The organism is Methylosinus trichosporium OB3b, from assembly GCF_002752655.1.
GTDB classification, from domain to species: domain Bacteria; phylum Pseudomonadota; class Alphaproteobacteria; order Rhizobiales; family Beijerinckiaceae; genus Methylosinus; species Methylosinus trichosporium.
The window spans coordinates 4,160,180-4,385,248 of sequence record NZ_CP023737.1 but is presented as its reverse complement, the minus strand read 5'-3'; the positions used below and the strand labels follow the sequence as shown (position 1 = coordinate 4,385,248).

The following is a 225,069-nucleotide window of genomic DNA, read 5'->3' as shown; positions in this document are numbered from 1 at the left end:
CATGCGGCTGATCCTGCTCCTTGAGCGCCGCCGCCGCCCGCCCCGCCGAATGTTCCTGCACGGCGCCGATCACGCCGTTGATGAGAAGGACGATGGCGATGAACAGCGCGTCCTTGGCGTCGCCGATGACTAGGGCGACGGCCGCCGCCGCGGCCAGAATATAGATGAGCGGGCTGAGGAACTGCCGCAGAAACACCGCGATGAACGACGGCGGCCGCGGCTCGGGCAGCGTGTTCGGGCCGAATCTCTGCAGCCGCGCGCGCGCCTCGGCGCTGGTCAAGCCCTGCATGTCATTGCCTCGAGATCGGGAGCTCCGGCATGAGCGACGCCCGCGCCGCATGGAACTCACCTCAAGATAGCGCGCAGCCGGCGGCGAAGCGACCGCGCCGCTGCGCAGCGCCCCGAGCCTGTCGGCGACGCCCTTGCCGCTCCCCACTTCCGGCGGATAGAGATGCAGCGGCCGCCTCCGCCTCGGCAGGCGCCCAGCCCAAGGAGCCCGAAGCCAATGGCCCGCCCCTCTCTCGTCTTCGTCGCCGCCGCGTCCCTCGCCGTCATCGGCGGCGCGACCTTGTATTTCGTCCTGCGCCGCACGCCGGCCTGCGCCTCCGGCGGCGCGTTGATGGCGACCGCGCAGCAGTGCCGCGCGCTCGGCTTCGACGCCTCGATCTGCGCCTCCGCCGTCGACAAATCGCGCGCGCTGGCGCTGCGCGCCGCGCCCAAGCAGGACACGTCCTTCGCTTGCGAGGTGCTCTATTCGGACTGTTTCGCCGGACCGGACGGCCGCTTCACGCCCTCGCCCTCCTTCTGCCTCGCGCCCGGCGCGACCGAGCCGACCGAGATCCGCTATCTCGAATACGGATCGGATCGGCTGAAGCGCAAGAAGCTGCAGGAAGTGCGGCTGGACTGAGCGTCCGCCCGCCTCACCCGGTCACGGCGCGAACCGCGCGAAATCCGCACGCCCGGCCAATGCGCCGGGCTTTCTTCACGTCGCATTGACGCCTCGCTCCTAGCCTGCCTTTCGATTTCATCGGATCGTTCGAGGCAAGTCATGAAGCACGAGCTGCACTGTCGTGGTTTCGCCGCGGCTCTTCTCCTCGCCGCCCTCCCCTTCTCGACCGCCCGGGCCGAGAGCGTCCCCCTGAGGCTCGTCATTCTCGGCGATAGCCTGAGCTCGGGCTTCGGCGTTCCGGAAGGCTATGGCTTCGCGCCAGCGCTCGCGACGCGGCTGCGCGCCGACGGCTATCGCAATGTGGAGATATTCAACGGCTCCATGCCCGGCGACACGACCAGCGACGCGGCGACGCGCCTCGCCGCCGACCCGCGAGGCTATTCCGCCGATGTCGCCATTGTCGAGCTCGGCGGCAACGACATGCTGACGGCGACCGAGCCTGCCGTCGTCGAACGCAATCTGAACTGGATCATCGACGGATATCGGCGCGAGGGAACGCTCGTCGTCATCGGCGGCATGTTGTCGAAGCCAGAGCTCGGCTTCGTCTATAATGTCACCTTCGATCGGCTCTATCCCAAGCTCGCGACGCGCTGGGGCGCCTCGCTCTATCCGTTTTTCCTGCAAGGCGTGTTCGGCCATCCGGCGCTGATGCAAGAGGACGGCATTCATCCCAACGCCGCCGGCGTGCAGCGCATCGTCGCCGGCGTCGCGCCGATGATCGAGCGCAATCTCGACGCGGCGGCGGCGCGCCGCAAGCGCGTCGACGCCCGACAAGCGACGGCGGACGATGCGCCATCCGCCGCGCCCGCCCGCTTTCCCTTCTAGGAAGCAGCCGGAGTCGCGCGCAATCTGCGCTCGTTGAAGAGGCCGTGCAGGCTCTCCCAATCGAGCGCCAGCTCTCCGCCCGAAGCCTCGAGCTGCTGCTCCCAATTCACCAGCAGATCGAGGCAGGCGTGATCGATGAAGCTCAATCGGCTCAGATCGACATGGACGCGCGCGTCGGACGGCAGCGCCTCCAGCGCGCCGGCGAGGGTCGGCAGAGCGATGAAGGTCGCTGCGCCGACGAGCGCGACGTCGAAACGCCCCTCGCGCTCGTCCACCTGCATCTCGAAGCGCGAGAAGCTATAGAGCAGCCGCGCGACCGAGAGGCCGACGCCCACGGCGAGACCGGTCAGCACATCCGTGGCGACGACAGTGACGAAGGTCGCCGCATAGACGCCGGCCTCGACCCGGTCCTGGCCCCATAGAATCTTCACGAAGCCGATCCGGATCAGCTTGACGCCGGCATAGACGAGCACGGCCGCGAGGCTCGCCACGGGGATGAGCTTGAGCACGCCCGGAAGCAGCAGGATGAACACCAAAATCCATACGCCATGCAAAATCGTGGAGAGGCGCGTGCGGCCGCCGGCCTGCACATTGGCCGAGCTGCGCACGATGACGCCCGAGACCGGCAGCACGCCGAGAACGCCGCACAACATATTGCCGACGCCCTGCGCGACGAGTTCCCGATTGTAGCGCGTGCGCGCCGCATGGCGCTGCATCGCGTCGATCGCAGTGGCGGTGATGAGCGATTCGGCCCCGGCGACGAAGGCGAGCGAGAGACCCGCCATCCATAAGCCGCCCTCGCCCAGCCGCAGCAGAGCCGCGCTGGTCGGCAGCGTGATCGCCGTGAAAAGATCGTCCGGCGCCGGCACATATTTGAGGCCGAGGCCGAAATACCAGGCGAAGCCCGCGCTCACCGCCACGCCGATCAGCGGCGCCGGCAGCGCGCGCAAGCGCTTCGGCGCGAATTCGCTCCATGCGAAGATCAGGATGATGGTGAGCAGGCCGACCAGCGCCGCCGGCCGATGCTCCTCCATCGTCAGGCCTTTCCACATCGCCTCGGGAAGCGAATAGAGATTGATGATTCCTCCGAACTCGCGCCCCGTGCCCGGCGGAATATCGTCCACCATCACGTGGAATTGCGAGGCGAAGATCAAGAGGCCGATGCCGGCGAGCATCCCTTGAATCAGCGCCGGTGAGACGGCGCGAAAGATCGGACCGAAGCGCAGCGCGCCGGCGACGACCTGGACGAGGCCGCTGACGAGGACGATGACGCCGATCGCCTCGAGGCCGAAGTCCTTGACGAACACCGCCACCATCACCGCCGCGCCATTGGCCGCGCCGCTCACCTGCAGCGGCGAGCCCGACAGCAGGCCGACGACGATGCCGCCGATCGCGCCGCTGACGAGGCCGACCGCGGCGGCGTTCTCGAACGGATAGCCGGCGACGAGCGCGAGGCCCATCGACAGCGGAAGAGCGACGAGAAAGACGACGATCGACGCGAGGACGTCGTCACGCAAGCGGACAAAAACGGATTCTCTTCGAACATCTGCCGATGACATGTCGCATCTCCAGAAAGCGGCGGCCTTGGATCAGATCTCGACGCGCCGAAGCGTCTGCGCCGCCGCGGGCCGCTGCGTGAGCAGGATGAATTGGCGCGCGTCCGGGTCGTAGCCGAACACCTCGCCGGTCTCGATCTTGTAGACCCAGCCGTGCAGCCGCAGTCGGCCCTGCGACAGCGCCGAAGCGACCGCCGGATGCGTGCGCAAATTCTCGAGCTGAGCCAGGACATTCTCCTGAATGGCGATGTTGAGCTTCTGCGTCGCGTCATGCTCGCAATATTTGTCGCGCATGATGCGTTTCGTCGCCTCCGCATGCGACAGCCATTCGGTGAGCGCCGGAAACTCGTCGGCCGGCGGCGGCGCGAGCAGTCCCTTCATCGCGCCGCAATGCGAATGGCCGCAGACGACCACGTCCTTCACCCCGAGCCCGGCGACGGCGAATTCGATCGACGCCGCCTCGCCGCCGCGCACAGCGCCATAGGGCGGCACGAGATTGCCGGCGTTGCGCAGGATGAACAGCTCGCCCGGCTGTGAATTGGTCAGCAGGCAAGGATCGATGCGTGAATCGGCGCAAGTGATGAACAAGGTCTCCGGCGATTGCCCCTGCGCCAGGCGCTCGAACAATTCGCGCTGATTGCCGAAAACCGTGGATTGGAAATGATGAAGCCCTTCGATCAGCTTTTGCATGGCTCGCCTCCTACGACCAAAGCCTATGGCGCGCTTCACATATCGTAAAATAGATTATATATATTTTTTCCATCGGTTTTTTGGATGACTCTCATGGACCGGCTCAACTACCAGCACCTGTTCTATTTCTGGAACGTCGTGCGCGAGGGCGGGGTTTCGCGCGCGAGCGAAAAGCTGCGCCTCGCCCAGCCGACGATCAGCGGCCAGCTCGCGGTGTTCGAGAAGACAATCGGCGCCAAGCTGTTCCTCAAGCAGGGCCGCAATCTGGTCATGACGGAGACCGGCCGCACGGTCTTCAATTACGCCGACGAGATTTTCTCGCTCGGACGCGAGCTCGCCGAAGCGCTCGACAATCGCCCGGGCGCGCGCGGCCAGCGCTTGAGCGTCGGCGTGTCCAACGCGCTCCACAAGCTGCTCGTCTATCGCCTGCTGGAGCCGGCGCTCAACTCCGCGCCGCCCGCGCATCTCATCTGCTTCGAGGACAAGCTGGAGCGCCTGCTGACGGAATTGCCGGTGCATGGCGTCGATCTCGTGATCTCCGACGCGCCAGCGACCAGCGCCGCCGATGCGCGCATCTACAATCACCTCCTCGGCGAGAGCGCCGTCGCGGCCTTCGCCACGCCGGCGCTGCACGCGCGCTGCGCGGAAGGGTTTCCGCATTCGCTCGACGGCGCGCCGCTGCTGCTGCCGACGACGAACACGGCGCTGCGCCGCTCGCTCGATCAATGGCTCGACGCCCATGGCCTCTTCCCCGACATCGTCGCCGAGATCGAGGACAGCGCGTTGCTGAAGACGTTCGCCTCCGCCGGCGCCGGCCTCTTCATGGGCCCGGTGGCCATGCGAGAGGCGATCGAACGCCAATATGGCGTCGAGCTCATCGGCACGCTCGCGGGCGTCAGCGAGCGCTTTTATGCCATCACCGCGCAGCGCAAGGTGAAGCATCCTTGCGTCGCCGCGATCTTGGAGCGCGCACGCGACTTTTTGACGAGTCCCGCGTGACGGCGCGCCGTCAGGCTCGCTCGCCGATCAATTCGCGCAGCTTCGAACGGAAAGCGACGATCATCGCGCTCCCGGCGAGGGCGACCGCCGCCACCAGCAGGAAGAAGCCGCCGGGAGAAAAGCGCGACCAGAATCCACCGAGCCAGCCCGCCGCGAGCGCGCCGAGAAAATTGCTGGCGAGCCAAAGGCCCATCACCGACGAGCGATCCGGCGCGAGGCGCGACACCAGCGACAGCGCGATCGGCCAGAAATGCAGCTCGCCGAGCGTGAGAAGCGCGAAATAGGCGACGAGCCACATCGCCGAGGTCTTGCCGTCCGCATCGACCCACGCCGCCGCCGCGAGAAGCGCGTAAGAGAGCGCGAGCAGGAGACAGCCGAGCGCGAGCTTCATCGTCGTCGAGGGCTCTCGCCGCGAGATCGCGAGCCGCGCCCAGAAGGCGACGAGCGCCGGCGTGAACAGAAAGATCATCAGCGGATTGACCGCCTGAAACCAGGTCACCGGAATCTCGCCGCGCCAGAATAGAAGGTCGACGTTGCGATCGGTCGCGTCCGCGGCGAATAGCGCGATCGTATTGCCCTGCTGCTCATAGGCGACCCAGAACAGCGCCGCAGGCAGGAACAGCAGCAGCAGCCCCGTCATGATCCCTGCGAGATCACGCGAAGGCGCTGCGTCCCGCCGCCTCTCGCGCGGCGGGTCCGGCGGCAGCAAGGGCAGGCCGAGGAGATAAATGAGGAGGCCGATGCTCATGCCGACGCCGGCGCTGGCGAAGCCGTAATGCCAGCCGACCCGCTCGCCCAGCGTTCCGGCGACGAGCGGCGAAAAGAAGGCGCCGATGTTCACTCCGACATAGAAGATCGAATAGGCGCGGTCGCGCCGCGCATCGTCCGGCGCATAGAGTCCGCCGACCTGAGTGACGATATTGGGCTTGAAGGCGCCGTTGCCGAGCATCAGCAGCGCCAGAGCGACGAGAAAAAGCGCTTCGAACGCCATCAGGAAATGGCCGGCGGCCATCAGCGCGCCGCCGAGCGCGACGGTGCGGCGACGGCCGAGCCATTGGTCGGCGAGCACGCCGCCGAGGATCGGCGTCAGATAGACGAAGCCGGTGTAGAGCCCGTAGATCTGCGAGGCGAAGGGCTGAATCGCGAGCGGGCCGGAGAGGCTCTCCAGCGCGCGCCTCAGCGCGGCGAGGCCGAGCACATCGCCCGCCCACGCCGGATCGAGAAGATGCTCGACCATATAGAGAACGAGCAGGGCGCGCATCCCATAATAGGAGAAGCGCTCCCACATCTCGGCCGAGAACAGGATGGTCAGCCCGCGCGGATGGCCGAACCAGTCGGAGCCGCCGCGATCAGCGACGGTCATGCACCGTCCGGCGCGAGATAATCGAACACGACCTCTCCGAGCGCCAGAGTGAGATCGGCGGAAAAATGCACGGCCGAGATCACCTCGCGCACCGGCAGCCGCGCGACGTCGCAGGCGACATGCGAATAGAGATCGATCGCCGCGGGCGAAGCCCAGGCGCCTTTCATCACGATGTCGGTCATATAATAGCGCACCAGCTCCAGCACGCGCGGCGAACCGTCGACATGCGGAATGATCTTGAGCAGGAAATTCGGCTGCGTCAGCGATTGCGCGATCGGCGCCGCTTCGAGAATGCGATGCTTGTAGCCGACCGAGGCGGAAACGCAGAGCGCCTTTCCATAACGCAATGTGCAGACGATGACGTCGCCGTCATGCTCGATCTTCGGCGAGGCGAGTTTCTTGGGAAAGCCCCACAACTCACGCCCGCCGGCGATGGGCGCGTCGTCGTCGAGATACATGGCGTGGACATAAGCGCCCTTCTCGCCCTTGTAGGTGACCGGGATCACCTGCCCCGTCTCGGTATAATCGCCGAAGCCGGTCGAATCCGGCATACGGATGAACTCATATTTGACGATCGGCTCGTCGATCTCGAGCGGCTCCGGCACCACGGCCTCGAGCGCCGCGCGATCGGTGCGGTAGGTGATGACGATGAACTCGCGGTTGTAGAAGCGATAGGGTCCGCGCGGATAAGCGGGATTGGTGAGCGGCATGGCGAAGGCGGTGCTGCGCACATCGGCGATCTTCATGTCGAAGGCTCCGTGAACGGATGATGCGAAGACGCCTAGATAGCGCAATTTCACGACGATCGCGCGGAGGGATCAACGGCGCCGCTGTCCGAACCATTCGTGCGTTCCAACAGCGCCGGGCGCCTCCTCTCCCCGCTCGCGGGGCTACGGGATTCACGGAAACGCTTTGGCTGTTGCGATGGCGTATCCGGCGAGCATGGAGGCGAGGCGGTTCCATCCGTCTCGCATCGTCTTGGGGCCGGGCGGCTTGTAGTAGCAGTTCCAGCCTCCCAAACGGGCTGTGATCCAAGCGAGCCATGCGAGCGAGCCCTTCTCATGCGGGTTCTTCTGCCGTTCCGTCTTGCCCTCCAAGGTCTTGCCGATCGCCTCGAGCGGCTCGACCAGGGCCTCGTCGACGACGTCGCCACAGGAGCGCGGGCCGCCGTCGCGCGCGTCGACCAGTTGAATGATGCGAGCCGCCGCTCCGAGGGCCACCGCCGAGAGCCGCATCAACCGCTCGGCGTCGACGATCTGGCTGTCCTCGAGCGCGAGCCCGTCGCTTTTGAGGGTGCGGAACAATTGCTCGATCCGCCAGCGCAAGCGATAGCAACGCACGATCTCGCGCGCCTGTTCGGCGGTTTCGGCCGCATGGGTGGTCAGGAGCCGCCACAGCAGCGAAGCGACGCCTTCCGGCGGCTCGATCTCGCGCGCCTCCACCAGCGTCAGCTCGACAGCCGGCGCGCCCGTCTTTTCCTTCGCGGAGAGGGAGGCCGGGGCGAGGAGGCGGACGCGGACCGCGCGCAGCTCGACCCTGGCGAGGCGCCCTTTGTCGCCCGGCCCGCGCGGCGCGACCTTGGTCATTGTCGTCGTCAGCGGCGCGGCCGCGGCGGCCGCCTCGAAGAGAGAGCCGCCTTCGATACGGCGATCCTGGGCGGCGCGCACGACGAGATGGACGCCCTCGGGACGCCGCGCGAAAAGCTGGAAGATGTCGCTCTCGCGGTCGCCGACGACGGTGACTTCGGCGGCCGCGCCGAGCTGCTCTGCGGCGCTCGCGCAGCCTTCGAGCCAGCGCGCCGATTCCTTGTCCTCGAAAGCGCGGCCGCGCCGCGCCGGCGCCTTCGTCTGCGGACGCGTCCAGATCCGCGCGTCGACGAGGCCGACTACGGCCTCGTCATCGGCGTCTATGGCCAGCACCGGATGGATGAAGAAGCCAGGATCGCATCCATTGCCGGCGGGCCCCAGGCCGCGACGCTTGGCCGAGCGGCCGGCGAAATTGATCTCGCTCGTATCCTGTGCGGCCACCACCCGGCGACCGGCGCAGCGCTCCGCGGTGCGCGCGCCCAGCGTCTCCATGATCGCCTCGACCGAGGCGAAGCCGGACGACAGGAAGCGATGGGCGCGCATCTCGCCGCTGCGCGAGGCCCCGACCTTACGCAAGGTCAGCGACCCCGTCGCCGCGATCTGCTCCATCAGCCAGTCGCCGCTGCGCTCGACACGAATGTCGCCGACCCCAAACCCCATGACCCGCCTCCGATCCGATTCGCTCGGACCTGTGAAGCGCAAATGCAACGCTTTGGGAATCGCTTCCGTGAACTCCGTAGGCTCGCGGGGAGAGGTGAGGTGAGGTGAGGGGCCGGCGCCTCTCTCCAAATTATTCGTGATTCCAGCGACCCCAGCCTATCGCCTCACTGCTCGGACGCCTGCCGGCGTCCGCCGAGGCGGAATTCCGCCGGCTCGACCACCAGCATTCCCGCCGAAGTGCGCAGCGCCAATCGGTAGGGCACCACCATATGGGCGTTGGGCATCGGCGCCAGCCAGACCGTGATGTCGTTGTTCTCGGCCATGAAGCGAGTCGAGACGCTGTCGGGCCGGTGCCCGGAGATCGGCGTGTAGCGCGCCGCGCACACCGACACCGGGCCCTCATAGCCGCGCGTCTGCACCATGCGGGTCTCGACATATTGCAGCGTCACGTCGAAACGCGTCACGCCGTCGAAAACCGGTATGGTGCGATTGCAGGCGGAAGGGCCGGTGAGCGGCTCGTTCTCCGGCACGGTCATCAGCAGGGCGCTCACCGGATCGGTGATATGGGTCTTGTTGCCCTCCGTCACCGGAATGCGCACCGGCATGTCCCAGGGAGTCGGCTCCACCTCGACGGCGCGCACAGCGTTGCCGGCGAGCGCCATGCGCACGGTGCGCGTCTCATAGGAGTTGGAAGTCGTGTTGGCGTAGCGCGACGGCTGCGGGCCGCCGCGCGCCAGCGCGCCGGCGGCGGTGGCGGCCCCGCGCGTGTCATTGACCAGCGAGGCGAGCCCCGAGGTGCGCATGGAAATATCGATGCGGTAGGTGCGCCCGTCGAACACGCCCTGGGCCGAGGCGTGGCCGATAGAGAAGCCGATGAGGCTCAACGAATAATTCGCCTTCAGCGTCTCGGCCGCGAAGGCCGGGCCCGCCGCGGCCAGTGTGAGAAGCGACGCGGCCAAGCCACGAACGGCGCCGCGAGCCCTTACGAGAACGAATGACACTCGAGCCATGCCGGAATCCGCGATCGATCCAATCATCCGCCACCAACACCACCGCGAGCGTCTCGTCGGCGCTCTGCCCATCCGGCGGACGGGCCGCTCAGACCCATTCCCGCCAGCTGCCGTCGGCGAAGACGCGCCAGGCGCGCAAACCCGCTTTGGCGACGACGATGCGGCCGGCTTTCGCCTCGCTCACGAGGTGCTTGAATACGAGCTGATTACGCCAGGAAAACGGCTTTTCCGGGTCACAGACCGCATGATATTCGTCGCTGTCGGGATCGTCCATCAGCAGTGTCCCCACCCGGTCCGGCCTCAAGGGCGGCCCGAGCTCGCGCTCTTCCTTCCAGCGGCACTGATAATCGCGACACACTTGCGGGCGCGTCGCATAGACGCCGCAGCCGCTTGTGCGCGTGCAATGACCACACCAGACGCCGGCGCGCTTGTCGAATTCGTCGATCTCGAGAACCTTGCAGCAGAAGGCGCAGGGACCGCAGGCCTTGCCGGGAATGTCGAGCATGAGAGGTTTCGCGTGCGCGCCGATTGGGTGGATCGAATCGTTCTGCTACACTGGTTACAACGATCGCGCCGCCCGCGCCATCGCCTTCGCCGCCGAGCCGGGACGAATGGTCCAAGGAGCACGAGCATGACGAGACCCGATCCGCAGAACCTGTTCGTCACCACGCAATGGCTCGCCGAGCACCTGCACGCCCCGGACCTCCTCGTCCTCGACGCCTCCTGGCACATGCCGGCGGCAGGGCGCGACGCCCACGCGGAATATCTGGCGGGCCACATTCCCGGGGCGGTCTTCTTCGACATCGACGCGATCGCCGATCATTCGACCGACCTGCCGCACATGCTGCCGGACGCCGTGGCCTTCTCCTCGGCGGTGCGCAAGCTCGGCTTCGGCGACGGCATGCGCGCCGTCGTCTACGACAGCGTCGGCCTGTTCTCGGCGCCGCGCCTGTGGTGGACCTTGCAGGTGTTCGGCGCGAACGAGGTGTCGATCCTCGACGGCGGCCTGCCGGCCTGGATCGCCGAGGGACGCCCGCTCGAAGAGGGGCCGGCGACACGCCAGCCCCGGCATTTCACGCCCCGCGTCGACCATGGCCTCGTCGCCGACGCCGAGGATGTGAAGAAGGCGCTCGCCGTCGGCTCGGCGCAGGTCGTCGACGTGCGCGCGTCGGAGCGATTCCGCGGGCTCGCGCCCGAGCCGCGACCGGGGCTGCGCTCCGGCCATATGCCCGGCGCGCTCAACCTGCCCTTCGGCGCGCTGGTCGAGCAAGGCCGGCTGAAGGACCGCGCGGCGCTCGAGGGCGCCTTCGCTGGGGCCGGCGTCGACCCCGACCGCCCGATCATCGCGAGCTGCGGATCGGGCCTCACCGCCTCGATCCTGAGCCTCGCGCTCGCCGCCACGGGGCGCCGGCCGGCGACGGTCTATGACGGCTCCTGGTCGGAATGGGGCGCGCGCGGCGATTGCCCCGTCGTCATCGAGGTTTGATCGCAGGCCGGGCGCCGCCGTCCGAGGCGGAGCCTGCCGAAAATCCGGGCGAAGGACCACCGCTGTCGGCGCCGCCCGGGCGGCGGGCGCGGCGCGTCCAATCCGTCGAAAAGCAACGACGGCTCGATCCCCTGAAACAAAAACAAACGATTATGTGACAGGCTGCGCGAAGACGGCCGCGCACCCCCGCGGCCCGCGAGCCCCCTCACCCGAAAATCGGCGTATGGCACGGGCTGTGCTGTAGCAAAAAGCGCGTTCGACGGCCGCCGCCGTCATCGAAGATCAACAGCCGCAAAGCGCAGCGTCGAGCCTCGACAGAGGGAAGGAGGCGTAACAAATGCCCAAATACAAGCTCGAGTATCTCTGGCTCGACGGCTATAAGCCGGTGCCGAATCTACGCGGCAAAACGCAGATCAAACATTTCGACCGCTTCCCGACGCTCGAGGAGCTGCCGCTCTGGGGCTTCGACGGCAGCTCGACGCAGCAGGCCGAGGGCCGCAGTTCCGACTGCGTGCTGAAGCCCGTCTCCGTCTTCCCGGACAGCACGCGCACCAATGGCGCGCTGGTGATGTGCGAGGTGATGATGCCGGACGGCGTGACGCCGCATCCGTCCAACGCGCGCGCCACCATTCTCGACGACGAGGGCGCCTGGTTCGGCTTCGAGCAGGAATATTTCTTCTACAAGAACGGCCGTCCGCTCGGCTTTCCCGAGTCCGGCTTCCCGGCGCCGCAGGGGCCCTATTACACTGGCGTCGGCTATAAGAACGTCGGCGAGATCGCGCGCCAGATCGTCGAGGAGCATCTCGACATCTGCCTCGAGGCCGGCATCAATCACGAAGGCATCAACGCCGAGGTGGCCAAGGGCCAGTGGGAGTTCCAGGTGTTCGGCAAGGGCTCGCGCAAAGCCGCCGACGAGATGTGGGTGGCGCGCTACATCCTGCTGCGCCTCGCCGAGAAATACGGCATCGACATCGAGTTCCACTGCAAGCCGCTCGGCAACACCGATTGGAACGGCTCCGGCATGCACGCCAATTTCTCGACCGCTTATCTGCGCGAGGTCGGCGGCAAAGCCTATTTCGAGCAGCTGATGAGCGCGTTCGAGAAGGCTAAGGACGCGCATATCGCGGTCTATGGACCGGATAATCATCTGCGCTTGACCGGCCTGCACGAAACCGCGTCGATCAACACATTCAGCTGGGGCGTCGCCGATCGTGGAGCCTCGATCCGCGTGCCGCACAGCTTCGTCAAGAACGATTACAGAGGCTATCTGGAAGATCGCCGTCCGAACTCGCAAGGAGACCCCTACCAGATCGCCTCGCAGATTCTGAAGACGATCTCGACCGTGCCGACACGTTGAGATCGCTTCGGCGACCGAGGCGCGTCGCTCCGACGCCGGACGATCGAGCGGCGACGCGTCGTTTCGCGCCGCTGCTGGCTTTCTGAAAGAGGCGAGCGAAACCCTGAGACTTTTCTGATCTCCGCACATTCGCTCGCGCGAATTCGACGTCGACGACCGCAGCCGACGCCTCATTTTTGGGCGTCGGCTGCGATCGTCCGCGCTATTTTAGCCGTGGAACATTTTTGCAGCAGATGCTATTAGCCCTCGGTTCCCGGGCCGGGAGGGCGGAAGCCGTCGCAGCCTCGGAACACGAGCGATGCGGGGAAGGGTGAATGAAGAAAATCGAGGCGATCATCAAACCCTTCAAGCTCGATGAAGTAAAAGAGGCGCTGCAAGTCGCCGGCCTGCAAGGCATTACTGTCACCGAGGCGAAGGGTTTCGGTCGCCAGAAAGGGCACACCGAGCTCTATCGCGGCGCGGAATATGTGGTCGACTTCCTGCCCAAGGTGAAGATCGAGATCGTGCTCGCGGACGACACCGTCGATCGCGCGATCGAGGCGATCCGCAAAGCCGCGCAGACGGGCCGCATCGGCGACGGAAAGATTTTCGTCTCCAATGTCGAAGGCGCGATCCGAATCCGCACCGGCGAGACCGGGGCGGACGCGATCTGAACCGGCTCATCCCGTCGATCTCGGCGCGCCCTGCGGCTTCATCATCCCGCTCGCGCAATACGCTTCGACGCTCCACATCGAACTGAAGGCTCCACGACATGACGACGGCCAAGGACGTTCTCAAGCAGATCGCCGACAACGACGTGAAATATGTGGATTTCCGCTTTACGGATCCGCGCGGCAAGTGGCAGCATGTCACTTTCGACGTGTCGATCGTCGACGAGGATGCGCTGAACGAAGGCATCATGTTCGACGGCTCCTCCATCGCCGGCTGGAAGGCGATCAACGAGTCCGACATGACGCTGCTGCCCGACCTCTCCACGGTCACGACCGATCCGTTCTTCGCCGCCTCCACCCTGTCGATCGTCTGCGACGTCGTCGAGCCGACCACCGGCCAGCCCTACAACCGCGACCCGCGCGGCATCGCCAAGAAGGCGCAGGCCTATCTGCAGTCGACCGGCGTCGGCGACACCTCCTTCTTCGGTCCGGAAGCCGAATTCTTCGTCTTCGACGACGTGCGCTTCTCCACCGATCCCTACAACACCGGCTTCACCGTCGATTCGGTCGAGCTGCCGACCAATTCCGACACGGCCTATGAAGGTGGCAATCTCGGCCATCGCGTGCGCACCAAGGGCGGCTATTTCCCGGTTCCGCCGATCGACTCCGCCCAGGACATGCGCGGCGAGATGCTGGCGGCCATGGCGTCGATGGGCGTAAAAGTCGAGAAGCACCATCACGAGGTCGCCTCCGCCCAGCACGAGCTCGGCCTGAAGTTCGCGACGCTCGTCGAGGTCGCCGACCATCTGCAGATCTACAAATATGCGATCCATCAGGTCGCGCATTCCTACGGCAAGACGGCGACCTTCATGCCGAAGCCGGTCTATGGCGACAATGGCTCGGGCATGCATGTCCACCAGTCGATCTGGAAGGAAGGCAAGCCGGTGTTCGCGGGCGACAAATACGCCGGCCTCTCCCAGGAGTGCCTGTGGTATATCGGCGGCATCATCAAGCACGCCAAGGCGCTGAACGCCTTCACCAATCCGTCGACGAACTCCTATAAGCGCCTGGTTCCGGGCTTCGAGGCGCCGGTGCTGCTCGCCTATTCGTCGCGCAACCGCTCGGCCTCCTGCCGCATTCCCTTCGCGACCAGCCCGAAGGCGAAGCGCGTCGAGGTTCGCTTCCCCGATCCGACAGCGAACCCCTATCTCGCCTTCTCGGCCATGCTGATGGCCGGCCTCGACGGCATCGCCAACAAGATCGATCCGGGCCAGCCCTCCGACAAGGACCTGTACGACCTGCCGCCGGAGGAGCTGAAGGCGATCCCGACGGTGTGCGGCTCGCTGCGCGAGGCGCTCGACAGCCTGAAGGCCGACTACGGCTTCCTGACCGCTGGCGGCGTCTTCAACGAGGACTTCATCCTCTCCTACATCGACCTGAAGTATCAGGACGTCTATCGCTTCGAGATGGCGCCCCACCCGGTCGAATACGACATGTATTACAGCTACTGAGACCCGAGGGCCCGATCGAAAGATCGGGCCTTTTTCGTCCGGGCCCCTCCCCCGGCCCTTACATCTGACTGAAATCCTCCGGCGCGATGCAGACATGCATCCCATCGAGGCTCGAGTCGAATTTCATCTGACAGGCGAGACGCGAATTGAGCCGGCGGTTGGGCGCCTTGGCCAGCATGATGGCTTCGGCGGTCTCGATCGGGGGCATGGCGACGCCCTCGGGCAGATCGACATAGATTTGGCAGGTGGCGCAGGTGCAGCTGCCGCCGCATTCCGCGAGCAGCTCCTGCACGCCCGATTTGCGGATCAGCTTCATCATCGTCGCGCGATCCTTGCCGGCGATCTCCGATCGCGTTCCGTCGCGCGTCTCGAGCGTGAATTTCGTCATTCGTCACTGTCCGATGTTCAGAGAGGCGAGATCGGGGCTGACGGCATGGCCGCTGTCGACCGGCCCGTCGCGCGCGATGCGGATGGTCGCGAGCCCGGCGGTCCTGGCGGCGTCCAGCTCCTCCTCGCTTTCCGACAGCAGCAGGATCGACGCCGCAGGCAGGCCCAGCCGCTCGCAGATGTCGCGATAGGAGCCGGGCTCGATCTTCTGGCCGAGCGAGGTGTCGAAGAAATCCTCGAACCGTCCGGTCACTTCCGCGGAGCCGCAGCGGGTCAGCAGCAGCTTCTGCGCGGGAGCCGAATTGGAGGAATAGACGAAGAGGCGCAGGCCGGCGGCGGCCCAGGCGGCGAGAGCGGCGCTCACATCGGGATAGAGCTCGCCCTGCAGACTGCCCGCCTCATAGGCCTCCTCCCAGACGAGACCCTGGAGGATTTTCAGCGGCGTCGCCTTGCGCCCCTGCTTCATCCAGCGCAGCAGCAGCGATTCCGCCTGCGCGGGCTCGAGCTCATAGCCGCCCATGAGCCGCCCGGTCTCCTCGAGCGCCTCCTCCACCACCTCGTCCTCGGCATGCTCGACAATATAGCTCCCGAGCCGCTGCGCGGCGAGCGGGATAAGCGTCTCGGTCATGAAGGCCATGGGCGCCATGACGCCTTCGATGTCGATCAGAACGGCGCGCAGAGGCTCGCTCATCGCGCGGCCTCGCGAGCGCTCCGCCGCTCGCCTCCCAAATGTTCGAATCTCGCCATTGCTCTCGCTCGCCTTTCCCGGTCGCGTCGTCTGGCAGCATGATTTGTGCCGTGTCGGCGCAGGGCCGCGCTCGGACCGCGAGCCTTCAGGCTCGCATCCCGGAAGCAGATCAGTTTGCTTTCAGAGATTCCCGCGCCTATCTTGATCGCAAGAGTTCTTCGGCCTTCATTTTCGACCGCCTCGCCTATGTCGACCGCCTGCGCGCCGCCGGCGTCGACGAGAGCCAAGCGCGCGCCCATGCCGAAGCGCCGGATGTGGCGTTGCGTGACGGCATCGCGTCGAAGGCCGACATCGATCGACTCGCGACGAAGTTGTCGGGTGATATCGGCCGGCTCGAAGCCAAGATCGAGACCGCGACGGCGCATCTGAAAGTGGAAATTCTGCGCTGGATGGTGGTGACGCAGCTCGCGGTGGGCGGACTGCTGTTCGCGGTGCTGCGGTTCGCGAAGTGAAACTGCCGGAACGAAGATTTTTTTGGTTTAAATCGTGCGATCCAAGGCGACGCCATTGCGGGGAGCGACGCGACGAAGCAGCCCGGGAGTTGCCCAGACAGCTACCAATGCGCCCGTCCATTGCGATGAAGATCAGCCACCATCGGCGCGCCGCTGTGCTTCCCTCCGCTTGCCCGGCCGATATTTCAGCGCGATCCCCAAATGCCGGAATAAAACCTTATCCGTGCGCTCACGACACGCACGTCACCGCCGATTACCCTCTAAGGTAAACGAGAGGTTATCAAGCAAGAGTAACTTCAAAGCTCCATGATGAAGAAATTCTTGTATTCGGGACGAGGCCGTCGCGCGGCGACAGCAAAGTAACGCCGACCTTCAGCGGTGAATCCTTTTAGATTGAAAAACAAAATTAGCCTTTTAGGACCAGTCATTTTGGCTCGGCAATCTTCGATAAAAAACTCATATTCTGGCACTTTCCATTCAGAATGAAAGGCGGGGCTAAAAACAACCACCTGCTCGGTCCCAGGAGGAATTGGCAATCCCTGGAAAGGACGCACCCAGTGTTCAAACACGACGTCAGTGAGCCCATACGCCTGTCGCAACGCCTTATAAGGGCCTCGCTGTTCGAGTTCCACGTCGATACCGCAAACCTTCTGCCCATAGATTTCACGAAGGAGCACGAGCAAAGTGCCTGGGCCAACGCCGATGTCGAATGTCGTCGATGGTCCCTCGAAATACGGCAGAAGGTCGATAAAGCGATCGACTAATCGAGGAGAATCGAAAAAATATTTTGCTGGCGCGACAGGATTAAGCCCCCCATCTGGCCCAAGGGTTCTGCCACCGCCAGCGAATCCGAGCGAAGGCGAAAGGTGCTCCGGATCTCCGGCGGCTTTCAACGCCTCGAAACGAGCTTTGAATTCTACGCCGAGCCGTTCGGCGGTTTCAATGATGAATTTACGCGTAGCAGCGACTTTAGCGTCAGTCATAAGGCCGTCCAAAGCTTACCTCTTGCGGTTGAGGCCGGAACCATGAGGCTCGATATCAGACATCTGGACAAATGTAAATGAACAGATTACGATCCTCGTCGGATCACCTGCTGTAGAGTTCTTTCAAATCCAATCGGAATGAAAACTGCTCGAGTTTACTCAGGACAGTATGACATCGAGTGGTTTCAGCCAGCTAACGAGACAAACCGCTCCGATAGCCCGGGTAAGTCCTGCGGAACGCGCCCGAATCACGTGCGATGGCGATGCGGGCGTCTGATCGCGCGCTCGTCAAAACAGGCCTCGCCGGGCCTGCGTCGCGTCGCTCATTGTTGAAGGCCAGACGCCGGCGATCGAGACCGCGCTTCCGAAACGCGATCGCAGGCTTTCATAGACGTCGTCACGACGCCGTCATGAATAAGACAGGATCGCTATCGTCTTCACAGAATAGACAATTTCGTCGAACATGTTCGGCCATCGGTTTGGAGCGAACGCGTCGACGGCCTGCGGGGACTAGTCATGGTGCAATTCAGCAATGCGAGGACCGCGTTTTTTGGCAGCCTAGTGGCTTATCCGCTGCTCATTTCAACCGGGCAGTCGACGGAGACAGACAGCCTCCCGGCCGAGAGCGACCTTGCCCTGATGGATGCGGTCACTTGGGGCGCCACCTCGTCGACAGTGTCCAGTTTTCAGACTTTGGGCCGAGAAAAATGGCTGCAGGGGCAACTCCACCCAGATCCTGCCCATCAACTTCCACAAGCAGCGCAAGAACAGATCGACGCGCTCGATATTAGCAATAAATCCGTCTCTGAGGTCGTCAGGACGCTCGACGTCCAGCGTCGAGCAATCCGTCTAGCGAAAAACCAAAACGAAAAGGCAGAGGCAAAAAAAATTTTCCGGGCTGCGATGGATAATATCGCACGACAAGCCGCAACAGCAAGCATCATCAATTCACTATATTCACAAGATCAGCTACTTCAGAGAATGACGTGGTTCTGGTTCAACCATTTTAATGTGTTTCAAAATAAAGCAGACATAAGATTACTTATAGGTGACTATGAAAGCGTGGCAGTCCGTCCGCGGGCGATGGGTCGGTTCCGTGATTTGTTGATGGCTACAGTGCGACATCCGGCGATGATTCGATATCTTGACAACGCCGAAAATGCGGTTGGTCATCTCAACGAGAATTATGCGCGTGAGATCATCGAGTTGCATACGATGGGAATTGGATCTGGCTATAGCCAGAAAGACGTCGAAGAACTTGCCCGCATCCTGACAGGCATCGGCATACAGCGTAACGGGGTTAGCCAGGAGCAAACCCCGGAGCCCCAACGGCAGATTATAACAGATGGGCTTTTCGAGTTCGATTCGAAGCGGCATGACTTCGGCAATAAGATTTTTTTAGGTCAGCGCATACATGGACGCGGCCTCGCAGAAGTTGAGCAAGCGATAGACATTCTCTGCAAGCAACCGGCAACGGCCAGTCATATCGCCCGTCGAATTGCAATTTATTTTGTTTCGGATGACCCACCCCAAACATTGGTTGATAGGCTGTCGCGAACCTTCCAGAAAACAGATGGCGACATAGCGGCAGTGCTAGACACCTTGTTCCATTCGCATGAATTCGATCATGCGCGCGGAAATCGTTTCAAGGACCCGGTGAAATACGTCCTTTCAGCTGTCCGACTAGCCTACGACGGCATGATTGTCTCCAACACGGCTCCGATCCAAAAATGGTTGGATCGTCTAGGCGAAGGTCTTTACAAGCGCCAGACACCCGACGGCTACCCGATGGTCTCCTCTAGTTGGAACGGGCCAGGTCAAATGATGACTCGATTTGAGATCGCTCATAACATCAGCTCGAACTCCGTGCGGCTCTTCGAACCGAAGAGCCGAGACGTAAGCCGATCCGCGCTTCCATCGATCAAAAGCGGGGCCTACTTCGACACCCTGAAGCTGAAGCTGAAGCCGTCGACTCTCGCAACGCTGAACGGGGCGGCTTCGCCACAAGATTGGAATATGTTGTTCCTCTCGTCTCCTGAATTCATGTACTGAATCGTCCAGTGAGGGCAGCATGAGTCTCAATCGCCGTCAACTGATCCAAGGATTTGCGGCGTCGATCGCGCCCATGACTAGCGCCGGGCGAGTCTGGGCGGCGCCGCAAACTAACGCTCGGCTGCTCATCGTGTTCCTGCGAGGCGGTTATGACGCCGCGAATGTTGTTATCCCCGTCAGCAGCGACTTCTACTATGAAGCGCGCCCGCGATTGGCAATCGCACGTCCGGATCCGCTCGTCGCGACGTCCGCTTTGCCTCTAGATCAGAATTGGGGGCTCCATCCCGCCTTACGAGAAACGATATTTCCTTTGTTTCAGCAAGGTCAAGTGGCATTCGTGCCTTTCGCTGGCATCCATGATTTGACGCGTAGTCACTTCGAGACCCAGGACGCGATCGAGCTTGGCCTGCAGACCAGCCAGACCCGTGATTACCTCTCCGGTTTCATGGCGCGGCTCGCCAGTGTCCTGACACGAGCTCGACCCATCTCATTCACCGATCAAGTGCCCCTCGCATTTCATGGCGGCGACGCGATTCCCAATTTTGCGATCAACAACCTCAGCAAGCCCGGCATCGATTCGCGCCAAGAGAAACTTATCGCCACGATGTACTCGGATAGCCGACTCTCGCAGCAAGTGCAGGAAGGTTTTCGCGTCCGCAATGAAATCTATCAAACGGTTGTCGAGCAGGAGACACAGCCAGGCCGAACCGTTGCCGTACCGAAACACTTCGAGCTTTCTGCGGACCGTATCGGTCGTTTGATGCGTGATCGGTTTAATTTGGGCTTTGTCGACGTAGGCGGCTGGGACACGCATGCAAACCAAGGAGCGGCCGACGGCTATCTCGCAGACAGAATCCGCGAACTTGGGCGAGGTCTCAAGCGTTTTGCGGAGCAAATCGGCCCGCAATGGGATAATACTGTCATCGTTGTCCTGTCGGAGTTCGGGCGCACTTTTCGAGAGAATGGGAGTCGTGGAACCGACCACGGTCACGGCAGTGTCTATTGGGTGCTCGGCGGTGGCGTCAGAGGCGGTCGCATCATGGGCGAACAGATAGACGTCGATCAGCGGCATCTGTTCGAGAATCGCGACTACCCCGTTCTGACCGACTATCGTTCGCTGCTCGGCGGCCTGTTTCAACGGATGTTCGGACTTAATAAGAAAGATGTGGAGCACGTTTTCGCGGCCGCGCAACCGATAGATGTTGGACTAATCTAAAATCCTGCGATCTGAAACAGAAAAACCTACCGTGGTCCGAAACGTTGCGGCTCCGACCAACCTTTCCTCTCAACGCCGCCGCGGCGTTCCGAACCTCCCATGCCTCGCCCTAGAAACGGCGGCGGGACGCGCGCGTGTGTCGAGGCTGTGGATTACTGCGTCGCAGCATGGCAAGAGGAGACGGAGGGCGTAAGATCGTGGCAACCTAAGACAATGGGCGCATTTCACCCCACCCCACGCCTTCGGGGCGCCCCTCCCCCTCGAGGGGAGGGTGAGACCGCCCGCTGCTTCATCCAGGTCATGCCCATGCGAAGCTCGAAGAAATCCGCTGCAGAGACCACGCTCGACGATCTGTTCGACGGCAAGGTCATCGCCATTCGCGGCGCGCGCGAGCATAATCTCAAGAATGTCGACCTCGTCATTCCGCGCGACAAATTCGTGGTTTTCACCGGCCTCTCGGGCTCGGGCAAATCCTCGCTCGCTTTCGACACCATCTATGCGGAAGGCCAGCGTCGCTATGTGGAGTCGCTCTCCGCCTATGCGCGGCAATTCCTCGAGATGATGCAGAAGCCCGATGTCGACCAGATCGACGGGCTCTCCCCGGCCATCTCCATCGAGCAGAAGACGACGTCGAAAAATCCGCGCTCCACCGTCGGCACGGTGACCGAGATTCACGATTACATGCGTCTGCTCTGGGCGCGCGTCGGCATCCCCTATTCGCCGGCGACGGGCCTGCCGATCGAGAGTCAGACCGTCTCGCAAATGGTCGATCGCGTGCTGGCGCTGCCGCAGGGGACGCGGCTCTATCTGCTCGCGCCGGTGGTGCGCGGCCGCAAGGGCGAATATCGAAAAGAGATCGCCGAATATACGAAGCGCGGCTTTCAGCGCTTGAAGATCGACGGCGCCTATCACGAGATCGCCGACACGCCGCCACTCGACAAGAAGCTGAAGCACGACATCGACATCGTCGTCGACCGCATCGTCGTGCGCAGCGACATCGGCGCGCGCCTCTCCGATAGTTTCGAGACGGCGCTGGAATTGGCCAATGGTTTGGCTGTGGTCGAATTCGCGGATCGGCAATCGGCAGTGAGCGAGGCGCCGAATGCGCCGGCCGCCTACGCCTCGACGCATTACGCACCCGACCACATCGTCTTCTCGTCGAAATTCGCCTGCCCCGTCTCCGGCTTCACCATTCCGGAGATCGAGCCGCGGCTGTTCTCCTTCAACAATCCCTTCGGCGCCTGCCCCGTCTGCAGCGGCCTCGGACAAGAGCAGGTGATCGACGCCGATCTCGTCGTTCCCGATCAGAAGCTCAGCCTGCGCAAAGGCGCCATCGCGCCTTGGGCGAAATCCTCCTCGCCCTATTACATGCAGGCTCTGGAGTCGCTCGGCCGCCATTACAAATTTCGCATGGACACGCCTTTCGAGAAGCTCGACAAGGCGGTGCGCGACGTGCTGCTGCACGGCTCCGGCAAGGAGGAGATTCGCTTCTCTTATGACGATGGCGCACGCGCCTATGATGTGACGAAGCCGTTCGAGGGCGTCGTCAGCAATCTGCAGAGGCGCTTCCTCGAAACCGACAGCGAATGGGCGCGCGAGGAGATCGGCCGTTATATGTCGGCCGAGCCGTGCAAGGCGTGTCTCGGCTATCGCTTGAAGCCCGAGGCGCTGGCGGTGAAGATCGATGCGCGCCACATCGGCGAGGTGTCCGATCTCTCCGTGCGCGCGGCGCTCGACTGGTTTCGCGCATTGCCGGAAAAGCTCGACGCCAAGCGCAATGAGATCGCCCATCGCATATTGAAGGAGATTCGCGACCGACTCACCTTCCTCGTCGACGTCGGGCTCGACTATCTGACGTTGTCGCGCGCCTCCGGCACATTGTCCGGCGGAGAGAGCCAGCGCATTCGTCTCGCCTCGCAGATCGGCTCCGGCCTCACCGGCGTGCTCTATGTGCTCGACGAGCCGTCGATCGGCCTGCATCAACGCGACAATGATCGTCTGCTCGACACGCTGCGGCGGCTGCGCGATCTCGGCAACAGCGTCATCGTCGTCGAGCATGACGAGGATGCGATTCTCGCCGCCGATTATGTCGTCGATGTCGGCCCAGGCGCCGGCGTGCATGGCGGCCGAATCGTCTCCAAAGGCGCGCCGCAGGAGATCATGGACGACGAGAATTCACTCACCGGCCAATATTTGACCGGCGCGCGGCAGGTGACGCTACGCCATGCGCTGCGCAAGCCGGATCCCGCTCGCTGGCTGAAGATTTCCGGAGCGCGCGGCAATAATCTGAAAAATGTCGAGGCGAAGATTCCGCTCGGCCTGTTCACCGCCGTCACCGGCGTCTCCGGCGGCGGAAAATCCACTCTCGTCATCGAGACGCTGTACAAAGCGGTGGCGCGGCGCCTCAACAATGCGCATGAGCATCCGGCGCCTTTCGACAAGATCGACGGGCTCGAGCATATCGACAAGATCATCGATATCGATCAATCGCCGATCGGCCGCACGCCGCGCTCCAATCCGGCGACCTATACGGGCGCCTTCACGCCGATCCGCGAATGGTTCGCCGGCCTTCCCGAAGCCAAGGCGCGCGGCTATGCGCCGGGGCGTTTCTCTTTCAACGTAAAAGGCGGCCGCTGCGAAGCCTGTCAGGGCGACGGCGTCATCAAGATCGAGATGCACTTTCTGCCGGACGTCTATGTCACTTGCGACGTGTGCAAGGGCAAGCGCTACGACCGCGAGACGCTGGAGGTGAAATATCGCGACAAGTCGATCGCCGACGTCCTCGACATGACGGTCGAGGAGGCGAGCGATCTGTTCAAGGCGGTGCCGGCGATCCGCGACAAGATGGAGACCTTGAAGCGCGTCGGCCTCGATTATGTGCGCGTCGGCCAGCAGGCGACGACTCTGTCGGGCGGCGAGGCGCAGCGCATCAAGCTCGCCAAGGAACTGGCGCGGCGTTCGACCGGACGCACGCTCTATATTCTCGACGAGCCGACGACGGGCCTGCATTTCCACGATGTCGCAAAGCTGCTCGAAGTGCTGCACGAGCTCGTCGACCAAGGCAATAGCGTCGTCGTGATCGAGCATAATCTCGAGGTGATCAAGACGGCTGATTGGATCCTCGATCTCGGTCCCGAGGGCGGCGACGGCGGCGGCGAGATCGTCGCGGAAGGCCCGCCATCGGCGATCGTCGCGGCGCCGAGCAGCCATACGGGCCGCTATCTCGACGAGGTGCTGAAGCGCCGTCCGCCGCGCGCGGAAAAGGCGAAGCCGGCGTCGGCGCCGCGCCGCAAGCGCGCCGCGCAGGAGCAGTGATCAGCGCTTCTTGCAAGCGGCCATGAAACGCTTCACCTTGTCGGCGGCGCCCTTGAGCGGCGCCGACTGCTTTGCCGAACCAATCGTCGCCTCGAGCGTCTTTGCGCTCGTCATGGCCAGGAAAATCGGATCCTCGGCCGCGATGCGCCCCTCGAAGCTCGGCACGCCGGCGTCCTCGTTCGGCAGGAGCTTGCCGGCGATCGTCGCGCGGACCTCGCCGGCTGCGAGCGTCGCCGAGGCGGGCCTGCCGGCGACGAGCTTGCCGCTGGTCTCGGCGATGAAGAGGATGACCTCGCCGCTCTGGGATTTGCAGCGAAACGAGCCGAACGCATCATCGGTCTCGGGGACGCCATAAGCGAGCGACGCCCAATGTGGCGGCTGGTCCTCGATGATCACCATCCAGACCCGGCCCGCCTCGGCTCGCGCTTCGACACAGGCGAGCTGAATCGCGGCAAAGATGCAAACGAGCGAGCGCGTTGCTGCGTCTGTTCGGCGAATCATGAATCACTCCGACGTTTCACGAAGCTCTGATACAGCGCGCGCGTGCGTCGCGCCGTCTCGGCGAAATCGAAGCGCCGCGAATGCGCGCGGCAATGTTCCGACATGCGCGTGCGCGCCTCGGAGTCGAGCCTTGCCAGCTTCAGCACGCCGGCGGCGATGTCCGCCGCGTCGAAACCCGTCACGACGCCGGTCGCGCCCTCGCTCGCGGCTTCGCGCGCGACGCCGACCGGCGGGGTGACGATCGGAACGCCGGCGGCGAGCGCCTCCGGAAAGATCAAGCCGTAGGATTCATAGTCGCTGGTGCAAACCAGACAATCGAAGCCCGGCGTCAGCGCGCGCGCGTCGCATCCGCCGACGAGCCGCGTGCGATCGGCGACGCCGCGCTGCGCAATATGGTCCTGCAGCGCATCGCGCAACGGCCCGTCGCCGACGATGACGAAGCGCGCGCGCGGCTCGGCCGCGGCGACGAGCGCGAAGACGTCGGCGAGACGCTCGGGATTCTTCTGCGGCACGAGCCGGCCGATGAAGCCGACGATGAATTCGCCCTCCCCCGCCGTGAGCGCGAGCCGCGCCGCATCGCGATCGACCGGGACGGAGAGATCGACGCCCATGGGCACGAGGCGCAGACGCGCGGCGGAGATGCGCAGCGCCTCGCGCGCATGATTCCATTCCTGCTGCGAGCCGACGACGATCGCGTCGCAGAACCAGCTCGCCAGCCATTCGATGACGCCATAAATCGCCGACGCATCGGGCGCCATGGTGATGAAAGCGTGCGGGGTGTAGATTTGCGCGGCGCCCGGCAGAGCCACGCCGGCCATGCGCGCCAGCGCGCCGGCCTTGGAGCTGTGCGACGCGATGACGTCGAAGGGGCCGAGCGCGCGCAGGAGGCGCATCAACCGCCAAGCGACGACGACGTCACGCCAACCGACGCGCCGCTGCATCGGCAATGCATGAATGCCGACATCGCCGCGCAGCGCCTCGAGCGATCGAAGAAAGCGCGGCTCGGCGCGCATGGGCGAATAGATCAGCGTCTGATCGTCGCCCGCCGCGCATCCGGCGCGCAGCAGATCGAGGACGACCTGGGCGCTCCCACCGCTCGAAGATTCGATAATGTGACAGATTCGCATCGCCAGAGGTCGGACCGGTTCGGCGCGAGCGACGCGACGCTCCGCGACCCTCGCGCAAAAAGCGACTGTCCCACTCTAGATTCGGGATGGTTAACAGAAGGTATGAAAAAAGGCGGCCCCGCGAAGGGCCGCCTCTCGATGTCTGCGATGATGACGCGCTCAGTTCTTGAGCGGCGTCTCGGGGACGCTGCGCGGGCGCGCGCTTTCGCTCTTGTCCAGATCGGCGTCCTTGGCCTTGCGCGCGCGCCGCGGCTCGCCGTCGGCGCTCGCGCGCTTCTTGCCCGCCTCGATGATGTCGCGCTCGGGACGCGGCAGCACCGGCCCTTCGGGGAAGACGAAGCCGAGCGTCTTGGCGCCGCTCTCATCCGTCACCACCACCACGCGCACCGCGCCGCCATTCTTCAGCCGGCCGAACAGAACCTCGTCGGCGAGCGGCGTCTTGATGCTCTGATGAATCACGCGCGCCATCGGCCGCGCGCCCATCGCCTGATCATAACCGTGCTCGACCAGCCAGGCGCGCGCTTCGTCGGTGAGCTCGATCGTCACATTGCGGTCGGCGAGCTGCGCCTCGAGCTGCATCACGAACTTGTCGACGACGCGGGCGATCACTTCTTCCGGCAGATGGCCGAAGGTCACGATCGCGTCGAGACGATTGCGGAACTCCGGCGCGAACAGGCGATTGATCGCCTCATTGTCGTCGGACGAATGAACCTTCGCGCGGGTGAAGCCGATCGGCGTGCGCGCGAGATCGGCGGCGCCCGCATTGGTGGTCATGATCAGAATGACATTGCGGAAGTCGATCTGCTTGCCATTATGATCGGTGAGCTTCCCGTGGTCCATCACCTGCAGCAGGATGTTGTAGAGATCGGAATGCGCCTTCTCGATCTCGTCGAGCAGCAGCACGCAATGCGGATGCTGGTCGATGCTGTCGGTGAGCAAGCCGCCCTGGTCGAAGCCGACATAGCCGGGAGGGGCGCCGATCAGACGGCTGACGGTGTGACGCTCCATATATTCGGACATGTCGAAGCGCACGAGCTCGATTCCGAGCGAGGTCGCGAGCTGACGCGCCGCTTCGGTCTTGCCGACGCCGGTCGGGCCGGAGAAGAGATAGCAGCCGATCGGCTTCTCGGGATCGCGCAAGCCGGCGCGGGCGAGCTTGATCGCCGAGGTCAGAGCGGTGACCGCCTTGTCCTGTCCATAGACGACGCGCTTCAAGGTCTCGTCGAGATGGGCGAGCACCTCGGCGTCGTCCTTGGAGACGGTCTTGGCCGGGATGCGGGCCATGGTCGAGATCGTCGTCTCGATCTCCTTCAAGCCGATCGTCTTCTTGCGCTTCGATTCGGGCAGCAGCATCTGCGCGGCGCCGGTCTCGTCGATGACGTCGATCGCCTTGTCCGGCAGCTTGCGATCATGAATGTAGCGCGCCGACAATTCCACCGCCGCCTTCACCGCCTCGGTGGTGTAGCGGATCTTGTGGAACTCCTCGAAATAGGGCTTCAGCCCCTTCATGATCTCGATCGCATCCGGGATCGACGGCTCATTGACGTCGATCTTCTGGAAGCGACGCACCAGCGCGCGGTCCTTCTCGAAATATTGGCGATATTCGCGATAGGTGGTCGAGCCGATGCAGCGCAGCGTGCCTTGCGCCAGCGCCGGCTTCAGCAGATTGGAGGCGTCCATCGCGCCGCCGGAGGTGGCGCCGGCGCCGATCACCGTATGGATCTCGTCGATGAAGAGGATCGCGTTCTTGTGGTTCTCGATCTCCTTGATGACCTGCTTCAGCCGCTCCTCGAAATCGCCGCGATAGCGCGTGCCGGCGAGCAGCGTGCCCATGTCCAGAGCGAAGACGGTCGCGCTCGACAGCACGTCCGGAACCTCGTTCTGGATGATCTTGCGGGCGAGGCCTTCGGCGATCGCGGTCTTGCCGACGCCGGGATCGCCGACGAGCAGCGGATTGTTCTTCTGCCGGCGGCACAGCACCTGGATCGTGCGCAGCACCTCGGACTCGCGTCCGATCAGAGGATCGATGCGCCCGTCGCGCGCCTTGCGGTTGAGATTGACGCAATAGGCCTCGAGCGCGCCTTCCTTCTTGCGCGGCTCGCCTTCGCGCTGCTCGCGCGTGTCGCCGCGGTCGGCCTCGTCCTCGACGCCGCGCGGCGCGCGCGAGCCGTCGGAGAGGCCCGGTCGCTTGGCGATGCCGTGGCTGATGTAATTGACCGCGTCATAGCGCGTCATGTCCTGCTCCTGCAGGAAGTAGACGGCGTGGCTCTCGCGCTCGGCGAACAGAGCGACGAGCACATTGGCGCCGTTCACATCCTCGCGGCCGGAGGACTGCACGCTGATGATGGCGCGCTGCACGACACGCTGGAAACCGGCGGTCGGCTTGCAATCGCCTGCCGATTCATTGACCAGATTGTCCAATTCGCGGTCGATGTAGTCGCGCAGATTCTTGCCCAGAAGATCGAGATCGACCGAGCAGGCGCGCAGCACGGCGGCCGCGTCGGTGTCATCGATGAGGCTGAGCAGGAGATGCTCGAGCGTCGCATATTCATGATGGCGTTCCCTCGCCGAAGCGAGAGCGCGATCGAGAGACTGCTTGAGGTTGCGCGAGAATGTCGGCATCGTTTTCGTCCGCCCTCACTTCTTTTCCATGATGCACTGAAGCGGGTGCTGATGCTTGCGCGCATAATCCATCACTTGCGTCACTTTGGTCTCGGCGACCTCGTAGGTGTAGACCCCACATTCGCCGACGCCGTGATTATGCACATGCAGCATGATGCGTGTCGCCTCTTCTAGAGACTTGTTGAAGTATTTGCGCAGCACGATCACCACGAACTCCTGAGTCGTGTAATCGTCGTTGAGCAAGAGAACGCGGTACATGTTGGGACGCCGCGTCTGTGTTCGAGTACGGGTGATCAGCGCTGTTCCGGCGCCGCCATCGCCGCCGCCGCTCTTGCGTGGCTCCTTGCTCGCACGTGTCCGCCCGGCGGCGCGAGGAGGCGCGCCGCGCCGCGTCACGCGGGGTTCAGAACTGTCGAGCGAAAATTCATCGTTCACGGTCACCTCGGCCTTCCTTTTTCCCCTTTCCGATGAAGGGCCCTCGACAGGCCTGCCGAACGGGTTCGTAGCATTCTCCGTACCGCCCGGGCTCTGCCGGCGATCGCGCGGAGGGCGAAGCGGGGACCCGGTGAGTTTTCTTTCTCGCAGGGGCATTGGCAAGACCCAAAAGCGGAACGACGGAAAAAATCGGGGCGGGCCTTCCGCAGCGGAAGGGCGAAACGACAAATCACGAAGGGAGATAATGTGCATTCGCCGCGGAACAAGTGAGGAGCCGCCTCGCCCTCCGCGAGGCTTTCCAATCCGTTTCCAAGTCGGTTTCCAAGTCGGTTCCATGCCCGTTTCCGTGCCGGGCCGCGGCTTCGGCGGGCGCGTCAACGCGTCCTTAACCGCAAAGCGTCAATCTCTACCGCGACTGGAGCAACGGGGCGCTCATGTCGACGACCGGGACATTTTTCGTGACGGGAGAGGCTCGATGATCGAGAGAGTCGCGCTCTATTGCACCCTGCTGGCGCTCGCCAGCGTGCTCGGCGCGGACCTGCTGTCGTCAATGTTACAAAAAGGCGAGCTTCCCGCCATCGCCTTCGTGCACCCCGACAGGCGTCCGCCGGCCGGCCCGCAGGATTTCCGCGGCGTCGGCGTCGACATGACGGCGACGGGCTCGCTGCCATCGGCCGCGGCGGCGCGCGCCGCCGCCCCGGTTTCGCCCTGCGACAACGGGCGAAATTGAGCCGCCGCGCGGCTGCGGCCCCGCCGGAGCGGCGGGAGGACGCGGCCGGCCGCGTCAAATTCATTGACTTTGAGCCCGTTCGGCTCCAAGCATGGCGCACGTCTTGCTCTCGGATCGCCCGAGCACAGCGTCAGCGGAACATTCGGTCGTCGCGTCACGACGAAACCGCCTGAGCGACACGCACGCGCCCGTCGCGGCCTGCGCGCGCGTTACGATAGAATTCACCGACATCGCCGCGACCAGGACCATTGATGACATTCGACGAACTCGGCCTTTCGCAGAAGGTCCTCGCCGCCGTGGAAACGTCCGGCTACACGCAGCCGACGCCCATCCAGGAGCAGGCGATCCCCCCTGCTTTGCAAGGCCGCGACATTCTGGGCATCGCCCAGACCGGAACCGGCAAGACGGCGGCCTTCGTGCTGCCGATGCTCTGCCGCCTCGAGCAGGGCCGCGCCCGGGCGCGCATGCCGCGAACTCTCATTCTCGAGCCGACCCGCGAGCTCGCGGCGCAGGTCGAGGCGAGCTTCGCCAAATATGGCGCCAACCACAAGCTCAATGTCGCGCTTCTGATCGGCGGCATGGCCTTCGGCGACCAGGAAGCCAAGATCATGCGCGGCGCCGATGTGCTGATCGCGACGCCCGGCCGCCTGCTGGACTTCTTCGACCGCGGCAAGCTGCTGCTCACCAATATCGAGATCCTCGTCATCGACGAGGCCGACCGCATGCTCGACATGGGCTTCATTCCCGACATCGAGCGCATCTGCAAGCTCGTGCCGTTCACGCGGCAGACCTTGTTCTTCTCGGCCACCATGCCGCCGGAGATCACGCGCCTCACCGAGGCGTTTCTGCATAATCCGGTGCGGATCGAGGTGGCGCGCGCGTCGAGCACGGCCGCGACGATCCGCCAGGCGCTGGTCGCGACCCACGGCCACGCCGAGAAGCGCGAGACGCTGCGCCGTCTGCTGCGCGGCGCCGAGAACTTCAAGAATGCGATCATCTTCTGCAATCGCAAACGCGATGTGGCGATATTGCACCGCTCGCTCGACAAGCACGGCTTCTCGGCCGGCGCGCTGCACGGGGACATGGACCAGCCCGCCCGCATGGCGTCGCTCGACGCGTTCAAGAACGGCGACGTGGCGCTGCTCGTCTGCTCGGATGTCGCGGCGCGCGGGCTCGACATTCCCGACGTCAGCCATGTGTTCAATTTCGATGTGCCGACGCACAGCGAGGACTATGTCCACCGCATCGGCCGCACCGGCCGCGCCGGGCGCTCCGGCACCGCGGTCACGCTGGTGACGGGCGAGGACCGCAAATATCTCGACCAGATCGAGACGCTGATCGGCAACAAGATCGATTGGGAAGGGCCTCGCCTCGACGAGCTGCCGCCGGCGGAGGACGCGCCGCGCCCGTCACGCGGCCGCGAGCGGACCCGCTCCGAGAGATCGCGACGTCCCGCGGCCGCAGTCGAGCGCGCGGAACGCGCGGCGCCCGCTCGTGCAGCGCCAGCCCGCGCCGAGCCGGTTCGCGCCGAGCCGGCTCGCGCCGCCCGCCCGCGTCGGCCCTCCGACGCCGATTCGCGACCGCCGACCTATGGCGATCGCCGCGACCGCCGGCCGGCGCGCCCGCGCGAGGACGACGGCCCGCCCGTGATCGGTCTCGGCGACCATATTCCCTCCTTCCTGCTCCGCCCCGTGGTGCTGAAGCCCGCCAAGGTCGGAGAGGAATAGAGCGGACAGAATAGAGCGCGTCCCCTGCCAGCCTTTGGGCTCGTGTCGAGGGATAAAATCGGCGGCTCACGCCGCCAGCGCCTCGGCGACGAGCGCTAAAAGCTCCTCGATTCGCGGATTGGAGAAGACGTCGCCCGAGGGCTCGACGCGCGCTATCGGCTCGCGAGTGCAGTGACGCAGACAATCTCGCGTCGAGACGACGATCCGCCCGGCCGCCCATTCCTCGGCATAGGCTACGGTCAGCGCCTCCCGCAGCGCCGCGAGCAGAGCCTCGCCGCCGCCTCGCTCGTCACAGCGGGGTCCGAGACAGACGAGCAGCCTGACGGCCGGCGACGCGACGCTCGCATCCAATCTCTCCACTCCTCCGCCCGCTCCGCTCGACGGTTCTACTGCGTCGTCCCGAAATCGCCAATCCCGCGCAACGTCGGAACATGGGCGGCGGCGCGTCCGATTTTCTGGACTCAGGATCGATTATTCGCGCTTTGGCGCGGAGCGAGAGCAATTTATGGTGTGGCCGCGGCAATCATGGCGACGAGCGGTCGCGGCGGAATATCCGCGGCGTCCGCGTCCTGATAAGGAGAGGCTACAGGAATCGCCGGACCGCTGCGCTCCCGTCATGGGGCGGCGCGGCGTGACCCGATCAGAAGGGAGCTTTCGGGTGGAATTGTCGGCAACAGCGCTGGCTTTCGCAGGGGTTGGCGCGCTCATCGGCGCCTATGTGGGAAGCGCATTGGGCTTCGGCGTGGCGATCGCAGGGACGATAGTCGGCGCGATCGGCGGCTGGAGCGTCGGATCGGCGATCATCCGATCGCGGCGCGCCCAGGAGAAGGAATGAGCGCGGCCTCGTGCGGCGGACGGGAGCGACATGCGTCCTCCGCGCCGCCCGGCCGTGGCGCTTGCGCAGCTGCGGTCGATCGTATAGCAGCTTCGGGAGAGACGATGAGCGCGGAGTCCCCCGTCGCATGAGCAGCAAGAAGCCCCTGAACCTTGTGCATCTGTCGACGCTGGTCGCCGTGGCGATTCTCGTCGGCACGGAGCTGGTCGGCGCCTCCTGGGCGGCCGGCTGGGCGCTGGGCGGCCTGTTCCAGCTCGATCCGGCGATCAGCCGCGGCATCGAGATCGTATTTGCGCTCGCCGGCTTGGTCGGCCTGTATTTCTTTATGCGCACCGCGGTCCGCCACGAGCCGATCCGCTGATCGCCCGCATCCCCCAACGACCATCGGCCGGACGGCGGCTCCCACCACGCTCGCCCGAACGCTTCGGCCCGCGTGAGGATCGACCACAATGACCGAGAAGCTGGATCGCCGCTCCTTCCTCGAGGCCGCGGCGGCGACGACCGCCTTTCCCGCGCTCGGCGTGAGCGAGGCCGAGGCCGCGCCGCCGCCCGGCAGACTGCAATTCGGCCCGGCCGAGCCATTCACCTTCGAAAGGCTGAAGGAGACCGCGCGGCGCCGCATCGCCGAGCCCTATCACCCGCCATTGCAGCCCGACCCAGAGATCACCGGCAAGATCGACTACGAGGCCTGGGGCAAGATTCACTACGACACGGATTATGCGCTGAGGATCGGCGCGGGCCGCTATCCGGTCGAATTCTTCCATCTCGGCATGTTCTTCCGCAAATCGGTGCGCATGCATGCGGTCGAGAACGGCGAGGCGCGCGAGATCCTCTACAGCCAGACCTATTTCGAGATGCCCGCCGATTCGATCGCCCATCAGCTCCCCAAGGGCGCAGGCTTCGCGGGCTTTCGCATACAGGAGCCGGTCGACGGGCCGCTCGACTGGCATAAGAACGACTGGGCCGCCTTCCTCGGCGCGTCTTATTTCCGCGCCATCGGCGCGCTGCGCCAATATGGGCTCTCGGCCCGCGGCGTCGCGCTCGACACATGGGAGTCGGGGCGCTCGGAAGAATTTCCCGACTTCACCAATGTCTATATCGGGCCGGAGACGGCGGACGGACTCCATCTCCATCTGCTGCTCGAAGGTCCCTCGATCGTCGGCGCCTTCCGCATCATCGCCAAGCGCGACGGCGGCGTGACCATGGATGTCGATTGCGCGCTGCATCTGCGCGGCGATTTCAAGCGCTTCGGCATCGCCCCGCTCACCTCCATGTATTGGTTCTCGGAGACGGTGAAGCCGACCGGCGTCGACTGGCGGCCGGAGGTGCATGATTCCGACGGCCTCTCCATGTGGACCGGCGCCGGCGAGCGGCTGTGGCGTCCGCTCAACAATCCCGGCCGGGTGATGGCCTCCGCCTTCGGCGACGAGAATCCCAAAGGCTTCGGCCTGATGCAGCGCGACCGCAATTTCGATCATTATCTCGACGGCGTGTTCTATGATCGCCGGCCGAGCGTGTGGGTCGAGCCCAAGGGCGATTGGGGCAAGGGCGCGGTGCAGCTCGTCGAGATTCCGACCGACGACGAGATTCACGACAATATCGTCGCCATGTGGGTGCCGCAGCAGCCAGCGGTCGCCGGCTCCGCCTTCGAATTCTCCTATCGTTTGCACTGGCTCGCCGACGAGCCCAACCCCACTCCCCTCGCCCGCTGCGTGGCGACGCGGCTCGGCAATGGCGGCCAGCCGGGCAAGCCGCGGCCCAAGGGCGTGCGCAAATTCATGGTGGAGTTTCTGGGCGGGCCGCTGGAGAAGCTGCCGTTCGGCGTGAAGCCGGAGCCCGTGCTCTGGGCTTCGCGCGGGACCTTCTCTTATGTCTTCACCGAGGCGGTGTTCGACGGCGTGCCGGGCCATTGGCGCGCGCAATTCGATCTGACCGTCGCCGGCTCCGAACCGGTGGAGATGCGTCTCTTCCTACGCAACGGCGACGAGATTCTGTCCGAGAACTGGCTCTACCAATATCACCCGTTCTGATCGAAAGCTTGCTCACCGCGCCAGCCGGCCGAGCGCGGCGGCGACATGCTCCAGCGGCTGCTCGAAGGCGACGCCTTCGCCGATGAGCGCATGCAGTCCGAGCGCGGCCGCGAAGCAGACGACGACCGGCCCCCGGCCGAGGATCGGGCGCGGCGCCTTCATCTTGCGGAACAGCGTAAAAGCGCAAAAGCCGATGGCGACGCCGATCACGGCTTCGCCAGGGCTGTGAACGCCGAGAGCCACGCGACTCGCGGCGACGAGAAGAGCGAAGACGGCGCAGAGAACGGCCGCCGCCCGCGGCTTTTGCGCCGCGGCGATGGCGCCGAGACAGAGGAAGAAGGTCGTCGCCGAGGCCGCATGTCCGCTCGGGCTGTGCACGGCGGCGACGCTCGAGGCCATGAAGCCGATCTTGGCGGCGGCGGTGACGCCGGCGCTGGTCGCCACAGCGGCGGCGAGAGCGACGGCGGTGCGGCGATCGCCGACCGCGAGCAGCGCCGCGATCAGCCCGCCGGAGGCGGCGACGACAAAGCCGGGGTCGCCGAGCGACGTCACCGCGCCGAGCAACGGAACGAGCGTCTCCACAACAACCCCCTTCAGCCGCGAATCACTCGCGCAGGATAGGCTCGAGCCGAACCGGAATGGAATTCGCTTCGAGCGAGTGGCGCGAGGGCGGCGCTTGCCGCCGCGAAGAGCTTCATTCTATATGCGCCTCGCTCTTGCGCCGATGGAGACCCAATACAATCTGAAGGGACGGTGAACGGCCGACGGCCGGCGGGCCGCTCGATCGAGCCGCCGCACGTCCGGCCGCTCTTGCCGGGCCGCTTCGGGACCCGGCGAAATTTGGAATGAAAGGAACGGCGATATGGCTAAAATCATCGGCATCGATCTCGGCACGACCAATTCCTGCGTGGCCGTCATGGAAGGGTCGAGCCCCAAGGTCATCGAGAACGCCGAGGGCGCCCGCACGACGCCGTCGATCGTCGCTTTCACCGAGGACGGAGAGCGTCTCGTCGGCCAGCCGGCCAAGCGTCAGGCGGTCACCAATCCGGAACGCACCTTCTTCGCCATCAAGCGCCTCATCGGCCGCTCCTTCGAAGATCCGATGACCAAGAAGGACATCGGTCTCGTTCCTTATAAGATCGTCAAGGCGCCCAACGGCGACGCCTGGGTGCAGTCCGACGGCAAGCAGTTTTCGCCCTCGCAGATTTCCGCCTTCATCCTGCAGAAGATGAAGGAGACGGCCGAGGCCTATCTCGGCCAGAATGTCACGCAGGCGGTCATCACCGTCCCCGCTTACTTCAACGATGCGCAACGTCAAGCCACCAAGGACGCCGGCAAGATCGCCGGCCTCGAGGTGCTGCGCATCATCAACGAGCCGACCGCGGCCGCGCTCGCCTATGGCCTCGACAAGAAGGGCGCCGGCACCATCGCGGTCTATGACCTCGGCGGCGGCACCTTCGACGTGTCGATCCTCGAGATCGGCGACGGCGTGTTCGAGGTGAAGTCGACGAACGGCGACACTTTCCTCGGCGGCGAGGATTTCGACAGCCGCCTCGTCGAATATCTCGCCGGCGAGTTCAAGAAGGAGCAGGGCATCGACCTGACGAAGGACAAGCTCGCCCTTCAGCGCCTGAAGGAAGCCTCCGAAAAGGCGAAGATCGAGCTCTCGTCCGCGACGCAGACCGAGATCAATTTGCCCTATATCACCGCCGACGCCTCGGGCCCGAAGCATCTGACCCTGAAGCTGACGCGCGCGAAATTCGAGGCGCTGGTCGACGATCTCATCCAGCGCACCATCGAGCCCTGCCGCAAGGCGCTGAAGGACGCCGGCCTCTCGGCGGCCGAGATCGGCGAAGTGGTGCTCGTCGGCGGCATGACCCGCATGCCGAAAGTGCAGGAGGTGGTGAAGCAGTTCTTCGGCAAGGAGCCGCACAAGGGCGTCAATCCGGACGAGGTGGTCGCCATCGGCGCCGCGGTGCAGGCCGGCGTTCTGCAGGGCGATGTGAAGGACGTGCTGCTGCTCGACGTGACGCCGCTGTCGCTCGGCATCGAGACGCTGGGCGGCGTGTTCACGCGCCTCATCGACCGCAACACGACCATCCCGACCAAGAAGAGCCAGGTGTTCTCCACCGCCGAGGACAATCAGACCGCGGTCACCATTCGCGTGTTCCAGGGCGAGCGCGAGATGGCGCAGGACAATAAGCTGCTCGGCCAGTTCGACCTCGTCGGCATTCCGCCGGCGCCGCGCGGCATGCCGCAGATCGAGGTGACCTTCGACATCGACGCCAATGGCATCGTCAATGTGACGGCGAAGGACAAGGCCACCAACAAGGAGCAGCAGATCCGCATCCAGGCGTCCGGCGGCCTCTCCGAGGCGGACATCGACAAGATGGTCAAGGACGCCGAGGCCCACGCGACCGAGGACAAGGCGCGTCGCGAATTGGTCGATGTGAAGAACCATGGCGAGGCGGCCGTGCATTCGGCCGAGAAGTCGGTGGCCGAGTTCGGCGACAAGGTGTCCTCGGCCGACAAGAGCGCGATCGAGACGGCGATCGCCGCGTTGAAGACCGCTCTCGAGGGCGAGGACGCGGAGACGATCCGCGCCAAGACCAATGAGCTGACGCAGGCCTCGATGAAGCTCGGCGAGGCGATGTACAAGGCGCAGGCCTCCGAAGGCGCCGCCCCCGGCGCCGGCGAGACCCATGCGCAGGACGATGTGATCGACGCGGACTTCAAGGAAGTCGGCGGCGACGAGAAGAAGAAGTAAGGTCGCAGAAAAGGGCGCTCCCTTCTCCCGCAGAGCGGGAGAAGGTGGCCCTCGCGTCAGCGAGGGTCGGATGAGGGCCCCTGTCGCAGTCCGCTGACATTCGACGACGCGCTAAACTCGGGCGCCCTCATCCGACCCCGCTTCGCGGGGCCACGTTCTCCCACGAGTGGGAGAAGGAGTCGCGCGTCGAGAGTCGGGTTATCGTTTTTTCTGGATCGGCGTCTCATGCTCGTCGTGTTCAGCGGCCTTCCTGGATCGGGCAAGACGACCATCTCGAGATTGCTGGCGCGACGCCTCGAGCTACCTTCGCATCGACACGATGGAGCCGGCCGGACCCCTGGCCGCGCGACCCTATCGTCATCGACACGGCCGGCCGCAGTCCAGAAGATTGTGTCGTGGAATTATTGGGCCGTCTGCCCCGCCTCGAGGCGAGGCCGTCGGAAAAATGAACCCGGAGCGATCGCGCGCTCGCCCGATCTCCTCGAAACGCGAACCTCGCGCCGCGGTTCTCCGTCGCGGAGACGGCTTTGGCGTCGCCCGGGAACCGTGGTAACAGATTTGCCCGAGTTCCTATATCAGCCGTCTGCGCTCCTCAGGCGCCTCGCGTCCGCAGGACGGCTCTCCAACTGCCATCGATCGACCCCATGTCCAAACGCGACTTCTATGAAATCCTCGGCGTCGCCAAGACTTCGACCGACGTCGAGCTCAAGATCGCCTTTCGCAAGGCCGCGATGCAATATCATCCGGACCGCAATCCCGGCGACGCCGAAGCCGAGGCGCGCTTCAAGGAGATCAACGAGGCTTATCAATGCCTCTCCGACGCCCAGAAACGCGCCGCCTATGACCGTTTCGGCCACGCCGCCTTCGAGCAGGGCGGCGGCTTCGGCGCCGGCGACGGCTTCGCCGCCTCGATGGCCGACATTTTCGACGATCTCTTCGGCGAGGTCATGGGGCGGCGCAGCGGCGGCCGCGGCTCCGGGCGCGAGCGCGGCTCGGACCTGCGCTACAATATGGAGATCACGCTCGAGGAGGCCTTTCACGGCAAGGCGGCGACGCTGAAGCTGCCGACCTCGATCTCCTGCACCGCCTGCGAAGGCACCGGCGCCAAGAAGGGCTCCAAGCCCAAGACCTGCCCGACCTGCGCCGGCCACGGCCGCGTGCGCGCGCAGCAGGGCTTTTTCGCCATAGAACGGACCTGCCCGACCTGCCAGGGCCGCGGCGAGATCATCGACAATCCTTGCTCGGTCTGCTCGGGCACGGGGCGCACCACCATCGAGCGCACGCTGTCGGTCAATGTGCCGGCCGGCGTCGAGGACGGCACCCGCATCCGCCTCGCCGGCGAAGGGGAGGCTGGCATGCGCGGCGGCCCGCCCGGCGATCTCTATATTTTCCTCTCGGTTAAGCCGCACAGCTTCTTCCAGCGCGACGGCGCCGATCTCTATTGCCGCGTGCCGATCTCGATGGTGCGCGCCGCGCTCGGCGGCAAGATCACCGTCCACACGATCGACGGCGGCGAGACCGACATCAAAATCCCCGAGGGCGCGCAAACCGGCAAGCAGATCAAGGTGAAAGCTAAGGGCATGCCGGTGCTGCGCGGGCGCGAGAGCGGCGATCTCTATGTGCAGATCAGCGTCGAGACGCCGCAGAGCCTCAATAAGCGCCAGCGCGAATTGCTCACCGAATTCGAGGAGGAATCCTCGCATCACACGCATCCGGAGGCGACCGGCTTCTTCGCGAAGATGAAGGAGCTGTTCGGCAAATGAACGGGGGAATCTGGTAAAGGACTCGATTCTCAACCCTCGTTCTGAGGAGCCGCCGCAGGCGGCGTCTCGAAGAACGGCCGGGGGGAAATCTTCAGGTTTCTCCCTGTTGCCGTCCTTCGAGACGCCCGCTTCGCGGGCTCCTCAGGACGAGGGTCGGAGGTTTTGCCTTCACCCGATTCTCCTGCGCAAATGAGCGCTCGCCATTGACCGAGCGGGCGACCTCGTACATGGTCGCGCGCGATTTTAATCGATCGAGGGGCTGTCTCAGCGTGTCACTGAATATCGAGCCACTGAAATCCGCTCTCGCCGACAATGCGCGCTTTCTGCGGTCATGGGTGGAAAATCCCCGCGGCGTCGGCGCCGTCTCGCCGTCCGGGCCGATGCTCGCCCGCGCCATGGCGAGCTATGTCGACCTCTCCCGGCCCGGCCCCGTCGTCGAGCTCGGCCCCGGCACCGGGCCGGTCACCCAGGCTCTGCTCGAGCATGGTGTGCCGGCCTCGCGCCTGCTGCTCGTCGAATATGAGGCCCGGTTCTGCGATCTGCTGCGGCAGCGCTTTCCGGGCGTCCAGGTGGTCCAGGGCGACGCCTATTCGCTGAAGCAGACGCTGGACGGCAAGGTCGAAGGGCCGATCTCGACGGTCGTCTCCAGCCTGCCGCTGCTCAACCAGCCCGAATCGGACCGGCTGCGCCTGCTCGACCAGGCCTTCGACATGATGGCGCCGGGCGGCATATTGATCCAGTTCACCTATGGGCTGTTCTCGCCCATGCCGCTGAAGCGCCACCCGAACAGCTCTTCCTTCTCGGCCGTCGGCTCGCAGGTGTGGGCGAATATCCCGCCGGCGCGCGTGTGGCGCTACAGCCGCCGGGCCGGCTGACATGGGCGGCGGCGCGACGATCCCGGCGCGCGACCGTCTCATCGTCGCGCTGGATGTCGAGGATGTCGCGGCGGCGCGTGCGCTGGTCGCGACGCTCGGCGACGCCGTCTCCTTCTACAAGATCGGCATGGAGCTGGCCTATGGCGGGGGCCTCGCTCTCGTCGACGAGCTGAAGGGCGGGGGCAAAAAAGTCTTCGTCGATCTGAAGCTCCATGACATCGGCCAGACCGTCGAGCGCGCGACCCGGCAGATTGCGCGGCTCGGCGCGGATTTTCTCACTGTCCATGCGTTTCCGCAGACGATGCGCGCCGCGCGCCAGGGCGCCGGCGGCCTGCGGCTGCTCGCCGTCACCGTGATGACCTCCTATGACGATTCCGACCTCGCCGAGGCCGGCTATGCGACGAGTGTCGCCGATCTCGTCGCCCGCCGCGCCGCGCAGGCGCGCGACATCGGCATCGACGGGCTGATCCTGTCGCCCCAGGAGGTCGCGCCGATTCGCGCCCTCGTCGGGCCGAAGATGACGCTGGTGACGCCGGGCGTGAGGCCCGCCGGCGCCGCGCTCGGCGACCAGAAACGGGTGATGACGCCGGCCGAGGCGATCGCCGCTGGCGCCGATCATCTCGTCGTCGGCCGCCCGGTGACGCAGGCGCAGGACAAGCGCGCGGCGGCGGAGGGGATCGTCGCGGAGATCGCCGGAGCGCGGCGGGCCTGACGCGCGCGGTCAGAGCAGGCGCAGCTCGACGAGCACCCGCTCGATCTGCGCCGGACTCTCGAACTGCAAGGCGCTCAGGCCGACCCGCCGCGCGCCATCGACATTCGCGGCCGAGTCGTCGATGAACAGGCACTGCTCTGCGCGAAGCTCGCAGCTCTCGAGCAGCAGCCGATAAATGGCGGGATCGGGCTTCACCATCTTCACGCGGCCGGAGACGAGGACGCCGGCGAAGCGCCGGAAGAAGGCGTGGCGCTCATAGAGCGATTCATATTTTTCGTCCGAGAGATTGGTGAGCGCATAGAGCGGAACGCCGCGCTCGGCGAGCCGCTCCAGCAGCGCCACCGTCCCCTCGATCTCGCCGGCGATCATCTCGCTCCAGCGCGCGTCATAGGCGCGGATCGCATCGGCGAAATCGGGAAAGCGCGCGACGAGATCGGCGACCGCCTCGGCGAAAGGACGGCCGCGGTCCAATTCACAATTCCACGCCGGGGTGCAAACCTCGGCGAGGAACATCTCCATCGCCGCGGGATCGTCGAACAGCTTGCGATAGAGATGACGGGGATTCCAATCGAGCAGCACATTGCCGACGTCGAAGACGACGGTGGTCGGAAAGGTCATGGATCGCTCCGGGATATCAGGCGGCGAAGGGCGGGCGCATAGCCAATTCTCGTGTCAGGAATTCGATGAAGGCCCTGACTTTCGAGGGGACGTGCCGGCGACTGGGATGCACGATGAAAATGCCGAGCGGCTCGATCATGCGATCGGCGAGAACCTGCTCGAGCGCTCCCGCTCGCAGCGGCTCGGCGACATAGAAATCCGGCGCGCAGACGAGGCCGAGGCCGGCCACGGCCATGGCGCACAGAGCTTCGGCGCTGTTGCTGGCGAAACGGCTCGACAGGCGCACCAGCTCCGGCCCGTCGGGACCGTCGAAAGGCCAAGCGGCGCCGACGGTCGCATGGCTGTAGCGCAGACATTCGTGGCCGGAAAGATCGGCCGGCCCGCGTGGGCGGCCGCGCCGGTCGAGATAGGACGGCGCGCCGCAGATCATGAGCCGCGTCGAGGCGATGCGGCTCGCAACCAGCGAGCTGTCCTCGAGCCGGCCGATGCGAATGGCGAGATCGAAACCCTCTTCGACGAGATCGACGAATTTGTCGTCGAGCGCCAGCTCGACGCCGACGCGCAGGTGGCGCTCGGCGAAGGCGGCGACGAGCGGCGCGACGAAGCGCGCGCCGAAGAAGGAAGGAGCGCTCACCCGCAGCCGCCCGACCGGCTCGGCGGCGCGGCTCGTCGCTTCCTGCTCGGCCGTCGCGATGGCGTCGAGGATCTCGCGGCAGCGCGTCGCATAGGCCGCGCCGGCCTCGGTGACGCCGACCGATCGCGTCGTGCGGTCGAGCAGCCTCACGCCGAGGCGCGCCTCGAGGTCCATCACATGCTTGCTTGCCATGGCGCGGGACAGGTCGAGCCGCTCGGCGGCGGCGGTGAAGCTGCCGGCGTCCGCGACGGCGACGAAGACTCGCATGGCCTCGAGCAGATCCATTGTTCAAAATCATAGGACAATAAATTCAAAGCTCACATAATTATTCCGCGCCTCGCTTCGGCTAGCCTCTCTCTATTCGAAGGAGGCCGCCATGGCTCAGATCGCGATCGTCTATCACAGCGGTTATGGACATACGGAGAAGCAGGCGGAAGCCGTGGCGCGCGGCGCCGGCTCGGTCTCGGGAGCGAGCGCGCAATTGGTTCGCGTCGCGGACGCCGAGGCGCATTGGGACGATCTCGCGCGCGCCGACGCGATCATCTTCGGCTCGCCGACCTATATGGGCGGCGTCTCGGCGCCGTTCAAAGCCTTCATGGACGCGAGCTCGAAAGTGTGGGCGACACAGGGTTGGAAGGACAAGCTCGCCGCCGGCTTCACCAATTCGGCGAGCCAGAGCGGCGACAAGCTCGCCACTTTGCAGCATCTCGCCGTTTATGCCGCGCAGCAGGGCATGATCTGGGTCGGGCTCGGCCTCATGCCGGGCAATAATTCGAGCCAGGGCAGCGTCGAGGACATCAACCGGCTCGGCGGCTTTCTCGGCGCGATGGCGCAGTCGAACAATGATCAGGGCCCGGAATTCGGCCCGCCGCCCGCCGATCTGAAGACGGCGGAGCTGCTCGGCGAGCGCGTGGCCAAAGCGGCGATCCGCTGGCGCGGCTGAGCGTTTCATTCCCGCCCGCCACGCGCTAGAGCGAATTCTGATCGATCGAACAATTCCGTTCGATCGGAAAGCGCTCTATGACGAAGGCCGGTCGCCGATCGGAGATCAGGCCCTTGCGCATCGCCACATGGAACGTCAATTCCGTCCGCCAGCGGCTGGAGCAACTCACCGCCTATTTGCGCGAGGTCGCGCCGGACGTGCTCTGCCTTCAGGAGATCAAATGCGAGGACGCGGCCTTCCCGCGTCTCGAGATCGAGGAGCTCGGCTATAATGTCGAGACCCATGGGCAGAAGACGTTCAACGGCGTCGCCATCCTGTCGAAGACGCCGATCGAGGTGGTGCGCGGCCTGCCGAAATTCGAGCATGATCCGCAGGCCCGCTACATAGAGGCCGTTGTCTCCACCGATCGCGGCGCGCTGCGCGTCGCCAGCATCTATCTGCCCAACGGCAATCCGCCCGAGACGGAAAAATACGCCTATAAGCTCGCCTTCATGGATTGCCTCATCGCCCATGCGGCCAGCCTGCTCGCGCTCGAGGAGCCGGTCGTGCTCGCCGGCGATTACAATGTCATCCCTGCGGCGCGCGACGTGCATGATCCGGCCGCCTGGGCCGGCGACGCGCTGTTCCTGCCGCAGACGCGGGCCAAATTCCAGGAGCTCACGAACCTCGGCTACACCGAGGCGCTGCGCGCGACCACCGACGCCGCCGGGCTCTACACATTTTGGGATTATCAGGCGGGCGCCTGGCAGAGAAACAAAGGCATCCGCATCGATCATCTGCTTTTGTCGCCGCAAGCGGCCGACCGGCTGCAGAGCGTCACGATCGACAAGAACCTGCGCGCCGGCGCAAAACCCTCGGACCATGTGCCGATCCGATGCGAGCTGGAGTGAGGCCCGTCATCGCGAGCGCGTTGCGAAGAGCGAGCCTGAAGGCTCGCGGTCCGATGCGCGCCCCCTGGACCGCGAGCCTTCAGGCTCGCTCTGTGGGCGACGCGCCCTCTGGAGCATCCTTCGAGACGCGCCCTGCAGGCGCTCCTCCGGATGAGGGAATTGTTCTTTGCCGGAAAACACCAGCCCCTCGCCCTGAGGAGCCCGCGAAGCGGGCGTCTCGAAGGGCGGGCCGCGCGCCCGCCGGCCACTCATGGACGAGGCCCCGATGACCGAGGTCTGGTTCTATCATCTGCAGCGCCGCCCGCTGGAGAGCGCTTTGCCCAAGCTGCTGGAGCTGTCGCTGGCGCGCGGCTGGCGCGCCGTGGTGCAGGCGGCGAGCCCCCGGCGGCTCGCGACGATCGACGAACTCTTGTGGTCCTATGATCCCGAGAGCTTCCTGCCGCATGGGACGCAGCGCGACGGCGATCCGCAATCGCAGCCGGTGTTTCTGACGCTCTTGCCGGACAATCCCAACCGCGCCGATGTGCGCGTCTTCATCGAGAGCGCCGAGGCCGCGCCCGTGCTCGCCGATCCGGCGGCGGCGCCGACGCAGCGCGCCATGGTGATGTTCGACGGCAATGACGAGACGGCGCTGCAGAACGCGCGGGCGCAATGGCGGACGCTGAAGGAGGCCGGCCACCAGCTCTCCTATTGGCGCCAGAACGACGACGGCAAATGGGAGAAGCAAGCGTGAACGAGGAGTTCTACGCCCGCCGCACGGCGGCGCGGGCGCGGCTCGACGCGATCGATCCGCACAAGCAGCCCGGCGGCGAGACCGCCGATCCGCAGCGCAAGGACTGGTTCGAGGCGGTCTATCGCCTCGCCGAGGACGATCCGGCCGGCGTGCCCTGGGCCAATCTCGCGCCGCATCCGCTGCTCGCCTCCTGGCTCGCCGGGCGCCGGCTCGCGGGCCGCGCGCTCGACGTCGGCTGCGGGCTCGGCGACAACGCCGAGGCGCTGGCCGCCGCCGGCGCGAGCGTCTGCGCCTTCGATCTCGTCGAGGCGGCGGTCCTCTGGGCCAAGCGCCGCTTCCCCGAGAGCCCGGTCGATTATCGCGCCGCGGATCTGTTCGCGCCGCCGCCGGAGTGGCGCGGCGCCTTCGATCTCGTCCATGAATGCTACACGCTGCAGGCGCTGCCGGACGCGCTGCTCGACCAAGCGGCGCCGGCCCTCGCGGCGCTGGTCGCGCCCGGCGGAACGCTGCTGGTCGTCACGCGGGCGCGCGACGAGGGGCAGCACGTCGCCGGCCCGCCCTGGCCGCTGACGAAGAGCCGGGTCGAGGCGCTGGCGGTCGACGGCTTGCGTCTCGAGACGCTCGAGGATATTCCCGCGACCGACGTCATGGTCCGCCATTGGCGGGCGGCGTTCGTGCGAGCCTGAGGGCTCTTGGGTCCAATCGCCGGGAGCAGCATGACCGACGCGCCGCTACTCTCGATCCAAGGCGTGTCGAAGCGCTTCAGCGCCGTCACGGCGCTGGACGATGTGTCGCTCGAGGTGGGAAAAGGCGAGTTCTTCGCGCTGCTCGGGCCGTCGGGCTGCGGCAAGACCACTTTGATGCGGCTCGTCGCCGGCCTCGAGACGCCGGATGCGGGACGCATCGAGATCGCCGGCGTGGATATGAGCGGCGCGCCGCCGCATCGGCGCCCGGTCAATCTGATGTTCCAATCCTATGCGCTGTTTCCGCATCTCTCGGTGTTCGAGAATGTCGCCTTCGGCCTACGCCGCCAGGGCAAGGACAAGGGCGTGATCCGCGCGCGCGTCGCCGAGCTTCTCGACATGGTGAAGCTCGCCGGCGTCGAGAAGCGGCGCCCCGATCAACTCTCCGGCGGGCAGAAGCAGCGCGTCGCTCTGGCGCGCGCGCTCGCGCCCGGGCCGCGCCTATTGCTGCTCGACGAGCCCCTGGGCGCGCTCGACCGGCAATTGCGGGAGGAAACGCAATTTCAGCTGAAGGAAATTCAGAGGAAGCTGAAGACGAGCTTCGTCGTCGTCACTCATGATCAAGACGAGGCGATGGCGATGGCCGACCGCATAGCGGTGATGCGCGCCGGACGCATCGAGCAGATCGGCGCGCCAGCCGAGGTCTATGAGCGGCCGGCGACGCGCTTCGTCGCCTCCTTCATCGGCGAGATGAATTTTCTCTCGGGCCGCATCGCAGGCGAGGCGTTCGTCGGCGCCTTCGGGCGCCTTCCGGCGCCGCGCTCGGAGCTTCGCGAAGGCGCCAAGGTTGTGCTGGCCGTGCGGCCGGAGCGCATCGCGCTCTCCCCGGACGGGGTCGAGGGAATAGTCGAGGATGTGGCCTTTCGCGGCAGCGCCATTCACATCCGCCTGCGCCTTTCCGGCGGCGAAATTCTGCGCATCTCGCGCAGCGCCAATGACGGGCCGGGCGTAGCGATCGGCGACGCCGCATGCGTGACGATCGCGCCCGAAGCGGCGCGGCTCTTCGCGGACGAATGATGCGAACGCTTCACAACACGACTCCGCGGAAAGAAAGCCCGGCGCGCTCGAGCGCGACTCCTTCTCCCATAGGGAGAAGGTGGCCCGGCGAAGCCGGGTCGGATGAGGGGAACACGCGAATATCAGGGAGACGGGAACCCCTCACCCGGCCGCTCCGCGGCCACCCTCTCCCTCTGGGAGAGGGACGCGCCCTCCACTGCCAGAGCGTCGCAGCGGATAGGCTTCGAGACATCTGCTTCGGCGCCTCGAGATGAGCCAGTCCCCGCCCCCCGGCAAGCCCCGCAAGCTCACGCGCGGCGAATGGCTCGTCATCGCCGCGCCTGCGGCGTGGATCGCGCTGTTCTTCCTCGCGCCCTTCGCGCTCATCGTCAAAATCTCGCTGTCGCAGCCGACGCAGGCGCGCCCGCCCTATGAGCCCGTCTTCGATCTTACGAATGGCGTCGTCGCAAAGCTCGCGCAGCTCGGCTTCGACGCCTATCGCGGCCTCGCGGCGGACTCGCTCTATCTCGACTCCTATCTCTCCTCGCTCGGCATCGCCGGAGCGGCGACGCTGATCTCGCTGCTCATCGCTTATCCTTTCGCGCTCGCCATCGCGCGCGCGCCGCGGCGCTGGCGTCCGTTGCTGATCGGCCTCGCGGTCGCGCCTTTCTGGACGAGCTTTCTCATCCGCGTCTACGCCTGGATCGCGCTGCTGAAGGATGAGGGATTCATCAATCACGCATTGATGTGGCTCGGTCTGATCGACGCGCCCCTGCCCTTGTTCGCGACGCGCGGCGCCGTCGTCATCGGCATCGTCTATTCCTATCTGCCCTTCATGCTGCTGCCGCTCTATGCGGCGATCGAAGGACAAGACCCGTCCTTACGCGAGGCGGCGGCCGATCTCGGCGCCTCGCCGGCCGCTGTGTTTCTGCGCGTCACCCTGCCGCTGTCGCGGCGCGGAATCATCGCCGGGGCGCTGCTCGTCTTCATTCCCGCGGTCGGCGAATTCGTCATTCCCGATCTTCTCGGCGGCTCCGACACGCTGATGATCGGCCGCAGCTTGTGGAACGACTTCTTCGCCAATCGCGACTGGCCCGCGGCCTGCGCCGCCGCCGTCACTCTGCTGGCGCTGCTGCTGGTTCCGATCCTCTTCTTCGAGCGCGCGCAGATGCGCGAGGGGCAGCGATGAGCGCGCGCCTTCTCCGCAATGCGACGCTCGTTCTCGGCTTCGCCTTTCTCTATGGACCGATCGCGATCCTCACCGCGATGAGCTTCAACGCCTCGCGGCTCGTCACCGTCTGGGGCGGCTTCTCGACCAAATGGTACGCGGCGCTCGCCCATGACGAGCGCATGCTGCAGGCCGCCGGAGTCAGCCTGTCCGCCGCTGCGCTGTCGGCGCTGATCGCGACCGTCAACGGCGTGCTGGCGGCGGTGGCGCTGGCGCGGTTTCGCGCCTTTCGGGGCCGCTCGCTGTTCGCCGGCGCGCTCTATGCGCCGCTCGTGCTGCCGGAAGTGGTTTTCGGCCTCGGTCTGCTGCTGGTCTTCGTCGCGCTCGACGTCGAGCGCGGCTTCGTCACTCTGGTGCTGGCGCACGCCGCCTTCACCATGTGCTTCGCCACTGTCATGATTCACGCCGCGCTGAAGGACTGCGACCCGACGCTCGAGGAGGCCGCGGCCGATCTCGGCGCCACGCCCTTCCGCGCCTTTCTGCTCGTCACTCTGCCGCTGATCGCGCCGAGCGTCGTCAGCGCCTATCTGCTCGCCTTCACTCTGTCGCTCGATGATTTCGTCATCGCCAGCTTCACCACCGGCCCGGGCGCGACGACGCTGCCGATGCGCATCTATTCGCAGGTGCGGCTCGGCGTCTCGCCGGAAGTCAATGCGATCTCGACCCTGCTGCTCGGTTTCGTCGCGTTGATTCTGACGGCATCCGCGCTGCTGACGCGCGGACGCGCCAAGGGCGGCGGCGCGGGGTGAAAGACCAGCGTCGCCTTCATCCAGACGTGCGTCGATAGCTCAACTCTGCCTCAGCGCCTGCTGAAAGCGTATCGGCTCGCCCGTCCCCGGCGCGAGCAGCTCGCCATCCCACATCACCTTCACGCCGCGGACAAAGGTCCCGATCGGCCAGCCGGTCACCTCCACCCCGTCATAGGGCGTCCAGCCGCAGCGCGAGGCGATCCAGTCGTTGCGGATAGTCTCGCGGCGCTTCAGATCGACGACGGTGAGATCGGCGTCATAGCCGGCGGCGACGCGTCCCTTGCCGGCGAGGCCGAAGAGGCGCGCCGGGCCGGCGCTGGTCAGATCGACGAGACGCTGGAGCGTCAGCCGCCCGGCGTTCACATGATCGAGCATCAAGGGCACGAGCGTCTGCACGCCGGTCATGCCGGAGGGGCTCTCCGGATAGGGCTTGGCTTTTTCCTCGAGCGTATGCGGCGCATGGTCGGAGCCGAGCACATCGACGATCCCCTGCGCGACGCCCCGCCACAGCCCGTCGCGATGCCGCGCGTCGCGCACCGGCGGATTCATCTGCGCCAGCGTGCCGAGCCGCACATAGGCCTCCGCATCGAGCGTCAGATGGTGCGGCGTCACCTCGACGCTGGCGATATCCTTGTGTGCGGCGAGAAATTCGATCTCCTCGGCGGTGGAGATATGCAGCACATGAACGAGCGCGCCTTTCTCTCTCGCGATGCGCAGCAGCCGCTCGGTCGAGCGCAGCGCCACGATCTCGTCGCGCCAGAGGGGATGTGAGGTCGGATCGCCAGGAACGCGCAGAGGCTTGCGCTCCTCGAGGCGATATTCGTCCTCGCTGTGGAAGGCGGCGCGCCGGCGCGTCTGCGAGAGAATAGCGGCGATTCCGGCGTCGTCGGCGACCAGCAGCGAGCCGGTCGAGGAGCCCATGAACACTTTGATCCCGGCGGCGCCGGGCAGACGCTCGAGCTCCGGGATGTCCCGGATATTGTCATGCGTGCCGCCGACCCAGAAGGCGAAATCGCAATGCGCCCTGCCCTTGGCCCGCGCCACCTTGTCCGCGAGCTCGGCGGCGCCGGTGGTCAAGGGCCGAGTGTTGGGCATTTCGAAGACGGCGACGACCCCGCCGAGAACGGCGCCGCGCGCGCCGGTCTCCAAATCTTCCTTATGCGTCGCGCCGGGCTCACGGAAATGCACCTGGCTGTCGATGACTCCCGGCAATATATGAAGTCCCGCGCAATCGACGCGCTCCCCGGCCGAGGCCCGCGAGAGATCGCCGATCTCGGCGATGCGGCCGCTGGCGATGGCGACGTCGCGGGGGCCGACGCCGTCATGATTGACGAGCATTCCGCCGCTCAGAATGATATCATAGGTTTCGCGCATAGCTGGCGCCTCGCTTGCAGGACTCTGGGCAGCGAACTTATCTTCGACGCGAATGAAGGCTGCGCTCGCCTCGAGACACGATCTAGCGCACTCCGACGCCGGCCGGAACCCGCCATGCGCCTGGAGCCGCGACGAGCGGCCCTGTCGATTCGCCGACATTTGGAGCACATCGGACAATGGCCAGCGCCACTCTTCTCTCGGATCGCGGCGTCGTCGAGGTCGCCGGACCCGACGCGGCGAAATTCCTGCACGGCATCCTCACCAATGACGTGAACTCGCTCGCGGCGGGCGAGGCGCGCTTCGCCGCGCTGCTGACGCCCCAGGGCAAGATCATCACCGATTTCATGATCTTCGCCAAAGCGGCCGAGGACGGGCTCGTGTTCCTGCTCGACTGCCCGGCGGCGCTGAAGGAGACGCTGCTCGACCGGCTGAAATTCTACAAGCTGCGCGCCGCCGTGACCTTGACCGACCGCAGCGGTGAATTCGCCAGCGTTGCTTTTCCCGAGGCGGCGGAAAAGCCCGAGATCGACGCCATCGCCCTCGCCGCCGACCCGCGCGCGCCGACGCTCGGCTGGCGCGGCCTCGTCGCCAAGGCGCTGGCCGTCACCGTCGCCACCGCGCCGCGCGCGCTCTATGACGCGAAGCGAATCGCCGCCGCCGCGCCCGACGGCGGGATCGATTTCGATTATGGCGACGCCTTCCCGCATGAAGCCAATATGGACCGTCTGGCCGGCGTCGACTTCAAGAAGGGCTGCTTCCTCGGTCAGGAGGTGGTCTCGCGCATGAAACACCGCGGCCCGGTGCGCAAGCGCGTCACCACTTTCCATGCGCAGGGCCCCGCTCCCGCTCCGGGCACGCCGGTGAAGGCGGGCGAGGTCGAGATCGGCGTGACCGGCTCGGCCGTCGGCGGCGAAGGCCTGGCGCTGATTCGGCTCGACCGGCTCGCCGACGCCAAGTCCGGCGGCGCCGTGCCGCTGGCCGGCGGGATCGCGCTCGACTTTTCCGTGCCGGAGGCTTGATCCCGACCTCGATCGACTGTCCCCGACTGTGGCGAAAAAGTCGCGGTCGCCGGAAATTGCGTCGGCTCCGCGACATTGCCTAGGTCTAATTTCGTAAGGCCTGCTATAAGCGCGAACGGGGCAGTCGAATCGTGAGGTTGAAAAAATGAAGAGGTTCTTGCTCGGCGCTTTGCTTGCGACCACGGCCCATGCCGCGCTCGCCGCCGACCTTCCCAGCCGCAAGGCTCCGCCGATGTTGCCGCCGCCGCCGCCGCCGCCGATGTGGACGGGCTTCTACCTCGGCGCCAATGTGGGCTATGGCTGGCTCGACAATTACACGCGCGGCAATTCCATCACCGGCTGGAATGGCGCCGGCTGGGTCGCGGGCGCGCCGAATGTGGCCGACAATGGCAGCTCGAACGGCGGCGTCGTCGGCGGCGGCCAGGTCGGTTATAACTATCAGTTCCATCCGGCGTGGGTCGTCGGCGTCGAGGCCGACATGCAGGCCGCCAACATCGGCGACAATGGTCCGTCCTTCCTCGGCACCACGCGCGCCGTTGACTGGTTCGGCACCGTTCGCGCTCGCATCGGCACCACCCTGTTCAGCCCCGAGCTGCTGATCTACGGCACGGGCGGCTTCGCCTATGGCGACGTTCGTCTGAAGCATGCGCTCCTCGGCACGCTCGGCCAGACCGGCACCGGCTGGACCGCCGGCGGCGGCCTCGAGTGGCTGTTCGCGCCGAACTGGTCGGCTAAGGTCGAGTATCTCTATACCGACATCGGCTCTTCCGATTGGGGCGGATTCAACAACTTCGAGCAGCGCGTGCACGTCCAATCGGTTCGTGCGGGCGTGAACTATCACTTCAACCTGTTCGCTCCGCCGCCGGCTCCGGTCGTCGCGAAGTATTGATTTGAAGTGAGGGGCCGCGCCGTTTGACGGCCCCGCGTCGGATCGTCCCGACGCTTCGAATGGGGGAAGTCCACGCCGCCGCGTCGGAGTTCGCGAGTTTTCGCAGCTCCGATGCGGTGGTGTCGAATTATTTAGAGAGCAAATTCTGATCGATCGAACGGTTCCGTTCGATCGGAAAGCGCTCTAGTCATTGCTTCATCGAAACCGACGGGCCTCGAGAGCGAGCCAACAGTCTCGCGGTCCAGGTGGGCTGCGCCAGGAGCGCGCGAGCCTGTTGGCTCGCTCTCTCAGCCCTGTCAAATCGGCCGAACATGCGCCGGAGCCTTCAGGATTTCGTCGTGGCCGCGGATTCCTTGCGCAGGCGCAGATAAGCGAAACGACCGCCGACCGCGGCGACGAGGCCGGCAAAGAAGATATAAGCGTAGAGTTCGGTATTATCGAGCAGGCCGACCGTGAAATGGTGCCGCCCGACGAACTCCTTCGCGCCATCGTCGCTGGAAAGCCGCGCATAGAGGCTATATTTGCCGGGGCCGGCGATATTCACGTCGAAATTGACCATGCCGTTCCGGTATTTCTGCGACGGCAGACGCAGCACCGTGTCGGCCTCGGACGGCTCGCCGGCGCCGGCCGCCTCGCTGTCGCGGATGACGCGAATATCCCAATTCATCTCGCGCAGCTCGGCGTCGGGAGCGTCGAGCGCGATGACGGTCGCCCCCGTGTCGGGCAGAACGTCGCAGACGCGATCGATATTCTTCTTCGGCTGCATGGCGACGAATTTCATCGTCTTGGAGCCGCCGAGCGCTATCGGACACTCGGGATCATAATAATGCCAGCCGGCCGCGAGCGCCTGCGGCGCGCAGAGGACGGCGAAAGCGGCGGAAGCGACCCGAAGCGGGCTCGAAAGACGACGCGCGACCAATTCCCGGATTCTCCCCGAAACATCATGGCGCCTGAAATTGCGATGTTTCGTATTATTTTGCAATTGTCCGCGCGCCTTCGCATCGCGTCGCCGGCGGCTGCGCCCGGGAAGCGCGGCCGAAGCGCCTCAGCCCGGCGCCGCCGCCACGGCCAGCCGCCGGCCGCGCTCATGCGCCCGCAGCAGCGCCAAGGCTTCGCCCAGACCGTCCACGACCGCGAGGCAGAGTCCCCGCTCCTCGGGCGAGGGCGCGATCAGATCGGGCGCGAGAATGGTCATGGCGCCTGCGGCCACGGCCGAGCGCAGGCCGGTCGGCGAATCCTCTATGGCGAGACAGCGCTGCGGCGGCGCGCCCAGCGCCCGCGCCGCCAGCAGATAGGATTCGGGGTGCGGCTTGCCGCGCGCGACATCGTCACGCGTCACCAGCGCGGAGAAATGGGCGAGCAGGCCGGAGCGGCCGAGATGATGCTCGGCGGTCGGACGGCGCGAGGAGGTGGCGACGGCGAGCGGAATATTCATCGCCGTGAGATATTCGACCAGCTCGCGCGCCCCGGGCTTCAGCGGAACGCCGGCCCGCGAGGCGCCGCCGACGAAGGCGCCGCAGGCGTCGACCAAGGCGTCGAGCGGGACGTCCGGCCCGAAGCGCTCGAGCATCAGCGCCTCGCAATCCTGCATCGGCCGGCCGATCATGGCGAGACAGAACTCGCGGCCGATGTCGACGCCGACAGCGCGGCCCGCATCGATCCAGGCGTCGACGTAGAGCCGCTCGGTGTCGAGCAGCGTGCCGTCCATATCGAAGACGACGGCCTCCACCGGATGAGGGAACATATGAGCGTCCTCTCGCTGGCCCCCTGCGAGAAGAACCCGATTCGCAACGCGTTCCGATGACGAACAGGTCACGGGCGCGTGTCGGCAGAATGAGCAGCCGACTGTCGACGCGCGACGGCTTCTCCCGCCTGCGGGAGAAAACGCCCTATCCTGAAACGCCTTGCGTCCCTGCCTCCGCCACCGGCGTCCACAGCACCTGCTCGATCCGCTCCGCCCCGGTCGCCAGCATCACCAGGCGGTCGAAGCCGAGGGCGACGCCGCTCGCCGGCGGCATTTGCGCCAGCGCCGCCAAAAAATCCGCGTCGATCGGATAGCGCTCGCCATAGATGCGCTGGCGCTCCTCCATCTGCTCCTCGAAGCGCCGACGCTGCTCGATCGGATCGGTCAGCTCGCCGAAACCATTGGCGAGCTCCACCCCGCAGGCGAATAATTCGAATCGCTCGGCGAAACGCGGGTCCTGCGCCTTGGGCCGCGCCAGCGCCGCCTCGCTCAACGGATAATCGCATAGCAGGGTCGCGCGCGAGCGGCCGAGCTGCGGCTCCACTTTCTCGGACAGGATCTTGCTGAAGAGGTCCGACCAGCTATCGTCCGGCGTGACGCGTATCCCGTCGCGGACGGCGGCGCGGGCGAGGCCGTCACGGTCGCCGATCAGCGCGGCAAGGTCAATCCCCGCATAGCGATCGAAGGCCTCGCGGCAGGAGATCGCCTCCGGCTCCTCGAACGCGTCGACGCTGGAGCCACGATGGACGAAGCGCTCGGCGCCCACGGCCTCGGCGGCGGCGGCGAGGAGGCCGGCGCAATCCTCCATCACCCGCTCCGGCGGCGCGCCGGCGCGATACCATTCCAGCATGGTGAATTCGGGATGGTGCAGGGCCGAGCGCTCGCGATTGCGGAACACGCGGGAGAAGGTGAAAATGCGCTCCTCCCCCGCCGCCAGCAGCTTCTTGCAGGAGAATTCGGGAGATGTATGCAGATAGAGCCGGCTCGCCGCGCCCGCGGAGTCGATGAGATCGGTGGCGAAGGCGGAGATATGGGTCTCATTGCCCGGCGATAGCTGCAGCGCCGCCGTCTCGACCTCGCAAAAACCCTCGCGGGCGAAAAACTGCCTGAGAGCGGCGGCAATTTTGGCGCGAGCCTTGAGAAAAGGCTTGCGATCGGCGTAAACATCGCGGGCCCACCAGGGCGACACTCGCGTCATTCCTCGGCCATACCGGTTCGAGAGCGAGAGGTTCGAGAGCGGCGCGCGCGGCTCGATCCCCATAAGGTTCATAGACCCGCCGAGCGCGGCCAGCAATCGAGGATGGAAAATCGTGAAAGTCATCGCCAGTTCGATCCGCAAGGGCAATATCATCGAGAAGGAGGACGGCCACCTCTATGTGGTGCTGAAGGCCGAGAGCTTCTTCCCCGGCAAGGGCACGCCGACGACGCAGATCGACATGCGCCGTCTCGCCGACGGGGTGAAGGTCGCCGACCGCTACAAGACCACCGAGCAGGTCGAGCGCGCCTTCGTCGAGGACCAGGATTTCAGCTATTTGTTCGGCGACGACGACGGCTTCACCTTCATGAACACCGCGACCTATGATCAGGTCATCGTGCCCAAGGACGTGATCGGCGATCAGGCGCAATGGCTGCAGGAAGGCATGGTCTGCATTCTGTCGCTGTTCAACGGCGTCGCGGTGGCGATCCAGCTGCCGGCGCGCGTGACGCTCGAGATCACCGAGACCGAGCCGGCGATGAAGGGCCAGACCGCCTCCTCCTCCTATAAGCCCGCGATCGCCTCCAATGGCGCCCGCGTGATGGTGCCCCCGCACATTCAGGCCGGCACGCGCATCGTGATCCAGACGGAAGACGGCAGCTACGTCGAGCGCGCGAAGGACTGACGCTTCAGCGACGCCCGCCGCCTCCTCTCCCCGCTCGTGGCGAGAGGAGGCGGCGGGCGTCGTCGGTTCTCTTCAAAGCTCATGAAGACCGGCGCTGCGCTCGCTCGTTCAGTCACGCCACAAACGCCCGCAGCTTCCTCTCCAGCGCCGCGCGGTCCTTCAGTTCGCATTCCCACACCACCAGCGCGCGCCAGCCGAGCGCCGCGAGCCTTTCGGCATGGGCGGCGTCGCGGGCGCGGTTGCGGGCGATCTTGGCGCGCCAATAATCTGCGTTCGCCTTGGGCGCGCGGGCGCCGCGCGCGCAATCATGGCCGTGCCAGAAGCAGCCATGCACGAAAATCGCGAGCTTTCGCCCGACATAGGCGATATCCGGATTGCCGGGAACGTCTTTACGGTGCAGCCGATAATACGGCGCGAAACCGCGCAGCAGCGCTCGCACCGCGCGCTCGGGCGAGGTGTCGCGCGATTTGACCGCGCGCATGATCGCCGAGCGGCGGGCGGGGTCTTCCGTCTGCATCGATCCTGTGAATAATCGAGACGGAGCGAAAGAGAAATGCCGAAACACGCTTCCGATCTCGACGCTCTGCGCCGCGGCGATCTCTCCGGCGCACGGGCGCTGCGCCTGCCCGGCCTCACGGAGCTGCCGCGGGAGGTCTTCGGCCTCGCCGACACGCTGGAGGTTCTCGATATCGGCGGCGGCGCGCTGACAGCGCTGCCCGACGATATGGGCCGGCTGCGCCGGCTGCGCATTCTGTTCGCTTCGAATAATCGCTTCGAGCGTCTGCCGCCCGCGCTCGGCGACTGCGAGAGCCTCGCCCAGATCGGCTTTCGCGCCGCCGGACTGCGCGAGATACCGGCCGAATCCCTGCCGCCTTCGCTGCGCTGGCTGACGCTCACCGACAATCGCATCGAGCGCCTGCCCGATGCATTGGCGCAGCGGCCGCAGCTGCAAAAACTGATGCTGGCCGGCAATCGGCTGTCGGCGCTTCCGCGCGGGCTGGCCGAGGCGCCGGCGCTGGAGCTGATCCGTCTCGCCGCCAATCGCTTCGAGACGCTTCCCGCCTGGCTCGGCGACATCCCGACGCTCGCCTGGATCTCCTGGAACGGCAATCCGGCGGAGCGCGCCCTCCCCGCCGCGCGCGCCGCGGCGGCGCCATGGGCCGAGATCGAGCTCGGCGCGCGTCTCGGCGGCGGCGCCTCCGGCGATGTGTTTCGCGCGACATGGCGCGGGCGCTCCGTTGCGGTGAAGCTGTTCCGCGGCGCGATGACCAGCGACGGCGCGCCCGAGAGCGAGATGGCGGCGAGCCTTTCCGCCGGGGGGCATCCACATCTCGTTTCTGCGCTCGGGCGCGTCGTGGGCCATCCAGAGGGCCGCGCCGGACTGATGACGCCGCTGCTGCCAGAGCATTGGCGCGCGCTCGCCGGGCCGCCCGATTTTACGAGCTGCAGCCGCGACGTCTATGACGAGGCGCTGCGCCTCGAGCCGGCGGCGGCGCTGCGTCTCGCGCGCGGGATCGCGACGGCGGCCGCGCATCTGCACGCATGCGGCGTGCTGCATGGCGATCTCTATGCGCACAATATCGTCTGGGACGGGCGCGACGGCGAGGCCGCGCTCGCCGATTTCGGCGCCGCGAGCGCGCTGCCGGAAGGGGACGAGCGCTGGACGCGCGTGGAGGTCCGCGCCTTCGGCGTGCTGCTCGAGGAGCTGGCGGCGCTGAGCGACGCCGAGCCGCTGCGCGCGCTGGCCCGCGCCTGTCTCCAGCCGCACGGGCGCCCGTCGATGGCCGATGTAGCGCAGGAGCTGAGCCGCCGGCTCTGATCCACGCTTTCGGGCAAGAACAATCGCGTCGCCGCCTCCTCTCCCCGCAAGCGGCGCAAGCGGGGAGAGGAGGCGGCCGGCGCCGTTGTTCGGGCCTTACTGCGTCGCCACCGCCAGGAAGACGCCGGCGGTCGCGACGCCATTGCCGCGCAGATTATTGTCGCGATAGCTCTCCACCTGCCCGCCGGCCGCCGCCGAGGCGCCGGTCGCATTGCCGCTCGCCACCGAATGCGCGAGACGCAGGATCGAGCCCTTGTCGGTCGCGGAGAAGCCGATCGAACGGTTGTTGCTCGAGACGGCGTTGCGCGCCGACACGACGCCGCCGCCGCTCGCGACGACGCCGACGTCGTTCTTCGTGGAGAAGCCGCCGACGAGGCTCATCACGCTTCCGCGTTGGACGCGAACGCCGAAGGATTTGTTGCCGGAAAAGCGCGAGTTCTCGATCACGCCCTTCACCGCGCCGTCGAGCGGCGAGATATCGACGCCGGCCGTGCTGTCCGCGCCCGTCGCATTGTCGAGGACGAGGGAGGTCTTCGTGACCGGCGCGATGAGATAGGCCGCGGTGGCGAAGCGGCGCGCGACGCAATCGGCGATGTGCAGCGAGCCCGCGCTCTTCAGCCGGACGCCATTCGCGGCGACGCCGGCGCCGTCGAGCGAGAGCCCGCGCAGATGCACGACGTCTTCCTTGCCCGCGACGATGGTGATCGCGTCGCCGCCAGCGGCCGGCTGCGCGATGTCGGCGACGCCGGCGCTCTCATTGACGATGCTGATCGACTTCTTGATGACGACGGGCTTGTAGTCGCCGCTGTCGATGATGACCACCGTGCCGCCGGACGCCACCTTGTTGTGCGAGGCCTGCAGCGTCAGGCACGGCAGGTTGATGGTGTCGCAGGCGTTGGCGTCATTGCCCTTGCCGGAGACATAGATCACATCCGGAGCGGCGAGCGCGGGCGCGGCGACGAGCAGCGCGGCGACGGCGGGGCCAATGCGAAGATAACGGTGAAAAGCGCTGTGCGAAATCATTGTCGAGTTCCTTTCGATCGTTCGTTCGTCACAGATTGGGAACGATGGTGAGCGCGCCGCCCGCGACGGGGACGCCATTGCCGCGCAGATCATTGTCGCGATAGCTCTCGACGACGGCTGGACCCGCGCCGATCATCACGCCCACGGCGTTGTCGGCCGCGACCGAATGCGCGAGGCGCACGAGCGCTCTCGCGCCGACGGCGGCGATCCCCGCGCCCGAGGAGCAGGCGGCGTTGCCGCTGGAGACGATCTCGCGCAAGGTCACATCGGCGAGCTGCCGCGCCGAGGCGCTCACCAGCACGCCGTTGCAATTGCCCGTGAACACGCTGTCGCTCGCCTCGACCTTCACCGGCCCCTTGGCCACATTGGCGTCGACCTGCAGACCCCAGCTCATATTATGCGAGGCGGTGACGCGCTCGATGACGCCATTGACGCCGCCGGTGGTCGGGTCGACGACGATGGCCGAATCGGTATCGGTGACAGTCGAATCGACGAGAGAGAAATCGACCGCGTCGGCGACGATGCCGAACAGCAGCTTGCGCACGCGCAGATTCGCCATATGAACGAGACGGCCCGAGATCAGCGCAACGCCATTGCCGCCGCCCTGCCCGGTCCCCGCGCCGACGATGGTGAGACCGCGCAGCGTGACCACGTCGGACGCGCCCGCGCCGACATAAATCGCAGTCTGATTGGGCTTCATGCTCAGCACGCCGGCGGCGCCGACGCCGTCATTCACGATGCTGATCGCCTTGTTGATGTTGACCGGACCGTAATCGCCCGGATCGAGCACCTGCACCTGACCGCCGGCGGCGATCTGGTCATGCGCGAATTGGAAGCTGCGGCAAGGCGCCGCGATCGCGCCGCATCCGAGAACATCCGCGCCATTGCGCGTGGAGACATAGATGCGGTCGGCCGCCTGCGCCTGAAAGGCGCCGAGCGCCGTCGCGGCCATTGTCGAGAGAAGCAAGGTTCGTTTCATGAGAGCCTCCGAAATCGTCGTTTCAACGGTTCTCTGATTAGCCATTGCGTCATCGCCGCAATGTGAGCCGGCGCACGCGGCGGAGCGCGCCGCTGGACCGCGGGCCTTCAGGCTCGCTCCTTGCGCTCCTCATGTCCGCCGACGCCGGTTTCCCGATCCTGCGGCCATGGTGTAAGCTCACCCCCACAGGGAGAACCGACCATGTCCGAGACCGCGGGCGCAGCGCCCATCGAAACGCAGATCCTCGTCGCCGGCGCCGGCTCGACGGGCCTCGCCGCCGCGCTCGCCTTCGCCCGCGCCGGCTGGCGGGTGACGCTCGCCGGACGCCCGCCGGCGCCCCTGCCCGGCCGCACGGTCGCCCTGTTCGAGGCCTCGGTCCGCTTCCTCGAGTCGATCGGCGCGCTCGAGGCGGTGAAGGCCGCCGCCTGCCCGATCGAGACCATCCGCATGATCGACGACACCGATCAGCTGCTGCCGGTGCCCGATCTGGTGATGCGCGCCGAGGAGATCGATCTTCCCGCTTTCGGCTACAATGTCTCCAATGACGAGCTGACCGCGATCCTGCAGGAGCGCGCGCGAGCGGAAAGCATCGAGATCGTCGAGGCGGAGATCGCCGATTATGATTTCGAGGGCGATCTCGTCGCGGCGCGGCTCGCCGACGGGCGCCGCATCGAGGCGCAATTCGTGATCGCCGCCGACGGCCGCGCCAGCCGCGCGCGCAACGCCGCCGGAATCGACACCAAGGAATGGACCTATCCGCAGATCGCGCTCACCGCCCTGCTGCGCCATGAGCTGCCGCACGACAATATCTCGACCGAATATCACACGCGCTCCGGCCCCTTCACTCTGGTGCCGCTGCCGGCGTGCGGCGAGGCGGAGAATCGCTCCAGCCTCGTATGGCTGATGAGCCCGCGCGATGCGCGCCGCCGCCTCGCCAAGCCGCGCGCCGAGCTCGAATACGAGCTCGAGGATCACGCCCATGGCAAGCTCGGGACAATGACGATCGAGAGCGACATCGGCGAGTTCCGCATGGGCGGAATGCAGGTGTCGCGACTGACCGCCGGGCGGCTCGCGCTCGTCGGCGAGACCTGCCATGTGTTTCCGCCGATCGGCGCGCAGGGGCTGAACTTGAGCCTACGCGACGTCGCCGATCTCGAAGATTGCCTCGCCAGCGTCGATCTGCGCAACGAGCGCGAATTGTCTCGCGCGCTGCTGCGCTATGAGCTGCAGCGGCGCGCCGACATCGGCTTCCGCACCCATGGCGTCGATCTGCTCAACCGCTCGCTGATCATTCCCTATCTGCCGATCGACCTCATCCGCGGCGCCGGCTTCGTGGCGATGACGGCGCTCGGGCCGCTGCGCCGCGCGGTGATGCGCGAAGGCGTGGCCCCGCATCTGGCGCGCCCGCGGCTGATGCGCGGCGAGGAGCCGAGAGAGCCGCGCCTGCGCGGCAAGCGCCCGCGCCCCGGCGCAGAGCTGGTCGGCGCCGCGCGCGAGGCGCTGGCGCTGCTGCGCCCCGGCCGCCGCGGCGCGGGGCGCTGAGGGCGCGTCACACCTCCCTGCCGGCCTCGGCGAGCAGAACGACGCCGACGGCCTTGTCGACATTCATGTCGCTCGCATCCTTGTGCGGGCCGAGCTGCGGCTTGTCGTCGGGATAGCGGTTGAGCATCACCAGCGTCATCATCGGCGCGCCGCAATCATGCACGCTGTCCTGCGCGCCGGGAACCATCACCCGCGCGGAGGCCGGGAATTTCTGCAACGCCGCGATGAGCTCGCCCACCGTCTGCGGCCGCTCGCGCGTGAATGTCCGTTCCTCCGCCACTATCGCTCTCCTCTTCGCGCTTTCGCCATCGCGCCCGCGATCCGGACCGATGGATCATTCCGCTTCGTCTCGACTATGCAAGATTCGGCGCGCGAGATCGTCGCCGCGCATCACGGCGTCATCCGCCTCGCGCCGACGCCGGGCGGCGGCGAGACCTTCAGGCTGATTTTTCTTGCAGAAGCGGCGCTTTCCGCGAGCGCGAGGCGCGTGCGACGGCCCGGCGCTCGCTCGCCAGAAGATCGTCGATCGATCGCGGAGGGCTGACCAGATAGCCCTGAATCTCGTCGCAGCCCAAACGACGCATCATGCGCAGCTGCTCCTTCGTCTCGACGCCCTCGGCCGTGGTCTCTGCATGCAGATCGCGCGCGAGCGCGATGATCATGCGCACGATCGCCTCGGTTTCTGGCCGCGCGACCGCCTCCTGCACGAAGGAGCGGTCGATCTTGATGCGATCGATCGGAAAGGCGCGCAGATGCGACAGCGCCGAGCAGCCGGTGCCGAAATCGTCGAGCGCGATGGAGACGCCCAATCGCCTGATGTCCTCGAGGCAGCTCATCGTCGCGGCGTTCTCGACCAGAATGGTCGACTCGGTGATCTCGAGCTCGAGCCGCCGCGGCGGCAGGCCCGCGGCTTCGATCGCGCGCGCGACATCCAGCGCGAAGCCCGGCTTCTCGATCTGCGTCGGCGAGAGATTGACGCAAATGCGCGTGTCCGGCGGCAGATGCGCCGCCGCCAGCGCGCAGGCTTCGCGCAGCGTCCATTCGCCGATCTCGTTCATCAATCCCGCCTTCTCCGCGAACGGCAGGAATTGCGCCGGCGAGAGCAGCTCGCCGCTCGGATGGCGCCAGCGAACCAGCGCTTCATAGCCGCTGACGCGCCCGGCGGAGAGCGCCACCATCGGCTGAAAATGCACCTCGAGCTGGCGCCCCGCGACCGCCTGTTTCAGCTCCTGACGAATTTGCCGCTCCGCGGCGGCGCGGGCCTCGATCTCGCTGTCGAAGAAGCGCAGGCGCCCGCGGCCGTCGCCCTTGGCGTCATAAAGAGCGATGTCGCCCTTCTGCATCAAGGTCGAAAGATCGCGGCCGTCCCGCGGCGCGCAGGCGACGCCGATGCTGACGCCGATCGTCACGCTGGCGTCCTCGAGATCGAAAGGCGCGCTCACCGCCTCGGCGATCTTGGCGGCATAGTCGCGCACGCAGGCGCGCGAGCGCGCGCCCGCCTGCACGACGACGAACTCGTCGCCGCCGACGCGCGCAAAAAAATCACCGGGCGCGAGACGCGCGGCGATGCGATCCGCGACCATCTTCAGCAGAAGGTCGCCGGCGCGATGGCCGAAGGCGTCATTGATCTCCTTGAAATTGTCGAGATCGACGCAATGGAGCGCGATGCGCGCGCCCTCGTCGATCGCCTTCGCCGCCACCATTTCGCCGTGCCGCTCGAGACCGACGCGATTGGCGGCGCCGGTGAGCGAATCATAATAAGCGAGCCGATGAATGCGCGCGTTGCGCTCCTCCTTCTCGAGCGCGAGAGCGCAAAGATGCACGCAGGTCGCGACGATCGTCTTCTCGAGCTCGCTCGGACCGCGGCAGGTCGGAAAATAGAAGGCGATAGTGCCGATCACGCGTCCATCGGAGGCATGGATCGGCGACGACCAGCAGGCGCGCAGGCCGAGCGGCAGCACTGAGCTTCTGAAATTCGCCCAGCGGCTGTCGGTGGCGACGTCCCGGCTTTCCACTGGCGCGCCGAACCAGGCGCAAGCGCCGCAGGAGCCGACATTCGGGCCGATCGCCAGATTTTCGATCATCGCCGAGTAATGCTGCGGGAGGCTCGGCGCAGCGAGCGTGTGCAGCAGTCCGGCCCGATCAACGGACAGCACCGAGCAGACGACGCCCGGCGCCAGATCTTCGGCATGCCGGCAGAGCCTGTCCATCACGACGCCGATCGACCGGCCGCGCGCGAGGCTTTCGAGCACATCATGCTGAAGCGCGCGCAGACCTTCGGCTGTCTTGGAACAATCTTTACAGTCGAGTGCGAGCATTCTATCCAGCCCTCGAAGACAAGCTTACGTTGCCGCCGCATCGATGCCGGAACAGCTGCGCCCCCGACAAAGAGGCATCGCCATTCTTACGCAGATCGGCGTTCATATACGTCTAGCTCGTCAGCAACTGCTTTGCCAGCGGAGCCGTAACAACGAATATAGCTCGATCATTCCGCCATCTTGAGCCGAACTGATTATGTTTTTCTTAAAATCCGCGCCGACGCGCCGCCCTACAGCCCACGCGCCCAGGCGGGCCGCAGCGGCGCCGCCTCGGGCGCGGCGATGGCGGCGCGCAGCTCGGCCAGCAGCCGCGGCTTGTCGGCGCCGAGCGTTCCTCTGAGGATCAGCCAATTGGAGGCGTGATCGCTGCGGAACACGCTGCGCTTCAGCTCCAGCGTGGAGAGGAACAGCTCCATCTCCTGCATCAGTCCGAGCACGTCGAGCGGCTCGAACGCGCCGAACTGTTCACGAAAGCGCGTCTCGCCGCGTGGAAAGCTCACGACGAGCGTCGCCAGAAACTCGGGCTGCGCGGCGTTCATCAGCGCGGCGGAGGCCAGCGCATGCTGTCGCGACAGCGCACGGCCGCCCAGTCCGTTGAGGATCATCACCGAGCGCTTGATCCCCGCTTCGCCGAGCTTGTGCAATGCGTCTCGCGTCGTCTCGAAGGTCTCGCCCTTGTCGATGCGCGCGAGCGTCTCGTCATCGCCGGATTCGGCGCCGACATAGACGAGCGAGAGGCCGAGATCGGCGAGCTCGCGCAAGTCCTCGACCGATTTCTTGCCGACATTGCGCGGCAGGCAATAGCTCGACACGCGCCGCACGCCCGGCAGCTCGCGGCGGATCGCCGCGAGAATGGTCGCGAGGCGGCGCGTCGACAATGTCATGGCGTCGCCATCGGCGAGGAAGACGCGCTTGACGCTGTCCCCGAGCTCGGCCCCGCAGCGTCGCAGGCTCTCCAGCACCTCCGCCTCGTCGCGCGGGCGGAAGCGCTTCTGCGGCGCGGTATACATCTCGCAGAAGGCGCAGCGGTTCCAGGAGCAGCCGTCGGTCACCGGAAGGATCAGCGAATCTGCTTCGCTCGGCGGACGAAAGACAGGCTCGACATAGCGGATGGGAAGCAAGGTCATGAGGCTCTCTCGGCTCGGACGAACGGACCCATTAGCGCCATTCGCGGTGTTTCGGAAGAAAGGCGAGCGCGGCGAAACGATCCTTCGACGATGGGGCGGCTGCTCCGGAGCGCGCTCCCTGGACCGCGAGCCTTCAGGCTCGCACTCGAGGCCGCCCACAGTGGCTTTCAGCCGGTTCGACGGGGCGCAAAGAGCGAGCCTGAAGGCTCGCGGTCCAAGCGCGGCCCTGGAGCGCGAGGGCCCATCGATTTCGATGCAGCAGGCCACTAGGCGGCGCGGCCTCGGGCTGATAGATATTCGGCTCATGATCCTGCGCCGCAGCATTCGAATTATGGGCCCGGCCCGCGCTCGAGCTTGATGTCTCGCGCGGCGACCGGGTTTTTCGGCGCTCGCAGGCGCCCCGTCCTCCCCTTCTGGTCCGCCGCGCCGACCCCGCGTCCGCGCCCCGCTTTCGGTTCCCGACGCCATGAACGACAAAAGCACAGAGAACGACAAGAGCACCGACAAAGGCCCCGACTATTCCAAGAGCCTCTATCTGCCGCAGACGGAGTTTCCGATGCGCGCCGGCCTGCCGCAGCGCGAGCCGGACATCCTCGCCCGCTGGGAGAAGATCGATCTCTATGGCAGGCTGCGCGCGGCGGCGAAGGGCCGGCCGAAATTCGTGCTGCACGACGGACCGCCCTACGCCAATGGCAATATCCATATCGGCCACGCGCTGAACAAGATCCTCAAGGACCTCGTGACCCGCAGCCGCCAGATGGCCGGCAAGGACAGCAATTACGTGCCCGGCTGGGACTGCCACGGCCTGCCGATCGAATGGAAGATCGAGGAGGAGAATTATCGCGCGAAGGGTAAGAAGAAGCCGGACTTCGCCGATCCGGCGGCGATCGTCGCCTTCCGCCAGGAATGCCGCGCCTATGCGGCGCATTGGCTCTCGGTGCAGCGCGAGGAGTTCAAGCGGCTCGGCGTCACCGGCGACTGGGCCGATCCTTATGCGACGATGAATTTTCCCGCCGAGGCGCAGATCGCCCGCGAGCTGATGAAATTCGCCGCGAACGGTTTGCTCTATCGCGGATCGAAGCCGGTGATGTGGAGCGTCGTGGAGAAGACCGCGCTCGCCGAGGCCGAGGTCGAATATGAGGACCATGTCAGCGACACGGTGCATGTCGCCTTTCCGGTGAAGGATGGTCCCGGCGCGGTGGTCATCTGGACGACGACGCCCTGGACGCTGCCGGGCAATCGCGCCATTTCCTATTCGCACAAGATCGCCTATGGCCTTTATCGCGTCACCGCGGCGCCGGAAAACAATTGGGCCAAGGTCGGCGCGAGTTATGTGCTCGCCGACAAGCTCGCGGAGGACGTGTTCAAATCCGCCAAGGTCGAGAGCTTCGAGCGTGTGCGCGACGTGCCGGCCGACGAGCTCGGCGGCTTTGTCGCCGCGCATCCGCTCGCGCATCTCGGCTATGATTTCGCTGTGCCGCTGCTCGACGGCGATCATGTCACCGACGATACGGGAACCGGCTTCGTCCACACCGCGCCCGGCCATGGCCGCGAGGACTTCGATATCTGGATGGCGAGCGGGCGCATGCTCGCCGAGCGCGGAATCGATACGCGCATCCCCTACACGGTCGACGCCGACGGTTTCTACACCGATGAGGCGCCGGGCTTTCCGGGCAAGCGCGTGCTGACCGAGAAGGGGGACAAGGGCGACGCCAACGAGGCGGTGATTCAAGCGCTGATCGGCGCCGGCAATCTCGTCGCGCGCGGACGGCTGAAGCATCAATATCCGCATTCATGGCGCTCGAAGAAGCCGGTCATCTTCCGCAACACGCCGCAATGGTTCATCGCGCTCGATAAGGCGTTCTCGCTGAGCACTGACGCGAGGAGCGCGCCCGGCGGCCCATCCTTCGAGACGCTGGCTCCTCAGGATGAGGGGACTGGGGAGTCCTCGTCGCATCAGCCCCCTCGTCCTGAGGAGGCGCGAAGCGCCGTCTCGAAGGGCGCTCCAGGGAGCAATGCGCCGACGCTGCGCGACATCGCGCTCGACGAGATCTCGCGCACGCAATGGGTGCCGGCGGCCGGCGAGAACCGCATCCGCGGCATGATCGCCAATCGTCCCGATTGGGTGGTGTCGCGCCAGCGCGCCTGGGGCGTGCCGATCGCCGTGTTCGTGAAGAAGGGCGGACACGAGATTCTCGTCGACGCGCGCGTCAATGCGCGGATCGCCGAAGCTTTCGAGAAGGAAGGAGCCGACGCCTGGTACGAGGAAGGCGCGGCGAAGCGCTTTCTCGCGCCCGACCATGATCCGGCCGATTACGAGAAGATCGACGATGTGCTCGATGTATGGTTCGACTCCGGCTCGACGCACGCCTTCACGCTCGAGGACTCCGTTCACTTCCCCGGCCTCGCCGGCATCAAGCGCGAACGCGACGGCGGCGAGGATGAAGTGCTCTATCTCGAGGGCTCGGATCAGCATCGCGGCTGGTTCCATTCCTCTCTGCTCGAATCCTGCGGCACGCGCGGGCGCGCGCCCTATGACATCGTGCTGACCCATGGCTTCACGCTCGACGAGCACGGCCATAAAATGTCGAAGTCCAAAGGCAATGTCGTCGCGCCGCAGAAGGTCATCGCCGACGCCGGCGCCGATATTCTGCGGCTGTGGGTGGCGAGCGTCGATTACAGCGACGATCAGCGCATCGGCCCGGAGATTTTGAAGAGCGTCACCGACAATTACCGCAAGCTGCGCAACACCATTCGCTGGATGCTCGGCACGCTCGCGCATTATCGCATCGAGGAGCGCGTGGCGTTCGCCGATCTGCCGGAGCTCGAGCGCCTCGTGCTGCATCGCCTCGCCGAGATCGGCGCGGAGGTCGAAGCGGCTTATGCGGCCTTCGATTACAAGAAGGTCGTCGCGCTGCTGACGCCCTTCCTGACCAGCGATCTCTCGGCCTTCTACTTCGACATCCGCAAGGACGCGCTCTATTGCGACCCGCCGTCGAGCCTGCGGCGCAAGGCGGCGCTGACCGTGGTGGAGGATGTGTTCCGCGCGGTGGCCTCATGGCTCGCGCCGATCCTCGCCTTCACCGCGGAGGAGGCGTGGCTGTCGCGCTATCCAGACGCCGTCTCGGTGCATCTCGAGACCTTCCCGGCCCTGCCAGCGGAATGGCGCGACGCGGCCCTCGCCGAGAAATGGGAGAAGCTTCGCGCGATCCGCGCCGTGGTCACCGGCGCGCTGGAGATCGAGCGCGCGCAAAAGCGCATCGGCTCCTCGCTGGAGGCGGCGCCGATCGTCCATATCGCCGACGCCGAGCTGCGCGCGGCGCTGGAGGGCGTCGATTTCGCCGAGGTCTGCATCGTGTCGGATGTCGCGATCCGCGCGGAGGACGGCCCGGCCGAGGCCTTCCGCCTGCCCGAAGTCGCCGGGGTCGCCGTGATCCCGCGCCGCGCCGAGGGCGTCAAATGCGCGCGCTCGTGGAAATATTTCGATCCCGCGACGGCCGCGCCCGACCACCCCGGCGTCACGCCCCGCGACGCGCAGGCGCTGCGCGAGCTGGCGGCGGCGGGAAAATGGCCGGCGTGAGACGCCGCTTCGAGATGACGCGAACCCTCCCGGGCCCCTCACCTCACCTCGCGAGCGGGGAGAGGGGCGGCGGGCTCCGCTGGAACTCACGAATGATTCGGATGGAGGCGCCGGCGCCAGCCGCCTCCTCTGAGACGACGTGGCCTGTCACGGCAGGCGGCGGAACGGATTGCCCGAGGCGCCGGTGAGATAAGAGATCGCGGCGAGCGCCAGCACGACCGGCAGCAGCACCAGAAAGGCGCTGGTGAGGAAGATGAAGCCGAGCGCCAGAACGACCGCGAAGGCGAGCGCGAGCAGCAGGCTGCCAAAGGGACCGACCTTGATGACCTTCACGCCCTTCGTCCCGCCGATCCAAATGCGCGAGCGCGCTCCGGAGCGTGGCGGGGGCGGCAGAATCTCGATCTCCGGCGTCGACTCCTCGGCTATCGGGGGCAGATGTTTGGTCATGGCGCGTCTCCGAACAGGCGGACCGCCCGAACATAAGCGCTCGGCGGCGATTTCGCCACGTCGCCGCGGTCGCAGGGCGGCTCGAGCCGAGGCTTGCGCCCGCCTTGCCGCGGCGGCCGCGGGCGGCGCCGAGCGGGCGTTTACGTCATATTAAGCTCTGGACAAACCTCCCCCGCCAGATTCGAATGGCGTTGATTCGGGGCGGGATGCGGCGCGTTTTCTCCCCTCTTCGACCAACTCCGGGGACGACCGAATGTCGCGCTCACACGCGGCCGACGCAACGACTCACGCCGAACAGCCGAGGGGAGCGCGCTCCCGCGGCGGCGCCCGCGCCCGCGCGCTTCGAGCGCCGCGGTCGCGCGCCGTCATCACGGCGGCAGGCCTCTGCGTCGTCGCCTTCGGCGCCCTTCTGGCGTCCCTCGCCGGCGCATCCTATGAGAAGGCGCTGACCGAGGCCGCCGCCGATCTCACGATCGTCGCGCGCGCGGTCGCCTCGGACATCGAGACCCGCCGCGCCGGCGCCGCGCCGACGCCGCCCGATTATGCGGCGGCGCGCGGACGGCAGGCCGTCGTCACCAATGTGGACGGCCGCGTTCTTGCGGCGACGCCGCCGCTGCCGATCGGCGGCCTCCTCGCCGATCTCATCGGCCCCCAGCCGCTGCTGACCGAATTCGCCGAAAAAGCCGGGACGCTGCGGATCACGCTCGCCGACGGGACGCGCGCGCTGGCCACGCTGCGCAATCTCAGCGACGGCTCCGGGCAGATCGCGCTGATCCATCCGCATGAAGCCGTTCTCGCCGACTGGCGCGCCGCGACGATCCGCTGCGCCATGGTCGCCGCCGGCTCGGCCGCCGTCACCGCGGCGGCGGGACTGGCGCTGCGCCGACAGACGCGCCGCGCCGCCCTCGCCGAGCGCGCCCATGCGGCCATGCGCCGGCGCGTCGACGCCGCGCTCGGAAGCGGACGCTGCGGCCTTTGGGACTGGGACCTCGCCCGCGGACGCATCCATTGGTCCGACTCCATGTTCGAAATGCTCGGCCTCGACATCGAGCGCCGGCCGATCTCCTTCGGCGAGATCGCGCTGCGCCTGCATCCGCAGGACCTCGATCTCGCCGAGAAAGTCGAGGCCGTCGCCGCCACGCACGGCGCCTTCGACCATCAATTCCGCATCGCCGACGCCGTGGGCGCATGGGTGTGGCTGCGCATGCGCGCCGAGCTGATCGAGGAGGAGGGCGGCGCCGGCCCGCGCCTCGTCGGCATCGCCGTCGATGTGACCGAGCATCGCGCGCTCGCCGAAGGCGCGGCGACCGCCGACATGCGGCTGCGCGACGCCATCGAGACGATATCCGAAGCCTTCGTGCTGTGGGACGCGCAAAATCGCCTCGTCGTCTGCAATTCGAAATTCCTCGGGCTGCACGGGCTCTCCGCCGATGTCGCGACTCCGGGCGCGAGCTATGCGCGCATCATGGCGAGCGCCGTGGCGCTCGAAGAGAGCGAGATCATCGGCGATGCGGCGCCGACGGCGAACGAGCGCATTTATGAGGCGCGCCTCGCCGATGGACGCTGGCTGCAGATCAGCGAGCGCCGCACCAAGGATGGCGGCTATGTCTCGGTCGGCGCCGACATCACCGCGCTGAAGCGCAATCAAGAGAAGCTGATCGACTCGGAGCGCCGCCTCACCGCCAGCGTCGCCGATCTCATCGGCTCGCGGCAGGCGCTCGAGCGACAGGCGCAGGAGCTGGCGACGCTCGCCGAGCAATATCATCTGCAAAAGGGCGAGGCGGAGGCCGCCAATCTCGCCAAATCGCAATTCCTCGCCAATATGAGTCATGAGCTGCGCACGCCGCTCAACGCCATCATCGGTTTCTCGGAAATGATGCAGGCGCAGGTGTTCGGCGCGCTCGGCTCGCCGAAATATGTCGAATATTGCAGCCATATTCATCAGGGCGGGCGCTATCTGCTCGACGTGCTGACCGACATACTCGACATGTCGCGGCTCGAGGCGGGGCGCGTGCGGCTCGAGGAGAGCGAGATCGATCTCTCCGGCGCCGCGCGCGCGACGGCCGAGCGCTCGCGCCGCGCCGCCGAAGCGAAGGGCATAGAGCTGATCGTCGACGCGCGCGAGGGTCTGCGCTGCTGCGGCGATCATGACGCGATCGTCAAGGCGATCGCCGTGCTCGTCTCCAACAGCCTGAAATTCACTGCGGCCGGCGGCTGCGTGCGCCTGCGCGCGCGGCGTTCCTATCGCGCCGTGCTGATCTTCGTCGAGGACACGGGCTGCGGCATCGACGCGCGCGCGGTCGCGGCGCTGGGCCGGCCATTCGAGCAGCCGGCGACGGTGATGGAGAACGGCATGAAGGGCTCCGGCCTCGGCCTCGCCATCGCGCGCTCGCTGATGGCGCTGCACGGCGGCTCGCTACGCATTCGCTCGCGTGTCGGCGTCGGCACGATCGCCATGCTGCGCATACCGGCGAAGTCGCGCGCCGCTTCTCCCACTTCGAGATAAGGGCGTCTCCTTCTCCCGCTTGCGGGAGAAGGTGGCCCGACGAAGTCGGGTCGGATGAGGGCCCTTCAGAAAAGGGCATAGTGGTCTGCATCACCGATTTGATTTGTTCAAAGTAGTCGTGCGAGCGGCCCGGACCCTCATCCGACCCCGCTTCGCGGGGCCACCTTCTCCCGCTCTGCGGGAGAAGGAGCGCGCCCGATCATGGCTGACATTTCTTCTACGGTTCGGACGCGTAAACCGACATTTCGACCTCATCGAGCTCGCGCCAGAGGAATTGCATGAGAACCGCCGGGAGCAAGAAACTCTGCGCCGCGACGTCGCCGGCGAAACACAGCGCGACATCCGCGCGAACGGTCGTCGCAGCGCTCGCCCGCAATGCAGTGAGCGCGCTCACGAATTTGGATCGCGTCACCTCGTCCGCGAGAATGGCGTCGGCGCCGAATGACAACAAATCGATCTGCTCGATTTCATCTACGCCTCTCCGCAGCGGATTGGCGCCCCAATCGAGCGCGTCCAAATCGGTATGCGGCCGCGCAGCTTGCAACCACAATACGACGTCAGCCAATGACACGACTATCGCCATGAAAGGTCCAGTGCTCCTCGATACGGCCCCTCTTCACGCCGCCACATGCGCCTCCGCGCGCGGCGGGGCGTAGGCGAGCTGGGGCTCCCAGTAATTGCCCTTGTCGAACATGTGCCGCGCCTGCGCATATTGGAACATGATGCGCGCGACGATCGTCACCGTCTCCGGCTTGCGCAGCGCCGCTCCCCACACCTTGTTCCACATGCGCCCTTCCTTGTCGCCGAGCTTGCGCACATCGGCGGCGATCTGCATCGCCTCCTGCTCGATCTCGCGGAAGGCCGAAGCCTCGGGAATCGTCGCCGCCATGGGAGCGCGCGCGCGGCCGAAGCTGTCGATGAAGCGCAGCATGCGCTCGCCGAAAGCGGCCGGAGCATAGAGCGCGTTGCACAGATTATGCAGGCCGAAGTTCAGCTCCTCCATGCTCATCGTCACCGGGCGGATGTTGGAGCCCCAGGGCACCGCCTGCGTCTCCACCGTGCCCTGCAGCAGACGCCCTTCACGGGTGATGCGATCGTGCAGCGGCGTCGCCTCCGAGGCCATCAGCGCGCCGAGGCTGAAGATCGGAATCGCCGTCGACATGGCGAACTCATATTGCTGCGAGAACACATTGGGCCCGTCGTGATCGAAGCCGACGATCATGCCGCCCATCACCGAGATGCGGCGGTCGATCAGCTTCTGCACCTCGCCGGCGATGTCGATCTTCAAATTCTGGCGCTTGCCGGTCTCGCGCAGGCTCTCGGCATTGGGCGTCTCTATGCCGACGAACACCTGATGCACGCCGGCCTCGACCAGCATGTCCATCAGCTCCTCGTCGCGCGTTGCGTCGATCGAGATCTGCGTGACGAAATCCATTGCGTGGCCGGCGCGCCGCCAATGCGCCATCGCCTCCAGCAGCTCCTTGCAATGGGCGCGATAGGCGGTGAAATTGTCGTCGGCCAGAAATGTCGCGCGGAAACCGTGGCGCCACAGATTGTCGAGCTCGGCGATCACATTGGCGATCGGCTTATGGCGCTGCTTGCGGCCGAGATATTGGATGACGTCGCAGAACTCGCATTCGAACGGGCATCCGCGCGAGGTCTGGACGGCGCCGAGCATGGCGCGACTGGTCGGATACAGCTCCCAGCGCGGCGGCGGGCTCTTGTCCAGCGACGGCTTCTCGCCGAAATAGGCGTCGCGCGGACGCCCCGCGCGCAGATCGGAGAAAATCTCGCCCGCGATCTCCTCGGCCTCGCCGCAGACCAGCACGTCGCAATGATCGCGCAGATGATCGGGGCTGAGACTGGCGTAAGGCCCGCCGATGATGACCTTCTTGCCGCGGCGACGGAATTCGTCGGCGAGCGCGATCATGCGGCGGCGCTGGCTGACCTTGCCGGTGATGGCGATCCATTCGGCGGGATGATCGAGATCGACCGGGGCGACGCCTTCGTCGCAAATCTCGATGTCGAGATCGGGCGGCGCCAGCGCGGCGATGGTCGTCGACGAGAGATCGGCCATCATCACGCCGGGACGGCGGCCGGAGGCGGCGAGAATTTCGGCGCCGAAATAGGTCGGAAAATCAGCTGCGGGATTGACGATGTAAAGCGACATTTGGGCAAAACCCCTGCTCGAGAAATGCCGATTAAGGGCATTTTTTGCGGGCTCGGGCAAGGCGGGAAAGATCAGTAAATCGGGGACGGCGGAACACGCCTCAGAATTGGCGCTCCCTTCTCCCGCTCTGCGGGAGAAGGTGGCCCGACGAAGTCGGGTCGGATGAGTGCGCTTCAGAAAAGGGCGCGGCCGAACATCGTCGTATCAGCGGCGTGGACCCTCATCCGCCCCTCGCTGACGCGTCTCGCTTGCGGGAGAAGGGACGCGCGTCCAGACTCGCGATGAAACCTCACGCCGCCTCGGCGCGGGTCAGCGCGTCGCAGATGTCGTCGACGACGCTGGTCACGAGGTCGGGATTCTCGCCCTCGCCCATCACACGGATCACCGGCTCCGTGCCCGAGGGGCGGATGACGAGACGCCCTGCCCCGTCGAGCCTCTGCCGGCCCGCCTCGATCGCCCGCACCACCGCATCCTGCTCGAGCGCGAGCCGCCCGCTCACCCGCACGTTCTTCAGCACCTGCGGCAGCGGCTCGAACACGCGGCAGACCTCGCTGACGCGGCGGCCGAGCTTCTTGACCGCGGCGAGCGCCTGCATGGCGGTGACGAGCCCGTCGCCGGTCGTCGAATAATCCGAGAGGATCACATGGCCGGACTGCTCGCCGCCGACATTATAGCCGCGCTCGCGCATGCGCTCGATCACATAGCGGTCGCCGACCGCGGTGCGCTCGAGCGTGAGGCCGAGCGAGCCGAGATAGCGCTCGAGGCCGAGATTGGACATGATCGTCGCGACGACGCCGGGCTTGGCGAGCCAGCCTTCGTCACGCCAGCTGCGCGCCACCACCGCCATCAGCTGGTCGCCGTCGACCACATGGCCGAGCTCGTCGACCATGATGACGCGATCGGCGTCGCCGTCGAGCGCGATGCCGACATCGGCGCGCAGCTCGCGCACCTTCTCCTTCAGCTTCTGCGGCGCAGTGGAGCCGACGGCGCGATTGATGTTGAAGCCGTCGGGCGCGTCGCCGATGGTGATGACCTCGGCGCCGAGCTCCCACAGCGCCTCGGGCGCGACCTTATAGGCGGCGCCATTGGCGCAATCGAGCACGACGCGCAGCCCCTCGAAGCTCATGTTCCGCGGCAGCGTGCGCTTGGCGTATTCGATGTAGCGGGCGCGCACGTCCTCGATGCGCTTGGCGCGGCCGAGCTCCTGCGGGCCGGCGAGCCGCGAGGTCAGATCGCGCTCGATCAGCTTCTCGATCTCGAGCTCGGTTTCGTCGGAGAGCTTATAGGCGTCCGGCCCGAACAGCTTGATGCCATTGTCCTCGTAGAGATTGTGCGAGGCGGAGATCATCACGCCGAGGTCGGCGCGCATCGAGCGGGTGAGCATGGCGACGGCCGGCGTCGGCATGGGACCGAGCAGCAGCACGTCCATGCCCACCGAGGTGAAGCCGGCGACCAGCGCATATTCGATCATATAGCCGGAGAGCCGCGTGTCCTTGCCGATCACGACCCGGTGCCGGCGCTCGCCGTCGCGATTGAAGATGAGGCCGGCGGCCTGCCCGACCTTCATCGCCAGCTCGGGCGTGATCTTCTGATTGGCCCTGCCGCGAATGCCGTCGGTGCCGAAGTAGCTGCGCGTCATGTGCCTGTCTTCTCCTGCGGAATATGAGCCGGCCGCGCACGGCCGCGGGGAAATGAACGTCCGATTGTGGGCATTTTCGGACGGTCCCGGCTTCCGTTCTCGACGGCGGCGAGAATCGCCCCTAAAAAATATCGCTGCAATCACCAAACGCGCGTCGTCTTCTCCGCCGGTGGTTAATGACGCGGGCGGACCGCATCGCTATAGCACGGCGGGCGCGCCGGTCGAAGGGGACTCTGATGGGCGTCGTCATCTATCACAATCCGGCCTGCGGGACCTCCCGCAAGGTGCTCGCGCGGCTGAAGGAGGCCGGGCTGGAGCCCGAAGTGGTCAATTATCTGAAGACGCCGCCGGACAGTACGACCCTGAAAACACTTCTGAAATCGATGGGGAAGAAGGTTCGGGACATCCTCCGTAAGAAGGGAACGCCCTATGCCGAGCTCGGGCTCGACGACCCCGCCGTCGGCGACGAGGCGATTTTCGCCGCGATCGCGGCAAATCCCGTCCTGATCGAGCGGCCGATCGTCGTCGTCGACGGCAGAGCGGCCCTGTGCCGCCCGCCGGAGGTGGTGGAGACGCTGCTGAAGTGACGCTTCCGCCGTGGGCGGCCTCGTCGTGGCGCCATGATCGCATGGCGCAATCACTGGAAAGCCGAAATGATCTCACCCGCCTTCGCGCAAAAGATGGCCCGCTACAACCGCTGGCAGAACGCCAGCCTCTATGCGGCCGCCGATCGCTTATCCGACTCGGCGCGGCGCGAGGATCGCGGCGCCTTCTTCCGTTCGATCCATGGCACTCTCAATCACCTGCTCTGGGCCGACGCCATGTGGATGAACCGTCTCGCTGGCGGGCCTAAGCCGGCGGTCGGCCTGAGCGACTCGCCCGCTTTTCGTTCCGACTGGGCGAGCACGAAGACAGAGCGCGCGCAGATCGACGAACTCCTGATCGGCTGGGCGGATAGGCTCGACGAAGCGGCGCTCGACGGCGATCTTTCTTGGTTCTCCGGCGCGCGCGGGACAGATATCGTCATGCCGCGCGCGCTCGTCGTCGCCCATGTCTTCAATCATCAGACCCATCATCGCGGACAGGTCCATGCGATGCTCACAGCGGCGGGGTCGAGACCCGAGGACACCGATCTCATCTTCATGTGAGCGGCCCGCCTGCGCCGGCCTTCTCGATCCGACGCCGCCGCCTATCAACAGGAAAGACAATACGCGTGACCGCCCCGAAAACAGTCGCTTTTCTCGGCCTCGGCGTGATGGGCTATCCCATGGCCGGCCATCTCGTCGCGCGCGGCCATCGCGTCGCCGTCTATAATCGCAGCGCCGAGAAGGCGGCCCGCTTCGCCGCGCAATTTTCCGGGGCGTCCACGGCGCCGACGCCGCGCGCCGCGGCCGCGGGCGCCGATGTCATCTTCGCCTGCGTCGGCAATGACGACGATCTGCGGCAGGTGACCATCGGGGCCGAGGGCGCCTTTCACGGCATGAAGCCGGGCGCCGTCTTCGTCGACCACACCACCGCCTCCGCCGAGGTCGCGCGCGAATTGCACGCTCGCGCGAAGGAGATGGGCCTCGGCTTCGTCGACGCGCCGATCTCCGGCGGACAGGCCGGCGCCGAGAAAGGCGCGCTCACCGTGATGTGCGGCGGCGAGCCCGAGGCCTTCGCCGAGATCGAGCCGGTCGTCGCCGCCTATGCCCGCGCCTGCCGGCTGATGGGGCCGCCCGGCTCCGGCCAGCTCACCAAAATGGTCAATCAGATTTGTATCGCCGGGCTCGTGCAGGGCCTCGCCGAAGCGCTCGACTTCGCGACCCGCGCGGGACTCGACGGCGCGGCGGTGATCGACCTCATCAAGAATGGCGCGGCGCAATCCTGGCAGATGGAGAACCGTCACGCCACCATGCTCGCCGGCGAGTTCGACTTCGGCTTCGCCGTCGAATGGATGCGCAAAGACCTCGCCATCTGCATGGCCGAGGCGCGCCGCAATGGCGCGAGCCTCCCGGTCACGGCGCTCATCGACCAGTTCTACGCAGAAGTCGAGCGCATGGGCGGCAAGCGCTGGGACACTTCGAGCCTCATCGCGAGGCTGCGCGGCGGCGCGTAGCGTCCGGCGACTCGCCTTCCACGCGACCGGACCGAAGGCGCAGCGGCCTTTGGAAACCCGTTCCGCCGGCAGAAACTCCACCGCGCCGGCGCGCCTCTCCTCCTGCGCGCCTTGAAGGGAAGAGCAGAGCGCCCCTCCCGTCGTTCACCCGAGGAGAACATTCTTTCCAAACCAAGACCCAGTGCTATGTTCGAGTTTGGGCCTGCGAAGGCCCGGCTCGCGCTTCCGCTTGGGGGCGGAGGGCGAATTTGGGAGACCGACAATGAAGTCCAAGATCGTTTCTGGCTCGACCCTCGCCGCAACGGCCATCGCGCTCGCTCTGGCCGGCGGCGTTTCGACGCAGGCCGCAGCCAAGCATTCCAAGCATCAATGCACTATGGAAAAGGGTCACTGCGGCGGCAAGACGAAGTGCATGACCAAGAAGGGCGTCTGCAAGCACCACAAGGCGGGCTGCAGCTCCAAGGGCAAGTGCAAGCACTGAGGCCGCCTCCGATCGATCGCGCCGTCGCGGCGCGGTCGGTTTCGCGGCGAAAGCCGCACGCGGACCGCGACACAAGGAGAGACGACCATGACGCGACCCGCGCCTCTCGGATTCGGCCTCGGCCTGAGACCCATCTATTACGAGGAGATTCTCTCCTCCCGCCCCCCCGTCGAGTGGTTCGAGATCATCTCGGAAAACTACATGACCGGCGGCGGCCGGCCGACCGCCATGCTGGAGCGCGTGCGCGCCGACTATCCGATCGTGATGCATGGCGTCGCCATGTCGCTCGCCTCCACCGACCCGCTGGACCACGACTATCTGCGCGAGTTGAAAGCGCTCGCCGAGCGCATCGAGCCCGCCTGGGTTTCCGATCATCTCGCCTGGACCGGCGTGCATGGGATCAGCCTGCATGATCTGCTGCCGATTCCCTATACGCGCGAATCGCTGGACCATGTCGCCGAGCGCGTGATGCGCGTGCAGGATGTTCTCGGCCGCCGGCTCGTCGTCGAGAACGCTTCGACCTATGTGACCTTTCGCGAATCCGAGATGAGCGAATGGGACTTCCTCGCCGAGCTGACGCGCCGCGCCGACTGCCTGCTGCTGCTCGACGTCAACAATGTCTTCGTCTCGGGCTTCAACCACGGCTTCGACCCGAACGCCTTCATCGACGCCATTCCGGTCGAGCGCGTCGTGCAATTCCATATGGCGGGCCATACCGACAATGGCACGCATCGCATCGACACCCATGACCAGCCGGTCTGCGACGAAGTGTTCGCCCTCTATGAGCGCGCCTGGCGGCGTTTCGGCCCGGTCTCGGCGATGATCGAGCGCGACGATAATTTCCCGCCCTTCGACGAGCTGCTGAGCGAGCTCGCGCGCCTGCGCGAGATCGCGGCCCGGGCCGATGCGGAGGGCAAGAGGAGCGAAGCCGCATGACTCTCGCAGAGCTGCAGGCGCATTTCCAAGCCGGCGTGCTCGCCGGCCATGAGGACGGCGCGAGCATTCTCGAATCGGTGAAGAACTCGCGCCGCGCCGACCGCACCACTTTGTTCGGCGTCTATGTGAGCGCCTATCGGCTGCGCTTCGTCGAATTTCTCGTCGCCGATTATCCGGCGCTGCGGACGCTTCTCGGCGAAGAGGCGTTTCATGCGCTCGCCGACGCCTATATCGACGCCGAGCCCTCGCGCAAGCGCAACGCCCGCTGGTATACGAGCCGGCTTCCGGATTTCATGCGCGGCGCCGAGGGGTGGCGCGACAATGCGCGGGCGATCGATCTCGCGCGGTTCGAGCGGGCGCTGACCGACGCTTTCGACGCGGCGGACGCCGACGCGCTGCGCCTCGACGCGCTCTCCGCCTTCGCGCCGGAAGATTGGCCGAGCCTCGTCTTCGGCTTTCATCCGAGCCTCATTCTGCTGGAGCTCACGGCCGGCGTGACGGCGACCCATGCGGCGGCCGTGGAGGAAGCGGAGCTTCCCGAGCCGAGCGCGGGCGCAGAGCATGTCGCGGTGTGGCGCGCCGATCTCGATTCGGTCTATCGCCAGCTCGAGCCGGACGAGTTTCTGGCGCTGTCGCTCGCGCTCGAGGGCCACGCCTTCGGCGACATCTGCCAGATGGCGAGCTTTCGCGACGAGGTCGAGGCTTCGCCCGAGCGCATCGCGCAATTGCTGACCGGCTGGTTCGAGGAAGGGCTGGTGGCGTCGGCGGGGGTGCGGGAGGAGCGCGGCGAATAGGGCTCGCGCGCGCTTCCGCGCCCTCGCGCGATTGGCCGAATATGCCTTTGCTGCTATGTAGATCGAGGCGACGAACCCCGGAGGGCCGCCATGCCGACGCGTAATGTGGTGTTGACCGATCATCATGAAGAGGTGATCGATCGGCTGGTGAGGTCCGGACGCTACCAGAACGCCAGCGAGATGATGCGCGAGGGCCTGCGGCTGATCGAGCAGCGCGACGCCCGCGAGGCGGCGAAGCTGGAGGCGCTACGCGAGGCGGCCCGCATCGGTTTCACCGATCTCGACGAAGGGCGGTTCGACGCCGTGCCGGGCGCGGAGCTGGAGGATTATATCGGCGGCCTGCCTTATCACATCTGAAATTCGGTCAGGTCGGCGAGCGGCGAATTTTCAGCTTTCCCGCGATCTAATCAGCTGAGAGCGGGGCAGGGCAATCGACGTTTTGTGAGAGGTTAGTTATCTTGAGCAACGCGGATCAAAGGGAGCCATTGAGTTCGTCTCAAACGAAAATCAATGGGAAGCCTCGGCGTTTCAAGAAGCGCGCTTCGGGCGACGGCGCTAAGCTGTTTCATACGCTTTTCTATGAAACACTTATCGATAAAGCAGCGGGATTACGCCGCAGGTTTCCGAATAGCCAAACATTTAAGTTACTATCTATTATCGTCGATAATATAGTATTATTTGCAATGCCTTTTAGCAAAAAGATGATAGACATAGCTGGATTGCCTGTAAATAAAAGGGCGATATTTGTTATATGCGCCGACAGCGATCGAGATACAGCTCGAAATATTAGCGTATTGCTTGAGCTGGAAGGATATAATACATTTTCAGCCTTCAGAAATTCAATATCATCTGAACCGATGCCCGCGCAAACGTACTTTGAAAAGCATTTTTACGAATCGTCAATTATCATAACCATCCTCTCTCATGCATTCAAAAACTCACTATATTGTGATGCTGAAATGAAAGCAGCTATTGGTCAAGCACACGATTCTAAAGTAAAGCTATACCACTTTCTCGTTGAACCACTAGATCCAGGTCAGTTTGGCGTCGAAACAGACTATGCTTCGCTAGTTGGACTTTCATACACCGAGCAAAAGACCGTAATTCTCTCGAAAATTACATCCGAATTAGACGTTAAAAAGCCGCTAGAAAGCATATCTGCTCCATTTACCTTTGGGTGGACCACTTCCTACACAATCGGTGTTGTCCCAGGCTCGGAAAACACGCCTTCGTTTGTTCATTCGGAAAGCAAAAAAGACCACGCGCAACGATTGAATGCCTGTCGCGAGATGGCTGAGCGTTTAACTGCCGATCTAAAGACGCGATCCTACAACGTACGAGAAGGATACCTTCGGACTCTTGAGCGATACCTGTCGGACTTGCCAATGGCGGCAGGGGTTGGCAATTTTATCGTGGCCGATTGCGAGGCGCGCGTCCTACGTGGCATGTTTGAGGCAGATGCAGACATACTGAGTCGAGATTTTGCGGAGCGCCTAAATCGCATTCTTGAGCTCAACACAGCTCTCCGTCCGTACTATGAAGGAGTCGGACGCTTTTACGATGATGTTAAGCGCGGAACACTTTCGGAACCACTACCACGAGATGCCGTAGAAAGTTTCGCTCGCGAAGTCGCGGACCATACTCCAAATGTATTCGAGTCAGATGTTTCAACGGCTCTCTTAGAAGTGCAACACGCGCCAACGCTCGAGATGGTGCCCGGCAAGGCTGACGATGAGTTATCTTCATCTTTACTACCTCGCCCAGATCCTATCGATGCACCTGATCCCGTGAAACTCCACAACTATGGTCAAGCAAGTACGGTAAACGCCATCTATGCGGCATTCCTCAAAGGTAAGGACATCTCCTCCTCTGTAAAGGGGTGGGATGACATCGCCCAATCACTCAGCAGACACGCCGGCCCTGTAATTGAATGGCTAAGGAACTACCTGCCTCCGGCATAAACCATCTCGTCTTCGACCCGCGCATCGTTTTCAATGGGCGCACGACGCCCTTCGGATGTCGGAGGAGCGCACTTACTTATAACGCCGCATAGGGCGTTCAAACGGTGAGTTCACATTGACTCCCCGCCCTGCTCCGCCTAAAAGGCGGGCAATCTCGTCAGAGATGACTTGAACCCGCCTATTCGCCCGCGAGGCGAAGGGCCAACGCCCGGCAGCGCGATGCGCCCCCGGGCGCGATTTGCTTTGGAGACGCGAATGGCGAATAGCGTATAAAACGAGCTTCGGCTCTATTCGCTACTCGCCATTCGCTACTCGCTCCCACCAGGAGACACGCATGTTCGAGGGCCTTTCCGACAAGCTCTCCGGCATATTCGACAAGCTCACGCGACGCGGCGCGCTGACCGAGGCCGATGTCGCCGAGGCCATGCGCGAGGTGCGCCGCGCTCTGCTCGAGGCGGATGTCGCGCTCGATGTCGTGCGCTCCTTCACCGACAAGGTGCAGCAGAAGGCCGTCGGCGCCAATGTGGTGAAGTCGGTCTCGCCCGGCCAGATGGTCGTCAAGATCGTCAATGACGTGATGGTCGAGACTTTGGGCTCGACCGCGCAGCCGATCGATCTCGACGCGCCGGCTCCGGTGCCGATCATGCTGGTCGGCCTGCAGGGCGCCGGCAAGACCACCACCACCGCCAAGATCGCCAAGCGCCTCAAGGAGCGTCACGGCAAGCGCGTGCTGATGGCTTCTCTCGACGTGAAGCGTCCGGCCGCGCAGGAGCAGCTCGCCATTCTCGGCCGCCAGGTCGAAGTCGACACGCTGCCGATCGTGCAGGGCCAGGACCCGGTGAAGATCACCAAGCGCGCCGAGGAGACGGCGCGGCGCGAAGGCTATGACGTGCTGCTGCTCGACACCGCCGGCCGCACCCATATCGACGAGCCGCTGATGGAGGAGATGGCGCAGATCAAGGCCGTCTCCAAGCCGCATGAGATTCTGCTCGTCGTCGATGCGCTGACTGGCCAGGACGCGGTCAATCTCGCCAAGAATTTCGACGATCGCGTCGGCCTCACCGGCATCGTGCTGACGCGCGTCGACGGCGACGGACGCGGCGGCGCGGCGCTCTCCATGCGCGCCGTCACCGGCAAGCCGATCAAGCTGATCGCCACCGGCGAGAAGATGGACGCGCTCGACGAATTCTCGCCGTCGCGCATCGCCAATCGCATTCTCGGCATGGGCGACATCGTCGCGCTGGTCGAGAAGGCCGCCGCCGCCGTCGATCAGGAGCAGGCCGCCCGCGCCGCCGAGCGCATGGCCAAGGGCAAGTTCGATCTGCAGGATCTCGCCGATCAGCTCGCCATGATGGAGAAGGTCGGCGGCTTCGGCGGCATCATGGGCCTGCTCCCCGGCGTCGGGAAGATGAAGGAGCAGATCGCCGCCGCCAATATCGACGACAAGATGTTCAAGCGCCAGCGCGCCATCATCTCGTCGATGACGCCCAAGGAGCGGCGCAATCCCGATATCCTCAAAGCCTCGCGCAAGCGCCGCATCGCCGCGGGCTCCGGCATGAAGGTCGAGGAGATCAACAAGCTGTTGAAGCAGCACCGCCAGATGGCCGACATGATGAAGGCCATGGGCGGCATGAAGCGCGGCGGCATGATGGGCAAGGCCGCGCAGATGATGGGCCTCGGCGGAATGCCGGCGCCGACCCAGGAACAGATGGCCGAATTGCAGAAGAAGATGGGCGGCGCGCCGCCCTCCCCCGGCCCCGGCGGCGGCATTCCCGCCGCGCCGCCGGCTTCCGCATTCTCCTCCAAGCCGACCCTCCCCGGGCTCGGCGGCGGCGGAGGTTTCCTGAGCGGGCTCAATCCGTTCGGGAAGAAGAAATGAGAAAAGTGAGTAGTGAGTGGCGAGTAGTGAACAGCTCCGCCCACTCACTACTCACCACTCACCACTCACTGAAAAAGGAACCGACATGTCCCTGAAGATCAGACTCTCCCGCGGCGGCGCCAAGAAGCGTCCCTTCTATCGCGTCGTCGTCGCCGATGCGCGCTCGCCCCGCGACGGCCGCTTCATCGAGAAGCTCGGCACTTTCGATCCCTTGAAGCCGAAGGACGCCGCCGATCGTCTCGTGCTCGACGCCGAAAAGGCGAAGGAATGGATCGCCAAGGGCGCGCAGCCGACCGACCGTGTCGAGCGCCTGCTCGAGAGCGTCGGCGTCGGCAAGCGCGAGGCGCGCAACAATCCGCAGAAGGCGCAGCCGAAGAAGAAGGCCCAGGAGCGCGCCGCCGCCGCCGCTGCGGCCGCCGAGGCCGCGGCCTCCGCGTGACGACGCCGTCATTGCGAGCGCAGCGAAGCAATCCAGAGCCGCAGCGCGGCGTCTGGACGGCTTCGTCGTGGTCGCGCCTCGCAATGACGCTCGCTTCTGCGCGCGCATGAAGAACGCCGTGCTTCTCGGCCGGCTCGGCGCCGCGCATGGCGTGCGCGGCGAGATTCGCCTGCAGAGCTTCACCGCCGATCCGGCGGCGATCTCGACTTATGGCCCGCTCTTCGACGCGAGCGGCCAGCGCCGCTTCGTCATCGCCTCGCTGCGCTCGCTCGGCAAGGACATGTTCGTCGCGCGCCTGCAAGGGGTGAGCGAGCGCAGCGCCGCCGAAGCGCTGAGAGGCGTCGAGCTCTATGTTCCGCGCGAGGCGCTTCCGGCGCCGGACGAGGACGAATTCTATCTCGCCGATCTCGAAGGCCTCAGAGCCGAGACGCGCGCCGGCGAGACGCTCGGCGTCGTGATCGCGGTGCGCAATTTCGGCGCGGGCGATATTTTGGAGATCGCGCCGCCACAAGGCGGCGAGACCTTGCTCCTCCCCTTCACCAAGGCCGTGGTTCCGATCGTCGATGTCTCCGGCGGACGCGTGCTCGTAGAACCGCCGGAGAGCGAGGACGACGAAGCCGCGTCCTGACGCTGACGTCTTTTTCCGTTCCCCTCGCCATGCGATAATCGCAACCCAAGAGAATCGCACGGATCGCAGGAGACGCCCGTGGAGCTCGTCGCAACGCCGCATAATCCGGTTCCGCCCGGCGGCTCGGTCTTCGCCATTCACGCTTCGGATGGGCGCGCGTTGCGCGTCGCCACCTTCGCGCCCGCTGGCGAGGCGCGCGGCACCATCGCGCTGTTTCCGGGCCGCGCCGAGTTCATCGAGAAATATTTCGAGACAATCGGCGAATTGCTCGGGCGCGGCTATCATGTCGCGACGATGGACTGGCGCGGCCAGGGCGGCTCGGAGCGTGACCTCGCCGATCCGCGCAAGGGCCATATCGACGATTTCGCTCTCTATCAGCGCGACCTCGACGCTTTTATCGGCGAGACGCTGACACTCTCCTGTCCGCGCCCCTGGCATGCGCTCGCCCATTCCATGGGCGCGGCGATCCTGCTCGACCGCGCCCATTCGACGCGCTCGCCGTTCGAGCGACTGATCCTGCTGGCGCCGATGATCGACCTCGAGGGACTGCGCTTCCCCAAAGGCGCGCGCGCGCTCGCCGACACGCTCGACATGTTCGGCCTCGGCGCCATGTTCGTGCCCGGCGGCAATGGAAAATCGCTGTTCGAGGAGCCGTTCGAGGGCAATCGGCTCACCTCCGATCCCTTGCGCTTCCTGCGCAACGCCGAGTCGCTCGCCGCGGCGCCGCATCTCGCCATCGGCGATCCGACGGTCGGCTGGATCAACGCCGCCTTCCGTCTGATGAAGCAATTTTCCGCGCCGGAATATGCGCGCGCCATTCGCGCGCCGGCGCTGCTGTTCTCCTGCGGGCGCGACCGCATCGTCTCCTCGCGCGCGATCGAGCGCTTCGCGCGGAGCCTGCCGGTCGGCAATCTCGTCGCCATCCCCGGCGCGCGTCACGAATTGCTGATGGAGCGCGACGAGTTGCGCGAGCAATTCTGGGCCGCCTTCGACGCTTTCGTTCCGGGCGAATCGGCGCCGGCGGAGACGTGAGCGAGTTGCGAGCCTGAAGGCTCGCGGTCCAGGATGCGCGCCTTGGACCGCGAGCCTTCAGGCTCGCAATTCAGCGAGCGCCAGCCGAGCCGCCTCGATCGCGCCCGCCTCCGCCGCGCGCGACAGCGGGGCGCCCTGCGCGAAGCTCTCGCCCTCGATCGCATAGACAATGCAGACGCGCGGCAAGTCGCCGAGCGCGCGCGCGAGCTCGATCGCCGTCGCGAGACCGAGACCATGGCTCGAGGCGGCAAATTCGCTCTGTGGCAGCGGCGCGCGCGCGACGTCGAAGCGCCGCACGGCGCCGGGCGCAGCGCCCGAGACACAGGCGTCGATGAAGATCGCCAGCTCGGCGCCGTTCATCGCCGCGAGCAGCGCCGTCGTCTCGCCGTCCCGCTCGATGATCTCGACGCGCGGCGGCGCGGCGACCCGCATCAGCGCCGCCGCGCGCCGGCCGACGGCGTCGTCGCCGCAATCGGGATTGCCGACGCCGATGACGACGCGCGTCATCTCACGCGCCTCTCCGTCATCGCGAGCGCAGCGAAGCGATCCAGAGCCGTGGGGCGGCCCCTGGATTGCTTCGTCGCTGCACTCCTCGCAATGACGGCCCTGCGCATGAAGACGCCTATCTCAGCCGCGATCCACGTCGAGCCGCAGAAAATGCGTCGAGCAGGAGATGCAGGGATCGAAATTGCGCACCGTCTGCTCGCAGCGATGGCGCAGCTCCTCTTCCGGCAAATGCAGGAAGCCCGCGACGAGGCTCTGCAGATCCTTCTCGATCATGCTCTGATTCTGCGAGGTCGGCGGCGTGATGACGGCGTCGGCGATCACGCCATCCGCGGCGAGCCGATAGCGATGATGCAACATGCCGCGCGGCGCCTCGGTCGCCGCCGCGCCTTCGCCGGCGCGCGGCTCGATGACGATGAAGGGACGATCCGGCTCCTCATAGCGCGCGATGATGCGCAGCGCTTCATCGAGCGCATAGAGCGTCTCCACCGATCGCACGATGATGCTCTTATAGGGATTGGCGCAGACGGGTCCGAGGCCCGCCTCGCGCGCGGCCTCCTGCGCGAGGGGCGACAGAGCGTCGAAGTTCAGCGCATAGCGCGCCAGCGGACCGACGAGATAGGGCGCGCCGTCGTGACGCATGCGCGCATGCAGCGCCGTCGAGCGCTGCACATGAAATTCCTCGAAATGCGCGTCGAATTGCGATGCGTCGATGTCGAGACCGCGACTGGAGACGATGCGCCCGCGCGTGAACGGATATTCGCCCGGATGACGCAACGAAACGAAAGTGTAATCGCGCTCGCACTCGGGGAAATCGAGGCCTGCGACAAAGCGCACGACCTCGCGCGCGGCATCGCGCGCGCGCTCGAGCTTCTCGACGAGCGTCGCCAGCTCGCGCTTACGCGGCGCGCGATAGAATCCGCCGACGCGGACATTGATCGGGTGGATCTCGCGGCCGCCAACGAGCGTCATGATCTCGTTGCCGACCTTCTTGATCGCGAGGCCGCGCCGCACGACGTCGCCATGATCGCGCGCCATCTCGACGCCGCCGGCATAGCCGAGAAAGTCAGGCGCATGCAGCATATGCACATGCAGCATATGGCTTTCGATCCATTCGCCGCAATAGAGCAGCCGGCGCAGATCGGCGAGCGGACCGCTGACCTCGACTCCGAGCGCAGTCTCGATCGCATGGACCGCGCTCATCTGATAGGCGACCGGGCAGATGCCGCAAATGCGCGCGGTGATGTCGGGCGCCTCGGCGAAGCCGCGTCCGCGCAGCAGCGCCTCGAAGAAGCGCGGCGGCTCGAAGATGTTCAGCGCCGCGCTCTTCACCTCGCCGTCGCGAATGACGATCTCGAGCCCGCCCTCCCCTTCGACGCGGGCGAGCGCGCCGACCTTTATGGTCCTACTTCCCATGGCGCTCGCTCTCCGTGCGGAAGGGCTCGGCATTGGCGTTGAAGCTGCGATAGATGCGCCGCAGATCGCGCTCGTCCATGCCGAGCTGCGCGAGCCTGCCGCTCAGCGACGGCGCGTTCGGCGTCTCCATGGGGCCGAAGCAACCGTAGCAGCCGCGATCATAAGAGGGACAGAGCGCCCCGCAGCCGTCATGGGTGACGGGGCCGAGGCAGGGCGTTCCATGCGCGACCATCACGCAGACATTGCCCTTCAGCTTGCATTGCAGGCAGACGCTATGCGCCGGCGCCGCCGGCTTGCGGCCGATGAGAAAGGCCGAGATCACCTCGATCAGCCGGCCCTTGTCGATCGGGCAACCGCGCAATTCGAAATCGACCTTCACATGATCGGCGATCGGCGTCGATGTCGCGAGCGTATGAATATAATCGGGACGCGCATAGACGATCGACGCATAGTCCTTCACATCGGCGAAATTGCGCAGCGCCTGCACGCCGCCCGATGTCGCGCAGGCGCCGATGGTGACGAGGCTGCGCGAGCGGCACCGCACATCCTGTATGCGCTCCGCGTCATGCGGCGTCGTGATCGATCCTTCGACCAGCGAGACATCGTAATTGCCGCGAATGGGCGCGCGCGTGGCCTCGGGAAAGTAAGCGATGTCGAGCGCCTGCGCCACGGCGAGCAGCTCGTCCTCGCAATCGAGCAGCGTCAGCTGACAGCCGTCGCAGGAGGCGAATTTCCACACCGCGAGCCGCGGCCTGTGCTTTTCCGCGCTCATCGCTCACAATTCCTTCGTCGCCAGCAGGCCACGCAATTGCGCATAGGTGAACACCGGCCCGTCGCGGCAGATGAACACCGGTCCGAACTGGCAATGGCCGCACCAGCCGATCGCGCATTTCATACTGCGCTCCATGGAGAGATGGATGCGCTCCGGCGCCACGCCTCTGTCGCCGAGCGCATCGGCGACGAAGCGCATCATGATCTCCGGCCCGCACAGCATGGCGAGCGCGTTCGGCGCATCGAAAACGGCGCGCGCGATGAGCTTCGTCACCACGCCGACATTGCCGCGCCAATCGCCGCGCGCATGATCGACCGTCGCCTCCACCTCGGCGTCGAGCCGCCCGCGCCATTGCTCGAGCTCGTCGCGAAAGAGGATGTCCTGCGGACTGCGCGCGCCATAGAGCAGAATGACGCGGCCATAATTCTCGCGCTCCGCGAAGAGGCGATAGAGCGCCGGACGCAAAGGCGCGAGGCCGAGTCCGCCGGCGACGACGATGACGTCGCGTCCGCGCGCCTCATCCATCGGCCAGCCGCGGCCGAAGGGGCCGCGCAAGCCGATCGGCTCGCCGACAGAAAGCTCGGTGAGCGCGCGCGACACGGCGCCGACGGCGCGGATCGTATGAACGAGCCGCGACGGATCGGCGGGATCGCCGCTGACGCTGATCGCCGCCTCGCCGACGCCGAAGACGGTGAGCATGTTGAACTGGCCGGGCGCGAAGAAAAACTCTCCGGCGTCGATCTCCAACGTCGCCACATCAACGAGCTCGCGCTGCTTCCTGCGCACATGCGCGACGCGCGGAATCATCGGATCGTGGTCAGCCATGGGCGCCATAGATGTCGATCATCTGCAACCGCGTCGCCTGCAGACGTTCGATCAGCGGCGGCATGAAGCGCTTCATCATCTCATAGCCGAAGCGCGGATCGGCCTCGCTCTTGCGGCGCAGGCAGGCGGCGTCGATGGCGATGGCGCGCGCGTTGTCGAGCGCGCGCGCGTCATAGCTCCAGCGATAGGGCGGCGCCAGCCAGGAGAGGCCGCAAACCTCGCCCGGGCCGAGGGTCTGCAGCGTCACGGCGCCGCGCGCCGGATCGCGCAGCTCCAGCGCCACGCGGCCCTCGCGCAGCAGATAGAACCAATCGGCGCTCTCGCCTTCGCGGAACAGATATTTGCCGGCTTCAAAACGCGCATTCTTGGCGCAGCCGGAAACGAGCGCGACAAGGGACGGCTCCAGGCCGGCGAAGAACGCATGCGCCGCGACGATATGTTCGAGACCCTCGATCATGTCGCGCCTCCTTTCGTCTCGCTCTCGGCGATGGCGCGCGCCTCCTCCGTAATGTCGATGCCGACCGGACACCAGACGATGCAGCGCCCGCAGCCGACGCAGCCGGTCGTGCCGAACTGATCGTGCCAAGTCGAGAGCTTATGCGTCATCCATTGGCGATAGCGCGACTTGCCGCTGCTGCGCACGCTGCCGCCGTGAATATAGGAAAAATCCATGGTGAAGCAGGAGTCCCAGCGCCGCGAGCGCGAGCTTTCGGCGCCGAAGAGATCGCTCGCATCCTCGACCGAGGTGCAGAAGCAGGTCGGACAAACCATGGTGCAATTGGTGCAGGAGAGGCAGCGCGACGCTGCCTCGTCCCAGCGCTCATGCTCGAGATTGCGCGCGAGCAGCGACGCCACATCGGGCTGCATCGAGCGGCCCATATTCGCCGCCGTCTGCGCGACGACGGCCTCCGCCGCGGCGATCTCGCTCGCGCTCGCGTCGCGATGCGCCAGGGCGCCGAGCAGCTCCCCGCCATCCTCGGTTCCGATCTCGACGAGAAAGCGATGATCGTCGCCGATCAGCTCCGTCAGCGCGAGATCATAGCCCGATGTCGCCTTCGGTCCCGTCTTCATCGACACGCAGAAGCAGGCGCCGCCGGCGACGCCGCAATTGACGGCGACGACGAAGATGTTTTCACGCCGCGCGCGATAATGCGGATCGACATGCTCGCCGCCGATCAGCACGCGGTCCTGAATGGCGATGGCGTGCAGCTCGCAGGAGCGCGCGCCGATGAAGGCGTATTTTTCACTTCCTTCGGGCTCAGCCTCGACGCGCAATTCGTCGCCCTCGCGCCGCGCGCGCCACAGGCGCAGCACCGGCGGGTGCAGAAAGCGCTTCCAGGATTGCGGGCCGACGGCATAGCCGAACAGAGCGTCGTCGCCGCGCTGCGTGACGCGATAATGGCCGCCGTCCTGCTCGTCGCCGCAGCCGCGCGGCAGATCGGCGACATCGGCGATCTCGTCATAGACGATCGCTCCGTCGCGCAGGCTCGGCCCGAGCAGAGAATAGCCGCGCGCGCGCAGTGCGCCGAGCAACGCCTGCAGGCCCGTCTCGTCGATGATCGCGGGAACGCGCGCGCCTTCGCCCATGCCCTGCTCCGGAAGCCCGCCGAAATATATCGCCCGCCGCGGCCAGCGTCTCTCATCTCACCGGATTATTGCCGTTTTCCGACAAAGGTCGACGCGGCCCGTCGCCGCGGCTCACGGCGCCTTGAAATGTTTGGAGAGCTTCAGGTCCTGGCCCTGGTAGTTGGAGCCGCCGACCTCGCCATAGACGAGCTTCGGCTCCGCCGACATCGGCTCGTAGACGAGGCGGCCGATCACCTGCCCGTCCTCGAGAATGAAAGGCACGTCATGGCTGCGCACCTCGAGCACGGCGCGGCTTCCCGGCCGCCCTTGCGCGGCGCAGCCGAAGCCGGGATCGAAGAAGCCGGCGTAATGCACCCGGAACTCGCCCATCGCCGGATCGATCGCCATCATCTCGGCCGAAAGATGCGCGGGGATGCGCAGCCGTTCGCGCGAGGCGAGAATGTAGAACTCGTCCGGATCGAGAATGAGCTTGCGGCTCGCGCGCAGCGGCAACCGCTCCCAATAGTCCTCGATCGCATAATGATCGACGAGATCGACGTCGATGACGTCGGCGTGCTTCTGCGCGCGATAGCCGACGACGTCTCCCGCCAGACCATCGAGCGCGACGCGCAGGATCACGCCGTCGCGCAAGGTGAGATCTCCGTCGACGAGCGGCGCGCGCGCATGCTCGGCGGCGAGAGCCGCGTCGGCGAGCAGGAGATCGGCGGCGCCCCGGCGGCGAAAGCGCATCTGATCGAGCCGCGAGCCCTCGTGCACGCGCACGCTGAAGCTGCGCGGCGACACCTCCGCGTAGAGACGGCCCTCATAGCCGGCGGCGACATGATCGAAAATTTCGGTGTCGTCGGTGATGAGGCGCGTGAAGATGTCGAGCCGGCCGGTCGAGCTCTTGGGATTGGCGACGGCTGCGACATCGGCGGGCAGAGCGAGGCTCTCCTGCAATGGGATCACATAGACGCAGCCGCGCTCGAGCACGGCGCCGCGGCCGCCGAGCGCAATCTCGTCATAGGAGAGCTCGGCGAGCAGCGCCTCGACGCTGCGGCCCTTGCCCGGCAGAAAGCTGGCGCGCACGCGATAGGCCTTGGGCCCGAGCCGCAGATCGAGGCTCGCCGGCTGGCGCTGGCCGTCCTCGATCGGCCGAGTGGAGACAATAGCGCCGGCGGCGGTCAGCTCGGCGATCTGCTCGCAGGAGAGCACGCCGAAAGAAGCGGGATCGGCCATCTTTAGGGATGGCCGGCGGGCAGATAACGGATCGCGGCGAGGATCACGCCGACGGCGACGACCATGACCGAGCCGAACCAGATTTTGAGATCGCGCTTCACGAGCTCGATGTCGGCCTTCAATTCGGCCTTCGTCGCGGCGAGGTCGGACTTCGTCGCGAGCTCCTGGCTCGTGGCGTCGGCGAAAGCTTCTGCGGCCGCGGTCGCCTGGGCCTGCGTGAATCCGCCGGCCTCGAGCTTGCGGGCGAATTTCAGGGTGTCGAATGCGACCGCGCTCATCACGTATCCTTTCCCGAGCGCTTTGAAATATGGCTCGGCTACGCCTTCGCGTCCAGCGCGCGATCAGGCTTTCGGTGAGCTGACGTCAGGCCCGCGCCGCCATCGCCGGCACCGAAAGTAAGAGCTGAGCTGAATGGAAATGGTCGGAGTGAGAGGATTCGAACCTCCGACCCCCTCGTCCCGAACGAGGTGCGCTACCAGGCTGCGCTACACTCCGACAGGCGGGCCGTATCGGCCGCCGCTGGTGACGGGCTTATAGCTTCACGCTTCTTCGCCTGCAACAGCTGTTTGCGCTTCTCGGCCACTCGTTCGCTCGAGCCGCACGAAGGCGCAATCCGCCTCGTCCTCGGCGGCGCGCGGCGGGGTGAGGCGCTCCGTCTCGCGCCACTCGCGGGGATCGAGCGCGGGAAAAATCGCGTCGCCCTCGACCGTCAGCGCCACCTCGGTCAGATGAATCACATCGGCCAGAGGCAGAAAGGCCGCGAAAATCTCGGCGCCGCCGGCCACGGCGGCCTCCTGCGCGCCCATCGCCAGCGCCAATGATTCGGCATGACGCAGCGCCTCCTGCGGCGTGCGCGCCACATGGGCGCCCGCCGGATGGAAGGACGGATCGCGCGAGAGCACGAGAGTCTCGCGCCCGGGCAGGAGACGGCCGATCGAATCGAAGGTGCGCCGCCCCATCAGCAGAGGCTTCCCCCAGGTGAGCTCGCGGAACCGCTTCAGATCGGTCGGCAGCCGCCAGGGGGTCCGCCCCCTCGCCCCGATCACGCCGTTGCGCGCCGCCGCGACCACGAATGTCAGTGTAGGCGTCAAGGCTTCGCTATCCTTCCGTTCGATTTTTAGCCATCGGCTCTTTGCCTCTGCGGCTACGCATTCCTATATATGACGCGCCCGAGCGATTCCGCGCCGCGGGCCCCACGTTCGAGGAAAGACATGTCGTTGCGGACATCGCACCTTAAATCCTTGTCGGCGCTCGCTCTGGCCGCGCTGCTGGCGCTCGCGCCGGCGGTCGGCGAGGCCAAGATGGGCGGCGGCATGAGCTCCGGCAGCCGCGGCTCGCGCAGCTTCTCGGCTCCGCCGGCCACCAATACCGCGCCGCGCCCGGCCGCGCCGATGCAGCGATCCTATGAGACGCCGCAGGCTCAGGGAATGAACCGTCCCGCCTTCAATCCCGCTCCGTCGCCCGGCATGGGCTCCTTTGGACGCGGCCTGCTCGGCGGCCTCGCCGGCGGCCTGCTCGGCGCGGGCCTCTTCGGCATGCTGACCGGCCACGGTCTCGGCGGCGGGCTCGGCGGCTTCGCCTCCATGATCGGCCTGCTGCTGCAGCTGGCGCTGATCTTCTTTCTGGCGCGCCTCGCCTTCCAGTGGTTCGCCGGCCGCAAGCTCGCCGGGGCCTTCGGCGGGACCGGCGGCGCCGGCCCGCGTCCGGGCGGCCCGGGCTTCGGCTTCATGGGCTTTCCCGGCGGCGGCGGCGCGCAGACGCCGGAGCGCAGCGCCCCTATTTCTCTGTCGCAGGCCGATTTTCCCGCTTTCGAGCGGCTGCTCGGCGAGACTCAGGAGGCCTATAGCCGCGAGGATGTGGCGCGTCTCGATGCGCTGACGACGCCTGAAATGGCCTCTTATTTCGCGGAGGACCTCAAGTCCAACGCGCGCGAGGGGGTGGTCAATCGCATCTCCGGCGTGAAGCTGCTGCAGGGCGATCTCGCCGAGGCCTGGCGCGAGGGCGGCGACGAATATGCGACTGTCGCCATGCGCTTTTCGCTCGTCGACCAGTTCGTCGAACGGGCCACCGGCAGGGTGGTGCGAGGCGACGCGACGCCGACGCAATCGACCGAAGTCTGGACGTTCCGCCGGCCGGCGGGACGCGGCCCGGAGGCTTGGCGCCTCTCGGCCATTCAGCAGACGACCTGAGACACCCATTCGAAGATCGAGCGCCCCTCCCCCGAGAGGGGCGCTTTTCTTTTTAAAGAAGCGAGCCTGAAGGCTCGCGGTCCAAACCCGGGCCCTGGACCGCGAGCCTTCAGCCTCGCTCTTTCATTGCAACGAGAGAGTGGAGCCCGGCGCAGGGCCGGGCTCCTCGCTTCATCTTCAGCGGCTCTGCTTGGGCGCCGCGCCGGAGCGGCCTTTGCTCAGGGGCTTGCTCGGGATATCGCTATAGGGCGCGCGGCCATGCGTTCCCATCGCGCCGCCCTGCGGCGCGATCTTCGGAGATTGCACAGACCGGCCTTCGGCGCCGCCGCTCATGGCGGCGAGGGTCGCACGCGGCTGTATCTCGTTCGAGCCATGCGGCCGTTCGAGCGAACGGCCGCCCTTGATTCCGCGCTGATGATACATCTCCTTGCCCCGCGGCGAATAAGCGCTGCGTCCGCTCTTCGGCACATAGATCGAACGCCCGCTTCTCGTCACGCAGCGCCAGTCGCCGCTGCGCCCGACGATCAGGCGGCCGCCTTGCCCCGCGCAGCGCGCCGACATTCCGCGCGGCGCATAGGCCGAGCGGCCGGTGACCGAACGATGCGACGAAGAACTCCATTTCTGCTTCTGCGCGGGACGGCTCCCGCTCTCGTAACGGGTCGCGGCGGCATATTTCGCCTCTTTGCCTGACGGCGCTGCGCCGGCCTGGCCAACCAAAACGAGCCATCCGAGCGCAGCCGCGCCGATCGTCAGTGTCTTCATGAGGTTCATCTGCACACTCCGGATCGCGAGCTCCACGAGAGAGTCCGCGGCGCCCCCCAGGGCGTCCAAACGCGAGGGCCGCCGCTTCGGTTCCCCCGGATGTCGCGCGGCCGGTGCGCGCACAGCCTCGCCCGAGCGGGCGACGACGGCGCGATTGCAAGTGGAGGCGACGCTACCTATAGTCCGCGCCAATTCCGGCCGAAGACCCACGCAAAGAGCCGGATCAGCCGCGCCCAAGGGAAACGAGAACGTCATGCTGGAAGGCCTGCGCATCGCCTCGCAACATCGGATCGGCCGCGTCATTCTCGGCATAGTGATGGGCTTCATCGCGCTGAGCTTCGCAGTCTGGGGCATAGGCGACGTGTTCCGCGGCTTCTCGACCAAAAGGCTCGCCAAGGTCGGCTCGGGCGAGATCACCGTCGAGGCCTATCGCGGCGCTTATCAGAACGAGCTGCGCCGCCTGCAGCAGCGCGCCCGCCGCGCCATCACCAATGAGGAGGCGCGTCGTTACGGGCTCGACGAGCAGGTGCTGCAGCGGATGATCACCGAGCTCACGCTCGATCAGAAGGCGCGCGCGCTCGGCCTCGCCATCGGCGACCCCGACGTGCTGAAGCTCGTGCGCGACGAGAATGTGTTCAAAGGCCCGACGGGCAAGTTCGACTCCGACCGCTTCAAGCAGATTTTGCGCGACGCCGGCTATACGGAGCGCAGCTTCCTCGCCGAGCAGAAGAGCGGCTATGTGCGTAAGGAGCTGACCGATTCGGTCGTCGGCGCGATGGAGCCGCCGCAGCTCGTGCTCGAGGCGCTGCACCGTTTCCGCAACGAGGCGCGCGACGTCGATTATTTCGAGCTGCCGGCCGCCGCGGCCGGCGAGATCGCCGCCCCCTCGGAGGAGGAGTTGAAGAAATATTTCGAGGATCGCGAGCAGAGTTTCCGCGCCAAGGAATATCGCAGGCTCGTCATTCTCGCAGCGACGCCGGCGAGCCTCGCCAAGCCGCAGGAGGTCTCCGAGGAGGAGGCGCGCAAGCTCTATGACGAGGTCAAGACCAAGCGCTACGGAACGGCGGAGAAGCGCCATCTGCGCCAGCTTCTGTTCGCCGCCAAGGACGAGGCCGATGCGGCGCTGAAGCGGCTCGAGGGCGGGCTCTCCTTCGAGGCGCTGGCCACGGAGCGCAAGCTCGCGACCAAGGATATCGACCTCGGCCTGCTGGAGGCCAAGGACCTCGGCGAGATCAAGCTGTCCGACAAGGTGTTCGCGCCGGAAAAGCCCGGCTTCGTCGGCCCGGTTCAGACCGCCTTCGGCTACGCCATTCTGGAGATCGAGAAGATCGTCCCGAGCGTCGTCACGCGCAGCTTCGAGCAGACGCGCGACGAATTGCGCGGCGAGATCGCCCGCGAGCGGGCGGCGCCGCAGGTTCAGAAGGTCCATGACGCGATCGAGGACCAGCGGGCCGGCGGCAAGGCGCTGGCCGAAGCGGCGAAGTCGCTCGGGCTCGAGGTCGTGGCCGTCGAGGCGACCGACGCGAGCGGCCGCGACAAGGCCGGCCAGGAGATCCCCAGCGTCTTCGGCTCGGAAGATCTGCTCAAGGCCGCCTTCGCCTCCGACGTCGGCGTCGACAATGACACGGTGGCGACGCGCGACGGCGGCTATCTCTGGTTCGAGGTGGCGAAGGTCGAGCCGGCGCGCCAGCGCAGCTTCGAGGAAGCCAAGCCGAACGTCGAGATCGCGGTGCGCGAGGAGCGGCTGCAGAAGGCGCTCGCCGCCAAGGCCGACGCGCTGGCCGCGGAGCTGCGCGCCGGCAAGACGATCGCGGACGTCGCCAAATCCGCCGGTGCCGAATCGCGGCGCGCCAATGATGTGAAGCGCGCGCCCAACCCGGCGATCCCCAACGCCGCGATCATCGCCGTCTTCGACACGCCCGTGCATGGCGCGGGCTCGGTGGCGGTCGACGGCGGCCGGCTGGTGTTCCGCGTCGAGAATGCGACGACGCAGCCCTATGACGCGAGCTCGCTCGAGGCCAAGGCGGCGGCGGAGCAGATGAAGCCCGCCTTCACCAACGACATTCTCGAGCAATATGTCGGCGCGCTGGAGAAGATCTACAACGTCAGCATCAATCAGAAAGCGCTGGAAGCCGCGACCGGCGGAGAACAGGACCAGTGAGCGAGGCGCCGTTCGAGCCGTCCTTCGAAGCCTTCGCGGCCGAGCACGAGGCGGGGCGCGCTGCGCTCGTCGTCACGAGGCTCGTCGCCGATCTCGAAACGCCGGTCTCGGCCTATCTGAAGCTCGCGCGCGAAAGAGCTGGGAACAGCTTCCTGCTCGAATCGGTCGAAGGCGGCGCCGCGCGCGGCCGCTACTCGATGATCGGACTCGATCCCGACGTCATCTTGCGCATCGACGGCGAAAAGGCCTCGATCAACCGCCGCGCGCTGCAGGAGCGCGAGGCCTTCGAGCCCTGCGACGCGCCGCCGCTCGACGCGCTGCGCGCGCTGATCGCCGAATCGGCGGTCGACCAAGCCGCGCATCTGCCGCCCATGGCGGCGGGCGTGTTCGGCTATCTCGGCTATGACACGGTGCGGCTGATGGAGCGCCTGCCGCCGGCCAAGCCGGATGCGCTCGGCGTTCCCGACGCGATCCTGCTGCGCCCGACGGTGATGGTGGTGTTCGACACGGTGCGCGACGAGATCATCGTCGTCACGCCGGCGCGGCCGCAGCCCGGCGTCGCGGCGAGACCCGCCTATGAGGCCGCGCTCGCGCGTCTCGACGCCGTGGTGGCGACGCTGGAGACGCCGCTCGACCAGCGCGAGACCCAGGCCGATCCGCTGCTGCTGGCGCAAGAGCCCGTATCCAACACCGCGCCCGCGCGCTTCCTCGAGATGGTCGAGCGCGCCAAGGACTATATCCGCGCCGGCGATATTTTTCAGGTCGTGCTGTCGCAGCGCTTCACCGCGCCTTTCGCTCTGCCCGCCTTCGCGCTCTATCGCGCGCTGCGCCGCGTCAATCCGGCGCCCTTTCTCTGCTTTCTCGATTTCGGCGGCTTTCAGATCGTCTGCTCCTCGCCCGAGATTCTCGTTCGCGTGCGCGAGGGCAAGGTGACGATCCGCCCGATCGCCGGCACGCGCTGGCGCAGCCCCGACAAGGCCGAGGACGAGCGCCTCGCCGCCGATCTGCTCGCCGACGAGAAGGAGCGCGCCGAGCATCTGATGCTGCTCGATCTCGGTCGCAACGACGTCGGCCGCGTCGCCGCCACCGGCACGGTGAATGTGACCGACAGCTTCGCCATCGAGCGCTACAGCCATGTGATGCACATCGTCTCCAATGTCGAAGGCGCGCTCGATCCGGCGCATGATTGCATCGACGCGCTGGCCGCGGGATTTCCCGCCGGCACGGTGTCCGGCGCGCCGAAAGTGCGGGCTATGGAGATCATCGACGAATTGGAGACCGATAAGCGCGGGCCCTATGGCGGCTGCATCGGCTATTTCGGCGCCGGCGGCGAGATGGACACCTGCATCGTGCTGCGCACAGCGCTCGTGAAGGACGGCGCGATGCATGTGCAGGCGGGCGCCGGCGTCGTCTACGACAGCAATCCCGACTACGAGCATCGCGAGACGGTGAACAAATCGAAGGCGCTGTTCCGCGCCGCGGAGGAGGCCGTGCGCTTCGCTACGCGGGCGCGGCGCGGGCAGTAGCGATGACGCGAGGACGATTGCAAGCAAAGGCGTCCCCTTCTCCCACTTGTGGGAGAAGGTGGCCCCGCGAAGCGGGGTCGGATGAGGGCCCACGCCGCCACAGCGATCTCGCAATTGTTCACAGAGGCGCAAACCGGAGGCGCCCTCATCCGACCCGACTTCGTCGGGCCACCTTCTCCCGCGAGCGGGAGAAGGAGCGCGCGTCGAGAGTCGTGGTTCGCGTCGACGCACGCGGCGAAAGAGGCTCCGCTTGACCGAGCACGCGAGCTACGACGAGGCCGACGATCCGCATCGGCCGATCCGCGTCGGCGAGGCGAGCGTCTCCAACGAAGCGACGCGTTGGGGCCAGCTGCTCACTCTGTTCATGCGCGTGATGGCGTTGTTCTGGCTGGCGCAGGGCGTGATGCAATGGAGCCTCATGCTCACATCCGCGCAGCCGATCTTCGACTCTCTGCCGACCCATGTCGCGATCGCCATCGTGTTCTTCGCCGTGCTCGATCTCATCGCCGGCGTCGGCCTGTGGCTGGCGACGCCCTGGGGCGGCGTGCTGTGGCTGCTGATCGCCAGCGCGCAGATTTTCGTGACGACGACGTCGCCCGGCTTCTTCTTCGGCGGCTATTGGCTCGTCGGCTTCGATCTCGCGCTCATCGGCCTGTATTTTTTCCTGACCTTCGAAGCCGGGCGCGATTATGAAGCGCAAAGGCTGCGCGAGAAGCGCCGCCGCCGCCGTGCGCCCGAAATCGAGGTCGCCGAGAGCCGCGCGCAGCGCTGGCTTCGCCACATGCGCGAGACGCTGGCGAAGCTCGATCGGCTGTAAGCCGCGCCTCGTGCAAATAAGCGACAAAGTGCGAAAAATTCGAGTGAATCTATTTACCGCGACTTCACCGCGCGAGCGGTAGTGGAGGTAAACGGCGGATTCAGACTGTTGCTTAAAGCGGTCTTCATTCGCGCCCTCTAAGGTCCGCCCATGATCAGACCGGAGCTGAACTTCCGGCGCGAATAGACGAGACGGAGCTTGATCAATGAATACGGCGTCGAAAACCGAAGCGGCGCAGCTGCGCACCGACAAGATCAACGAGATACGGCCGATCTATCTCGAGTCGCTGACCTTGGTCGAGCGTCTGCATCGCCGGCTGCTCGATGTGATCAAGGACGAGTTCGATCGTCGCAATCGCGGCGACGTCAATTCCGTGCAGGCTCTGCTGCTCTACAATATCGGCGACAAGGAGCTGACCGCGAGCGAATTGCGCACGCGCGGCTATTATCTCGGCTCCAACGTCTCCTACAATGTGAAGAAGCTCGTCGAGATGGGCTATCTCCACCATGCGCGCTCGCGCATCGACCGCCGCTCGGTGCGCATCAGCCTCACGCCCAAGGGCAAGGAAGTTCATGATATCGTCGCCGCTCTCTACGAGAAGCATGCGACGACGGTCGAGCAGATCGGCGGCGTCTCCTCCGCCGAGTTCCGCACCGTCAACACGGCCCTGACGCGCCTCGAGCGCTTCTGGACTGACCAGATCCGCTATCGTCTCTGACGCCCCTCCCCCTCCAGCGCCTTCTCGGGCGGTCGCCGCGCAAGCGTCGATCGCCCTTTTTTCGTGTCCGCGAAGTCTGATATGAATCGCAGCCTTCCCACCTGCGGCGCCGCGCCGCGGCTGATGGACTGCTTCGCTTCGCTCGCAATGACGGCCGCTGCGCCGGAAAGGCAAACATGCGCTGGTCGATCACGCTCGGCAGCTTCAAAGGCACGGCCGTGCGCATCCATGTCACTTTCATCCTGCTGCTGGCGTGGATCGGCTTTTCCGCCTATCGCAGCGGCGGACTGGAGGCGGCGCGCGACAGCGTGCTGTTCATCCTGCTGATCTTCACTTGTGTGGTGCTGCACGAGTTCGGCCACATATTGACGGCGCGCCGCTTCGGCATCGTCTCGACCGAGGTGACGCTGCTGCCGATCGGCGGCGTCGCCAATCTCGCGCATATGCCGGAGAAGCCGGCGCAGGAGCTGCTCGTCGCCATCGCCGGGCCGATGGTCAATATCGCCATCGCCATCGCGCTGTTCGTCGCGCTGGGGACGTTTCATCCGGAGGCGCTGACGCAGCTCGACGATCCGCAGCTCGGCCTCGTCCCGCGCCTCGCTGCGGCCAATCTGTTCCTCGCCGTGTTCAATATGATCCCGGCCTTTCCGATGGACGGCGGCCGGGTGCTGCGCGCGGCGCTGGCGCTCTGGCTCGATCGCGCCAAGGCGACGCGCATCGCCGCCTCGATCGGCCAGATCTTCGCCTTCCTGCTCGGCTTTCTCGGCCTGTTCGGCAATCCGCTGCTCGTGTTCATCGCCATTTTCGTCTACATGGCCGCGGCCGGCGAGGCGCAAATGACGGTAGCGAGCGAGGCGACGCGCGGGCTCGCCGTCGCGGACGCCATGGAGACGCGCATAGCGGCGATCGACTGGGGCGCCGATCTTTCCGAGGCGGTCGACATTCTGCTCGCCACCTCGCAGGAGGAGTTTCCGGTGGTCAATGGCCCGCGCTTCATGGGCCTGCTCGGCCGCGCCGACATCATCGAGGCGCTGAAGAGCGAAGCGCGCAGCGCGCCGATCGCGCCCTATGTGCGCCGTGATCCGCCGACCGTCGACCGCGACGCGCCGCTCGACAAGACGATCGAGAGCTTCGGCGAAGCGGCGGCGATCGGGGTTTTGGGCGAGGATGGCGCGCTGGTCGGGCTGTTGACGCGTCAGAGCCTCGCCGAGATCGTGCTGATCGCCAATCTGCGGCCCGACTGGCGGCTGGCGCGGCGCAGCCGGGGGTGAGAGGCGAAGGCCCTCGCCGCCTTCCCCGCACCCCCGGCCCCATGCCATAACCCGCCGCATGTGGAGCGCGACCCTTCTCACCCTGTTCCCCGAAATGTTCCCCGGCCCGCTCGGGCTGTCGCTCGCCGGCGACGGACTCGCGCGCGGGGCCTGGGCGCTGGAGGCGCGCAATATTCGCGAGCATGGGCTCGGGCGCCATCGCGCCGTCGACGACACGCCGGCGGGCGGCGGCCCCGGCATGGTCATGCGCGCCGATGTGCTGGCCGCCGCCATAGACTCCGCCGCGCCGCCCGGCGATACGCGCCCGCGGCTGTTGATGAGCCCGCGCGGCGCGCCTTTGACGCAGGCGCGCGTGCGCAGCCTCGTCGCCGGCGAAGGCGTCGTCATTCTCTGCGGTCGCTTCGAGGGCGTCGACGAGCGCATCATCGAAGCGCGCGCGCTCGAGGAAATTTCGATCGGCGATTATGTGCTCTCGGGCGGCGAGATCGCGGCCCTGGCGCTGATCGACGCCTGCGTGCGGCTGCTGCCCGGAATCATGGGCGCGGCGGCGTCCGGCGTCGAGGAGAGCTTCGAAACGGGCCTATTGGAATATCCGCACTACACCCGCCCGCGCGAGTTCGAGGGCCGCGCGATCCCGGAGATTCTGCTGTCAGGCGATCACGCCAAAATCGCGAAATGGCGCCGGGACGAGGCGCTGCGCCTCACGCGAGAGCGCCGGCCGGAGCTGCTGAAACGCGACTGAAGGGGCGCTCCCTTCTCCCGCAAGGCGCACGGCTGTCCGGGGAAGTCAGGCATAGTTCAGAACCAGCTGCCTGGGGGACGCCAGCCGCCGGGCGGCCTGATATTTGGACGGCGGCCGATCAAGTCGACTGATCGGCCGTCGCGTGAAAAGGAACCTGCCGGCGAGCTCCGAGAACCGCAGATGCGCGAGTTCGATATCGTGGCGGTGGGCGGCGATGCGCAGCAGCACGAAAGCGATCATCGCCGCGATCAGCTGCAGCCGCACGGCGTTCTCGTTTTCGCCGAGAAACTTGCGGATGTTGAGATGCTGCTTGATCCAGCGGAACAGCAGCTCTATGGCCCAGCGCGCCTTGTAGAGCGCGGCGATCTCGACCGCCGAACGCGTCATGTCGTTGGTGATCACGACGATCAGCTGCGGCTTGCCGTCCTTCAGCGCATCGCGTTGAATATGAAGGCGACGCAGCGGCATGGGCAGTTTCGAGTCGCCCTTGCTGGCGAGCTCGACCTCGCAATCCCTGAGCACGGTGTAGCCTTCGCCGCGCGTCTGCGGCATCTCCCGATCCGCGAGGTCGGCGAGGCGGGTGTTGCTCTTGGGGCGCGTGACGAACAAGGCTCGGGCCTCGTGAATGTCCCTCCACCATTTGAAATCATAATAGCCCTTGTCGAAGACATAGGTCGCGCCGGCCTCGATCGGCGTCTTCTTGCCGATCTCGACATCGTTGACATTGGCGGGCGTGACCTCGACGCAGAAGGGGCGGTCGACCCCGGGATCGTAGACGACGTGCATCTTCATGCCGTGGATGCGGCCGTTCGAGCGGGCGAAGTCGTGGAATTTGCTCAACGGGATAGGCGTCGAATCGATGAGGCGCAGCAGCTCGGCGCCGTCGCGGCGCGTTCTGCGGTCGAGTTCGCAGGAGAGGCGCGCGAAAAGATCGGCGAAGACGCCGACGGGCCGGCGCGCATTGGCTTCGGCGAGGGTGGAGCGGGCGATCCTGCGGACGCCGAGGTGATAATGGGAGCCGCTGTTGGCGTTGAAGGCGGCCTCGAGGCTGCGCAGGCTCGTTTCGCTGCCGAGCTGAGCGGCGATCAGGACGACGAGATGATCCCAGCTCTTGAAGGATTTGTCGTAGGCGTCGCCCTTGTGGCGCGCGACGATTTGGCCGAACGCGCGACGATCGATCGGCTTGAGCAAGTCGACAAAAACGCTATTCTGGAAGCGCATGTCTGGTCCTTTATTTTCCAGTCTCGACAACCGGAAAATACCCCGAAACCTTCGGAAGTACCAGGCATGCGCCCGCGACTTATCGACTCATTCCCCGGACAGCCGTGCGCAAGGCGGGAGAAGGGAGCGCGACCAACCTTTCCGCTAAACCATCACCGTGTCGGCACCGGCGTGCCGCTGCGGTAATCGTAGAAGCCGCGCTGCGTCTTGCGGCCGAGCCAGCCGGCCTCGACATATTTCACGAGCAGCGGACAGGGGCGATATTTCGAATCGGCGAGCCCCTCGTGCAGCACCTGCATCACCGAGAGGCAGACATCGAGGCCGATGAAATCGGCGAGCTGCAGCGGGCCCATCGGATGATTGGCGCCGAGCCGCATCGCCGTGTCGATCGCCTCCACCGAGCCGACGCCCTCATAGAGCGTGTAGATCGCCTCGTTGATCATCGGCAGCAGGATGCGATTGACGATGAAGGCCGGAAAATCCTCGGACACCGTCACCGTCTTGCCGAGCTCGCCGACGAATTGCTTGGCGGCCTCGAAGGTCTTGTCCTCCGTGGCGATGCCGCGGATGATCTCGACCAGCTGCATCTTGGGCACGGGATTCATGAAGTGAATCCCGATGAACTGCTCCGGCCGCCCGGTCACCGCGGCGAGCCGCGTGATGGAGATGGACGAGGTGTTGCTGCCGATCATCGCGCCGGGACGCAGAGCCGGCCCCAGCGCGGTGAGGATGCCGCGCTTGACCTCCTCATTCTCGGTCGCCGCTTCGATCACGATATCGCTATCGGCGAAAGCGGCGAAATCCTTCGCCGGCCGGATGCGCGCCATGGCGGCGTCGCGATCCCCCTCGACGAGCGCGCCCTTCTCCACCGCGCGGGAGAGATGCGCCGAAATATCGTCTATGCCGGCGGCGATGCGCTGCTCCGACAGATCGTTGAGCGCCACGTCGAATCCGGAGAGGGCGCAGACCTGGGCGATGCCTTTGCCCATCTGCCCGGCGCCGACGATGCCGACCTTGCGAATTTCCGAGGCCATTTCTTTGCCACCACAGCCGAGAATGCTCTCGCCTCACGAAGCGGAGCCGCTTCTTTCTTCAGTATAGCGCGGTACCGGCCAGTCTGAAAACCGGCGGATTTCGCCCGGCGCCGAGACGCCGGGCGCGACGCCTCACCGCCCGGCTTTCGCCAGCTCGGCGTCGAGCTCCTTGAGCGCCGGAAAGAGATCGGCGACGAGGCCGAAATCGGCGACCTGGAAGATCGGCGCCTCCTCGTCCTTGTTTATCGCGACGATCACCTTCGAATCCTTCATTCCGGCGAGATGCTGGATCGCGCCCGAAATGCCGACGGCGACATAGAGATCGGGCGCCACCACCTTGCCGGTCTGGCCGACCTGCAGATCGTTCGGCGCATAGCCGGCGTCCACCGCCGCGCGCGAGGCGCCGATCGCCGCGCCGAGGCGGTTGGCCACCGGCTCGATATATTCGGCGAAATTCTCGGCGCTGGCGAGCCCGCGCCCGCCGGAGACGATGGTCTTGGCGGCGGTCAGCTCGGGCCGCTCGGACTTCGCCAGCGCCTCGCTCTTGAAGCTCGACAGCGCCGGATCGGAACCGGCGCCGATCGCCTCGATCGCCGCCGCGCCGCCCTCGCCGGTCGCGCCGAAGGAGGCCGTGCGCACGGTGATAACCTTCTTGGCGTCCTTCGACCGCACGGTCTGAATGGCGTTGCCGGCGTAGATCGGCCGCTCGAACGTGTCGGGCGCAACCACCTTGATGATGTCGGAGACTTGCGCGACGTCGAGCAGCGCGGCGACGCGCGGCAGCAGATTCTTCGACGAAGAGGTGGAGGGCGCGAGAATCGCGTCATAGCCGCCGGCGAGGCCGACGACGAGCGCCGCCAGCGGCTCGGCGAGCTGATGGCCATAGAGCGCATTGTCGGCGACCAGAACCTTGTCGACGCCCGAGAGCTTCGCCGCGGCCTCGGCGGCCGGGCCGACGCCCTCGCCGGCGACGAGAACATGCACGCCGCCGCCGATCTGCAGCGCCGCTGTCAGCGCCTTGGCGGTGGCGGGGGCGAGCGCGGACCCTTGCGTTTCCGCGACGATCAGGACCGTCATCTCACAGCACTCCCGCAGTCTTGAGCTTCTCCAGCAGCTCGGGAACCGAGCCGACCTTGATTCCAGCCTTGCGCGCCGGCGGCTCCGCCGTCTTCAGCACCTCGAGGCGCGGCGCGACGTCGACGCCGTAATCGGCGGGCGTCTTGGCCGCCACTTCCTTCTTCTTCGCCTTGATGATGTTCGGCAGGCTGGCGTAGCGCGGCTCGTTGAGGCGCAGATCGGTCGTCACCACCGCCGGCAGCTTCAGGCTGACGGTCTGCAGGCCGCCGTCGACCTCGCGCGTCACATCGACCGAGCCATCGGCGATCTCGACCTTGGAGGCGAAGGTGCCCTGGCCCCAGCCGAGCAGCGCCGAGAGCATCTGGCCGGTCTGATTGCTGTCGTCGTCGATCGCCTGCTTGCCGAGGATGATCAGGCCGGGCTGCTCATCGGCGGCGATCTTGGCGATGATCTTGGCGACGGCGAGCGGCTCGACGGTCTCGTCGGTCTTCACGTGAATGGCGCGGTCGGCGCCCATGGCGAGGCCGGCGCGGATCGTGTCGTCGGCCTTGGCCGGGCCGATGGAGACGAGCACGACCTCGGTCGCCTTGCCCTTTTCCTTGAGGCGCAGCGCCTCCTCGACGGCGATCTCGTCGAAGGGATTCATCGAGAATTTCACATTGGCGGTGTCGACGCCGGACCCGTCCGCCTTCACCCTGATCTTGACGTTATAGTCGACTACCCGTTTGACGGGCACGAGAACCTTCATCGCGCAACTCCCGGCGAGATTGACGTTCGTCTCGAATGTTCGAAAAATCGAGCCGCCCTTCGAGCGCCGCGCCAGCACGAAGAAACGTCGCTCCGTGGCGCGGAGCGCGCGCGGAACGCTCGGATAATGCTCTGGTAACCTCGGCGTGCAGCGCTGTCAAACCCCGGAGACGCTCCGAACCTCGCCAATGTCGTCGCCTCACCCCCACGGCCCTCGGAACGGGATCGGGCCGAACCAGCGCACGCCCCGGCGCTTGAACAAAGGCGTCAGCGCCAGCCCGGCGAGAATGCCGCCGACATGCGCCCACCAACCGACCTGCCCCTGCTCATCAGTCAAGGCGTTGAACAACTGGAACAAAATCCAGGTGCCGACGAACAGCGAGGCGGGCGCGTGGATCGGGATGATCCCGGCGACGAGGCCGAAAATGGTCGAGCGTGGATAGAGCAGGATGAAGGCGGCGCAAACGCCCGAGATCGCGCCCGAGGCGCCGACCAGCGGATGCAGCGTCATCGGCGCGCCATAAGCGAACAGCAGCCCCGCCGAGACGCCGCAGAGCAGATAGAACAGGAGATAGGGAAGCGAGCCCATCCCGTCCTCGACATTGTCGCCGAAGACATAGAGAAAAATCATATTGCCGGCGAGATGGCCGAAGCCGGAATGGAAGAACAGGCTCGTCACCACGGTCCAGTCGGGGCCGGGCGTGACGATCCAGCGGGCGAGCTCGGCATGGCCGAACAGCACCGCCGGAATGAGGCCGAAACCGCGGATCACCGTGAGCGGATCGCCCAGCGAATCGCTGAACACGGCGACGAAGACGGCGATGTTGATCACGATCAGCGACCAGTTGACGATCGGCCGCCGCACATATTTCAGCGGGGCGTCGTCGTGTAGCGGCAGCACCATCGAACTTCTCTCCCCACCGCGATCTTTTCGACGCCGCCGGACAGTTATAGCGCTGTCCGAGCTCTGGCCAAGACGCGGGAGAGGAGCGGACGCGCGACCGAGACGGCGAGTCCGCGCAGGCCCGCGATGTCGAAGAGCAGCGTCGCGCCGCAATAGACGAAAGCGCCGACGCCGATCTGCAGGAGCAGCGTCGTCGCGCCGGGGGCGAGCTGGCCGAGCGGACGGACCGCGACGATCATGGCCCCGGTGGCGACGACGGAAGCGAGCATGTCGCGCAGCCGCGGCCATTGCGGCGCCGTGCGCGCGGCGAAACCGACGAGCGCGGCGAGCGCGAGGATATAGGCGCCGCATTGGGCGATGGCGAAGCTCGAGGCGTCGGCCCCGCGCGGCAGCGCCAGCGCGAGAACGAGGCCGGTGACCACGGCCACCGCGGCCGCGCCGATCAGCGGCGCGGTCTTCTTCTCGATCTGGAACACCGGGTTGACGGCGAATTGAATGAGACCCATGGCGAAGAGGCCGGGCAGCAGCAGATCGAGATAATGGCCGAACGGCCCGCGGAACTGCGCCGGCACGATCAGCTCCTCGATCGAGGGCATTGTGAGCCAGATTCCAGCGCAGGCGGGCGCCAGAAAGGCGGCGACGATGGTCATGTTGCGGGCGATCTGCTCCTTGGCCTTTGCTGCCCCGTGCCGCTCATGGGCGGCGACGGCGATCTGGAACAGCAGCACGTCGAGCGCCGAGCCGAGCGCATAGATGGCGCGAATGCCGAGGTCATAAGCGAGCGAGAACTGGCCAGTCTCGGCGAAGCCGTAATAGGTCGCGACCAGCGCGCGCACGGCGAGCGGCACGGATTGATAGAGCATGTTGGCCGCGACGATCGGCGCGCTGTAGGAGACGAGCGTGTAGGCCGTGTCCCGGCGGGCGCCGCGCGGCGAGGCGCCCGGATCGGCGAGCGAGGCGCGCGCCGTCAGCACGGCGCCGAGAAGGCTGGCGAGGCTCCCGGCCAGCGCCATGCCGGCGGAATGAAAGACGAAGGCGCCGCCGCCGGTGAGCAGCAGAGCGAGAATATTTTTCGTCAGCACCACGCGGCCATAGAGTCGATCCTCGAAACGGGCGCGCAGCAGGGCGGTCGAGTAATCGAAGAGGCCGTTGATCGCCGCGGTCGCCAGAGCGAGCGCGATCAGCGCGTCGCCGAGCGAGAAATCCGGGGCGAGGAGAAGGAAGAGGCCGCCGCCGAGGACGAGCGCCGCAGTTATGGCGAGAAAGGCGAAATCGAGCGTCGAGCGGATCGCCGGCTCGGCCTCGCGCACGCGCGTCGAATAAAAGCGCGTCGCGGCGAGGCGCATCCAGTCGAACAGCGCGGTCTGGATGACGACGCCGACGGCGAAGGCGAGGGCGAAGCGGCCATATTCCTCGGGGCCGAGAAATTTGGCGACGAGGAGGCCGATCAGGAAATTAGCGATGGTGTTGGCGAGGAAGGCGGCGAGAACCTTCAATTCGGCTATCCCGTGCTCACAGGCCTGTCGGAACGACTCCGAAATCGACGCAGCGGCGCGGGCCCTCATCCGACCCCGCTACGCGGGGCCACCTTCTCCCACGAGTGGGAGAAGGAGCGCGCCCCTGGATCGAAGCTAACCGATCAGTCGCCAAGAAACCCTTATCGCGCCGAAAGGGCGCGTCCTTCTCCCGCTCGCGGGAGAAGGTGGCCCGACGAAGTCGGGTCGGATGAGGGCGCCTCAGGATAGAGGCGAACGAAAAAATCACCCGACCCGGCCGGCCTCGCTCGCCTTCGGGACCTCGATCAGGCGTCCCGTGCCGACGTCATAAATATAGCCGTAGATCGGGATATAGGCGGGAACGAGCGGATGCTCGCGGATGCGCTGCACATCCTGCAGCACGCTCTCCTCCTGCGATTTGATCGTGTGCCAGCGGATGAAATGGCCGCCCGAGCAGCCGCCGCCATGCTTGGGATTGGACCAGTTCGCGCCGTCGAACGCCGCGGTCTCGAGGCTGTCGTCGAGCAGCTCCGCCATCACCTCGTCGCTGAACAGCTCCATGCCGCAATTGGTGTGGTGGATCACGAACCATTCGAGCGTGCCGAGCAGCTTGTGCGAGATCACCAGCGAGCGGATGGCGTCGTCGGAGGCGCGGCCGCCGGCGTTGCGGATCACATGGGCGTCGCCCTCGGAGAGCCCCGCATATTTGGCCGGATCGAGACGCGCGTCCATGCAGGTCAGAATGGCGAAGCGCCGCGCCGGCGGCAGCGCGAGCTTGCCCTTGTCGCCGAAAGCGGCGACATAATCGGCATTGGCCGCCAAGACTTCCTGAAGAATTGTCATTTTGTCCTCCCTCGGGCGCGACCGCCCGCGCGGATTTTTTTAAGGCGCGGCCTCGAGCGGGGTAAATGCGTAATTTTCATAGGGTCATGAAACTTCTTCATGCCTCGCGATAGACGACCAGCATCAGTCCGGCGAGCATGAATCCGAGGGGCCACAGCAGGCCGGCGACGCGCCCGGCGCGGCCGGGCAGACGGATCTCCAGCCAGCGCGCCGCGGCCGAGGCGACCCCGACCAGCGCCAGCGGCGTATGGGTGATCTCGATCAGGAACTCCTGCTTCACATCGGCGATCCCGTGCGAATGGGCGAGCAGCAAAGCGCCGCCGAGCCCGGTGATGAGCGGAAAGGCGAGCGGCGCCCAGGGCGCCGCCACCTTCTTCGTGCGCACGCGCCATTCGAACAGGCCGAAGGCCACGACGAGGAGCAGGAAGATGCGGTGCTGGGCGATCTCGGGATCGCGCAGGCTCTCGATGAGGCCGAGATCGCCGAGCGGCCACACCGCCTCGTCGGCGCGCAGGAACAGGAAGCCGGCGAGGCCGAGCATCAACAGCGGCCAGTGGCGCGCCGCCGGCGCGGCGCGGCGCCAATGCTCGACGAGCGCCAGAAAACCCATGGCCAGCACGAACAGGCCGGCGATGTGATGATTATACTCCGACCAGGCGATGTCCTCGGCGTTGCGGGCGACGGCGGCCGCGGCGACGACGGCGGTTTCGCCGGCCTGCACATCGGCGGCGTCCGGCGCCGGCTGCGCGACCGAAAGCGCCGAATGATCCGGACTCTCGAACCGGATCGGCCATTGCGGCGTCACCCTTTCGATGATCTCGGCGAGACTAACGCGGCCCAGCGGCTGGTCCACGGCTGGCGGCAGCGAGGAGAGCGACGCCGCCGCCAATATCGCCGTGAGGCCGAGGCCGATCTCCGCCTCGGCGAAGCGGCGCAGCCGCAGGCCCGTACCCGCCCGGCCCAGCCGCCGGACGGCGACATAATTGCACGCGCCGAGCGCCAGCAGCCCGGCGAGCAACGCCCCTTTCGCACCCACCATGACCCCATAGGCGAGGCCATAGAAGGCTTCGAGCGAGCCGATATAGACGCCGGACATGGCGAGCCCGCCGCCAAGGACGAGAGCGGCCCCCGCCATGGAGACGCGCGAGAAGCGCCGGCCGACGATGGCGCGCGCCTCGTCGTCGCAGCGGGCGAGCGCCAGCAGAAAATAAGGGATGCCGCCGATCCACAGCGCCGCGCCTGTCAGATGCGCGAATTCGGCGAGCGCCAGCCAAGGCGGGCTCTCGATCCGGCTCACCGCATGGGTCGTCCCGAGCCGCGCGGCGAGCAGCGCCGCGGCCGCGAGGACCAGCGCGCCGCGGGCGCGCGTGCGGCTGGCGGCGGCGAGCAGCAGCGCCGGGGCGAGCGCCAGCGCGTCGGCCTTCACCGCGTCGGCGGTCATCGCCGACGCCGCATCGAGCTCCAGAGTCTCGATCAGCATCAGCGAAAGAGCGGCGGCGTCGAGCGCGACGAAGGCGACGAGCGCCAGCGCGCTCCAGAAAATGATGGTTCGCACGCCGGCGGCGATGGGCGCGCCCGCCGCGCCGAGCCCGGGCAGGACCAGCAGCAGAAAGCCGACGCCGCCGGCGCCGAGCGATTGCGCGGCCGAAATCGCGCCACGCAGCAGCACGCTGAGAAACCCGTAAATCTCGATGAACTGCTGCATCGCGTCAGCGCGTCACGCGAAAGGAGATGTCGCCGCGCGTGATATGGCCGTCGACGCTGAGCACCTGCCAATGCAGCTGATAGACGCCCTGCTGCAGATCGCCGAGATGGGCGCGCACGGCGTCGGGGGTGTGCGCCTCGACCAGCGGCAGCACCGCGCTGCGCAAATCCGGGCCGATGACCAGCACGCGCGACCGCTTGGCGTCGATGCGGCAATTGAAGCGCAGTTCGATGGGAACGTCATGACTGGTGACGAGCTGCGCCTCGCGCGGCGTCGAATCCGAAAGAACCGCATGGGCCTTTGCAGGCAGGGAGGCGACGAGCGTCCAACAGACGATCGCCGAGCCGAAATCCCGACAGAACCGCATGCCCCCTTCCCCACCCGTTTCATGGCCGAAACAATAGCGCGCCGAGCCGGCCTGTGCTCGGCTTTTTTGCGGGCGCCCGGGCGGAGAAATACGCGCTTACTTTTTGAACACGTCCTCGGCGGCGGCGAGCGAGGCGGCCTTGGCCGCCCGGGCCCGCTCCAGTCGCTCGATCTCTAACCGCAACAAAGCGATACGCTCGTCGAACTCGGCCAGCGAGAGGGCGTCGAGCGACTGGCCGAGGCGATGTGACGCAGCCCCTTTGTCCTGCGGGCGCGGGCGTTCCTCGTCCTCCATCTCGTCACTCCGTCGTTATCGCGGTCTCGACGTCGCTCGGATCGATTCGCCGCGCGAGGCCGGCGGTGAGCTTGCCGCGATCGAGCTCGCCCTCCCACCAGGCGACGACGATGGTGGCGACGCCATTGCCGCAAATATTGGTGAGCGCCCGGCATTCGCTCATGAATTTGTCGACGCCGAGCACCAGCGCCATGCCCGGCGCGAGGCGCGGATCGATCGCCGAGAGCGTCGCGCCGAGCGTGATGAAGCCGGCCCCGGTGACGGCCGACGCGCCTTTCGAGGTGAGCATCGCGACAGCGAGAATGGTCGCCTGCTGCCCGACCGTCAGCTCGACGCCGAGCGCCTGGGCGATGAACAGGCTCGTCAGCGTCATATAGATATTGGTGCCGTCGAGATTGAAGGAATAGCCGGTCGGCACGACGAGGCCGACCACGGATTTGGAGCAGCCGAGCCGCTCCAGCTTCTCCATCAGCTGCGGCAGCGCGCTCTCCGAAGAAGAAGTGCCGAGCACGATGAGCAATTCGTCGCGAATATAGGAGAGAAAGCGCAGAATATCAAAGCCGACGACGCGGGCGACGAGGCCGAGGACCAGCACGACGAACAGAACGGCGGTCAGATAGAAGGAGCCGACGAGCCAGGCGAGGTTGATGAGCGACGCCGTCCCAAATTTGCCGACCGTATAGGCCATGGCGCCGAAGGCGCCGATCGGAGCCGCCTTCATCACAATGGCGATGACGCCGAACATCGCATGGCCGAGATCGTCGACGACGCCGCGCAGCGCCTTCCCGCGCTCGCCCATCGCCATCAGCGCGAAGCCGAACAGAATCGAGAACAGCAGCACCTCGAGGATGTCGCCCTTGGCGAAGGCGCCGACGACGCTGTCGGGGATGATGTCGAGCACGAAGTCGACGCCCGTCTTCTGCGCCCCCGGATGCAGATATTTGGCGACCGCCTCCGCATCGGCCCTGCCCGAGAAGCCCGCGCCGGGCCGGATGAGATTGCCGACGAGGAGTCCGAGCGCCAACGCCATGGTCGAGACGATCTCGAAATAGACGAGCGCCTTGACCCCCACGCGCCCGACCTTGGCGGCGCTCTCTATATGCGCGATCCCGGAGACGACGGTGCAGAAGATGATCGGCGCGATCACCATTTTGATGAGCTTGACGAAGCCCTTGCCCAGCGCTTCGACAGAGGAGCTAGCGGCGATCTCCGGAGCGAGCGCGCCGAACGCCGCGCCGATGACGATGGCGGCGAGCACCTGGACATAGAGGAGGCGATGAAGCTTGCGCGGGGCCGTCGCGGCCGTGGTCACAGGAGGCTCCTCTATCGTGGCTCCCTGTTCCTAGACCGCAGCGGCGAAGCAACGCAAGAGCGGCGCTATCGGAGCGACGCGCGGTGGCGTCACGTCACGAATTTCACCGTGGCGAGAACGAGACCGCCGATCGCCACGACGGAGGTAAGGACAGAGGCAAAGAGCCAGCGGGCGATATCGGCGCGCAGATTCGCCGCCGTCGTCTCGATTTTTGCTTCGAGGCGCTGCTCGGCCTCGCGCACATCGGCCTTCGTCGCCACGGAGTCGCGGAGCGCCGCGTCCAGCGCATCCGCATGAGCGCGCGCCTGCTTGTCGTCGAAGCCGGCTTCTTTCAGCCGATCGACATAGGCGAGACGATCGAAGGTGACGGCGGGCGAGGTCATGCGCTTAGGATAGGCGCGGGCCGGGCCGGAATCAATCGAGAGAACCCGTTCGGACAAGACGACGGCGGCCTGCCGCCTCCCCTCCCCGCACTTGGGCGCACTTGCGGGGAAAGGTGAGGTGAGGGGCCGGGAGAGTTAGCGAAATGGCGACGCGCCGCGCGCCCGAGCCCTCGCCTCTCCGCGGGGAGAGGAGGCGGCGAGCGACGTTGTCGCATGAATTGACTCCGCCCGCCGAACGGCGGACAACACGCGCTGCGCCGAAGCCGCCAATGGACCGCAGGAATGGCCAAAGTCACGCTCATCGATAATTACGACAGCTTCACCTTCAACCTCGTGCATTATTTCGGATCGCTCGGGGCCGAGGTGACCGTCTGGCGCAATGACGCGATCTCGGCGGATGAGGTTCTCGCGGCCGGCCCGGACGCCATCGTGCTCTCCCCCGGTCCCTGCACGCCCAAGGAGGCGGGCGTCTGCCTCGACCTCATCGCCGCCGCCTGGGACAAGATCCCGATCTTCGGCGTCTGCCTAGGCCATCAGTCGATCGGCCTCTCCTTCGGCGGCGACGTCATTCGCGCGCCGCTGCCGGTTCATGGCAAGATGGCGACCATATTGCACAAAGGCGAGACCATCTTCCGCGGCATCGACAAGCCTTTCCTGGCGACGCGCTATCACTCGCTGATCGTCGCGCGCGACACCCTGCCCTCCTGCCTGCGCGTCACCGCCGAGACGCCGGACGGCCTCATCATGGGTCTCTCGCACGAGAGCGCGCCGGTGCATGGCGTGCAGTTCCATCCCGAGAGCATCACCTCCGAGCACGGCCACAAGATCCTGGGCAATTTCCTCGATCTCGCGCAGGAATGGAACGAGACGCGCCGCCGCGCCAAAGTGGCGTGACGCCGCCCCTGTCCATCGAGCAGTCCCCTCACCCTGAGGAGCGCCCGCAGGGCGCGTCTCGAAGGGTGGGCCGCAGCGCGCCCCCTGGAACATCCTTCGAGACGCGCCCTGCGGGCGCTCCTCAGGATGAGGGCTCTGGAAAGTCATGACCGACCTCGTTCCCTTCCTCGCGACCATCGCCAACGGCGCGACGCTCTCGCGCGCCGAGGCGCGCGCGGCAGTGTCCGTCATCCTCGAGGGCGGGGCGACGCCGGCGCAGCTCGGCGCCTTCCTGATGGGGCTGCGGCTGCGCGGCGAGAGCGTCGAGGAGATCATCGGCGGGGCCGAGGCCATGCGCGCGGCCATGGCGCCGGTCGAGGGCGCCGCCGACGCGATCGACATCGTCGGCACCGGCGGCGACGGCGCCGGCACTTATAATGTGTCGACGCTGGCGGCGCTGATCGTGGCCGGCTGCGGCGTGCGCGTGGCCAAGCATGGCGGCCGCGCCGCCTCCTCACGCTCGGGCGCCACCGATGTTCTGGCCGAGCTCGGCGTGCGCGTCGGCGTCGCGCCGACCCATGCGACGGCCTGCCTCGCCGAGACGGGCCTCTGCTTCATGGCGGCGCCGACCCATCATCCGGCGCTGCGCCACGCCGCCGCCGCGCGCGGCGAGCTCAAACTGCGCACGCTCTTCAATCTGCTCGGCCCCCTGTGCAATCCCGCCCGCGCCGAGCGCCAGCTGATCGGCGCCTATTCGAAAGATCTGCTGGAGCCGCTGGCCCGCGCCCTCGCCGAGCTCGGCGCGAAGCGGGCCTGGCTCGTCCATGGGAGCGACGGACTCGACGAGCTGACCACCACGGGCCCCTCTCATGTGGTCGCGCTGGCGGACGGCGAGCTCTGCGCCTTCTCCGTCGCGCCGGAAGACGCCGGCCTCGCCCGCGCCGCGCCGGCGGCGCTCGTCGGCGGCGACCCGGCCCATAACGCGAGCGCGCTGCGCGCCGTGCTGGAGGGCGCCCGCAACGCCTATCGCGACATCGCCGTTCTCAACGCCGCGGCGGCGCTGATCGTCGCCGAGGCCGCCGGCGATCTGCGCGAGGGGGCGGCGCTGGCGGCGCGGGCGCTCGACAGCGGCGCCGCGAAGGAGAAGCTCGAGGCGCTCGTCCGCGTCTCCAACCGGCCGCAGCCTGCGGCGTCGTAGCTCGTCGGCGCGCCTGTCGAATTGCGGCGAAGCACGGTATTTTCATGCTAATCTCTTCGGACGAAACGCACGCGGTTCCACTGGCGGCGATTCCGTTCTAGGTAAGCAGCATGACCGACATTCTGAGCAAGATCGAAGCGTATAAGCGAACCGAGATCAACGACGCCAAGGTGCGCATGCCGCTCTCGACGCTCGAGCGCAATGTGCGCGACCATGATCCGCCGCGCGGCTTCATCCATGCGATCGAGGCCAAGCTCGCCGAAGGGCGCATCGCGCTGATCGCCGAGATCAAGAAGGCGAGCCCCTCGAAGGGCGTGCTGCGCCCCGATTTCGATCCGCCCGCCATCGCCCGCGGCTATGCGGCCGGGGGCGCCGCCTGCCTCTCGGTGCTGACCGACGGCCCCTCCTTCCAGGGCCGGCTCGAGGATTTGGAGGCCGCGCGCAAGGCGACGCATCTGCCGGCGATCCGCAAGGATTTCCTCTACGACCGCTATCAGGTGTTCGAGGCGCGGGCCTTCGGCGCCGATTGCATCTTGATCATCATGGCCGCCGTCAGCGACGAGGAGGCGAAGGCGCTCAACACCGCCGCCCATGATCTCGGCATGGATGTGCTGGTGGAAGTGCATAATGAGCGCGAGCTCGATCGCGCTCTGCCGCTGGAGACGCGGCTCGTCGGCGTCAATAATCGCGATCTGCATACATTCGAGGTGTCGCTCGAGACCACCGAGCGCCTCGCCGAGCGAATCCCGAAGGACCGCATCATCGTCGCCGAGAGCGGCGTCGCCGCGCATGAGGATTGTCTGCGGCTCGAAAAATCCGGCGTGTTCACCTTCCTCGTCGGCGAGAGCCTGGTGCGCAAGGATGATGTGACGGCGGCGACGCGCGCGCTGCTGCACGGCGCCTCGGCGACCGAGCACAGGCGCGCGCGTGTCTGAGCCATGAGCGCGCTCACGCATCTTTCAAACAAGGGCGAGGCGCATATCGTCGACGTCTCCGACAAGCCGGAGACGAAGCGCGTCGCCGTGGCGCGGGGCCGCATCGTGATGGACGCGGCCACTCTCACGCTCGCCGTCGAGGGGCAGGCGAAGAAGGGCGATGTGTTCGGCGTCGCGCGCGTCGCCGGCGTCATGGCGGCGAAGCGGACGCATGAGCTGATCCCGCTCTGTCATCCTCTGCCCGTCACCAAGATCGCGGTCGATGTCGCGGCCGACGCGGCCCTGCCCGGCGTGACGGTGACGGCCGAAGTCTCCGTGACCGGCAAGACCGGCGTGGAGATGGAGGCGCTGACCGCGGTGAGCGTCGCGCTTCTGACCGTCTATGACATGCTGAAGGCCGTCGATCGCGGCATGCGCATCGAGGGCGTGGAGCTATTGGAAAAACGCGGCGGGCGCTCCGGCGAATGGCGCCGCGACGAAATGGACCAGAATGGCTGACGACAAATTGCTGTCCGTGGACGAGGCCCTCGCCCGCGTGCTCGCCGGCGTGACGCGCCTCGGCGAGCAGGAGGTTCCGCTTTCCCAGGCGCTCGGCCGCACGCTCGCGGCCGATCTCGTCTCCCGCCGCACCCAGCCGCCGGTCGCCGTCTCGGCCATGGACGGCTATGCGCTGCGCGCCGCGGATCTCGCTGCGCCGGGCGCGCGTCTGACGCTCGTCGGCGAGAGCGCCGCCGGCCATGGCTATGGCGCTCCGCTCGGCCCCGGCGAGACCGTGCGCATCTTCACCGGCGCGCCCGTGCCCGAGGGCGCCGACACGATCCTCTTGCAGGAGGATGCGACGGTGGACGCCGCCGGCGTCGGCGCCGCCTCCCCGCCCCCGGCCGGCCGCCACATTCGCGCACGCGGCCTCGATTTTCGTGAGGGCGACGCCGCGCTCTTCTCCGGAACGCGGCTCGGTCCGAACGAGCTGGCGCTCGCCGCCGCGATCAACCATCCGCAGCTAGCGGTGGCGCGCCGTCCGCGCGTGGCGCTGATCGCCTCGGGCGACGAGCTGGTTCCGCCCGGCGCCGAGCCCGGCCCGAGCCAGATCATCGCCTGCAACGGCTACGCCGTGGCGGCCATCGCCGAGAGCGCCGGCGCCGAAGTGATCGACCTCGGCATCTTCCGCGACGACATCGCCGAGCTGGAAAAAGGTTTCGCTCGCGCCCGCGAGGAGCGCGCCGATATTCTGGTGACGCTCGGCGGCGCCTCGGTCGGCGACCACGACCTGCTGCGCCCGGCCCTCGCCCGCCAGGGCATGACGCTGGATTTCTGGCGCATCGCCATGCGCCCGGGCAAGCCGCTGATCCATGGGACGCTCGGCGAGACCCGCATTCTGGGCCTTCCCGGCAATCCGGTGGCGGCGATCGTCTGCGCCCTGGTGTTCCTGGCCCCGCTGATCCGCGCGCTGCAGGGCGACAAGCGCGCCGGCGCCGACGAGAGCGAGGCCGCCATCGCCGGCGCCGCGCTGAAGCCGAACAAAGGCCGCCGCGATTTTATGCGCGCGAGACTCGGGCGTGATGCGGAAGGCCGGCTGGTGGCGACTCCGGAGCCGCTGCAAGATTCCTCGCTGCTGACCGAGCTGGTCCGCTCCCAGGCCCTGCTGATCCGCGAGGCCGGCGCGCCGGCGGTGGCGGCCGGCGGGGCGTGCCGGGTGCTGAGGCTGCCGGGGGCGTTCGTGACGGGATAATCGAGCTTGGCCTCGCTGGCGTTTGCCGGCGCGACCCCATATATTGGTCATCTAGATGGTCATGAGGAAGGCGACGATGAGCGGAGTCACCATTGCCGAGGCCAAGGCCCATCTGAGCGAGCTGGTCGAGCGAGCGGCTCGGGGAGCAACCGTCCGCCTAACGCGCCGTGGCAAGGTGATCGCGAAGATCGCGCCGCTGGAGGAGCCTCGCAAGCCGGTCGATGTCGCGGCTCTGCGCGCGCTGACCGACCGCATGCCGCTGCAAACCGAGCCTTCGAGCGAATTCGTGCGCCGCATGCGGAACGAGGACCGCTATTGACGCTCTAACTCGACACGTCGCTGCTGGTGGCGGCGCTGACCCTGGAAGCGCGCACAGCTCAGATTCAAAGCTGGCTTTATGACCCGACGCCGGGTTCGCTCGCCATCAGCGAATGGACAGTCGCCGAGTTCTCATCCGCTCTGTCGATTAAACTGCGCACCGGCGCGGTCGACGCTGCTCTACGCGCCGACGCGCTGGCCGCTCTGGCGCGCCTTTGCTCCGACAGCTTCGCCCTTCTGCCGATCACCTCGAATGAATTCCACACGGCCACGAGATTTGTCGACCAATTCGCGCTTGGACTGCGCGCTGGCGACGCTCTGCACCTCGCCGTCAGCGCCGCACATGGCGCGACGCTGTGCACGCTCGACAAGCGCCTCGCCGAGGCGGGACCGCCGCTCGGGGTTTCGACGCTGATCCCCTGACCGCGCAAAGGCTTCACCCGAGCGCTTTCGCCCAAACGCCGTCCTGTGTTATCGCCTCTTTCGGAGGGAGACCGAACACATGACCGAATCCGCTGCCCCGCGTCGCGACAAGCCCTGGCTGTTCCGCACCTATGCCGGCCATTCCACGGCCGCCGAGTCGAACCGCCTCTATCGCTCCAATCTCGCCAAGGGCCAGACGGGTCTCTCCATCGCCTTCGATCTGCCCACCCAGACCGGCTATGACAGCGACCATATCCTCTCGCGCGGCGAGGTCGGCAAGGTCGGCGTGCCGGTGTCGCATCTCGGCGACATGCGCCAGCTGTTCGACGGCATTCCGATCGCGGATATGAACACGTCGATGACCATCAACGCCACCGCGGTCTGGCTGTTCGCGCTCTATATCGCCGCGGCCGACGAGCAAGGCGCCCCGCGCGGCAAGCTGCAAGGCACCACGCAGAACGACATCATCAAGGAATATCTCTCGCGCGGGTCTTATGTGTTCCCGCCGGCGCAGTCGCTGCGGCTGACGCAGGACCTCATTCTCTTCACCACGAAGGAATGCCCCAAGTTCAACCCGATGAATGTCTGCTCCTATCATCTGCAGGAGGCCGGCGCGACGCCGGCGCAGGAGCTGGCCTATGCGCTCGCCACGGCCTGCGCCATTCTCGACGGGGTGAAGGCCGCCGGTCTCTCGGACAAGGATTTCGCCGAGGTGGTCGGCCGCATCTCCTTCTTCGTCAACGCCGGGATGCGCTTCGTCACCGAGCTGTGCAAGATGCGCGCTTTCGTCGAGCTGTGGGACGAGATCACCCGCGACCGCTATGGCGTCACGGATGAGAAGTCCCGCCGCTTCCGCTATGGCGTGCAGGTGAATTCTCTCGGCCTCACCGAGCAGCAGCCGGAGAACAACGTCTATCGCATATTGATCGAGGCGCTGGCGGTCGTGCTGTCGAAGAACGCCCGCGCCCGCGCCGTGCAGCTGCCGGCCTGGAACGAGGCGCTCGGCCTGCCGCGGCCCTTCGATCAGCAATGGTCGCTGCGCATGCAGCAGATCATGGCCTATGAGACCGATCTTCTGGAATATGGCGACATCTTCGACGGCAATCCGGCGATCGCGGCCAAGGTCGCGGCGCTGAAGGCGGAGGCGGTCGCCGAGCTGAAGAAGATCGACGAGCTGGGCGGCGCCGCGGCGGCGGTCGAGCTCGGCTATATGAAGTCGAAGCTGGTCGAGAGCAATACGGCGCGGCTCGAGGCGATCGAGGCCGGCGAGCAGATCGTCGTCGGCGTCAACAAGTTCACCGAGGGCGAGCCCTCGCCGCTCACCGCTGGCGACAATCAGATCATGGTCGTGCCCGAGCATGTCGAGGCCGAGCAGATCGCCCGGCTGAACGCCTGGCGCGCGCAGCGCGACGCCAAGGCGGCGCAGGCGGCGCTCGACGGACTTGTGCGCGCGGCGAAGGAAGGCCGCAATATGGTCGAGCCCTCGATCGCCGCCGCCAAGGCCGGCGTGACGACGGGCGAATGGGGCGCGGTGCTGCGCGGCGTGTTCGGCGAATATCGCGCGCCGACCGGCGTCTCCTCCACGGCGCGGCAGGTCGGCGGCCAGCTCGACGCGGTGCGCGAGGAGGTGCAGCGCGTCTCCACCAAGATCGGCACGCGCGCCAAATTCCTGGTCGGCAAGCCGGGCCTCGATGGCCATTCCAATGGCGCCGAGCAGATCGCCGTGCGCGCCCGCGACGCCGGCTTCGACGTGATCTACGCCGGCATCCGCTCGACCCCGGCCGAGCTGGTCGAGACGGCGCAGAAGGAAGGCGCGCATTGCATCGGCCTCTCCATCCTCTCCGGCTCGCATGTGACGCTCGCCCATGAGGTGCTGCGGCTGATGAAGGAGAAGGGCGTCGAGGCGCCCCTGGTCGTCGGCGGCATCATCCCGCCGGCCGACGAGAAGCTGCTGCGCGACAATGGCGTGGCGGCGGTCTACACGCCGAAGAATTATGATCTCAACGCGATCATGACCGATTTGGCGCAACTTATCGAGAAGAGCGTGGAGGGGCGGGCGTAGGGCCGCGCGCCCACTGTGCCGTCATCGCGAGCGCAGCGAAGCGATCCAGAGCCGCGGGGCGGGCTCCTGGATCGCGGGCCCCTCGTGAGGGTCGGACGCTCGAGTGGGGTTTGATTTTCGCCAATGCGCCAGAAGCGCTCGCTCGCATGGTTCCAGATAGCAAGCCTATGCACGAGGGGCGGGACGCCGCGCCCGACGAGAAAGCGGTTCCATATTGAGCAATTAGATTTTAATTGGTTTATGGATTGCGTCTCCGAGAGGTTTGATGCTGGTGAGCAGCTGGAAACGAATTGCAATTGAAAAGTTGCCAAAGCACAAATCAATAATTGAAAGAGCAAAGAGTCCGATGGCTCTTTGGATAGATTTATGGTGCGAGTTTGCAAAATCGTTCGAGGCTGACGATATGGATGGAATTCATCAAACGATGGCCTATGCTCGGTATTGCCTGAGCGCCCAAAGCGATGATGTGAGAACTGCTGTTGCATTTGCATTTATTGAACATCTACCTACAAAACAAGGCATCAAGGCCGCATTGCCAGATTTGCTGACTGCTGCCGAGTTTTGCAGCCTCAAGCACATCCTCAGCTACCATGTTGGCGACAGCGTCGTGAATGAAATAGAGCAGGATTATCGACGAAAATACGATCCTTTTATGCGCTCGAAAGCAGACGCACACACGGACCGGCACAAGAGACGCTGAGGCGTCGGTTGCAAGCCAATGCCTCGGTGCACAATTCAAGATTATCGCAACGCGCTTGGGGCTAGCCACTTCAGTTTGGCATCGCCAGCCGCGACATAAATAAAAGCATTCCAGTCCTGCACGAATATCCAATTTACAAAAGCGTTGGCAGGCACAGGAGGCAGAACCGTTGATGGTGGTTTGGCAAGCGATTTAATAGCCCCTAGGTCAATTGTGAGCCAGCCATTAGCGAAAAACGGATAACCAGCACAGGGTGGCTCGCAAACCCAAAATATCACGCCTGTTAGAGTGATTTCTGCTTGCTTGTATTTTTCACGTTCTGCCTCGGAAACGGCATCGATGTCACCCATCCATATGTCTAGCAATAACTTCGCCTCACGGCTTACATAATCGACTGTCACGACCTTTAGCTTAGCATCGTGCAATCCGTTCGGTAGCGATAAAGCGAGGTCAGAAAGCGTCATCGGGGAACCTTGGCTTATGAGGGCAAGACCATACGGGCCTAAATGGGCTGGTGCAAAAAATCGCGGCCTCCCTGCCGCCATGCAAGACGATACGGCCCGCGTCATCATGGCGATGACGGCGACAAACCGCCGGTCGTGTAGCTCACCGCCGAGGGGAAAGCTTCGTTCGGAAAGTCTTTCGCGCAGGCGGAGCGCGGCGAGTTCGCGACGGACGATCAGCTGCGGGCCATCTGGGCGAAGCATGGCCTGTGAAGCTCCGCTACACTCTCCGCGCCGCCGCCGAGCTCGACAAGATGCTTTCTTTCGTCGATGAACATTCGCCACACGGCGAAGGATAAAAATCCCAGATCCTCATCCTGAGGAGCCGCCGCAGGCGGCGTCTCGAAGGATGGCAGCGGGGCGAATCCTTTGGGTTCCTCCCTTTGCCGTCCTTCGAGACGCCCGCTTCGCGGGCTCCTCAGGACGAGGGTTGTGGATTTATTCCTTCACCTGATCGCCCCACCGCCCTCGCGGCCGCCGCGTTGAACGCGGCCGCGAACCTGCTATCTTCCCCTCCATGACCGCCCTGACCATCGACACGCTCGCCATCGTGCAGGTTTTGCGCAAGAGAGGCTTCTCGGAAGAGCAGGCCATCGGCGTCGTCGAGGCGTTTCGCGAGATCGACGCAGGCCTTCTCGCGACAAAATCGGACATTCGCGAGGTCGAGGCCAAGATCGAGACGTCCGCCGCCAACCTCAAAGTGGACATTCTCCGCTGGCTCGTCGTCACGCAATTCGCGCTCGGCGGCTTCCTTCTCGCGGCGCTGAAATTCCTCCGCTGATCGCTTGGCCGGGGCCAACGAGATGACGGACGGCCCCGCCGAGTTCCTCCGCGCCGAACGGCCGAGCCGTCGCCCGTCTGCGCGCCGTGCAATGGCAGGCAGCGTGAGGTGACGTCTTTTCTTGGCGAGTTCGAGAGGGATGAATGCATGAATGTCTTGAATATACGATAGAAGGCAAGAGGTGAGTTTGTTCCTTTGCGCGCGCGGACCGTCCTTGGGGGCTGCTCGGGAAGAGCAGGCCATCGGCGTCGTCGAGGCGTTTCGCTAGATCGTTGCGGGAACCCTGACCACGAAAGCCGATCTGCGGGAAGTCGAGACGAAGCTCGAAGCGAAGATCGAGACCGTGAGCGTCAAGGTGGGCATATTGCGCTGGCTCGTCGTCACGCAGATCGCGCTCGGAGGCTTCATGCTGGCGGCGCTCGAATTTTTGAAATGAGCCTGGATCAGCACCGGCGCGAGCAACGACGGTCGCCACCTCCATCGATACGCTACATCTCCCGAGCCCGTTTGCGGGCGCTCCGCGGGACGAGGTGAGGGCAAGGGAGGCCCGCGGTTTGCCGGGGGCCGCCTATCTGATCCGTCCTGCGCCGTTCCCCGTGAGCGCCGCGCCCGCATTGTGGGCGAGCGGCCAGAAGAACAGGATCGAGGCGGCCGACACCGCCGCGACCATCAGAAACGCCGGCTCGAAATCCATATATTGCAGCGCCCCGCCGCCATGCAGCGACCGGGCCCCCTCCAGCGCCGCGGCGCCGAGGGACACGCCGGCGGACAGTGACAATTGCTGTCCGGCCGAGGCGAAGCTGGTGGCCCGGCTCATCGCCTGCTGGTCGATATCGGCGTAGCCGATGGCGTTGAGCGCGGTGAATTCGAGCGAGCGGAAGAAGCCGCCGACGAGCAGGATCGTCATGATCGCCCAATGCGGCGTCGCCGGCGTGAAGAAGGCGTTGGCGCAGAAGAAGCCGGCCGAGATCAGCGCATTGACGATCAGCACCCGGCGGAAGCCGAAGCGGTTCAAGATCGGCTGCGCCGTCGTCTTCATCGCCATGGCGCCGATGGCGGCGACGAAGGTCAGCGAGCCGGATTGAAAGGCGGTGAGCCCGAAGCCCGTCTGCAGCATCAAGGGCAGCAGGAACGGCGAGGCGCCGAGCCCCATGCGGAACAGGAAGCCGCCGACGACCGAGGCGTGAAAACTCGGCACGCGCAAAAGCGAGAGATCGATGATCGGATAGGGCGCCCGCAGCGCATGGCGCACATAGAGCGCGAGCGCCAGCACGCCGGCGCCGATGAGCGCCGCGACATAAGGAAGCGCGATGAAGCCGGGGCCGGCGACGCCGAGACCGAAGACGAGGGCGGAAAGGCCGAAGCCCGAGAGCAGAAAGCCCTTCACATCGAGCGGCGGGACCTCGGCCTCGCGCAGGTCCGGAATGAAGCGCGTGACCAGCAGCACGCCCAGGACCCCGATCGGGACATTGATCCAGAAGATGTAGCGCCAGTGGAAATAAGTGGCGATGAAGCCGCCGAGCGGCGGGCCGATCATCGGCCCCATCAGCGCCGGCACGGTGAGATAGGCGAGCGCCCGCACCAATTGCTCGCGCGGCGCGACGCGCAGCAGCACCAGCCGCCCGACCGGCACCATCATCGCCCCGCCGAGCCCCTGCACGACGCGCGACAGCACGACGCCGGTGAGCGAGGTCGAGAGGCCGCAGAGAATCGAGCCGAAGGTGAAGACGAGGATCGCCGCGCGAAACACTCGCCGCGCGCCATGACGGTCGGCGACCCAGCCGGAAACGGGGATGAACACCGCGAGCGAGAGCAGATAAGAGGTGAGCGCCAGCTTCAGCGCGATCGGGTCCTCGTGAAGATCGGCGGCCATGGCCGGCAGGGCCGTCGACAGCACGGTGCCGTCGAGATTCTCCATGAACAGCGCAGTGGCGACGATCAGCGGTGTGACGGCGAAAGAAGGCAACGGACCTCGTTCAAGGTGGGCGTGGAAGGCTCGGGCGCCGTTCTATATGCCGGCTTTCGAGCCGATTGTCGAAAGCGCCGTGGATCAGGCTCGCGCCTGCAGCAGCCGCGCGGCGGCGCGGCTGGCGCGGTGCTGGGCGTGGCAGATGGCGACGGCGAGCGCATCGGCGGCGTCGGCGCTCTCGGCGCGGCTCGCCGGCAGCAGCACGCGCACCATCATCGCGACCTGCGCCTTCTCGGCGTGGCCGTTGCCGACCACCGTCTTCTTGACCAGATTGGCGGCATATTCGGCGACCTCGAGGCCGGCGAGAGCGGGGGCGGCGAGCGCGACGCCGCGCGCCAGCCCGAGCTTCAGCGCCGATTGCGGATCGCGGTTGACGAAAGTCTCCTCGACCGCCGCCTCATGGGGCGAATGCGCCGTGATGATTTCCGCGAGTCCGCGCTGCAATTGCGCCAGCCGCTCGGCGAGCGCGGCGTCGCCATCGGAATGCAGGCTGCCGCAGGCGACGAAGGAGAGCCGCGACCCGCGCGACGCCTCGATGATGCCCCAGCCGGTGTTGCGCAGGCCCGGGTCGACGCCGAGAATGCGAATCGTTTCGTTCGTCATGACGTTAACCCCAATCAAGAAATCGCGCTCTCCTTCTCCCGCGAGCGGGGAGAGGCGGCAGGCGCCGCTAGAACTGACGAGCGTTCGAAATAAGGCCCGACGCCGGCCGCCTCCTCTCTCCGCCTTGGCGGGGAGAGGTGAGGTGAGGGGCTCGGCGAGCTCGCGATATCGAGACGCCGCGAGCCCTCCCGGCCCCTCACCTCTCCCCGCTCGCGCGCGAGCGGGGAGAGGAGGCGGCAGGCGCCGCTGGAACTGACGAGCGCTTCGAATTAAGGCCACGACGTCTGCCGCTTCGTCTCCCCGCGCGCATTGCGAGCGGGAGACGGGAGAACGGCGCGATTCCTCTTTATGTCTTCGCTTCGATCTGGCCGATCGCGTCGACGACGGCGTCGAAGGTCAGCAGCGTCGAGGCGTGTCGCGATTTGAAATCGCGCACGGGCTCGAGGAGAGCGATGTCGCCCCATTTGCCTTCCGGCGGGGCGCCGTTCTCCTTGAGCATCTTGCGGACGATCTCGCGCAAGTCGCGCAACTCCTGCGGCGTCGAGCCGACGATGTTGCGCGCCATGATCGAGGAGGCGGCCTGGCCGAGCGCGCAGGCTTTGACCTCATGGGCGAAATCCGCCACTTTTCCGTCGGAAAGGGTGACGTCGACCGTCACTGTCGATCCGCAGAGCTTGGAATGGGCGGTGGCGCTGGCGCCGGGAGCCGGCAGTCGTCCGATGCGCGGAATCTGCGCGGCGAGCTCCAGAATGCGCTGGTTGTACACTTGATCGAGCATGGTGGCCGATAAGTTGCTAGCGGGGGGTTACGTGGATTTCTTCCACTGAGTATATAATTCCTCGGGCCGTGTCGAAAGCGGCCATCGTCCCCGAAGACCGTCGGGCTTCGTTGATTTTGGAGGCGCCACATGGATGCCGTGGTTAAGCCCTTGCTCAGCCGTCCCGAGACGGCGGAGAAGCCTGTCGAGCGGCCGAGCCGCGAGGAAGCGGAGGCGGCCGTGCGCGTGCTGCTGCGCTGGGCGGGAGACAATCCGGACCGCGAGGGGCTGAAAGAGACGCCGCGTCGCGTCGTGAAGGCCTATGAGGAATTTTTCCGCGGCTATCAGGAGGACGCCGGCGAGTCGCTGGCGCGCATCTTCGAGGAGGTCGAGGGCTATGACGACCTCGTCCTCGTGCGCGACATTCCCTTCGTGTCGCATTGCGAGCATCATATCGTGCCCTTCGTCGGAAAGGCGCATATCGCTTATTATCCGACAGGCGGCGTCGTCGGCCTCTCCAAGCTCGCCCGTCTCGTCGACACCTACGCCAAGCGCCTGCAGACGCAGGAGGCGATGACGGCGCAGATCGCCACGGCGATCGACCAGCATCTCGCGCCGCGCGGCGTCGCCGTTCTGGTCGAGGCCGAGCATATGTGCATGTCCATGCGCGGCGTGCTGAAGCAGGGCTCCTCGACCGTCACCGTGCAATTCTCCGGCGTGTTCCGCGACGAGCCGGCCGAGCAGGTGCATTTCTACACGTTGCTGCGCGGCGGCCGCTGACATGTCCGCGCTGCCGCCGGCCGAGGCGAAGGAGATCGAGGCGAAGGAGATCGAGGAAGGCCTCGTTCTCGCCCCGCGCTTCGACGCGCAGGGCCTCGTCGTGTGCATCACAATGGAGGCGGCGACCAAGGAGATTCTCATGGTCGCCTATATGAACGAGCTGGCGCTCGACAAGACCATCGAGACCGGGATCGCCCATTATTGGTCGCGCTCGCGCCAGAGCCTCTGGCGCAAGGGCGACACCTCCGGTCAGGTGCAGAAGGTGCTGTCGATCGAGGTCGATTGCGACCAGGACGCGCTGCTGCTGAGGGTCGAGCCCGGAGGCGACGGCAAGGCCTGCCACACGGGACGAAAGTCCTGCTTCTATCGCCGCCTCGCCGATGGGCCGACGCGGCGGCTGGAGTTCGCGTAGAGCGCCCTGCCCCTCGCCTCTCCCCGCTTGCGGGCGCGAGCGGGGAGCGCCTCTCTCGTCACTGCACCGCCGCGCGCCCGCGAAACCCTGTCGCCAGCACATAGAGCTCGGCCGAATCGGCCCGGCTCGCGGCCGGCTTCACATGGCGCACCACCGCGAAATCGCGCTTCAGCTCGGCCAGCAGCGTATGCTCCGTGCCGCCCTGCAGCACCTTGGCGACGAAGAAGCCGCCCGGCGCCAGCACTTCGCGGGCGAATTCGACGGCGAGCTCGGCGAGCGCCACGATCTTCAAATGATCGGTCTGCTTATGGCCGGTGGCGTTGGCGGCCATGTCGGACATCACGCCGTCGGCCGGCCCGCCGAGCATCTCCTTGATCCGCTCCGGCGCGTCGGCGTCGTTGAAATCCATCACCGTGAACTCGACGCCCTGCACGGGCTCCATCTCCAGGAGGTCGATGCCGACCACCCTGCCCTTGCCCTGCCCGGCGCCGACCTTGCGCGCGGCGATCTGCGACCAGCCGCCGGGCGCCGCGCCGAGATCGGCGATGCGCTGGCCGGGGCGGAACAGATGGAAGCGCTCGTCCAGCTCGAGCAGCTTATAGGCGGCGCGCGAGCGATAGCCGTCACGCTTGGCCTGAGCGACGTAAGGGTCGTTGAGCTGGCGCTCGAGCCAGAGCGTCGAGGACAGCGAGCGCTTCCTCGCCGTCTTCACGCGCGTCTTCAGCGAGCGGCCGCCTTCGCGCCCCGATGCGCCGGATTTGGTCATGCCGGCGCCATTTCGCGCGGCGCGAACACGGCGCCGTCGGTCGGCTCCATGGCGATATGGCGACGATGGAAGGCGAGAAGGCTGGAGCGATGGCCGATCGAGACCACCGTCGTCCCCGGCAGGCGCTCGGCCAGCATGGTGTAAATCTCGCTCTCGAGCTTCTCGTCGAGCGCCGAGGTCGCCTCGTCGAGGAACAGCCAGTCGGGCTTGGCCAAAAGCGCGCGCGCCACGGCGACGCGCTGCTGCTCGCCGCCGGAAAGACGCTGGCCCCAATTGGCCTCCTCCTCGAGCTGGGCGACGAAGCCCGGCAGGCGCGCCGCCTCCAGCGCCTCCGCGATCTCGTGGCGCGAGAACGCCTCGGGCTCGGCCGGATAGGCGACGGCGCGGGCGAGCGTGCCGATCGGCACATAGGGTCGCTGCGGCAGCAGCATCACTTCCGCGCCGGCGGGAATGTCGATGCGGCCCTGGCAATAGGGCCAGACGCCCGCGACGGCGCGGAACAGCGTCGACTTGCCCGAGCCCGAGGGGCCGGTGAGCAGCGCTGATTCGCCCGGCTCCAGCGCGAGGCCGCGCGCCTCGACGATGCGGCGCCCGTCCGGCAGCGCCAGCGTGACGTCGAGCGCGATGTCGCGCCGCTCGGCGCGGGCGGCCGGCTGCGCGGCGATCAGCTCCTCGGCGCGATCGGCCGCGGCGTCGAAGGAGGCGAGACGGTCGAGCACCGATTTGAAGTTCGACAGCGACACGTAATAATCGATGAAGAAGGCGAGCGCGCCCTCCACATGGCCGAAGGCCTCCGCCGATTGGGTCATCACGCCGAACTTGATCTTGCCGGCGAAGAAGAACGGCGCCGTCAGCACGAAGGGGATGATGATCGACAATTGGCCGTAGGTCGCGGTGAAGGCCGCGAGCTTCTTGCGCAGATTCATGATCGCGTAGAAATTCGTGACGATCGCCGCAAATCTGCGCCCGAGCGAGGCGCGCTCGGCGCCTTCGCCGCCGAGCAGCGCGATCTGCTCGGCATATTCGCGCAGCCGCGCCAGCGAGAAGCGGAAATCGGCCTCGCGACGCTGCTTCTCGAACAGCAGCGCCGTCAGCGGCCGACCGATGAGATGCGTCACGATGGTGCCGAAGGTCGCATAGACGAGCGCGCACCAGAACAGGAAGCCCGGCAGATAAAACTCGGTTCCCGGAAAGGTGAAGGCGGTGGAAATATCCCACAGCACGATCGAATAGGAGACGAGCGAGCTGACCTTGGAGATCAGCAGGATCGAATAGGAGTATACGCCATAGCCGGACTCGCCGCCGTCGATGAAGCGGTTCACATCCTCGGCGATGCGCTGGTCGGGATTGTCCGCCGCGCTGCCGGCGAGAGCCATGGCGTAATGCCGGCGCCCACCGAGCCAGCGGCCGATATAATGGCGGGTGAGCCATTGCCGCCAGCGGATGATCAGCAGCGACTGCACCACATATTCGACCACCGCCGAGAAGATGAAGGTGAAGGCCCAGGGCGTGAAGCCATAGAGGAACAGGCGCCAGAACTCGGCCCCGTGCATCTCCTGCAGAGCGGTGTAATAGTCGCGGCGGATGAAGGAGAGCCGCACCGATATGCCGACCTGAGCCTGGTTAATCAGCACGAGGCCGATGATCATGGCGACGGCGATCGCCGTCTCGCTCACGCGAAAGGCGGGAATGCGCCACAGCCGCAGCTCGGCGCGGTCGTCCGTATCGAAATAGAGATCGGCGATGCGCGTCATCTCGCGCACCACCGGCACATGCGAGAGCGCGAAGACGAGGATGGAGAACACCGCGACCGTCAGCGCGAAACTGTCCGGCAGCGCGTAATCGGCGAGCGCGGCAGGCCACAGCCCCTCGGCCTCCAGCAGGCGGGCGAGGCCGAACACCACCGTCTCGGCCGAGAAGATCGCGGCGAAAATCTTGAGGAAGCTCGACATCGCCGCGCTGCGCCAAGTGGTGTAGGCGCAAAGCCCCGCGCCGGCGGCGAGCAGGAAGAGATCGGCGCCGCCGGTATGAAGGCCGGCGCCGAGCGCCAGCAGCGCGAAGACGGCGACCGCCGCGCCCAGTCTCTGCATGTCGTTTTCCCCTGATTGCCGAAGTGTCGCGCCGAGGAATCGGCTCTGCGACGCATCAGCCTCGAGATTGCGCCATTCGAGTGGCGCACCCGCTCATTCGCTTCGCGATAGCGCGCTTTGGGACGAAAGCGCAAATGGCGTAAGGCTGCAAGGCGACGGCGAGCGAGAAGAAAAATCGCGTCAGTCGCGCCCGCGACGCATTTGCGGCCGCTTTTGTGGCGCGCAGATCGACGCTGCTTCTCTTTTTGCGGCCGCCGGGAAAATTTTTGCCGGCTCGTCCCCGCATCGCCGCGCCGCCGCCCGCGCTCTGGCTTTGTTAACGGCCCGGCTACTTTCTGCGCGCAGCTTTGCACCCAATATAGAAAAAACGACTAGGGGCGGAGACGGAGGAGAGGCGCGATGACAGCGTTTTTTCGCAATCCCTTCGACAGATGGGCTGCCGACGGCGGAGCCGACGCTCCGCCCGTCGATCGCGCGCCTGCGCCGCCGTCCGAGCCGAAGCCGGACGCCGCCCGCCCCAAGATCGGCCTCGCCCTCGGCGCCGGCGCGGCGCGCGGCTGGTCGCATATCGGCGTGCTGCGCGAGCTCGCCGCCCATGGCGTCGTGCCCGATGTCGTCGCCGGCACGTCGATCGGCGCCGTGGTCGGCGCCTGCTACGCCGCCGGCAAGCTCGACGAGATCGAGAGCTTCGCGCTGTCGATGACCAAGCGTCGCGTCTTCCGCATGATGGATATTTCCTTCTCCGGCATGAGCCTCATCGGCGGAGAGCGCCTGCGCGCCGCGCTCGAGCGCGAGCTCGCGACCATGCGCATCGAGGAATTGCCCATCGGCTTCGCCGTTGTCGCGACGGAGGTCGGCTCGGGCCATGAGGTCTGGCTGAAGCGCGGACCCGTGGCCGAGGCTGTGCGCGCCTCCTACGCCCTTCCCGGCATTTTCGAGCCGGTGCGCATCGGCGACCGCTGGCTGTTCGACGGCGCGCTGGTCAATCCCATTCCGATCACCGTCTGCCGCGCGCTCGGAGCCGATTTCGTCATCGCCGTCAATGTGACGGCGGACACCATGTATCGCTCGCACATCATCCATGATCATCACGGCGAGGCGAGCGGCGGCGTGGCGGAGGCGCCCTTCGCCGAGCGCCGCGACAGCGTCGTCGCCGAGCATCTGCTGCCGCGCTATTTCCATCGCCGGCCGAGCGCCGCGCCCAATGTCGCCGCCTCGATGATCGACGCCTTCAACATCATTCAGGATCGCATCCTGCGTTCGCGCATGGCCGGCGATCCGCCGGACGCGACGATCCACGCCCGGCACGAGGATGTCGGAATGTTCGACTTCCACCGCGCCAAGGAGCTGATCGAGCTCGGCCACGAGGCGACGAAACGCTCGCTTCCCAATATTTTCGCGCATATTCCGCTCGTCGGCGCGACGCCGTGAGAGAGCGGGTGGCGAGCAGCGCTTGACGCTACTCCCTACTCCCTATTCGCTCTGCTCACGCCGAAGCGATATAAGCGAACAGCTCCCGCCGCTCCGACTCGATCTCGTCGATCCGGCATTTCACCACATCGCCGATCGACACGATGCCGGCGAGCCGTCCGTCGCGCATCACCGGCAGATGACGGCGGCGCTCGATCGTCATCGCCTCCATCGTCGCATCGAGGCTGTGGTCCTCGTCGATGGACATGGGATCGCGCGTCATGAAGCGTGCGACCTCGTCATAGAGCGCCTCGACGCCATGGCGGGCGATGGCGGCGACGATGTCGCGCTCGGTGATGAGCCCGATCACCATGTCATCCGCATCGACGACGACGAGCGCGCCGATTCCTCGCCGCGTCAAATCGGCGGCGGCCTCCAGCAGTTTGCGGCTCGGCGCCGTGGTGGCGACCTCGGTCCCTTTATGCGCGAGTATGCGGGCGACATTCATCTCGAAATCCTCCCCTCGCTTTTCCTCAAATCGCGCGCCTTTCGGCCGCGCGCGGATCGAGCACGCCGAACAGCAGCAGACCGGCGGCGAAGCCCCCGACATGCGCTTCCCAGGCGATCAGCTCGCTCTCGCCCGTCGCCTGCGGAAACAGGCCGAACAGAAGATTGACGCCGAACCACACGGCGACGAAGGTCAGCGCCTGCCGGTTGCGCCACAATTCCGCGAGGCTCGCGCCCTGCGGCGACGCCGACGGCTCCCCTTCCGCACGGAACTGGGCGAAGGCGAAACGCGCGCTCGCCGCCATGGTTCCCGAGATCGCCGCCGAAGCGCCGACGACGGGCGCGAGATCGAACGGATGGACCAAGAGATGCGCCGCGGCGCCGGCGATCGCCGTCAGCGCCAGAAAGACGAGAAAGCGGACGTCGCCGAAACGGCGCGCCAGCGGCGAGCCGAAAGCGGCGAGAGTGACGCCATTGATCGCAAGATGCGTCCAGCCGCCATGCAGCAGCGCATAAGTGAGAAATGTCCACCAGGGCGTCGGCAGCGCGCCGAGCTCGCCTGCGATGTCGGCGGCGTCGGCGTGAAGCTGCTGCGCGATCGCCTGCGCCGCCGCCTCCGGCCAGAAGGCGAAGGCGATCCGCCCCGGCACGAAGGCGAGCTCGACATAGACGGCCTCGACCGCCGCGGTCGGAAGCGCGCTCATGACCAGCTGAATCGCCGCCAGCACGCCGAGGACCAGGGAGACCACGCCGGGCAGATTGAGAATTCGCTCCCGGTCGCCGCGCCGGGCTCCGCGCCATTCATTCATCTCTCGATCCTCCGCCGCCGGCCGGCATGGTTGCCGAAACCTCGAGCCGTTCCGCGATTTTTGGCATGTCGACTGCTGCGAAGCTCACGCCCCTCGGGAGAGGGACGCGATGCGCCCCAACCCGACGCAAGGCCGTCGAACATGTGCCGTTCGGAAACAAAATGAGACAATCGATCAACAACCATCTTTATGACTATTGGCATCGGCTCAAAGGCGCGCGCTCGGCGCCCGAGCGTTCCGAGATCGATCCGGCGGAAATTCGCGACGCGCTGGCCGATTCCTTCATCATCGAGGTCGATTCGGCCGCGACCTTCCCGCTGCGGCTCTCCGGAACCAGGCTCAACGCGCTGTGGCTGGCCGAGCAGAAGGGCCAATCCTTCCTCGCCTTGTTCGAGGAGGAGGACCGCCGCACATTGGCCTCGGTCATGATGACTGTCATCGACGGGGTCGCCCCGGTCGTCGCGGGCGTCGAAGCGACGGCGGGCGCCGGACACGAGCCGCTGGAAATGGAGCTGCTGCTGCTGCCCTTGCGTCATTTCGGCAAGACTCACGCGCGCATGCTCGGCGCTCTGGCTCCGGCGCGGCGTCCGCGCTGGTTCGGCCTGGCGCCGGCCCGCCCTTTGAGGCTCAAATCATTTCGGGTGATCGGTCCGAGCGAAGCGCGGCGCATTGCGCCCACGGCAGGATATGCGCCCTCCTCCGCCCGTCCGCATCCTGTCGCGAGCCGCCCTGCGCTCGTCGTGCATCAAGGCGGCAAGGTCTGATCAGCGGCAAAGCAACAGGCGCAGCCGGCGCGTCGCGCGCCGGCTCGCCATGGCGTCGAATCGCTGCGCGCGACCCTTTTAGTTGGCGACCTGCTGCAGTTCGGCCAATGCGGCTTTGGCGTGCTCGGTGGCCGGCGCGAGATGGTCGGCATGACCTTCCTCGACCGCGGCCTTGATGTGCGTGATCGCCTCGGCGAGATGCGGGTCGGGCTTGAACTTCTGCAGGCTTTCCGCCTTCTCGAGGGCGAGATCGGCATGATAGGCGAGCAGGCCCGTATCTTTCAGCTTCGCCTGGGTGATCGCCTCCTCGACATGATATTTGGTCTTGTCCAAGCGATCGTCGGCCAGCGCCTGACCGGAGCCGAATGCGAAGGCGCCGAACACGAGCGCGAGAGCGAGACTTTTAAATTTCATGAGCGTTCCCTCCGCGGCGCGCATGTCTCGGCGATTTGCCTCGACTGGGCATGCGGCCGCGCCGATCCTGTCGCGTATTTTTCTACAGCACAAGGCGCGATTCGCCTAGCACTACAAGGCTGTGGCAAAGATTTCGCTGATCACCAGAATTTGAAGGAGTCGAAGAAACCCTTGCGGGCGACGAGACGATCCTGCTCCTTCAACTCGAGATAGAAGTGGCGCGCAGTTTCGCGCAGCTCCAGCAACTTGTCGTCGGGAACATCGAAATTCACCGCCGCTATCCGCAAGTCCTTTCGCGCCTCATCCAGCTTCGACTGCAGTAGGGCGATCAAATGTTGCTTCGCCATTTGCTCTCTCTCGCTAGGCGAGTCTGAAAGCCGGATGAATTTTTCTTCGTTTTTCCCCGGTCAGATTCGCCAATGGGGTTTTGTTGTTGGTTTTGGTCGGAGTGGCGGGATTCGAACCCACGACCCCTTGTCCCCCAGACAAGTGCGCTAACCGGGCTGCGCTACACTCCGACACGGGCGTCCTTATAGAGGGCGCGGCCGTCGCTGGCAACGGCCAACGGCGGCTCCTCGGGACCAGGATCGGGGAATTTATCCTCCATCCGATTGCACCGTCACTTAGTCGATCGCCCTTCCCGGGCGCGACCCGAACGGATATGGTGTAGGATTGGTTGCATTCATTCGACGATTCGACCTACGCCATACTGAGTAGTTTCGGGGAGCGATTTCATGATCGAGACGCAAGCCGGACATCCGTTGCGACGGCGTCAGATCGTCTTGCACGAATGTCTGATGAAGGTGCGGCCGGCGAGCCTCGCGGCTTTGTTGAAGAGAATTCTGCGCATACGGCGCATGGTGGCGAAGACCCCCTACGGGCAGTTCTGGATCGACCCCGTGTCGCATTTCGGTGGGACGATCAATCGCCACGGGCTCTATGAGCAGAACATGATCAACACGATGCATAAGCTATTGTTTCCCGGCGCTAACTTTGTCGATATCGGCTCCAATGAAGGCTATTTCACGGTGATCGCCGCGAGGCTCGTCGGTCCGGCTGGGCGCGTCATCAGCATCGAGCCGCAGGAGCGTCTTCTGCCTGTTCTCGACAGGAACCTGCAGCTCAATGGAATCGAAGGCGCCCGCGTGTTGAATATCGCGATTTCGGACCGGTCCGGCGAAGGGGGCCTGCGTCTTTCTCCCGATACGAACACGGGGGCGAGCGCCTTGGACCGAGGCGTCACGAAATATCCATTGCGCCGCCAGGCGGTGGCGACCCGCCGGCTGGGAGACGTATTGAATGAAGAAGGCATGGATCACGTCGATCTCATGAAGGTGGATATAGAGGGATCCGAATACGAAGCGCTTCTCGGCTCACCGGAGATTTTCGAGCAGCACCGAATACGGGCCTTGGCTCTCGAGCTTCACCCGAGTCGCCTGGCGGCCAGAAGCAAGAGGGCTCTCGATATAACGGATATGCTCGCATCCTACGGCTACCGCTATACGGTCGACGAAGGAAACAGCGTATGGATCGCGCCTTCACACTCGGAAGCCGGAGCGCTTTCCGCTCGAACGAATCGTTCGATCGATCGGATAACGCCTTAGTAGTGCTTTTAGCCGATTTGACTGGGCCTCGAGAGCGCACCTCTCGAGGCCCATCGATTTCGATGAAGCGGGGCGCTGCCGCCGGCTGCCGCGCCTCTGCGATCTCGCCGAAATCACCGCATCGTCAACAGCAGCATGCGCCGGCACTCCGAAATATCCTCGAGCGCCTCGCGCAGCCGCCGCGTCTCCTGCGGCCCGAGGGCGCCGGCCGATGATTCGACGAGCCGCACCGCCGGCAGATCGAGCGTCGTCGGCTCGCGCGCCGACATCGCGACCAGCGCCGAAGCGGCCGGCCGTTCCGGCTGCGGCTCGCTCGCCGGCGCGGCGTGCGAGAACAGCGAGGGCTCGGCGTCCTCGCCGAGATCGCCGGCGCGCGGCTCGAGCGCGCCCGAGCGCACATTGTCGATCACCGCGCGCACGCCCTGCTCGCGCAGCAGGCGCTGCACGCCCTTGATCGTATAGCCGCGGCCGTAGAGCAGATGGCGGATGGCGGCGACGAGCTCCACGTCGCGCGGCCGATAATAGCGCCGCCCGCCGGCGCGCTTGACCGGCTCGATCTCCGAAAAGCGCGTCTCCCAGAAGCGCAGCACATGCGGCGGCAGGTCCAGGCTCTCCGCGACCTCGCCGATCGTGCGGAAAGCGCCCTCGTCCTTGCCGTTCACCCGCCTCGCTCCGCTCCAGCTGCGGCCGAACGAGCGATTCGGCCTTCGCTTATTGTGGTCCGAGCGGCGTCGAACGCCAGCGGGAATTTTCAGCTCCCGCGAGCTCCGCCCGCCGCGGCCGACGCCGATGTGGACAAGACCCCCGCCCTCCTCTTAAGTGACGCGCGACGGCCCCGCCCCGACGCCCGAGTGGTCCCCATGACCGATTGGATTCATTTTCCCGCCCACACGCCCGCTATCGTCGCTCCGCCGAGCGAGGAGACCGCCACCGAGCTGCGCCTGTGGCTGTGGATCGTCGCCGCCCTCGTCTTTCTCATGGTGATCGTCGGCGGCGCGACAAGGCTCACCGAATCGGGGCTCTCCATCACCGAATGGAAGCTGCTGAGCGGCGTGCTGCCGCCCCTGACGAAGGCGCAATGGACTGCGGCCTTCGAGGCGTACAAGCAAATTCCGCAATATCGCGAGATGTTCCCGGACATGGATCTCGCGCGCTTCCAGGTCATCTACGCCTGGGAATGGAGCCATCGGCTGCTCGGCCGGCTCATCGGCGCCGCCTTCGCCCTGCCGCTCGCCTTCTTCTGGCTGAAGGGGCGTGTGCCGAAAAAGCTGAAAATCCGGCTCCTCGCCATTTTGACGCTGATCGTTGTCGAGGGAACGGTCGGCTGGTGGATGGTCTCCTCCGGTCTCAGCCAGCGCGTCGAAGTGGCGCAGGAGCGTCTCGCCGTTCATCTACTGTTCGCGTCGCTGATCTTCTCGGCTTGCCTCTGGGTCGCCGGCGGACTCGGCCCGCAACGCCCGCTCGTCGTCGAGCATGGACGCAAGCGCCTCGCCTTTTTCGCGACCTTGCTGCTCGTCCTCGTCTTCGTGCAGATCGGCGCCGGCGCGCTGGTCGCGGGGCTGCGCGCGGGCCTCATCTACAACACATGGCCGCTGATGGACGGCGCCCTCGTGCCGCCGGCCGAGGCTCTGCTGCCGCTCTCGCCCTGGTGGGTCAATGTTCTCGACACGGCGGCGACGGCGCAATTCGACCATCGCATGGTGGCCTATGTGCTGCTGGCGCTGGCGCTCGTGCATTTCATCGACGCCGAGGGCACGGCCGGCGGTCGCGTCGGCCGCGGCGCCGGCGTGCTGCTCGGTCATATCGGCGCGCAGGCCGTGCTCGGCATAGTGACCGTGCTGCTCGCCGCGCCCCTATGGGCTGCGCTGTCGCATCAGGCGCTGGCCATGGCCGTGCTCGCCGTCGCGACGCTGCATGCGCAGCGGCTGCGCAAGGCCGTGGAGACGAAGGCGACATGAGATCGGAAGCGACTGGCCTATTCTCGCCCCCCAGGCTATATGACTAATAGTGGTCATATAGGGAGCCGCGCTATGAAGGAGCTTCAGCTCAAGGACGTCAAAGCGACCCTGTCCGCGGCAGTGGATCGAGCCGTCGCGGGCGAGCCGACCGTGATCACACGGCATGGCCGCAAGGAGGCTGTGCTCGTCTCTTTCTCGGAGTGGGAGCGTTTAGCCAAGGCGCCGGGCTTCGCCGAGCTGCTGCTGGCGTTTCCCGGCGAGCCGGGAGACATGCCGGAACGGCCCCAATAGCCCGCGCGTGTTCTGCGCGGGACCGGACTCTGACCCCTTGTATCTGCTCGACACCAACATCGTGTCGACGGATGCGCCGACCAAGCGCCGAATGGGGCTGGGCCGGTTCTCCCATTGGGCCCTCGAACACTCTGAGAGCCTCTATATATCGACCATCACCATAGCGGAGATCGAAGCGGCAATCGCCCGAACGGCGAGAGTCGGCGCTGCGACGAAGGCCGGACAGCTTCGGCAATGGCTTGCCGTGGTGGAGCATTTCTATGCCGATCGCATCTTGTCGTTCGGGATCGACGAAGCCCGCGAGGCGGGAGCGATCCTCGACCGAGCGCGGGCGCATAAGCCCGGGTTCGAGGACATCGCCATTGCGGCGACGGCCGCGGTTCGCCGCTTCACCGTACTGACGGCCAACGAGCGGCATTTTCGCGCCGCTCGGCGTCGCCTTCCTCAACCCGTCGCGGCAATTGCCGCCCTGACTTCCCGGTCCCGTCGAATTCGGTTTCCGCCGCCGGTTCACCGTCCGAGCATCAGCTCCAGATTCTGCACAGCGGCGCCCGACGCGCCCTTGCCGAGATTGTCCAGCCGCGCGACCAGCAAGGCGTGACGCCGCGACTCATTGGCAAAGACGAACAGCTCGAGGTCATTGGTCCCGTTGAGCGCCAAAGCGTCGAGCCGGGCGGACTTGGGCGCGGGAACGACGCGCACATGGGTCGCGGCGGCGTAATGGCGGGCCAGCGCCGCCTCGAGATCGACCGCGCGCGGCGCGCCCGGCAGAAAATCGAGCGCCAGCGGGATGGACACCAGCATGCCCTGGCGGAAATTGCCGACCGAGGGGACGAACAGAGGCGTCGCCTCGAGCCGCGCGCAGGCGACGATCTCGGGCAGGTGCTTGTGCTCGAGCGTGAGGCCGTAGAGCTCGAAGGCCGGCGCCGCGCCCGCCTCATAGGCCTCGATCATCTGCCGGCCGCCGCCGGAAAAACCGGAGACGGCGTTGATCGTCAGCACATGGCCGGGCGCGATCAACCCGGCGTCGACGAGCGGGCGCAGCAGCGCGATCGCCCCGGTCGCATAGCAGCCGGGATTGGCGACGCGGCGCGCCTTGCGGATCGCCTCGGCCTGTCCGGCGGCGAGCTCGGGAAAGCCATAGGTCCAGCCGGGCGCGACACGATGCGCGGTGGAGGCGTCCAGAATGCGCGGTCCCTCGCCGTCGAGCTCGTCGGCGAGCGCCACCGTTTCTTTCGCAGCGGCGTCCGGCAGGCACAGCACGGCGATGTCGACGCGCGCGAGAATATCGCGCTTGGCGGCGACGTCCTTGCGCAGCTCCGGCGCGATCGAGACCAGCTCCACGCCTTGCGCGCCCGCGAGCTTCTCGCGGATTTCGAGACCCGTGGTGCCGGCGTCGCCGTCGATGAAGATTTTCGCCATTCGGTTTGATCCCAACCCCGAGAAACGAAAAGGGCGGCCCGCGGCCGCCCTTTCCAGTCGATCGCCGATCGAGAGATAATCAGCGCTTCGAGAACTGGAAGCTGCGGCGGGCTTTGCGCTTGCCGTATTTCTTACGCTCGACGACGCGCGAATCGCGGGTGAGGAAGCCTTCGCGCTTCAGCGCCGTGCGCAGCTCGGGCTCATAATGCGTCAGCGCCTTGGCGAGTCCGTGACGGACTGCGCCGGCCTGACCGGAGAGGCCGCCGCCCGCCACCGTGACGACGAGATCATATTGGCCGGCGCGATTGGCGACGCCGAGCGGCTGCTGCAGGATCATGCGCAGCACCGGACGCGCGAAATAAACCTCGACGTCGCGACCGTTCACGGTGATCTTGCCGGTCCCCGGCATGATCCAGACGCGCGCGACGGCGTTCTTGCGCTTGCCGGTGGCGTAGGCGCGGCCATATTTGTCGAGCTTCTGCTCATATTTCGGCGCCTCGGAGGCGACCGCGGCGACGGTCAGCTCGGAGAGGGAAGAAAGCGTGGTCTCGGCCATGGGTTATGCGCTCTTCGCAGTCGTGCCGTTGCGGGCGTTCTTGGGATTGAGGGCGGCGACGTCCAGCGGCTGCGGCTGCTGCGCCGCATGCGGATGCTCCGGCCCCTTGTAGACGCGCAGATTGCCGAGCTGCTTGCGCCCGAGCGGGCCGCGCGGCAGCATGCGCTGCACCGCCTTCTCGACGATGCGCTCGGGAAAGCGGCCCTCGAGGATGAACTTGGCCGAGCGCTCCTTGATGCCGCCCGGATAGCCGGTGTGATGGTGATACACCTTCTGCTCGCGCTTGCGGCCGGTGAGCACCACCTTCTCGGCGTTGACGACGATGATATTGTCGCCATCATCCACATGCGGGGTGAAGGTCGCCTTGTGCTTGCCGCGCAGGCGCAGCGCGATGAGCGTGGCGAGACGGCCGACCACGAGGCCGGTCGCGTCGATCACCACCCATTTCTTTTCCACTTCGGCCGGCTTCGCCGAATACGTCTTGCCAAACATGGGACAGCTGTTCCGTTCGCTTTGTCCGCGCTCGCGGGATGCCGAGCTGAATAAGCGACGCGCTCCCCTCTCGTCAAGCAGAATCGGGCGCCAGATACGCCGGAAAAGCCCGAAATTCCGGACAAAACCCGATGTCGGTATTATAATACCTCATCATAGCGGCATGATCTCGGGCTTGCCGCGCGGGAATTTGGCGATCGTCTCCTCGTCTATGTTCAGATGCCGGGCGACCATGGCCGGCGGCGTGTGGGTGAGCCAGCTCGTGAGCGAGACATCGGCGAAATAAGCGCTGCGGAACACTTCGAGGAACTGCAGCTCGCCGTCGCCGACATTCTGCACATAATGGCCGTGGGCGCGCTTCACATAGCCGATGTCGCCGGGGTGGAAATCCTGCGTCACCGCCTTGGGGCCGGCGTCGAACAAGGTCATGCGGCCGTGGCCTTTCAGCCAATACTGCCATTCGTCGCCATTGGGGTGCCAATGCATCTCGCGCAGCGCGCCGGGCGCGAGCGTCACGAGCGCGGCGGCGATGGTCTTGGAAATATGGAAATTATTGCTGTCGGCGACGCGCACCTCGCCGCCCTTGGTCTGCTTGCAGCCCTTGCTCTGCTTCAGCGAGAAGGTGAAGGGATAGGGCGGCGCGCCCTCCGCGCCGGCGGCGGCGCGGTCCGCCTCCAACGGCCCGGGAACCTCGCCCTGGAAAATATAGAGCTGGTTCAGCGGGATATTGACGAAGGTTTCGGCCGGTAGCCCGAAGTTGGCGGCGAGTATCTCCGGCGGCGTGTGGGCGATCCAGTCGGTCACCAGCAAGGTATTGTATTCGGTCGCCTTGCCGTCGTCGAAGCACAGCAGGAATTCGCAGCCGTCGGGCCCGAGCCCCTGCAGCGAATGCGGCAGGCCGGCGGGGAAATACCAGATGTCCCCTTCCTGCACGTCGGAGACATAGGCGCGGCCCATCTCGTCGAGCACGGTGACGCGGCAGCTCCCATAAGAGACATAACCCCATTCGGCGGCGAGGTGCCAATGCATCTCCCTTATGCCGCCGGCGGTGAGGCGCATATCAACGCCGGAAATCTCCTCGGCGATGGCGAAATCATATTGCGTCACCTGCCGCGCCCAGCCGCCGTTCTGCACGCGCTTGGGCGCATTGTTGAACGAGGCCCAGAACATCGGCATGTCGCTGACGTCGGTCGCCGGCGGAAACTGCGCCGAGGCGAATTGCGAGCCGATCACCGGATTTTTCGGTCCCGGATCGGTGAGGCTGGCGCGGTTGTCGGCGTTGACGGCCCCCTGGGGCGGCAGATCGGGGTTGCCGAAGGCGGGAACAGGGCGCTCCGCCGTCGCGCGTCTCTTCATCGTGGCCATGGCCGTCCTCCTCGTCGATGAGCGCTCCCCGACAGATTGCGCCGGCGCGGCGCCGGTCAACGGCGGGCGGAAAAAGCCGATATCGCTAAAATGCGAGCATTTGGATTGGCGGGCGGGCAAAGGGCCGGGCCGCAGACTGCTTCTCGAAACGACGTCGGGCCCCGCGCCCGGCCGCCAGTTCGGGGAGCTTTCGAAGTGTTCGCGTTCATTGCCCGCCTGCTCGTCCTCACCGCCGCCATCAGCTCCGTCTCCGCTTTCGCGCAAGCGCCGAAGGCGAGCTTCGCCGCCACCGGGGAGGCGACCTCCATTCCTTACGGCTGGATGGATTTTTGCAGCCGGCGGCCGCAGGAATGCCGACAGGCAGCGCTGCCGGCGACGGACATCGCGCTGACGCGTGAGGCATGGACGCAGATCGATGAGGTCAATCGCGCCGTCAACGCCGCGATCGAGCCGATCTCCAATCTCGAGCATTGGGGCACGATCGCCGATCATTGGGACTACCCGACCGACGGCAAGGGCGATTGCAAGATTTACGCGCTGGAGAAGCGCCGCCGGTTGATCGAGATGGGCTTTCCGCGTCAGGCGCTGCTGATGACAATCGTGCGCGACCACCACGACCAGGGCCATACGATCCTCACCCTGCGCACGTCCCGCGGCGATTTCATCCTCGACAATCTGACCGATGCGGTGAAGCCCTGGGAGAAGACCGGCTACCGCTTCGTGAAGCGCCAATCGCAGGAGGACCCCAATGTGTGGCTGGCGATCGAGGCGCGGCAGCGGGTGGGCGCGCGGTGAGGACAGCGTGACACGCAGAAAGAGGCGCTCTTTTCTACCGCCGGCGCGGCGCGCGTAGACAATTAGCGGCGGCGGGCGCCGTGGACCGCGAGCCTTCAGGCTCGCTCTCTACTAGCCCCAATAACGTCGCGATAAATTTCGGCGAGCGGCACGGCGACGCCGATGCCGGGCAGATCGAGCGTCGCCTCGAGCCCGTCGAGTATCTGAACGCCCGACCAGACCTCTCCGACGCGATCGAAGGTCTCGATATGCGCCCGGTCGCGCTCGACCAGCACATAATGGCGCAGGCTCGGCAGCTTTTGATAGACCGCCCATTTCTCGAAACGGTCGCGCGCCTTGCTCCCCTCGGACATCACCTCGACCAGGACGGTCGGATCGTGCAGAGAGGCGGCGCCGGGCTCGAGGGGGCGGCAATGGACGATCACATCCGGCAGCATGGAGGATTCGGTCGGCGCATTGCGCAAACGAAAGCTTTCGATCAAGGTTCGGCAGGGCGAGCCATTCGCCCGCAGCCGGTCGCGCAGGCCCGTCGAAATATTCTGAATGATGTAATTGTGCTCCCACCGCGCGCCGACCATCATGCGCACGACTCTCCCGCCGATCAGCTCCCACTTTTCATCGGCGGGCTTGTCGGCAAGAAGCTCCTCGAAATCGTCGAGGGACATATACTCATATTGCGATGAGGGACGATTCACGGTGCTCGCTCCGTCGGCGCCATCCTAGCACAACGCCCTGCCCTGCGCATCCGACGCCCCGCCACCGCGGAAGGAACAAAATGGCCCCTCCCGACCCCGCCGCCGCCCGACGCCCGGGGCTTCCCGGCAGGGCGCTCGGGATCCTCTATTTCACCGCCGCCGCCGCGCCGCTTCTCGCCGTCTGGGCGACCGGCGTCGAGCCGGAAAGCCGATGGTCCGAGCTCGGCGCCGGTCTCGCCATGATCTCGGGAGCGGTGCTTTTTCTCCAATTCTGGAGCTCCGGCCGTTTCGAGACGCTCTCCGGCCGCGTCGGCATCGATCGGATCATGGGCTTCCATCGCCTCGCCGCCGTCGCGGCGTTGCTGATCGCGATCGCGCATCCGATCGCACCGCTGGTTCCCTTATTCATCGAGGAGCCGCGCGGCGCCTTGCTCCTGCTCGGCGAGATGCTGGTTCGGCCTCGTCTGTCGTCCGGCGTCGCGGCGCTTGCGGGACTCGTCGTTCTCGTCGGTTTCGCGCTGCTGCGGACGCGCCGCAGCGTGCGCTACGAATTCTGGCGCGCGACGCATGGGCCGCTCGCCATCGCCGTCGCGGGCCTCGTTCTCCACCACGCGCTGACGAACGGAGACTATAGCCGCGCGCCTTGGCCCCAGGCGGTTTGGCTGGCGCTCGGCGGCGGGGCGGCGCTCGCGCTGTTTTTCGCCTATGTCCTGCGGCCCTGGCGCATGTGGCGACAGGGATGGGTCATCGAGTCGGTCGAGCCGGCGGCCGACGGCGTCTGGCAGATCATCCTGCGCGCGCCGCAGCGGCTCGCCTTTCGGTTTCGCGCCGGCCAGTTTCTGTGGCTGACCATCGCGCCGAATCGTCCGCCCTTCCACGACCACCCCTTTTCCATCGCCTCGTCGCCGCGGATGCTTCCGAAGCTACGCCTGATCATCCGAGAGGCAGGCGATTGCACCAGTGCTTTCGGCGCGCTCGAGCCCGGCCGCCGGGTGGCGGTCGACGGCCCGCATGGCGCATTCATTCTGCCTTCGGGCGGCGGGCATGTCGTCATGATCGCCGGCGGCGTCGGCGTCGCGCCCCTCATCGGCATGCTCGAGGAGGCCGCCGACAGCAGCGACGCCCGCTCCTTCCGCCTGCTTTACGCCGGCCGCACGCCCGCCGCGCTCGCGGGGCTGCGACTGATCGAGAGCTTGTCCCGGCGGCTCGATCTGCGGGTCATGAAACTGGTCGACGCCTCGGCCGAGCCGCCGAGCTTCGAGCAGGGTCCGATCGATCGCCGCCACATAGCGGCGATTGTTTCCGGCGCTCCGCCCAATGAAACCTATTGCCTCGTCTGTGGGCCGACCACGATGATGGAGATCGCGACCGACGCGCTGCTCGGCCTCGGCGTCCCCGCGCATCGCATTTTCTACGAACGTTTCGATTACGCGGCCGGACGCGGCGCGTTGGACAAAATGCGGCGCAACCGGGCTCTGGCGATCATTGCGGCGCTGCTCGCCGTCGCCGCGGCCTTCGCCTTGCGCTGATCAAGGCCGCGGCAGTCCGGCGAGAAACTCCGCGAGCTTTGCGCGGACGTCCGGGTCGAGCTTACGATGCGACTCGAGAAATTGGTCGAGCTTCGCGGCTTTCTCCTTCGGCGTGGCGCCTTCGAGCTTTCGCGCGAGCCGGTCGGCGCTGGCGTGGCACTTCGCGCAATGACGGTCATAGGCTTCCTGCGCGGCGGCCTGCCCCGCCAAAATCAGACCGGCGCCGATCAGCGTGAGAAGCTTGACCATTGTTTCCACTGCATGTTCATGGCGCGCCCGGCGCCGACACCCGCCGGGCCCTCCCAAAGCGTCGAGCCCGCTCGCATCGGCTTCGCCGACGCGACGCAGTATACTCTCGATAGCACATGACGCGAGTCGCCGGCCTCGACGCCGCCCCCGGCGGAGATCCGATGATCTCCGCGACTTTGTCGAATCAGGCTATCAGCTCGACGCAGAGATCGGAGCCCGCCATTGACGACCCCTCCCCGCCGCCTCGTGACGCCGGAACAGCGCGACGACGATCCCGACGCTTCGCTGCGTCCGCTCTCGCTCGGCGATTTCACCGGCCAGGAGGCGGCGCGCAAGAACCTCAAAATCTTCATCGAGGCGGCGAAGACCCGCGGCGAGGCGCTCGACCATGTGCTGTTCGTCGGCCCGCCCGGCCTCGGCAAGACCACGCTCGCCCAGATCGTCGCCCGCGAGCTCGGCGTCAATTTTCGTTCCACCTCCGGCCCGGTCATCGCCAAGGCCGGCGATCTCGCCGCCCAGCTCACCAATCTCGAGCCGCGCGACGTATTGTTCATAGACGAGATCCACCGCCTCAACCCCGCAGTAGAGGAAATCCTCTATCCGGCGATGGAGGATTTCCAGCTCGACCTCATCATCGGCGAAGGCCCGGCGGCGCGCTCGGTCAAAATCGATCTCGCCAAATTCACGCTCGTCGGCGCCACCACCCGCGCCGGCCTGCTGACGACGCCTCTGCGCGACCGCTTCGGCATTCCGGTGCGGCTCAATTTCTACACGGCGGAGGAGCTTGAGTTGATCGTGCGGCGCGGCGCGCGAGTGCTCGGCGTCGCCATGCAGGAGGACGGCGCCCGCGAAATCGCGCGGCGTGCGCGAGGAACGCCGCGCATCGCCGGACGCCTCTTACGGCGCGTGCGCGATTTCGCCATCGTCGAAAATTCGGAGATCACGCGCGCCCTCGCCGATCGCGCGCTGGCGCTGCTCGAGGTCGACAGCATCGGGCTCGATGTGATGGACCGCCGCTATCTCGAAATGGTCGCCGTCAATTTCGGCGGCGGCCCGGTCGGGATCGAGACCATCGCCGCCGCGCTCTCCGAGCCGCGCGACGCGATCGAGGACATCATCGAGCCGTACCTGCTGCAGCAGGGCTTCTTGCAGCGCACGCCACGCGGCCGGCTGCTGACGCCGCACGCCTTCCGCCATCTCGGCCTCGCCGAGCCGGCGCGGCCGGCGGCGCAATTCGGATTGTTCGATGCGGAGGAGGATGACGCAGGCTGACGGGGCGTCGGCCGTCGCCGGACGCTCATTCGATCTGCATCTGCGCGACCACCCGGATGATCGGCTCCACGGACGGATCGACGAATCCGCCGCCGCCGGGCGAGCCCAGCGCCAGAATGATGAAGATGCAGCCGGCGATGGCCGCCGCGCTCAGCATCAGGAAGGTCATGGCGGTCGCATTGCGCGGCGCGAACATTCCGAAGCTGGCGAAGAGCAGCGCGAGCCAGCCGATCAGCATGATGAGAACGCTCGTCGGCACGACCATCGCCGCCGTCCTCTCGGCGAGCAGCCATCGCGTGTCCTCGATCTGGTCGGTCAGAGACACGACGCGCGCATGGATCGCCCTCTCTCGCTCCGAGCCGGGGGACAGGCCGAGCACAGCTCCCGAAACGGCCTCGAGCCTGTGCAAAGTCTCGAGCCCCATGCTCGGCCCGTCGCCCGGATTCGACAGCTCCTGCACTTTGGCCCGCGCATAACCCGCGAGCTCGACGCGAATCGGCTCCGCGAGCGCGCCATAGGCGCGCAGCTGCCGGTCGAGCTTGAGGATGTTCACGGCGATGGTCTCGATCTCGCCGCTCTGCGTGTTGAAGGCGTTGCTGGCGTTGCTGACGAGAAGGCCGAGGACCAGCGCCGTCAGCGATCCGACCACGGCCATGCCCACAGAAACGGCGCGGCTCGTCTGCTCCGCGAGATGATGCTCGGGCAGGCGCGACGCGATGCAGAGGCCGAGCAGCGTGCCGCCTCCCGTCGCGAAGAAGGCGAGAAGTCCGGCGGAGAGAGGCGTCATGACGCGGTCCACGAGCAGCGGAGATCGAGCGCTAACTACTGCTCCTGTCACGTTTAAGATGTGTTATCGCCGAGGCGCCACAGTGCGCGGACGGCGGCGCTCCGCCGCACGTGGAGGACCCTCATGGCGCTGGAAAGCGAAAACTCGAGCCTCGATTGGCTGTGCCTCGTCCTGGCGCCGGCCGTGCTAGCGAGCATGGAGCTGTTCCACCCCGCCCATTTCACGCATGCGCCCGGCATGTACGCCTATCTCAGCGCAGCGCGGCCCTATGCGCCCGCCTTCGAGGCGCTGGGATATTCCGGCCCGCATTGGTGGGTGGCGCTGCATCTCATTCAGCTGCCGATGCTGGCGCTGGTCGCGCTCGGCCTGTGGCGGCTGGTGGACGGCGTCTCGGAGGGAGTCGCCGGCCTCGCCGCCCGCCTCTCGCGCGCGGGCGCCTTCGTCTTCGCGATCCTCTATACCGCTCTCGATTCGATCGGCGGCGTCGGCCTCGGCCGCTCCATTCTCGATCTCGAGGCGATGCGGGCCGCCGGCAGCCTGACCCCGGAAGAAGCCGCCGGCGCGGTGAAGCTGCTCGACGCCGTCTGGGTCGATCCCGTGACCGGCGGGGTCGGCTCCTTCGTCAGCCTCGGCGGCTCCTGGGCGGCGTTCGTCGCGGCGGCCGCGGCGGCTTTCGCGCTCGGCGCGTCGCGCCGAGCGCCTTGGCCGGCGCTCGCGCTGCTCCTCTTCTTCGGCTGGGAGCTGCAGATCTCACACGCGGCGCCGCATGGTCCGGCCGCTTTCGCATCCTTGATGGCGGCCGCCCTGTGGCTGCGTCTGGAGCCGCGGTTGCGAGTCTTCTCGGCTCGGCCGGGTTCCGCGCCGAGCGAAGCGGTCGGCGCCTCATTCTCTGTTGGTGAGCGAATTCTCGTCGATCGAACGATTCCGCTCGATCGGAAGACGCTTTAGCGTCCCGACCCGGCCCATCTCCGCGACGCGCGCGGCGATCTGGCGCGCCGCGAGCTCGGCCGAGCACAACGCGCCCTCCTGCCAGCCGGGGAGATGGCTGAAAGCGTCTCCCGCGACAAAGACGCGCTTCCAGGGGATGTGCTCCATCATCCCGCGAAGGCCGGTCTCGGCGGTTTCGTCCTCCCTGCTCCAGCCGCCAGCCGCGAAGGGCATCCTCGACCAGGCGACCGAGACCTCCGAGCCGGCGCGTATATTGGCGCGGAACCGCCCGGGATGGAGCTTCTCCCCGCCGGCGCGCGCCGCCTCGAGACGCTCTGCCAGCGGCAGGGCGGCGAGGCGTCCGGCGGCCGCCCCACGCGCATAGGCGGCGGTGAGCACGCCGCTCGCGCCGCCAAATCCGGAGGACGGATACCAGATCTGGCTCACATCCGCATCGACGAAGCTGATGCCGCCATAGATGCCGTCCTCGGTTTCCCAGAAGCGGCGGCGCGTCTCGAGCCCGACCTTGGTGGCGGCGACGAAGCGCAGAGCGAGGCAGTCTTCCTTCAGCTTCGCGGGCAAATTCTCGGCCAGAGCGGCGAATAGCGGCGGCGCGAGCGTCGCGACGCAGAAATCCGCTCGGATGCGTCCGGCCGCGCCGCAGTCGAGGGCGCAGCCGCTCTCGTCCTGCGTCAGCAGCTGAACGGGCGTCCCGAGCCGAACGAGGTCGCGCAGCTGCCGGCCTCCAGGGACCTCCTGGCGCAGAAGCGCGCGCCAGATCATGTCCATCCCGCCGACAGGCTGCAGGAGCGCGTTCTGCCAGGAGACGGCCATCGAGGTGAACAAGCCGCGGTCGACGGCGTCGCTGCCCAGAATGCGCTCCAACGGGATCGGCGGCAGCTCCACGCCCGTCTCGTCGCCGCCGCCGGGCGTCGCGCGATAGCCGAGGCGCCGCGAGCCCGCGAAGACCAGCGCCTCGCCCTCGCGGCGAAGATCGCCATAGGCCTGCAGCAGATGGCGCAGCGCCTCGCGGTCGACGCCGGTCAGCTCCTGATCGAGCGCGCGGCGGCGCGACGCCTTGTCGAGCAGCTCGGCGAGCTCGCCATAGAGGCTGTAGCGCATCTGCCCCAGCGGCGCGGGCGCGCCGCCGTTGAAGCCGTCGCTCTGGTAGAGATTGCTCTCGCACAGAAAAATATAAGGCTCGAGCGCGACGCCGAGCCGCCGGCACCACTCCAGAACGGTGTGATGATGGCGCGGAATGCGCCCCGGTCCGGCGTTGAAATAGGCGTCCTGGCCGAGCAGCTCGGCGCGCTGCGTCGGACCGTCGCGCTCGGCGAATTCATAGCCGTCGCGCAGCGTCAGGCTGCGTCCGCCGCAGCGCGTGGCCGCCTCGAGGATCGTCACCTCGAAGCCCGCGCGGGCGAGCAGCAGGCCCGAGCACAGCCCCGCGAGGCCGGCGCCGATCACCACGACGCTGCGTCCCCGGCCGAGATCCCCTGGCAGATCGAGCGTCGGACGCCCCTGCGCCGACGCGACGAGGCTCAGCGCGTTCATCGCCTCGACCGCGAGGCCGAAGCCGCCGAGCCGGCCAAAATTCATGACCACGTCGCGCCGCGTCGGCCTGCGCAAAGACTCCTTGCGATCCTCTCGCATCCCGACCTCGATCAGAGTGACGATGCGGGCAGGATCGTCGATTTGGGCTGATCGCGCGTTAACGTCGGAGATTTCGGCGCGCATGTCGCGACGCCGCGGACCGAACGCGCCGGTCCGCGGCGCTTCGCGTCAGAGGCTCGACGGCTTCAGCCTGAAGCCGAACACCATGTCCTGCGCCATATTATAGAAGCCCCATTTCGCCGGAACCCAGACGCTGCTGAGTCGATATCCCGCGGGCGGCGTGATGGTGAAATTGGCCGTATAGCCGGAATTTCCGGCCTGCTGCGGAATCTGCCCCGTGGACGAGCCGTCCGCGTAGACGAAATCGACGCAGTAGGTTCCGCCGTCCGTGTCATAGACGCCCTGCACGGAGGTCACCGGATTGTTGCTGGTGACCCCGACCGAGTGGATGAAATAAGTGAAATAGCTGTTGTGCGGATCCGTGGCGCCGTTCTGCGGCGGCGCGCCATCGACGAGAATTCCGGTGTAGCCCTGCGAGCCGCTCTGATAATCGACCTGCGTTCCCTCGATGTCGTTGTAATCGTCTTCCGTGTCCTGCAGCCAATAGATCTGGATGTCGGTCACGTCGCCGGGCAGAGCCCCGAGCGGCGCATAATCGTTGGACGCATACTCCGGTCCCATCGTTTCGGTGATCGTGTAGAAGATCTCCGCGCTGACCGGCAGATCGGTCACCGGCGGCGGATATTGCTTCGGATCGAAATAGGGCCAGAGCGCCAGATAATTGCCGACATTGATCTGCAGGAAGCGGGCGAACTGGTTCTGATAATTGAACGAGTTCGGATTCTGCTGGCGCCGGGCGCTCAGCCCGGCCTGTATCTGCTGCTGAGCGTAGCTCGTGTAGATGCCGATCTGCTTCGTCAGCTCGCTGTCGTCGCAGAAGCCCATCTGAACGCCGTCGCGCAGCAGAGTGAGATGCAAATTGGCCTTCTGAGCAAACAGAGGCAGAAGCGCCACCTCATAGCCGCTCTGGTGGAAGACTCCGCCATCGTTCACGAACGCTCCATTGGCCGCGTCCCAAGTGCCGCGCGGGTCCTGACCATTGGGATTGGTCTTGCTGATCGACCCGAGGAAAGTGTTCAGCTCTCCGATGAGACCATCATTGGAGGCGAGCGATCCGAGCACCGCCTGGACGTTGGTGAAGACAGCCTGCGAAATGGCGTTGTTTATTTCCGCGTCGACCCTGTCCTTGATCTCCGCCCACACATCGACTTCACTCTGCGGCCAGAAAATATCGAGCAGCCCGGCGAGAATTCCGCCGACGACCGGAATCTCGTTCAATCCGGTGGCGATCGCCGTCTCGGCGGCGGTGTTCCAATCGATGCTGTAGGTCGCGATCGCGGAATCTTTCTCGATCGTCTCCATCTTTCGACTCCCCTTCGAATATGTTCTTCGGCCGAATATGAGCGCGTCGCCACGCTCGCTCAGGGCCGCGCCATAGTCAATTACCGCGCTGCGGAGGGGACGTCGAAATCCAATATTTCTTTCGTATAGGTCTCGCGCACCTCGGAGATCGGCCTGCCGTCGCCGCCGACGACGATGGCGCGATGACGGATGAGCCCGCGCGGCGCATCGAGCGGTCCGCCGCCGTGCTCGGGCGCGAGCTCCTCGCGCGTCCGGCTCTCCCAGCCTTTGGGCAGAGGCGACCACAGCGTCTCGACCGAAAAAGTGCGTCGCGAAGGCTGCAACGGCTGCACCACCTTGCCGAAAGGCGTCTCGCTCGTCTGCAGAGCGAGATTCATCTCCGCCGTCAGCCGCGCCGGCACATACCAATTATCGGCCTCCGAGAGCGTATGCGCGCCGCAGGTCAGCGCCACGCGGCGATGCGCGATCTTCTCATCCGGGCCGACGCCGAGACGCTCGCGCTGCTCCTTTGTCGGCGGCGCGTCGTCTCCCGTGGCGACGCGCGCGATGATCTTCGGCTCCGCGGCCATGTGATGATCGGCGCACCATTTCTCCAGCACGAGCGTCGCGGAACGACCCGCCAGCAGTTCGGCGTTGAGCGTCTCCATCAGCGCGAGCGCTTCGAGACGGCCGACGAAATCATCCGGAAAAGGCAGCGGCTCGGCGACCGCCGCCGCAATGCATGCATTTACGAGCGCCGCCGAGGCGACGCAGATCGATCGCAGTCTCATCCCCTCGCCTTCCCGCGCCGCCAGACCAGCGCAGCCTATCCCATGGCGCAGCCCTTGTCTTCCGGCGCGAAACAGCGAGGGCTCGCGTTCCGAGCCGGCCCTCGGCCCGCGAGCCTGCAGGCTCGCCTCTCGAACCGTCGCGAGCCTCCACTATCCCGCGCCGTCATCGCGCGTCAGCAGAAAACCGCCCATCGCCAACGCATCCATCTTGGTGCGCAAGAAGCAGTCGAGCGCCTCCTGCGGCGCGCACACCACCGGCTCATTTTCGTTGAAGGAGGTGTTGAGCACCATCGGCACGCCGGTCAGATCGCGAAAGCCCGAGATCAGCGCATGATAGAGCGGATTGGCGGCGCGCGTCACCGTTTGCAGACGCCCCGATCCATCGACATGCGTCACCGCCGGAATCAGCTGACGCTTCTCTTTCCGAATTTGGAACACCTGCATCATGAACGGCACGTCGTCGTCCTCCTCGAACCACTCCGCCGTCGCCTCGGCGAGCACGGAGGGCGCGAAGGGACGAAAGGACTCGCGCCGCTTGATCTTCGCGTTCAAAATCTGCTTCATATCCGCGCGTCGCGGATCGCAGAGGATGGAGCGATTGCCGAGCGCGCGCGGCCCCCATTCCATGCGCCCCTCGAACCAGCCGACCACCTGTCCCGCAGCGACAGCCGCCGCCGCGCGCGCGCAGAGCGTCGGCTCGTCGACGCGCTCGACGGCGCAGCCCGCGTCACGAATGCGCGCTGCATTCAGCGTGAGCGTCTGCTCGATCGCATCAGCGTCGAAGCTCGGGCCCCAATAGGCGTGACTCATCGTGAAGCCACGCGATCCGCCCTGCCGGCGCCAGGACACGCAGGCCGCCCCGATCGCCCCGCCGGCGTCGCCCGCCGCCGATTGCACATAGACCTTGTCGAAGCCGAGGCGCCGGCGCAGCTTGCCATTGGCGACGGAGTTCATCGCGCAGCCGCCGGCGAGCGCGACATTGGCGAGGCCATGGCGCTTGCGCAGCTCGCCGAGCAGATGGAACAGCGCCTCCTCATAGACCGCCTGCGCCGACCGCGCGATATCGCGATGGCGATCGTCGAGCGGCTCGGACGGAGAGCGCCGCGGTCCGAGCAGCGCTTCGAGCGCCGGCGTGAACAAATCGACGAACTCCGGCGCGCCGCCAGTCCATTCGAAGGAGATCTTCTTCTCGTGATGACGAAAGAAGGAGAGATCCAATGCGAAGCCGCCGTCGCGGCGCAGGCGTACGAGGCGAGAGAGTTCTTTCACGTAACGCGGCGCGCCATAGGGCGCGAGACCCATCACCTTATATTCGTCGCCATAATGCGGGAAGCCGAGATATTGCGTGATCGCCTGATAGAAAACCCCGAGCGAATGCGGGAAGGCGACGCTTCCCTCGATATGCATGTCGTCGCCACGGCCGACGCCCCAGGCGGCGCTCGAAAAATCACCGAAGCCGTCGACCGAGACGATGATCGCCTCCTCGAACGGGGACACGAAGAACGCCGATGCGAGATGCGCGAGATGATGCTCGACATAGTCGATGGCGCCGTAAAAGCGCGGCCCGGCAATATCACGCGCCAGCAGCGCGGGAATGCGCTCGCGCGAGCGCCGGGCCCGCAGCCGCTCCAGCAGCAGGCCGACATCGGGACGCTGCGTCAGCAGAAAGCGCAGCTTGGCGCCCATATTGGCGCCGCTATCCTGATTGAGCGCGATGCGATCGACGGCCGCAAGATCGACGCCCGCCTCGCGCAGACAATAGCGGATCGCTTCGCTCGGAAATCCCGCCCAGTGCTTGATGCGGCGGAACCGCTCTTCTTCCGCCGCCGCGACGAGAACGCCGTCGCGCAGCAGACAGGCCGCGGCGTCGCCGTGAAACGCATTCACCCCCAATATGATCATCGGCTCATCCTGAAAAACTGTCGCGCCCGAAATCGGCGCGGCGCGACGAAGGCTGCGCTCATCGACCCTTCTTCGCCGACGCGGCGCCGACGCCGCGCCGCTCCTGCCCTATGACGGTCGCCTCGACGCGCCGTCTCCGATCGATGATCTCGAGCGCGATCAAAGTCTCCGCGAGCACACGTTGCAGCACATAGAACCAGCCGCGCCAGCCATCGAGCGCGCAGCGCTTCACGACGAGCGTGTAGAGGCCGATCAGCCACGGCGAGAGCCAGCCCAACCGCCGAATGCGATCGGAGAGGCGCAGACGATCGCGCGGCGTCCCGAGCAGATGCCGCGCCTCGAGCGCGGCGTATTTCTGCTGCGACCCGAACCAACGCGCGAGCGGCTTGCGATCGTCGTGATCGATCACGCCGACGAGCTCGACGACAGCCCCGTCGATCACCAGACGTTGCGTATGGCCCGACTGAATATAATGGCAGCGCTCCCGCCGAAACAACACGATGCTCGGCGGATAGAGCGCTCCCGACAGTCCTTCCCCGAACACGCAATAGCGAAAGCGCGCACGAAAGCCGCAGGTGGCGGAAGAAGGCGAAAGATGCGCGATCTCCTCGACGAGGGCCGGCGGAACGATGTGATCGGCGTCGAGAGCGAGCACGAAGGGACGCTCGATCCCGCAGCGGAACAAGCCGTAGTTCCATTGGTTCGCATGGGTGTCGAAGCTGCGTTGCGCGATCCGCGCATTGGGAAAGGCGGCGACGATCCGCAATGTGTCGTCGCGGCTCCCGCTGTCGAGCACGACGATCTCGGGAAAGTCGCGCAGCGCCTCCAGCGCTCGGCCGATGTTCGGCGCTTCGTCGAGCGTCAAAACGAGAACCGCCACATGGTCGAGAAAGCTCATTCGCCGCTGCTCCTGCCGCGCGCCACAGTCTCATAGAGATCGACGAGACGCGCCGCCATCGTCTCCGTCGACCAGGCCTCATGGGAAAATTCCCGCGCTCGCACGCTCATGCGCCGCCGCGCCTCGCCGTCGCCGATCAGCCGCTCGAGCGCGACGCGAAGCGCCGTCGCCTCCGGCTCCACGATGATCGCCGCGCCGGCGCCTTCCGCCGAAGCCGCCACCGCCACTCCCGGCGTCAGCACGCAGGGAAGCCCCGCCTGCATCGCCTCGACCGCCGCGATGCCGAAATTCTCGGAAAAGGACGGTAGAACGAATACATCCGCCGACCGCAGAGCGAGCGCCTTTTGCGCGCCGTCGACATGACCGAGCCAGCACACCGCCTCCCCGACGCCGGCGACGCGCGCCCGCGCCCGCAGCCGCTCGACATAATCCGCCTCACCCTCTCCCGCCACGACCAGCGCCGCTGACTTCCGAAGGACCGGCGAGAGCGCGAAGGCGTCGATCAGCGTCTCGAGATTTTTCTTCGGCGACACACGCGACAAAAACAAGATCGCCATTCTTCCGGCGAGCGCAGCCGGCAGAAGCTGCCTGGTCGCATCACCGCTCTGCTCCGGCGCTTCGACGCCGAGCGGAATGACGACGCTGCGAAAAGCGAGGCCGAGACGTTCGGCCTCCTCTTTCTCCTGCTCGCTGGTGAAATGAACCGCCGCCGCGGCGCGCAGATTGCTCCGCTCGACGAGCGCGATCGACAGACGCTTCAACCGCGCGCGTCGCTCGCCTACTCCCCAGGCGTTCAAAACGCCGAGCGGCCGCACGACATAGGGAACGCCATAGAGCCGCGCGATCCAGGCAGCGAGCGTCGAGGAAAAGGAGAACAGCGCGTGGATATGCACGACATCATGCGAGCGAATGGCCGCCGCCAGCGTCGGAGCGAGGCCGGGCGCGAACTTATAGGGGCTCGCCCAGAGCTTAGAATAAATGCGCCGCGCACGCGCCGGCGCCGCATCGCCGAGACCGTGACTCGTGGCGACAGTGGTGACGCGCACGCCCGCCTCGTCGAGCGCACGCTCCATCGTCGCGAGCGCGCGCGCCGGCCCGCCTTCCCGCAGTGAAACCGAGGGAATCACATGCAGCACGCCGAGTCGCCTCACCGCGACTTGGCCTTCAGCCAGGGCGCCACATGCGGCGCGATATGAACGACGAATATCCAGCCGACCAGCAGCGCCACCACCACGCCGCCGAAGGTCTTGGTGACGCTCGCCCCGAGATCCGCCGCGCCGAGCAGAATCGCGGTCGCGATCGCCATGCCGAGCAGCGGACTCGCGGCGCGCCAGGCAATGAGCTTGCGATAGACCGCGCCATAGAAGCTGCCGAGCAAGAACAGCGCCGGCATCATCAGAAACATACCGAAGTCGATATAGCTCTCGCCGATCGCGCCGATGCTGATCGATGTGTTCGGACTTTCCCCTGCGGCGCCGCCCGTGTAGATATTGGTGCGCAGCGTGTCGCTGATCACCTCCTTGTCGGGGAACAGCAGGCGCGGCATGAACGGCCGCGAGATCGCGTCCCACCATAGCGCGCCGCCTTCATGTGGAAGATGCGCGGGAACGAAATCCAGCACCGCCCCGAAATATTCGACATAGGAGATACGGCGAAGCAGAAGATCGACTCCACCGGCTAGCGCATCCGCGTCGAGCTTCGCGATCAGCGAAAACAGAAAGGCGAAGCGGCGCTCCAAATCCACCGCGACGACCTGCGTGCCGGTTCCGCCCGAGACGAAAAAGCGAAACTCCGGCTTGATCACGGTCCATACGACCGCGAGCGCAAATCCGAGGACGCAAAACGCGAGCGCCGCTGCAATCGCCGAAGCGGAAAACCGCTTATTCGATGCTATGGTGGCGAAGAGAGAGACGAAGATCACCGTCTTGAAGTCGGAGAAAAAGCCGCCCACCCCCTGCGCGAGCTCGATGAGGAAGGCGATGATGAAATATCTCTGCGCGCCGGGCGCCCCGCAGAAATAGGCATAGGCCAGCATATAGAAGAACGCCCATTTGATGTTCGCCGCGGCGATGATGGGCTGGGTGAGGCCTGGCGCCACATAAGCGACAGAGAGCGCCGAAAGCGACGCCGCCAATGACGCTGCATAGAGGTGGAACCATCGCTCCGCTGGCTGAGCCAGGGCTATCGACCGCGCCGGAGCGCCCAACGACATCCCCCGCGGTCCAAGGGCGAAAGCCATGCCTGCGGCCATCGCCGCGAGGCCGAGGAGGCTGAGAACGATCGCCAGAGCGGCGTCTCCATGCACCTTGGAATAATCGCCGACATCCTTTCCGAGCCAATTGCAGTGAAAGACAGAGGTCGACGCCTCCAGCCATTGATAGCCGAAAACGAACAGGAGAATCGGCGACTCCGAGGGTCGCCACAGCAGCCGCGCGCCGAACGCCAATGTGGCCACCGAGAGCGCCGCCAGCATCGCATTGGGGCCTACCCCCAGAGTGAAAAAAATCGCTGCGCAGATCACAAAGAGTCCAGGCGGCCCGCTCGCGCCGACCCATTCAGTCGCGGGCGGCGCAGCAATGCGATGTGGGTCCGCGCGCGACTGGGCGCCTGACTCGGTGACTGGCATGGATGATCTCGCTCTCAGGACACGGCTCGACGTCGCGCCGCGACCGAGCGCAACGCGTCGACGACGCCCGCCGCGGCGGCGCCGACCCCATAGCGCGCGCTGAGGCGGGAAATGGCGGCGACGTCACGGGGAAGATCGAATGTCTGCGTGATCGCCGCCGCGAGACGCGCAACGTCTCCCATCGGATAGACGCGGCCCACACAAGGATCGGTCGCGAGATCCGGCGCGCAGCCGCAAGCGTCGGAGACGATGATCGGCGCGCCGCAGGCGAGCGCCTCATTGGCGACGAGCCCCCAGGTCTCGCCGCTCGACGGCAGCACGAGACAATCGGCGGCGGCATAGGCGCTCGGCATGGCGGTCTGATTGCAAAATCCCAGCATATGCAGCGGCACGCCGGCGCTCGCGGCGCAACGAGTCATGGCGTCGCGCATCTCGCCTTCCCCGGCGACGAGCAGCTCGATGTCGCTGCGCCCGCTCCGTCGCAGCGCCGCGACAGCCTCGATCAGATCGAGCGGACGCTTCAACGCCTGCAGCTTGCCAGCGAACAGGACGAGCCGGATGTTCGGCGAGACGCCGCAGCGCCGGCGCAACCTCTCTCGCTCCTCGGCGGTGGCGCGCGCGGCGAACCAATCCGTGTCGACGCAATGCGGCGAAAAATGCAAGCGATGCTCCGGATAGCGATAGCGTCGATAATAGGATCGCGACAACTCGCCGACATAGAGCGCCGCATCGAAGCTGCGCAGCAGAATCGGATAGACGAACGCCTTGCCCAGTCGCTTTCCCGGCGAGCGCGGCGTCGCCAAATGGCTGTCGCCGCGCACCAGCACGGGAACGCCGCGCCGGCGCGCCGCGAGCACCCCTTGCGCATAGCACTTCAAATTCCAGCCCATCACCAGAAGCGCATCGAACCTCCCGGCGCCGAGAAGCCGGTCGATATCGGGCGTGTCGCAACCCAGAAAGCGCTCCGACGACGGCCGCGCTGCGACATTGACGAGAAAGCTGCTCCTGTAGCCGCCCAGAAGATCGACGTCCCATTCGAACAATTCGCCAAATCCCGCCGCCGCCTGCGCCTGCGGCGACGAACGGAAGGCGAAGAAGACATGCAGATCGACATGCTGCGCCAAAGCGCGAAACAATGGCGCCTGATATTGGATCGGATGCGAGGCGAGAACGGCGAGACGAGTCAATTTCGCTCGAGCTCCATCGACGGGGACGCGACGCGCTCGCCGACCAGCGAATCGAAGATCGCCGCAAAGCGCCCTGCGATGGCGCGCGCCTGATAAGGCGCATAAGCATTCGGGTCGGCGACGCCGAACGCATCGCTCTCGGTGGCCAACCGACGCAGCGCGCCGGCGATCACGGGCGGAGCGCCAACCAGCTCCTCGTCGGAGGCGAAATCCACCGCGACGCCGCCCCCCGCAGCGCGCAAGATGGCGTTGGCGCTGCTCGAACGATGGAACAACGATAGCCAGGGTCGCCCCGACATCAACGCCGGATAGATTTTCGAGGCCGTGTAATGCGGCTCGTCCGACCCGACGAGCAACAGGCCGTCCGAGCATGCGAGCGCCGCTAGCGCCTCGAGATAGGGCAGCCGACGCGGCGTCTCGCGCACCTGATCGGCGACGCCTTCCACCTCGGCGAGCGGCCGCACGCGAAAGCCCGTCGTATCATCGGGCGAATTGCTGGTGCCGATAAAATTCAATTCGAGCCGCTCAGCGAGCCGCGGCTCCGACGCGCGCAGCAGCGCGAACCCTCGCAAGAGCGCGCGCATCGGCGCGGTCGAGCGCGGCATGAAGGCGCCGACGAAGCTCAGCACGATCGGCTTCTCCCCTCGCGGCGCCGCCGCTTCCTTGGCCATGGACCGCAAATGAACGAAGTCTTCCGGGTCGCCGCCGATCGGCAGGCCGGCCATGCGCGTCGCGTCGAGCCACCGATGACGCTCGGCCATTTCGCTATTCTGCACATCCGACACCGAGGTGACGAAATCGGCATGGCGCAGAGCCAGCGGCTCGAGCGCTGTCGCGAGGCGATGCGCCGCCCCCGCCTTGCTCCACGACGATTGCGTCGCTCCCCATCGCGACACCCAGGGATCCTGAAAGTCCAGCACGACCTTCGCGCCGCAACGCTTGGCGATGGCGGAGAGCAGCATCGGATAGAAGGGCGATCCGGTGATCACGACCGCGCGAGCGGGCAGATCGCGCGAGAGCCGCGCGAGCGCGGCGCCGAGCTGCGGAAGAGCGCGCAGACCGATATCGCCGACGCCGAAACGCCGTGACATTGCGGTCGGCAATGCGGCGACCTTCTCCACGCGCGTCGACGGATCGACGAGTCGCGCGAGCTCTGGATCGAGCGACTGCGCGTGGAATCGCTCATGCACGCAAAGCACCACGGGCTTCCAGCCGAAGGCCGGAAGATGTTTGGCGAGATGCCGCGCCCGATGCACGCCGGCGACTGTCGACGGCGGGAAATGCGGCGACAGGATGATGACGTTTCGATGTGTCGTCATCCGCCCTCGCGCCGTCGATCGAGCTCACGCATGCGCTGTCTCCTTCTGCGGCTCGACAATTTGCGCCGTCGACATTCGCACCAATTCGACGAGCCGCTCGCGCTCGGTCTCCCAATTGAAACGCTCTCGTCCGAGCCGATGCGCTTCGGCCCGCGCGCGAGCGAGCGCCGCTGGATCACCGAGGAGACGATCGAGCATCGTGGCGAGCGCCTCATGCGAGTCACGCCGATACACACGATCGGCGGCGCCGATCTCCGCCGCGATCGCCGCCTGCGCTGGAGTGTCCGATAGAATGGGCGGCAGGCCGGCGACGAGAAATGTAAAGAGCTTGTTCGACAAAAGCAGCGCATTGTTCGGCGATAGACCCGGCTCGCCGCAGAGCCCGAGATCGTAGGCGGCCGACAGGCGCTCCATGCGCTCTGGAAGGTCCGGCTCCAGAACATGCAGACGATCCGCCGCGCCCACCTCGCCGGCGATGCGCCGCAGCTCATCGACGAAGCCGGGCACAGGATTGCCGCGCAGATAGAGATGCGGACGCGTGCGCGCGCAGCCGATGGCGCGAACCGCACACTCCAATCCGCGGGCGGGGCCGATCATTTGGGAGAACCAATAGAGCGATGGTCCGGGCGATGCGCTGCCTCTCTCCGTCGGCGCATCGGGAGCCCTATCTCGAGGAAACAGATTGAGCACGACAGTCGGTCGCGGGATTCGATAGGCATTCGCGTAAGCGTCGGCGATCATCGGAGCCGCCGCCGTCACATGCGCGCAGCCGCGCAGATAGCGGGTCTCTATCGCGCGAAGATAGCGACGCTCGCCGTCATAGGCGCGATCGACCGGCCAGTCCCCCGGATGAAAATCCTCCGCGTCATAGGCGTAGCGCACGCCGTGACGCCGCGCCGCCCGCGCCGCCGCAGGCAGAGCTGCGGGATAATGCGCGATGTAGAGATCGGCGGGCGCGCGCAACGCCGCCGCCATCAGCGGCGCGGTCGCCGGTCGGAAGGCGTAATCGGCGGCCGATCCCGAAATGTCGTGAACGAGGCGCGCGCCGATCTGAGCGCAGCGTCGCAAGCGCCATCGGAAACGGGAGCGCAGATCGATACGCTCGCTGTCGAAGCGGGCGGACGCGAGAATCGAATGGTCGCGAGGCTCGACGCTGTCGAGCGTTCGTGTCGAGATCACGCGAACGCGAAAGCCGGCGCCGACGAGCGCTTCGGCCTCCTTGACGACACGCGGGGTCGAGCCGAGCGGTCCAGGCGTAATGATGCAGATGACGGGCGCCCTCATGATCGCACCAGCGGACGCGGGGGGAACTCGCCGGTCGAGTCCGGCCGGTCGAACGTCGGCGAGTAGCCTCTGTTGCGAAGGCCGAGATCGACATTGGCGATCAAGCGACGGCGATAAGCCGTCCAGCGATTTCGCCGCGCGGTCTCCAGCGCGTGGAAGCGCATCTCGACGAGGCGACGACGATTGTCGAGGCACCATTGCAGCGCCTCGCAGAGCGCATCCGCGTCGGCGGCGGGAATGATCCGCCCGTTGTCGGGGCCGATGAGATCCGCGGCCCCCGCCTGATCGGTGGTGATGACGGGGAGCCCGTGCGCCAGCGCCTCCGCAACCACCATTCCAAAGCCGTCGGACAACGTCGGAAACACCAGCACATCGGCGCGCTCATAGGCGGCGAAAAGCACGTCCCGCGTCACCGCGCCCTGCAGCTGCACATCATCGGACAGCGATGCGAGCAGCGGCGCCGGCAGCGCCCGGCGTCCATAGACCACGAGCTCGGCACGGTCGCCCGCGGCCAGCTTGCGCCATGCGCTAATAAGATAATAGGCGCCCTTGCCGATGCTGAATTGGCCCGCGAACATCACCCGCAACGGCCGCCGCTCGTCATAGCGCGCCGTCTCCACCCGCGCGATCGGCTCGGGTCCGCCGAGCGGGGCGACGAAGACGCGCGTCGGATCGGCGCCGCGCTCGACATGCGACCATGCCGTCAGGGACGAGTTCGCGATCATCACATCGGCGAGATCGCGCTCCGCGCAGCATCTCTCGTATCTTTCCTCGAATTTCGATTCGAAATAAGCGTCATAGGGCGTCGCGAGCTCACGCCAGCGCGCGACCTCGCGGCGACGCAGCTCGTCGAAATGCCGACTGTCGAGCGACGGCAGATGCAGAATGCGCGCGACGCCCTCCTGCTGCGCGCGTCGAAAGGATGCGAGCGCGATATATTCGAAGGCGACGATCGCGCGCGTGCGCGGCACGAAGCGGCGCGCCGCCTCGGCGTCGAAGCGCCGCGCCATCTGATCCCAGATGCGATCGACGACGGGCGGGCTGACGCGCGCGACCTGCGCCGCGGTCCGCAGAATTTCCCATGCGGGAAGCGTGGTGATTTTCTCGCCCGGAAGCAGATCGAACGCGCGGCGTCCGAGCTGTCGAACAATCGCCTCGCCGAAACCGAACGGAGCGCGCCGCAGCATCGAGGCGAGCGCGCCATTTCGATCGAAGCGAAAGCTCGTCAGAAACGTTTGCAGAGCGCCCGCCTCGAGAAGCGCGAGCGCCGCATTCTGCGCGTGGCAGGAATTGCCGGGATAAGCGAGGATCGTGCGCATGACTGAGACGCCGCCTTTGGTTTCGTCGAAAGGGACGCAGAACGCAGACGACGCGAACGCGACGCGCCTCATCCTGCGAGCTCGTCGTAGAGCGCGATCATGTCCGCGGCCGCCGCGGCCATCGTCCGCGGTTCGTTCGTCTCGCGCAGCACATTGTTCTCAGCGCCGCGCTCGGCGAGGCGCAGGATCGCGTCGCGCCAGGCTTCGACCGAGCCCGCCTCCACGAGCTCGCCGCCCCCGCGTCCGTCCAGCAGCTCCGCGAGTCCGCCGAGCCGCGAGCCGAGCACGAAAAGCCCGCAAGCCTGCGCCTCCAGCGCCACCATTGGTCCCGTCTCGAGCCAGAGCGACGGGACGACGAGGCAATCATGCAGCGCCATGATCTCGGGCAAACGCGCATTGGGCGCGGCGTCGGCGAAGCAAAAGCGCGGATCATCGCCGACCAGCGCGCGAATATCAGCCTTATAGGCGCGCTCCTCGGCGCCGCCTTCCGGGCCGCGCATGGTGAGACGGAGATCGAGGCTGCGCGGCAGCGCCGCGATCGCACGCACGACGACGTCGACTCCCTTTGTCCAATGCCAGCGTCCGAGATAGAGCAGCTCCAGCCGCCCTGAACGGGGACGACGCGGATTGGCGCGCGCGTTCGCGAGAAACCCGCGCGTCACGCCCTGCCGGCTCACGACCAGCTTCTTCTCCGGCGCGCCATTGGCGACGAGCGCGTCCCGCAGCCATCCACAGACCGCGACGATGCGATCGGCGCGCTCGATCATCTCGGCGAGATCCCGCTTTTTCTCTGCGCCGAGCGCGCGCGCCGACAGCGCCGTCGCCACAGGCGATGCGAAACGGCGCGCTGCGCGCGCCGCGCCGAGCGGCAAAGACGCGAGCCGCATCGCCAGTGGCTTCGGCAGCCCTCGTGACTCCGCCCAGCAGCCGGCGCATCGACGCTCGTCGATAAAGCCGTCGCAAGGGCCCTCGCCGCGCAGCATCATCGTGCCGCGCAGACAGAAAGCGCCGCCGACATGCACTGTGACGACCGTGCGCAGCCCGAGCTCGTGCGCCGCTCGCAAATGCTGCGGCCCGCATCCGCGCGTCCAGGAGTGCTGGTGATAGATCGCGCCGCTATGCCGCGCCAGCACCGTGCGAAACTCCTCGAAACCGGCATGTGGCGCGCCGCGACGAAGCTCGTGCGCCGTCGCCGCGCCGCTGACCGGATAGGTTTCGACGCAAGCGCCCTCATGGCGATAACGTTGCGGCGCGCCGTCTGGACGCGGAACCACGATCACGCTCTCGACGCCGCGTTCGGCGAGCTCTCCGACCAATCCTTGGAGATAGATCTCGGTCCCGCCGAGATCATAAGGCGGATACCAGGCGGAGGCCTGGAGCAGGTGACGCCGACCGCTCATGCGACCTTCGCCAGCGCGCCGAGGAGGCGAGCGGGGCGCAGGCCGATCATGCGCGCGAGCGGCTCCATCACACGCGAGTGACGCGGCAGTGGAAGCCCGAGGCTGCGCTGCGCCGCCACCGCCTCGAACCATTGCTCATGCCCGAGGCTGAACAGCCCGCGCCCGGCGACATTATAGACGCCCATCAACGCCTGCAGGCGCATATCGTCGAGCACGTTCCGCCCGCGCCAGGACTCCTCGATCTGCTTGCCGTTCGACAGAATGTCGAGCAGGAAGCGCGTCGGATCGCGGCGCGACAGGCTCTGGGGGCGCAATCGATAGGAGGCGCCGAGATGCGGCGAATGCGCAAAGCGTCCGCCCGCGGCGGCGGCGTCGAAGAAGAAGCGCGCATCCTGAATGACTGGCAGATCGGCGCGAAATCCGCCGATGCGCTCGACCAGCGCACGCCGATAGAGAATGGCGGCGGTGGTCGCCCAGGCGCCCGCGGCGATCGCATGCTCGGCGTCCCGCCGAATCGCCGTCCAATCGAGCGAGCGCGTCACGCCCTCGGCAGGTTGCCCGGAAAACTCGCGCCAGTCGCAGACAATCACATCGGCCCCGCTGGCGCGCGCCGTCTCGAGCCGGCGCGATAGCGTGCCCGGCTCGATGAGGTCATCGGCGTCGAGAAACAGAATCCAAGGCGATTGCGTCTCGTCAACGCCGCGATTGCGCGCCGCCGAGGCGCCGCGATTGGGGCCCGACACCACGCGCACACGCGGTTCGAAGCGCCTCGCCACGGCGAGCGACTCGTCGCGCGAACCGTCATCGACGACGATGATCTCGAGCGGCCCTTCTTGCGCGAGGACGCTCTCGAGCGTCTCGGCGAGCGTGTCCGCCGAGTCATAGCACGGCACGATAACGGCGACGGCGTCGTCCTGCGCCGCCGCAGGAGATGAGGAGTTCGGCATGGCTTGCGCTTCAGGCGGCGGCGCGCGTGCGCCAGCGCGCAGGCACCAGGACGACGCCATAGTCGACATTGCTGAACTGAGTCATTTGCGAGCCCGAGTCGATGATCATGATCGGACATTGGTCCTCGATGCGATGATAGACGATCCCCGCTTCATGCAGAGCGAGCGTGAACGTATATCCGCCGGGAGCGATCACATCCGGCTCGATCTCGATCTCGATCTCGGCGTTGGTCTGCCCCTCCTCCATATGCTCGGCGAGACGTGTGACCCAGGTGGAGACGCGCGTCGCATGGCGGTTCTCTATGCCGATGCCGAGCAGCATGCCGCCGATCGCCTGGCGGACGCGCAGGCTGACGCGCACACGGATCGCGTCACGCGATGCGAAATGATCGGTCGCCGCGCCGCTCGGGCCGACGCATTCGACGCCGACGATCGCCGCCGGCAGCGCTTCGAGCCGCTTTTCGTCGGCGAAGCTGCGCTTGTTGGAGCCGGCGCTCTGCGCCACATAGCGCTCGATCGCCTCTCCGGCCGTGCCGCTGAAGGCGAGCGTTCCGCCCGAGAGCAGCAGCCCGCGCGTGCAGAGTCGCGCGACCATGCCGAGCTGATGGCTGACGAACAGCACGGTGCGCCCGTCGCGGCCGGCGATCTCACCCATCTTGCCGAGGCATTTCTTCTGGAACTCGAGATCGCCGACAGCGAGCACCTCGTCGATCAGCAATATCTCCGGATCGAGATGGGCGGCGACCGAAAAGGCGAGACGCACCTGCATGCCGCTCGAATAGCGCTTCACCGGCGTGTCGATGAAGGAATCGATGCGGGCGAAGGCGACGATCTCGTCGAACTTGCGCTTGATCTCGGCGCGGCTCATTCCGAGAATGGCGCCATTGAGGAACACATTCTCGCGGCCGCTGAGCTCTGGATGAAAGCCCGTGCCGATCTCCAGCAGGCTGGCGACGCGCCCCGCGATCTCCACCCTTCCCTTCGTCGGCTCGGTGATGCGCGAGAGGATCTTCAGCAGCGTCGATTTGCCGGCGCCGTTGCGCCCGATGACGCCGACCACATCGCCGCGCGCGATCTCGAACTCGACGTCACGCAGCGCGTGGAACTCCTCCGTGGTGTCGCCTGCGATGATCGGCCGGCCACGCAGCATGTCGAGCGAGGCGCGAGAGAGATTGCGGGCGCTTCGCGCCAGCGCGCGGCGAAACGAGGCCCCGCGAAGATTCTCGTCCTCATGGCCGATGACATAGGTCTTGCCGAGTCTCTCGGCGCGAATGGCGATGTCGGTCAAAGGCGCTTTCCATTAGGTTTCGATGGGCGATGCGGTGAGCAGCCAGTCCCGCGCCGAAGGATCGGCGACGAGGCTGTCGCAGCGTCTGGGGCCGTCGTCGGTGAAAAGATGCAGGAAGCCATAGGGAGAAAGACAATGCGCGGCGCGAAGCCGTCGGTCGATCTCCGGCAGAACCTCTATGAGAAGATCGGGACGATAGCTCTCCAGCAAGGACTCCATGGCCGCGAGTATCTCGGGCTCCAGTCCCTCGGCGTCGATCTTCACCAGCACGCGGCGATGCGCCGCCAGCAGCGGCTCCAGCGCCATGGCGTCGACGGCGAGGACGAGGGTTTCCCGCACATCGACGGAGAAGCTCTGCGCGAAATCCTGCGCCAGCGATCCATTCGTCAGATGCCCGTCCGGCTCGAAGAAGCGTGTGAAGCCGCTCGCTTTCGCGACGGCGACGCAGAAGGGCGTCACCGCGCGCGCGTCATTGACGGCGAGATTGGCGAGAAGCCGCGCATAGGCGGTCCGCGATGGCTCGAAGGCGTAGATCTTCGTGAGGCGCGCATCGCTGCGTCGCGTCAGCTGGTCGAAGAACACCGAATAGACGCCGACATTGGCGCCGATCTCGACAATGGCGTCATAACGCGCGCCGGCGTGCGCCTCGAGCCAACGAAACACCGCGCGCTCATAGTCGAGCCTATGATCGAACAGCGCCGCGCCGTCGAACTCGCCGAGATGCGGATGGAGGCGGATGGGCGAGGCGTCGCCGACAACGACGTCGCGCGCCGCGAATTCGAGCGGCTTCCAGGGAATATTCTGCCCGAGAGCGGCCCATTTCGCCATCTCCCGAAGGCGCGACGGCGCACGGCGCGCCAATCCGCCGAGCAGCGTGAAATAAATTCGCGTCGCGGCCTCGCTGCGTGCGATCGACCGATGCATCGCCTCGGCGGCGCGCCGCAGCCGGCGCAGCGCTCCGGATTTGTTCCCCGCGGACGCGCCAGCGGCGGAACCGACGGGCATGTCAGAGAAGATCGGCAAGGCCGCGCTCCGTTCGCCTGAAGTAACGAAAGCCGATGATGAGAAAGCCCGCGACCACGGCGATGCTCAGCAGAAAGCCCGGCACATAGAGCGGGCTGTCGCCGCCGAGCACGCACCAGCGAAAGCCGTCGATCACTCCCACCACCGGATTGATGCTGTAGAGCAGGCGCCATTCCTGCGGCACAACGGCGCTGGAGAAGCCGACCGGCGAGACATAGAGCCCGAACTGCACGATGAAGGGAACGATGAAGCGGAAGTCGCGATATTTGGCGTTGAGCGAGGTGACGACGAGCGCCGGGCCGAAGCTCGCGAGAAAAGCGAGCAGCACGAAGCCCGGCAGCAGCAGCATGCGCCAGCTCGGCGCCATTCCATAGAACAACATCATCGCCGCGAGCAGCGCCAGATTGATGAGGAAGTCGATGATCGCGACCATCGCCGCCGCGGCGGGAATGACGATGCGCGGGAAATAGACCTTGCCGACGAGATTGGCGTTGGAAACGAGGCTCTGCGACGCGTCGGCGAGGATGCTCGAGAACAAGAACCATGGCAGCATTCCGGCGAACACCAGCACCGGATAGGGCGCGTCGCCGTCGCTCGGAAATTTGGCGAGCCGGCCGAAGATGATGGTGAAGATGATCATGGTCACCAGCGGACGCAGGATCGCCCAGGCGCCGCCGATGACGGTCTGCTTGTAACGAACCGCTATGTCGCGCCAAGCGAGAATGGCGAACAGATCGCGATAACGCCACAGGTCGACCCAATAATCGCTGTCTATTCGACCCGCTTCCAGAACCAGCACGCGGCGCGGCGTGCGCGAGCTCTGTTCGGCCGGCGTCTCTGTTTCAGTCGAGGCAGTGGAGGAGATCATCGACACGCTCTGCAAAATGTTCGAAACAAAATCGGTCGACGGCGCCCGTCGGCCGCGATGGACGAGATTTCGTCAAAGCTAGGACGAGCGCTTCGACGAGGCGGGCGTGATCGAAAGGATCGATCATTCGTCCGATCGCGCCATCGGCGAGGGCGTCGGCGCTGCCGTCGCGATCGCCGCCGATGATCTCGAGACCGGCGCGCGCCGCCTCGAGAAAGACGATGCCGAAGCCTTCGCCGTCGCTCGGCATGGCGAACACATCGGCGAGCGCGAAATGATCGGGCAGCTCGCCGTCGTCGACATGTCCGGCGAAGATCACGCGATCGGCGACGCCGGCCGCATCGGCCGCCCGGCGCAATCGCATCTCGTCGCCGCCGGCGCCGACGATCAGATAGACGACGGTCGCGCATTGCGCGACCACATCGGGCAGCGCCGCGATGACGCGGTCGTGGCCCTTGTAGCGCTCGGTGGCCGCGAGGCGTCCGACGGTGAGCACTGTCTTGCGGTTCTCCAAACCATAGCGCGCGACGAGATCGGCGCGACGCTCTCGGGCAAAGGCGCGCGGCGGCGCCACATTCGGCAGCACGCGGACGCGCGAAGGGTGCATGTCGGCCCAATCGAGCAGGCGCCGGCGCGTGTAGCGGCTGACCGTGGTGACGAGATCGGCGCGCGCGACCGCGCGCCGCGTCGCTTCGCCCGGATCGGTCCAGGCCTCGACGCCATGCGCCTCGATCCAGAGGCGCGCGCCGGTCGCCGCGGAGAGCGCGGCGGCGAGCGGCGCGGCGGCGAGATGGCCGCAGAACAGAAGATCGAAGCGGCGCCGGGCGCACAGCGTCGTAGCGCGCAACGCCCAGCGCGCGCGGCGCGGCGACGGCGGCAGCTGCACGATTTTCGCCAGCGCCGCGCCGCTCGCGCCAGCGTGGCGCGGCAGCGCGACCACCGAACCGACATGCGGCGAATGATCGAGCGCCGTCAGCAGATCGGCGTTGAACCGCGCAATGCCGCCCGATGCGCCGAAACCGTCGGTAAGCAGCGCCAGCACGCGCGCGCTTCTCATTCGAGAGCCATCGCGCGCAGCGGCGGCGCAGGCGTCGTCGCGCCGGGATGCGCGCGGCTCCACACGAGCCGCGACCACTGACGCGCCCAGGGCTCTCCGCTCCGCTCGCCGGCGCGCGCGGTCCAGCCGGCGACGGGCGTCAGAAAGCCGATCTTGGCGCGGGTCGTCACCGCGCGCGGCAGCGGATGCGCGGGCGCTTCGGCGAGCAGGCGCTTGCCATCCGGCTTGCGGCGCAGCACGAAGGGCGCGACCTCGGCGAGCAGCGCGCTGTCGACGAGCGGCGTGCGCACCTCGAGAGAATGGGCCATGCTCGCCCAATCCATGTCGCGCAGCAGCTGATTGCGCATGTAGAACGCCGATTCGAGCGTGGCGACGCGGCTGAACGGCGCGCGCGGACCCGGGGCGAGCTCCGCCTCGATCGCGCGCAGAGGCGCGAGCCGGCGCAAGCCGCGCGCCAGCAGCTGCGGATCGAGTCGACCGCCGAGCTCGAAGGGCATGAACAATCCGCGCTTCAACAGATAGGCGCCGGCGTAGTCGCCGCCATATTCGAGCAGCCCCGCCGCCTTCGGATGCCCGCGTGCGACTTTCACCGCGAGCAAGCGAAGCGCTGCGCCGAGCCCTGGTATGTGCGCGGGAGCGCGCAGCAACGCGACCGAAGCGGGAATGTCGCGAAAGGACGAATAGCCGCCGAATAATTCATCGCCGCCGATGCCGGTGACGGCGACTTTCAGCCCCAGCTCACGGGCCGCCTTGGCGACGAACCAGGCGTTGACGCCGTCGATCGTCGGCTGATCCATCGCCTCCATGATGCGTGGCAAATCGGCTTCGAACTCGCGCGCGGTGACGATGCGCTTCGTGTGCCGCGCGCCATAGATGCGCGCGACCTGCGCTGCTAGAGGCGCCTCGTCGTCGGGGCGACCGGCGAATTCCTCGAAGGCGATCGTCACGGTCTCTATATCGCCCTGGCCGAGCTCGCGCATCAGGCCGAGCAGCGCGCCCGAGTCGACGCCGCCGGAGAGGAAGGCGCCGACGGGAACATCGGCGACGAGATGATGGCGCACGCTGTCGAGCAGCGCTTCGCGCACGCGCTCCTGCGCCTCGCCGAGACGCGCTTGCGCGCGCTCGGCGTCGCGATAGACCGCGGCGATCCGATGATAGCGCCGCGGTTCATGCGCGCCGAGGCGATCGACGACGAGCGTCGCCCCCGCGGGCAGCGCGCGAATGTCGCGATAGAGCGTGAAGGGCTCCGGCACGCTTCCCCAAAGATGAAAGCCGACATGCCCGGCGGGCTCCGGATCGTTCGAGACGCCGCCGCCGGCCAGCAGCGCCTTGACCTGCGAGGCGAAGCGAAAGGTCCAGCCGTCGTCGCTGTAATAGGCCGGCTTCACGCCATAGGGGTCGCGCGCCAGCAACAGGCGCTCACGCGCGACGTCATGGATCGCGAAGGCGAACATGCCGCGCAAATCCTCGACCATCGCCTCGCCCTTGTCGGCGTAGAGATGCAGCAGCACCTCGGTGTCGGAGCGCGTGCGGAAACGTCTGCCGCGACGCTCGAGTCCTGCGCGCAGCTCGCGATGATTGTAGATCTCGCCGTTGAAGGTCACGATCAGAGATCCGTCCTCGCTCGCCATCGGCTGCGCGCCGGCGTCGGTGAGATCGATGATGGAGAGCCGACGATGCGCGAGGCCGATGCGCCCGTCGGCGTCGATCCATGCGCCCTTTCCATCGGGGCCCCGCGCCGCCATGTGGTCGCGCATGCGAATGAGCTCCGCTGCGTCGACCGCATTGGCGGCGTAATGATAGGCGAAGACGCCGGCTATCGCGCACATGCGTCCTCGCTCGCTGCGCGCGCGGCGCGACGCTCCTGTGGCTTCGTGGATTCGAGATAGAGGCTGTCGGCGACATGCAGCAGCGGCGGGACATGCGAGGCCATGCGCCGCATCATGTCGGACGCGCGCAGCAGCAGACGCAGCGGCGGCGTCATCAATCTCGCATCGGACGCTTCGAGCCCGAGGCCGAAGAAGCAATGGACCGACGCGCGCGTCGGGCCGATCGTCGCGGAAAATGTCCGGAGCAGCTCGTCGACGCGCCAATATCTGACCTCGAATCCGGAGCCTTCGGCGAAACCGCGCCGCGCCAGCTGGACGAGGCTGCGCAGGCCGCGCGCATTGGGCATCTGGATCAGCGCGACGCCCCCAGGCGCCAGCGCGCGCGAGGTTTCGGCGAGCGCGGCGCACGCGTCCTCGCGGCTGAAATGCTGAAGCACGCTGTAGGAGAACACCTTGTCGAAGCTCGCATCGGCGAAGGGCAGAAAACGCGCGTCGCCGCAGACGAAGTCGATTTGCAGATTCATCGAGCGCGCGATGCGTCGCGCCGCCGCCAGGGCGCCGAGCGAAGGATCGAGCGCGGTCACGCGATAGCCCTTGCGCGCCGCGGCGATCGACCATCGCCCCCAGCTGCAGCCGATATCGAGAAGAGACTCGCCATGGCCGTCGGGAAGGCGCAGCTCGGGAATGGGAACAGTGGCGAGGCGACCGATCAGATGCTTATAGGCGAGGCCATTGGTCGCGCCGATCAGGACGGAGGCGACCGGGTCGATCGCCGACGTCGCCTCCGCGAGCGCGACCGCCATTTTCTTTTCGCTCTCGCTGATTCCGAGCGTCTCGAGATAGAGCGAGGAATGGCGCGCGGGGCGCTGGTCCGCGGCGGCGCGCGAAGCATGCGCGATCCCGATCGTCTGCGCCACATCGTCGCGCAACAGCACGGGAATGCCGTCGACGACCGGAAAGGAATGGCCGTGCGGGCAGCGCAACGCCTCTCCCTCGGCGTGCAGCGGCGATCTGTCGATGGGACAGACGAGAGCGAGCGCCAATGAAAGTCCTTTCGACCTATGAGCGGTTCGTGTCACGCTACCGCCGTCCGGGTGAGGCCGACGCCTCCCGGACGTGACGAAACGGCCACACGCGCAGCGCGTGAGGCTTCTCAGACGGCTGCGAGAGCCGAGCGCTCGAGCGTGACCGGCACGCGTCCGCCCATGATGTCGAGCAGCACCTGCACGCGCTCATTGTCGCCGAGGCGGACGAGACTCCCGATCGCATCGGCGAAAGGACCGGCCAGCACTTTCACCTTCTGGCCTTCGGCGAGATCGAGATCGAAGCGGCACGCGCCGCGCGCATCGGCGCAGGACAGCAGCTGCTCGACGACGCCATGCGGCGTGGGCGCCGGATAATCGTCGCCCATGATGAGGCCGACGGCGCCGAAGGTGCCGTTGACCGATCGCCAGCGGTCGCGCTGCAGATCGAGAGAGACGAAGAGATAGCCGGGGAACACCGGCGCCTGCACCATGCGCAGCTTGCGCGCATGGCGAATGGTGCGCGTCACTCGCGGCAGGAAGGCGCGAAAATTCTGCGCCTCGAGCTGAAGGACGACGCCAGCCTCGCGCTGCGGGCGCGTCTGCACGACATACCAGCGTCGCGTCGACTCTGTCGGCCCGTCGTCGCGGCGCGACGGCGGATCGTCACGAAATGCAATCAAAATCGCTACTCCCGAAATATCGTCGGTTCGGCGCCGAGCAAACTTCAGCGCGTGACAATGCTTACCCGGATTCGCCCTTCGGCGCCCTCGTCGCGAGTACGGAGAAAAACCCGGATGCTCCGACGGAGCCGTTCACGCTCGCCGCTTCAGCAGCGCGCGCGCGCGAGCGAGCGCGCGATCGAGGCCCTCGCCGCGATCGAGCGCTTCGACGAGCCCTGCGAGCGCCTCGAACGCGGCGCGCCCGGCGGTGGCGGCGGCTTCGGCTTGCGTGAGCGTTTCGGCGCGCAGGATCGCCTCCAGCGTCCGACGCTCGGGCGGGCGCGGCTCCGTCGAGAACGCAGGCGCGGCCGCGGGCCGCGGGCGAATTGGATGTGTCGGCCGTCTGCGATCGGTCATACCGCCTCGATCTTTGCCTGTTGGGCGCTCGAATCTTCCTATCATATGTCGGCGCGCCTCGGCGCCATCCTCCAATCGGGGGAGGCGTTACGGCGACAAGTGGCGCGCAGGCCGAAAAAGATTGAGCAAATATTGAAATCGCGTGGCCAATCGCGCATGATTCGCGCGGCCGAGATTTCGCTTCGCCACGGCTTGTTTTCGCCGAGATCACACGCCATATTCGGGCGCAAGGCTTCGCGCACTGGGCACGGATCGACCGGCCGCGCGACCTTTCGAGAGGATCAAATGACCAATTTCGACCGCAACACGAGCTTCGGCTACCGGGGCGGCGTCTCGAGAGCCGGCGCGGCGCAGATCGACGAAGGTCTGCGCGCCTATATGATCGGCGTGTACAATCATATGGTTCTCGGTCTCGGCGTTACCGGCTTCGTGGCGCTCGCCACGCATATGATGGCCGTCGCGAGCCAGAGCGGCCGCCAGATCGAGCTCACCTCCTTCGGCCATCTGCTCTATGCGACCCCGCTGAAATGGGTGGTGATGCTCGCGCCGCTGGCCTTCGTCTTCTTCCTCGGCTTCCGCGCCGACCGCATCTCGGCCGCGACGGCGCGCAATGTCTTCCTCGCCTTCTCGGCGGTGATGGGCCTGTCGATGTCGACGATCATGCTCGTCTTCACCGGCGCGTCGGTCGCCAAGGTGTTCTTCATCACCGCGGCGGCCTTCGGCGGCCTCAGCCTCTACGGCTATCTGACGAAGCGCGATCTCTCGGCCTTCGGCTCCTTCCTGGTGATGGGGCTCTGGGGCCTCGTCATCGCGGGCCTCGTCAATCTGTTCTTCCAGAGCAGCGCGCTGCAGTTCGGCCTGTCCATCCTGTCGGTGTTCATCTTCGCGGGCCTCACCGCCTGGGACACGCAGCAGATCAAGGACGGCTATTATCAGAGCGCCGGCTACGGCCAGGAGGTCGCGGCGAAGGCGAGCGTGTTCGGCGCGCTCTCGCTCTATCTCGACTTCATCAACATGTTCCAGTCGCTGCTGTTCCTGTTCGGCGACCGCAACAGCGACTGATCGCATCCGAACGCATCATCGATCGAGGCCCCGCCTGCCGGCGGGGCCTTTTTCGTGGGCGGTCCCACAAAACCCCGCAATAGCAAGTGGCAGGAGCCTCAACTGAAGCGCCCGTGAGAACCAACGGCGCGAAACCTCCACTCCCCGCTCCCGCGCGCCGCCGGGCGCCGCTTTTTCCGGCGGGGCGCCGTGGACGCGGCCGTCAGCCTGGGCTAAGAATTGGCAGATGCGCGGTCCAGCCCCTGTTCTCTTCCTCCGTCGCCTTTTGACGGCGACCGTCGCGCCGGCGGATGCGGGCGAGCGCGCGCCCGGATTTTCGTCACGCCCGCCGGAGCGCTGGATGCGCAGGCTCGGCCTCGGCGCGACGCTCGGCGCCGGCATAGCGCTCGGCGCCCTCCTGCCCCCCCTCGCCACATCCCTCCGCTCCTGGCTCGGCGCGGGAGAGGAGGCGGTCCCCGCCGCCAAGGCGGACGACGGGCTCGTCGTTCTCTCTGCCGAGCAGATCGCCGCGGAGCACATCGGCGCCGTCGCCGCGGCCCCGGGGACGCTGGCCCGCGTCATCACCGCCCCGGCCGTGCTCACGGCCGATTCCGACCGCATCGGCAAGGTCGCGGCCAAGGTCGCCGGCACGATCGCGGAGCTGCGCAAGAAGCTCGGCGATGTCGTCGAGAAGGGCGAGGTCGTCGCGGTGATCGACAGCCGCGAGGTCGCCGACGCCAAGAGCGATTATCTCGCCGCGCTGGTCGCGCTCGATCTGCAAACGGCGCTGTTCCAACGCGAGAAGGGCCTCTACGAGAAGAAGATCGCCGCCGAGCAGTCCTTCCTCAAGGCCCGCGGCGCCTATGAGGAGGCGCGGCTCCATGTCGATCTCGCGCGCCAGAAGCTGGCGGCGCTCGATCTTTCCGATGAGGAGATCGCCGAGCTGCCGCGCCAAAAGCCGAGCGCGCTGCGCCGCAAGGACATTCGCGCGCCGTCCGGCGGCAAGGTGATCGAGCGGCGCGTGGTTCTCGGCCAGCCGGTCGGCGGCGAGGGGCAGGAGAAGGAGCTCTACGCCATCGCCGACCTCTCTATTCTCTCCGCCGAGATTTCCGTCGCTATCGCCGATCTCGCCGATGTGCGCGAGGGGCAGCGCGTGCGGCTCACCCATGGCGAAGAGGCGGCCGCCGAGGGACGCATCGTCTATATTCGCCCGACCATAGATCACGAGACCCATTCAGGCCGAGCGATCGCCAGTTTCTCCAATGAGGCCCTGCAGCTGCGGCCGGGCGCCGCGATGACGGCGCGCGTGTTCCTGACCGAGCGGGAAGCCGCCGTGCGCATACCTCGCTCCGCCCTCGTCTCCTTCGAGGGCGAGCAGGTCGTCTTCGTGCGCGCGCCGGACGGCTTCGTGAAGCGCAAGGTCGCGGCCGGGGAGAGCGATCGCGACTTCGTCGAGATTCAGTCGGGCCTCGCGCCCGGCGAGGAGGTCGCCGCGACCAATGTGTTCGTGCTGAAGGCGGAGCTGGGCAAGACCCGTCTCGAGGGGTTGGACTAGAGCGATTTCCGATCGAACGGAATCGTTCGATCGATCAGAATTCGCTCGAGCAAAAGGATCTCGAGAGCGTTATCCGTTCCGATCGGATCGGATAACGCTCTAACCGCGCCGGCGGCGCGTGGGTAGATGCGAGCGTAGATGATCGAGCATGTGATCGCCTTTTCCGTCCGCCAGCGCTGGCTGGTCGCGCTGCTGACACTGCTCGCCGGTCTCGTCGGCGCCGTCTCGCTGCAGCGCCTGCCGATCGACGCGGTGCCGGACATCACCAATAATCAGGTGCAGATCAACGCCATCGCCCCGGCGCTGTCGCCGACCGAGGTCGAGAAGCAGATCACCTTCCCCCTCGAGACCGCGCTCGCCGGCATTCCCGGGCTCGACTATACGCGCTCGCTGTCGCGCAACGGCTTCTCGCAGGTGACGGCGGTGTTCGCCGAGAAGCTCGACATTTATTTCGCGCGCCAGCAGATCAGCGAACGGCTCGCCGAGGCCAAGGAGAATTTTCCGCCCGGCGTCGAAGCGCGCATGGGCCCGATCGCGACCGGCCTCAGCGAAATCTATATGTGGGCGATCCGCTACGCCGACGGCGAGCGCAAAGTCGTGAACGGCGAGCCGGGCTGGCAGAGCGACGGCTCCTATCTGACGCCCGACGGCCAGAGCCTGCGCAGCGAGCTCGAGAAGACCGCCTATTTGCGCACGGTGCAGGACTGGATCGTGAAGCCGCAGCTCAAGACCGTCGCCGGCCTCGCCAGCGTCGATTCGCTCGGCGGCTTCGTGAAGCAGATCGACGTGCGCCCAGATCCGATGAAGCTGTTCTCGCTGGGCGTCTCCTTCGGCGATGTGACGCAGGCGCTGCAGCGCAACAACCAGAGCCGCGGCGCCGGCTATATCGAGCGCAATGGCGAAGGCTATGTGGTGCGCAGCGGCGGGCGGCTGGAGACCGCGGACGACATCGCCCGCGTCGTCGTCACGACGCGCGGCGGCGTGCCGGTGCGCATCGGAGACATCGCCGAGGTCGGGATCGGCCGCGAGCTGCGCGTCGGCAGCGCCAGCATGAACGGCGACGAGGTCGTCATCGGCACCGCCTTGATGCTGATCGGCGCCAATAGCCGCGCGGTCTCGGCGGCGGTCGACGAGAAGCTGCGCGCCATCGCCGCCTCGCTGCCGCCGGGGATCGAGGCGCGGACGATTCTCGACCGCACGGTTCTGGTCGACGCCACGGTGCGCACGGTGGCGTCCAATCTCGCCGAGGGCGCGGCGCTGGTCATTGTGGTGCTGTTCCTGCTGCTCGGCAATTTCCGCGCGGCGCTGATCACCGCGCTGGTGATTCCGGCCGCCATGCTGCTGCTCGCGACCGGCATGGTCCAGGGCCGCATCAGCGCCAATCTCATGAGCCTCGGCGCGCTCGATTTCGGCCTCATCGCCGATGGCGCGGTCATCGTGGCGGAGAATTGCCTGCGGCGCTTGTTCGAGCGCCGGCGCGCGATGCGGCGCGATCTTTCACTCGAGCAGCGGCTCGCCACGGTGGTCGAATCGACGACCGAGATGATCCGGCCGACCGTCTATGGCCAGGGCATCATCATCCTCGTCTATGTGCCGCTGCTGTCCTTCTCCGGCGTCGAAGGCAAGATGTTCCATCCGATGGCCTATACGGTCATCATGGCGCTGATCGCCGCCTTCGCGCTGTCGCTCACCTTCGTTCCGGCGATGATCGCGATCCTCGTCTCCGGCCGCGTCGAGGAGAGCGAGAACAAGATCATCACATGGCTGCAGCGCGCCTATCGGCCGCGCCTCGAGGCGGCGATCGCGGCTCCGGCGAAGCCGATCGCCCTCGGCGCCGGCGCCTTTCTATTAGCGATGCTGCTGTTCTTTCGTCTCGGCCAGGAGTTCATCCCGACGCTCGACGAGAAGAATCTCGCAATGCAGGCGGGCCGCATACCGAGCGCCTCGCTCACCCAGTCGCAGGCGATGCAGAGCGAGGTGGAGCGCACGATCAAAGAGCTGCCCGAGGTCGCCTATGTGTTCTCCAAGACCGGCACCGCGGAGGCGGCGACCGATCCCATGCCGCCCAATCTGACCGATTGCTACATCTTCCTGAAGCCGCGCGAGCAATGGCCCGACCCGAGCCTGCCGAAGGACGAGCTGATCCGCCGCATCGACGCGCGCGTGACGCGGCTTCCCGGCAATCTCTATGAATTCTCGCAGCCCATTCAGCTGCGCTTCAACGAGCTGCTCGCCGGCGTGCGCGGCGACATAGCGGTCAAGGTGTTCGGCGAGAATTTCGACTCGCTGTCGCGCGAGGCCGAGCGCGTCGCCGCCATCCTGCGCAATGTCGAGGGCGCGCAGGATGTGAAGGTCGAGCAGACCGAGGGCCTGCCCTTTCTCGAGGTCGGGATCGATCGCAATGAGATCGCCCATCTCGGCCTCAGCGTCGGCGAGGTGCAGGACGTCGTCGGCGCCGCGGTCGGCGGCGAGCGCGCCGGCGTCGTGTTCGAAGGCGACCGGCGTTTTCCGATCGTCGTCCGCCTTCCCGAGCGGCTGCGCGAGGATATGGAGGCGCTCGGCAATATTCCCGTCGCCGTGCGCGGCCATGACAGCGGCGGCGCCCGCGCCGTGCTGCTGAAGCAGGTCGCCTCCTTCGATCTGCACGAAGGGCCGAACCAGATTTCGCGCGAGAACGGCAAGCGCCGCGTCGTCGTCTCCGCCAATGTGCGCGGACGCGACATCGCCTCCGTCGTCGCCGAGGCGCAGGCGAAGGTGAAGGCGAAAGTGACGCTCGCTCCGGGCGATTGGATTTCCTGGGGCGGCCAGTTCGAGAATCTCGCCGCCGCGCGCGATCGTCTCATGTTGGTCGTGCCCTTGTGCTTTTTCCTCATCTTCTTGCTGCTCTATTCGGCGCTTGGCGCGGCGCGCGACGCGCTGATCGTGTTCAGCGCGGTGCCGCTGGCGCTCTCGGGCGGCGTCGCCGCTCTGTGGCTGCGCGGCATGCCCATGTCGGTGTCGGCGGCGGTCGGCTTCATCGCGCTCTCCGGCGTCGCCGTGCTCAACGGCCTCGTGATGCGCACCTATATTCTTCAACTCATCGCTCTCGGGCGCGAGCCGCACGCCGCCATCGTCGAAGGGGCGATGACGCGGCTGCGACCGGTCGCCATGACGGCGCTGGTCGCCTCGCTCGGCTTCGTGCCCATGGCCTTCGCCACCGGCGCCGGCGCCGAGGTGCAGAAGCCGATCGCGACGGTCGTCATCGGCGGCCTCATCAGCGCGACCCTGCTGACCTTGTTCGTGCTGCCCGCGCTCTACTCGCTGCTCGGACGCGGAGAACGCGTCGTCGCCGATGAAGGCGTCGACGCCGCGCCGCGCGAGGCCGACGCATGAGACGCCGTCTCGTCGCTGTGGCCCTCGTCGGACTTTGCTGCACGGCGCCGCGCGCATCCGGCGAGACGCTCGCCGGCGCGCTCGCGCGCGCCTATGAGACCAATCCGACCATCAATGCGCAGCGCGCGGCGCAACGCGCCAATGACGAGAATGTGCCGCACGCGCAAGCGCAGTTCCGCCCGCATGTGCGCAGCGACTCCTATATCGGCGTGGAGCGGCGCCGCACGATCGGCATATCGACCGAGATCCCCAATTACGATTATCTCCACCCGGATATTCTCATCAGCATTCAGAACAACCGCAGCCTGCCGCGCGGCGAAGCGCTGAGCGTCGAGCAGCCTTTGTTCGACGGTTTCCGCACGAAGAACGCGACGCTCGCGGCCGAGACCGGGGTCCATGCCGGACGCGAGCGGCTGCGGCTCGTGGAGCAGCGCGTGCTGTTCGAGGCGACCGCAGCCTATATGAATGTGCTGCGCGACACCGCCGCGCTGCGCCTGCAGCAGAACAATGTCGCGCTGCTGCAGGAGCAGCTGCGCCAGACCAAGGAGCGCTACGCAGCCGGCGAGATCACGCCGACCGACATTGCTCAAGCCGAGTCGCGGCTCGCCGCCGGCAGGTCGCGCGCGGCGGCGGCGCGCGCCGATCTCGAGGCCAGCCTCGGCAATTACCGCCGGCTGATGGGCGCGGAGCCCAAGCAGCTCGCGCCCGGCGCCGCCGTCGATCGTCTCCTGCCCAAAAATCGCGAGGCCGCCGAGCGCATCGCCCTCGCCGAGCATCCGGTGGTGCGCGCGGCGCAGCACGACGCCGACGCCGCCGATCTCGACATCAAGGTGATCGAGAGCGACTTCATGCCGAGCCTGTCGATGGTCGGCCAAGTCTACACGCAGTCCGATATTCAAGGCCGCGGCAATCGCGCCGTCGGCGCGCAGGTGCTCGGCAAATTATCCGTGCCGCTCTATTCCGGCGGCGAGACCTCGGCGCGCATGCGTCAGGCGAAGGAAGTGGCCGGCCAGCGCAAGCTCGACATCGATGTCGCGCGCGCCGAGCTGCTGGCGCTGACGCGCGCCAATTGGGGCGCGCTCGAAGCCGCCAAGGCGCAGCTCGCCGCGGCCAGCGCGCAGATCGAGGCGGCCGAGCGCGCGCTCACCGGCGTGCGGGAGGAGGCCAAGGCCGGCAAGCGCACGACGCTCGATATATTGAACGCGCAGCAGGAGCTGCTCGGCGCCCGCATCGGCCTCGTCTTCGCGCAGCGCGACCGCGTGGTGGCGTCCTATGCGGCGCTGGCGGCGATCGGCCGCCTGTCGGCCCAGACGCTCGGCCTCACGGTCGCGTCCTATGATCCGGCCGCGCATTTCGAGCGGGTGAAAAATTCCTGGGGCGACGCGCCGCTTCTGGGAAATTAATGCGCCTGCCTAGAGCGCTTTCCGATCGAACGGAATCGTTCGATCGATCAGAATTCGCTCCACCGAAAGAATGCGAGAGCGAGCCCGAAGGCTCGCTCTCGACAATCACCGCCGGCGCCGGCGATGGGCGCCCCGTCAGGACCGTGCTTGAGGCGCGGTGGAAAGGCCGGGCCTCGCGAAAGTCTGGATGACCGGCGCCGAGCGACCGCCTCCGATCCAAGCCGCAATGGCGCCGAGGAGCAAAGCGAAGAAGCCGAACAGCGAGCCGCGCGACACGACTTTCGCGGTCGTTTGAGCCGCCTGGACGGCCTGTTGCTTGGCTTGATCGACGGTCTGCCGATATTGCTGCTCATATTGCGCGATCCTCCTTTGCGCTTCCGCCGCGGAAACGTTCTGCGCGCGCGCCAGAGCCTGAGCCGCTCGCTCGCGCGCCTCCTGCGCTTGCGCCTCATCGCCCGTCAGAGCCGCCCGCACGGCCGCAACCGTCGCGTCGCGCAGCGCCGCGGAGTCGGCTCCCCCGCCGGAAGCTTCTCGCAGCTGCCTCTCGATCGCGCCGAAAGGATCGGCGCCCGGCGCCGCCATCTGCGCCGCGGCTGCTGCCGAGCGGCCCATTCCGCCGACGGCGCTGCCGACGCCGCTGAACACGCCGCCGATGATGGCGCCGACCGCTGTCGTCAGCAGGAAGAACACGACGAGCGTCGTGACGGCCCAGCTGATCAGTCCATGGAGGGCCGAAGCCGAGCCGACGGGACCGCCGGACAGTCGACCGGCGATGGAGCCGCCCGCATAGGCGGCAATGATTCCCGCCACGAGATACCAGATTCCCGCGGCGACCGAGAAAGCGCCGGCGGACGGATTGTCGCCGGTTCCAGGATCGAGCGTGGCGACGCCGAGGCCGAAGCCGAGCAGATTGAGCAGAAGCTGAACGACGAGCGCCAGGACGGCGCCCGCCAGCACCGCGCCCCAGGAAAGGCGATTGAACTCGACCGAGCGCACATCTCTGCTGGAGGTCGGCGATGACGCCTGCGCCATTTGGCGATCAGGGTGTCTCGAATAATCAGTCATGGCGCTTGTCCTCATGCGCTGTTGGAAGCCGATATGAGAACATTCGTCGCGCCGAAAGGTTCATCGCGATCGCCATCGCGCGCGTCGAGACGGAATTATCCGTCCCTTCAGCCTCGCGTTGCTCGATCTGATGCAATATTTTTGTCGAATAGCTCGGCAGTTGTCTTTGCCGAGGCTCCTGATGCGCGGCCATGAACTATGTCAGGCGACGCCTCGTCAGGCCCCGCGAAGCATTCCGCCAACGCCTCGGCGAGCCGACGGAACGTCTCCTTGCGCGCCGAGCGGCGTCGCCAGACGAGACCGATGCGGCGGAACGGCGTCTCGCCCTCGAGCGGCCGCACGCAGAGGTCGAGCCCGCGCAATATGCCGGCGTCGAGCGCCATCTCCGGCAGCAGGGTCACGCCGAGGCCATTGGCCACCATCTGCGCCAGAGTGTGCAGGCTCGTGCCCTCGAAGGCGACATTGCGCCGCGCGCTCTCGAGCGCGCAAGCGGCGAGCGCATGGTCGCGCATGCAATGGCCGTCCTCGAGCAGCAGCAGATCCTCGACCGCCATGTCGTCGAGCCCGACCGCGCCGGTCCCGCTCAGCCGATGCTCGGGCGGACATACGAGAAAGAAGCGGTCGACGCCGATCTCGCGCGTCTCCAGTCCCGACAGCGGATAGGGCAGCGCCAGCACCGCCGCGTCCAATTCGCCCGAGTCGAGCCGCGCCAGCAGCGGCGCCGTCTGCTCCTCGCGCAGATAGAGCCGCAACTGCGGGAACTCGGCCCGCAGCGCCCGCGTCGCGCGCGGGAAGAGAAACGGGCCGATGGTCGGAATGACGCCGAGACGCAGCGGTCCCGACATGGGCGCCTGGGCGGCGCGGGCGATGTCGACGATTTCCTCCGCCCCGCGCAGCATCGCGCGGGCCCGCTCGGCGATCTCGCGCCCGGCCGGCGTCGGCGAGACGGAACGCTTGGTGCGCTCCAGCAATTGCACGCCGAGCAACGCCTCGAGCTCCTGAATGCCGGCGCTGAGGGTCGATTGGCCGACGAGGCAGGCGGCGGCCGCGCGGCCGAAATGCCGCTCGTCCACCACCGCCGTCAGAAAGCGCAGCTGACGCAAGGTGGGCAGGATCGCCATGCGCCCAATATATCGACAGAATCGAATAATCAAATCGGTATTTTTCGCTTTTTTCGATGCTGCACTGCGTATAATTTCCGCCCGTGTTCACCCGCCGAGGGCGCGCCAGCGTCCCCGGCCATGCATGAGGAGCCATCGCATGTCCCTGATCGGAACAGAGATCAAGCCTTTCAAGGCGACCGCCTTCCACGCCGGCAAATTCGTCGAGGTGACCGAGGCGACGCTGAAGGGCAAGTGGTCGGTATTCTTCTTCTATCCGGCCGACTTCACCTTCGTCTGCCCGACCGAGCTCGAGGATCTCGCGACCAATTACGCGGCCTTCAAGGCCATCGGCGTCGAGATCTACGGCGTGTCGACCGACACGCATTTCGCGCACAAGGCGTGGCACGACACCTCGCCGGCGATCGGCAAGATCGAATATCCGCTGGTCGGCGATCCGACGCTGACGCTGAGCCGCAATTTCGACGTGCTGATCGAGGAGGCCGGCCTCGCCGACCGCGGCACTTTCGTCGTCGATCCGGACGGCAAGATCCAGATCGTCGAGATCAACGCCGGCGGCGTCGGCCGCAATGCGCTGGAGCTGCTGCGCAAGGTCAAGGCGGCGCAATATGTGGCGGCGCATCCGGGCGAGGTCTGCCCGGCCAAGTGGGAAGAGGGCCAGAAGACGCTTCAGCCCTCGCTCGACCTCGTCGGCAAGATCTGATCTTGCGAGACGCCTCCGGCCGGTCCGTCCGGCCGGAGGCTCCCGCGAACCGCAAACACACGAAAATTCAGTCCCTCACCCCGAGGAGCCCGCGCAGCGGGCGTCTCGAAGGGGTGGACCGCTTCGCGCGCTGGAGCATCCTTCGAGGCTTTTTGCGTTCCGCAAAAAGCGCCTCTGGATGAGGCCGCTGTTGGGAGCCGAGAAATGTTGGACGCCAATCTGAAAAGCCAGCTGCAGGGCCTCTTCGCGCGCATCGCCACGCCGATCACGCTCGCCGCCTCGCTCGACGACGGCGCGAAATCGGCCGAGCTCGCCGAGCTCTGCCAGGAGATCGCCTCCCTCTCCGACAAGATTTCCTATGTGCGCCGCGACGACGACGCCCGCCGCCCCTCTTTCGCGATCGAGCGCGACGGCGGCGGCGTCTCGCTGCGCTTCGCCGCCGTGCCCGGCGGCCATGAGTTCAACTCCTTCGTCCTCGCCCTGCTCCATGTCGGCGGCCATCCGCCCAAAGAGGCCGAGGAGACGTTGGAGCGCGTGAAGGCGCTCGACGGCGACTATCGCTTCGAGACCTATTTCTCGCTCACCTGCCAGAGCTGCCCCGAGGTGGTGCAGGCGCTCGATCTGATGGCCGCGCTCAATCCTCGCGTCAGCCATGTCGCCATCGACGGCGCGCTGTTCCCGCGCGAGGTCGAGGAGCGGCAGATCATGGCGGTGCCGAGCGTGTTCCTCAATGGCGAGCCGTTCCAGCACGGCCGCGCGACGCTGGAGCAGATCCTCGACAAGCTCGACGCCGGCGCCGGCGAGAAGCAGGCCGCGACCCTTTCGGCGAAGGCGCCCTATGACGTGCTGATCGTCGGCGGCGGTCCGGCGGGCGCGGCGGCGGCGGTCTATGCGGCGCGCAAGGGCGTGCGCACCGGCATTGTCGCGGAGCGTTTCGGCGGCCAGGTGCAGGACACGGCGGGGATCGAGAATTTCATTTCCGTCCCGCACACCGAAGGTCCCGAGATGGCGGCCGCGCTGCAGCGTCACGTCGCCGAATATGGGGTCGATGTGATGAACGGCCAGATCGCCGCGGCGCTGGTTCCGGCGTCCGAGCCCGGCGCCCTCGCCGAGCTGCGGCTCGTCAATGGCGCGGTGCTGCGATCGAAGACGATCGTGCTCGCGCCGGGCGCGCGCTGGCGGCGCATCAATGTGCCGGGCGAGACCGAATATATGACCAAGGGCGTCGCCTATTGCCCGCATTGCGACGGGCCGCTGTTCAAGGGCAAGCGCGTCGCGGTGATCGGCGGCGGCAATTCCGGCGTCGAGGCGGCGATCGACCTCGCCGGCCTCACCGCCCATGTGACGCTGATCGAATATGATTCGAAGCTGCGCGCCGACGGCATATTGCAGGACAAGCTGCGCTCGCTGCCCAATGTCGAGATCATCGTCTCGGCGCAGACGACCGAGATCCGTGGCGACGGCGCGAAAGTGACCGGGCTTTCCTATCGCGACCGCGAGAGCGGCGACACGCGCGACATCACGCTCGACGGCGTGTTCGTTCAGATCGGATTGCTGCCGAGCACGGAATGGCTGAAGGGCGCGGTGACGCTATCGCGCTTCGGCGAGATCGAGATCGACCGCCGCTGCGCGACCTCGGCGCCGGGCGTGTTCGCCGCGGGCGACGCGACGATCGTGCCCTATAAGCAGATCGTCATCGCCATGGGCGAAGGCGCGACCGCGGCGCTCTCCGCCTTCGATCATCTCGTGCGGATGTGAGAAGTCCGAGGCAGAATGTGAGCCAACGAAAGCTCGGGCCGTCATTGCGAGCGGAGCGAAGCAATCCAGAGCCGTGGGGCGACCCCTGGATTGCTTCGTCGCTTCGCTCCTCGCAATTGTGACGACGCCCCAATCCTTGCGGCTTCTCGTCACGCTTTAGAACGCTTGCCGACTCGCTATTCGCGTCCCACCGCCGAGCGGCGGGCGCCCGCGTCGCGCTCGCCGGTCTTCTCGCCGGGCTGCGCCTGCGCCGTCGTCGGACCGGCGTCGCGGCGCGCGGAGGCGAGCACGGCCTCGCGGAACGGGCCTTCAATCGAGACGACGAAATTATAATTGTTCTGCGAATAGGGTCCGACGCGCGCCGGATCGCTGCTGCGCCAGCCGACCAGAATAGCGCCGAGGCGCAGCCGCTGCTCGCCCGAGAGCACAGCGCCGCCCGAGGCGCCGTCGCCTGTGCCGCAGTCGAAGGCGAATTCGCGCGTGCCGCCCTTCACCTGATTGGTCTGGGCGCGCAGCCGGCACGCCTCGAAGGACATGGTCTCGGCGTCGCGCCAATCGGAATGGCCGCGCGAGACGAACTCCACCGGCTGATCGACCGCGACCTCCTCGGCGAGATCGTAAGGCGACACATCGTCGAGCGGCTGCGCCAGCCGCGCCACCGCCCAGTCATTGACCGCCTTGGCCGAATAAGGCTTGGCCGAGCCGGCGATGATCGTGCCCATGTCGATCGGCACGCGGCGCTTGCGGCCATCGATATCGGTGACGAAATAGCAGGCGCGCGAGCGATGCGCGCCGCGCTCGTCGAGGAACACGTGCGCCGCCGTGGTGATGACGTCGTTCGCCACCGTGAGCTGGCCCGCGCCATGCGCCCGGCCGCAGGTGACGAGGCCCGAAGCCGCATGCGCGCGCTTCAAGGTGGAGAGATCGAGCTTATTCTTCGCCGCATATTGCTCGGCGTTGGCGCGACGCTCGGCGCCGAGCACCAGCACCTTGGTCGGAGCCATCGCGCCGGCGCCGCCGGCATTGGCGTCGAGCGCCATTCCGGCCTGCGCCGAAGGGGTGGCCGCCGCTGCGCAAAGCGTTGCCGCAAAAAGACGAATTTCGACGTTCTTCATCGCGTCCTCATGTCTCGTTCAAGACATGCCTATTCGACAAGCCTCAGTCCACACAAGCTCGGCAGTAGCAAAAACGGAGACTTTGACGAAAAGACCCCGGAACCGCCACAGTATAGCCGCCGCTGCAGGACGAACGCCAAGAAATTGTCGCGGTTTCTGCGGCCATGCTCGAGGCGGTCGACGAGCCGAGAAGTGCAGCGACGAAGCGATCCCTGAGCCGGCCCACGGCTCCGGGTCGCTTCGCCACGCTCGCGATGACGGCGCATTCGACTCAGAATTTATAGATCACCGCCGCGCGCGTCTTCCCCGTGGTGGGCCGCGCGTCGATCGACGATCCGAGCACCCCCGCATATTTGTCGTAGAAGCTGTGCAGATATTCGAGGCGCGCGCCGAGATGCGTCGTCAGCATCGTCTCGACGCCGCCGCCGAGCTGCACGCCCGAGAAGAGATGCGAGGTCTCTATGCCGCCGAGCCCCGCCGTCGTGAGCCGGCCATAGGTCTGCGTCCACCCGACCGTGCCGAACAGCAGCGTGCTTCCGAACAGACGCCCGGCGCGAGCGCGAATGGAATAATCCCAATCATAGGCGATCTGCGCATTCGCCGAGAAGCGCCGGAGCGTCACGCTCGCCGTGGACCGCGCGCCGCCGCCGCTGCCGTCGATCTCGACGCCGAGCACCGACCGCCCCCATTGATAATCATAACCGAGCAGCGCCCCGCCGACGCCGCCGGCGCCGCCGACGCCGTCGCCTGTCCAGGAGCCGGAGGTGAGCTTCGTCGAGCCGAAGGCGTAGCCGCCATGCGCGCCGATATGAGCGCCCGTCCAGCTCTCGGGCTGCGTGGAGCTCGCTGCGGCGAGGCCGACCGGCAGCCCGCTCCAATCGCCCATCTCGAAAGGCTTGAGGATCAGCCCGACGCGGGCGACGCCGCTCTCGAGCCGCGCATTGTAGCGCCCGCCGTCGAAATTGCGCTGTCCGAACAGGCTCTGCAGATATTCGGCGCGGCCATAGAGTCCGGCGGCGAGGCGCGTCTCGACGCCGACGCCGAATATCGCGCCCGTGTAGCGCACGTCGTCGCTGTCGCCGGTCGGATAGGTGAGCTTGGTGATCGCCTGCGTGACGCCTGCCGTCGCATAGACCAGCGTGTCCTCGGAGGCGAGCCCGCCGAGCCGCCCGCGCAAGGCCCATGACGCCGCTTCCCGGAACGTCACATCGACGCCGGACAAATAGGCCGATGTACTCTTGAGATTGCCGTCTGCGGCAATGCCCGCGACGACGGAGCCGAATCGATAATCGAAGCCCGCCGTCACGCCGCCGGCGACGCCCGACATGCCGACGCCGCTGAATGTCGCCGCATTGGGAATGGCGAGCGGCGTGATCGCCCAGCCCGATCCGATCGTCGCGCCGACATGAAAGCCGGTCCATAACGGCGCCGACAAGGCGGCATGCGCCGCATCGACGCCGACGAGCGGCGCGCTCGCCGCCATCGGTATCGAGCCGGTCACATCCTCATTCGAGCGATAGCCCTTTCGCCCGCGCGAGGTCGACGGCTGACCGCCGCTGCGGCTCTCCAGAATCGGAGCTTTGGGCGGCTCGTTGTAGCGCGTGGGCGAGCCTGCTGACGCCGCGCCGGCGAACAGAAGACCGAGCGCGGTCGAAACCAATAATCTTCTTATCATAATCTTAATTCCCCCGAGCGGAGACGCCACTATTCAGGGGGCATGGTTAAGAGTTCGTAAGCCACCTCACGTAAGCGCCGGCCGCGGAGGACGAGCGAAGCCGTCTCGCCGATCGCCCCCGGGAGACGTAGCGGGCTTTTCCGCAAGGGCGCAGATGGCGTAAGAGGTCGTCGCTCAGCTTCCGTCGTTCCGATGAATTCATGGAGAAAGACATTGCGGCACAGCCCCCTCCTCGCTCCGATCATCGCTCTCGTGCTCTGGACCTTCGTCATGTGGGCGTGGCTCTATACGACGCGCATTCCCGCGCTGCGTAAAGCGCGCGCGAAGCTCGATCCGCAGCAGACCAAGGAGGAGTTCAACGCGCAAATTCCCGCGCCGACGCGCTGGAAGGCGGACAATTACAATCATCTCCACGAGCAGCCGACGTTGTTCTACGCCGTCGCTCTCACGCTCGCTATGCTCGGGGCCGACGGGTTGGTCGATATCGCGCTCGCCTGGAGCTATGTCGCGCTGCGCATCTCGCATAGCCTCGTGCAATCGACCACGAACATCATCATGCGCCGCTTCGTTCTGTTCGTCATGGCCTCGCTCGTCCTCTTCGCGCTGACCATCCGCGCGGCGCTGCTCGTGCTCTAGCGCTCATGGCGGAGACGAATCGCCTCTCGATCGTTCTGATCAACGGAAGCCTGCGCGCCAAATCGATCAATGGCGCGGTCGTCGCGACCGCTGCGGCGCTGGCGCCTCCCGGCGTGAACGCCCTCGTTTATCGCCGGCTCGGCGAGCTGCCGCATTTCAATCCCGACGACGACCGCGACCCGCTTCCCGAGACGGCGGCCGAGCTGCGCGCACTGCTTCGCGGCGCGAGCGCCGTCCTGCTCTCCACGCCGGAATATGCGGGCTCGCTGCCGGGAAGCTTCAAGAACCTGCTGGACTGGACCGTCGGCGGCGGCAGCCTCTATCGCCTGCCGGTCGCCTGGATCAATCCTGCGGCGCGGGGCCGCGCGCGCGACACTTATGCCGCGCTGCGCATCGTGCTCGACCGCGCCGGCGTCGACATCGTCGAATCCGCCTGCGCGGACATTCCCGTCTCGCAAGAATCCGTCGGCGACGATGGCCTCATCGCCGACGACGGCATTCGATCGGCGATCGCGGGAGCGATGCGCGCGCTCGCCGACGCGGCGCTCCGGCGTGAAAACGCCGCGCTCTAGAACCGACGCGGGACGCCGAAGCTGTCCGACATCTCGGCGCAGCCGGCGCCGTTTGGAACTTTCGTGGCGATCGAGAGTTGACCTTTGCGGGGAGCGAGAGGCGTCGAAACGAGTGCAAAAATGCCGTCGCAGCAATGGCGTGGCCCCATCGAGACAATTCCGTCGACATCTCTTCCGTTGAAGATCGCGCAGATCGCGCCGCTCATCGAGAGCGTGCCGCCTCGGCTCTATGGCGGCACCGAGCGCGTCGTCTCCTATCTCACCGAGGAGCTCGTCGCGCAGGGCCATGACGTGACCTTGTTCGCGAGCGGGCGCTCGATGACCTCGGCGAAGCTCATTCCCTGCTGCGATCTACCGCTGCGACAGAAGGGGGCGCCCGATCCTCTGCCGCATTATCTCGCCATGCTCGACAAAGCGCATGGCATGGCGGCGCAGTTCGACATTCTGCATTTTCATATCGATCAGCTGCAATTCCCTCTGTTCCGCGACCTCGCGTCGCGCACGCTCACCACTCTCCATGGACGCCAGGATCTTCCCGACCTCGAGGAATTCTACACGCGCTTTCCGCAAATGCCGCTCGTCTCCATCTCCGACGCGCAACGGCGGCCGGTTCCGCACGCCAATTTCATCGGCACCGTGCCGAATGGATTGCCGCTCGATCTGTTTGCGCCGACGCTCGACCCGCGCGGCGGCTATCTCGCCTTTCTCGGCCGCGTCTCGCCGGAGAAAGGCTTGGATCACGCCATCGCCATCGCCTCCGCCGTCGGCCTGCCGCTCAGAATCGCGGCGAAGATCGACCGTCCCGATGCAGAGTATTTTCATAACGTGATCGAGCCGCTGCTCGCTCCGCCGATGATCGACTATGTCGGCGAGATCGACGATCGGCAGAAGAGCCGCTTTCTCGGCGAGGCGCGCGCGCTGCTGTTTCCGATCGAATGGCCGGAGCCCTTCGGCGTCGTGATGATCGAGGCGATGGCCTGCGGAACGCCGGTGCTCGCCTTCCGTCGCGGCTCCGTTCCCGAGGTCGTCGACGAGGACGTCACCGGCTGCCTCGTCGACACGGTGAGCGAGGCGATCGCCGCGCTCGGCCGCGTGCTCGCGCTCGACCGCGCGCGCGTGCGCCGCCGCTTCGAGACGCGCTTCTCGGCCGCGCGCATGGCGAGGAATTATGTCGCGCTCTATCGACGCCTGCTCGGCGCGTCGGGGGCGCGGCCGCGGGCGGAGCAGCCGATCCTCCTCGCTTCCGATCGATTTCCCAATCGATTGGAGGACGGGCTCGAGCGGCGTCTCACGCATCCAGCGCGCCTATCGATGTGAGCCACTGAGGCGAGACCCCGAAACGTGACGAGGCCGCGCCCGTGACTTCCGGCAAAGAGCGAAGCTCCGAACACATCAGCGCCACGCCGGACGCCGACGGCGGCGGCGGCGATCCGCAGCCGCGCGAGCTGCAATTCTACATTCCCGCGACCGGGCCGCCGTCGCGCCCGCGCCGCACGCTGAAGCATGACGACACATTCGCCGTCTTCGACAGCCATGGCGACATAGGCGCGACCGCCGGCGGGCCGGACGGGCTCTTCGATCACGACACGCGCTATCTCTCGCATCTCGAGCTCTTGATCGACGGCGCCCAGCCTCTACTGCTCGATTCGGCGATCCGCGACGACAATCTGAGCTTTTATGTCGATCTCACCAATCCCGACATCTTCATCGACGGCAAGATCGCGCTGTTGAAAGATTCGGTCTATGTCTCGCGAACCATTTATCTGAAGGACGGCTCGCTGCGCGAGCGGCTCGAAGTGTCCAATCAGAGCGCCGAGGAGGTGCGGCTCAATCTCTCCATCGCTTTCGCCAATGATTTCGCCGACATCTTCGAAGTGCGCGGCGTGCGGCGCGCGCGGCGCGGCGCCGCCTGGGCGCAGACGCTCGCGGCGGGCGCCGTCGCGCTCTATTATCGCGGACTCGACGGCGTGCTGCGCGAGACCGCCCTCTCCTTCGAGCCGGACCCGTCGCTGCTCGTCGACAGCGTCGCCACCTATTCGCTGCAGCTCGCGCCGCGCCAGGCGCGCACCATCTTCCTCACCGCGGCGAGTCGCGGCCGCCTGCCGAAATCGACGCAATCCTTCTTCAACGGCCTCACCGGACTGCATCGCGAGCTCGCCGCCTCGACGCGCGATTGCGCGCATGTCGAGACCTCCGATCCGACGCTCAACGCCATTCTCTGGCGCTCGACCGCCGATGTGCGCATGCTGCTGACCAAGACGCCGGAAGGCCTCTACCCTTACGCCGGCATTCCCTGGTATTCGACCTCTTTCGGGCGCGACGGCGTCATCACCGCGCTGCAGATGCTGTGGTTCGATCCGTCGATCGCCATCGGCGTGCTGAAGCGCCTCGCCGCTCATCAGGGCCTCGGCTTCGACACGCGTTCCGACTGCGAGCCGGGCAAGATCTTGCACGAGATGCGCGGCGGCGAGATGGCCGCGCTCGGCGAGATTCCCTTCGGCCTCTATTACGGCTCGGTGGATTCCACTCCGCTCTTCGTCGTGCTCGCCGGCTATTATGCGCGCCGCACCGGCGATCTCGCGCTCATCGGCGAGCTATGGCCGGCGATCGAGCGGGCGCTCGCCTGGATTGCCGGTCCCGGCGATCCCGATGGCGACGGCTTCATCGAATATCAGCGCCACACCGAGAAGGGCCTCGTCAATCAGGGCTGGAAGGATTCGCATGATTCCGTGTTCCATGCCGACGGACGTCTCGCCGAAGGCCCGATCGCGCTGGTCGAGGCGCAGGCCTATGTCTACGCCGCGCGAAGACTCGCCGCCTCCCTCGCGCGCCGGCTCGGCATGGAGGCCCGCGCCGGAGAGCTCGCGCACGAGGCCGAAGTGTTGCGCGAGCGCTTCGAGGACGCTTTCTGGTGCGAGGAGATCGGCACCTACGCGCTCGCGCTCGACGGCGAGAAGAAGCAATGCAAGGTGCGCACGAGCAACGCCGGCCATGCGCTCTACGCCGGCATAGCGCGCGCCGACCGCGCCGAGCGCGTCGCCGCCGGCCTGCTCGACACCAGCTTCTTCTCCGGCTGGGGATTGCGCACGGTGGCGCGCGGCGAGAGCCGCTATAATCCGATGTCCTATCACAACGGCTCGATCTGGCCGCATGACAACGCCATCATCGCTCATGGCCTCGGCCGCTATGGCTTCAAGAAAGGCGTGGCGCTGGTGTTCGAATCGCTGGTGCGCGCGGCGAGCTATATGGAGGCGCGCCGCATACCGGAGCTCTATTGCGGCTTTCGTCGCCGGCGCGGGCGCGGACCGACGCTCTATCCTGCCGCCTGCTCGCCGCAGGCCTGGGCGGCGAGCGCGCCCTTTCTGCTGATCCAGACCATGCTCGGCCTCGAATTCGATCTCGAGGCGCGGCAGATCCGCTTCGTCAATCCGGATGTGCCGGGCTTCGCCGGCGAGATCGTGCTGCGCAATCTCTCGCTCGGCGACGCGCGCGTCGACATCGCTCTGCGCCAGGACGAACGCTCGGCGATCTCGCTGCATGTGCTGCGCACGGTCGGCGACGTGCAAGTGTCGCTGGTGTTCGACCCGGATGTGCGCGACCATCCGCTGACGGCGCGGGGGTGAAGCGCTCGGCGCAGCTGAAGCGCAACGCACTCAGAGTTGCTTGCAGCACCTGATCCACGGCCGCCGTCCCTTGACGCCGCTCTTCGCCCAGCCGATCTCGCCCGTGTCCACGACGCGCACGCGCCACCAGCCGTCGGCGCGCTCGGCGAGCACCTCGAGCAAGGTTCCGTTCGGCATTTTTCGCAGGCGCACGCCCTCGCCGCCGCTCGGCGCCGAGCGCAGAGCGAGCCAATCATCGGGCGGCATGACGTCGGCGACATAGTGATAGCGCGCAGCACCCGCGCCGAAATCCGGTTCGGCCGGGTGGCGCGGCTCGGCGGCGGCGCGCAGCCGATCGCGCTCACGCCGCGCCGTCTGCGTATAGGGGCCGCTCGGATATTTGGCGATGAAGGCGTCGAAGGCGGACAGATCGCCGCGCGCCGTCGCCGCGGCGAATTCGCTCTGCTCGGCGTCGATGACCGCGGCCGAGGAAACGGCGAGCGGCAAGGTGTCGCCGCCGAGCGATCCGCTGATGAACGGAATCTGGCGATTGCCGGTCGCGCGCAGCACCGCGTCGCGCGTCTTGCCGAGCGCGATGCGAATATCGAGCTGCGGCAGCATCAGATTATCGAGCAGCGCCGTCGTGAACGGACTATGCGCGCCGTCGCCGTCGGAGGCGGTCGCGCCCGGCGCCGTCGCGAAAGCGACCAGCGTATCGGAAATGTCGAGCTTCGGCGCGGCGAGGCCACGCCCGACGGCGCGCGCGCCGCCGGTGATGGAGCGCATACGCGCGGCGAACGGATTGTCGCGGCAGGCGTCGAGAATGACGAGCTTGAGGCGCTTGACCGGCTCCAGCAGCCGCAGGATGCGGTCGAGCTCGACCGCCTCGGCCTCGGCGTCCTCCGCATATTTCAGCTCGGCGTCGATCGGGACGAGGAAGTTGCGTCCGCCGATCTCGACGCCGTGCCCGGCGTAGAAGACGACGGCGACATCGGCGCCCGCGGCGCGCAGCGCGAAATCGCGGACGGCCTCGTTCATCTCGCGAAAGCCGACGTCGGTGCGGATCGTCACATCGTCGAACGCGCCGCGCAGCATGGCGGCCATGGCGGCCGCGTCGCTCGGCGGGTTGGCGAGGCCGGCGACGGTGCGATAGGCCCCATTGCCGATGACGAGCGCGACGCGGCGTTGCGCCAGAGCGGGGGTCGCAGCCGCGATGCAGAGGAAGAGGATTGCGAATAGACGCGGCGAGCGCATGACGACGATCCCCGAATGAACAGCGCGCGACCATAGCGCGTCGGCAGGCGCAGCTGAAGCCGTCACGGCGCCCCATGGAACCGGCGCGCCCGATCGGCGTTGTCTCGCGGAAGCGGCGCCGTTCCCGCAGCGTCGCGAAGTTGCGCGTGGAGGATCGTCATGGCGGCGCGTTCGCTCGTCAATTTTGTATTGGCCATCGTCATCGTCCTCGCGGTCGCGGGGCTCGGCGCAAACGCGCAGGCGCGACAGGCCAAGGCCGCGCACACCGTGCAGGGCTTTATCGGCGACATCGCCAAAGCGACCAAGAGAAACGCCGATTTCCGACACGTGCTCTACACCGGCAAGCATCTTCAACTCGTGCTGATGTCGCTCGATCCGGGCGAAGACATAGGCGAGGAGACGCATCGGGACGTCGATCAATTCTTCCGCATCGAGGAAGGACGCGGCGAGGTCGTGATCGAGGGCCGCAAGACCCGCGTCGAGGGCGACGACGCGATCCTCGTTCCCGCCGGCGCGAAGCACAATATCGTCAACACCGGCCGCGAGCCCTTGCGCTTCTATACGATCTACGGCCCACCTGAGCACGAGGACCGCACGGTCCATGTGACGAAGCGCGACGCGGCGAAAGCGAAAGAGCGCTTCGACGGCAAGACGACGGAGCCCGCGCGATAGAGCGCGTTCCGATCGAACGGAATCGTTCGATCGATCAGAATTCGCTCGAAAGAAAGAACTCTAGAGCGCTATCCGATCCAATTGGATCGGATAGCGCTCTAGCCGCTGCGGCCCCGGTCTCGCGCGCCCCTTGACAATAACGGATTTAATTCCTATTCTCTTCCCGCTTCCGCCGCATGGGGCGCCATCCGAAGGGTCGGGCGGCGTCGGCGGGGCGCGGTTCGCGGGGACGGGAGGCGACCCTCTCTCGATCTTCGCGACGCCACGTCGCCGGCGCTGGTCTTCCTTCGTGCGGAAGCCTTTGAAAAAAGGCGCGGACCAGGCCGAATATCCGAGGGTGGCGCGGGGATAGACTACCCGAAAGGGGAAAACAACCCTGGCCCCGGAGGCGGCGAACAGCAGAAAAGGCGACCGTGGTCCGGAACGCTCGAGGCTCCGACCAATCTTCCTCTTTTCGCGGCCCGCAGCGGCGCCGCGGCGTTCCGGACCTCCCATCCCCCGCGCCGGAGACGGCGGCGGGAGCGCCCGCGTGTCTTGACACCGCCCCTTCGCCCTGCGTTTCTCCCCGGCTAGAACCTCCCTCCTGTTCGAGACCAGACGCCCATGCATCGCTATCGTTCGCATAATTGTGGAGAGCTTCGCGAGGCCGACGCCGGCCAAAAGATCCGGCTCTCCGGCTGGTGCCACCGCATTCGTGACCATGGCGGCGTGCTGTTCGTCGATCTGCGCGACCATTACGGCCTCACCCAATGCGTCGTCGATCCCGACTCTCCCGCCTTCAAGGACGCCGAGAAGCTGCGCTCCGAATGGGTGGCGCGGCTCGACGGCGAGGTGCGCAAGCGCCCCGCCGGCACCGAAAATCCGGACATGCCGACCGGTCTCGTCGAGGTCTATGTGACCGAGATCGAGGTGCTCGGCCCGGCCGCCGAGCTGCCGCTGCCGGTGTTCGGCGACCTGCCCTATCCAGAGGAGACGCGGCTGCGCTACCGCTTCCTCGATCTGCGCCGCGAGAAGCTGCACGCCAATATCATGCTGCGCGGCGCCGTCATCGATTCGCTGCGCCGGCGCATGAAGGAGCGCGGCTTCTTCGAGTTCCAGACGCCGATTCTCACCGCCTCCTCGCCGGAGGGCGCACGCGACTTCCTCGTGCCCTCGCGCATGCATCCGGGCAAGTTCTATGCGCTGCCGCAGGCGCCGCAGCAGTTCAAGCAGCTGTTGATGGTGGCCGGCTTCGACCGCTATTTCCAGATCGCGCCGTGCTTTCGCGACGAGGACGCGCGCGCCGACCGCAGCCCCGGCGAGTTCTACCAGCTCGACGTCGAGATGAGCTTCGTCACGCAGGAGGACGTCTTCGCCGCGGTGGAGCCGGTGCTGCGCGGCGTGTTCGAAGAGTTCGGCGAGGGCAAGCCGGTGACGCAGGTCTTTCCGAAGATCGCCTTCCGCGACGCCATGCTCAAATATGGCTCGGACAAGCCGGACCTGCGCAATCCGCTGATCATCGCCGACGTGAGCGCGGAATTCGCGCGCGACGATGTGAGCTTCAAGGCGTTCAAGGGCAAGGTGGTGCGCGCCATTCCGGCGCCGGGCGCCGCCGCGCAGCCGCGCAGCTTCTTCGACAAGCTCAATGATTGGGCCCGCTCGGAAGGCGCGCCGGGCCTCGGCTATATCATCTTCGACGAGGAGAATGGCGCGCTCGTCGGCAAGGGGCCGATCGCCAAATTCATTCCGCCGGAGGCGCTGGCCGCGCTCGCCGCCAAGGGCGGCGTGAAGGCCGGGGACGCTCTGTTCTTCTCCGCCGGAGAGGAGCTGAAGGCGGCCAAGCTCGCCGGCGCCGCGCGTCTGCGCATCGGCTCGGAGCTCGGCCTCTGCAAGACCGATGTGTTCGAGTTCTGCTGGATCGTCGACTTCCCGATGTACGAGTGGAACGAGGACGACAAGAAGATCGACTTCTCGCACAATCCCTTCTCGATGCCGCAAGGCGGGCTCGAGGCGCTGGAGACGAGGAACTCGCTCGATCTTCTCGCTTTTCAATATGACATCGTCTGCAACGGCATCGAATTGTCGTCCGGCGCGATCCGCAACCATCGCCCCGACGTCATGAAGAAGGCCTTCGAGATCGCCGGCTATGGCGAGGAGGTGCTGCTCGAGAAATTCGGCGGCATGTATCGCGCCTTCCAATATGGCGCCCCGCCGCATGGCGGCATCGCGCCGGGCGTCGACCGCATCGTGATGCTGCTGGCCGGCGAGGAGAATTTGCGCGAGGTGGTGCTGTTCCCGATGAATCAGCGCGCCGAGGATCTGCTGATGGGGGCGCCCTCCGAGGCGACGCCGAAGCAGCTGCGCGAGCTGCACATCCGCCTGAACCTGCCGGAGAAGGGCTGAAGCCTTACACCCCACCCCTTCCGACGAAGGCCGCGGCGCCGGCCGCCCCCTCTCTCCGCACGCGGAGAGGTGGGGAGCCCGGCGGGCTGGCGAGACTGTGAAGCGCGCCGCGAGCTCTCCTGGCCCCTCACCTCACCTCTCCCCGCACGCGGGGAGAGGAGGCGGCCGGCGCCATTGGTCGCTTCCTAGGCGCGAGCGCGGCGCGAAAACTTATCCCCAGGCGCAGGATCGCAGTCATGATCCGCGCATGATCGTGAAGCGACAACGCCGCTCCGCCCTACTCCGCGCCGAGATGGGCGAAATCCTCCACCACGCGCTCATAGACCGCGCGCTTGAACGGCACGATCAGCTCCGGCAGGCGCGACGGCGCCTCCCAGCGCCAGGCGTCGAACTCCGGCTCATGCGCACCGCCGGCGGGTCGCTCGATGTCAATCTCCGACTCCTCGCCGAGAAAGCGCAGCGCGAACCATCTCTGCGTCTGCCCGCGATATTTGCCGGTCCAGCGCTTCATCGCCTCGGGCGGCAGATCATAGCTGTACCAGTCGCGCGCCTCGCCGAGCAGCGCGACGCTGGTCACATTGGTCTCCTCGTGCAATTCGCGCAGCGCCGCGGCGAAAGGCTCCTCGCCCTCGTCGATTCCGCCTTGCGGCATTTGCCATTCATGATCGATGGCGACGGGATCGGAGCGCTTGGCGCGCCGCCGCCCGACAAAGGCGCGGCCGCGCCGGTCCAGCAGCATCACGCCGACGCAAGGGCGGTACGGCAATTCGCTCATTTGGCTCGTCCCGCGCGCGCCTCCGACACATCCACCCGCCCCGCCAGCGCGCTCACCGGGACAAGGGCGATTCCTCGCCGCTCGAGATCGCGGGCGAAATGCGAGAGCCGCGCGATAACGCCCGGCAGCGCCTCGGCGACGGCGATCGCCTGGCCGTTGCGGCGGGCCAGCGCCTCGAGCTGCGTGAGCTGCGCGTCGATCTCCTGCGGCTTCGCCCGCGCATCGATCGCGGCGTCGGCGCGCGCCGACGCGAGCCCGAGCCCGGACGCGAGGCTCGGCGCCAGCGAGCGCGGCGAGGCCCCGTCATCGATATAGAGCAGGCCGCGCGCGGCGATGTCCGCCAGCACCGGGCGCAGAGCCCCGGCCTCGGCGGTGAAGCGCGCGCCGAGGAAATTGACGACGCCGACATAGCCGGTGAAACGGCTCATCAGCCAATGCAGATCGCCGAGCGCGTCGGAGCCGGCGCGCAGCGTATGCGGCCCCGGATTCTCGACCGGGAAATCGTAAGGCTCCATCGGCGCATGCAGCAAAATCTCATGGCCGCGGGCGCGGGCGCGAGCGGCTGTCGCCTCGACGGCGGCGCCATAGGGCGCGAGCGCCAACGTCACCGCGGCGGGCAGCTCGTCGATGGCCCTGTCGGACAGGCGCGCATTGAGCCCCACTCCGCCGACGACGAGCGCGATGCGCGGCGCGCCGGCGGGCAGGCGCGCGGAGAGATCGGCGGGGCGCGCATAGACGTCCATCGGCTTGGCGCCATCCGCGCCGATGCGCGGCAGCAGCCCGTCGCTCGTCTTCTCGACGAGTCGCTTGTCGGGCGCCGGAGCGAGCTCGGGCCCGCTCTCCTCTATTTTTATGACGAGCGCGCCGGGCGCGTCGCCGCCGCCCCCACGCGTCACCTTCACGCCGGAGAAGCGCTCCATCTCGGCGATGGCCGCCGCATTACGCTCGGCCTCGGTCGGAGGCGGCGCCGGCGCGACGGGCTCCACGGGCGGCGCCTCGACGATCTTCGGCGGCTCGATCGTCTCGATGCGTGCGACGGCGAAGGGCTGGCCGTCGCCGCCGATCCTCGGCGCGACGAGCGCCGCCGCGACCGCAACGGCGCCGAGCGTCCCGGCGACGGCGAGCAGCGCGCCGCGCCCTCTTCCCGGCGCCCGCCGTGGCTCTTCCCCGCCGACGCCCAGCGGCTGGTTCAATTCGTCGGTCATCTCGTCCCCGGCCGCTGCTCGAAGCGGCGCCCCGATCGGCGAATCAGGCGGCGCCCGCCTCATTCTGGGCGTTCACGAAGCGCGCGTCGAGCGCCGTTCTCGGCGTTTCTGCGGCCGCGCGGCCGGCTCGATGCGGCCCCGTCCTTGCCGCGTCCCTGCGAGCCGAAAGGCGACGTTCCAGTTTCGAACGAAAGCTTTGTCCAATGCGGGATTCGCGCGAACGAGACCACACGCCCGCGTCATTCCGACGCGAGCAGGCCGCCCTGCTCTCTCGCGAGCGCCGACGCAAAGGCGCGGCGCGCATCTTCGCGCCCGCTCCGCGCGTGCGTGAATGGCGCGAAGAGAATGACGAGCGCGCCTCTCCCGCGACGGCGCGCCTCCGCGCCGAAATGGTGCGCGCCATGCCGCAGCTGCGCGCGCTCGCGCTATCATTATGCAGCGATCCCGATCACGCCGACGATCTCGTGCAGGAAGCGGTGGCGCGCGCGCTCTCGCGATTGGCTCTCTTCGAGGAAGGCACCAATCTCGTCGGATGGCTGTTCACCATATTGCGCAATTTCTACTACAGCGATTATCACAAGCGACGACGCGAGACCGCCGATCCCGACGGCCGCCATGCGGCGACGCTCGTCGACGCGCCGACGCAGGAGCATCTCGTCGAGCTGCTGCAGGTCGATCGCGTGCTGGCGCGGCTGCCGGCAGAGCAGCGCGAGGCGTTGACGCTCGTCGCCGTCGGCGGCTGCACTTATGAAGAAGCGGCGCTCATCTGCAAATGCCCTGTCGGCACTGTGCGCAGCCGCATCAGCCGCGCGCGTGGGGAGCTCACACGCGTCCTCGTCGAGGCGCATGATGCGCCGAGCGGATGACGACGAAAATTTTCATCGAATTTGCGGAACCGGAAGCGCGGCCGACCGGTTCTAGCAAGGATGAGCCGAGGCTCCGCGCGCGGCGCAGGCTGGCCGCAGAGCTCGATCACGTCACAAGTCGAGGAGTTGAACGATGAACGCACTGTCCAAATTCGTGATCGCCGCCGCCGTCGGCCTCGCCGCTCCGCTGGCGCCGACCGGCGAAGCGCTCGCCGGACCGGTCGGAGCCGCGGCTTCCGCCGTCGCCTCCTTCGCGCAGCCCATCGAGCGCACGCATTATTCGGGCTATGGACATCGCCACCGCCAATTCGCGCCCTCTTATTCTCATTACAGGGCGCCACGCCCCTATCCCTATCACACCTATGCCTCGCCCTATCGCTATCACGGCTATCATTCGGCGTTCCGTGGGCGCGGCTTCGGCCTCGGCTCGGGATATGGCTATGGCTCGGGATATGGCTATGGCTATGGCTATGGCTACCGGCCTCAGTATCGCTCCGTCGCGCCGTCCTATTCCGCGGCGCCCGTGAGCCCTTATTTCACCGGCTATTCGGCGGCCGGAACCGTCTCCTACCCGGTCTATCGCGTCGACCATTACAAAGTGGACTATGCGAATCCGATGGTGACCTATCAATCCGGATGCTGCGGCTGGTGAGTTCCGCGCGAGAGGAGAGCGCATGATCGACGCCGGCCCGCGCTCGCGACGGGCCGGCGTCGCTCGCCGAACGATATTCCGATAATTTCGCGCGCGTTCAGAAGTCCAAACGAGACGCGCGACTTCTTGCAGCTTGCGCCAAGCGCCGCGCGGAGCGACCGTCTACCTCGCGCTCGGCGCGAATGACGCATTCGACTGGCCGCGCATCATCGCGCCGACGATCGACCGCGCGACGCCTTCGACGATTGACGCCACGAAAAAAGGCCGCGCCCGAAGGCGCGGCCCTCCCCGCTCTCGCGAACGAAAATGTCTTACTGGAACAGGCGCAGAATCTGCTGGCTGTTCTGATTGGCGATCGAAAGCGACTGCACGCCGAGCTGCTGCTGCGTCTGCAGGGCCTGCAGGCGGGTCGAAGCCTCGTTCATATCCGCGTCGATCAGCGAGCCGACGCCCTCTCCGAGCGAATCATTCAGCGTCTTGATGAAAGCGCCCTGGGCGTCGACGGACGTCTGCGTCGCGCCGATCTTCGCCGCATAGGTCGTGAGGTCGGCGATCACCTTATCGGCGTTCGACAGCGTGTCGGCGATGGCGGTCGCAGAGCCCACATCCGTCTCCGAGAGAGCCGTGAAGTCGGTCGCCGCGCTCGAGCCGGTCGCCTGCGCCGCCTCGAGAATGCCCGAGCCGGCCGCGACCGCCGGAGACGTCCCGCCGCCGCCGATCAGCGCGCTCGCCGCCAGATCGATGGTGTTGAGGCTCGACGCCGCCGTGCCATGCGACTCCGAGTAGGAAGCGATGAAGCTGTAGGAGCTGGCGGAGCCGTCGGTCAGATTGAGGCCGTTGAAATTCGCCGAGGTCACGATGCTGGACAGCTGATCGCTGAGGCCGGCGAGGGTGGTGCCGATCTTGGACGTGTCGGCGCCCGGCTGAGCCGCCTGCGCGACCTGCGTCTTGATGTTGTTGATCACCGAGATCGCATTGGTCACAGCCGCCGACGCCACGTTCAGCACGGAAGAGCTGACGGAGAGCGAGTCGCTGATCGTCGAGAGCACGCCGCGGTCCGACTGCATCGTCTGGGCATTGCCCCAAGTCGAGGCGTTGTCGGCGGCGCTGGAAACCTTGAGGCCGGTGGAGATCTCCTTCTGCGTGGTCGCGAGATTCTGCTGCGTGGAGCGCAGCGACTGGAGAGCGGTGATGGCGGAAGAGTTGGTGAGAATGCTGGCCATGACTCGTCGATCCTTGGATGGGGTGAACGCGACATCCCGGAAATTCACCGGCTCGACGGATGCGGCATCATGCCTTTGGGCCGCACGGCCCCAATCCGAAGCATTTTGTCTCGCGACCAGACCGCTGCGCGGCCGTGTCCTCGAGGACGCTCCGGTTATCTCACGTCAGTGGGGGAAAGCGCCACAATTCGAGGCAAATGCGCTTAATGAACACCTAAAAAGGCACGGATTATCGAAGAGTTGGAGAAAGCGCGCCGCGCTCAGCCGTAGGACCGGATGAGGCTGCCGACCAGCAGATTCCAGCCATCTATGAGGATGAAGAACAGGACTTTCACCGGCAGGGAAATGGCCGTCGGCGGCAGCATCATCATGCCCATGGACATGGTGACGACCGCGACGATCATATCGATCACGAGAAATGGCAGAACAATGAGAAACCCAATCTCGAAGCCGCGCCGCAGCTCCGAAATCATGAACGCCGGCGCCAGCACCTGCAGGCCGAGCTTGTCGTAGTCACCTGCCGGCCGCGGCTCGCGCGACAGGCTGTCGAACAGCTTGATGTCCTTCTCGCGCACATTGGCGATCATGAACTTGCGGAACGGCTGCGAGATTTTTTCGAACGCCTCGACCTCGGTGATCTTCTGATCCATCAGCGGCTTCAGCCCGTCCTGCCAGGCCGCTTCGAAGGTCGGCGCCATCACATAGAAGGTCATGAACAGAGCGAGGCTGATGAGCACGAGATTGGCGGGCGTGCTCTGCAAGCCGAGGCCGCTGCGCAGAAACGACAGAGCGATCGCAAAGCGAGTGAAGCTCGTCACCATGATGAGCAGGCCCGGCGCGATCGAGAGGACCGTCAGCACGGCGAGCAGCTGGACGATCTTTCCGCTCGCCGCTCCCCCACCCGCGGGCAGCAGCGCGTTGAGATCGAATCCCTCGGCCAGCGCACAGCCGGGAAGGAGGACGAGGGTGAGAAGGAGCGCGAGCCGTTTCATTGGACGACGAGGGCCTGAATGATGAGCTCGCGAACATGCCCTTCGGAACGAATCGCCGCGCGCTCCGATAAATCCTCATGCAATCGCCTCAGGCCGTCGGCGCCCTGGATCGAGGCGAGCGTCATCGTGCGCAGATAGGCCACTATGTCCGCCGTCACTTGCGACACCAGCATGTCGGGCTCCGGCAGCGCCGCCATATCGTAGATGATCGCCGCCTGCAGGCGCACCCAGCCGGCTTCCGACTCCGAAAGATTGGTGACGATCGGCGCGAGCTCCTTGAGCTTCCACTTCGGCGTCGGCGCGGGAGCCGGCGCCTCCTTGGCGCCGGCGGCGGAGCCATGGCCGCCGCCGTGACTTTTATTCGCGGGCTCGGCTGCCGGCTTGGCGGGCGCCGCGGCGCTCTCCTTGACTTCGTCGCCATGCGCCGGAGCCTGCGGCTTATCGCCGACGAGAGTCGATCCGAGGAAGACGCCCCCGCCGACTGCGAGCAGAGTGGCGACGACGAGCGCAACCACCGTCTGCATGGAGGACGACGACGGCGCGGGAGAGGACGAAGCGGACGGGCCGGCCAAGAGCAGCTCCCTCTGTGATCAGAACGGCGCGAAAATGTCGTAGACTTGCTGACCCCAGGCCGGCTGCTGCACTTCCGACAAGCGCCCGCGCCCGCCATAGGAAACGCGCGCTTCGGCGATCTTGTCGTAGGAGATGGTGTTGTCCTTGGCGATGTCGCGAGGCCGCGCGATGCCGGCGATGGTGAGCACGCGCAGCTCGTAGTTCACCCTTATCTCCTGGGAGCCGCGAAGCACGAGATTGCCGTTGGGAAGAACCGCCGTGACCACAGCGGCGATCGACAGACGAATCTGTTCGGACCGATTGATCGACCCCTGCCCCTGAGTCGAGGAGCTAGACTGCAGATCATTGGAGATCGTTCCGTTCCATTTGTGCTCGGTGGCGCCTGATCCGCCGGCGAGGAAATCGAACAGGAACGACCATTCGCTCTTGACCTTCGAATCGCGCGAACGATCGGTCGAATTGCCGAGCACCGCCTTGTCGTCCATGGAGATGTTGACCGTGACGACGTCCCCGGCGCTCATGGCCCGCACGTCGCGGTAGAGATTGATGCGATTTTCGTCGAGCCGCATATGCGGACCGAGCGCCCCGTCGCGAATCGAGCCCGTCGGAAGCTGATCATCGACGGTGTTCAGTCCACTCCCCACCGGACTCATATGCGGCTCGCGTCCGATGTCACGCGGATCGGTCGCGCATCCGGCGAGCGCGAGCAGCAGCAGAACCGGCGCGCTCTTGCTGCTCATTGCTTGATCCCGCCCTGCGGAAATGTCGAAAGCCCCGCAACTTTCTTGGTCAGCGCGACCGCGCGCGCCGCCTCCATCTCGTTCAATATCGCGCTCGACTTCTTCGGCTCGAGACGCATCAGCATCGCCGCCGCCATTTCTTCGTCCATGTTGGCGAATTGAGCGGCCGCCGCATCCGGGCGCATGCGCGCATAAATGGCGACCAGACGCTCATCCGCTTTCTTGACCATCGCTTCGCGACGATCGATGACGGACTGCAGCTCGGCGCGCTTGGCCTCGAGCTCCGCGGTGCGTCGAATGATCTGCTGCTCGAGCTCCATGAGCTCCTTTTCCACCCGCGCATTGCGCGCGGCGCTCGCCGTGGCCGCGACATCGGCGCAATAACGCTCCGCCTCGGAAGAGGCCGAATCACGTTGTTGGCGCGCCATCCCCGAATCGCTTCTGGCCGGCGGCTCCGGCCTCTTCGGCTCGGCCAGGACAGCCCCCGTCCAGCAGCCGAGCACGGCGGCGACGAGTGCGATGCGATTCGCGCGCGTTCGATGTTTCATGTGTGGGTTCGTGTCGGTCATCGGCCGGAGCAAATTGACCGAGCCGCCTTGCGTGTGGCTTGCTCTCGCGCAAATGCGCGCCGCGACGCTCGTCTCGAGCGCACGAAGACGGTCACCCCCGACGACGCCTCGACTGCGCGCGTCGCGTTGGTCGCAGTCGACACGAACAGGGTTACTATTTCGTTGACGCCGAGGAATCGATACGGCTAAGTAGTGCCATAGTGATTCGCGCAAATCACTGGGGCGACGGGATTGTCAAGGGGGCGGCTATGTTCATAATCGTGGATGAACGTGAGCTGGTGACGAGTGGATATGCGCGCCACTTCGGCCAGGAAGGCATTTCCTCCGCCGGCTTCTGCTCTGGTCAATTTCTCGACTGGGTCGGCTCCGCCGTCGAGACCGACGTGGCCGCCGTCGAGGCCTTTTTGATCGGCGAATGCCCCGAGCGCGAGGAGCTGCCGAAAATCATTCGCAAGCGCTCTCAGGCGCCGGTCATCGCGATGAACGAGGCTCCGTCCCTCGAGCAGACGCTGGGACTGTTCACCGCGGGCGTCGACGACGTCGTGCGCAAGCCGATTCATGTGAAGGAAATTCTGGCGCGCGTCTGCGCCATTCGCCGGCGTGCGGAGATCCGGCGCGACTACGCCATGGTCGGACCGATGCAGGTGTTCTTCGACGGCCGCGATCCTCTGGTCTGCGGCGAGCCGCTGGCGCTGCCGCGCCGCGAGCGACGCATCCTCGAATATTTCGTCATGAATCGTGGACGCCGGCTCACCAAGTCCCAAATCTTCAACGCCGTCTATGGATTGTTCGATGACGTCGTCGAAGAGAATGTCGTCGAAAGCCATGTGAGCAAGCTGCGCAAGAAGCTGCGCTTGCGGCTCGGCTATGACCCGATCGATTCTCAGCGCTTTCTCGGTTACATGCTCATGGGCTGATCCGCGCGTCAGTGCGGAATGTCGTCCTTCGGAACGAAGGCGAAGCTTTTGACCAAAGTCTCTCGGACGAGCCCTGACCCCAATCGATCATTCACGCGTTGCGTCACCTCATGCGTGAATGCATTGAGGTCGAATTTTTCGATGTGCCGAAAGTCGAGATTGCTGTCCGCGTAGAGCCGACGGAACGCCTCGTCCATCACATAGCTGTCCGCGTCGAGAGCCCCGTCTCCCGCCGCGGCCTCACCGTGTCCGCCGCCATGTGACTTTTCCGGAGCGACGACGACATATGAAAACTCCGCGGAAATATAACCTTTCAACTGACCTTCGGAAATGATCGGCACGGAGATCGGTTTTACTTTGCGCACCTCCAGCTTCTCGACATGCGCCTCTGGTTGCGGCGCGCCGCGGTGGCTCTTCCAATAGGCGGCGCCATAGGTGGACGCCAATGTCACACAGCAGGTCCATATCCCGATCAGGAGCAGACGCAACATCACACGCACTCCGTAAGCTCAACGAGTAGTTTGCACGCGCATCGAGTAGGTGCCGTCCGAATCGGCCATTTCGATCGTATAGATCATGATCCCGGCGATCTCGCGCATCGCCCGAAGACGATCGTCGAGCAGCTCTGCATTTTCGGCGAGCCGATCGCGCAGCCGCGTCAGCGCAGCTTCCACCGACGGCGCGGAGCGCGTCGCGCCGAACGCGCGCGAGGCTCGGGAAAACTCGAGCAGCGCATGCGCCTTGCGCGAATTGAACTCCTCGAAGTCGATCGCCCGGCGCTCCCTCAGCGCCGCGCTCTCCAACTCGATCAATCGCGCGAGCCGATCCACGCATCCCAGAAGCGCCGAGCGCTTCCCGTCGAGCGCCGCTTCGCTCAACACTATTCCGCCATGCGACGGCGCAACCGGCGCCCTCGCCTCTTGTCGCCTTTGAGCCACCATCGCCCGACCGCTTCCTCTGCCCAGAACGCGCCGGCCCGATCAGCCGGCAGCCTTCGATTGTGTCACACCGCCCTGACCCCCCGCTCGATGCTCGAGATCACGAACCAACGCGGCGCGCATGCCGAAACCGCCCGCCTTCGCGATCTGCCGACCGATCTGCTCGGCCATCATCGATCGCCAAGCCGAGCCCGCAGCGCCGTGACCGAACAGCCCGTCCTCGCCTTTCGGCAAAATCGTCTCGAGACAAGACTGAATGACGAATCCCTCGAAACTCTCCGCCGCGTCGGCCGCCGAAGCTATCTTCTGCATTGCTCCGCTCGCGGACCCACCGGTCCGCAAGACCGGCGCAGCCGTCTGCGTCGGCCCCGGCGAATGCTGCGGCGCGCCGACGAGACGCGCGAACTCATCGTCCGATCGCAGACGCGCCGAACCCAATTCCCCAAGACGCGCCACCGCGGCGCTTCGCTTCTGCGGGTCGGCCGCCTGCGCGACGTCGGTCACGAGATCGACAGCGGGAAAGATCGACATGAGCGCGTCCCTCTCGATTGGTGATAGCGCGAAATGGTTACCGAGCGCTTAGGTCGGTCATATGCGAATGGTGCTCGAGAATCTCTCGCAACGCTTCCAGCTCCAGCGCCTGCTCACGCGCCTGCTCGGCGTTGTCGACGAGGCGTTCCGCCTGCTTCACCCGTCTCGCCTGCTCCAGCGTCAGATCCGTCTGCCGCTCGACTTCCTTCAGCATATCCTGCTGCCGCCGGATATTGGACTTGAGACGTTCGAGCACGATGTCGGGAAACATAGCGATCATCTCGCGATTGCCGTCGAGATAGCCGACGATGCGCGCCTCCTCTTCCTTCAGATCGCGCGCAGCGCGCTCCAGCTTCGAGAGCCGCCCGATCTCGATCTTGTGCAGGTGCTCGTGCACCGCGAGAATCCTACGTCGACTTTTCCAGTTCATGCGCCTTATCCCGTCAGCAGCCACGAGCCGAAGGACGATATGAAGGCGGCGAAAAAATCGTCCGCCATGAGATAGAACCAATAGCAACCGAACCCGATCAGCAGCGGTGTCGAGACGAAGAACACCGGAACCTGCGGCGTCATGCGATTGAGAAATCCGAACGCGAGATTCACGATCAACCCGAACAGCAGCAACGGACTGCTGATGCGCAGCGCGACGAGGAACGCCTGAGTGAGAACCTTGGTATATTCCGACAGCATGTTCCGAGCCTGGAAAGCGTCGCGGATCGGAATCGCGGTATAGGACAAGAATACGCCTCGGACCATTTCCCAATGGAGGTCGAGCAGAAAGATCAGCGCCGTCGCGCCCAGCATGATGAACGAGCTCATCGCCGGCAGCGGCTCCGCCTCCTCCATCGGCGCGCCCAGCACATTGCCGAGCCCCGCCGCCGTCACGCCCGCCGTCGCCAGTGTCTCGAGCGCGAAAAAGAAAAGACGCGCCAGCGAACCGATAAGCACGCCGACCAGCAGCTCGCCGACCAGCAGGACGGCGAGACCCGTCGCCGAGGCGCTGGACGCGATGGGCGCGACCACCTCGACCAGCCTCGGCGCGAGCGCGATGGTGATGGCGATCGCGATATAGAGCCGCGCCTGCACCGGAATGCGCGGGCTCGAGAATCCCGGCATCGCCATGATGCAGCCTCCGATACGACAAAACAGGACGAACAAGGTCGCCGCGAGCGCCTCGACGCCGAGCGTCATGATATCGAGCCGAGCGATTTGATCTCGATGCCGCGAGCAATCTCGAGATGCGAGAGCACCGGCAATCCCGCGAACAATCTGCCGACGATCATCTTCACATAAGGACGCGCCTCTGGCGTCGTGACGACAGCGAAGACATCCCCGCGCTCGAGGCGCTCGCGAATGGCGGCCGCGGCCTCCTGCCCGAATTGCTCGATCAGCGACGGCTCGGCGTTGAACTCGACGATCTCACCCTTGGCGTCGCGGCGCAGACTTTCGTGAAAGAACAGGTCCCAGCGACTGCCGAGGCGCAGCACGCTGAGCACGCCATTCATCGACGCTTCGCCGCAAATCTGCGGTCCGAGCCGCGCACGCACATGCTCGACGATCGGCTCCGCACGGCGCGAATAAGGAACGACCTCGGCGACGGCCTCCAGAATGAGCTCCAGATTGCGAACCGAAACACGCTCGGCGAGAAGCAGCTTCAACACCGAATGCAGGCCGGAATTGGAAATAAGATTTGGGACGATCTCATCGATCAGCTTGCGATACTCCGGCTCCAGCCGATCGAGCAACATGCGCGCGTCGCGATAGGACAGCAGCTGAGCCAGATTGTTGCGCAGCACTTCGGAGAGATGCGTGAGCAGCACAGAGATCGGATCGACCGGCTCGAAACCTTCGCGGCGCGCCTCTGCGACCAGAGCGTCCGGAATCCAGACAGCCTTCAAGCCGAAGGCCGGATCGACAGTCTCCTCGCAAGGAAGATCGGGCGCGCTCCCTTGGCCGACGATGATGAGATGCTGTCCGAGCCGCAGCTCCTGCGTTACCGCGACTGTGCCATGGATCTTGATCTGATAGGATTTCGGCTTCAGCGCGAGATCGTCGGCGAGCCGAATTTCGGGGATCACGAAACCATATTGCTTGGCGAAGTTGCGCCGCATCTTGCCGACGCGATGCGCGAGCTCGTCCTGAGACAGCAGCAGTTTGGCGGCAAGCTGCTTGCCGAGGCAGAGCTCGATCGTCGGCGCCCTCAGATAGTCCTTTATCTGATCCTTCGAGTCGGCCTGAGCGCGCTTTTCCTCTTCCTCCCGCTTCGCGGCTTCCTGCGCGCGCTGCTTTGCGGCCTGCTTCGGGGTCGTGTAGGCGATGAAAGCCATCGATCCGCCGAGAAGCGCGAAGGGCAGCAGCGGCAGACCGGGCATCAATGCGAGGACGAACAGCAGCGACGATGCGACATAGAGCGCCTTCGGGTAATTGCCGAGCTGGCGAACGATGTTCTGCTCGGTCGAGCCGCGCGTGCCGCCTTTCGAGACGAGAAGGCCTGCGGCCAGCGACACGATGAGGGCGGGAATCTGCGAGACGAGGCCTTCGCCGACCGACAGCTTGGTGAACACATCCGCGGCGTTCGACAAGGGCATGCCGTGACGCGTCACGCCGATGACGATGCCACCGAAGATATTGACCGACAGAATGACGAGCCCGGCGATCGCGTCGCCGCGTACGAATTTCGACGCGCCATCCATCGAGCCGAAGAACGCGCTCTCCTCCTCGAGCTCTCGACGGCGCAACTGCGCCTGTTTCTCGTCGATCAAGCCGGCGGAAAGGTCCGCATCGATGGCCATCTGCTTGCCGGGAATAGCGTCGAGAGTAAATCTCGCGCCGACTTCGGCGATGCGGGTCGCGCCCTTGGTGATGACGAGAAAATTGACCGTGACCAGAATCGCGAACACAGTCAGGCCGATCACGAAGTCGCCGCTCATCACCAGCTTGGCGAAGCCGGCGATGATATGGCCGGCCGCATGCGTGCCTTCGGCGCCGTGCCCGAGAATGAGCCTCGTGGTCGCAATGTTGAGCGACAAGCGCAGAATCGTCGCAACGAGGAGGATCGTCGGAAAGGCGGAAAACTCGAGCGGCTTCTGAATCCAGAGGGAGACCATCAGGATGAGCACGGACAGCGCGATCGAGAAAGCGAGCCCGATGTCGATCAGAAACGGCGGAATCGGAAGAAAGAAGACGCAGAGAATGAAAACGATGGCCAGCGCGAAGCCGACGTCCTTGACATGCCTCTCGGGCACGGCGCCCGCTACGGCCGCGTCGCTCATATCTTCGGTCCTGCTTGCGGTTTAGTGGGAGACGCGGAGCGAACGAACGCGAATGACGGGCTCAAAAGCCCTTTTCGATCTTGGCGTAGGCGTAGTCGGTGAAGGCGGAGATCTGCGATCCGATGAACGGAGCCGACAATCCGAGAGCGACGAAGATCGCGATGATCTTCGGCACGAAGGTCAAGGTCATCTCTTGCACCTGCGTGAGCGCCTGCAAGAGCGCGATCACCACGCCGACGAGCATCGCAGCGCCGACGACGGGACCAGAGACGACGAGCACGGTGAAGATGGCTCGTTGCATGATCTCGAGTGCGTCTGCTTCGTTCATCAGCTCACTGTGATTCCGGTGGTGAGATCGATCGTGCTTCCATCGGTGAGCGTCGCAGTTTGACTGCTGGAGCCGATGGTGACTGAAGCGACGACGCCACTCACCGAGCCGTCCGCCGAGGTGACTGTCTTCCCGATGAAGGACTGCGCTTGTGTGAGCGACTGCGATGCGAGCATCGACGTCAACGTGTCATTCGTCTTGACTTGCTGCTCGACGGCCGAAAAGGAGGCGAGTTGCGATACGGTCTGCGTCGAATCGACCGGATTGGTGGGATCCTGGTTCTGCATTTCTGTAACCAGCAGCGTCAGAAACTGATCGTAACCGAGCGTTGTGCTCGAGGAGCTCGTCGAAGAGCTCGAGGTGGAGGTCGTCGACGCGACCGAGGTCGTGGATGTCACTTGCACGGTGATGTTCTCCTTCAGGCCGCCTTGTCGTCGCCACGGACGGAAGCGGCGTTCAAGATTTCCTGCTCCAACGCAAACAGCGCACGAATCGTCTTGAGCGCATCGAAAAGCTTCTTTGCTTCGATGTGCCGCGCCACCAGCGTCAGCCCCGAAAGAATGCGGGGCTCCACGAAGGCGAGGTTCAGCGAAGCGAGCATGCTGCGGCACATTTCCATGGCGTTGGCCGTATCGTTCGGCGCCATCAGCATCAGCTGAATCACGAAATAGAGCTGGCGCAGCGGAGTGGTCGCCTCCTGCGCCTGCATGACGTGATTCTCCAAGAGGAACGTCACGTCGTTCAAGAGCTCGATGCAGACCTTCCTGTCCGCACGGATGACCGCTCCGTTGAGATACAGCTTCTCGCCTCGCCTTAAAGAAATGTTCATCGCGCCCTCAAGCCAAGCCGTCCGCGATCATCTGATTGATCTCGATGAGCCCATCGAAATTGTCGCACTTCCCCGAATCGATGGCGTCGACCTCTCTCATAACCCATAAGCCGATCGAGATCAGCGACGCGCGCAGCGCCTCCGGGAGCGCATTGCCGTCGCTCGAGAGATCATCGACGAACAACAACCACAACCGTCGCAGATTGTCGGTCGCCTCGAACGACTCTCGGCTGCGCGGGCCTTTCACCTTCGCGACCGCGAGCAGGCGGATCGCGCGTTCCAGCACGTCGCGCTCGCGGCCTCGAGCGACAGCCGACGAGTCCTGAGCGGTTTGCGCGTAAAGATGTCGATACATGCGGTCGTCTCTGATTCGGCCGGTGATCAGATATATTTGGTGAGCGTCAGCTGCTGAATTTTTCCCGTCAGCGTGTACGAGGTTTCGAGCTGGGTCGTGAGATTGTTGAGGCGCGTCGACGCCTCATAGGGATCGACGTTCTCCAGCGCGCCGATCTGCGACGCCAGCGCATTCTGTTGCGCGGTCAAGGAATCATTGGCGTTAGAGACGTTCGTCTGCATGACGCCGACAGAGGCTCTAAGACGCGTCAAGTCGCCGATCGCGCTGCTGAGGGTCGTCGTCGCCGTGCGCAACACCTCATTATAGGCGTCTGAGCCGAGCTTTGTGACGCCGCTATCGGCGACCATCGCATAGGCCGCGGCAATTCCTCGAAAGGCGGAATCATTGGCGCTGACCGAGGTATCGGCAATTTGCGAAAGGGAGATGCGATTGCTCGTCGCGCGATCCGAGGCGCTCGACCAGGAAGTGGTCCAGCCGCTCGCCGAGAAGAGATCGCTGAAACCGCCCTCGAGATACGACTGCATCTGCGACTGCGTGATGGATCCGACGGCGTCGTCCGATTGCGTCACGCCGAAGGCGGAGACGAATGCCTGATCGAGCGCGTCTTTCGATGCCGACGGAGGATCGGAGAAATAATCGGCGATCGGGGACGTCGACGTCGAGACGCCTCCGAAGAGATAGACGCCGCCGATGCTGGTGTCGAGCGCGCCGATGAGCGATTTGAGGCCGGAGACCGCATTGTCCTGGATCGCCTGGGCGTCGCTGCCGGCGCCGGACTGCGCGCCGACCAAAGTCTCGAGGAAATTCTGGGCCGTTGTCGCGATCGTCTCCAAGCTCGTGTCGGTCGTCGAGAGACGCGCAGCGATCACCGCATTGCTATTGGTGATCGAAGAGAGATCGGCGGAGCGGACGCCGAGCGAGACGTCCTGCGCCGTCCCGCCGCCAAGCGCCAGACCGAGATCCGCGACGCGGCCGGTCGATACCTCCACTTGCGCCTTCGACATCTGGTTCTGGGTGTCGACGATCGTTTTCCGCAGCGCATTGGCGAGCGAGGCGGTCGATGTGATGGAGACCATGATAGCGTCCCTTTGTCACAGCGCCTGAAACAGCGCCTTATACATTGCGTCGACGGCGGCGAGGAGCTTGGCCGACGCCGAATATGCGTTCTCGAGATCGAGCATTTGCGACATCTGGTCGTCGAGATTGACTCCGGTCGCATTGGAGAGCGCTTGCGAGGTCTGACTGACCAGAGTTTCTTGATAGCTCGCGGAGCTGGACGCCTGCTGTCGTTGCGCCTCTAGCCAGCCGATCGAGGACGACGCATAGTCGGCGACCGATTGGTTGGTTCCAACGCCCGCCGTCGTATCGAAATCCTGGGGCGTGGACAGCGCGGTGATAAGTTGGTTGATGCGATCAGTGTAACCGGCGTCTCCGGTTGCGTTATAGTCGAAGGCGGAGTTCCCGGGATCGGAGATGCCGCCGTCGCGCAATCTATCGAGACTGCCGCCCTTGGTGGGGTCCGCGTTCGCATTGACCGTGATCTGACCGGCGAGACCGGGAATGATTCCTACAGAAGGAACATCCGTCGCGTCGGAATAGGTGAAAAGTCCGGGCGCACTGGCGCCGCCGCCGGTCTGATCAGTCTCCGCAAAGGAGACGATGAGACCACGCGCCAATTCATCCAGTTGATTTTGGAACTGCGGAGCGACGACGTCGCGCAGCTGGGTGAGTCCCTGGAGCTTGCCGGATTGAATCGGCATCGCCGCATCGGCGCCGGTCACAGGCACGCCATCGACATAAACGGACGAGCCGACCGTCGACGCGGAATAGCCCGCCGTCGCTGTGAAGCTGACATTGCGCGCGGTCGTCTCGAATAGAGTGGCGCCGCTGTCCGTATAGATCACCATGTCGTTGTTGGCGCGGGTGATGGTGCGAACGCCAATGTCGGCGGACAGCTTATTCAGGAGCTCGTCACGCTGATCCTCGAGCGCGCTCACGTCTCGACCGGTCTGCGTTCCGGAAACGATCGCGGCGTTGGCTTTCTGGAACTGGCCGAGCAGCGAATTGATGTCGTCGACCGCCGTGGCGATGTCGCCGTCGGCTTGGGCGCGCATGTTCTGGACTGCGGTGCTGCCGTCGTTCAGCGATTGCGCCAGCGACTGAGCGGCGGTGAGCACGGATTGCGCCGTCGTGAGATCGGAGGGTGAAGCGCTGTAGCTCTGTAGAGCGCTCGACAAGGCGGCCACGAGCGCCGCAGGCGACCGGCTCGACGAGGTGTCGGTCGCAGTGCTGGTCGACAGTCCGTACAGCTGATCGAGCTGATCGAGGCCGCTGGAAAGCGCGGAAGAGGCGGCCTGCCCGGAGGTCGCCTGCAGAGCATTCTGGAAGAGAGCGAGGCTCGTCGCGCGGGCGACGCCATTAACGTCGACCCCGCCCGACGCATTGGTCGAGAGCAACGACGTCTTCGCCGCATAGCCGGTCGTGCTGGCGCCGGCGATGTTGCGAGAGACGAGGCTGATCTGCGAAGAGATGGCGCCGAGTGACTGGTTGGCGATCGCGCCCGCGTTAGACAGAGACATCGTGCTCTCTCGTCATTGGGTCACTTCAGATTGTTCAGGACCTGCATGACTTCCGACGCCACCTGGAACACTTGGCTGTTGGCCGTGTAGGAGCGTTGAGCGACGATCATGTTGGAGAGCTGAGTGGCGAGATCGACGGTCGAGCTTTCGAGGCTCTTCGATTGAATGTCGCCGAAGGATCCGGTGCCGGGAAGTCCGACATAAGCGGTGCCGGAGCTCGCGTTGGTGGCGAACGCGTTTCCGGAAACCGACTGCAGACCCGATGGGCTCGACACATTGGCGAGTGGAATCTTGTACGCGGGGACCGTCTGCCCTCCGGTAAGCACGTAATTGAGCGTTCCATCCGAGTCGACGTTGACGCTCGCGACAGCCTGAGCGGCGTTTCCGTTGATCGTCGGATCGGAGACCGAGAAGGACGATCCGAGCTGAGTCATGCCGGAGAGATCGAGGGTGAGCGTCTGTCCATTGGGAACGTCGATGGTCGTCGGGCTACCGCTGGTGAGGGCGCCGTTCGAGTCGAAGCTGAGCGACTGCGTCGTGAGCGGCCCTTCGCTATACGGAAATCCGCCGCTGCTGGAGTCCGCCTTCGACGAATCATAGACCGCCATTTCCCATTCATTGTCAGCCGTCTTGGAAAAGTAGACATCCAGCTTGACCGAATTGCCGTAATTATCGTAGGCGGTCACCGATGTCTTCGACGTGTAGGTCGCCGACGCGTCATTTGTGGACGGCAGCGCGCTCGAATCGACGACGTCCGCGCCCTGTTGAAGATTGGCCGTGAGCGATCCTTCGGTCGAGGGCGTCGCGATGAGGCTGCCGATGGCGACATGAACCGTCTGCAGACCGGCGATATCGCTCGGCGAGTTGGCGTCGTCCGCGCTATAGCCCATCAGATAATAGCCGGCCTTGTTCACGAGGCGGCCTTCCGAATCGGGCTCGAACGAACCTGCGCGCGTGAGCAGCGTGTTGCCGCTGGAGTCGCTCACCACGAAGAAGCCGGAGCCCTGAATCGCGAGGTCGGTCGTCGAGGATGTCTGTTGCGTGTTGCCTTGCGCGGTGACCGCCACGCCCGTTTGCGCAGTGACGCCGCCCGCAGGATCGCTGCCGTTCTGAACGCTCGAGAGCACCGTGGAGAATTGCGTCGTGGCGTCCTTGTAGCCGACAGTGCCCGAGTTTGCGATATTCTGCGAGACCGCGCCGAGCGCGCTCGCCTGCGCGGCCATTCCCATGACCGAAGTGTTGAAAAGCGCGGTCGCCGTCATGTCGAACCCTTCCTCGTTCCAGGATCGGGGGGATTTAACGGAGAAAACCTTGTGTGAAGCTGGCGACTTCGTTGATGTGGACGTGTCTGTGAATGTTAACTTTTCTGAAATGATTTCGGCATTGTCTCGTCCCCCGCGAGGCGTCTTCGTTCGAAGGACGCGGGAGACCGCCACACGTGCGCGCCGGCCGAGACGAGCCTATCCTGCAAGCGTCGAGAACGAGCCACGCCCGCGCAGGCGCGCTCGTCCGCGCGATTGCAGCGCGCCTTTTGCACAAGCCTCGGGAGGTCACCTATTCCGTGGTCGAAGAGCGGCTGGAGCGACGCAGCGATCAGCGGCGCCCGGCGCGACTCCAAGCGGGTAAGATTCTCGACGGCGACGAACGGTTTCTCACCGAGTTCGTGTTCAGGAACCGGAGCGAGGGCGGCGTTCGGCTGCGGCTCGCTCATCGCGTCGTTCTGCCCAAGCGCATTCTACTCTTCGACGACCAATGCGCGGCGCTTCGCGTCGCCACCGTCGTGTGGCAGCGGGGCTGCGACGCGGGCTGCAGGCTGGCGACGGAGCACGCTCCCGCCCCCGAGCCGCTGCTGGCGCGGCTGCGCAATCGCTATTACGCGATCGGCTGAGCGCGCCTTTTCGCAAGCCTCGCGCAAGCTATCCTTACTAAATAGTTAACACTCGTCGGTTTCGGGAGAATTGGCAATGCACCCGGTCAATGAATTGAAGCAGCTTCGCGAACAGATGGTCGAGCAGCTCACGCAGATTCCGGAATATCAAGCGCTGAAGGCCATGGAGCGATTCATCGCCGAGATGACGAGCATCTACGAGACCGCTTCGGCGCATGGCGAGCCCATGGCGCACAAGCCGGCGCCGGTGTCGCTCGACGTGCGGCAGAAGGCCGAGTCGATCGCTCCCGCTCCGCGCGTCACGCCCTATATCCCGGCCCATCGCGTCGCCTGACCGGGCGCATTCTCGTCGAAACGCTGGTTTTCACGGCTCGCGGTCCCTCGCCGCGGGCCGTTTTCGCGCGTTCGCCACGCGATAAGGAAGATTTAAGGGCTCGCGCTCTAGAATTTTCGTCGGTCGAGTTGATCGCCGCGTAACCATCGCCGCGCTCAAAAGCATGATGCTGCTCTCGCCGAGCCGGCTCGCTGGCATGTTCCATCGGAACGCACTCGACCACACCACTCTTTTCGACAGGCGTTGCGACGCGCTCCGCACGGAAGCGCATCGCGGACGATGAAGGCTCGCATCCTCTTCATCGCGTGTCGCGACGGATGCGGCTAGGGCGCGAAGACGCTACGCCCGATGTGCAACCGGTAAGCGAGGGAAGCGATGAAATTCGGCATGAAGCTCGTTCCGCCCCTCGTCGGCGTCGCCGCCGCTCCGTTGCTGGTCGTCGCGCCGGCGCTCATGAGCGGCGAGGCGGCGTTTCATCCGCTGTGGACAGGGCTCGGGGTCGCGGCGCTCGCCGTCTCCAGCGCCGCGCTCGCGCATGTCCTGGTCACCGGCGTGCTGCGCCCTTGCGCGACGCTGCGGCAATCGATCGAGCGGCTGCGCAGCGGCGATCTCGATACGGCGCCGACAGGCGCGTCGGGAGTGAACGAGCTCGCCGCAATCCGCGAGGCGCTGGAGCTCCTGCGCATGTCGATGCGTGACGACCTGCGCCGACGCGCCGCCGATCAGGCCGCCGAGCAGCGCGCCACCGCCGAGCGCCGCGCCACGCGCGACGCCGAGTCGCGCAGCTATGTGGAAGCCCATGAATTCTTCATGCGCAGCTTCGTCGACGCGCTCGACACGCTGTCGCGCGGCGATCTCAGCCACCGGCTCACCGACGCCTTCTCTCCCGACTACGAGAAGCTGCGCCACAGCTACAATGCGACGATCGAAAAGCTGCGCGCCGCGTTCGGCGACATGATCGGGCACATCCATGGTCTGAGCTCGAAGACCAGCGAGATCGCCTCCGCCGCCGACGCGCTGGCGCAGCGGACCGAGCAGCAGGCGGCGAGCCTCGCGGAGACCACTTCGGCGCTCGCGCAGATCTCCACGACTGTCTACAAGACCTCCGAGGGGGCGCAGCACGCCGCCCGCGTCGTTTCGGAAGCGCGCTCGGACGCAGAGAAGAGCAGCGAGATCGTGCGGCGCGCCATCGATGCGATGGGACGCATCCAGGGCTCCTCGCACGAGATCGGCCAGATCATCGGCGTCATCGACGAGATTGCGTTCCAGACCAATCTTCTCGCGCTCAACGCCGGCGTCGAGGCGGCGCGCGCAGGCGAAGCGGGACGAGGCTTCGCGGTCGTCGCATCGGAAGTGCGGGCGCTGGCGCAGAGATCCGCAGAAGCGGCGAAGGAGATCAAAGGTCTGATCTCCACCTCCTCGGGGCAGGTCGAGGAAGGCGTGACGCTGGTCGCGCAGACCGGCACCGCGCTCGGCCGCATCGTCGGCCAGGTGAGCGAAGCCAACACGGCGGTCGCCGAGATCGCCGACGGCGCACAGGCGCAGGCGACCGGGCTGCGCGAGGTCAACGCCGCCGTCGCGCAAATGGATCAATTCACGCAGCAGAACGCGGCCATGGTGGAAGAGACCACCGCCTCGAGCCACGGGCTCAAATACGATATCGAGCGGCTCGCCGACTCTATCGCGACATTCGATCTCGGCGATACGGGAAATGTCGAAACTCTCGCATCCCGCCGCAGCGCCGAGGCGCCGCGCGCCGCGCCGCGCGCGGCGCGCAGCCAACGGCCCGCGGCGCGCGGCTCCGCCGTCGCGGCGCAGGCGCAAGAGGCGGCGCCAGAGCAGAACTGGGAGGAATTTTGATCATGGCGGACACGTTTTCCCCGAGCGCGACCACGCACGCGAAGGAATTCATCGCCTTTCACATCGGTGCGCAGACCTTCTGCATCGACATAATGGCGGTGCGCGAGATCCGCGGCTGGACGCCGGCGACGCCGTTGCCGCATTCGCCGAGCTTCGTGCGCGGCGTCATCAATCTGCGCGGCGCCGTGCTGCCGGTGATCGATCTCGCGACGCGACTCGGTCTCATGCAGAGCGAGCCGACCGCGCGACATGCCGTGATCGTCGTGCAGTCCGCGAACCAGGTTGTCGGACTTCTCGTCGACGCGGTGTCGAACATTCTGACGCTCACCCCCGACGCCATTCAGCCGACGCCGGAAGTCGCATCGGAGATGGCCCGCACCTTCGTGAAGGGCGTCGTCGCTTCGGGAGATTCGATGATCAGCGTGCTGACCATCCACAATCTCCTGCCTGAACCTATCATGGACGCGGCTTGAAGCGCATGACGCGCGACGCTTCGAAGAGGACCGATCGATGATCACCATGCGGCTTGCCGACATATTGGACATTCGCGCCGCCTCTCCCCTCGCCGGCGAGCTCATCAATGCGCGCGGTCAAAATGTGACGATCGACGCATCGAATGTGCAGAAGCTCGGCGCCCAATGTGTTCAGGTTCTGCTCTCCGCGCGCTCGACATGGACAACGGACGGCTATTCGCTCGTCGTCGCCGACGCTTCCGAGTCATTCCTCGACGCGCTTTCGACTCTCGGAATAACGATCTCCGACATCTCGGAACAGGAACTATCGAAATGAGCAAGACTATCCTCACAGTGGATGATTCGCGGACGATGCGGGAGATGCTCCTGCTCGCGCTCTCGGACGCCGGCTTCTCCGTCGTGCAGGCGGAAGACGGCGTGCATGGTCTCGAGGTGCTCGAGACCGAGACGCCGGATGTGATCGTCACCGACATCAACATGCCGCGCATGGACGGCTTCGGCTTCATCGAGGGCGTGCGGCGCCACCAGAAGCATCGCGCGGTTCCGATCCTCGTGCTGACGACCGAGAGCGACGGCGACAAGAAGGATCGAGCCCGCCGCGCCGGCGCCACCGGCTGGATCGTCAAGCCATTCAATCCAGTCAAGCTCGTGGACGCGATTCGCCGCGTCGCCGTGTAAATCTCGTTCGAGTGACGTCAAGGAGTAGCGCCCGTGGACCCGATGGCCTCCATCAAGCAGACGTTCTTTCAGGAATGCGAGGAGCAGCTGGTCGAGCTCGAAAGCGGGCTGCTGAAGATCGAAGCCGGAGAATGCGACGCCGAGACCGTCAACGCCGTGTTTCGCGCCGTTCACTCGATCAAGGGCGGGGCGGGCGCGTTCGGTTTCGAGCAGCTCGTCGAGTTCGTCCATGTGTTCGAGACGACGCTGGATCTCCTGCGCTCCAACAAGATCACCGCGACGCCCTCGCTGACCAAGACTCTTCTGCGGGCCTCCGACGTCCTCTCCGATCTCGTTCGCGCCGCCCGCGAGGACAGTGTGGCGGACGCTCATGCGGCGAGGACCATAGCGGCCGAACTCAGCGCGCTGCACGGTGACGCGCCGGCCGGCGGGCACGAGGAAGAAGAGGGACTTGAGTCGCTCGAGTTCCAGCCCGTGGCGATCTCGCTCGATTCGATCTTCGATATCGGCGGCGACGACGCCGGGCCTGCGATGCAGGACTTCATCATTCGCTTCCGTCCGGGTCCAGGTCTCTACGCCAAGGCGAACGAGACCGTGCGCCTCCTGCGCGAGCTCGCGCGGCTTGGCGAGACCACGGTCGAATGCGACACGCATGACGTTCCGCTGCTCTCCGAGCTCGATCCGGAGGGGCCTATCTCAGCTGGACAATTCGTCTCACGACCAGCGAGCCGGAAGCGCGCGTGCGCGAGATCTTCGAATTCGTCGAATGGGATTGCGAGCTCGACGTCTCCGCCGCCGATGTCGGCAAGCTGCTGGAGGCGTTTCAAGAGGCTCTGGAGCCGATCGAAGCTCCGGCTCCCGCCGTCGGCGAGACGATCGCGCCGCGGATCGAAGCCGCAGCGCCCGCCCCGGCTCCGGCGCCGATCGCCGCCCCGTCCGAGGATGAGCACGGCCATCCCTCTCCCGCCAAGCCGGAGGCGCAGCGCAGCGACGGAGCCGCCGCCGCGCAGACGACCATTCGCGTCGATCTCGATCGCGTCGACCGGCTCATCAATCTCGTCGGCGAGCTGGTCATCAATCAGGCGATGCTGTCGCAGCGCGTGTCGGAAGCCGGGCTCTCGCGCGCCTCTTCCGTCGCGATCGGCCTCGACGAGCTCGAGCAGCTGACGCGCGACATTCAAGACAGCGTGATGGCGATCCGCGCGCAGCCGGTGAAACCGGTGTTCCAGCGCATGTCGCGCACTGTGCGCGAGGTCGCGGCGATGACGGGAAAATCCGTGCGCCTCGTCATGGACGGCGAAGGCACGGAGGTCGACAAGACCGTCATCGAGCGCCTGACCGATCCGCTCACCCATATGATCCGCAACGCCGTCGATCACGGCGTCGAGAAGCCGGAGGATCGCATCGCCGCCGGCAAGCCGGAGGAAGGCTCGCTGCGCCTCTCCGCGACGCATCGCTCCGGCCGCATCGTCATCGAGGTGGCGGATGACGGCGCCGGCATCAATCGCGCGCGCGTGCGCCAGATCGCCGTCGACAAGGGGCTCATTCCCGCGGAAGCCAATCTGACCGATGAGGAGATCGACAATCTGATCTTCCTGCCCGGCTTCTCGACCGCCTCGACCGTGTCGAACATCTCCGGACGCGGCGTCGGCATGGATGTCGTCAAGCGCGCCATTCAGGCGCTCGGCGGACGCATGTCGATCTCCTCCGTGCCCGGCCGCGGCTCCACCTTCTCGATGAGCCTGCCGCTGACGCTCGCCGTGCTCGACGGAATGGTGGTGACGGTCGGCGGGCAGACGTTGGTGGTGCCGCTGACCGCGATCATCGAGACGCTGCAGCCCAAGAAGGAGAGCGTGCACGAGCTCGGCAATGGCGCGCGCGTCATCGCCAGCCGCGCCGCCTTCACGCCGCTGATCGATGTCGGCATGGTGCTCATGTATCGCTATGAGCCGATCGATCCGACCTCGCAGGTCGCTCTGCTGGTCGAGTCGGAAAGCGGCGCCAAATGCGCGCTGCTCGTCGACGCCATCCAGGGGCAACGCCAGGTGGTGATCAAGAGCCTCGAGACCAATTACGGCCATGTCCACGGCATCGCCGCGGCGACCATCCTCGGCGACGGACGCGTCGCGCTCATCCTCGATGTGGACGCCATTATCGGGCGTCCACGCGCAGATTTGATCACGATGGATGCGATGACCTTGGCGGCGGAGTGATGTCGATGCGATCGTCGACCGCGCCCGCGGGCAGAGCCATGGTGCCCGGTGAGTTCCTGCTCACGGAGTCCGATTTCCACAAGATTGCCTCTCTGCTGCACGAGGACGCAGGCATTCATCTGCCCGACACCAAGGCGACGCTCGTCTACTCGCGGCTCGCCAAGCGGCTGCGCACGCTCGGACTCGAGAATTTCCGCGACTATTGCGCGCTGATCGCGAGCGAGGCCGGCGTCGGCGAGCGTCAGCAGATGCTGGCGGCGCTGACCACCAATGTGACGCGCTTCTTTCGCGAACCGCATCACTTCAAGCATCTCGAGGAGCAGGTGCTGGCGCCGCGCGCGGCGGCTGTGCGCAAGGGAGGACGGCTGCGCATCTGGTCCGCCGCCTGCTCCAACGGCCAGGAGCCCTATTCGATCGCCATGTCGGTGCTCTCCGTCATTCCGGAGGCGACGCGCCTCGACGTGAAGATTCTGGCGACCGACATCGATCCCAACATGGTCGCGGCCGGCGCCGACGGCGTCTATGGCCCTGAGATCATGGAGGCGGTGCCGCCGCGCATGAAGACGCGCTGGTTCACGCCGCTCTCGACCGACAATCGCGCCGATTGGGGAGTCGGCGAGGAACTCGCCTCGCTGGTTTCGTTTCGCGAGCTCAATCTCATCGGCCGCTGGCCGATGTCCGGTCGTTTCGACGCCATCTTCTGCCGCAACGTCGCGATCTATTTCGAGGACAAGACGCAGGAGACGCTCTGGAGCCGCTTCGTCGATCTGCTGGAGCCGGACGGACGCTTGTACATAGGCCATTCCGAAAGAATCTCCGGTGAAGCGGCCGCCGCTTTCGAGAGCGACGGCGTCACCACCTATCGTTTACGCAATCGAGGGCGTCGATAATGTCCATTCGTGTTCTCATCGTCGATGATTCCGCGACGATGCGCGGCCTGATCGCCGCCACTCTACGCCGCGACGCCGCGATCCAGGTGGTCGGCGAGGCCGCCGATCCGCTGCAGGCGCGTCAGGCGATCAAGGACCTCGACCCCGACGTCGTGACGCTCGACGTCGAGATGCCGAATATGAACGGCCTCGAATTTCTCGAGAAGATCATGCGGCTGCGGCCGACGCGCGTGATCATGGTCTCGACGATGACCGACAAGGGCGCGTCGGCGACCATCAAGGCGCTGGAGATCGGCGCCTTCGACTGCGTCGCCAAGCCTTCGCCGAAAGACCCGCGCACCTTCGAGGCGCTGCCCGCGAAGATCAAGGCCGTGGCCTCGGCGCCCTTGCCGCGCGGCGAGCCTGCGCGAGCGCAGCCGGCCGCGCAGCGTGCAACGCCGGCCTTCAAGCCCGATGGACGGCTCGTCGCCATCGGCGCCTCGACGGGCGGCGTCGAGGCGCTGCTGACGGTGCTCTCTGAATTTCCGGAAAATTGCCCGCCGACGGTGATCACCCAGCATATGCCGCCGGTGTTCACGGCGAGCTTCGCGGCGCGTCTCGACCGCATGTGCAAGCCGCGCGTGACCGAAGCCGTCGACGGCGCGCCGCTGCGTCCCGGCCATGTCTATGTCGCGCCGGGCGGACACACGCATCTGACAGTCGACAAGAGCGGCGGCCTGCATTGCCGCCTGACCACGGCCGACGCGGTCAATGGGCATCGGCCGTCGATCGACGTGCTGTTCAACTCCGTCGCCGAGGCCGCCGGAAAGCGCTCGCTCGGCGTCATTCTGACCGGCATGGGCCGCGACGGAGCGGAAGGATTGCTGACGATGCGCCGATCGGGTGCGGAAACGATCGGGCAGGACGAGGGAACCTCTCTCGTCTATGGCATGCCGAGAGCGGCCTACGAGATCGGCAGCGTCGGCAAGCAGCTCCCCCTGCACAGGATCGGAGCCCATATCGTGATTTCAACGAACCAACAAGGATGACGAGGTAGGACATGTCGATCGCCGCTCAGATCAGAGTCTTGATCGTGGACGACACCAGCACGAGCCGCATGCTCATACGCGACGGCCTCGAGGAGCTCGGCGTCCGCAACATCTTCTTCGCCGGCGACGGCGAGCAGGCGCTGCAGTTCATGATGAGCACGCCCGCCCATCTCGTCATCTCCGACTTCAACATGCCCAAGCTCGACGGCCTCGGCCTGCTGAAGGCTATTCGCGGTTATAATCCGACGAAGAAAGTGCCGTTCATCATGCTGACGGGACGCGGCGACAAGGAGGTTCTCGAGAACGCCATCAAGCTCGGCGTCAATAATTTCCTCACTAAGCCCTTCACCGTTCCCGCGCTGAAGAAGGCGTTGGAAGCGATTATCGGCAAGCTCGCATGAGCGCGCCGAGCGACGGCCGCAAGCGCATCCACATCATCCAGGGCGAGTATCGGGTCGTCGACGATCCCGACACGGTTCTCGCCACGGTGCTGGGCTCTTGCGTCGCCGCCTGCCTGCGGGACGCCGAAGCCGGCGTCGGCGGCATGAATCATTTTCTTCTCCCCGGCGACATGGGCGGCTTGCGCGGCGACGCCGAGCGCTATGGCGTGCATCTGATGGAGCTGCTGGTGAACGGCCTCTTGAAGAAAGGCGCGCGGCGCGATCGGCTCGAGGGTAAGCTGTTCGGCGGCGCGCGCATGATGGAGGGCCTCTCCGACATCGGCGCCAAGAACGCCGCCTTCGCGAAGCGCTTCCTTCAGAACGAAGGCATCCGCCTCGTCGCCGAGAATCTCGGCGGCGATCGCGGCCGCAGGATCGAATATTCTCCGGTCTCCGGCCGCGCGCGGCAAAGCCTTCTGTCGGGTCCGACGCCGATCGCGGCGCCGGTGGTTCCGCCCGCCGCGATGAGCCGACAGCCCGTCTCCGGCTCGCTGGAGTTGTTTTGATGATTGCCGCGCCTCAGACCGACCCCGACGACGCGCCACAGGCGATGACGGATATTCTCGGCCGCCTCGCGCGCGAATTGCGTGAAGCGGCTGCGAGCACGGATCGCCTTCATTGCCTCGTCGAGGGCGTCGGCTGGCACAATGTGAAGGAAAAGCACGAGCTCATCCGCTCGGCCCAGGCGATCGACTCGATCGAGCAGACCTTGTCGGCGCTCTCGGATTTCGTCGTCGCGCTCGCAGAGCTCGCGCCGCGCCAATGGGAGGTCGCGGGAGCCGCGGCCTCGCGCCACGTGCGTCTCGCCGAGCTCGCCGCCCGCCTCGCCGATCGTCCGCAGCCGCAAGGCGCGACGCCGGCCAGCGGCGACTCTGAATTTTTCTAGATTTGCTCCCCCGAGCGCGAGCCTGAAGGCACGCGGTCCGAGCCGCCCTCGATCGTCTGCCTTCGGGCTCGCTGTTCGGACCGAACGCAGACCGCTATCGAGCGAAGCGCGCCTTGCGACCCCCGCGCTCAATCCTCGCTATCGAGCAGGTCGCGCAATCTGTGGCTTTTGGCCCATTGCGCCGCGTCTTCAGCAGCGTCCTTGAACGCCTCGACCTCGACCGGCTCGCAGCCGCGCACGGCCGCCGTCTCCAACAGCGAAGCGGCGATCGACAGCAGCACGGTTGTCGCGGCCTTCAGAAAGGACGTTCCGTCGGCGCCGCGGCTTTCGGCCCCCGCCAGCAGCTGATTGACGATTGCGCGCACCTCGTCGTCGAGCGTTTCCAGGGCCTCGCGCAGCTCGGGCTCGCAGCTCTTGCAATCGGCGATCGTGAAGGGCTCCGCGCGCGCGGAGCCGCTCGTCGCCTCGCCTTCGCGCCTCGACGAGCCGGGATCGAAACTGGTCATGACGACCTCCTGTCGCTCGGCAGCGCTTGCATTGCTGGAAGATTACAGGAAAGTGTCTGTCGAATCAATCGCTGCCACAAGCAAGAGTTGTGCAACGCCGCGCCCAACGCCCGAGACGGCGTCGGCGTTACCGATAATCCGGCCCGCAATTCATTTCGATCATCTGCGCATTGACCGCGTGCAGCTCGCCTTTCAGCCGCGCCACCTCGGGTTTGCGATCCTTCTCGAAGATCGTTCCGAGCGGCGTCGGCACGCCCAGCGTGCGCATATTGTCGTCGGCGCTCAACTGATCCTGCGCCATTCCGGCGAAGATCAGCGCGCGCGAGCGGCGCGCCCGTTCGTGCGCGAGCTCCGAGCAGCTCTTGCCCATGAACATCACAGGATCGATCGGCGCGGGCGCGATCTCGTGCGCCGGGCGCGCGCAGGCCGAGAGCGCAGCGGCGAAGCCGAGCGTCAGGACCAAGCGTCGCCTGCGCGAAACTGCCGCCATGAGGAGATCTCCGAAGGAGCCGGCGCGCGCCGCGCCTAGGGCGCAGCCCTCGCGGACCGGCGCCCCGAACGAAGATCATGGATATCACGGCGTCTCTTGCGCCGGACTTGCGCATTGCACTCAAAACTCGATCCAATCGATGTCCGACGCGTCGCCTGCGTTCTTTTCCGCGGGAGGGAGCGGCGCCGGCGTCGCGACGCTCGCCACGCGCCCGCCGACGACGACGCTTCGCCGTCGTTCGGGTCGTATCGACGCGGGGCCGACGCGGGCGTCGATGCGAAAGCGCGACATCAATTCGATGAGCTCGGTCGTCTCCTCTCCCAGTCGATGATTTACGGCGGTCGTCTGCTCCGCCATCGCCGCATTCTGCTGGGTGAATTGGTCCATCTGGCCGACGGCGGCGTTGACCTCTGTGAGATTGGCGGCCTGCAGGCGGGCGCGATCGGCGATCTCGGCGACGACGTCATTGACCTTGGCGATCTGCTCGACGATCCGCGACAAGGCCGCGCCGGTTTCGCCGACGAGGGTGACGCCGCGCTCGATCTGCGCGTTGGAGGCCGAGATGAGATCCTCGATCTCCTTCGCCGCCTTGGCGCAACGACGCGCGAGATCGCGGATCTCCGCGGCGACGACGGCGAAGCCGCGTCCGGCGTCGCCGGCGCGCGCCGCCTCGACGCCGGCGTTGAGCGCGAGAAGATTGGTCTGAGTCGCGATCGAATCGATGACGCCGATGATCTGTCCGATCTTGCGCGAGGACCGATCGATATCGCCCATGGCCCCGATCGCATGCGAGACGATCACCCCGCTCTTCTCGGCGTCGCGGCTCGCGCCGGCGACGATCTTGCGCGCCTTCTCGGCGTCTTCCG

222 protein-coding genes, 2 tRNA genes and 2 pseudogenes (2 of these 226 only partly in view) are annotated in these 225,069 nt (G+C 66.1%); 102 read left to right on the top strand and 124 right to left on the bottom strand.

Annotated features, from left to right (window positions below; genetic code table 11):
- Positions 1–340, bottom strand: a pseudogene (locus tag CQW49_RS20810) (cation-translocating P-type ATPase) (its annotated part extends 2,342 nt beyond the left edge of the window); the annotation flags it as partial.
- A 165-nt stretch (positions 341–505) separates the two neighbouring features.
- Here CQW49_RS20810 and CQW49_RS20805 point away from each other — a divergent pair.
- Positions 506–907: a hypothetical protein gene (locus tag CQW49_RS20805; protein ID WP_003611444.1), complete on the top strand. Its 402-nt coding sequence runs from the start codon at positions 506–508 to the stop codon at positions 905–907.
- 141 nt (positions 908–1,048) lie between these two features.
- Positions 1,049–1,774: an arylesterase gene (locus CQW49_RS20800; protein ID WP_003611446.1), complete on the top strand. Its 726-nt coding sequence runs from the start codon at positions 1,049–1,051 to the stop codon at positions 1,772–1,774.
- On the opposite strand, the gene CQW49_RS20795 is transcribed toward CQW49_RS20800, so the two are convergent.
- Both CQW49_RS20795 and CQW49_RS20790 read right to left on the bottom strand, forming a co-directional pair.
- The gene (locus tag CQW49_RS20795; protein ID WP_244593391.1) at positions 1,771–3,291 is read right to left on the bottom strand and encodes a SulP family inorganic anion transporter; all 1,521 of its coding nucleotides are present in this window, start codon (positions 3,289–3,291) and stop codon (positions 1,771–1,773) included. The two genes, CQW49_RS20800 and CQW49_RS20795, sit on opposite strands and share 4 nt — an antisense overlap.
- A gap of 72 nt (positions 3,292–3,363) precedes the next feature.
- Positions 3,364–4,020, bottom strand: a complete 657-nt coding sequence (locus tag CQW49_RS20790; protein ID WP_003611450.1) for a carbonic anhydrase — start codon at positions 4,018–4,020, stop codon at positions 3,364–3,366.
- A gap of 93 nt (positions 4,021–4,113) precedes the next feature.
- On the opposite strand from CQW49_RS20790, the gene nhaR reads away from it, so the two are divergent.
- A complete protein-coding gene (gene nhaR / locus CQW49_RS20785; protein WP_003611451.1) occupies positions 4,114–5,019 on the top strand; it encodes a transcriptional activator NhaR in 906 nt (301 codons plus the stop codon).
- Between the two features lie 10 nt (positions 5,020–5,029).
- On the opposite strand, the gene CQW49_RS20780 is transcribed toward nhaR, so the two are convergent.
- From CQW49_RS20780 to CQW49_RS20760, 5 genes are all read right to left on the bottom strand, one after another.
- Complete coding sequence (locus CQW49_RS20780; protein ID WP_003611452.1) at positions 5,030–6,382, bottom strand: peptide MFS transporter; 1,353 nt, start codon at positions 6,380–6,382, stop codon at positions 5,030–5,032.
- Entirely contained in the window at positions 6,379–7,128 is a 750-nt protein-coding gene (locus CQW49_RS20775; RefSeq protein ID WP_003611454.1) for an acetoacetate decarboxylase, read from the bottom strand. Before CQW49_RS20775 ends, CQW49_RS20780 begins: the two co-directional genes overlap by 4 nt.
- 153 nt (positions 7,129–7,281) lie before the next feature.
- Entirely contained in the window at positions 7,282–8,628 is a 1,347-nt protein-coding gene (locus CQW49_RS20770; protein WP_024749416.1) for an IS4 family transposase, read from the bottom strand.
- 164 nt (positions 8,629–8,792) lie between these two features.
- On the bottom strand, positions 8,793–9,587 hold the full coding sequence (locus CQW49_RS20765; protein WP_244441271.1) for a DUF3108 domain-containing protein: 795 nt from the start codon (positions 9,585–9,587) through the stop codon (positions 8,793–8,795).
- 139 nt (positions 9,588–9,726) lie between these two features.
- A complete protein-coding gene (locus CQW49_RS20760) occupies positions 9,727–10,143 on the bottom strand; it encodes a CxxCxxCC domain-containing protein (RefSeq protein WP_003611458.1) in 417 nt (138 codons plus the stop codon).
- 126 nt (positions 10,144–10,269) lie between these two features.
- Here CQW49_RS20760 and sseA point away from each other — a divergent pair, with 126 nt between their 5' ends.
- The 4 genes from sseA (at position 10,270) to glnA (ending at position 14,642) form a co-directional block, all read left to right on the top strand.
- Positions 10,270–11,124 carry a 3-mercaptopyruvate sulfurtransferase gene (gene sseA, locus CQW49_RS20755; protein ID WP_003611459.1) on the top strand — a complete coding sequence of 285 codons (855 nt, stop codon included), beginning with the start codon at positions 10,270–10,272 and terminating at the stop codon, positions 11,122–11,124.
- A 337-nt stretch (positions 11,125–11,461) separates the two neighbouring features.
- Positions 11,462–12,481, top strand: a complete 1,020-nt coding sequence (locus CQW49_RS20750; RefSeq protein WP_003611461.1) for a glutamine synthetase beta-grasp domain-containing protein — start codon at positions 11,462–11,464, stop codon at positions 12,479–12,481.
- A gap of 314 nt (positions 12,482–12,795) precedes the next feature.
- Positions 12,796–13,134, top strand: a complete 339-nt coding sequence (locus tag CQW49_RS20745) for a P-II family nitrogen regulator (protein ID WP_003611463.1) — start codon at positions 12,796–12,798, stop codon at positions 13,132–13,134.
- Positions 13,135–13,232: 98 nt separating this feature from the next.
- Positions 13,233–14,642: a type I glutamate--ammonia ligase gene (gene glnA / locus CQW49_RS20740; RefSeq protein WP_003611465.1), complete on the top strand. Its 1,410-nt coding sequence runs from the start codon at positions 13,233–13,235 to the stop codon at positions 14,640–14,642.
- Positions 14,643–14,700: 58 nt separating this feature from the next.
- Here glnA and CQW49_RS20735 read toward each other — a convergent pair whose 3' ends face one another.
- The gene (locus CQW49_RS20735; protein ID WP_003611467.1) at positions 14,701–15,030 is read right to left on the bottom strand and encodes a 2Fe-2S iron-sulfur cluster-binding family protein; all 330 of its coding nucleotides are present in this window, start codon (positions 15,028–15,030) and stop codon (positions 14,701–14,703) included.
- 3 nt (positions 15,031–15,033) lie between these two features.
- Positions 15,034–15,720 carry an acireductone synthase gene (gene mtnC / locus CQW49_RS20730; RefSeq protein ID WP_003611469.1) on the bottom strand — a complete coding sequence of 229 codons (687 nt, stop codon included), beginning with the start codon at positions 15,718–15,720 and terminating at the stop codon, positions 15,034–15,036.
- 107 nt (positions 15,721–15,827) lie between these two features.
- On the opposite strand from mtnC, the gene CQW49_RS20725 reads away from it, so the two are divergent.
- Entirely contained in the window at positions 15,828–16,229 is a 402-nt protein-coding gene (locus tag CQW49_RS20725; protein WP_244441272.1) for a hypothetical protein, read from the top strand.
- A gap of 296 nt (positions 16,230–16,525) precedes the next feature.
- Here CQW49_RS20725 and CQW49_RS24810 read toward each other — a convergent pair whose 3' ends face one another.
- Positions 16,526–17,212 (bottom strand): class I SAM-dependent methyltransferase, encoded by a 687-nt coding sequence (locus tag CQW49_RS24810; protein WP_003611473.1) that lies wholly within the window; start codon positions 17,210–17,212, stop codon positions 16,526–16,528.
- A 516-nt stretch (positions 17,213–17,728) separates the two neighbouring features.
- Between CQW49_RS24810 and CQW49_RS20715 the strand changes: the two genes are divergently transcribed.
- The 3 genes from CQW49_RS20715 (at position 17,729) to uvrA (ending at position 23,795) form a co-directional block, all read left to right on the top strand.
- Entirely contained in the window at positions 17,729–19,264 is a 1,536-nt protein-coding gene (locus tag CQW49_RS20715) for a DUF1800 domain-containing protein (RefSeq protein ID WP_003611474.1), read from the top strand.
- A 19-nt stretch (positions 19,265–19,283) separates the two neighbouring features.
- Positions 19,284–20,480: a DUF1501 domain-containing protein gene (locus CQW49_RS20710; protein ID WP_003611475.1), complete on the top strand. Its 1,197-nt coding sequence runs from the start codon at positions 19,284–19,286 to the stop codon at positions 20,478–20,480.
- A gap of 306 nt (positions 20,481–20,786) precedes the next feature.
- The gene (uvrA, locus tag CQW49_RS20705; protein ID WP_003611477.1) at positions 20,787–23,795 is read left to right on the top strand and encodes an excinuclease ABC subunit UvrA; all 3,009 of its coding nucleotides are present in this window, start codon (positions 20,787–20,789) and stop codon (positions 23,793–23,795) included.
- On the opposite strand, the gene CQW49_RS20700 is transcribed toward uvrA, so the two are convergent.
- The 4 genes from CQW49_RS20700 to clpS form a co-directional block, all read right to left on the bottom strand.
- Positions 23,796–24,296 carry a hypothetical protein gene (locus tag CQW49_RS20700; protein WP_003611479.1) on the bottom strand — a complete coding sequence of 167 codons (501 nt, stop codon included), beginning with the start codon at positions 24,294–24,296 and terminating at the stop codon, positions 23,796–23,798. It abuts the gene before it with no gap.
- On the bottom strand, positions 24,293–25,423 hold the full coding sequence (locus CQW49_RS20695) for a glycosyltransferase (protein WP_003611481.1): 1,131 nt from the start codon (positions 25,421–25,423) through the stop codon (positions 24,293–24,295). Before CQW49_RS20695 ends, CQW49_RS20700 begins: the two co-directional genes overlap by 4 nt.
- A gap of 159 nt (positions 25,424–25,582) precedes the next feature.
- Positions 25,583–28,045: an ATP-dependent Clp protease ATP-binding subunit ClpA gene (gene clpA / locus CQW49_RS20690; protein ID WP_003611483.1), complete on the bottom strand. Its 2,463-nt coding sequence runs from the start codon at positions 28,043–28,045 to the stop codon at positions 25,583–25,585.
- Positions 28,046–28,060: 15 nt separating this feature from the next.
- On the bottom strand, positions 28,061–28,441 hold the full coding sequence (gene clpS, locus CQW49_RS20685) for an ATP-dependent Clp protease adapter ClpS (protein WP_040566801.1): 381 nt from the start codon (positions 28,439–28,441) through the stop codon (positions 28,061–28,063).
- Positions 28,442–28,955: 514 nt separating this feature from the next.
- Between clpS and CQW49_RS20680 the strand changes: the two genes are divergently transcribed.
- Both CQW49_RS20680 and CQW49_RS20670 read left to right on the top strand, forming a co-directional pair.
- Positions 28,956–29,210 (top strand): hypothetical protein, encoded by a 255-nt coding sequence (locus CQW49_RS20680; protein ID WP_003611487.1) that lies wholly within the window; start codon positions 28,956–28,958, stop codon positions 29,208–29,210.
- Between the two features lie 251 nt (positions 29,211–29,461).
- The gene (locus tag CQW49_RS20670) at positions 29,462–30,937 is read left to right on the top strand and encodes a DEAD/DEAH box helicase (RefSeq protein ID WP_024749440.1); all 1,476 of its coding nucleotides are present in this window, start codon (positions 29,462–29,464) and stop codon (positions 30,935–30,937) included.
- A 66-nt stretch (positions 30,938–31,003) separates the two neighbouring features.
- On the opposite strand, the gene CQW49_RS20665 is transcribed toward CQW49_RS20670, so the two are convergent.
- Positions 31,004–31,297, bottom strand: coding sequence for a (2Fe-2S) ferredoxin domain-containing protein (locus CQW49_RS20665; RefSeq protein WP_420845613.1), 294 nt, complete (start codon positions 31,295–31,297; stop codon positions 31,004–31,006).
- A gap of 298 nt (positions 31,298–31,595) precedes the next feature.
- Between CQW49_RS20665 and CQW49_RS24805 the strand changes: the two genes are divergently transcribed.
- The 3 genes from CQW49_RS24805 (at position 31,596) to CQW49_RS20650 (ending at position 33,802) form a co-directional block, all read left to right on the top strand.
- Positions 31,596–31,772 (top strand): hypothetical protein, encoded by a 177-nt coding sequence (locus tag CQW49_RS24805; RefSeq protein ID WP_155931229.1) that lies wholly within the window; start codon positions 31,596–31,598, stop codon positions 31,770–31,772.
- A gap of 127 nt (positions 31,773–31,899) precedes the next feature.
- Positions 31,900–32,133 carry a hypothetical protein gene (locus CQW49_RS20655; RefSeq protein ID WP_003611506.1) on the top strand — a complete coding sequence of 78 codons (234 nt, stop codon included), beginning with the start codon at positions 31,900–31,902 and terminating at the stop codon, positions 32,131–32,133.
- Positions 32,134–32,221: 88 nt separating this feature from the next.
- Entirely contained in the window at positions 32,222–33,802 is a 1,581-nt protein-coding gene (locus CQW49_RS20650) for an OpgD/OpgG family glucan biosynthesis protein (protein WP_003611508.1), read from the top strand.
- A gap of 12 nt (positions 33,803–33,814) precedes the next feature.
- On the opposite strand, the gene CQW49_RS20645 is transcribed toward CQW49_RS20650, so the two are convergent.
- The gene (locus CQW49_RS20645; protein ID WP_003611510.1) at positions 33,815–34,384 is read right to left on the bottom strand and encodes a phosphatase PAP2 family protein; all 570 of its coding nucleotides are present in this window, start codon (positions 34,382–34,384) and stop codon (positions 33,815–33,817) included.
- 280 nt (positions 34,385–34,664) lie between these two features.
- Between CQW49_RS20645 and dnaK the strand changes: the two genes are divergently transcribed.
- From dnaK to pyrF, 4 genes are all read left to right on the top strand, one after another.
- A complete protein-coding gene (gene dnaK, locus CQW49_RS20640; RefSeq protein ID WP_003611512.1) occupies positions 34,665–36,569 on the top strand; it encodes a molecular chaperone DnaK in 1,905 nt (634 codons plus the stop codon).
- Positions 36,570–37,213: 644 nt separating this feature from the next.
- Positions 37,214–38,332 carry a molecular chaperone DnaJ gene (gene dnaJ, locus CQW49_RS20630; protein WP_003611514.1) on the top strand — a complete coding sequence of 373 codons (1,119 nt, stop codon included), beginning with the start codon at positions 37,214–37,216 and terminating at the stop codon, positions 38,330–38,332.
- A gap of 269 nt (positions 38,333–38,601) precedes the next feature.
- Entirely contained in the window at positions 38,602–39,207 is a 606-nt protein-coding gene (locus tag CQW49_RS20625; RefSeq protein WP_024749441.1) for a class I SAM-dependent methyltransferase, read from the top strand.
- A 1-nt stretch (position 39,208) separates the two neighbouring features.
- A complete protein-coding gene (gene pyrF / locus CQW49_RS20620; RefSeq protein ID WP_003611518.1) occupies positions 39,209–39,919 on the top strand; it encodes an orotidine-5'-phosphate decarboxylase in 711 nt (236 codons plus the stop codon).
- A 9-nt stretch (positions 39,920–39,928) separates the two neighbouring features.
- Here the strand turns inward: pyrF and CQW49_RS20615 are convergent, their stop codons facing one another.
- Positions 39,929–40,537 carry an HAD family hydrolase gene (locus tag CQW49_RS20615; RefSeq protein WP_003611520.1) on the bottom strand — a complete coding sequence of 203 codons (609 nt, stop codon included), beginning with the start codon at positions 40,535–40,537 and terminating at the stop codon, positions 39,929–39,931.
- A 16-nt stretch (positions 40,538–40,553) separates the two neighbouring features.
- Positions 40,554–41,456, bottom strand: a complete 903-nt coding sequence (locus CQW49_RS20610; RefSeq protein WP_003611522.1) for a LysR family transcriptional regulator — start codon at positions 41,454–41,456, stop codon at positions 40,554–40,556.
- Positions 41,457–41,547: 91 nt separating this feature from the next.
- Here CQW49_RS20610 and CQW49_RS20605 point away from each other — a divergent pair, with 91 nt between their 5' ends.
- The 7 genes from CQW49_RS20605 (at position 41,548) to CQW49_RS20575 (ending at position 47,453) form a co-directional block, all read left to right on the top strand.
- The gene (locus tag CQW49_RS20605; protein WP_003611525.1) at positions 41,548–42,114 is read left to right on the top strand and encodes a flavodoxin family protein; all 567 of its coding nucleotides are present in this window, start codon (positions 41,548–41,550) and stop codon (positions 42,112–42,114) included.
- 113 nt (positions 42,115–42,227) lie between these two features.
- Positions 42,228–43,004 carry an exodeoxyribonuclease III gene (gene xth, locus CQW49_RS20600; RefSeq protein ID WP_003611527.1) on the top strand — a complete coding sequence of 259 codons (777 nt, stop codon included), beginning with the start codon at positions 42,228–42,230 and terminating at the stop codon, positions 43,002–43,004.
- Between the two features lie 265 nt (positions 43,005–43,269).
- The gene (locus tag CQW49_RS20595) at positions 43,270–43,737 is read left to right on the top strand and encodes a DNA polymerase III subunit chi (RefSeq protein WP_003611529.1); all 468 of its coding nucleotides are present in this window, start codon (positions 43,270–43,272) and stop codon (positions 43,735–43,737) included.
- On the top strand, positions 43,719–44,423 hold the full coding sequence (locus CQW49_RS20590; RefSeq protein WP_024749442.1) for a class I SAM-dependent methyltransferase: 705 nt from the start codon (positions 43,719–43,721) through the stop codon (positions 44,421–44,423). Before CQW49_RS20595 ends, CQW49_RS20590 begins: the two co-directional genes overlap by 19 nt.
- Positions 44,424–44,453: 30 nt before the next feature.
- On the top strand, positions 44,454–45,497 hold the full coding sequence (locus CQW49_RS20585) for an ABC transporter ATP-binding protein (protein WP_003611532.1): 1,044 nt from the start codon (positions 44,454–44,456) through the stop codon (positions 45,495–45,497).
- A gap of 250 nt (positions 45,498–45,747) precedes the next feature.
- Complete coding sequence (locus CQW49_RS20580; protein ID WP_003611535.1) at positions 45,748–46,665, top strand: ABC transporter permease; 918 nt, start codon at positions 45,748–45,750, stop codon at positions 46,663–46,665.
- Complete coding sequence (locus CQW49_RS20575) at positions 46,662–47,453, top strand: ABC transporter permease (protein WP_003611536.1); 792 nt, start codon at positions 46,662–46,664, stop codon at positions 47,451–47,453. The genes CQW49_RS20580 and CQW49_RS20575 overlap by 4 nt, the downstream gene beginning before the upstream one ends.
- 39 nt (positions 47,454–47,492) lie before the next feature.
- On the opposite strand, the gene CQW49_RS20570 is transcribed toward CQW49_RS20575, so the two are convergent.
- The gene (locus CQW49_RS20570) at positions 47,493–48,827 is read right to left on the bottom strand and encodes a dihydroorotase (RefSeq protein WP_003611537.1); all 1,335 of its coding nucleotides are present in this window, start codon (positions 48,825–48,827) and stop codon (positions 47,493–47,495) included.
- A 176-nt stretch (positions 48,828–49,003) separates the two neighbouring features.
- Here CQW49_RS20570 and ygfZ point away from each other — a divergent pair, with 176 nt between their 5' ends.
- The gene (gene ygfZ, locus CQW49_RS20565; RefSeq protein ID WP_003611538.1) at positions 49,004–49,846 is read left to right on the top strand and encodes a CAF17-like 4Fe-4S cluster assembly/insertion protein YgfZ; all 843 of its coding nucleotides are present in this window, start codon (positions 49,004–49,006) and stop codon (positions 49,844–49,846) included.
- Positions 49,847–49,991: 145 nt separating this feature from the next.
- Positions 49,992–50,735 (top strand): outer membrane protein, encoded by a 744-nt coding sequence (locus CQW49_RS20560; protein ID WP_003611539.1) that lies wholly within the window; start codon positions 49,992–49,994, stop codon positions 50,733–50,735.
- 325 nt (positions 50,736–51,060) lie between these two features.
- Here the strand turns inward: CQW49_RS20560 and CQW49_RS20555 are convergent, their stop codons facing one another.
- The 3 genes from CQW49_RS20555 to epmA all read right to left on the bottom strand — a co-directional run bounded on the left by CQW49_RS20555 (position 51,061) and on the right by epmA (position 53,677).
- Positions 51,061–51,654, bottom strand: a complete 594-nt coding sequence (locus CQW49_RS20555) for a hypothetical protein (RefSeq protein ID WP_003611540.1) — start codon at positions 51,652–51,654, stop codon at positions 51,061–51,063.
- A gap of 126 nt (positions 51,655–51,780) precedes the next feature.
- On the bottom strand, positions 51,781–52,479 hold the full coding sequence (locus CQW49_RS20550; RefSeq protein WP_003611541.1) for an HAD family hydrolase: 699 nt from the start codon (positions 52,477–52,479) through the stop codon (positions 51,781–51,783).
- A 145-nt stretch (positions 52,480–52,624) separates the two neighbouring features.
- Positions 52,625–53,677 (bottom strand): EF-P lysine aminoacylase EpmA, encoded by a 1,053-nt coding sequence (gene epmA / locus CQW49_RS20545; RefSeq protein ID WP_024749443.1) that lies wholly within the window; start codon positions 53,675–53,677, stop codon positions 52,625–52,627.
- A gap of 109 nt (positions 53,678–53,786) precedes the next feature.
- On the opposite strand from epmA, the gene efp reads away from it, so the two are divergent.
- Positions 53,787–54,359, top strand: coding sequence for an elongation factor P (efp, locus tag CQW49_RS20540; RefSeq protein WP_024749444.1), 573 nt, complete (start codon positions 53,787–53,789; stop codon positions 54,357–54,359).
- 112 nt (positions 54,360–54,471) lie between these two features.
- Here the strand turns inward: efp and CQW49_RS20535 are convergent, their stop codons facing one another.
- The gene (locus CQW49_RS20535) at positions 54,472–54,876 is read right to left on the bottom strand and encodes a very short patch repair endonuclease (protein ID WP_003611544.1); all 405 of its coding nucleotides are present in this window, start codon (positions 54,874–54,876) and stop codon (positions 54,472–54,474) included.
- Positions 54,877–54,912: 36 nt separating this feature from the next.
- On the opposite strand from CQW49_RS20535, the gene CQW49_RS20530 reads away from it, so the two are divergent.
- Positions 54,913–56,178, top strand: coding sequence for a leucine-rich repeat-containing protein kinase family protein (locus CQW49_RS20530; protein WP_003611545.1), 1,266 nt, complete (start codon positions 54,913–54,915; stop codon positions 56,176–56,178).
- 96 nt (positions 56,179–56,274) lie between these two features.
- On the opposite strand, the gene CQW49_RS20525 is transcribed toward CQW49_RS20530, so the two are convergent.
- Positions 56,275–57,201, bottom strand: a complete 927-nt coding sequence (locus tag CQW49_RS20525) for a right-handed parallel beta-helix repeat-containing protein (RefSeq protein WP_003611546.1) — start codon at positions 57,199–57,201, stop codon at positions 56,275–56,277.
- A 28-nt stretch (positions 57,202–57,229) separates the two neighbouring features.
- Positions 57,230–58,180, bottom strand: a complete 951-nt coding sequence (locus tag CQW49_RS20520; protein ID WP_003611548.1) for a right-handed parallel beta-helix repeat-containing protein — start codon at positions 58,178–58,180, stop codon at positions 57,230–57,232.
- 201 nt (positions 58,181–58,381) lie between these two features.
- Here CQW49_RS20520 and CQW49_RS20515 point away from each other — a divergent pair, with 201 nt between their 5' ends.
- On the top strand, positions 58,382–59,722 hold the full coding sequence (locus CQW49_RS20515) for an FAD-dependent monooxygenase (RefSeq protein WP_003611550.1): 1,341 nt from the start codon (positions 58,382–58,384) through the stop codon (positions 59,720–59,722).
- Positions 59,723–59,729: 7 nt separating this feature from the next.
- On the opposite strand, the gene CQW49_RS20510 is transcribed toward CQW49_RS20515, so the two are convergent.
- The 3 genes from CQW49_RS20510 to CQW49_RS20500 form a co-directional block, all read right to left on the bottom strand.
- A complete protein-coding gene (locus CQW49_RS20510) occupies positions 59,730–60,002 on the bottom strand; it encodes a hypothetical protein (protein WP_003611554.1) in 273 nt (90 codons plus the stop codon).
- A 157-nt stretch (positions 60,003–60,159) separates the two neighbouring features.
- Complete coding sequence (locus CQW49_RS20505) at positions 60,160–62,040, bottom strand: putative bifunctional diguanylate cyclase/phosphodiesterase (RefSeq protein WP_003611555.1); 1,881 nt, start codon at positions 62,038–62,040, stop codon at positions 60,160–60,162.
- Between the two features lie 230 nt (positions 62,041–62,270).
- Entirely contained in the window at positions 62,271–63,167 is an 897-nt protein-coding gene (locus tag CQW49_RS20500) for a radical SAM protein (protein WP_003611558.1), read from the bottom strand.
- Between the two features lie 466 nt (positions 63,168–63,633).
- On the opposite strand from CQW49_RS20500, the gene ileS reads away from it, so the two are divergent.
- The gene (ileS, locus tag CQW49_RS20490; protein ID WP_003611560.1) at positions 63,634–66,747 is read left to right on the top strand and encodes an isoleucine--tRNA ligase; all 3,114 of its coding nucleotides are present in this window, start codon (positions 63,634–63,636) and stop codon (positions 66,745–66,747) included.
- A 147-nt stretch (positions 66,748–66,894) separates the two neighbouring features.
- Here the strand turns inward: ileS and CQW49_RS20485 are convergent, their stop codons facing one another.
- Positions 66,895–67,194, bottom strand: a complete 300-nt coding sequence (locus CQW49_RS20485; RefSeq protein ID WP_003611562.1) for a hypothetical protein — start codon at positions 67,192–67,194, stop codon at positions 66,895–66,897.
- A gap of 253 nt (positions 67,195–67,447) precedes the next feature.
- Here CQW49_RS20485 and CQW49_RS20480 point away from each other — a divergent pair, with 253 nt between their 5' ends.
- Positions 67,448–69,700: a PAS domain-containing sensor histidine kinase gene (locus CQW49_RS20480; protein ID WP_003611564.1), complete on the top strand. Its 2,253-nt coding sequence runs from the start codon at positions 67,448–67,450 to the stop codon at positions 69,698–69,700.
- A gap of 217 nt (positions 69,701–69,917) precedes the next feature.
- Here CQW49_RS20480 and CQW49_RS20475 read toward each other — a convergent pair whose 3' ends face one another.
- The 3 genes from CQW49_RS20475 to glmM all read right to left on the bottom strand — a co-directional run bounded on the left by CQW49_RS20475 (position 69,918) and on the right by glmM (position 73,509).
- Entirely contained in the window at positions 69,918–70,283 is a 366-nt protein-coding gene (locus tag CQW49_RS20475) for a hypothetical protein (RefSeq protein ID WP_003611566.1), read from the bottom strand.
- A 33-nt stretch (positions 70,284–70,316) separates the two neighbouring features.
- Complete coding sequence (locus tag CQW49_RS20470) at positions 70,317–71,870, bottom strand: B12-binding domain-containing radical SAM protein (protein ID WP_003611568.1); 1,554 nt, start codon at positions 71,868–71,870, stop codon at positions 70,317–70,319.
- 289 nt (positions 71,871–72,159) lie between these two features.
- Positions 72,160–73,509 carry a phosphoglucosamine mutase gene (gene glmM / locus CQW49_RS20465; RefSeq protein WP_003611570.1) on the bottom strand — a complete coding sequence of 450 codons (1,350 nt, stop codon included), beginning with the start codon at positions 73,507–73,509 and terminating at the stop codon, positions 72,160–72,162.
- Positions 73,510–73,745: 236 nt separating this feature from the next.
- Here glmM and arsC point away from each other — a divergent pair, with 236 nt between their 5' ends.
- From arsC to CQW49_RS20410, 12 genes are all read left to right on the top strand, one after another.
- Positions 73,746–74,096 carry an arsenate reductase (glutaredoxin) gene (arsC, locus tag CQW49_RS20460; protein ID WP_003611572.1) on the top strand — a complete coding sequence of 117 codons (351 nt, stop codon included), beginning with the start codon at positions 73,746–73,748 and terminating at the stop codon, positions 74,094–74,096.
- A 66-nt stretch (positions 74,097–74,162) separates the two neighbouring features.
- Positions 74,163–74,657, top strand: a complete 495-nt coding sequence (locus CQW49_RS20455) for a DinB family protein (protein ID WP_065083644.1) — start codon at positions 74,163–74,165, stop codon at positions 74,655–74,657.
- Between the two features lie 107 nt (positions 74,658–74,764).
- Entirely contained in the window at positions 74,765–75,607 is an 843-nt protein-coding gene (locus tag CQW49_RS20450) for an NAD(P)-dependent oxidoreductase (RefSeq protein WP_040566807.1), read from the top strand.
- 262 nt (positions 75,608–75,869) lie between these two features.
- On the top strand, positions 75,870–76,088 hold the full coding sequence (locus tag CQW49_RS20445; RefSeq protein ID WP_003611575.1) for a hypothetical protein: 219 nt from the start codon (positions 75,870–75,872) through the stop codon (positions 76,086–76,088).
- Between the two features lie 87 nt (positions 76,089–76,175).
- Positions 76,176–77,024, top strand: a complete 849-nt coding sequence (gene bufB / locus CQW49_RS20440) for an MNIO family bufferin maturase (RefSeq protein ID WP_003611576.1) — start codon at positions 76,176–76,178, stop codon at positions 77,022–77,024.
- Positions 77,021–77,818 carry an HvfC/BufC N-terminal domain-containing protein gene (locus tag CQW49_RS20435; protein WP_003611577.1) on the top strand — a complete coding sequence of 266 codons (798 nt, stop codon included), beginning with the start codon at positions 77,021–77,023 and terminating at the stop codon, positions 77,816–77,818. The genes bufB and CQW49_RS20435 overlap by 4 nt, the downstream gene beginning before the upstream one ends.
- 90 nt (positions 77,819–77,908) lie before the next feature.
- The gene (locus CQW49_RS20430; protein ID WP_003611578.1) at positions 77,909–78,175 is read left to right on the top strand and encodes a type II toxin-antitoxin system ParD family antitoxin; all 267 of its coding nucleotides are present in this window, start codon (positions 77,909–77,911) and stop codon (positions 78,173–78,175) included.
- 101 nt (positions 78,176–78,276) lie between these two features.
- Positions 78,277–79,779, top strand: coding sequence for a TIR domain-containing protein (locus CQW49_RS24800; RefSeq protein WP_003611579.1), 1,503 nt, complete (start codon positions 78,277–78,279; stop codon positions 79,777–79,779).
- A 334-nt stretch (positions 79,780–80,113) separates the two neighbouring features.
- Complete coding sequence (gene ffh / locus CQW49_RS20425; RefSeq protein ID WP_003611580.1) at positions 80,114–81,658, top strand: signal recognition particle protein; 1,545 nt, start codon at positions 80,114–80,116, stop codon at positions 81,656–81,658.
- An 85-nt stretch (positions 81,659–81,743) separates the two neighbouring features.
- Positions 81,744–82,097 (top strand): 30S ribosomal protein S16, encoded by a 354-nt coding sequence (gene rpsP, locus CQW49_RS20420; RefSeq protein ID WP_003611581.1) that lies wholly within the window; start codon positions 81,744–81,746, stop codon positions 82,095–82,097.
- Between the two features lie 106 nt (positions 82,098–82,203).
- On the top strand, positions 82,204–82,725 hold the full coding sequence (rimM, locus tag CQW49_RS20415) for a ribosome maturation factor RimM (protein ID WP_024749446.1): 522 nt from the start codon (positions 82,204–82,206) through the stop codon (positions 82,723–82,725).
- Between the two features lie 78 nt (positions 82,726–82,803).
- Positions 82,804–83,757 (top strand): alpha/beta fold hydrolase, encoded by a 954-nt coding sequence (locus CQW49_RS20410; RefSeq protein WP_003611585.1) that lies wholly within the window; start codon positions 82,804–82,806, stop codon positions 83,755–83,757.
- Between the two features lie 57 nt (positions 83,758–83,814).
- Here the strand turns inward: CQW49_RS20410 and CQW49_RS20405 are convergent, their stop codons facing one another.
- The 10 genes from CQW49_RS20405 to CQW49_RS20360 all read right to left on the bottom strand — a co-directional run bounded on the left by CQW49_RS20405 (position 83,815) and on the right by CQW49_RS20360 (position 91,170).
- Positions 83,815–84,264, bottom strand: coding sequence for a hydrogenase maturation protease (locus CQW49_RS20405; protein ID WP_003611587.1), 450 nt, complete (start codon positions 84,262–84,264; stop codon positions 83,815–83,817).
- Positions 84,265–84,384: 120 nt separating this feature from the next.
- A complete protein-coding gene (locus CQW49_RS20400; protein ID WP_003611589.1) occupies positions 84,385–85,677 on the bottom strand; it encodes a Ni/Fe hydrogenase subunit alpha in 1,293 nt (430 codons plus the stop codon).
- Entirely contained in the window at positions 85,667–86,449 is a 783-nt protein-coding gene (locus CQW49_RS20395; RefSeq protein WP_003611591.1) for an NADH-quinone oxidoreductase subunit B family protein, read from the bottom strand. The genes CQW49_RS20400 and CQW49_RS20395 overlap by 11 nt, the downstream gene beginning before the upstream one ends.
- A 3-nt stretch (positions 86,450–86,452) precedes the next feature.
- Positions 86,453–87,283, bottom strand: coding sequence for an FAD/NAD(P)-binding protein (locus CQW49_RS20390; RefSeq protein ID WP_193787558.1), 831 nt, complete (start codon positions 87,281–87,283; stop codon positions 86,453–86,455).
- The gene (locus tag CQW49_RS20385; protein WP_003611596.1) at positions 87,267–87,731 is read right to left on the bottom strand and encodes a cyclic nucleotide-binding domain-containing protein; all 465 of its coding nucleotides are present in this window, start codon (positions 87,729–87,731) and stop codon (positions 87,267–87,269) included. The genes CQW49_RS20390 and CQW49_RS20385 overlap by 17 nt, the downstream gene beginning before the upstream one ends.
- On the bottom strand, positions 87,728–88,861 hold the full coding sequence (locus CQW49_RS20380; RefSeq protein WP_003611598.1) for a 4Fe-4S dicluster domain-containing protein: 1,134 nt from the start codon (positions 88,859–88,861) through the stop codon (positions 87,728–87,730). The genes CQW49_RS20385 and CQW49_RS20380 overlap by 4 nt, the downstream gene beginning before the upstream one ends.
- A gap of 111 nt (positions 88,862–88,972) precedes the next feature.
- Positions 88,973–90,079 (bottom strand): 2'-deoxycytidine 5'-triphosphate deaminase, encoded by a 1,107-nt coding sequence (locus CQW49_RS20375; protein WP_003611599.1) that lies wholly within the window; start codon positions 90,077–90,079, stop codon positions 88,973–88,975.
- Between the two features lie 2 nt (positions 90,080–90,081).
- Positions 90,082–90,357, bottom strand: a complete 276-nt coding sequence (locus CQW49_RS20370; RefSeq protein WP_003611601.1) for a hypothetical protein — start codon at positions 90,355–90,357, stop codon at positions 90,082–90,084.
- A 140-nt stretch (positions 90,358–90,497) separates the two neighbouring features.
- Positions 90,498–90,574 (bottom strand) — tRNA-Pro (locus tag CQW49_RS20365).
- A gap of 44 nt (positions 90,575–90,618) precedes the next feature.
- A complete protein-coding gene (locus CQW49_RS20360; RefSeq protein ID WP_003611603.1) occupies positions 90,619–91,170 on the bottom strand; it encodes a dihydrofolate reductase in 552 nt (183 codons plus the stop codon).
- Between the two features lie 120 nt (positions 91,171–91,290).
- Here CQW49_RS20360 and CQW49_RS20355 point away from each other — a divergent pair, with 120 nt between their 5' ends.
- A complete protein-coding gene (locus tag CQW49_RS20355) occupies positions 91,291–92,268 on the top strand; it encodes a Tim44 domain-containing protein (RefSeq protein ID WP_003611604.1) in 978 nt (325 codons plus the stop codon).
- 177 nt (positions 92,269–92,445) lie between these two features.
- Here CQW49_RS20355 and CQW49_RS20350 read toward each other — a convergent pair whose 3' ends face one another.
- Positions 92,446–93,039 (bottom strand): hypothetical protein, encoded by a 594-nt coding sequence (locus CQW49_RS20350; RefSeq protein WP_003611607.1) that lies wholly within the window; start codon positions 93,037–93,039, stop codon positions 92,446–92,448.
- A 244-nt stretch (positions 93,040–93,283) separates the two neighbouring features.
- Here CQW49_RS20350 and CQW49_RS20345 point away from each other — a divergent pair, with 244 nt between their 5' ends.
- The 6 genes from CQW49_RS20345 to trmD all read left to right on the top strand — a co-directional run bounded on the left by CQW49_RS20345 (position 93,284) and on the right by trmD (position 100,265).
- Positions 93,284–95,191: a SurA N-terminal domain-containing protein gene (locus CQW49_RS20345; RefSeq protein WP_003611609.1), complete on the top strand. Its 1,908-nt coding sequence runs from the start codon at positions 93,284–93,286 to the stop codon at positions 95,189–95,191.
- Positions 95,188–96,717, top strand: a complete 1,530-nt coding sequence (gene trpE / locus CQW49_RS20340) for an anthranilate synthase component I (protein WP_003611611.1) — start codon at positions 95,188–95,190, stop codon at positions 96,715–96,717. Before CQW49_RS20345 ends, trpE begins: the two co-directional genes overlap by 4 nt.
- A gap of 250 nt (positions 96,718–96,967) precedes the next feature.
- On the top strand, positions 96,968–97,534 hold the full coding sequence (locus CQW49_RS20335; protein WP_003611613.1) for a DUF6163 family protein: 567 nt from the start codon (positions 96,968–96,970) through the stop codon (positions 97,532–97,534).
- 205 nt (positions 97,535–97,739) lie between these two features.
- Complete coding sequence (gene ldtR, locus CQW49_RS20330; protein WP_003611615.1) at positions 97,740–98,252, top strand: transcriptional regulator LdtR; 513 nt, start codon at positions 97,740–97,742, stop codon at positions 98,250–98,252.
- A 176-nt stretch (positions 98,253–98,428) separates the two neighbouring features.
- The gene (locus CQW49_RS20325; protein WP_003611617.1) at positions 98,429–99,523 is read left to right on the top strand and encodes a site-2 protease family protein; all 1,095 of its coding nucleotides are present in this window, start codon (positions 98,429–98,431) and stop codon (positions 99,521–99,523) included.
- A gap of 58 nt (positions 99,524–99,581) precedes the next feature.
- On the top strand, positions 99,582–100,265 hold the full coding sequence (gene trmD / locus CQW49_RS20320) for a tRNA (guanosine(37)-N1)-methyltransferase TrmD (protein WP_003611619.1): 684 nt from the start codon (positions 99,582–99,584) through the stop codon (positions 100,263–100,265).
- Between the two features lie 45 nt (positions 100,266–100,310).
- On the opposite strand, the gene CQW49_RS20315 is transcribed toward trmD, so the two are convergent.
- The 12 genes from CQW49_RS20315 to CQW49_RS20260 form a co-directional block, all read right to left on the bottom strand.
- Positions 100,311–101,486 (bottom strand): IS4 family transposase, encoded by a 1,176-nt coding sequence (locus CQW49_RS20315; RefSeq protein ID WP_024749448.1) that lies wholly within the window; start codon positions 101,484–101,486, stop codon positions 100,311–100,313.
- Between the two features lie 152 nt (positions 101,487–101,638).
- Positions 101,639–102,520, bottom strand: coding sequence for a 3-hydroxybutyryl-CoA dehydrogenase (locus tag CQW49_RS20310; protein ID WP_003615756.1), 882 nt, complete (start codon positions 102,518–102,520; stop codon positions 101,639–101,641).
- Between the two features lie 132 nt (positions 102,521–102,652).
- Positions 102,653–103,597: an electron transfer flavoprotein subunit alpha/FixB family protein gene (locus CQW49_RS20305; protein WP_003615758.1), complete on the bottom strand. Its 945-nt coding sequence runs from the start codon at positions 103,595–103,597 to the stop codon at positions 102,653–102,655.
- A gap of 1 nt (position 103,598) precedes the next feature.
- Positions 103,599–104,345: an electron transfer flavoprotein subunit beta/FixA family protein gene (locus tag CQW49_RS20300; protein WP_003615760.1), complete on the bottom strand. Its 747-nt coding sequence runs from the start codon at positions 104,343–104,345 to the stop codon at positions 103,599–103,601.
- 198 nt (positions 104,346–104,543) lie between these two features.
- Complete coding sequence (locus tag CQW49_RS20295; protein WP_003615762.1) at positions 104,544–105,248, bottom strand: rhomboid family intramembrane serine protease; 705 nt, start codon at positions 105,246–105,248, stop codon at positions 104,544–104,546.
- A 44-nt stretch (positions 105,249–105,292) separates the two neighbouring features.
- Positions 105,293–106,744, bottom strand: a complete 1,452-nt coding sequence (locus tag CQW49_RS20290) for a lipopolysaccharide biosynthesis protein (protein ID WP_003615764.1) — start codon at positions 106,742–106,744, stop codon at positions 105,293–105,295.
- 264 nt (positions 106,745–107,008) lie between these two features.
- The gene (locus CQW49_RS20285; protein ID WP_003615766.1) at positions 107,009–107,587 is read right to left on the bottom strand and encodes a beta-class carbonic anhydrase; all 579 of its coding nucleotides are present in this window, start codon (positions 107,585–107,587) and stop codon (positions 107,009–107,011) included.
- Between the two features lie 97 nt (positions 107,588–107,684).
- Entirely contained in the window at positions 107,685–109,292 is a 1,608-nt protein-coding gene (locus CQW49_RS20280; protein WP_024749449.1) for a CopD family protein, read from the bottom strand.
- A gap of 4 nt (positions 109,293–109,296) precedes the next feature.
- Positions 109,297–109,659 (bottom strand): copper resistance CopC family protein, encoded by a 363-nt coding sequence (locus CQW49_RS20275; protein WP_003609421.1) that lies wholly within the window; start codon positions 109,657–109,659, stop codon positions 109,297–109,299.
- A 96-nt stretch (positions 109,660–109,755) separates the two neighbouring features.
- On the bottom strand, positions 109,756–109,953 hold the full coding sequence (locus CQW49_RS20270) for a DUF1192 family protein (RefSeq protein ID WP_003609423.1): 198 nt from the start codon (positions 109,951–109,953) through the stop codon (positions 109,756–109,758).
- A gap of 4 nt (positions 109,954–109,957) precedes the next feature.
- On the bottom strand, positions 109,958–111,265 hold the full coding sequence (gene dctA, locus CQW49_RS20265; protein ID WP_003609425.1) for a C4-dicarboxylate transporter DctA: 1,308 nt from the start codon (positions 111,263–111,265) through the stop codon (positions 109,958–109,960).
- 89 nt (positions 111,266–111,354) lie between these two features.
- Positions 111,355–111,648 carry a hypothetical protein gene (locus CQW49_RS20260; RefSeq protein WP_024749450.1) on the bottom strand — a complete coding sequence of 98 codons (294 nt, stop codon included), beginning with the start codon at positions 111,646–111,648 and terminating at the stop codon, positions 111,355–111,357.
- Between the two features lie 282 nt (positions 111,649–111,930).
- Here CQW49_RS20260 and CQW49_RS20255 point away from each other — a divergent pair, with 282 nt between their 5' ends.
- From CQW49_RS20255 to CQW49_RS24795, 9 genes are all read left to right on the top strand, one after another.
- A complete protein-coding gene (locus tag CQW49_RS20255; RefSeq protein ID WP_003609429.1) occupies positions 111,931–112,542 on the top strand; it encodes an anthranilate synthase component II in 612 nt (203 codons plus the stop codon).
- A 145-nt stretch (positions 112,543–112,687) separates the two neighbouring features.
- A complete protein-coding gene (gene trpD / locus CQW49_RS20250) occupies positions 112,688–113,719 on the top strand; it encodes an anthranilate phosphoribosyltransferase (RefSeq protein ID WP_003609431.1) in 1,032 nt (343 codons plus the stop codon).
- A 110-nt stretch (positions 113,720–113,829) separates the two neighbouring features.
- Positions 113,830–114,654: an indole-3-glycerol phosphate synthase TrpC gene (trpC, locus tag CQW49_RS20245; protein WP_003609432.1), complete on the top strand. Its 825-nt coding sequence runs from the start codon at positions 113,830–113,832 to the stop codon at positions 114,652–114,654.
- 3 nt (positions 114,655–114,657) lie between these two features.
- The gene (moaC, locus tag CQW49_RS20240; protein ID WP_003609435.1) at positions 114,658–115,152 is read left to right on the top strand and encodes a cyclic pyranopterin monophosphate synthase MoaC; all 495 of its coding nucleotides are present in this window, start codon (positions 114,658–114,660) and stop codon (positions 115,150–115,152) included.
- Positions 115,145–116,383 (top strand): molybdopterin molybdotransferase MoeA, encoded by a 1,239-nt coding sequence (locus tag CQW49_RS20235; RefSeq protein WP_003609437.1) that lies wholly within the window; start codon positions 115,145–115,147, stop codon positions 116,381–116,383. Before moaC ends, CQW49_RS20235 begins: the two co-directional genes overlap by 8 nt.
- Before the next feature lie 76 nt (positions 116,384–116,459).
- A complete protein-coding gene (locus CQW49_RS20230; RefSeq protein ID WP_003609440.1) occupies positions 116,460–116,702 on the top strand; it encodes a type II toxin-antitoxin system Phd/YefM family antitoxin in 243 nt (80 codons plus the stop codon).
- A gap of 26 nt (positions 116,703–116,728) precedes the next feature.
- Complete coding sequence (locus tag CQW49_RS20225) at positions 116,729–117,124, top strand: type II toxin-antitoxin system VapC family toxin (protein ID WP_003609442.1); 396 nt, start codon at positions 116,729–116,731, stop codon at positions 117,122–117,124.
- A 79-nt stretch (positions 117,125–117,203) separates the two neighbouring features.
- Positions 117,204–119,186 (top strand): protein meaA, encoded by a 1,983-nt coding sequence (locus tag CQW49_RS20220; RefSeq protein WP_003609445.1) that lies wholly within the window; start codon positions 117,204–117,206, stop codon positions 119,184–119,186.
- A gap of 265 nt (positions 119,187–119,451) precedes the next feature.
- Positions 119,452–119,886, top strand: a complete 435-nt coding sequence (locus CQW49_RS24795) for a hypothetical protein (protein WP_155931230.1) — start codon at positions 119,452–119,454, stop codon at positions 119,884–119,886.
- 41 nt (positions 119,887–119,927) lie between these two features.
- Here CQW49_RS24795 and CQW49_RS26185 read toward each other — a convergent pair whose 3' ends face one another.
- Positions 119,928–120,593: a hypothetical protein gene (locus tag CQW49_RS26185; RefSeq protein ID WP_155931231.1), complete on the bottom strand. Its 666-nt coding sequence runs from the start codon at positions 120,591–120,593 to the stop codon at positions 119,928–119,930.
- 313 nt (positions 120,594–120,906) lie between these two features.
- Between CQW49_RS26185 and CQW49_RS20210 the strand changes: the two genes are divergently transcribed.
- Complete coding sequence (locus CQW49_RS20210) at positions 120,907–121,170, top strand: CCDC90 family protein (protein ID WP_003609447.1); 264 nt, start codon at positions 120,907–120,909, stop codon at positions 121,168–121,170.
- A gap of 568 nt (positions 121,171–121,738) precedes the next feature.
- On the opposite strand, the gene CQW49_RS20200 is transcribed toward CQW49_RS20210, so the two are convergent.
- The 3 genes from CQW49_RS20200 to CQW49_RS20190 form a co-directional block, all read right to left on the bottom strand.
- Positions 121,739–123,136: a DHA2 family efflux MFS transporter permease subunit gene (locus tag CQW49_RS20200; RefSeq protein WP_003609449.1), complete on the bottom strand. Its 1,398-nt coding sequence runs from the start codon at positions 123,134–123,136 to the stop codon at positions 121,739–121,741.
- An 84-nt stretch (positions 123,137–123,220) separates the two neighbouring features.
- On the bottom strand, positions 123,221–123,742 hold the full coding sequence (gene ruvC, locus CQW49_RS20195; RefSeq protein WP_024749452.1) for a crossover junction endodeoxyribonuclease RuvC: 522 nt from the start codon (positions 123,740–123,742) through the stop codon (positions 123,221–123,223).
- 346 nt (positions 123,743–124,088) lie between these two features.
- On the bottom strand, positions 124,089–124,520 hold the full coding sequence (locus tag CQW49_RS20190) for an iron-sulfur cluster assembly scaffold protein (protein WP_003609453.1): 432 nt from the start codon (positions 124,518–124,520) through the stop codon (positions 124,089–124,091).
- 129 nt (positions 124,521–124,649) lie between these two features.
- On the opposite strand from CQW49_RS20190, the gene folE reads away from it, so the two are divergent.
- Together folE and hisI are read left to right on the top strand one after the other, a co-directional pair.
- A complete protein-coding gene (gene folE, locus CQW49_RS20185; RefSeq protein ID WP_003609455.1) occupies positions 124,650–125,279 on the top strand; it encodes a GTP cyclohydrolase I FolE in 630 nt (209 codons plus the stop codon).
- Position 125,280: 1 nt separating this feature from the next.
- A complete protein-coding gene (gene hisI / locus CQW49_RS20180) occupies positions 125,281–125,691 on the top strand; it encodes a phosphoribosyl-AMP cyclohydrolase (RefSeq protein WP_003609457.1) in 411 nt (136 codons plus the stop codon).
- A 58-nt stretch (positions 125,692–125,749) separates the two neighbouring features.
- On the opposite strand, the gene CQW49_RS20175 is transcribed toward hisI, so the two are convergent.
- Entirely contained in the window at positions 125,750–126,457 is a 708-nt protein-coding gene (locus CQW49_RS20175; RefSeq protein ID WP_003609458.1) for an RlmE family RNA methyltransferase, read from the bottom strand.
- Positions 126,454–128,547, bottom strand: a complete 2,094-nt coding sequence (locus CQW49_RS20170) for an ABC transporter ATP-binding protein/permease (protein ID WP_003609460.1) — start codon at positions 128,545–128,547, stop codon at positions 126,454–126,456. Before CQW49_RS20170 ends, CQW49_RS20175 begins: the two co-directional genes overlap by 4 nt.
- 399 nt (positions 128,548–128,946) lie before the next feature.
- On the opposite strand from CQW49_RS20170, the gene CQW49_RS20160 reads away from it, so the two are divergent.
- Positions 128,947–129,978 (top strand): patatin-like phospholipase family protein, encoded by a 1,032-nt coding sequence (locus tag CQW49_RS20160; protein WP_003609462.1) that lies wholly within the window; start codon positions 128,947–128,949, stop codon positions 129,976–129,978.
- Positions 129,979–130,033: 55 nt separating this feature from the next.
- Here CQW49_RS20160 and CQW49_RS20155 read toward each other — a convergent pair whose 3' ends face one another.
- Both CQW49_RS20155 and CQW49_RS20150 read right to left on the bottom strand, forming a co-directional pair.
- On the bottom strand, positions 130,034–130,465 hold the full coding sequence (locus tag CQW49_RS20155) for a CBS domain-containing protein (RefSeq protein WP_003609464.1): 432 nt from the start codon (positions 130,463–130,465) through the stop codon (positions 130,034–130,036).
- A gap of 25 nt (positions 130,466–130,490) precedes the next feature.
- Positions 130,491–131,273, bottom strand: coding sequence for a rhomboid family intramembrane serine protease (locus CQW49_RS20150; protein ID WP_003609467.1), 783 nt, complete (start codon positions 131,271–131,273; stop codon positions 130,491–130,493).
- A 161-nt stretch (positions 131,274–131,434) separates the two neighbouring features.
- Between CQW49_RS20150 and CQW49_RS20145 the strand changes: the two genes are divergently transcribed.
- Entirely contained in the window at positions 131,435–132,037 is a 603-nt protein-coding gene (locus CQW49_RS20145; protein WP_003609468.1) for a PAS domain-containing protein, read from the top strand.
- A 78-nt stretch (positions 132,038–132,115) separates the two neighbouring features.
- Here the strand turns inward: CQW49_RS20145 and smbP are convergent, their stop codons facing one another.
- From smbP to CQW49_RS20130, 3 genes are all read right to left on the bottom strand, one after another.
- Positions 132,116–132,451, bottom strand: coding sequence for a small metal-binding protein SmbP (gene smbP, locus CQW49_RS20140; RefSeq protein ID WP_003609470.1), 336 nt, complete (start codon positions 132,449–132,451; stop codon positions 132,116–132,118).
- A 140-nt stretch (positions 132,452–132,591) separates the two neighbouring features.
- Entirely contained in the window at positions 132,592–132,798 is a 207-nt protein-coding gene (locus CQW49_RS20135; RefSeq protein ID WP_003609471.1) for a hypothetical protein, read from the bottom strand.
- A gap of 93 nt (positions 132,799–132,891) precedes the next feature.
- Positions 132,892–132,969 (bottom strand) — tRNA-Pro (locus CQW49_RS20130).
- A gap of 216 nt (positions 132,970–133,185) precedes the next feature.
- Here CQW49_RS20130 and CQW49_RS20125 point away from each other — a divergent pair.
- A complete protein-coding gene (locus CQW49_RS20125) occupies positions 133,186–134,055 on the top strand; it encodes an FkbM family methyltransferase (protein ID WP_003609472.1) in 870 nt (289 codons plus the stop codon).
- 113 nt (positions 134,056–134,168) lie between these two features.
- Here the strand turns inward: CQW49_RS20125 and CQW49_RS20120 are convergent, their stop codons facing one another.
- Positions 134,169–134,717 (bottom strand): MerR family transcriptional regulator, encoded by a 549-nt coding sequence (locus CQW49_RS20120; RefSeq protein WP_003609474.1) that lies wholly within the window; start codon positions 134,715–134,717, stop codon positions 134,169–134,171.
- 198 nt (positions 134,718–134,915) lie between these two features.
- Between CQW49_RS20120 and CQW49_RS20115 the strand changes: the two genes are divergently transcribed.
- From CQW49_RS20115 to CQW49_RS20105, 3 genes are all read left to right on the top strand, one after another.
- On the top strand, positions 134,916–136,013 hold the full coding sequence (locus CQW49_RS20115) for a COX15/CtaA family protein (protein ID WP_003609475.1): 1,098 nt from the start codon (positions 134,916–134,918) through the stop codon (positions 136,011–136,013).
- Between the two features lie 72 nt (positions 136,014–136,085).
- Positions 136,086–136,304: a type II toxin-antitoxin system Phd/YefM family antitoxin gene (locus tag CQW49_RS20110; protein WP_003609477.1), complete on the top strand. Its 219-nt coding sequence runs from the start codon at positions 136,086–136,088 to the stop codon at positions 136,302–136,304.
- Positions 136,305–136,341: 37 nt separating this feature from the next.
- Positions 136,342–136,905, top strand: coding sequence for a PIN domain-containing protein (locus tag CQW49_RS20105; protein ID WP_024749454.1), 564 nt, complete (start codon positions 136,342–136,344; stop codon positions 136,903–136,905).
- On the opposite strand, the gene argC is transcribed toward CQW49_RS20105, so the two are convergent.
- The 4 genes from argC to CQW49_RS20085 form a co-directional block, all read right to left on the bottom strand.
- Entirely contained in the window at positions 136,815–137,726 is a 912-nt protein-coding gene (gene argC, locus CQW49_RS20100) for an N-acetyl-gamma-glutamyl-phosphate reductase (RefSeq protein ID WP_003609479.1), read from the bottom strand. The genes CQW49_RS20105 and argC overlap by 91 nt on opposite strands.
- A 79-nt stretch (positions 137,727–137,805) precedes the next feature.
- Complete coding sequence (rpsI, locus tag CQW49_RS20095) at positions 137,806–138,282, bottom strand: 30S ribosomal protein S9 (RefSeq protein WP_003609480.1); 477 nt, start codon at positions 138,280–138,282, stop codon at positions 137,806–137,808.
- 3 nt (positions 138,283–138,285) lie between these two features.
- A complete protein-coding gene (gene rplM, locus CQW49_RS20090) occupies positions 138,286–138,774 on the bottom strand; it encodes a 50S ribosomal protein L13 (RefSeq protein ID WP_003609484.1) in 489 nt (162 codons plus the stop codon).
- Between the two features lie 153 nt (positions 138,775–138,927).
- Positions 138,928–140,139 (bottom strand): cupin domain-containing protein, encoded by a 1,212-nt coding sequence (locus CQW49_RS20085; RefSeq protein WP_003609485.1) that lies wholly within the window; start codon positions 140,137–140,139, stop codon positions 138,928–138,930.
- 195 nt (positions 140,140–140,334) lie between these two features.
- Between CQW49_RS20085 and CQW49_RS20080 the strand changes: the two genes are divergently transcribed.
- Positions 140,335–140,934 (top strand): transglutaminase-like cysteine peptidase, encoded by a 600-nt coding sequence (locus CQW49_RS20080; RefSeq protein ID WP_003609489.1) that lies wholly within the window; start codon positions 140,335–140,337, stop codon positions 140,932–140,934.
- Between the two features lie 95 nt (positions 140,935–141,029).
- Here the strand turns inward: CQW49_RS20080 and CQW49_RS20075 are convergent, their stop codons facing one another.
- A complete protein-coding gene (locus CQW49_RS20075) occupies positions 141,030–141,629 on the bottom strand; it encodes a Uma2 family endonuclease (RefSeq protein WP_003609491.1) in 600 nt (199 codons plus the stop codon).
- A gap of 80 nt (positions 141,630–141,709) precedes the next feature.
- On the opposite strand from CQW49_RS20075, the gene CQW49_RS20070 reads away from it, so the two are divergent.
- Positions 141,710–143,158 carry a ferredoxin reductase family protein gene (locus CQW49_RS20070; RefSeq protein ID WP_003609492.1) on the top strand — a complete coding sequence of 483 codons (1,449 nt, stop codon included), beginning with the start codon at positions 141,710–141,712 and terminating at the stop codon, positions 143,156–143,158.
- On the opposite strand, the gene CQW49_RS20065 is transcribed toward CQW49_RS20070, so the two are convergent.
- Entirely contained in the window at positions 143,159–143,407 is a 249-nt protein-coding gene (locus tag CQW49_RS20065; protein WP_003609494.1) for a hypothetical protein, read from the bottom strand.
- A gap of 222 nt (positions 143,408–143,629) precedes the next feature.
- Between CQW49_RS20065 and ruvB the strand changes: the two genes are divergently transcribed.
- Positions 143,630–144,679 carry a Holliday junction branch migration DNA helicase RuvB gene (gene ruvB / locus CQW49_RS20060; protein WP_003609496.1) on the top strand — a complete coding sequence of 350 codons (1,050 nt, stop codon included), beginning with the start codon at positions 143,630–143,632 and terminating at the stop codon, positions 144,677–144,679.
- 25 nt (positions 144,680–144,704) lie between these two features.
- Here the strand turns inward: ruvB and CQW49_RS20055 are convergent, their stop codons facing one another.
- Positions 144,705–145,466: a bestrophin-like domain gene (locus tag CQW49_RS20055; protein ID WP_003609498.1), complete on the bottom strand. Its 762-nt coding sequence runs from the start codon at positions 145,464–145,466 to the stop codon at positions 144,705–144,707.
- A 123-nt stretch (positions 145,467–145,589) separates the two neighbouring features.
- On the opposite strand from CQW49_RS20055, the gene CQW49_RS20050 reads away from it, so the two are divergent.
- Complete coding sequence (locus CQW49_RS20050; protein WP_003609499.1) at positions 145,590–146,414, top strand: hypothetical protein; 825 nt, start codon at positions 145,590–145,592, stop codon at positions 146,412–146,414.
- Here CQW49_RS20050 and CQW49_RS20045 read toward each other — a convergent pair.
- From CQW49_RS20045 to CQW49_RS19945, 21 genes are all read right to left on the bottom strand, one after another.
- Positions 146,349–148,130 carry a flavin monoamine oxidase family protein gene (locus CQW49_RS20045; protein ID WP_024749455.1) on the bottom strand — a complete coding sequence of 594 codons (1,782 nt, stop codon included), beginning with the start codon at positions 148,128–148,130 and terminating at the stop codon, positions 146,349–146,351. The genes CQW49_RS20050 and CQW49_RS20045 overlap by 66 nt on opposite strands.
- Positions 148,131–148,175: 45 nt before the next feature.
- Positions 148,176–149,429, bottom strand: coding sequence for an insecticidal delta-endotoxin Cry8Ea1 family protein (locus CQW49_RS20040; protein WP_003609503.1), 1,254 nt, complete (start codon positions 149,427–149,429; stop codon positions 148,176–148,178).
- Between the two features lie 80 nt (positions 149,430–149,509).
- Positions 149,510–150,199, bottom strand: a complete 690-nt coding sequence (locus tag CQW49_RS20035) for a hypothetical protein (protein ID WP_003609505.1) — start codon at positions 150,197–150,199, stop codon at positions 149,510–149,512.
- 150 nt (positions 150,200–150,349) lie between these two features.
- Positions 150,350–152,101: a carbamoyltransferase family protein gene (locus CQW49_RS20030; RefSeq protein WP_003609507.1), complete on the bottom strand. Its 1,752-nt coding sequence runs from the start codon at positions 152,099–152,101 to the stop codon at positions 150,350–150,352.
- Positions 152,102–152,159: 58 nt separating this feature from the next.
- Complete coding sequence (locus CQW49_RS20025) at positions 152,160–152,999, bottom strand: glycosyltransferase family 2 protein (RefSeq protein WP_003609510.1); 840 nt, start codon at positions 152,997–152,999, stop codon at positions 152,160–152,162.
- Positions 152,996–154,150 carry a glycosyltransferase gene (locus CQW49_RS20020; protein ID WP_024749456.1) on the bottom strand — a complete coding sequence of 385 codons (1,155 nt, stop codon included), beginning with the start codon at positions 154,148–154,150 and terminating at the stop codon, positions 152,996–152,998. The genes CQW49_RS20025 and CQW49_RS20020 overlap by 4 nt, the downstream gene beginning before the upstream one ends.
- Positions 154,147–155,625: a hypothetical protein gene (locus CQW49_RS25185; RefSeq protein WP_003609514.1), complete on the bottom strand. Its 1,479-nt coding sequence runs from the start codon at positions 155,623–155,625 to the stop codon at positions 154,147–154,149. The genes CQW49_RS20020 and CQW49_RS25185 overlap by 4 nt, the downstream gene beginning before the upstream one ends.
- Positions 155,626–155,639: 14 nt before the next feature.
- On the bottom strand, positions 155,640–156,812 hold the full coding sequence (locus tag CQW49_RS20010) for a glycosyltransferase (protein WP_003609516.1): 1,173 nt from the start codon (positions 156,810–156,812) through the stop codon (positions 155,640–155,642).
- Positions 156,809–158,131 carry a glycosyltransferase gene (locus CQW49_RS20005; RefSeq protein ID WP_003609518.1) on the bottom strand — a complete coding sequence of 441 codons (1,323 nt, stop codon included), beginning with the start codon at positions 158,129–158,131 and terminating at the stop codon, positions 156,809–156,811. The genes CQW49_RS20010 and CQW49_RS20005 overlap by 4 nt, the downstream gene beginning before the upstream one ends.
- A gap of 24 nt (positions 158,132–158,155) precedes the next feature.
- On the bottom strand, positions 158,156–159,415 hold the full coding sequence (locus CQW49_RS20000; protein ID WP_003609520.1) for a glycosyltransferase: 1,260 nt from the start codon (positions 159,413–159,415) through the stop codon (positions 158,156–158,158).
- Entirely contained in the window at positions 159,412–160,734 is a 1,323-nt protein-coding gene (locus CQW49_RS19995; RefSeq protein WP_003609524.1) for a glycosyltransferase, read from the bottom strand. Before CQW49_RS19995 ends, CQW49_RS20000 begins: the two co-directional genes overlap by 4 nt.
- 68 nt (positions 160,735–160,802) lie before the next feature.
- Positions 160,803–162,134, bottom strand: a complete 1,332-nt coding sequence (locus CQW49_RS19990; RefSeq protein ID WP_003609527.1) for a glycosyltransferase — start codon at positions 162,132–162,134, stop codon at positions 160,803–160,805.
- The gene (locus CQW49_RS19985; RefSeq protein WP_003609528.1) at positions 162,131–163,081 is read right to left on the bottom strand and encodes a glycosyltransferase family 2 protein; all 951 of its coding nucleotides are present in this window, start codon (positions 163,079–163,081) and stop codon (positions 162,131–162,133) included. Before CQW49_RS19985 ends, CQW49_RS19990 begins: the two co-directional genes overlap by 4 nt.
- Positions 163,082–163,091: 10 nt before the next feature.
- Positions 163,092–164,369, bottom strand: a complete 1,278-nt coding sequence (locus CQW49_RS19980) for an ABC transporter ATP-binding protein (RefSeq protein ID WP_003609530.1) — start codon at positions 164,367–164,369, stop codon at positions 163,092–163,094.
- Positions 164,370–164,381: 12 nt separating this feature from the next.
- Positions 164,382–165,392 carry an FkbM family methyltransferase gene (locus tag CQW49_RS19975; protein WP_003609532.1) on the bottom strand — a complete coding sequence of 337 codons (1,011 nt, stop codon included), beginning with the start codon at positions 165,390–165,392 and terminating at the stop codon, positions 164,382–164,384.
- Positions 165,376–166,260 carry an ABC transporter permease gene (locus CQW49_RS19970; protein ID WP_003609534.1) on the bottom strand — a complete coding sequence of 295 codons (885 nt, stop codon included), beginning with the start codon at positions 166,258–166,260 and terminating at the stop codon, positions 165,376–165,378. The genes CQW49_RS19975 and CQW49_RS19970 overlap by 17 nt, the downstream gene beginning before the upstream one ends.
- Positions 166,235–167,317 carry a glycosyltransferase family 4 protein gene (locus tag CQW49_RS19965; protein WP_003609535.1) on the bottom strand — a complete coding sequence of 361 codons (1,083 nt, stop codon included), beginning with the start codon at positions 167,315–167,317 and terminating at the stop codon, positions 166,235–166,237. Before CQW49_RS19965 ends, CQW49_RS19970 begins: the two co-directional genes overlap by 26 nt.
- The gene (gene asnB / locus CQW49_RS19960) at positions 167,314–169,146 is read right to left on the bottom strand and encodes an asparagine synthase (glutamine-hydrolyzing) (protein ID WP_003609537.1); all 1,833 of its coding nucleotides are present in this window, start codon (positions 169,144–169,146) and stop codon (positions 167,314–167,316) included. The genes CQW49_RS19965 and asnB overlap by 4 nt, the downstream gene beginning before the upstream one ends.
- Entirely contained in the window at positions 169,134–170,189 is a 1,056-nt protein-coding gene (locus CQW49_RS19955; RefSeq protein ID WP_003609540.1) for a methyltransferase domain-containing protein, read from the bottom strand. Before CQW49_RS19955 ends, asnB begins: the two co-directional genes overlap by 13 nt.
- 110 nt (positions 170,190–170,299) lie before the next feature.
- The gene (nusG, locus tag CQW49_RS19950) at positions 170,300–170,851 is read right to left on the bottom strand and encodes a transcription termination/antitermination protein NusG (protein ID WP_003609542.1); all 552 of its coding nucleotides are present in this window, start codon (positions 170,849–170,851) and stop codon (positions 170,300–170,302) included.
- A gap of 132 nt (positions 170,852–170,983) precedes the next feature.
- Positions 170,984–171,247 carry a hypothetical protein gene (locus CQW49_RS19945; protein WP_003609545.1) on the bottom strand — a complete coding sequence of 88 codons (264 nt, stop codon included), beginning with the start codon at positions 171,245–171,247 and terminating at the stop codon, positions 170,984–170,986.
- Positions 171,248–171,532: 285 nt separating this feature from the next.
- Here CQW49_RS19945 and CQW49_RS19940 point away from each other — a divergent pair, with 285 nt between their 5' ends.
- From CQW49_RS19940 to CQW49_RS19925, 4 genes are all read left to right on the top strand, one after another.
- Entirely contained in the window at positions 171,533–172,309 is a 777-nt protein-coding gene (locus CQW49_RS19940) for a Bax inhibitor-1/YccA family protein (RefSeq protein ID WP_003609547.1), read from the top strand.
- Positions 172,310–172,535: 226 nt separating this feature from the next.
- The gene (locus CQW49_RS19935; RefSeq protein WP_244441274.1) at positions 172,536–173,843 is read left to right on the top strand and encodes an efflux RND transporter periplasmic adaptor subunit; all 1,308 of its coding nucleotides are present in this window, start codon (positions 172,536–172,538) and stop codon (positions 173,841–173,843) included.
- 138 nt (positions 173,844–173,981) lie between these two features.
- Positions 173,982–177,215, top strand: a complete 3,234-nt coding sequence (locus CQW49_RS19930; RefSeq protein ID WP_003609550.1) for an efflux RND transporter permease subunit — start codon at positions 173,982–173,984, stop codon at positions 177,213–177,215.
- Positions 177,212–178,618, top strand: a complete 1,407-nt coding sequence (locus CQW49_RS19925) for a TolC family outer membrane protein (RefSeq protein ID WP_003609552.1) — start codon at positions 177,212–177,214, stop codon at positions 178,616–178,618. The genes CQW49_RS19930 and CQW49_RS19925 overlap by 4 nt, the downstream gene beginning before the upstream one ends.
- Positions 178,619–178,753: 135 nt before the next feature.
- On the opposite strand, the gene CQW49_RS19920 is transcribed toward CQW49_RS19925, so the two are convergent.
- Both CQW49_RS19920 and CQW49_RS19915 read right to left on the bottom strand, forming a co-directional pair.
- Positions 178,754–179,683 carry a hypothetical protein gene (locus CQW49_RS19920; RefSeq protein WP_003609553.1) on the bottom strand — a complete coding sequence of 310 codons (930 nt, stop codon included), beginning with the start codon at positions 179,681–179,683 and terminating at the stop codon, positions 178,754–178,756.
- A 107-nt stretch (positions 179,684–179,790) separates the two neighbouring features.
- On the bottom strand, positions 179,791–180,804 hold the full coding sequence (locus CQW49_RS19915) for a hydrogen peroxide-inducible genes activator (protein WP_003609554.1): 1,014 nt from the start codon (positions 180,802–180,804) through the stop codon (positions 179,791–179,793).
- 139 nt (positions 180,805–180,943) lie between these two features.
- On the opposite strand from CQW49_RS19915, the gene ahpC reads away from it, so the two are divergent.
- Both ahpC and ahpF read left to right on the top strand, forming a co-directional pair.
- Complete coding sequence (gene ahpC, locus CQW49_RS19910; RefSeq protein ID WP_003609555.1) at positions 180,944–181,507, top strand: alkyl hydroperoxide reductase subunit C; 564 nt, start codon at positions 180,944–180,946, stop codon at positions 181,505–181,507.
- Positions 181,508–181,711: 204 nt separating this feature from the next.
- Complete coding sequence (gene ahpF / locus CQW49_RS19905) at positions 181,712–183,265, top strand: alkyl hydroperoxide reductase subunit F (protein WP_003609556.1); 1,554 nt, start codon at positions 181,712–181,714, stop codon at positions 183,263–183,265.
- Between the two features lie 176 nt (positions 183,266–183,441).
- Here ahpF and CQW49_RS19895 read toward each other — a convergent pair whose 3' ends face one another.
- Positions 183,442–184,380: a trypsin-like peptidase domain-containing protein gene (locus CQW49_RS19895; protein ID WP_003609557.1), complete on the bottom strand. Its 939-nt coding sequence runs from the start codon at positions 184,378–184,380 to the stop codon at positions 183,442–183,444.
- 271 nt (positions 184,381–184,651) lie between these two features.
- Positions 184,652–186,055, bottom strand: coding sequence for an outer membrane protein (locus tag CQW49_RS19890; RefSeq protein WP_003609558.1), 1,404 nt, complete (start codon positions 186,053–186,055; stop codon positions 184,652–184,654).
- A 213-nt stretch (positions 186,056–186,268) separates the two neighbouring features.
- Between CQW49_RS19890 and CQW49_RS19885 the strand changes: the two genes are divergently transcribed.
- The 4 genes from CQW49_RS19885 (at position 186,269) to CQW49_RS19865 (ending at position 190,886) form a co-directional block, all read left to right on the top strand.
- A complete protein-coding gene (locus tag CQW49_RS19885; RefSeq protein ID WP_003609559.1) occupies positions 186,269–186,691 on the top strand; it encodes an MAPEG family protein in 423 nt (140 codons plus the stop codon).
- Positions 186,692–186,696: 5 nt separating this feature from the next.
- Positions 186,697–187,263 carry an NADPH-dependent FMN reductase gene (locus CQW49_RS19880; RefSeq protein ID WP_003609560.1) on the top strand — a complete coding sequence of 189 codons (567 nt, stop codon included), beginning with the start codon at positions 186,697–186,699 and terminating at the stop codon, positions 187,261–187,263.
- A 120-nt stretch (positions 187,264–187,383) separates the two neighbouring features.
- The gene (locus tag CQW49_RS19870) at positions 187,384–188,580 is read left to right on the top strand and encodes a glycosyltransferase family 4 protein (RefSeq protein WP_003609561.1); all 1,197 of its coding nucleotides are present in this window, start codon (positions 187,384–187,386) and stop codon (positions 188,578–188,580) included.
- A 74-nt stretch (positions 188,581–188,654) separates the two neighbouring features.
- Positions 188,655–190,886: an amylo-alpha-1,6-glucosidase gene (locus tag CQW49_RS19865; protein ID WP_420845624.1), complete on the top strand. Its 2,232-nt coding sequence runs from the start codon at positions 188,655–188,657 to the stop codon at positions 190,884–190,886.
- Between the two features lie 30 nt (positions 190,887–190,916).
- Here the strand turns inward: CQW49_RS19865 and CQW49_RS19860 are convergent, their stop codons facing one another.
- Complete coding sequence (locus tag CQW49_RS19860) at positions 190,917–192,119, bottom strand: caspase family protein (protein WP_003609566.1); 1,203 nt, start codon at positions 192,117–192,119, stop codon at positions 190,917–190,919.
- Between the two features lie 159 nt (positions 192,120–192,278).
- Between CQW49_RS19860 and CQW49_RS19855 the strand changes: the two genes are divergently transcribed.
- Both CQW49_RS19855 and aspS read left to right on the top strand, forming a co-directional pair.
- Entirely contained in the window at positions 192,279–192,791 is a 513-nt protein-coding gene (locus tag CQW49_RS19855; protein ID WP_003609567.1) for a cupin domain-containing protein, read from the top strand.
- Between the two features lie 603 nt (positions 192,792–193,394).
- On the top strand, positions 193,395–195,173 hold the full coding sequence (gene aspS, locus CQW49_RS19850; RefSeq protein WP_003609569.1) for an aspartate--tRNA ligase: 1,779 nt from the start codon (positions 193,395–193,397) through the stop codon (positions 195,171–195,173).
- Positions 195,174–195,450: 277 nt separating this feature from the next.
- Here aspS and CQW49_RS19845 read toward each other — a convergent pair whose 3' ends face one another.
- Complete coding sequence (locus CQW49_RS19845) at positions 195,451–195,948, bottom strand: RNA pyrophosphohydrolase (protein WP_003609571.1); 498 nt, start codon at positions 195,946–195,948, stop codon at positions 195,451–195,453.
- Complete coding sequence (locus CQW49_RS19840; RefSeq protein WP_003609573.1) at positions 195,945–197,153, bottom strand: divergent polysaccharide deacetylase family protein; 1,209 nt, start codon at positions 197,151–197,153, stop codon at positions 195,945–195,947. Before CQW49_RS19840 ends, CQW49_RS19845 begins: the two co-directional genes overlap by 4 nt.
- Positions 197,154–197,356: 203 nt before the next feature.
- On the opposite strand from CQW49_RS19840, the gene CQW49_RS19835 reads away from it, so the two are divergent.
- On the top strand, positions 197,357–198,019 hold the full coding sequence (locus CQW49_RS19835; RefSeq protein WP_003609575.1) for a sigma-70 family RNA polymerase sigma factor: 663 nt from the start codon (positions 197,357–197,359) through the stop codon (positions 198,017–198,019).
- Between the two features lie 133 nt (positions 198,020–198,152).
- A complete protein-coding gene (locus tag CQW49_RS25180; RefSeq protein WP_003609577.1) occupies positions 198,153–198,671 on the top strand; it encodes a hypothetical protein in 519 nt (172 codons plus the stop codon).
- Between the two features lie 311 nt (positions 198,672–198,982).
- Here CQW49_RS25180 and CQW49_RS19825 read toward each other — a convergent pair whose 3' ends face one another.
- The 5 genes from CQW49_RS19825 to CQW49_RS19805 all read right to left on the bottom strand — a co-directional run bounded on the left by CQW49_RS19825 (position 198,983) and on the right by CQW49_RS19805 (position 202,747).
- Entirely contained in the window at positions 198,983–199,894 is a 912-nt protein-coding gene (locus tag CQW49_RS19825; RefSeq protein WP_003609579.1) for a flagellin N-terminal helical domain-containing protein, read from the bottom strand.
- 260 nt (positions 199,895–200,154) lie between these two features.
- Positions 200,155–200,886 (bottom strand): flagellar type III secretion system pore protein FliP, encoded by a 732-nt coding sequence (gene fliP / locus CQW49_RS19820; RefSeq protein ID WP_003609580.1) that lies wholly within the window; start codon positions 200,884–200,886, stop codon positions 200,155–200,157.
- Entirely contained in the window at positions 200,883–201,458 is a 576-nt protein-coding gene (locus CQW49_RS19815) for a flagellar basal body-associated FliL family protein (RefSeq protein WP_003609582.1), read from the bottom strand. The genes fliP and CQW49_RS19815 overlap by 4 nt, the downstream gene beginning before the upstream one ends.
- 18 nt (positions 201,459–201,476) lie before the next feature.
- A complete protein-coding gene (flgH, locus tag CQW49_RS19810; protein WP_003609583.1) occupies positions 201,477–202,199 on the bottom strand; it encodes a flagellar basal body L-ring protein FlgH in 723 nt (240 codons plus the stop codon).
- Positions 202,196–202,747 carry a MotE family protein gene (locus CQW49_RS19805; protein WP_040566335.1) on the bottom strand — a complete coding sequence of 184 codons (552 nt, stop codon included), beginning with the start codon at positions 202,745–202,747 and terminating at the stop codon, positions 202,196–202,198. Before CQW49_RS19805 ends, flgH begins: the two co-directional genes overlap by 4 nt.
- Before the next feature lie 269 nt (positions 202,748–203,016).
- Here CQW49_RS19805 and CQW49_RS19800 point away from each other — a divergent pair, with 269 nt between their 5' ends.
- Positions 203,017–203,685 carry a response regulator transcription factor gene (locus CQW49_RS19800; RefSeq protein WP_003609587.1) on the top strand — a complete coding sequence of 223 codons (669 nt, stop codon included), beginning with the start codon at positions 203,017–203,019 and terminating at the stop codon, positions 203,683–203,685.
- A gap of 8 nt (positions 203,686–203,693) precedes the next feature.
- Here CQW49_RS19800 and CQW49_RS19795 read toward each other — a convergent pair whose 3' ends face one another.
- From CQW49_RS19795 to CQW49_RS19735, 13 genes are all read right to left on the bottom strand, one after another.
- Positions 203,694–204,176 carry a hypothetical protein gene (locus tag CQW49_RS19795; protein ID WP_003609588.1) on the bottom strand — a complete coding sequence of 161 codons (483 nt, stop codon included), beginning with the start codon at positions 204,174–204,176 and terminating at the stop codon, positions 203,694–203,696.
- An 18-nt stretch (positions 204,177–204,194) separates the two neighbouring features.
- Entirely contained in the window at positions 204,195–204,566 is a 372-nt protein-coding gene (locus CQW49_RS19790) for a hypothetical protein (RefSeq protein WP_051418642.1), read from the bottom strand.
- A gap of 99 nt (positions 204,567–204,665) precedes the next feature.
- Positions 204,666–205,154 (bottom strand): rod-binding protein, encoded by a 489-nt coding sequence (locus tag CQW49_RS19785; protein WP_003609592.1) that lies wholly within the window; start codon positions 205,152–205,154, stop codon positions 204,666–204,668.
- Between the two features lie 37 nt (positions 205,155–205,191).
- Positions 205,192–205,551 (bottom strand): hypothetical protein, encoded by a 360-nt coding sequence (locus CQW49_RS19780; protein ID WP_003609593.1) that lies wholly within the window; start codon positions 205,549–205,551, stop codon positions 205,192–205,194.
- Positions 205,552–205,589: 38 nt separating this feature from the next.
- Positions 205,590–206,345 carry a flagellar biosynthetic protein FliR gene (locus CQW49_RS19775; RefSeq protein ID WP_099831829.1) on the bottom strand — a complete coding sequence of 252 codons (756 nt, stop codon included), beginning with the start codon at positions 206,343–206,345 and terminating at the stop codon, positions 205,590–205,592.
- Positions 206,342–208,426 (bottom strand): flagellar biosynthesis protein FlhA, encoded by a 2,085-nt coding sequence (gene flhA, locus CQW49_RS19770; protein WP_003609597.1) that lies wholly within the window; start codon positions 208,424–208,426, stop codon positions 206,342–206,344. Before flhA ends, CQW49_RS19775 begins: the two co-directional genes overlap by 4 nt.
- A 61-nt stretch (positions 208,427–208,487) precedes the next feature.
- A complete protein-coding gene (fliQ, locus tag CQW49_RS19765; RefSeq protein WP_003609601.1) occupies positions 208,488–208,754 on the bottom strand; it encodes a flagellar biosynthesis protein FliQ in 267 nt (88 codons plus the stop codon).
- Entirely contained in the window at positions 208,754–209,158 is a 405-nt protein-coding gene (flgD, locus tag CQW49_RS19760) for a flagellar hook assembly protein FlgD (RefSeq protein WP_003609602.1), read from the bottom strand. The genes fliQ and flgD overlap by 1 nt, the downstream gene beginning before the upstream one ends.
- Before the next feature lie 14 nt (positions 209,159–209,172).
- Positions 209,173–209,583 carry a flagellar biosynthesis repressor FlbT gene (gene flbT, locus CQW49_RS19755; RefSeq protein WP_003609604.1) on the bottom strand — a complete coding sequence of 137 codons (411 nt, stop codon included), beginning with the start codon at positions 209,581–209,583 and terminating at the stop codon, positions 209,173–209,175.
- 7 nt (positions 209,584–209,590) lie between these two features.
- A complete protein-coding gene (gene flaF, locus CQW49_RS19750) occupies positions 209,591–209,938 on the bottom strand; it encodes a flagellar biosynthesis regulator FlaF (RefSeq protein WP_003609605.1) in 348 nt (115 codons plus the stop codon).
- 26 nt (positions 209,939–209,964) lie between these two features.
- A complete protein-coding gene (locus tag CQW49_RS19745) occupies positions 209,965–211,014 on the bottom strand; it encodes a flagellar hook-associated family protein (RefSeq protein ID WP_003609607.1) in 1,050 nt (349 codons plus the stop codon).
- Positions 211,015–211,029: 15 nt separating this feature from the next.
- On the bottom strand, positions 211,030–212,517 hold the full coding sequence (gene flgK / locus CQW49_RS19740; RefSeq protein ID WP_003609609.1) for a flagellar hook-associated protein FlgK: 1,488 nt from the start codon (positions 212,515–212,517) through the stop codon (positions 211,030–211,032).
- A gap of 20 nt (positions 212,518–212,537) precedes the next feature.
- Positions 212,538–213,779, bottom strand: coding sequence for a flagellar hook protein FlgE (locus tag CQW49_RS19735; protein ID WP_003609611.1), 1,242 nt, complete (start codon positions 213,777–213,779; stop codon positions 212,538–212,540).
- A gap of 269 nt (positions 213,780–214,048) precedes the next feature.
- Here CQW49_RS19735 and CQW49_RS19730 point away from each other — a divergent pair, with 269 nt between their 5' ends.
- The 12 genes and pseudogenes from CQW49_RS19730 (at position 214,049) to CQW49_RS19675 (ending at position 223,207) form a co-directional block, all read left to right on the top strand.
- The gene (locus CQW49_RS19730) at positions 214,049–214,405 is read left to right on the top strand and encodes a PilZ domain-containing protein (RefSeq protein WP_155931232.1); all 357 of its coding nucleotides are present in this window, start codon (positions 214,049–214,051) and stop codon (positions 214,403–214,405) included.
- A 76-nt stretch (positions 214,406–214,481) separates the two neighbouring features.
- Positions 214,482–214,739 carry a hypothetical protein gene (locus CQW49_RS19725; protein WP_003609616.1) on the top strand — a complete coding sequence of 86 codons (258 nt, stop codon included), beginning with the start codon at positions 214,482–214,484 and terminating at the stop codon, positions 214,737–214,739.
- A gap of 375 nt (positions 214,740–215,114) precedes the next feature.
- Positions 215,115–216,599, top strand: a complete 1,485-nt coding sequence (locus CQW49_RS19720; protein WP_003609618.1) for a methyl-accepting chemotaxis protein — start codon at positions 215,115–215,117, stop codon at positions 216,597–216,599.
- A gap of 2 nt (positions 216,600–216,601) precedes the next feature.
- Complete coding sequence (locus CQW49_RS19715) at positions 216,602–217,072, top strand: chemotaxis protein CheW (protein WP_003609620.1); 471 nt, start codon at positions 216,602–216,604, stop codon at positions 217,070–217,072.
- 37 nt (positions 217,073–217,109) lie between these two features.
- Positions 217,110–217,388, top strand: a complete 279-nt coding sequence (locus CQW49_RS19710) for an STAS domain-containing protein (protein WP_003609622.1) — start codon at positions 217,110–217,112, stop codon at positions 217,386–217,388.
- On the top strand, positions 217,385–217,750 hold the full coding sequence (locus tag CQW49_RS19705) for a response regulator (RefSeq protein WP_003609624.1): 366 nt from the start codon (positions 217,385–217,387) through the stop codon (positions 217,748–217,750). Before CQW49_RS19710 ends, CQW49_RS19705 begins: the two co-directional genes overlap by 4 nt.
- Positions 217,751–217,792: 42 nt before the next feature.
- Positions 217,793–219,963 (top strand): annotated as a pseudogene (locus CQW49_RS19700) (chemotaxis protein CheA).
- A 5-nt stretch (positions 219,964–219,968) separates the two neighbouring features.
- A complete protein-coding gene (locus CQW49_RS19695) occupies positions 219,969–220,853 on the top strand; it encodes a CheR family methyltransferase (protein ID WP_003609628.1) in 885 nt (294 codons plus the stop codon).
- A complete protein-coding gene (locus CQW49_RS19690; RefSeq protein ID WP_003609631.1) occupies positions 220,853–221,881 on the top strand; it encodes a protein-glutamate methylesterase/protein-glutamine glutaminase in 1,029 nt (342 codons plus the stop codon). Before CQW49_RS19695 ends, CQW49_RS19690 begins: the two co-directional genes overlap by 1 nt.
- A gap of 11 nt (positions 221,882–221,892) precedes the next feature.
- Positions 221,893–222,282: a response regulator gene (locus CQW49_RS19685; RefSeq protein WP_003609632.1), complete on the top strand. Its 390-nt coding sequence runs from the start codon at positions 221,893–221,895 to the stop codon at positions 222,280–222,282.
- Positions 222,279–222,827, top strand: coding sequence for a chemotaxis protein CheD (locus CQW49_RS19680; RefSeq protein WP_003609634.1), 549 nt, complete (start codon positions 222,279–222,281; stop codon positions 222,825–222,827). The genes CQW49_RS19685 and CQW49_RS19680 overlap by 4 nt, the downstream gene beginning before the upstream one ends.
- Complete coding sequence (locus tag CQW49_RS19675; protein WP_003609636.1) at positions 222,827–223,207, top strand: hypothetical protein; 381 nt, start codon at positions 222,827–222,829, stop codon at positions 223,205–223,207. Before CQW49_RS19680 ends, CQW49_RS19675 begins: the two co-directional genes overlap by 1 nt.
- A gap of 128 nt (positions 223,208–223,335) precedes the next feature.
- On the opposite strand, the gene CQW49_RS19670 is transcribed toward CQW49_RS19675, so the two are convergent.
- The 3 genes from CQW49_RS19670 to CQW49_RS19660 form a co-directional block, all read right to left on the bottom strand.
- Positions 223,336–223,713 carry a hypothetical protein gene (locus tag CQW49_RS19670; protein ID WP_003609639.1) on the bottom strand — a complete coding sequence of 126 codons (378 nt, stop codon included), beginning with the start codon at positions 223,711–223,713 and terminating at the stop codon, positions 223,336–223,338.
- A 127-nt stretch (positions 223,714–223,840) separates the two neighbouring features.
- Positions 223,841–224,203: a hypothetical protein gene (locus CQW49_RS19665; protein ID WP_003609641.1), complete on the bottom strand. Its 363-nt coding sequence runs from the start codon at positions 224,201–224,203 to the stop codon at positions 223,841–223,843.
- Between the two features lie 120 nt (positions 224,204–224,323).
- Positions 224,324–225,069 carry the 3' portion of a methyl-accepting chemotaxis protein gene (locus CQW49_RS19660; RefSeq protein ID WP_003609643.1) on the bottom strand. The gene runs 724 nt beyond the window's last position, so the window shows 746 of its 1,470 coding nt (coding positions 725–1,470); the start codon falls outside the window, past its right edge; its stop codon occupies positions 224,324–224,326.

Excerpts from the sequence above, each read along its gene's own strand:
- CQW49_RS20805 (WP_003611444.1), top strand. The coding sequence starts at position 506 with ATGGCCCGCCCCTCTCTCGTCTTCGTCGCCGCCGCGTCCCTCGCCGTC.
- CQW49_RS20800 (WP_003611446.1), top strand. The coding sequence starts at position 1,049 with ATGAAGCACGAGCTGCACTGTCGTGGTTTCGCCGCGGCTCTTCTCCTC.
- CQW49_RS20790 (WP_003611450.1), bottom strand. The coding sequence starts at position 4,020 with ATGCAAAAGCTGATCGAAGGGCTTCATCATTTCCAATCCACGGTTTTC.
- nhaR (WP_003611451.1), top strand. The coding sequence starts at position 4,114 with ATGGACCGGCTCAACTACCAGCACCTGTTCTATTTCTGGAACGTCGTG.
- CQW49_RS20780 (WP_003611452.1), bottom strand. The coding sequence starts at position 6,382 with ATGACCGTCGCTGATCGCGGCGGCTCCGACTGGTTCGGCCATCCGCGC.
- CQW49_RS20775 (WP_003611454.1), bottom strand. The coding sequence starts at position 7,128 with ATGAAGATCGCCGATGTGCGCAGCACCGCCTTCGCCATGCCGCTCACC.
- CQW49_RS20770 (WP_024749416.1), bottom strand. The coding sequence starts at position 8,628 with ATGGGGTTTGGGGTCGGCGACATTCGTGTCGAGCGCAGCGGCGACTGG.
- CQW49_RS20760 (WP_003611458.1), bottom strand. The coding sequence starts at position 10,143 with ATGCTCGACATTCCCGGCAAGGCCTGCGGTCCCTGCGCCTTCTGCTGC.
- sseA (WP_003611459.1), top strand. The coding sequence starts at position 10,270 with ATGACGAGACCCGATCCGCAGAACCTGTTCGTCACCACGCAATGGCTC.
- CQW49_RS20750 (WP_003611461.1), top strand. The coding sequence starts at position 11,462 with ATGCCCAAATACAAGCTCGAGTATCTCTGGCTCGACGGCTATAAGCCG.
- CQW49_RS20745 (WP_003611463.1), top strand. The coding sequence starts at position 12,796 with ATGAAGAAAATCGAGGCGATCATCAAACCCTTCAAGCTCGATGAAGTA.
- glnA (WP_003611465.1), top strand. The coding sequence starts at position 13,233 with ATGACGACGGCCAAGGACGTTCTCAAGCAGATCGCCGACAACGACGTG.
- CQW49_RS20735 (WP_003611467.1), bottom strand. The coding sequence starts at position 15,030 with ATGACGAAATTCACGCTCGAGACGCGCGACGGAACGCGATCGGAGATC.
- mtnC (WP_003611469.1), bottom strand. The coding sequence starts at position 15,720 with ATGAGCGAGCCTCTGCGCGCCGTTCTGATCGACATCGAAGGCGTCATG.
- CQW49_RS24810 (WP_003611473.1), bottom strand. The coding sequence starts at position 17,212 with ATGACTGACGCTAAAGTCGCTGCTACGCGTAAATTCATCATTGAAACC.
- CQW49_RS20715 (WP_003611474.1), top strand. The coding sequence starts at position 17,729 with ATGGTGCAATTCAGCAATGCGAGGACCGCGTTTTTTGGCAGCCTAGTG.
- CQW49_RS20710 (WP_003611475.1), top strand. The coding sequence starts at position 19,284 with ATGAGTCTCAATCGCCGTCAACTGATCCAAGGATTTGCGGCGTCGATC.
- uvrA (WP_003611477.1), top strand. The coding sequence starts at position 20,787 with ATGCGAAGCTCGAAGAAATCCGCTGCAGAGACCACGCTCGACGATCTG.
- CQW49_RS20700 (WP_003611479.1), bottom strand. The coding sequence starts at position 24,296 with ATGATTCGCCGAACAGACGCAGCAACGCGCTCGCTCGTTTGCATCTTT.
- CQW49_RS20695 (WP_003611481.1), bottom strand. The coding sequence starts at position 25,423 with ATGCGAATCTGTCACATTATCGAATCTTCGAGCGGTGGGAGCGCCCAG.
- clpA (WP_003611483.1), bottom strand. The coding sequence starts at position 28,045 with ATGCCGACATTCTCGCGCAACCTCAAGCAGTCTCTCGATCGCGCTCTC.
- CQW49_RS20680 (WP_003611487.1), top strand. The coding sequence starts at position 28,956 with ATGATCGAGAGAGTCGCGCTCTATTGCACCCTGCTGGCGCTCGCCAGC.
- CQW49_RS20670 (WP_024749440.1), top strand. The coding sequence starts at position 29,462 with ATGACATTCGACGAACTCGGCCTTTCGCAGAAGGTCCTCGCCGCCGTG.
- CQW49_RS20655 (WP_003611506.1), top strand. The coding sequence starts at position 31,900 with ATGAGCAGCAAGAAGCCCCTGAACCTTGTGCATCTGTCGACGCTGGTC.
- CQW49_RS20650 (WP_003611508.1), top strand. The coding sequence starts at position 32,222 with ATGACCGAGAAGCTGGATCGCCGCTCCTTCCTCGAGGCCGCGGCGGCG.
- dnaK (WP_003611512.1), top strand. The coding sequence starts at position 34,665 with ATGGCTAAAATCATCGGCATCGATCTCGGCACGACCAATTCCTGCGTG.
- dnaJ (WP_003611514.1), top strand. The coding sequence starts at position 37,214 with ATGTCCAAACGCGACTTCTATGAAATCCTCGGCGTCGCCAAGACTTCG.
- pyrF (WP_003611518.1), top strand. The coding sequence starts at position 39,209 with ATGGGCGGCGGCGCGACGATCCCGGCGCGCGACCGTCTCATCGTCGCG.
- CQW49_RS20615 (WP_003611520.1), bottom strand. The coding sequence starts at position 40,537 with ATGACCTTTCCGACCACCGTCGTCTTCGACGTCGGCAATGTGCTGCTC.
- CQW49_RS20610 (WP_003611522.1), bottom strand. The coding sequence starts at position 41,456 with ATGGATCTGCTCGAGGCCATGCGAGTCTTCGTCGCCGTCGCGGACGCC.
- CQW49_RS20605 (WP_003611525.1), top strand. The coding sequence starts at position 41,548 with ATGGCTCAGATCGCGATCGTCTATCACAGCGGTTATGGACATACGGAG.
- CQW49_RS20595 (WP_003611529.1), top strand. The coding sequence starts at position 43,270 with ATGACCGAGGTCTGGTTCTATCATCTGCAGCGCCGCCCGCTGGAGAGC.
- CQW49_RS20590 (WP_024749442.1), top strand. The coding sequence starts at position 43,719 with ATGGGAGAAGCAAGCGTGAACGAGGAGTTCTACGCCCGCCGCACGGCG.
- CQW49_RS20585 (WP_003611532.1), top strand. The coding sequence starts at position 44,454 with ATGACCGACGCGCCGCTACTCTCGATCCAAGGCGTGTCGAAGCGCTTC.
- CQW49_RS20580 (WP_003611535.1), top strand. The coding sequence starts at position 45,748 with ATGAGCCAGTCCCCGCCCCCCGGCAAGCCCCGCAAGCTCACGCGCGGC.
- CQW49_RS20575 (WP_003611536.1), top strand. The coding sequence starts at position 46,662 with ATGAGCGCGCGCCTTCTCCGCAATGCGACGCTCGTTCTCGGCTTCGCC.
- CQW49_RS20570 (WP_003611537.1), bottom strand. The coding sequence starts at position 48,827 with ATGCGCGAAACCTATGATATCATTCTGAGCGGCGGAATGCTCGTCAAT.
- ygfZ (WP_003611538.1), top strand. The coding sequence starts at position 49,004 with ATGGCCAGCGCCACTCTTCTCTCGGATCGCGGCGTCGTCGAGGTCGCC.
- CQW49_RS20560 (WP_003611539.1), top strand. The coding sequence starts at position 49,992 with ATGAAGAGGTTCTTGCTCGGCGCTTTGCTTGCGACCACGGCCCATGCC.
- CQW49_RS20550 (WP_003611541.1), bottom strand. The coding sequence starts at position 52,479 with ATGTTCCCTCATCCGGTGGAGGCCGTCGTCTTCGATATGGACGGCACG.
- epmA (WP_024749443.1), bottom strand. The coding sequence starts at position 53,677 with ATGACGCGAGTGTCGCCCTGGTGGGCCCGCGATGTTTACGCCGATCGC.
- CQW49_RS20535 (WP_003611544.1), bottom strand. The coding sequence starts at position 54,876 with ATGCAGACGGAAGACCCCGCCCGCCGCTCGGCGATCATGCGCGCGGTC.
- CQW49_RS20530 (WP_003611545.1), top strand. The coding sequence starts at position 54,913 with ATGCCGAAACACGCTTCCGATCTCGACGCTCTGCGCCGCGGCGATCTC.
- CQW49_RS20525 (WP_003611546.1), bottom strand. The coding sequence starts at position 57,201 with ATGATTTCGCACAGCGCTTTTCACCGTTATCTTCGCATTGGCCCCGCC.
- CQW49_RS20520 (WP_003611548.1), bottom strand. The coding sequence starts at position 58,180 with ATGAAACGAACCTTGCTTCTCTCGACAATGGCCGCGACGGCGCTCGGC.
- CQW49_RS20515 (WP_003611550.1), top strand. The coding sequence starts at position 58,382 with ATGTCCGAGACCGCGGGCGCAGCGCCCATCGAAACGCAGATCCTCGTC.
- CQW49_RS20505 (WP_003611555.1), bottom strand. The coding sequence starts at position 62,040 with ATGCTCGCACTCGACTGTAAAGATTGTTCCAAGACAGCCGAAGGTCTG.
- CQW49_RS20500 (WP_003611558.1), bottom strand. The coding sequence starts at position 63,167 with ATGACCTTGCTTCCCATCCGCTATGTCGAGCCTGTCTTTCGTCCGCCG.
- ileS (WP_003611560.1), top strand. The coding sequence starts at position 63,634 with ATGAACGACAAAAGCACAGAGAACGACAAGAGCACCGACAAAGGCCCC.
- CQW49_RS20485 (WP_003611562.1), bottom strand. The coding sequence starts at position 67,194 with ATGACCAAACATCTGCCCCCGATAGCCGAGGAGTCGACGCCGGAGATC.
- CQW49_RS20480 (WP_003611564.1), top strand. The coding sequence starts at position 67,448 with ATGTCGCGCTCACACGCGGCCGACGCAACGACTCACGCCGAACAGCCG.
- CQW49_RS20475 (WP_003611566.1), bottom strand. The coding sequence starts at position 70,283 with ATGGCGATAGTCGTGTCATTGGCTGACGTCGTATTGTGGTTGCAAGCT.
- CQW49_RS20470 (WP_003611568.1), bottom strand. The coding sequence starts at position 71,870 with ATGTCGCTTTACATCGTCAATCCCGCAGCTGATTTTCCGACCTATTTC.
- glmM (WP_003611570.1), bottom strand. The coding sequence starts at position 73,509 with ATGACGCGCAGCTACTTCGGCACCGACGGCATTCGCGGCAGGGCCAAT.
- arsC (WP_003611572.1), top strand. The coding sequence starts at position 73,746 with ATGGGCGTCGTCATCTATCACAATCCGGCCTGCGGGACCTCCCGCAAG.
- CQW49_RS20455 (WP_065083644.1), top strand. The coding sequence starts at position 74,163 with ATGATCTCACCCGCCTTCGCGCAAAAGATGGCCCGCTACAACCGCTGG.
- CQW49_RS20450 (WP_040566807.1), top strand. The coding sequence starts at position 74,765 with ATGGGCTATCCCATGGCCGGCCATCTCGTCGCGCGCGGCCATCGCGTC.
- CQW49_RS20445 (WP_003611575.1), top strand. The coding sequence starts at position 75,870 with ATGAAGTCCAAGATCGTTTCTGGCTCGACCCTCGCCGCAACGGCCATC.
- bufB (WP_003611576.1), top strand. The coding sequence starts at position 76,176 with ATGACGCGACCCGCGCCTCTCGGATTCGGCCTCGGCCTGAGACCCATC.
- CQW49_RS20435 (WP_003611577.1), top strand. The coding sequence starts at position 77,021 with ATGACTCTCGCAGAGCTGCAGGCGCATTTCCAAGCCGGCGTGCTCGCC.
- CQW49_RS20430 (WP_003611578.1), top strand. The coding sequence starts at position 77,909 with ATGCCGACGCGTAATGTGGTGTTGACCGATCATCATGAAGAGGTGATC.
- ffh (WP_003611580.1), top strand. The coding sequence starts at position 80,114 with ATGTTCGAGGGCCTTTCCGACAAGCTCTCCGGCATATTCGACAAGCTC.
- rpsP (WP_003611581.1), top strand. The coding sequence starts at position 81,744 with ATGTCCCTGAAGATCAGACTCTCCCGCGGCGGCGCCAAGAAGCGTCCC.
- rimM (WP_024749446.1), top strand. The coding sequence starts at position 82,204 with ATGAAGAACGCCGTGCTTCTCGGCCGGCTCGGCGCCGCGCATGGCGTG.
- CQW49_RS20405 (WP_003611587.1), bottom strand. The coding sequence starts at position 84,264 with ATGACGCGCGTCGTCATCGGCGTCGGCAATCCCGATTGCGGCGACGAC.
- CQW49_RS20400 (WP_003611589.1), bottom strand. The coding sequence starts at position 85,677 with ATGGGAAGTAGGACCATAAAGGTCGGCGCGCTCGCCCGCGTCGAAGGG.
- CQW49_RS20395 (WP_003611591.1), bottom strand. The coding sequence starts at position 86,449 with ATGAGCGCGGAAAAGCACAGGCCGCGGCTCGCGGTGTGGAAATTCGCC.
- CQW49_RS20390 (WP_193787558.1), bottom strand. The coding sequence starts at position 87,283 with ATGGCGCCCATGGCTGACCACGATCCGATGATTCCGCGCGTCGCGCAT.
- CQW49_RS20385 (WP_003611596.1), bottom strand. The coding sequence starts at position 87,731 with ATGATCGAGGGTCTCGAACATATCGTCGCGGCGCATGCGTTCTTCGCC.
- CQW49_RS20380 (WP_003611598.1), bottom strand. The coding sequence starts at position 88,861 with ATGGGCGAAGGCGCGCGCGTTCCCGCGATCATCGACGAGACGGGCCTG.
- CQW49_RS20375 (WP_003611599.1), bottom strand. The coding sequence starts at position 90,079 with ATGGCCGATCCCGCTTCTTTCGGCGTGCTCTCCTGCGAGCAGATCGCC.
- CQW49_RS20370 (WP_003611601.1), bottom strand. The coding sequence starts at position 90,357 with ATGAGCGCGGTCGCATTCGACACCCTGAAATTCGCCCGCAAGCTCGAG.
- CQW49_RS20355 (WP_003611604.1), top strand. The coding sequence starts at position 91,291 with ATGTCGTTGCGGACATCGCACCTTAAATCCTTGTCGGCGCTCGCTCTG.
- CQW49_RS20350 (WP_003611607.1), bottom strand. The coding sequence starts at position 93,039 with ATGAACCTCATGAAGACACTGACGATCGGCGCGGCTGCGCTCGGATGG.
- CQW49_RS20345 (WP_003611609.1), top strand. The coding sequence starts at position 93,284 with ATGCTGGAAGGCCTGCGCATCGCCTCGCAACATCGGATCGGCCGCGTC.
- ldtR (WP_003611615.1), top strand. The coding sequence starts at position 97,740 with ATGAATACGGCGTCGAAAACCGAAGCGGCGCAGCTGCGCACCGACAAG.
- CQW49_RS20325 (WP_003611617.1), top strand. The coding sequence starts at position 98,429 with ATGCGCTGGTCGATCACGCTCGGCAGCTTCAAAGGCACGGCCGTGCGC.
- trmD (WP_003611619.1), top strand. The coding sequence starts at position 99,582 with ATGTGGAGCGCGACCCTTCTCACCCTGTTCCCCGAAATGTTCCCCGGC.
- CQW49_RS20315 (WP_024749448.1), bottom strand. The coding sequence starts at position 101,486 with ATGCGCTTCCAGAATAGCGTTTTTGTCGACTTGCTCAAGCCGATCGAT.
- CQW49_RS20310 (WP_003615756.1), bottom strand. The coding sequence starts at position 102,520 with ATGGCCTCGGAAATTCGCAAGGTCGGCATCGTCGGCGCCGGGCAGATG.
- CQW49_RS20305 (WP_003615758.1), bottom strand. The coding sequence starts at position 103,597 with ATGACGGTCCTGATCGTCGCGGAAACGCAAGGGTCCGCGCTCGCCCCC.
- CQW49_RS20300 (WP_003615760.1), bottom strand. The coding sequence starts at position 104,345 with ATGAAGGTTCTCGTGCCCGTCAAACGGGTAGTCGACTATAACGTCAAG.
- CQW49_RS20295 (WP_003615762.1), bottom strand. The coding sequence starts at position 105,248 with ATGGTGCTGCCGCTACACGACGACGCCCCGCTGAAATATGTGCGGCGG.
- CQW49_RS20285 (WP_003615766.1), bottom strand. The coding sequence starts at position 107,587 with ATGACAATTCTTCAGGAAGTCTTGGCGGCCAATGCCGATTATGTCGCC.
- CQW49_RS20280 (WP_024749449.1), bottom strand. The coding sequence starts at position 109,292 with ATGCAGCAGTTCATCGAGATTTACGGGTTTCTCAGCGTGCTGCTGCGT.
- CQW49_RS20275 (WP_003609421.1), bottom strand. The coding sequence starts at position 109,659 with ATGCGGTTCTGTCGGGATTTCGGCTCGGCGATCGTCTGTTGGACGCTC.
- CQW49_RS20270 (WP_003609423.1), bottom strand. The coding sequence starts at position 109,953 with ATGGAGGACGAGGAACGCCCGCGCCCGCAGGACAAAGGGGCTGCGTCA.
- CQW49_RS20260 (WP_024749450.1), bottom strand. The coding sequence starts at position 111,648 with ATGACCTCGCCCGCCGTCACCTTCGATCGTCTCGCCTATGTCGATCGG.
- CQW49_RS20255 (WP_003609429.1), top strand. The coding sequence starts at position 111,931 with ATGGCCAAAGTCACGCTCATCGATAATTACGACAGCTTCACCTTCAAC.
- trpD (WP_003609431.1), top strand. The coding sequence starts at position 112,688 with ATGACCGACCTCGTTCCCTTCCTCGCGACCATCGCCAACGGCGCGACG.
- trpC (WP_003609432.1), top strand. The coding sequence starts at position 113,830 with ATGACCGACATTCTGAGCAAGATCGAAGCGTATAAGCGAACCGAGATC.
- moaC (WP_003609435.1), top strand. The coding sequence starts at position 114,658 with ATGAGCGCGCTCACGCATCTTTCAAACAAGGGCGAGGCGCATATCGTC.
- CQW49_RS20235 (WP_003609437.1), top strand. The coding sequence starts at position 115,145 with ATGGCTGACGACAAATTGCTGTCCGTGGACGAGGCCCTCGCCCGCGTG.
- CQW49_RS20230 (WP_003609440.1), top strand. The coding sequence starts at position 116,460 with ATGAGCGGAGTCACCATTGCCGAGGCCAAGGCCCATCTGAGCGAGCTG.
- CQW49_RS20220 (WP_003609445.1), top strand. The coding sequence starts at position 117,204 with ATGACCGAATCCGCTGCCCCGCGTCGCGACAAGCCCTGGCTGTTCCGC.
- CQW49_RS24795 (WP_155931230.1), top strand. The coding sequence starts at position 119,452 with ATGCTGGTGAGCAGCTGGAAACGAATTGCAATTGAAAAGTTGCCAAAG.
- CQW49_RS26185 (WP_155931231.1), bottom strand. The coding sequence starts at position 120,593 with ATGCTTCGCCCAGATGGCCCGCAGCTGATCGTCCGTCGCGAACTCGCC.
- CQW49_RS20210 (WP_003609447.1), top strand. The coding sequence starts at position 120,907 with ATGACCGCCCTGACCATCGACACGCTCGCCATCGTGCAGGTTTTGCGC.
- ruvC (WP_024749452.1), bottom strand. The coding sequence starts at position 123,742 with ATGACGAACGAAACGATTCGCATTCTCGGCGTCGACCCGGGCCTGCGC.
- CQW49_RS20190 (WP_003609453.1), bottom strand. The coding sequence starts at position 124,520 with ATGCTCGATCAAGTGTACAACCAGCGCATTCTGGAGCTCGCCGCGCAG.
- folE (WP_003609455.1), top strand. The coding sequence starts at position 124,650 with ATGGATGCCGTGGTTAAGCCCTTGCTCAGCCGTCCCGAGACGGCGGAG.
- hisI (WP_003609457.1), top strand. The coding sequence starts at position 125,281 with ATGTCCGCGCTGCCGCCGGCCGAGGCGAAGGAGATCGAGGCGAAGGAG.
- CQW49_RS20175 (WP_003609458.1), bottom strand. The coding sequence starts at position 126,457 with ATGACCAAATCCGGCGCATCGGGGCGCGAAGGCGGCCGCTCGCTGAAG.
- CQW49_RS20170 (WP_003609460.1), bottom strand. The coding sequence starts at position 128,547 with ATGCAGAGACTGGGCGCGGCGGTCGCCGTCTTCGCGCTGCTGGCGCTC.
- CQW49_RS20160 (WP_003609462.1), top strand. The coding sequence starts at position 128,947 with ATGACAGCGTTTTTTCGCAATCCCTTCGACAGATGGGCTGCCGACGGC.
- CQW49_RS20155 (WP_003609464.1), bottom strand. The coding sequence starts at position 130,465 with ATGAATGTCGCCCGCATACTCGCGCATAAAGGGACCGAGGTCGCCACC.
- CQW49_RS20150 (WP_003609467.1), bottom strand. The coding sequence starts at position 131,273 with ATGAATGAATGGCGCGGAGCCCGGCGCGGCGACCGGGAGCGAATTCTC.
- CQW49_RS20145 (WP_003609468.1), top strand. The coding sequence starts at position 131,435 with ATGAGACAATCGATCAACAACCATCTTTATGACTATTGGCATCGGCTC.
- smbP (WP_003609470.1), bottom strand. The coding sequence starts at position 132,451 with ATGAAATTTAAAAGTCTCGCTCTCGCGCTCGTGTTCGGCGCCTTCGCA.
- CQW49_RS20135 (WP_003609471.1), bottom strand. The coding sequence starts at position 132,798 with ATGGCGAAGCAACATTTGATCGCCCTACTGCAGTCGAAGCTGGATGAG.
- CQW49_RS20125 (WP_003609472.1), top strand. The coding sequence starts at position 133,186 with ATGATCGAGACGCAAGCCGGACATCCGTTGCGACGGCGTCAGATCGTC.
- CQW49_RS20115 (WP_003609475.1), top strand. The coding sequence starts at position 134,916 with ATGACCGATTGGATTCATTTTCCCGCCCACACGCCCGCTATCGTCGCT.
- CQW49_RS20110 (WP_003609477.1), top strand. The coding sequence starts at position 136,086 with ATGAAGGAGCTTCAGCTCAAGGACGTCAAAGCGACCCTGTCCGCGGCA.
- argC (WP_003609479.1), bottom strand. The coding sequence starts at position 137,726 with ATGGCGAAAATCTTCATCGACGGCGACGCCGGCACCACGGGTCTCGAA.
- rpsI (WP_003609480.1), bottom strand. The coding sequence starts at position 138,282 with ATGGCCGAGACCACGCTTTCTTCCCTCTCCGAGCTGACCGTCGCCGCG.
- rplM (WP_003609484.1), bottom strand. The coding sequence starts at position 138,774 with ATGTTTGGCAAGACGTATTCGGCGAAGCCGGCCGAAGTGGAAAAGAAA.
- CQW49_RS20085 (WP_003609485.1), bottom strand. The coding sequence starts at position 140,139 with ATGGCCACGATGAAGAGACGCGCGACGGCGGAGCGCCCTGTTCCCGCC.
- CQW49_RS20070 (WP_003609492.1), top strand. The coding sequence starts at position 141,710 with ATGGCCCCTCCCGACCCCGCCGCCGCCCGACGCCCGGGGCTTCCCGGC.
- CQW49_RS20065 (WP_003609494.1), bottom strand. The coding sequence starts at position 143,407 with ATGGTCAAGCTTCTCACGCTGATCGGCGCCGGTCTGATTTTGGCGGGG.
- CQW49_RS20055 (WP_003609498.1), bottom strand. The coding sequence starts at position 145,466 with ATGACGCCTCTCTCCGCCGGACTTCTCGCCTTCTTCGCGACGGGAGGC.
- CQW49_RS20050 (WP_003609499.1), top strand. The coding sequence starts at position 145,590 with ATGGCGCTGGAAAGCGAAAACTCGAGCCTCGATTGGCTGTGCCTCGTC.
- CQW49_RS20045 (WP_024749455.1), bottom strand. The coding sequence starts at position 148,130 with ATGCGCGCCGAAATCTCCGACGTTAACGCGCGATCAGCCCAAATCGAC.
- CQW49_RS20040 (WP_003609503.1), bottom strand. The coding sequence starts at position 149,429 with ATGGAGACGATCGAGAAAGATTCCGCGATCGCGACCTACAGCATCGAT.
- CQW49_RS20035 (WP_003609505.1), bottom strand. The coding sequence starts at position 150,199 with ATGAGACTGCGATCGATCTGCGTCGCCTCGGCGGCGCTCGTAAATGCA.
- CQW49_RS20030 (WP_003609507.1), bottom strand. The coding sequence starts at position 152,101 with ATGATCATATTGGGGGTGAATGCGTTTCACGGCGACGCCGCGGCCTGT.
- CQW49_RS20025 (WP_003609510.1), bottom strand. The coding sequence starts at position 152,999 with ATGAGCTTTCTCGACCATGTGGCGGTTCTCGTTTTGACGCTCGACGAA.
- CQW49_RS25185 (WP_003609514.1), bottom strand. The coding sequence starts at position 155,625 with ATGCCAGTCACCGAGTCAGGCGCCCAGTCGCGCGCGGACCCACATCGC.
- CQW49_RS20005 (WP_003609518.1), bottom strand. The coding sequence starts at position 158,131 with ATGACGACACATCGAAACGTCATCATCCTGTCGCCGCATTTCCCGCCG.
- CQW49_RS20000 (WP_003609520.1), bottom strand. The coding sequence starts at position 159,415 with ATGAGGGCGCCCGTCATCTGCATCATTACGCCTGGACCGCTCGGCTCG.
- CQW49_RS19995 (WP_003609524.1), bottom strand. The coding sequence starts at position 160,734 with ATGCGCACGATCCTCGCTTATCCCGGCAATTCCTGCCACGCGCAGAAT.
- CQW49_RS19990 (WP_003609527.1), bottom strand. The coding sequence starts at position 162,134 with ATGAGCGGTCGGCGTCACCTGCTCCAGGCCTCCGCCTGGTATCCGCCT.
- CQW49_RS19985 (WP_003609528.1), bottom strand. The coding sequence starts at position 163,081 with ATGCCGAACTCCTCATCTCCTGCGGCGGCGCAGGACGACGCCGTCGCC.
- CQW49_RS19970 (WP_003609534.1), bottom strand. The coding sequence starts at position 166,260 with ATGATCTCCTCCACTGCCTCGACTGAAACAGAGACGCCGGCCGAACAG.
- CQW49_RS19965 (WP_003609535.1), bottom strand. The coding sequence starts at position 167,317 with ATGAGAAGCGCGCGCGTGCTGGCGCTGCTTACCGACGGTTTCGGCGCA.
- asnB (WP_003609537.1), bottom strand. The coding sequence starts at position 169,146 with ATGTGCGCGATAGCCGGCGTCTTCGCCTATCATTACGCCGCCAATGCG.
- CQW49_RS19945 (WP_003609545.1), bottom strand. The coding sequence starts at position 171,247 with ATGACCGATCGCAGACGGCCGACACATCCAATTCGCCCGCGGCCCGCG.
- CQW49_RS19940 (WP_003609547.1), top strand. The coding sequence starts at position 171,533 with ATGACCAATTTCGACCGCAACACGAGCTTCGGCTACCGGGGCGGCGTC.
- CQW49_RS19935 (WP_244441274.1), top strand. The coding sequence starts at position 172,536 with ATGCGCGGTCCAGCCCCTGTTCTCTTCCTCCGTCGCCTTTTGACGGCG.
- CQW49_RS19930 (WP_003609550.1), top strand. The coding sequence starts at position 173,982 with ATGATCGAGCATGTGATCGCCTTTTCCGTCCGCCAGCGCTGGCTGGTC.
- CQW49_RS19925 (WP_003609552.1), top strand. The coding sequence starts at position 177,212 with ATGAGACGCCGTCTCGTCGCTGTGGCCCTCGTCGGACTTTGCTGCACG.
- CQW49_RS19920 (WP_003609553.1), bottom strand. The coding sequence starts at position 179,683 with ATGACTGATTATTCGAGACACCCTGATCGCCAAATGGCGCAGGCGTCA.
- CQW49_RS19915 (WP_003609554.1), bottom strand. The coding sequence starts at position 180,804 with ATGGCGATCCTGCCCACCTTGCGTCAGCTGCGCTTTCTGACGGCGGTG.
- ahpC (WP_003609555.1), top strand. The coding sequence starts at position 180,944 with ATGTCCCTGATCGGAACAGAGATCAAGCCTTTCAAGGCGACCGCCTTC.
- ahpF (WP_003609556.1), top strand. The coding sequence starts at position 181,712 with ATGTTGGACGCCAATCTGAAAAGCCAGCTGCAGGGCCTCTTCGCGCGC.
- CQW49_RS19895 (WP_003609557.1), bottom strand. The coding sequence starts at position 184,380 with ATGAAGAACGTCGAAATTCGTCTTTTTGCGGCAACGCTTTGCGCAGCG.
- CQW49_RS19890 (WP_003609558.1), bottom strand. The coding sequence starts at position 186,055 with ATGATAAGAAGATTATTGGTTTCGACCGCGCTCGGTCTTCTGTTCGCC.
- CQW49_RS19880 (WP_003609560.1), top strand. The coding sequence starts at position 186,697 with ATGGCGGAGACGAATCGCCTCTCGATCGTTCTGATCAACGGAAGCCTG.
- CQW49_RS19870 (WP_003609561.1), top strand. The coding sequence starts at position 187,384 with ATGCCGTCGCAGCAATGGCGTGGCCCCATCGAGACAATTCCGTCGACA.
- CQW49_RS19860 (WP_003609566.1), bottom strand. The coding sequence starts at position 192,119 with ATGCGCTCGCCGCGTCTATTCGCAATCCTCTTCCTCTGCATCGCGGCT.
- CQW49_RS19855 (WP_003609567.1), top strand. The coding sequence starts at position 192,279 with ATGGCGGCGCGTTCGCTCGTCAATTTTGTATTGGCCATCGTCATCGTC.
- aspS (WP_003609569.1), top strand. The coding sequence starts at position 193,395 with ATGCATCGCTATCGTTCGCATAATTGTGGAGAGCTTCGCGAGGCCGAC.
- CQW49_RS19845 (WP_003609571.1), bottom strand. The coding sequence starts at position 195,948 with ATGAGCGAATTGCCGTACCGCCCTTGCGTCGGCGTGATGCTGCTGGAC.
- CQW49_RS19840 (WP_003609573.1), bottom strand. The coding sequence starts at position 197,153 with ATGACCGACGAATTGAACCAGCCGCTGGGCGTCGGCGGGGAAGAGCCA.
- CQW49_RS19835 (WP_003609575.1), top strand. The coding sequence starts at position 197,357 with ATGCGGGATTCGCGCGAACGAGACCACACGCCCGCGTCATTCCGACGC.
- CQW49_RS25180 (WP_003609577.1), top strand. The coding sequence starts at position 198,153 with ATGAACGCACTGTCCAAATTCGTGATCGCCGCCGCCGTCGGCCTCGCC.
- CQW49_RS19825 (WP_003609579.1), bottom strand. The coding sequence starts at position 199,894 with ATGGCCAGCATTCTCACCAACTCTTCCGCCATCACCGCTCTCCAGTCG.
- fliP (WP_003609580.1), bottom strand. The coding sequence starts at position 200,886 with ATGAAACGGCTCGCGCTCCTTCTCACCCTCGTCCTCCTTCCCGGCTGT.
- flgH (WP_003609583.1), bottom strand. The coding sequence starts at position 202,199 with ATGAGCAGCAAGAGCGCGCCGGTTCTGCTGCTGCTCGCGCTCGCCGGA.
- CQW49_RS19805 (WP_040566335.1), bottom strand. The coding sequence starts at position 202,747 with ATGAAACATCGAACGCGCGCGAATCGCATCGCACTCGTCGCCGCCGTG.
- CQW49_RS19800 (WP_003609587.1), top strand. The coding sequence starts at position 203,017 with ATGTTCATAATCGTGGATGAACGTGAGCTGGTGACGAGTGGATATGCG.
- CQW49_RS19795 (WP_003609588.1), bottom strand. The coding sequence starts at position 204,176 with ATGTTGCGTCTGCTCCTGATCGGGATATGGACCTGCTGTGTGACATTG.
- CQW49_RS19785 (WP_003609592.1), bottom strand. The coding sequence starts at position 205,154 with ATGTCGATCTTTCCCGCTGTCGATCTCGTGACCGACGTCGCGCAGGCG.
- CQW49_RS19775 (WP_099831829.1), bottom strand. The coding sequence starts at position 206,345 with ATGACGCTCGGCGTCGAGGCGCTCGCGGCGACCTTGTTCGTCCTGTTT.
- flhA (WP_003609597.1), bottom strand. The coding sequence starts at position 208,426 with ATGAGCGACGCGGCCGTAGCGGGCGCCGTGCCCGAGAGGCATGTCAAG.
- fliQ (WP_003609601.1), bottom strand. The coding sequence starts at position 208,754 with ATGAACGAAGCAGACGCACTCGAGATCATGCAACGAGCCATCTTCACC.
- flbT (WP_003609604.1), bottom strand. The coding sequence starts at position 209,583 with ATGAACATTTCTTTAAGGCGAGGCGAGAAGCTGTATCTCAACGGAGCG.
- flaF (WP_003609605.1), bottom strand. The coding sequence starts at position 209,938 with ATGTATCGACATCTTTACGCGCAAACCGCTCAGGACTCGTCGGCTGTC.
- CQW49_RS19745 (WP_003609607.1), bottom strand. The coding sequence starts at position 211,014 with ATGGTCTCCATCACATCGACCGCCTCGCTCGCCAATGCGCTGCGGAAA.
- flgK (WP_003609609.1), bottom strand. The coding sequence starts at position 212,517 with ATGTCTCTGTCTAACGCGGGCGCGATCGCCAACCAGTCACTCGGCGCC.
- CQW49_RS19735 (WP_003609611.1), bottom strand. The coding sequence starts at position 213,779 with ATGACGGCGACCGCGCTTTTCAACACTTCGGTCATGGGAATGGCCGCG.
- CQW49_RS19725 (WP_003609616.1), top strand. The coding sequence starts at position 214,482 with ATGCACCCGGTCAATGAATTGAAGCAGCTTCGCGAACAGATGGTCGAG.
- CQW49_RS19720 (WP_003609618.1), top strand. The coding sequence starts at position 215,115 with ATGAAATTCGGCATGAAGCTCGTTCCGCCCCTCGTCGGCGTCGCCGCC.
- CQW49_RS19715 (WP_003609620.1), top strand. The coding sequence starts at position 216,602 with ATGGCGGACACGTTTTCCCCGAGCGCGACCACGCACGCGAAGGAATTC.
- CQW49_RS19710 (WP_003609622.1), top strand. The coding sequence starts at position 217,110 with ATGATCACCATGCGGCTTGCCGACATATTGGACATTCGCGCCGCCTCT.
- CQW49_RS19705 (WP_003609624.1), top strand. The coding sequence starts at position 217,385 with ATGAGCAAGACTATCCTCACAGTGGATGATTCGCGGACGATGCGGGAG.
- CQW49_RS19695 (WP_003609628.1), top strand. The coding sequence starts at position 219,969 with ATGCGATCGTCGACCGCGCCCGCGGGCAGAGCCATGGTGCCCGGTGAG.
- CQW49_RS19690 (WP_003609631.1), top strand. The coding sequence starts at position 220,853 with ATGTCCATTCGTGTTCTCATCGTCGATGATTCCGCGACGATGCGCGGC.
- CQW49_RS19685 (WP_003609632.1), top strand. The coding sequence starts at position 221,893 with ATGTCGATCGCCGCTCAGATCAGAGTCTTGATCGTGGACGACACCAGC.
- CQW49_RS19680 (WP_003609634.1), top strand. The coding sequence starts at position 222,279 with ATGAGCGCGCCGAGCGACGGCCGCAAGCGCATCCACATCATCCAGGGC.
- CQW49_RS19675 (WP_003609636.1), top strand. The coding sequence starts at position 222,827 with ATGATTGCCGCGCCTCAGACCGACCCCGACGACGCGCCACAGGCGATG.
- CQW49_RS19670 (WP_003609639.1), bottom strand. The coding sequence starts at position 223,713 with ATGACCAGTTTCGATCCCGGCTCGTCGAGGCGCGAAGGCGAGGCGACG.
- CQW49_RS19665 (WP_003609641.1), bottom strand. The coding sequence starts at position 224,203 with ATGGCGGCAGTTTCGCGCAGGCGACGCTTGGTCCTGACGCTCGGCTTC.